Origin of the sequence: Marinifilum breve (assembly GCF_003202155.1) — a bacterium.
GTDB lineage: Bacteria > Bacteroidota > Bacteroidia > Bacteroidales > Marinifilaceae > Marinifilum > Marinifilum breve.
The window spans coordinates 1-230,686 of sequence record NZ_QFLI01000007.1; the positions used below are offsets into that span (position 1 = coordinate 1).

The 230,686-nt window shown below is 35.0% G+C and carries 181 protein-coding genes, 3 tRNA genes and 1 pseudogene (1 of these 185 cut by a window edge); 77 read left to right on the plus strand and 108 right to left on the minus strand.

All coding sequences use genetic code 11. The features are described from left to right. The first annotated feature begins 73 nt into the window (after positions 1-73). Positions 74-146 (plus strand) — tRNA-Lys (locus DF185_RS15185). A 39-nt stretch (positions 147-185) separates the two neighbouring features. Further along, positions 186-258 (plus strand) — tRNA-Lys (locus DF185_RS15190). Between the two features lie 319 nt (positions 259-577). Here the strand turns inward: DF185_RS15190 and DF185_RS15195 are convergent. Next, positions 578-1,321, minus strand: a complete 744-nt coding sequence (locus tag DF185_RS15195; protein ID WP_110361616.1) for a DUF6261 family protein — start codon at positions 1,319-1,321, stop codon at positions 578-580. Positions 1,322-2,222: 901 nt separating this feature from the next. Between DF185_RS15195 and DF185_RS15200 the strand changes: the two genes are divergently transcribed. The 3 genes from DF185_RS15200 (at position 2,223) to DF185_RS15210 (ending at position 5,262) form a co-directional block, all read left to right on the plus strand. Further along, the gene (locus tag DF185_RS15200; protein ID WP_110361617.1) at positions 2,223-3,563 is read left to right on the plus strand and encodes a hypothetical protein; all 1,341 of its coding nucleotides are present in this window, start codon (positions 2,223-2,225) and stop codon (positions 3,561-3,563) included. 154 nt (positions 3,564-3,717) lie between these two features. Continuing rightward, on the plus strand, positions 3,718-4,485 hold the full coding sequence (locus tag DF185_RS15205) for a hypothetical protein (protein ID WP_133250048.1): 768 nt from the start codon (positions 3,718-3,720) through the stop codon (positions 4,483-4,485). Positions 4,486-4,608: 123 nt separating this feature from the next. Continuing rightward, positions 4,609-5,262, plus strand: a complete 654-nt coding sequence (locus DF185_RS15210; protein WP_110361619.1) for a hypothetical protein — start codon at positions 4,609-4,611, stop codon at positions 5,260-5,262. A 203-nt stretch (positions 5,263-5,465) separates the two neighbouring features. Here the strand turns inward: DF185_RS15210 and DF185_RS15215 are convergent, their stop codons facing one another. Both DF185_RS15215 and DF185_RS15220 read right to left on the minus strand, forming a co-directional pair. Next, positions 5,466-7,823: a TonB-dependent receptor gene (locus DF185_RS15215; protein WP_110361620.1), complete on the minus strand. Its 2,358-nt coding sequence runs from the start codon at positions 7,821-7,823 to the stop codon at positions 5,466-5,468. A gap of 181 nt (positions 7,824-8,004) precedes the next feature. Then, the gene (locus DF185_RS15220; protein WP_165836044.1) at positions 8,005-8,811 is read right to left on the minus strand and encodes a LytTR family DNA-binding domain-containing protein; all 807 of its coding nucleotides are present in this window, start codon (positions 8,809-8,811) and stop codon (positions 8,005-8,007) included. A 448-nt stretch (positions 8,812-9,259) separates the two neighbouring features. Between DF185_RS15220 and DF185_RS15230 the strand changes: the two are divergent. Both DF185_RS15230 and DF185_RS24215 read left to right on the plus strand, forming a co-directional pair. Further along, positions 9,260-10,371, plus strand: a pseudogene (locus tag DF185_RS15230) (PocR ligand-binding domain-containing protein); the annotation flags it as partial. Between the two features lie 24 nt (positions 10,372-10,395). After that, entirely contained in the window at positions 10,396-11,280 is an 885-nt protein-coding gene (locus DF185_RS24215) for an ATP-binding response regulator (RefSeq protein WP_369073413.1), read from the plus strand. 33 nt (positions 11,281-11,313) lie between these two features. Here the strand turns inward: DF185_RS24215 and DF185_RS15235 are convergent, their stop codons facing one another. Continuing rightward, positions 11,314-12,681, minus strand: a complete 1,368-nt coding sequence (locus DF185_RS15235; RefSeq protein ID WP_110361624.1) for a thioredoxin-like domain-containing protein — start codon at positions 12,679-12,681, stop codon at positions 11,314-11,316. Between the two features lie 218 nt (positions 12,682-12,899). Here DF185_RS15235 and DF185_RS15240 point away from each other — a divergent pair. The 6 genes from DF185_RS15240 to DF185_RS15270 all read left to right on the plus strand — a co-directional run bounded on the left by DF185_RS15240 (position 12,900) and on the right by DF185_RS15270 (position 19,658). Beyond that, positions 12,900-12,972: transfer RNA gene (locus tag DF185_RS15240), tRNA-Lys, on the plus strand. Positions 12,973-13,426: 454 nt separating this feature from the next. Further along, complete coding sequence (locus DF185_RS15250; protein ID WP_110361626.1) at positions 13,427-15,247, plus strand: HAD-IIIC family phosphatase; 1,821 nt, start codon at positions 13,427-13,429, stop codon at positions 15,245-15,247. Between the two features lie 152 nt (positions 15,248-15,399). Next, positions 15,400-15,966 carry an RNA polymerase sigma factor gene (locus DF185_RS15255; protein ID WP_110361627.1) on the plus strand — a complete coding sequence of 189 codons (567 nt, stop codon included), beginning with the start codon at positions 15,400-15,402 and terminating at the stop codon, positions 15,964-15,966. Between the two features lie 103 nt (positions 15,967-16,069). Then, positions 16,070-16,618, plus strand: coding sequence for a hypothetical protein (locus tag DF185_RS15260; protein ID WP_110361628.1), 549 nt, complete (start codon positions 16,070-16,072; stop codon positions 16,616-16,618). A 54-nt stretch (positions 16,619-16,672) separates the two neighbouring features. Continuing rightward, positions 16,673-17,734: a hypothetical protein gene (locus DF185_RS15265; protein ID WP_110361629.1), complete on the plus strand. Its 1,062-nt coding sequence runs from the start codon at positions 16,673-16,675 to the stop codon at positions 17,732-17,734. Positions 17,735-17,885: 151 nt separating this feature from the next. Beyond that, positions 17,886-19,658 (plus strand): aminopeptidase P family protein, encoded by a 1,773-nt coding sequence (locus tag DF185_RS15270; RefSeq protein ID WP_110361630.1) that lies wholly within the window; start codon positions 17,886-17,888, stop codon positions 19,656-19,658. A 31-nt stretch (positions 19,659-19,689) separates the two neighbouring features. On the opposite strand, the gene DF185_RS15275 is transcribed toward DF185_RS15270, so the two are convergent. The 4 genes from DF185_RS15275 to DF185_RS15290 form a co-directional block, all read right to left on the minus strand. Further along, a complete protein-coding gene (locus tag DF185_RS15275; protein ID WP_110361631.1) occupies positions 19,690-20,100 on the minus strand; it encodes a secondary thiamine-phosphate synthase enzyme YjbQ in 411 nt (136 codons plus the stop codon). A gap of 251 nt (positions 20,101-20,351) precedes the next feature. Continuing rightward, positions 20,352-20,792, minus strand: a complete 441-nt coding sequence (locus DF185_RS15280) for a hypothetical protein (protein ID WP_110361632.1) — start codon at positions 20,790-20,792, stop codon at positions 20,352-20,354. A 461-nt stretch (positions 20,793-21,253) separates the two neighbouring features. Beyond that, entirely contained in the window at positions 21,254-21,679 is a 426-nt protein-coding gene (locus DF185_RS15285; protein ID WP_110361633.1) for an arsenate reductase/protein-tyrosine-phosphatase family protein, read from the minus strand. Between the two features lie 63 nt (positions 21,680-21,742). Beyond that, a complete protein-coding gene (locus tag DF185_RS15290; RefSeq protein ID WP_110361634.1) occupies positions 21,743-22,972 on the minus strand; it encodes a dipeptidase in 1,230 nt (409 codons plus the stop codon). A gap of 180 nt (positions 22,973-23,152) precedes the next feature. Here DF185_RS15290 and DF185_RS15295 point away from each other — a divergent pair, with 180 nt between their 5' ends. From DF185_RS15295 to rocD, 4 genes are all read left to right on the plus strand, one after another. Beyond that, positions 23,153-25,561, plus strand: coding sequence for a TonB-dependent receptor (locus DF185_RS15295; RefSeq protein WP_110361635.1), 2,409 nt, complete (start codon positions 23,153-23,155; stop codon positions 25,559-25,561). A 62-nt stretch (positions 25,562-25,623) separates the two neighbouring features. Further along, the gene (locus tag DF185_RS15300; protein ID WP_110361636.1) at positions 25,624-27,663 is read left to right on the plus strand and encodes a BatA domain-containing protein; all 2,040 of its coding nucleotides are present in this window, start codon (positions 25,624-25,626) and stop codon (positions 27,661-27,663) included. A gap of 79 nt (positions 27,664-27,742) precedes the next feature. Further along, a complete protein-coding gene (locus tag DF185_RS15305; protein ID WP_110361637.1) occupies positions 27,743-29,254 on the plus strand; it encodes a hybrid sensor histidine kinase/response regulator in 1,512 nt (503 codons plus the stop codon). 222 nt (positions 29,255-29,476) lie between these two features. Then, a complete protein-coding gene (rocD, locus tag DF185_RS15310) occupies positions 29,477-30,706 on the plus strand; it encodes an ornithine--oxo-acid transaminase (RefSeq protein WP_317046849.1) in 1,230 nt (409 codons plus the stop codon). 70 nt (positions 30,707-30,776) lie between these two features. Here rocD and DF185_RS15315 read toward each other — a convergent pair whose 3' ends face one another. From DF185_RS15315 to DF185_RS15325, 3 genes are all read right to left on the minus strand, one after another. Beyond that, the gene (locus DF185_RS15315; RefSeq protein ID WP_165836045.1) at positions 30,777-39,431 is read right to left on the minus strand and encodes a hemoblobin-interacting domain-containing protein; all 8,655 of its coding nucleotides are present in this window, start codon (positions 39,429-39,431) and stop codon (positions 30,777-30,779) included. A 293-nt stretch (positions 39,432-39,724) separates the two neighbouring features. Further along, positions 39,725-41,716, minus strand: a complete 1,992-nt coding sequence (locus DF185_RS15320; RefSeq protein WP_110361639.1) for a LysM peptidoglycan-binding domain-containing protein — start codon at positions 41,714-41,716, stop codon at positions 39,725-39,727. Positions 41,717-41,881: 165 nt separating this feature from the next. Next, positions 41,882-42,337 (minus strand): ferritin family protein, encoded by a 456-nt coding sequence (locus DF185_RS15325; RefSeq protein ID WP_110361640.1) that lies wholly within the window; start codon positions 42,335-42,337, stop codon positions 41,882-41,884. 448 nt (positions 42,338-42,785) lie between these two features. Between DF185_RS15325 and DF185_RS15330 the strand changes: the two genes are divergently transcribed. Both DF185_RS15330 and DF185_RS15335 read left to right on the plus strand, forming a co-directional pair. Next, entirely contained in the window at positions 42,786-43,370 is a 585-nt protein-coding gene (locus tag DF185_RS15330) for a tyrosine-type recombinase/integrase (RefSeq protein WP_110361641.1), read from the plus strand. 81 nt (positions 43,371-43,451) lie between these two features. Further along, the gene (locus DF185_RS15335; RefSeq protein ID WP_110361642.1) at positions 43,452-44,351 is read left to right on the plus strand and encodes an SPFH domain-containing protein; all 900 of its coding nucleotides are present in this window, start codon (positions 43,452-43,454) and stop codon (positions 44,349-44,351) included. Positions 44,352-44,506: 155 nt separating this feature from the next. Here the strand turns inward: DF185_RS15335 and DF185_RS15340 are convergent, their stop codons facing one another. The 5 genes from DF185_RS15340 to DF185_RS15355 all read right to left on the minus strand — a co-directional run bounded on the left by DF185_RS15340 (position 44,507) and on the right by DF185_RS15355 (position 50,244). Then, positions 44,507-44,965 (minus strand): ferritin family protein, encoded by a 459-nt coding sequence (locus DF185_RS15340; protein WP_110361643.1) that lies wholly within the window; start codon positions 44,963-44,965, stop codon positions 44,507-44,509. 160 nt (positions 44,966-45,125) lie between these two features. Beyond that, complete coding sequence (gene gltA / locus DF185_RS23770) at positions 45,126-46,628, minus strand: NADPH-dependent glutamate synthase (RefSeq protein WP_207784666.1); 1,503 nt, start codon at positions 46,626-46,628, stop codon at positions 45,126-45,128. A 24-nt stretch (positions 46,629-46,652) separates the two neighbouring features. Continuing rightward, on the minus strand, positions 46,653-47,471 hold the full coding sequence (locus DF185_RS23775) for a sulfide/dihydroorotate dehydrogenase-like FAD/NAD-binding protein (protein ID WP_207784667.1): 819 nt from the start codon (positions 47,469-47,471) through the stop codon (positions 46,653-46,655). A gap of 552 nt (positions 47,472-48,023) precedes the next feature. Next, positions 48,024-49,175 carry an iron-containing alcohol dehydrogenase gene (locus DF185_RS15350; protein ID WP_110361644.1) on the minus strand — a complete coding sequence of 384 codons (1,152 nt, stop codon included), beginning with the start codon at positions 49,173-49,175 and terminating at the stop codon, positions 48,024-48,026. Positions 49,176-49,404: 229 nt separating this feature from the next. Beyond that, complete coding sequence (locus tag DF185_RS15355) at positions 49,405-50,244, minus strand: helix-turn-helix domain-containing protein (protein WP_110361645.1); 840 nt, start codon at positions 50,242-50,244, stop codon at positions 49,405-49,407. Positions 50,245-50,365: 121 nt separating this feature from the next. On the opposite strand from DF185_RS15355, the gene DF185_RS15360 reads away from it, so the two are divergent. The 4 genes from DF185_RS15360 to DF185_RS15375 all read left to right on the plus strand — a co-directional run bounded on the left by DF185_RS15360 (position 50,366) and on the right by DF185_RS15375 (position 51,610). Then, entirely contained in the window at positions 50,366-50,701 is a 336-nt protein-coding gene (locus DF185_RS15360; protein WP_110361831.1) for a TraR/DksA family transcriptional regulator, read from the plus strand. Positions 50,702-50,798: 97 nt separating this feature from the next. Further along, complete coding sequence (locus tag DF185_RS24220; RefSeq protein WP_207784668.1) at positions 50,799-50,975, plus strand: PLDc N-terminal domain-containing protein; 177 nt, start codon at positions 50,799-50,801, stop codon at positions 50,973-50,975. 3 nt (positions 50,976-50,978) lie between these two features. Next, complete coding sequence (locus DF185_RS15370) at positions 50,979-51,182, plus strand: PLDc N-terminal domain-containing protein (protein WP_110361647.1); 204 nt, start codon at positions 50,979-50,981, stop codon at positions 51,180-51,182. A 92-nt stretch (positions 51,183-51,274) separates the two neighbouring features. Beyond that, on the plus strand, positions 51,275-51,610 hold the full coding sequence (locus DF185_RS15375) for a translation initiation factor (RefSeq protein ID WP_110361648.1): 336 nt from the start codon (positions 51,275-51,277) through the stop codon (positions 51,608-51,610). Between the two features lie 126 nt (positions 51,611-51,736). Here the strand turns inward: DF185_RS15375 and DF185_RS15380 are convergent, their stop codons facing one another. Together DF185_RS15380 and DF185_RS15385 are read right to left on the minus strand one after the other, a co-directional pair. Then, positions 51,737-52,684 carry a phosphoribosylaminoimidazolesuccinocarboxamide synthase gene (locus tag DF185_RS15380; protein ID WP_110361649.1) on the minus strand — a complete coding sequence of 316 codons (948 nt, stop codon included), beginning with the start codon at positions 52,682-52,684 and terminating at the stop codon, positions 51,737-51,739. A 308-nt stretch (positions 52,685-52,992) separates the two neighbouring features. Beyond that, positions 52,993-53,997, minus strand: coding sequence for a PhoH family protein (locus DF185_RS15385; RefSeq protein ID WP_110361650.1), 1,005 nt, complete (start codon positions 53,995-53,997; stop codon positions 52,993-52,995). A 98-nt stretch (positions 53,998-54,095) separates the two neighbouring features. On the opposite strand from DF185_RS15385, the gene DF185_RS15390 reads away from it, so the two are divergent. The 8 genes from DF185_RS15390 to DF185_RS15430 all read left to right on the plus strand — a co-directional run bounded on the left by DF185_RS15390 (position 54,096) and on the right by DF185_RS15430 (position 62,797). Further along, positions 54,096-54,389, plus strand: a complete 294-nt coding sequence (locus DF185_RS15390; protein WP_110361651.1) for a putative quinol monooxygenase — start codon at positions 54,096-54,098, stop codon at positions 54,387-54,389. Between the two features lie 324 nt (positions 54,390-54,713). Continuing rightward, positions 54,714-56,276 (plus strand): ATP-binding protein, encoded by a 1,563-nt coding sequence (locus DF185_RS15395; protein ID WP_110361652.1) that lies wholly within the window; start codon positions 54,714-54,716, stop codon positions 56,274-56,276. A 607-nt stretch (positions 56,277-56,883) separates the two neighbouring features. After that, positions 56,884-57,573: a DUF6261 family protein gene (locus DF185_RS15405; protein ID WP_110361654.1), complete on the plus strand. Its 690-nt coding sequence runs from the start codon at positions 56,884-56,886 to the stop codon at positions 57,571-57,573. A 133-nt stretch (positions 57,574-57,706) separates the two neighbouring features. Next, entirely contained in the window at positions 57,707-58,510 is an 804-nt protein-coding gene (locus tag DF185_RS15410) for a hypothetical protein (RefSeq protein WP_110361655.1), read from the plus strand. A gap of 208 nt (positions 58,511-58,718) precedes the next feature. After that, on the plus strand, positions 58,719-59,876 hold the full coding sequence (locus tag DF185_RS15415) for an alpha/beta hydrolase (protein ID WP_110361656.1): 1,158 nt from the start codon (positions 58,719-58,721) through the stop codon (positions 59,874-59,876). A 174-nt stretch (positions 59,877-60,050) separates the two neighbouring features. Then, the gene (locus DF185_RS15420) at positions 60,051-60,506 is read left to right on the plus strand and encodes a hypothetical protein (protein ID WP_133250049.1); all 456 of its coding nucleotides are present in this window, start codon (positions 60,051-60,053) and stop codon (positions 60,504-60,506) included. Between the two features lie 101 nt (positions 60,507-60,607). Beyond that, positions 60,608-61,384 carry a nucleoside triphosphate pyrophosphohydrolase gene (gene mazG / locus DF185_RS15425; RefSeq protein WP_110361658.1) on the plus strand — a complete coding sequence of 259 codons (777 nt, stop codon included), beginning with the start codon at positions 60,608-60,610 and terminating at the stop codon, positions 61,382-61,384. 204 nt (positions 61,385-61,588) lie between these two features. After that, complete coding sequence (locus tag DF185_RS15430) at positions 61,589-62,797, plus strand: glycosyltransferase family 4 protein (RefSeq protein WP_165836046.1); 1,209 nt, start codon at positions 61,589-61,591, stop codon at positions 62,795-62,797. Positions 62,798-62,880: 83 nt separating this feature from the next. Here the strand turns inward: DF185_RS15430 and DF185_RS15435 are convergent, their stop codons facing one another. Beyond that, on the minus strand, positions 62,881-64,524 hold the full coding sequence (locus DF185_RS15435; RefSeq protein WP_110361660.1) for an AMP-binding protein: 1,644 nt from the start codon (positions 64,522-64,524) through the stop codon (positions 62,881-62,883). A 375-nt stretch (positions 64,525-64,899) separates the two neighbouring features. Here DF185_RS15435 and DF185_RS15440 point away from each other — a divergent pair, with 375 nt between their 5' ends. Then, complete coding sequence (locus tag DF185_RS15440) at positions 64,900-66,516, plus strand: amidase (RefSeq protein ID WP_110361661.1); 1,617 nt, start codon at positions 64,900-64,902, stop codon at positions 66,514-66,516. Positions 66,517-66,521: 5 nt separating this feature from the next. On the opposite strand, the gene DF185_RS15445 is transcribed toward DF185_RS15440, so the two are convergent. From DF185_RS15445 to DF185_RS15460, 4 genes are all read right to left on the minus strand, one after another. Continuing rightward, positions 66,522-68,492: a tetratricopeptide repeat-containing sensor histidine kinase gene (locus DF185_RS15445; protein WP_110361662.1), complete on the minus strand. Its 1,971-nt coding sequence runs from the start codon at positions 68,490-68,492 to the stop codon at positions 66,522-66,524. Positions 68,493-68,610: 118 nt separating this feature from the next. Further along, a complete protein-coding gene (locus tag DF185_RS15450; protein ID WP_110361663.1) occupies positions 68,611-68,826 on the minus strand; it encodes a hypothetical protein in 216 nt (71 codons plus the stop codon). Between the two features lie 113 nt (positions 68,827-68,939). Further along, complete coding sequence (locus DF185_RS15455) at positions 68,940-71,267, minus strand: TonB-dependent receptor (RefSeq protein WP_207784669.1); 2,328 nt, start codon at positions 71,265-71,267, stop codon at positions 68,940-68,942. Positions 71,268-71,332: 65 nt separating this feature from the next. Beyond that, on the minus strand, positions 71,333-71,998 hold the full coding sequence (locus DF185_RS15460; protein WP_110361664.1) for a metal-dependent transcriptional regulator: 666 nt from the start codon (positions 71,996-71,998) through the stop codon (positions 71,333-71,335). Positions 71,999-72,291: 293 nt separating this feature from the next. Between DF185_RS15460 and DF185_RS15465 the strand changes: the two genes are divergently transcribed. Beyond that, positions 72,292-75,171, plus strand: coding sequence for a fibronectin type III domain-containing protein (locus tag DF185_RS15465; RefSeq protein WP_110361665.1), 2,880 nt, complete (start codon positions 72,292-72,294; stop codon positions 75,169-75,171). Between the two features lie 142 nt (positions 75,172-75,313). Here DF185_RS15465 and DF185_RS15470 read toward each other — a convergent pair whose 3' ends face one another. From DF185_RS15470 to DF185_RS15510, 9 genes are all read right to left on the minus strand, one after another. Next, complete coding sequence (locus DF185_RS15470) at positions 75,314-76,531, minus strand: hypothetical protein (protein ID WP_133250050.1); 1,218 nt, start codon at positions 76,529-76,531, stop codon at positions 75,314-75,316. An 18-nt stretch (positions 76,532-76,549) separates the two neighbouring features. Next, on the minus strand, positions 76,550-77,758 hold the full coding sequence (locus DF185_RS15475) for an NADase-type glycan-binding domain-containing protein (RefSeq protein ID WP_133250051.1): 1,209 nt from the start codon (positions 77,756-77,758) through the stop codon (positions 76,550-76,552). Positions 77,759-77,974: 216 nt separating this feature from the next. Continuing rightward, positions 77,975-80,179, minus strand: a complete 2,205-nt coding sequence (locus tag DF185_RS15480; protein WP_110361668.1) for an ankyrin repeat domain-containing protein — start codon at positions 80,177-80,179, stop codon at positions 77,975-77,977. Between the two features lie 619 nt (positions 80,180-80,798). Then, positions 80,799-82,337: a DUF2130 domain-containing protein gene (locus DF185_RS15485; RefSeq protein WP_110361669.1), complete on the minus strand. Its 1,539-nt coding sequence runs from the start codon at positions 82,335-82,337 to the stop codon at positions 80,799-80,801. A 254-nt stretch (positions 82,338-82,591) separates the two neighbouring features. Then, a complete protein-coding gene (locus DF185_RS15490) occupies positions 82,592-83,281 on the minus strand; it encodes a protein NO VEIN domain-containing protein (RefSeq protein WP_110361670.1) in 690 nt (229 codons plus the stop codon). A gap of 112 nt (positions 83,282-83,393) precedes the next feature. Then, positions 83,394-85,076, minus strand: a complete 1,683-nt coding sequence (locus tag DF185_RS15495) for a UvrD-helicase domain-containing protein (protein WP_110361671.1) — start codon at positions 85,074-85,076, stop codon at positions 83,394-83,396. Then, positions 85,067-87,226 carry an ATP-dependent nuclease gene (locus DF185_RS15500; RefSeq protein ID WP_207784671.1) on the minus strand — a complete coding sequence of 720 codons (2,160 nt, stop codon included), beginning with the start codon at positions 87,224-87,226 and terminating at the stop codon, positions 85,067-85,069. The genes DF185_RS15495 and DF185_RS15500 overlap by 10 nt, the downstream gene beginning before the upstream one ends. 299 nt (positions 87,227-87,525) lie before the next feature. Next, on the minus strand, positions 87,526-87,882 hold the full coding sequence (locus DF185_RS15505) for a hypothetical protein (protein WP_110361672.1): 357 nt from the start codon (positions 87,880-87,882) through the stop codon (positions 87,526-87,528). Between the two features lie 335 nt (positions 87,883-88,217). Beyond that, positions 88,218-88,430: a hypothetical protein gene (locus DF185_RS15510; protein ID WP_110361673.1), complete on the minus strand. Its 213-nt coding sequence runs from the start codon at positions 88,428-88,430 to the stop codon at positions 88,218-88,220. A gap of 713 nt (positions 88,431-89,143) precedes the next feature. Here DF185_RS15510 and rarD point away from each other — a divergent pair. From rarD to DF185_RS15525, 3 genes are all read left to right on the plus strand, one after another. Next, on the plus strand, positions 89,144-90,040 hold the full coding sequence (rarD, locus tag DF185_RS15515; RefSeq protein ID WP_110361674.1) for an EamA family transporter RarD: 897 nt from the start codon (positions 89,144-89,146) through the stop codon (positions 90,038-90,040). Positions 90,041-90,212: 172 nt separating this feature from the next. Further along, positions 90,213-90,515: a cupin domain-containing protein gene (locus DF185_RS15520; protein WP_110361675.1), complete on the plus strand. Its 303-nt coding sequence runs from the start codon at positions 90,213-90,215 to the stop codon at positions 90,513-90,515. A 176-nt stretch (positions 90,516-90,691) separates the two neighbouring features. Beyond that, complete coding sequence (locus DF185_RS15525; protein ID WP_110361676.1) at positions 90,692-91,063, plus strand: endonuclease domain-containing protein; 372 nt, start codon at positions 90,692-90,694, stop codon at positions 91,061-91,063. A gap of 360 nt (positions 91,064-91,423) precedes the next feature. Here the strand turns inward: DF185_RS15525 and DF185_RS15530 are convergent, their stop codons facing one another. Both DF185_RS15530 and DF185_RS15535 read right to left on the minus strand, forming a co-directional pair. After that, a complete protein-coding gene (locus DF185_RS15530) occupies positions 91,424-92,194 on the minus strand; it encodes a transporter (protein WP_110361677.1) in 771 nt (256 codons plus the stop codon). Positions 92,195-92,223: 29 nt separating this feature from the next. After that, positions 92,224-92,451, minus strand: coding sequence for a putative signal transducing protein (locus DF185_RS15535; protein ID WP_110361678.1), 228 nt, complete (start codon positions 92,449-92,451; stop codon positions 92,224-92,226). 170 nt (positions 92,452-92,621) lie between these two features. On the opposite strand from DF185_RS15535, the gene DF185_RS15540 reads away from it, so the two are divergent. The 6 genes from DF185_RS15540 to DF185_RS15565 all read left to right on the plus strand — a co-directional run bounded on the left by DF185_RS15540 (position 92,622) and on the right by DF185_RS15565 (position 96,647). After that, positions 92,622-92,909, plus strand: coding sequence for a CatA-like O-acetyltransferase (locus DF185_RS15540; protein ID WP_110361679.1), 288 nt, complete (start codon positions 92,622-92,624; stop codon positions 92,907-92,909). A gap of 232 nt (positions 92,910-93,141) precedes the next feature. Next, positions 93,142-93,516: a response regulator gene (locus tag DF185_RS15545; RefSeq protein ID WP_110361680.1), complete on the plus strand. Its 375-nt coding sequence runs from the start codon at positions 93,142-93,144 to the stop codon at positions 93,514-93,516. Between the two features lie 110 nt (positions 93,517-93,626). Next, the gene (locus DF185_RS15550; RefSeq protein WP_110361681.1) at positions 93,627-94,496 is read left to right on the plus strand and encodes an alpha/beta fold hydrolase; all 870 of its coding nucleotides are present in this window, start codon (positions 93,627-93,629) and stop codon (positions 94,494-94,496) included. An 18-nt stretch (positions 94,497-94,514) separates the two neighbouring features. Then, positions 94,515-94,970 carry a methionine-R-sulfoxide reductase gene (locus DF185_RS15555; protein WP_110361682.1) on the plus strand — a complete coding sequence of 152 codons (456 nt, stop codon included), beginning with the start codon at positions 94,515-94,517 and terminating at the stop codon, positions 94,968-94,970. 248 nt (positions 94,971-95,218) lie between these two features. Further along, complete coding sequence (locus DF185_RS15560) at positions 95,219-95,833, plus strand: MarC family protein (protein ID WP_110361683.1); 615 nt, start codon at positions 95,219-95,221, stop codon at positions 95,831-95,833. Between the two features lie 67 nt (positions 95,834-95,900). Beyond that, entirely contained in the window at positions 95,901-96,647 is a 747-nt protein-coding gene (locus tag DF185_RS15565; RefSeq protein WP_110361684.1) for a sulfite exporter TauE/SafE family protein, read from the plus strand. Between the two features lie 18 nt (positions 96,648-96,665). On the opposite strand, the gene nfo is transcribed toward DF185_RS15565, so the two are convergent. The 5 genes from nfo to DF185_RS15590 form a co-directional block, all read right to left on the minus strand. After that, positions 96,666-97,523, minus strand: coding sequence for a deoxyribonuclease IV (nfo, locus tag DF185_RS15570; RefSeq protein WP_207784672.1), 858 nt, complete (start codon positions 97,521-97,523; stop codon positions 96,666-96,668). An 87-nt stretch (positions 97,524-97,610) separates the two neighbouring features. Then, entirely contained in the window at positions 97,611-100,064 is a 2,454-nt protein-coding gene (locus tag DF185_RS15575; RefSeq protein ID WP_110361685.1) for a TonB-dependent receptor, read from the minus strand. Between the two features lie 257 nt (positions 100,065-100,321). Then, positions 100,322-101,164 (minus strand): patatin-like phospholipase family protein, encoded by an 843-nt coding sequence (locus DF185_RS15580; RefSeq protein ID WP_110361686.1) that lies wholly within the window; start codon positions 101,162-101,164, stop codon positions 100,322-100,324. A 1-nt stretch (position 101,165) separates the two neighbouring features. Next, positions 101,166-101,903, minus strand: a complete 738-nt coding sequence (locus DF185_RS15585) for a lysophospholipid acyltransferase family protein (RefSeq protein WP_110361687.1) — start codon at positions 101,901-101,903, stop codon at positions 101,166-101,168. A 177-nt stretch (positions 101,904-102,080) separates the two neighbouring features. Then, positions 102,081-102,776: an SIMPL domain-containing protein gene (locus DF185_RS15590; protein ID WP_110361688.1), complete on the minus strand. Its 696-nt coding sequence runs from the start codon at positions 102,774-102,776 to the stop codon at positions 102,081-102,083. Between the two features lie 200 nt (positions 102,777-102,976). Between DF185_RS15590 and DF185_RS15595 the strand changes: the two genes are divergently transcribed. After that, positions 102,977-104,524, plus strand: a complete 1,548-nt coding sequence (locus DF185_RS15595) for a hypothetical protein (protein WP_110361689.1) — start codon at positions 102,977-102,979, stop codon at positions 104,522-104,524. 163 nt (positions 104,525-104,687) lie between these two features. On the opposite strand, the gene DF185_RS15600 is transcribed toward DF185_RS15595, so the two are convergent. From DF185_RS15600 to DF185_RS15700, 20 genes are all read right to left on the minus strand, one after another. Further along, a complete protein-coding gene (locus tag DF185_RS15600) occupies positions 104,688-105,425 on the minus strand; it encodes a carboxypeptidase-like regulatory domain-containing protein (protein ID WP_110361690.1) in 738 nt (245 codons plus the stop codon). 393 nt (positions 105,426-105,818) lie between these two features. After that, complete coding sequence (locus tag DF185_RS15605) at positions 105,819-106,379, minus strand: HutD/Ves family protein (protein WP_165836047.1); 561 nt, start codon at positions 106,377-106,379, stop codon at positions 105,819-105,821. A 41-nt stretch (positions 106,380-106,420) separates the two neighbouring features. Next, a complete protein-coding gene (locus DF185_RS15610; RefSeq protein WP_110361692.1) occupies positions 106,421-106,837 on the minus strand; it encodes a hypothetical protein in 417 nt (138 codons plus the stop codon). Continuing rightward, on the minus strand, positions 106,830-107,237 hold the full coding sequence (locus DF185_RS15615) for a hypothetical protein (protein WP_133250052.1): 408 nt from the start codon (positions 107,235-107,237) through the stop codon (positions 106,830-106,832). Before DF185_RS15615 ends, DF185_RS15610 begins: the two co-directional genes overlap by 8 nt. A gap of 523 nt (positions 107,238-107,760) precedes the next feature. Next, a complete protein-coding gene (locus DF185_RS15625) occupies positions 107,761-109,029 on the minus strand; it encodes an erythromycin esterase family protein (protein ID WP_110361695.1) in 1,269 nt (422 codons plus the stop codon). A gap of 224 nt (positions 109,030-109,253) precedes the next feature. Next, complete coding sequence (locus tag DF185_RS15630) at positions 109,254-109,805, minus strand: TlpA family protein disulfide reductase (RefSeq protein WP_110361696.1); 552 nt, start codon at positions 109,803-109,805, stop codon at positions 109,254-109,256. Positions 109,806-109,908: 103 nt separating this feature from the next. Continuing rightward, the gene (locus DF185_RS15635; RefSeq protein ID WP_110361697.1) at positions 109,909-110,844 is read right to left on the minus strand and encodes an alpha/beta hydrolase; all 936 of its coding nucleotides are present in this window, start codon (positions 110,842-110,844) and stop codon (positions 109,909-109,911) included. A gap of 29 nt (positions 110,845-110,873) precedes the next feature. Then, positions 110,874-112,118 carry a PDZ domain-containing protein gene (locus tag DF185_RS15640; protein ID WP_133250053.1) on the minus strand — a complete coding sequence of 415 codons (1,245 nt, stop codon included), beginning with the start codon at positions 112,116-112,118 and terminating at the stop codon, positions 110,874-110,876. A gap of 260 nt (positions 112,119-112,378) precedes the next feature. Beyond that, positions 112,379-113,341 (minus strand): phage exclusion protein Lit family protein, encoded by a 963-nt coding sequence (locus DF185_RS15645; protein WP_110361699.1) that lies wholly within the window; start codon positions 113,339-113,341, stop codon positions 112,379-112,381. A gap of 155 nt (positions 113,342-113,496) precedes the next feature. Continuing rightward, on the minus strand, positions 113,497-115,416 hold the full coding sequence (locus DF185_RS15650; RefSeq protein WP_110361700.1) for an SEFIR domain-containing protein: 1,920 nt from the start codon (positions 115,414-115,416) through the stop codon (positions 113,497-113,499). A gap of 1,308 nt (positions 115,417-116,724) precedes the next feature. Further along, positions 116,725-117,753 (minus strand): beta galactosidase jelly roll domain-containing protein, encoded by a 1,029-nt coding sequence (locus DF185_RS15655; RefSeq protein WP_110361701.1) that lies wholly within the window; start codon positions 117,751-117,753, stop codon positions 116,725-116,727. An 18-nt stretch (positions 117,754-117,771) separates the two neighbouring features. Continuing rightward, positions 117,772-118,827 (minus strand): beta galactosidase jelly roll domain-containing protein, encoded by a 1,056-nt coding sequence (locus DF185_RS15660; RefSeq protein ID WP_165836048.1) that lies wholly within the window; start codon positions 118,825-118,827, stop codon positions 117,772-117,774. Between the two features lie 45 nt (positions 118,828-118,872). After that, positions 118,873-119,238, minus strand: a complete 366-nt coding sequence (locus tag DF185_RS15665; RefSeq protein ID WP_110361703.1) for a hypothetical protein — start codon at positions 119,236-119,238, stop codon at positions 118,873-118,875. Between the two features lie 413 nt (positions 119,239-119,651). Continuing rightward, positions 119,652-120,341, minus strand: coding sequence for a response regulator transcription factor (locus DF185_RS15670; RefSeq protein WP_110361704.1), 690 nt, complete (start codon positions 120,339-120,341; stop codon positions 119,652-119,654). A gap of 29 nt (positions 120,342-120,370) precedes the next feature. After that, on the minus strand, positions 120,371-121,900 hold the full coding sequence (locus tag DF185_RS15675; protein WP_110361705.1) for a sensor histidine kinase: 1,530 nt from the start codon (positions 121,898-121,900) through the stop codon (positions 120,371-120,373). Between the two features lie 526 nt (positions 121,901-122,426). Continuing rightward, positions 122,427-123,479 (minus strand): ACR3 family arsenite efflux transporter, encoded by a 1,053-nt coding sequence (arsB, locus tag DF185_RS15680; protein WP_317046852.1) that lies wholly within the window; start codon positions 123,477-123,479, stop codon positions 122,427-122,429. A gap of 64 nt (positions 123,480-123,543) precedes the next feature. Then, on the minus strand, positions 123,544-123,969 hold the full coding sequence (locus tag DF185_RS15685) for an arsenate reductase ArsC (RefSeq protein WP_110361707.1): 426 nt from the start codon (positions 123,967-123,969) through the stop codon (positions 123,544-123,546). 93 nt (positions 123,970-124,062) lie between these two features. After that, positions 124,063-124,389, minus strand: coding sequence for an ArsR/SmtB family transcription factor (locus DF185_RS15690; protein ID WP_110361835.1), 327 nt, complete (start codon positions 124,387-124,389; stop codon positions 124,063-124,065). A 213-nt stretch (positions 124,390-124,602) separates the two neighbouring features. Further along, positions 124,603-125,757, minus strand: coding sequence for an iron-containing alcohol dehydrogenase (locus DF185_RS15695; RefSeq protein WP_110361708.1), 1,155 nt, complete (start codon positions 125,755-125,757; stop codon positions 124,603-124,605). 17 nt (positions 125,758-125,774) lie between these two features. Next, on the minus strand, positions 125,775-126,449 hold the full coding sequence (locus DF185_RS15700; RefSeq protein WP_110361709.1) for a type 1 glutamine amidotransferase domain-containing protein: 675 nt from the start codon (positions 126,447-126,449) through the stop codon (positions 125,775-125,777). A 94-nt stretch (positions 126,450-126,543) separates the two neighbouring features. Here DF185_RS15700 and DF185_RS15705 point away from each other — a divergent pair, with 94 nt between their 5' ends. The 5 genes from DF185_RS15705 to lysA all read left to right on the plus strand — a co-directional run bounded on the left by DF185_RS15705 (position 126,544) and on the right by lysA (position 131,111). Continuing rightward, the gene (locus DF185_RS15705; protein ID WP_110361710.1) at positions 126,544-127,452 is read left to right on the plus strand and encodes a LysR family transcriptional regulator; all 909 of its coding nucleotides are present in this window, start codon (positions 126,544-126,546) and stop codon (positions 127,450-127,452) included. A gap of 1 nt (position 127,453) precedes the next feature. Further along, positions 127,454-127,807: an arsenate reductase family protein gene (locus DF185_RS15710; RefSeq protein WP_110361711.1), complete on the plus strand. Its 354-nt coding sequence runs from the start codon at positions 127,454-127,456 to the stop codon at positions 127,805-127,807. Positions 127,808-127,933: 126 nt separating this feature from the next. Continuing rightward, a complete protein-coding gene (locus tag DF185_RS15715; protein WP_110361712.1) occupies positions 127,934-128,278 on the plus strand; it encodes a phenylpyruvate tautomerase MIF-related protein in 345 nt (114 codons plus the stop codon). A 339-nt stretch (positions 128,279-128,617) separates the two neighbouring features. Then, positions 128,618-129,928 carry an aspartate kinase gene (locus DF185_RS15720; RefSeq protein ID WP_110361713.1) on the plus strand — a complete coding sequence of 437 codons (1,311 nt, stop codon included), beginning with the start codon at positions 128,618-128,620 and terminating at the stop codon, positions 129,926-129,928. Positions 129,929-129,956: 28 nt separating this feature from the next. Further along, positions 129,957-131,111: a diaminopimelate decarboxylase gene (gene lysA, locus DF185_RS15725; RefSeq protein WP_110361714.1), complete on the plus strand. Its 1,155-nt coding sequence runs from the start codon at positions 129,957-129,959 to the stop codon at positions 131,109-131,111. A 53-nt stretch (positions 131,112-131,164) separates the two neighbouring features. On the opposite strand, the gene DF185_RS15730 is transcribed toward lysA, so the two are convergent. From DF185_RS15730 to DF185_RS15750, 5 genes are all read right to left on the minus strand, one after another. After that, positions 131,165-132,256 carry a DUF6268 family outer membrane beta-barrel protein gene (locus DF185_RS15730; RefSeq protein WP_133250054.1) on the minus strand — a complete coding sequence of 364 codons (1,092 nt, stop codon included), beginning with the start codon at positions 132,254-132,256 and terminating at the stop codon, positions 131,165-131,167. 86 nt (positions 132,257-132,342) lie between these two features. Continuing rightward, complete coding sequence (locus DF185_RS15735; protein WP_133250055.1) at positions 132,343-134,547, minus strand: patatin-like phospholipase family protein; 2,205 nt, start codon at positions 134,545-134,547, stop codon at positions 132,343-132,345. 19 nt (positions 134,548-134,566) lie between these two features. Next, a complete protein-coding gene (locus DF185_RS15740) occupies positions 134,567-136,933 on the minus strand; it encodes a GAF domain-containing protein (RefSeq protein WP_110361717.1) in 2,367 nt (788 codons plus the stop codon). A gap of 187 nt (positions 136,934-137,120) precedes the next feature. Continuing rightward, positions 137,121-140,093 (minus strand): ATP-binding protein, encoded by a 2,973-nt coding sequence (locus tag DF185_RS15745; protein ID WP_110361718.1) that lies wholly within the window; start codon positions 140,091-140,093, stop codon positions 137,121-137,123. Next, a complete protein-coding gene (locus DF185_RS15750) occupies positions 140,090-140,632 on the minus strand; it encodes a heme NO-binding domain-containing protein (protein WP_110361719.1) in 543 nt (180 codons plus the stop codon). The genes DF185_RS15745 and DF185_RS15750 overlap by 4 nt, the downstream gene beginning before the upstream one ends. Before the next feature lie 229 nt (positions 140,633-140,861). Between DF185_RS15750 and DF185_RS15755 the strand changes: the two genes are divergently transcribed. Continuing rightward, positions 140,862-141,989 carry a hybrid sensor histidine kinase/response regulator gene (locus DF185_RS15755; RefSeq protein ID WP_110361720.1) on the plus strand — a complete coding sequence of 376 codons (1,128 nt, stop codon included), beginning with the start codon at positions 140,862-140,864 and terminating at the stop codon, positions 141,987-141,989. A gap of 303 nt (positions 141,990-142,292) precedes the next feature. Here the strand turns inward: DF185_RS15755 and DF185_RS15760 are convergent, their stop codons facing one another. The 14 genes from DF185_RS15760 to DF185_RS15825 are packed head-to-tail and all read right to left on the minus strand — an operon-like array spanning position 142,293 to position 158,471. Beyond that, positions 142,293-143,480, minus strand: coding sequence for a glycosyltransferase family 2 protein (locus DF185_RS15760; protein WP_207784674.1), 1,188 nt, complete (start codon positions 143,478-143,480; stop codon positions 142,293-142,295). A gap of 5 nt (positions 143,481-143,485) precedes the next feature. Then, positions 143,486-144,547 (minus strand): acyltransferase family protein, encoded by a 1,062-nt coding sequence (locus DF185_RS15765; RefSeq protein WP_110361721.1) that lies wholly within the window; start codon positions 144,545-144,547, stop codon positions 143,486-143,488. Between the two features lie 6 nt (positions 144,548-144,553). Beyond that, positions 144,554-145,171, minus strand: coding sequence for an acyltransferase (locus tag DF185_RS15770; RefSeq protein ID WP_110361722.1), 618 nt, complete (start codon positions 145,169-145,171; stop codon positions 144,554-144,556). Continuing rightward, entirely contained in the window at positions 145,168-146,361 is a 1,194-nt protein-coding gene (locus DF185_RS15775) for a glycosyltransferase (RefSeq protein WP_110361723.1), read from the minus strand. Before DF185_RS15775 ends, DF185_RS15770 begins: the two co-directional genes overlap by 4 nt. Further along, the gene (locus DF185_RS15780; protein ID WP_110361724.1) at positions 146,354-147,505 is read right to left on the minus strand and encodes a glycosyltransferase family 4 protein; all 1,152 of its coding nucleotides are present in this window, start codon (positions 147,503-147,505) and stop codon (positions 146,354-146,356) included. The genes DF185_RS15775 and DF185_RS15780 overlap by 8 nt, the downstream gene beginning before the upstream one ends. A 33-nt stretch (positions 147,506-147,538) precedes the next feature. Beyond that, complete coding sequence (locus tag DF185_RS15785; protein ID WP_110361725.1) at positions 147,539-148,744, minus strand: glycosyltransferase family 2 protein; 1,206 nt, start codon at positions 148,742-148,744, stop codon at positions 147,539-147,541. Between the two features lie 34 nt (positions 148,745-148,778). Further along, entirely contained in the window at positions 148,779-149,702 is a 924-nt protein-coding gene (locus tag DF185_RS15790) for a glycosyltransferase family 2 protein (RefSeq protein ID WP_110361726.1), read from the minus strand. Next, the gene (locus DF185_RS15795) at positions 149,687-151,168 is read right to left on the minus strand and encodes an O-antigen ligase family protein (protein ID WP_133250056.1); all 1,482 of its coding nucleotides are present in this window, start codon (positions 151,166-151,168) and stop codon (positions 149,687-149,689) included. Before DF185_RS15795 ends, DF185_RS15790 begins: the two co-directional genes overlap by 16 nt. A gap of 15 nt (positions 151,169-151,183) precedes the next feature. Further along, positions 151,184-152,326 carry a polysaccharide pyruvyl transferase family protein gene (locus tag DF185_RS15800; protein WP_110361728.1) on the minus strand — a complete coding sequence of 381 codons (1,143 nt, stop codon included), beginning with the start codon at positions 152,324-152,326 and terminating at the stop codon, positions 151,184-151,186. 39 nt (positions 152,327-152,365) lie between these two features. Further along, a complete protein-coding gene (locus tag DF185_RS15805; RefSeq protein ID WP_110361729.1) occupies positions 152,366-153,910 on the minus strand; it encodes an oligosaccharide flippase family protein in 1,545 nt (514 codons plus the stop codon). 8 nt (positions 153,911-153,918) lie between these two features. Further along, a complete protein-coding gene (locus tag DF185_RS15810; protein WP_165836049.1) occupies positions 153,919-156,087 on the minus strand; it encodes a GumC domain-containing protein in 2,169 nt (722 codons plus the stop codon). A gap of 47 nt (positions 156,088-156,134) precedes the next feature. Beyond that, positions 156,135-156,878, minus strand: coding sequence for a TolC family protein (locus tag DF185_RS15815; protein WP_110361731.1), 744 nt, complete (start codon positions 156,876-156,878; stop codon positions 156,135-156,137). An 11-nt stretch (positions 156,879-156,889) separates the two neighbouring features. Beyond that, positions 156,890-158,080, minus strand: a complete 1,191-nt coding sequence (locus tag DF185_RS15820) for a sugar transferase (protein WP_110361732.1) — start codon at positions 158,078-158,080, stop codon at positions 156,890-156,892. A 7-nt stretch (positions 158,081-158,087) separates the two neighbouring features. Then, positions 158,088-158,471, minus strand: coding sequence for a response regulator (locus tag DF185_RS15825; RefSeq protein ID WP_317046853.1), 384 nt, complete (start codon positions 158,469-158,471; stop codon positions 158,088-158,090). A gap of 450 nt (positions 158,472-158,921) precedes the next feature. Here DF185_RS15825 and DF185_RS15830 point away from each other — a divergent pair, with 450 nt between their 5' ends. From DF185_RS15830 to DF185_RS15855, 5 genes are all read left to right on the plus strand, one after another. Then, positions 158,922-159,419, plus strand: a complete 498-nt coding sequence (locus tag DF185_RS15830) for a nitrogen regulation protein NR(II) (RefSeq protein ID WP_110361734.1) — start codon at positions 158,922-158,924, stop codon at positions 159,417-159,419. Between the two features lie 273 nt (positions 159,420-159,692). Beyond that, the gene (locus DF185_RS15835; protein WP_110361735.1) at positions 159,693-160,601 is read left to right on the plus strand and encodes a helix-turn-helix domain-containing protein; all 909 of its coding nucleotides are present in this window, start codon (positions 159,693-159,695) and stop codon (positions 160,599-160,601) included. 21 nt (positions 160,602-160,622) lie between these two features. Next, positions 160,623-161,762 carry an MBL fold metallo-hydrolase gene (locus DF185_RS15840; protein WP_110361736.1) on the plus strand — a complete coding sequence of 380 codons (1,140 nt, stop codon included), beginning with the start codon at positions 160,623-160,625 and terminating at the stop codon, positions 161,760-161,762. Positions 161,763-161,979: 217 nt separating this feature from the next. Then, a complete protein-coding gene (locus DF185_RS15845; RefSeq protein ID WP_110361737.1) occupies positions 161,980-162,801 on the plus strand; it encodes an ion transporter in 822 nt (273 codons plus the stop codon). Between the two features lie 571 nt (positions 162,802-163,372). Beyond that, the gene (locus tag DF185_RS15855) at positions 163,373-164,089 is read left to right on the plus strand and encodes a TIR domain-containing protein (RefSeq protein WP_110361739.1); all 717 of its coding nucleotides are present in this window, start codon (positions 163,373-163,375) and stop codon (positions 164,087-164,089) included. 64 nt (positions 164,090-164,153) lie between these two features. Here DF185_RS15855 and DF185_RS15860 read toward each other — a convergent pair whose 3' ends face one another. Both DF185_RS15860 and DF185_RS15865 read right to left on the minus strand, forming a co-directional pair. Beyond that, positions 164,154-164,444, minus strand: a complete 291-nt coding sequence (locus DF185_RS15860) for a tetratricopeptide repeat protein (protein ID WP_110361740.1) — start codon at positions 164,442-164,444, stop codon at positions 164,154-164,156. A gap of 105 nt (positions 164,445-164,549) precedes the next feature. Then, positions 164,550-164,747: a hypothetical protein gene (locus tag DF185_RS15865; RefSeq protein ID WP_110361741.1), complete on the minus strand. Its 198-nt coding sequence runs from the start codon at positions 164,745-164,747 to the stop codon at positions 164,550-164,552. A 407-nt stretch (positions 164,748-165,154) separates the two neighbouring features. Between DF185_RS15865 and DF185_RS15870 the strand changes: the two genes are divergently transcribed. Further along, positions 165,155-165,766, plus strand: a complete 612-nt coding sequence (locus DF185_RS15870) for a flavin reductase family protein (RefSeq protein WP_110361742.1) — start codon at positions 165,155-165,157, stop codon at positions 165,764-165,766. A 417-nt stretch (positions 165,767-166,183) separates the two neighbouring features. Here the strand turns inward: DF185_RS15870 and DF185_RS15875 are convergent, their stop codons facing one another. The 3 genes from DF185_RS15875 to DF185_RS15885 form a co-directional block, all read right to left on the minus strand. After that, positions 166,184-166,645, minus strand: a complete 462-nt coding sequence (locus DF185_RS15875; RefSeq protein WP_110361743.1) for a DUF4293 domain-containing protein — start codon at positions 166,643-166,645, stop codon at positions 166,184-166,186. A 199-nt stretch (positions 166,646-166,844) separates the two neighbouring features. Then, positions 166,845-169,274 (minus strand): DUF5916 domain-containing protein, encoded by a 2,430-nt coding sequence (locus DF185_RS15880; protein WP_110361744.1) that lies wholly within the window; start codon positions 169,272-169,274, stop codon positions 166,845-166,847. A gap of 239 nt (positions 169,275-169,513) precedes the next feature. Beyond that, entirely contained in the window at positions 169,514-170,326 is an 813-nt protein-coding gene (locus DF185_RS15885; RefSeq protein WP_110361837.1) for a prohibitin family protein, read from the minus strand. Between the two features lie 190 nt (positions 170,327-170,516). Here DF185_RS15885 and DF185_RS15890 point away from each other — a divergent pair, with 190 nt between their 5' ends. After that, positions 170,517-171,389 carry a nucleoside phosphorylase gene (locus DF185_RS15890; RefSeq protein ID WP_110361745.1) on the plus strand — a complete coding sequence of 291 codons (873 nt, stop codon included), beginning with the start codon at positions 170,517-170,519 and terminating at the stop codon, positions 171,387-171,389. A 92-nt stretch (positions 171,390-171,481) separates the two neighbouring features. Continuing rightward, a complete protein-coding gene (locus DF185_RS15895; RefSeq protein WP_110361746.1) occupies positions 171,482-172,327 on the plus strand; it encodes a transglutaminase family protein in 846 nt (281 codons plus the stop codon). A 55-nt stretch (positions 172,328-172,382) separates the two neighbouring features. On the opposite strand, the gene rny is transcribed toward DF185_RS15895, so the two are convergent. From rny to DF185_RS15910, 3 genes are all read right to left on the minus strand, one after another. Continuing rightward, positions 172,383-173,915 (minus strand): ribonuclease Y, encoded by a 1,533-nt coding sequence (rny, locus tag DF185_RS15900; protein WP_110361747.1) that lies wholly within the window; start codon positions 173,913-173,915, stop codon positions 172,383-172,385. Positions 173,916-174,094: 179 nt separating this feature from the next. Then, positions 174,095-174,385, minus strand: coding sequence for a cell division protein ZapA (locus DF185_RS15905; protein WP_110361748.1), 291 nt, complete (start codon positions 174,383-174,385; stop codon positions 174,095-174,097). Positions 174,386-174,394: 9 nt separating this feature from the next. Next, positions 174,395-174,691: a coiled-coil domain-containing protein gene (locus tag DF185_RS15910; RefSeq protein WP_110361749.1), complete on the minus strand. Its 297-nt coding sequence runs from the start codon at positions 174,689-174,691 to the stop codon at positions 174,395-174,397. Positions 174,692-174,826: 135 nt separating this feature from the next. Between DF185_RS15910 and DF185_RS15915 the strand changes: the two genes are divergently transcribed. From DF185_RS15915 to rplS, 3 genes are all read left to right on the plus strand, one after another. Beyond that, a complete protein-coding gene (locus DF185_RS15915) occupies positions 174,827-176,554 on the plus strand; it encodes a M23 family metallopeptidase (protein ID WP_110361750.1) in 1,728 nt (575 codons plus the stop codon). A 143-nt stretch (positions 176,555-176,697) separates the two neighbouring features. Continuing rightward, a complete protein-coding gene (locus DF185_RS15920) occupies positions 176,698-178,416 on the plus strand; it encodes a dipeptidase (RefSeq protein ID WP_110361751.1) in 1,719 nt (572 codons plus the stop codon). 758 nt (positions 178,417-179,174) lie between these two features. After that, on the plus strand, positions 179,175-179,522 hold the full coding sequence (gene rplS / locus DF185_RS15925) for a 50S ribosomal protein L19 (protein WP_110361752.1): 348 nt from the start codon (positions 179,175-179,177) through the stop codon (positions 179,520-179,522). 105 nt (positions 179,523-179,627) lie between these two features. Here the strand turns inward: rplS and DF185_RS15930 are convergent, their stop codons facing one another. The 17 genes from DF185_RS15930 to folP all read right to left on the minus strand — a co-directional run bounded on the left by DF185_RS15930 (position 179,628) and on the right by folP (position 202,816). Next, complete coding sequence (locus DF185_RS15930; RefSeq protein ID WP_110361753.1) at positions 179,628-181,166, minus strand: carboxypeptidase regulatory-like domain-containing protein; 1,539 nt, start codon at positions 181,164-181,166, stop codon at positions 179,628-179,630. 30 nt (positions 181,167-181,196) lie between these two features. Next, a complete protein-coding gene (gene csgH / locus DF185_RS15935) occupies positions 181,197-181,583 on the minus strand; it encodes a curli-like amyloid fiber formation chaperone CsgH (RefSeq protein WP_110361754.1) in 387 nt (128 codons plus the stop codon). A gap of 173 nt (positions 181,584-181,756) precedes the next feature. After that, a complete protein-coding gene (locus tag DF185_RS15940) occupies positions 181,757-182,290 on the minus strand; it encodes a hypothetical protein (RefSeq protein WP_110361755.1) in 534 nt (177 codons plus the stop codon). Between the two features lie 72 nt (positions 182,291-182,362). After that, positions 182,363-184,003, minus strand: coding sequence for a hypothetical protein (locus DF185_RS15945; RefSeq protein WP_110361756.1), 1,641 nt, complete (start codon positions 184,001-184,003; stop codon positions 182,363-182,365). Between the two features lie 345 nt (positions 184,004-184,348). Further along, a complete protein-coding gene (locus DF185_RS15950; protein ID WP_110361757.1) occupies positions 184,349-186,064 on the minus strand; it encodes a hypothetical protein in 1,716 nt (571 codons plus the stop codon). 354 nt (positions 186,065-186,418) lie between these two features. Next, positions 186,419-187,873 (minus strand): CsgG/HfaB family protein, encoded by a 1,455-nt coding sequence (locus DF185_RS15955; protein ID WP_110361758.1) that lies wholly within the window; start codon positions 187,871-187,873, stop codon positions 186,419-186,421. Between the two features lie 39 nt (positions 187,874-187,912). Further along, positions 187,913-188,335, minus strand: coding sequence for a curli production assembly/transport component CsgF (locus DF185_RS15960; protein ID WP_110361759.1), 423 nt, complete (start codon positions 188,333-188,335; stop codon positions 187,913-187,915). 17 nt (positions 188,336-188,352) lie between these two features. After that, positions 188,353-188,934 carry a CsgE family curli-type amyloid fiber assembly protein gene (locus DF185_RS15965; protein ID WP_110361760.1) on the minus strand — a complete coding sequence of 194 codons (582 nt, stop codon included), beginning with the start codon at positions 188,932-188,934 and terminating at the stop codon, positions 188,353-188,355. A gap of 112 nt (positions 188,935-189,046) precedes the next feature. Further along, on the minus strand, positions 189,047-190,066 hold the full coding sequence (locus tag DF185_RS15970; protein WP_110361761.1) for a PorP/SprF family type IX secretion system membrane protein: 1,020 nt from the start codon (positions 190,064-190,066) through the stop codon (positions 189,047-189,049). 1 nt (position 190,067) lies between these two features. After that, on the minus strand, positions 190,068-194,843 hold the full coding sequence (locus DF185_RS15975; RefSeq protein ID WP_110361762.1) for a T9SS type B sorting domain-containing protein: 4,776 nt from the start codon (positions 194,841-194,843) through the stop codon (positions 190,068-190,070). Positions 194,844-195,029: 186 nt separating this feature from the next. Further along, the gene (locus DF185_RS15980) at positions 195,030-195,218 is read right to left on the minus strand and encodes a helix-turn-helix domain-containing protein (RefSeq protein WP_054720643.1); all 189 of its coding nucleotides are present in this window, start codon (positions 195,216-195,218) and stop codon (positions 195,030-195,032) included. Positions 195,219-195,371: 153 nt separating this feature from the next. Continuing rightward, the gene (locus tag DF185_RS15985; protein WP_110361764.1) at positions 195,372-195,797 is read right to left on the minus strand and encodes a hypothetical protein; all 426 of its coding nucleotides are present in this window, start codon (positions 195,795-195,797) and stop codon (positions 195,372-195,374) included. 347 nt (positions 195,798-196,144) lie between these two features. Continuing rightward, a complete protein-coding gene (locus DF185_RS15990) occupies positions 196,145-197,533 on the minus strand; it encodes a sigma-54-dependent transcriptional regulator (protein WP_110361765.1) in 1,389 nt (462 codons plus the stop codon). Positions 197,534-197,569: 36 nt separating this feature from the next. Continuing rightward, on the minus strand, positions 197,570-200,011 hold the full coding sequence (locus DF185_RS15995; RefSeq protein WP_110361766.1) for a response regulator: 2,442 nt from the start codon (positions 200,009-200,011) through the stop codon (positions 197,570-197,572). A gap of 218 nt (positions 200,012-200,229) precedes the next feature. Continuing rightward, positions 200,230-201,084 carry a TIGR01777 family oxidoreductase gene (locus DF185_RS16000; RefSeq protein WP_110361767.1) on the minus strand — a complete coding sequence of 285 codons (855 nt, stop codon included), beginning with the start codon at positions 201,082-201,084 and terminating at the stop codon, positions 200,230-200,232. Positions 201,085-201,138: 54 nt separating this feature from the next. Continuing rightward, positions 201,139-201,930 (minus strand): diadenylate cyclase CdaA, encoded by a 792-nt coding sequence (gene cdaA / locus DF185_RS16005; RefSeq protein WP_110361768.1) that lies wholly within the window; start codon positions 201,928-201,930, stop codon positions 201,139-201,141. 52 nt (positions 201,931-201,982) lie between these two features. Continuing rightward, positions 201,983-202,816 (minus strand): dihydropteroate synthase, encoded by an 834-nt coding sequence (gene folP, locus DF185_RS16010; protein ID WP_110361769.1) that lies wholly within the window; start codon positions 202,814-202,816, stop codon positions 201,983-201,985. A gap of 140 nt (positions 202,817-202,956) precedes the next feature. Between folP and DF185_RS16015 the strand changes: the two genes are divergently transcribed. The 5 genes from DF185_RS16015 to DF185_RS16035 all read left to right on the plus strand — a co-directional run bounded on the left by DF185_RS16015 (position 202,957) and on the right by DF185_RS16035 (position 211,105). Next, positions 202,957-203,499 (plus strand): DUF1599 domain-containing protein, encoded by a 543-nt coding sequence (locus DF185_RS16015; protein WP_110361770.1) that lies wholly within the window; start codon positions 202,957-202,959, stop codon positions 203,497-203,499. Between the two features lie 16 nt (positions 203,500-203,515). Continuing rightward, positions 203,516-204,754 (plus strand): BT_3928 family protein, encoded by a 1,239-nt coding sequence (locus DF185_RS16020; protein WP_110361771.1) that lies wholly within the window; start codon positions 203,516-203,518, stop codon positions 204,752-204,754. 8 nt (positions 204,755-204,762) lie between these two features. Next, a complete protein-coding gene (tpiA, locus tag DF185_RS16025; protein WP_110361838.1) occupies positions 204,763-205,518 on the plus strand; it encodes a triose-phosphate isomerase in 756 nt (251 codons plus the stop codon). 104 nt (positions 205,519-205,622) lie between these two features. After that, complete coding sequence (prmA, locus tag DF185_RS16030) at positions 205,623-206,459, plus strand: 50S ribosomal protein L11 methyltransferase (protein WP_110361772.1); 837 nt, start codon at positions 205,623-205,625, stop codon at positions 206,457-206,459. Positions 206,460-206,632: 173 nt separating this feature from the next. Then, positions 206,633-211,105 (plus strand): hypothetical protein, encoded by a 4,473-nt coding sequence (locus DF185_RS16035; protein ID WP_133250057.1) that lies wholly within the window; start codon positions 206,633-206,635, stop codon positions 211,103-211,105. 306 nt (positions 211,106-211,411) lie between these two features. On the opposite strand, the gene DF185_RS16040 is transcribed toward DF185_RS16035, so the two are convergent. Next, positions 211,412-211,609 (minus strand): YwbE family protein, encoded by a 198-nt coding sequence (locus DF185_RS16040; protein ID WP_110361774.1) that lies wholly within the window; start codon positions 211,607-211,609, stop codon positions 211,412-211,414. A 171-nt stretch (positions 211,610-211,780) separates the two neighbouring features. Here DF185_RS16040 and DF185_RS16045 point away from each other — a divergent pair, with 171 nt between their 5' ends. Beyond that, positions 211,781-213,130: a M60 family metallopeptidase gene (locus DF185_RS16045; protein ID WP_110361775.1), complete on the plus strand. Its 1,350-nt coding sequence runs from the start codon at positions 211,781-211,783 to the stop codon at positions 213,128-213,130. Between the two features lie 562 nt (positions 213,131-213,692). Here DF185_RS16045 and DF185_RS16055 read toward each other — a convergent pair. Continuing rightward, positions 213,693-214,166: a hypothetical protein gene (locus DF185_RS16055; protein WP_110361777.1), complete on the minus strand. Its 474-nt coding sequence runs from the start codon at positions 214,164-214,166 to the stop codon at positions 213,693-213,695. Between the two features lie 305 nt (positions 214,167-214,471). Between DF185_RS16055 and DF185_RS16060 the strand changes: the two genes are divergently transcribed. The 6 genes from DF185_RS16060 to DF185_RS16085 all read left to right on the plus strand — a co-directional run bounded on the left by DF185_RS16060 (position 214,472) and on the right by DF185_RS16085 (position 219,022). After that, on the plus strand, positions 214,472-214,714 hold the full coding sequence (locus DF185_RS16060; protein WP_110361778.1) for a putative signal transducing protein: 243 nt from the start codon (positions 214,472-214,474) through the stop codon (positions 214,712-214,714). 3 nt (positions 214,715-214,717) lie between these two features. After that, on the plus strand, positions 214,718-215,170 hold the full coding sequence (locus DF185_RS16065; protein ID WP_133250058.1) for a hypothetical protein: 453 nt from the start codon (positions 214,718-214,720) through the stop codon (positions 215,168-215,170). 15 nt (positions 215,171-215,185) lie between these two features. Continuing rightward, positions 215,186-215,647: a hypothetical protein gene (locus DF185_RS16070; protein ID WP_110361780.1), complete on the plus strand. Its 462-nt coding sequence runs from the start codon at positions 215,186-215,188 to the stop codon at positions 215,645-215,647. Between the two features lie 6 nt (positions 215,648-215,653). Beyond that, a complete protein-coding gene (locus DF185_RS16075) occupies positions 215,654-216,214 on the plus strand; it encodes a transposase (RefSeq protein ID WP_110361781.1) in 561 nt (186 codons plus the stop codon). A gap of 169 nt (positions 216,215-216,383) precedes the next feature. Beyond that, complete coding sequence (ppk1, locus tag DF185_RS16080; RefSeq protein WP_110361782.1) at positions 216,384-218,489, plus strand: polyphosphate kinase 1; 2,106 nt, start codon at positions 216,384-216,386, stop codon at positions 218,487-218,489. Positions 218,490-218,521: 32 nt separating this feature from the next. Next, on the plus strand, positions 218,522-219,022 hold the full coding sequence (locus DF185_RS16085; RefSeq protein WP_110361783.1) for a SixA phosphatase family protein: 501 nt from the start codon (positions 218,522-218,524) through the stop codon (positions 219,020-219,022). 94 nt (positions 219,023-219,116) lie between these two features. Here the strand turns inward: DF185_RS16085 and DF185_RS16090 are convergent, their stop codons facing one another. The 3 genes from DF185_RS16090 to DF185_RS16100 are packed head-to-tail and all read right to left on the minus strand — an operon-like array spanning position 219,117 to position 226,082. Beyond that, positions 219,117-221,480: a type IA DNA topoisomerase gene (locus tag DF185_RS16090; RefSeq protein ID WP_110361784.1), complete on the minus strand. Its 2,364-nt coding sequence runs from the start codon at positions 221,478-221,480 to the stop codon at positions 219,117-219,119. Positions 221,481-221,502: 22 nt separating this feature from the next. Further along, positions 221,503-225,108 (minus strand): BamA/TamA family outer membrane protein, encoded by a 3,606-nt coding sequence (locus DF185_RS16095; RefSeq protein WP_110361785.1) that lies wholly within the window; start codon positions 225,106-225,108, stop codon positions 221,503-221,505. 44 nt (positions 225,109-225,152) lie between these two features. Next, positions 225,153-226,082, minus strand: coding sequence for an SdiA-regulated domain-containing protein (locus DF185_RS16100; RefSeq protein WP_110361786.1), 930 nt, complete (start codon positions 226,080-226,082; stop codon positions 225,153-225,155). 173 nt (positions 226,083-226,255) lie between these two features. On the opposite strand from DF185_RS16100, the gene DF185_RS16105 reads away from it, so the two are divergent. From DF185_RS16105 to DF185_RS16125, 5 genes are all read left to right on the plus strand, one after another. Further along, positions 226,256-227,449: a Pycsar system effector family protein gene (locus DF185_RS16105; protein WP_110361787.1), complete on the plus strand. Its 1,194-nt coding sequence runs from the start codon at positions 226,256-226,258 to the stop codon at positions 227,447-227,449. Positions 227,450-227,523: 74 nt separating this feature from the next. Next, the gene (locus DF185_RS16110; RefSeq protein ID WP_110361788.1) at positions 227,524-228,225 is read left to right on the plus strand and encodes a 16S rRNA (uracil(1498)-N(3))-methyltransferase; all 702 of its coding nucleotides are present in this window, start codon (positions 227,524-227,526) and stop codon (positions 228,223-228,225) included. Position 228,226: 1 nt separating this feature from the next. After that, positions 228,227-228,889 carry a DUF4159 domain-containing protein gene (locus DF185_RS16115; RefSeq protein WP_110361789.1) on the plus strand — a complete coding sequence of 221 codons (663 nt, stop codon included), beginning with the start codon at positions 228,227-228,229 and terminating at the stop codon, positions 228,887-228,889. A 225-nt stretch (positions 228,890-229,114) separates the two neighbouring features. Beyond that, entirely contained in the window at positions 229,115-230,317 is a 1,203-nt protein-coding gene (locus DF185_RS16120) for a 6-phosphofructokinase (RefSeq protein WP_110361790.1), read from the plus strand. Positions 230,318-230,425: 108 nt separating this feature from the next. Then, positions 230,426-230,686, plus strand: partial view of a YgjV family protein gene (locus DF185_RS16125; protein WP_110361791.1) — the 5' end (the start) only. It continues 375 nt past the right edge of the window; the window shows 261 of its 636 coding nt (coding positions 1-261); its start codon is at positions 230,426-230,428; its stop codon lies beyond the right edge, outside the window.

A 230,686-nucleotide genomic window follows, 5' to 3' on the forward strand; every position in this document is an offset into this window, starting at 1 on the left:
TGTTGGGGTCCTGGGTTCGAACCCCAGAGGGATCACTTAAAGACAACCAAAGTCTTTCAAATAAAATCAGGATGATTCCTTAGCTCAGCTGGTAGAGCACAACACTTTTAATGTTGGGGTCCTGGGTTCGAACCCCAGAGGGATCACTTAAAAGACAACCAAAGTCTTTCAAATAAAATCAGGATGATTCCTTAGCTCAGCTGGTAGAGCACAACACTTTTAATGTTGGGGTCCTGGGTTCGAACCCCAGAGGGATCACTTAAAGAAATGAAGAGTTATCGAGAATATCGGTGACTCTTTTTTTATGAAATAAATTTTAGAGATAACTCTAAGATGCTTATGCTCTCTCTCCTATTCAGAATTATCAGGTTTTAAATTGGTCAAAAAATAAAAAACCTCCTTTCATAATAAAAAGGAGGTTTAGTCTTAAAATAAATGCTGTTGGTATAAAAATTATAGAGGATAGATAAATACTGACAAAATGGTTTTATTTTTGTCATAAGCCGAGGCCCTTAATTCCCTTATAAAACTTTTGCGGGTTTAACACGAGAATTTCTGGAGCCTCAGCTTTTTTTATTTATGCCTCTTGTTCTTCTGTTTGTTCTTCTTTAGCGTTTTCGTTTTTAGTAGTGCGTGATTTCACTATGGTTTGATAACGCTGTGTACAATCGTTAATGAAAGCTTCCATCTGATCGTACTTTTCGTTAGGAGCAATTCGATTCAAGACCTCAATGCCCTCGAACAATTGCTCGCAACTAATTCTTAAATCTTTGTACACTTCTAAAGTGTCGTAATCGTCTTCCGATGATTCAGCAACGGTTTTATCTTCCTGCAGTTTCAAATACTCTGCATTATCATCAACCATATCCTGATACCAATCGGTAGCAGATAAGCCTGCTATTAAACTGGTATTTTCAGCAGAGCTGAGTTCTTTAACCAAACTGGCCATTTTAGCCGATTGATTTGCTCTACCCTTTGTATGCAACGACCAGCCGTGAGACCTGATTATTCTCAATAAACTTTCTGCTTTCTCAGCAAATGTTGCATCCTTACGATGAGAACATGCTTCAACCAGATTACGAAATGCAAGGAAAGACTCATCACGACGATGATCTTTTCCCTTGAGTAAATGTGTAAACTTACTTGAACGAGCACGGTTCGATACCTTAACAGCCACCTCGTACCTGGCTGTAAACTGATCTATAACAGATACAATTTGTAATCCTTCCTTATCTATCGATTTTAGATAAGTCGAAATTTCACCGCAATAACTTAAAAACTCGTTTAAGTGCAACTTCGAAAAATTCATTTGTTCTATCATATTCTATTTTTTATGATGTGAACCAACAGCATTATTATTAAACCATTATAAATTTAATTTATTTTGTAAATCAAAAAAACTTTTTTAACATTTTTTACCAAAGCACCTAATCCTTTTATATATAAGGAACAATACAAACCCTCATAATTTTACCACTCAAAATTTAATTTACTTAAAAACACCACTATTCTTACCTATCGTAAAATACAAGCACAAGCTCTTAGAATAGAATCTCCCGAATTTTGAATCATTCCTTTGCTAAAAGAAAGCCAAGAAATAAGCTTTTGAAACAACAATCGCTTCACCTAATTGAAGAGATTGTTGTTTATAAAAATGAGTTCCTGAACCAACTCAGGAGATACTTTTTTGAGAAAACAAGCACCTGAACCAATTCAGGAGGTACTTTTTTGGGAAAATGAGCTCCTGAACCAATTCAGGAGGTACTTTTTTGGGAAAACGAGCTCCTGAACCAATTCAGGAGGTACTTTTTTGGGAAAACGAGCTCCTGAACCAATTCAGGAGATACTTTTTCGAGAAAACAAGCACCTGAACCAATTCAGGAGGTACTTTTTCGAGAAAACGAGATCCTGAACCAATTCAGGAAGTACTTTTTTGAGAAAACAAGCACCTGAACCAATTCAGGAAGTACTTTTTTGGGAAAATGAGCTCCTGAACCAATTCAGGAAGCACTTTATTAAGTAATACCAATTGTTTATTTTGTTTCGCAATTATTGTTTTATAAATTCACAAGATTGATTTTAAAGAGGTGCACAATACACCCCAAATAGGTCAGTATTGTGCACCTTTTTAATTTGAGATAAGAAAAATAAGTGCACTAGTGCACATTTTAAAAGTTATGTGCAAGCCTAAGTGAGGCCCCACATTCAAGAGGGACATTAATATGAAACTAAAAAATTGTACATATAGTCAATGGAAACAAAACCATGAAGAAACTCATAAGGACAAAATCTTTAGAGCTCTTTATCCATATACAATCTTTCAGCAAATCTTATTTGATGAGAAACTTGTGGGACAAGTTCAAAAATTCGAGTTTCAGTTTTCCTATTATGAGGCAATTCTGAATAAGATAGAATTACAAGAAAATGGAAGGTATAGAACCACATTATCAATAAAAACTCAACATCTAACAAACTCTACTAAATGGAAAAAAAGAGCTTGGAATGAAAAATTCCAAATCGTGTACGAAAAGGATTATAAGTTTATTACTGCTTTTACAAAGAATGAAGATACTTCAAAGGATTATTTAAAAAGATTTTTCAAAGGAAAGTTTAGTAAAATAACTGCCAATAAATCCTTACCTATTTCAGATTTATTATTGAAGGCTCTTTCTCTTCAGATTGCAGAAAATATTCTTGGAGTCGGTGATTTTGATAAAAGGTATGATTTCCTTTCTCCAGGAATTAGAAGTTTAAAAATTCCAAAATCATTTAATAAAGGAGCTAAAAAAGTTCCTTGTATTTATCCTCTATTCTCACAAGGAAGGGAAACGTGGGTATTTTGTTCTTTTGATGAAGAAAGAGCCCATAGGTTAGCATATTTTAATTGCAATCAATGTAAGAATCTTTATGTAATCTATTGTAATCCGACTTATACCAGACATTTTAGGTGTAAGCATGAAAATGTACATGTTCTTTCATTATTTGAGTTTTCATATTTTAATACGAAAAAATTATCAAACGAATATTCAGAACAAATAAGATTCTTACAAAATCATTTAAACGCAATTGAAGAGTACCCTATTGAAGATTTACTGGATAAAATTAAGAATCCAGCACAAAAGGACTACGAAATATTCAAATCTGAATTAATGGAGGCGTTAGGTATTATGAAATTATTCCCAACTACTTCAAACGAATTATTTTTATTTCTTTCTGCTATGAATCTGTTAAATGCATGGATAAATAGAAGTCGTAAATCAAATTCTTCTGAGAAGCTTTTTAGAAATATGTATTTCTTTAAGACATACCTTAGCGATACTGTTACTCGAATTTTAGAGAGCAAATCACTAATGGGTTCTTCCATATTCATACAGGACGATTTGGTAATGATTAATATTAATGAATTCACATTTAGCTTTCATAATTTACCATCAAATAATATTATAGCTGAATTCATAAATAGTGAACAAAACATAGAAATTGAATGGACTGGTAAAAGACTTCAACCAATTTCACCATTGGTTTTTAGATTAGCGAAACAGAGAATAAAGGCTAGCACATAACAATGTATATATAAAATAGGCAGAATAGTATTAAATTAACGGGGTGTAGCCCGCTTCAAAATCGTAACGGTTTGATAAGTTTGAAGCCCGCAACCGCCTACTTTGCATATACTAACCGTTGTGCAACATATCCGAACATCACATAAACATTGAAATGAAAGTCAAAATATTCAATTTTCTGTTTTTAATGATTCTATTCGCTTCTTGCGATAAATTTTCCCGTGAAAAATATCCTCAGTTAGCTTCTAAAACAGAAAGTTATAAATATATAAATAGTTGCTATTCTGCTGAATTTGAAAATATAGACAAAATTCCAACTGAAATGCAGAATAAAATTACTTCTTTTTTAAAAAGCAGATTAGGAAATAAAAACTTTAAAGAATTAGAATTTAAAAGTGGTTATGTCCTATCAGACAAGCCAATTGAAATAGAAAGAACAGAAAGCGAAAGTAAAATCTTAGCACTTCTTGGTCAAGACAAACAAAAGGTTGATTGCGACACAATATTAGATTTTCCAATTTACTCAGTTGTTTATGAGCTAAAAAAACCTGAAATCGGAATTGAAATAATTGGACTGAATTTAATGCTTGACAGAAATGGAAAACTGATTAAAGACATTGATTTCCCAAAAGCAGAATTTGCTGATAAAATAATACCAATAGATTCTGTACACTCGGAATTAATTCGTAGAAAAATCCCATATAAAAAACTGAATATCGACTTGTGGTTTGACAAAAGAACCGAATCTTTTGTTTGGTCTACTAATACATTAATTCGAGAAGGAAGTATAGCTGGACCAAGTTGTTTTCCAGAAGTTTATTACCATTTTAAAATGAACGCAAATAATGGTGAAATAACAGAGTTTGATATTGAAAAAACAGAAGAATATTTTTTTGGAAGTGATAATCATTACGTTGAATAAAAATACGTTGCCCCCAGCTACCGCGCGAATCCTTTCGCGTGGTACAGTAATTAAAGTCAAACAAAAGGATTCGTGCGACAGCAGGGTGCACATCTTTGTAATAGATATTAATATTAAACCAATATGAGAATTAATTATATTACATCTCTTTCTTTATTGCTATCCTTTTTTCTTTTCTCTTGCTTAAGAAACAATAAAATATCGACATTAGGATATCAAAAGGATTTAAAGCAATTTCCAACTGATTTGGTAAATTTCTTTCCTAATCCTGACTCAATTAATGGAATATATTCAACCTCAAAGAATGTTGATATAACCAGTGAATGTATTTTTTATATGTTTTATGATTACAAAGCAAAAGACATATTGAAATTCAAAAAATATGCACAAGACCAATCCATTGGAAGTTATTTGGCAACAGACTCTTTATTAATTACGATTAAAAGGAGAACAATAATAGACTGGGATAATTCGAAAAAAGTTTATTATAAAAATCTATTTAGAAATAATACACAATATTATCCTGTGCCATTTTTTGAAGCAAATGATAATCGTGGATATATTGACATTGACGCTAATGATATTTTCTCAAAGGAGAATATTTCTGGCCTTTCTGATAATTTTGTTTTTTACATTTTAGATAGTAAATCAGGACAATTTTGGGATGGATTAAAACCAAACAAATACATGCCAGAAAGTTGGAAGAATGGATATACAAAAGGGATTTGCATTAATGAGAAAGAAAACATGACAATACATTGGTTAATTATTTGGTGATATTATAATAAATAACACCAGCTCCAGCTACCGCGAAAATCCTTTAGCGTGGTTCTATAATAAAGTCACACGAAAAGATTCGTGCGACAGCGGGGAACAACACAGTAAAGACGTAACAGTGCTACGTCCCTACAAGACATCTACAATTGCGAACACCCACATTTATCAAATGATCTAACAAAGATGCAATGCTACTGCCATAATTAAAATCCTTTCCCCTGGCTTCCCTCCTCTACTCTATTTTGTCTTTCAATTTTGGCTCTCTGTTTTCCCCATTTAAATTGATAGCTAGCCTGAAGGCGAATAAAGAAGGTGGACACATGCACCTGTCCTTTTGTATAGGAATAATAATCCTCCCCCTTGCTTCTCACTCCTGAAAAAGTAAAATCTTTTTTCAATGGAATGGCTGACGAAATCCCAATTTTTATCCCACTTTTAAACGACTGATTGAGGGCTAAGATATAAATGGCATCGCTAAAGCGTTTGTTCTGCAAATCGTATGTGGGACTGTTGTACTGAAAAATTACAGAGGCCGACAAATTATCATTTAAATTCACTCTCGAAGAGCATCCAAATTCATATCCCGAACTATTCTTTTTTACAATTCCCAACTGTCGGGCCTGTTGATTCGGGCTATCGTACCTCCTGTATCCTTTCAAATAGGGAGTAAAACCAATGGATTTACTCAAACTAAGAGCTGCGCTAATTTTGAATCCGAACTCTCTTCTTTCAGCCAAATTGGCAATATTATATTCCAACAAGTTGTCTTGATTCACAAAAGCATGTTTTTGAATCACATCATTGAATAAATCATGGTAAAGCTGTGTAGAAAGGTGACTCTTTCCAATAGAAACTGAATGTTTCAGGCTAAATTGATGATGAGATGCCGGAATCAAATCGTAATTTCCTCGTTTGACACTTATGGGATCAATGCTTGTTGCCACCGGCGACAACTGGTAAACATGCGGACGCCTCAAACTTCTTCTGTAGTTCAGCTGTAAGTTTTGTTTTTTAGAAAATTGCCAGCCCAATTGTACATTAGGAAGGAAAGAGGTTTCTTCTTTTTTCTCACCAAAATCTAGGCCTGTGTATGCATACTCGCCTCGTAATCCAACGCTCGCGTTCCACTTCTTATTGGCATATGAAAACGCCAGGTAAGCCGCATGAATATCTTCCTGATATCTGAATTCAGAGGAATTTCTGTCCTTCATGTCACGCAACTGACTTTTCCAACCTGCATCCATCTTTATTTTTGATGTAAGCCGAGAGGTATAATCTATGCGAAAACCCACGAACTGATTGTGTGGCTTTACACCATTTAAGCTTGTGCTTTCCTGATTGTCATACAAAATGGAATTCTCTCCTCGCAATCGAAAGTAATTCAAATCAAAAGCGATCTCACTACCTTTTTTGTCAAACAGATGCTTGTAATAGGTGGAATAGTGGGACAAGGTGTAGTCGTTTTTCTCCAATCTATCCCTTGTATCTCTTACATCATTAATTCCTTCGGTGTTTAATTCCATATTGGCTGTACCTTCAAAACTTTGAGTCTCCGGACAAATAAAAGCATACAAACTAAACTGATTTTGAGAATCGAGATAATAATCGGCTCCCATATTGATATTGTGTTTCCAATTTTTTTGTCTCAAATCCAAAATGGAATAGAAAGTTTGCAAGCCTTGTTTGGTGTTCACCATTTTGATATTTTCTTCTGAATTGTCGAAATACCTAAGTTTTCCACTGTAGGAAGTATATAAATTTAATTTCCTGTTGTTGTAATTCAATCCAAAAGTTGGGTCCAGGAATATTTCCTGTGCATTGGTAGGAATTTCGGAGAAGATATGTCCGCTCATTCCCTCCTCTCTTTTCTTTAATGATACATTGATTACTCCGGTAATATGCGCATCGTATCTGGCTCCGGGATTTCGTATGATTTCTACCCTGTCAATTTGTTTGGCATTCAATTGTTCCAAGTATTGCATATCACGTTCTTTTCCATCTACCAAAATTTTAATATCTGCACTCCCTTCCAGGCTGATATTCTTCATCAAATCTACCTGAACACCCGGAAGATGTGTTAGGATGTCAACACCTGAATTTGAGCTGTTGTAAATTTTCTTATTCATAAAAAAAGTTGTACCTCTATCAGATGTCTGTGCTTTCCTTCGTTCTGCCACAATCAATGCCTCTTGCATGTGGATGCTTTCCTGCCTTAAAGGAAAAGTTCCCAAATCACACTTGCTTTGATTGTCAAACTGGATTTGTAACATTCGCGTATGATATCCAATAAAACTGATTCGAAGCAAGTAATTTCCTCTTTTTACTTTACTGATTTCAAAATATCCATCCTGATTGCTTGTTGTGCCTGTTATCAACGAACTATCTGCGTGATGATGCAAGGAGATGGTGGCAAATGCAATGGGTGCATGATCCTTCTGATCGCATATTACCCCATACATCATCTGCTTTCCTTCTGCATGTAGCAATTGAATTTGAACTATTAGAAGAGTAAAAATTAATATGATTGACCTTTTTATTTTCGATTGATCGTAACAATTCATGTTTCCTGACTGGTTTAATTTTACAATTGATATTCATTGCAAAGTCAGGGAATAAATGCTCAAGAGACAAAATTGTGGTACAGACATCACAGATTTGTGACAGGGAACAAATCCATTATCTGCTACATGTAAAACTTGTTACGAATGGCAATTAATTGTGACAAATGGTTAGCTGAGATCTTTAAAGATCTTGTTCTATTTTATCGTACATGGCAACATGTTGTCTGGAAACAGGTAATTCTGCATCCGCTCCAACAAGCTTTAAACGATACCCAGAACTGTTCCCCTTCTTTTGGTTTACTTTTTTTAGATTCACAATAAAAGCTCTGTGTGTTCTCATAAGGTATGGGGTTTCGCTCAATTGCTTCTCTATATCTCCTATCGAGTTTCGCACCATCTCCTTTTCGATATGATTACCTATAAGAAAATAGAAGGCCACATAATTCCCATTCGATTCTGCATACAAGAATGATTCCGGATCGAAGCTAATGTCTCCTTTTTTTAGTTTTGAATTGATGTGTACTGACTCACTTTTCTTTTTTTGACGGTCATCCTCGTCTGGCTTTGTTTCATATCTTCCGGCAAACAAATACCTGCTATTTTGAATGGTAAAAAGCAAGTAGGGAAGCGTACCCAAAATAAGCGTACTCCTTACAGAATCAAGAAAGGTGTATATATTCCATCGCCCCTCAGTATTTTCCATTACAAAACCAAAGAAGTAATTCCACACTCCAAGTATTAGAAAAAGTATAAACGCAAATGCAATTTCTTTGAAAAAACTCCAATTTGATTTGTATTTAAAATTGGGAAGTAATTTCAACATTCTAATGGTGAAATACAGAGGTGGCATTAAAGCCAATAGGTAAATTGCCATAGTTAACTCATAACTAAATGGGTCTGAACTATTGGTATGTCGTGGTTTATACAGAATGGTAAAAAGATAACAGAATACTGCAACAATTAGAGTTCCAATAAGTGGCTTACGCAAAATGTAATTTTGTGGAAATTTTTGATTGAGCCAATTAAAAGTCCGAAAGTTCATAATCAGGAATAGTCGTTTATATTTTACAGTAAGTAAAGGTAAGTATAATATCAGAAAATGGATAAATTCATAGCTGTATTAAACTTCGTTTAGATCCAGCCAATCTTCTTTTTGATATTCTCATGCAAAATATAAGCTATTCACAAGTATACTTACTTTTCCTCTATTAAGCATTTTTTAGTATTTTAGACTAAGCTGGAAACCTTACTATTATGCCACCCCTATGATGCGAAAGACGGAAAGAGAACTGCGACAAGAAATTTCGGACTTGAAACAGAAGAACCAACAATTGCAGGAGCAGATTGATTCGCTTCAAAGGATTAATGAATCCGAAATTAAGGACGATCATTTTACTTTCTCGGATCTGATTAACACCAAAATGGTGCAAGAGCTAATGGATCAGTTCTACACCTTAACAGGATACCCCATTGGCATTATTGATGTAGAACACAATATTTTAGTGGCAACCGGATGGCAACCCATTTGTACTGATTTTTATCGGATAAACCAAGAAAGTTGTCAACTGTGTCACGAAAGTGATTTGTTCATTCAAAATCATCTGCAAGAAGGAAGGTTTGTTGAGTACAAATGTAAAACGGACTATGGGATATTGCACAGCCCATTATTATTGATGGCAAACACATGGCCACCATATTTTTAGGTCAATTCTTTTACGATGATGAAGCAATTGACGAATCCTTCTTTGTGAAACAAGCCAAGAAGTATAATTTCGACGAGGAAGTTTTTGTTCAATCGGTAAAGCAAGTTCCCCGATTTACCCGCGAAGAGGTAAAGAAATTAATGACCTATTATGCCCAATTTGCGGAGATCTTATCCCTTCAAGGTGTTCTTAATCTTAAGAACCAGAAAGAAATTCGCCGTACTTTGAATAATAAAATGGCATTGCGACGTAGTAAGAATCAATTGTACTCTGTAATTGAAGCCATTCCAAGCCCCATATTTGTAAAAGATTTAAATGGTGTAATTACGCTTTGCAATACCAGTTTTGCTGAAAAAATAAACTCTACTCTTGATAATATCATTGGCAAAACCGATTTTGAGATCATCCCGGAAGAGTTTGCTTTGCACAATCAGAAAATGGATCAGGAGTTGATCCAAAACCCTGGCAAACAAATATACACCACCAAAGCCATACTTAACGATGGTTCGGAGCATCATGTTATCATGTACAAATCGAGCTTTACCGACGAAAACAACAAAACAGCAGGTATTGCCGGTATAGCTGTTGAAATTAGCGAGCAAATCAGAATCAAGAAAGAACTCGAAAAGGCCAAAGACAGAGCTGAGCACAGCGATCGTTTAAAATCGGCATTTCTGGCCAATATGTCGCACGAAATACGAACACCTTTGAACAGCATTCTTGGTTTTTCCGAAATGCTAAAGAATCCTGTATTAAGTCAATCGAAAAAAGACAAATTCATCGATATTATTCATACTTGTGGTGATCAACTGCTAACCATTATCTCGGACATTATTGACATATCAAAAATTGAGGCGGATCAAATCAGTATGGAAACCGAAGATATTGAACTAAACGAATTGACTGATTCCTTATACCATGTATTCAAAACAACGGCGAAAGAAAAAGATCTAAAATTCAGCAGGTCGAAACATGCTCCACAAATTAAAGTTGGTATTAAAGGCGACGAAAGCAAAATCAGGCAAATATTAATGAATTTGTTGGTAAATGCATTCAAATTCACCCACCAGGGAGAAGTGTCATTTGGGTACTCTCTGGATAATGATCATTACACTTTGTTTGTAAAAGATACTGGCATTGGAATCGCTCCCGAATTTCAACATCACATATTCGACAGGTTCTACCAAGTGCATAATGATGACATGGTACAAAGTGGAACTGGCTTGGGATTGGCCATTACAAAAGGCTTTGTTGATTTTATGGGCGGACAAATTGAACTAAAATCGGAAATAAATGTTGGTACGGAATTCAAAATAACCCTTCCGTTGGTTCAAGCTAAAGAAGTCATTAAGCCGGAAAACCCCAAAGAGCAATCGAACTACAAATGGAACGACATGACCATTTTAATTGCCGAAGATGAAGAGAGTAATTACATGTATTTGGAGGAAATTTTATCGCCAACAGGCTTAGATATCATTTGGGCAAAAAATGGAAAAGAAGCGGAAGAGATTTGCAAAGACAATGATAATATCAACCTGATTCTGATGGATATTAAAATGCCGATAGCCAATGGTTATCACGCCACAAAGCAAATCCGTAAGTTCAGAAAAGATGTGCCAATTATTGCTCAAACCGCTTATGCCTTATCACACGATCGTAAAAAGGCCATGGATGCTGGTTGCTCCGATTACATTACCAAACCCATCCTTTCGGAAGATTTGTTTAAACTCATCAAGCAACACATAAGAGCATAATTCTGGGAAAACACAATTTTAGAGTGAAGTCTTTTATTTAAATAGCTCAATCAACTTTTGTTCCAATTGAAAAAAGGTTTGAGGCAATGCGATGGTCTTCAAGGAAGAATCGATTAAAAACATGCTTGGTGTAACAAATGTATTTAACTGGCTCGCCACAGTTCCCTGTAATCCATCAGTATCACATGAATTGATCCACGGATAAGCTCCATTCATTACAGCAGATTTCCAGAAATTCAAGTTACTATCCAAAGAAACGGCTACAACCTCTAAACCCAATTCTTTATACGTATAATATATCTCTGAGATTTGTGTTAGCATATTCACACTATGCTCGCAACTCCCCGACCACACAATTAATAGCGTTACCTCACTATTCACATTGCTTAAATTCTGTACTCTCCCATCGTTGGTATGGTACAAAGGAATATCAGGTACTTGCCAACCTTTCGAGATGCTTTTAAAATTATTGATTCTGCGCTTTATGGTTTTGGTATTCAATACATATTCGCAAGTATTTAGAATACGGTAGGCATCACTAACAATGTGGTATACTTCGTAATATTCCTCTTCCGGGAAACGATTCATCAGGTAGTTGGCCATGTATTTTTGTGATCCTGGATTTAGTTCCGTCAACCAGAACAAATTGCCTATGAACTCCTTAATTTCTTTGTAATTTCCATTACTGATTAAGTCATTAATTTTTTTTGCTTTTAAGTACTTCGCTACTTTCTCGTAATAAACAGGTGTACCCGTTAGCTGTGAATCGGAAAAGGCAAAATAATCGAAGAAGTGCTTCTGGTAATAATCATCAGCCTTTGGGCCTTTTAGTTTTACATCAGGAATCAACTCTTGCTGAGCCAGGGCAAAACGTGCCGACCAATCATCAATGTGTGATCCCCACAAATCACGAAGTAAATTGCGCTTCGATTTTTTAAGCTTTTTAAATTCCGAATGCTTCTCTTTAAATAAGGAGTCCTTCTCATTTAAATTCAGCAAATCTTCTCGCAAATCCTGAATCGATTCATTTAAGATTGAGAATTCCGAAAGGTAGTATTGGTATTGATAATTTTCATCATTGTCTTGAAACTGCAACTCTCCATCTTCCATAGAACCTGACAAGGAAAACCAGAAATTCGTTCTGTCAATTTTAAAATCAATCTTATTGTTCTTATTTGCAATTCGATAAAATCCTGGATCGCCCTCCCAATTGAATCGAATGATACCATTATAATCAACCTTAGCACTATCTACAATAAAAACTCCCCCATCATCACCGCTTAAAAGCAAAAAATCTTCACCTTTATAATCCAACATCTCCCCTTTCAAACTCATTTTATCTTGTCCAGTGGCCACCAGCGATAATAGAAAAAACAGGATTGTAAGTAGTTTTGTATACATATAACAAAATAGCTTATTATTTATAATTTCACTTGTAAGTAAACGTAAAGGTACGTAATCAAATTATGCAAAACCATAATTATATTTTTTTTGTCGGCAGTAAAAACACAGAAAAACCATAACATCAAAACAATCAATCATTAAGCTGATCATCTCAATTTCATTTGCTTTTTGATTTATTTTTAAAAATTCAATTTTTTCAGTAATTTAGGAATCCCGATTCCTTAGCTCAGCTGGTAGAGCACAACACTTTTAATGTTGGGGTCCTGGGTTCGAACCCCAGAGGGATCACTTAAAAAGAATGAGTTATCGAAATGTATCGGTGACTCTTTTTTTTTGAAGTGCCGCCAACAGGGTGAGAAGTTTATCCCGAGAGTAGCGGTAGCGGATTATCGGGAAACCCCAGAGGGATCACTTAAAAACGAGAGTTACCAAAATTTTGGTGACTCTTTTTTTCTGAATGTCTTGAATAGCTTGAATAATGAAAAAGTAGAAAAGTGGTAAAATTCCGAAGCCATTTCAATTTAAGTACCTTTAAGTGGTTCCCGTTCCTCATTCATACAATAGCAAGATCACAAAAATCCTTCATTTCTGTTAATGATTCTCATTTTATCAGTAATTATTAAGCTGTTCTATACCTATTTTGATCAACCCTCCTATTCTCCTCATGAACAACACTTTAATCGATTGTTATTTTTATTTATTCTATATAAATTTAGAGTAAACTAACAATTAACTACACAATATGGAATCAATTAAACTGGTAATTTGGGATTTGGATGATACATTTTGGAAAGGCACTTTATCGGAAGAAGGCATTATTCCAATAGACAATAACATTCAACTGATTAAACATCTAAGCTCGAGAGGAATTATCAATTCAATTGCTTCTAAAAACGATTTTGAAACGGCTAAATCCAAACTGGTTGAATTGAAGGTTTGGGACTACTTCGTATTTCCGCAGATTAATTGGAATCCTAAAGGCAATAACATCAAACAAATTATCAGTTCGGCTCAGCTTCGTCCTGCAAATGTTTTATTTCTCGACGATAATCATTTAAATCTGGCTGAAGTAGAATTTTACAACAAAGGAATTCATACCAAAGAACCTGATTTCATCCAAGAAATTAGCAATCACAAAGCTTTTACCGGAAAGGATGATACTGCACTAAGCAGATTGCAGCAATATAAAATCCTTGAAGAAAAAGAGAAGGAAAAAGAGCATTTCTCAGACAATATTCACTTTCTGGAATCATCGGATATTCACTTAGCGATTATAGAAAATTTAGAACCTATAATTGATCGAATTCACGAGCTCATTAACCGAACCAACCAAATCAACTACACCAAGAAAAGAATTGATAAGCACGAATTGGAGGCATTGCTAATTAATCCTGATTATGAATGCAAAGCTGTAAAAGTAAAAGACCGCTTTGGAGAATATGGCATTGTAGGCTTCTATGCCTTGCATAAAATTCAAAATCATCTAGAACATTTTCTATTTTCTTGCCGATCGATGAATATTGGTGTAGAGCAATATATGTATGCCAAACTCAATTTCCCTAAATTAAAACGAGTTGGAGATGTTACGGTTGAATTAAATTCAAAAGACCAACCACACTGGATAAAGGAGGTTGACGATTGGACTAAGGATGATCGGAACCATGATTCTTCATCGACCAAAATACTATTAAAAGGGGCATGCGATTTAAGGCAAATGGCGCATTATTTATCGTATAAAGATTTGGAAGTAGATACTGAATACAATGACGTAAACCAAAACAACCACCCCATTCCCAAAGCACATACCGAAATTCTACTACAGTCGGAAAGTCTGGGCAAAGAAAGTAAGAATTACCTGATTGCTTCCTTTCCTTTTCTGGATCCACATGTTTTCGACACAGAAGTGTTTTCTAATAATTACGATATTTTAGTCTACAGTTTACTTATTGATTATACAATGGATTTGTACCAGTCAAAATCGTCGGGAGTTAAAATTCCATATGAATCCTATTCCGATTTTGTAAATGAAACGAAAGCTGAATTTGTTGCTCGTTGCAAAAAACACGAATTCAAAAATATGAATGAAGCTTTTTATGATTTTTTCAGCTCTGAATATGATTTCATTGGACAGATTTCTGAAGATCAGCTGATCAAAAACCTCGAAACCATTCGAAAAAAGGTAAAAAAGCCAATCATATTTATCAATGGTGCCGAAGTTGACACTCCGATTACCAATCAATCTGAATATGGTAAAGCAAGAGCTCGTCATGAAAGAATGAACAAAGCTTTAGAACAATTCTGTAGTTCACACAAAGACACCTACATTCTTGATGTAAGAGAATTTATTACCGAATCAGACATCAATCATAGCATTAGACATTACAAAAGGTCGGTGTATGAGCACATGGCTAACCGACTCATCTCTAAAATTGAGAATATCAATGAGCAAAAACTGGAAAGAAATGAGTTTGAATACCAATTTAAACGCAGCCTGAAAATTTTTAGATCAACAATAAAAGAATTTACAAAAATTATTCTTTCCCGTGCAAGTACATTTTTTTAATCATCAATTACATCAATACCTGTTATTTACAAAATATTCTTTCCTCAACACTATCTTGGTATCTCTTTTTAAATTATATTTATTCTCGTAAATAATTAAAAAGACATGCAACGCATGATTTCCGCAATCGTCATTAGAATAGAAATTGATTAATGAGCTCATTGTACCAAAACATTCACCAGGATTTAATTGAGCTTTGCGGAAAGAACGACCCCAAAGCACAATTTAAGATTTATAAATTATACTATAAGGCAATGTATAATTCGTCTTTGCGAATCGTAAAAGACGAATCGGAAGCCGAAGATATTATGCAGGAAGCGTTTTTATCAGCTTTTAAAAATATCAAAAAGTATAAAGGTGAAGTTAGCTTTGGTGCCTGGTTAAAACGAATCGTAATTAATCGTTCTTTGGATAGCTTAAAAAAGAGAAAGCTTGAACTTTTCCCATTGGAAGATGAGTTATACAAGCTAAAAGAAGAGGAAAGCAGTTATGAAATTGAGGATACCAAAGAGCAAATTGATATCATTAAAAAAGGGATAAACCTGCTACCAACAGGTTACCGTATTATATTGAATTTGTACTTATTGGAAGGATATGATCATGAAGAGATCGCAAAAGTTATGAATGTAAATGCTTCAACTTCAAGATCACAATTTTTGAGAGCCAAAAAGAAACTGATTCAAATATTAGAAAAAGAGAAAACCAAAAAATTGCTGTAAACCGTTCTCTTATTGCCGTTAATACCAAATGACTACACCACCATGAAGTATTAACATAGAAAAAAGAAGGTTACGTACAACAATTCGAATAAAACTTGTATGTATGAAAGAATTGGAAAAAGTACTTAGGGAACACAGGGAAGCATTCGATGATCATGATCCTGGGAGCGATCATTTTGAAAACTTTCTTGGAAAATTGAACGATGAACAAAAAAAGAAATCTCTATTTGGGATGTCAAGACTTTTAAAAGTGGCAACAATAGCTATTTTTGTGGTCATTTCAGGGATTACTGGATATCAGATTCGTAAAATGCAATCTCCTGTAGAATTAGGACTAGGAGCAATATCTCCGGAATATCAGGAAGTTGAATTGTTTTACACATCGAATATCGACAGCCAGTTGAGGATGATTGAGCGAATGGGAAGCTTTGATAACAAGGAGCATCAAAACATTTTATCAGAAGAACTGAAAGAAATGGATAAACGCTACAATCAACTGAAACAAGAATTGAAATTGCATCCTGATGATGACAGAGTGATTCAGGCTATGATTGAATATTACCAGGTAAAAACCAATATTTTAAACAGAATTATTGAGCAATTGTACCAGGTAAGAAAGCAAACAAAAACAAATCTGAATGTCTCGGCATAATTCAGAAAACAACCACTAATAACAAGAATTTAAAAGCATAAAAATAGAACAACGATGAAAGCATTTAAATTTAAATTTTCGGCTATCCTACTGATTTTAGTTATGGGATTTGGATTCAACTCCTTTGCTACGGATGAATACGAGAAAGAAATTATCGAAGTATTCTCGGCCAAGCAAGGAACTGAATTAAATATTAGCAACAAATATGGTGATGTTGACATCCATAATTGGGAGAAAGATTCTGTTTCGGTAAAGGTTTTAATTACCATTGAAACTACCAGTGAGGAAAAGGCAAAGTTACTTTTCACCAATATCGATATCAATATGGATAAAATTGGTGATGTAATTAAAGCAGAAACCAGAATGTCGACAAAGTTTAAAACTGGTAAGAAATTCAGTATCGATTATGAAATTTTTATGCCAGAATACATTAAACTAGATGTAGTCAATAAATTTGGAAATATCTTTATTCAATCGCTTAAAGAAAAAGCTAACATTAACCTAAGCTATGGAAATCTAAAAGCAGAAAAGCTTCTATATCCAGAAGAAAAACCTGTAAGTACTATTAACCTAGCTTATGCAAAAGCGACCATTGAAGAGTGCAACAGAACCAAACTTACATTAAAGTATTCGAAAATGAATATTGGAACAAGTAAGACACTAATTGTTGTAAGTCGTTATTCTAAACTGCACTTGGATAATAATGAAACTGTTTTTGCAGATTCAAAATATGATGCATTCAACATTGTGAATACAGATATATTTAGAGTTAATATGGGACAATATTCAGATTTTAGAATTGAAAATGTGAATAAAGCATTGGAATTGACTCTTAAATATGGTAATTGTAAAATCGATAATGTTTCCAAAGATTTTGAAAGCATTAAAGTGGATAACCAATATGTAGCAAGTAGAATTGCAATTGAAGCAGGTGCTTCGTATTCACTTGAAGCTGAAACCAAATACTGCGGTATCAACTATCCTGACAATGCCGAAGTAATTCAAAAGATCGTTGACAATTCGGAAACCTACTTAAAAGTAATCGTAGGAAACTCAACCGATCCTAAAGGAAAAGTAAAAATTAACAGCCAGTATGGAAATGTTAGTTTAAGATAATAAAATACAATTCGAAGAAGCCTCTTTTTCTTATGAGAAAGAGGCTTTTTTTGTATAAAATTATATTTTACGTGACATTTTTAAGCTAGGAATCGTCTCTATTCCTTCATATTATTGTAATTTTATGGCCTAAACAATAACAAACCTAAAAATGACTATTGCCGAAAGAGTAAACGCATTGCGTTTTCTAATGAATGAAAAAGAAATTAACGCTTACATCATTACCAGCTCAGATCCACATATGAGCGAGTATGTTCCTTACCGATGGACTAGCCGCCAATGGATTTCAGGATTTACCGGATCGGCAGGAACTGTAGTTATCACCGAAAATAAAGCTGGTCTTTGGACCGATTCCAGATATTTTTTACAAGCCGAAAAAGAGTTGATTGACAGTGGAATTGAGCTATTCAAAATGGGAACAGAGAATACTCCTACTCCATATCAGTGGTTAAGCTCAGAACTGGATACAGATGCAAATGTTGGATTTGATGGAACTTGCTTTTCAGTTGCCGAAACACGCAATTTAAAAAATAGCTTAGGCGACTTAGGCATTCATATTGTTGAAGAATTTGATTTAATCGATGAAATTTGGGAAGATCGCCCAGCACTGCCTAATGGAGAAATCTTCGATCATGATTTAAAGTATTCTGGTAAAACCAGATATGCCAAGCTAACAAAGCTTCGGAAGAAAATGGCTGAATTGGATTGCAACTATCATTTTGTTGGGAGTATGGATGATGTTGCGTGGATTTTCAATTTACGTGGAAGCGATGTTGATTACAATCCGCTGGCATTGGCATATGCTCTTATTGAAAAAGAAAAGGCTACTATTTACTTAAACGAAGATAAAGTTCCGGAAAGTTTAGTTAAAGATTTGCTGGAAGATGAAATTGAAATAGCTGGTTACAATAGCGTTTTTAATGATTTAGAAGAAATACCAGGATCTGCCAATGTTCTTTTGGATATTAACAGAACAAACCTAAGAATCTTCAATTCCATTTCAGCAAACATCATTGAAAGAGAAAACCCAACCCAACTTTTTAAAAGTACTAAAAATGATGTAGAAATTGAAGGTATGAAGAATGCCATGAAAAAAGATGGTATAGCCTTAACCCATTTCTACTATTGGTTGGAAGAAAATCTTGGTAATACAAAAGTTACCGAATTCACGGTAATGGAAAAATTAAAGGAGTTACGCTCTCAACAAGAAGGTTTTGTAGGTGAAAGTTTTGGAACCATTTGTGGCTATAAAGCTCATGGAGCACAACCACATTATCACACAACCGAAGAAAGTAATGTTGAGATTGAAAAAGAAAGCATTCTTTTAATTGATTCTGGAGCTCAATATCTTGATGGAACAACGGATATTACCAGAACTATTCCTCTTGGAGATTTAAGCGAAGAACAAAAGATAGATTATACCTTGGTGTTAAAAGGTATGATGCAATTGTCAATGGCAGTTTTCCCTGTAGGAACACGTGGTTGCAACATTGATGCTTTGGCACGAATGGATTTGTGGAAAAACCTGCGCAATTATGGTCATGGAACAGGTCATGGAGTTGGTTGTTTTATGAATGTGCACGAAGGTCCTCAAAGCATTCGACAGGAACTGAAAGATCAAGCTATTCTTAAAGGAATGATTACATCAAACGAACCTGCATTGTACCGAGATGGGAAATATGGAATTCGTCACGAAAACCTAATTCTTTGTAAAGATGCTGGATCATCGGAATTTGGTGATTATTTGGAGTTTGAAACCATCACACTTTGTCATTTCGAGACCAAAGGCATCATTGTAGAATTACTAACACAAGAAGAAAGATACTGGCTGAACAATTATCATCAAAAAGTATACGATATCCTTTCTCTGGAATTGGATGAGAAACACAAAGCCTGGTTAAGAGAAAAAACACAAGCTATATAAAGAAGAAACGCCTCGAAATGAGGCGTTTTTTTTATGAATATATCGTAACAACAATTTTACGTCGTCCTCCTCTATTTCTAAATTCACACAAATAAATTCCCTGCCAAATTCCCATATTTAATTGGTGATTTGTAATGGGAATTGTTAATTCCGTTCCCATCATTGAAGCTTTTACATGTGCAGGCATATCATCAGAACCTTCGAAAACATGAGTATAATATGGTTCATTTTCTGGCACCAAATGATTCATGATTGACTCAAAATCATCACGAACCGATGGATCTGCATTCTCATTAATGGTCAATGCTGCAGATGTATGTTTGATAAACAAGTGCATCATTCCAGTTTCTGGTAAATCAGGTAAATTTCTTCTTATTTCTGAGTCAATTAAGTGGTATCCTCTCGAATAAGCAGGTAAAGTGATTTCTGTCTGTTGAATCATTATTGGTTTATATTTTCTTCAAAAATTAATATGCATGCTAAATTAGAAATTCGTGTAAGGAATAGCAAGTATTCAACTATCGGCTTCAAGCATGAAACAAAAACTTAGAAGCATTTAATTTCCAATAGCGGTCTATTGATCAAGGTCAAAAGAAATTCCCGGCTTTGAATTCTGCTTCGATGGCAATCATGCAAAATATTCAAAACCGGGAACCGCCTTACTTACCTATTGATATGCTAATCTACTATATCTTAATGTCTGATCCTTGCTTTAATCTTTACAGGATCGGAACTAAATATCTCTTTAACACGAGCAATCATTTGATTCTCGGTCATATTATCTTCCGATTCAATTTTTCTCACTCTATCATTAAGATTGGTATGCTTATTAATATGCTTTGCTAGATGCACTTTTGTTTCGGCTGGTCCAAACAAGTATATCTCCTCTGCATCCTCCAGTTTATCGCTAATACTTTCAAAATATTGCTTGAACTGATGTCTGCGTCGGTGAGTCATTCGCTTTGCTGGATTAATAAACTGATTCCCCATTCGGGAATAAGCCTTTGTTTCTCCTTTAAAACGTACTCTTGTTTCAACTTCCGATTCAATTGTTTCTACCTGGCTATTGCCATTTTCAAGTGTAATAATGTAGGCTTTTTCGGTATCTAACCAAACTCCAATGTTTTTTTTCATCTTCGCCTCCTTTTATATGAATAGATTCTAAAAAATAAATTGAACTGCTTAATTCTTTTCAGGACTTAGAGAAGGTTTACTCCGATCGGTTTCCAGAAAAACATCTATAATAATATGGAACATTACAAAGGTCATAAAATATTGATTTTACATACATTAGAAGTCCAATCGGATCTATTTAAAATTACGAATAAATCACAGTCATGTCAAGCAAGTTAGTAAAAAACAAAGCTTATTCAGACAAAATAAATGTGATGAAAATAAAAATGTTTGAAACTCAATTTCAAAGAAGAAATTGGCGAATCAGAATTACTTTTATCTTGTTAAATCATCCAAAATCAAATGGATGAGCACAAAAAAAAGAGATCCATTAAATGAATCTCTTTGTAAGTTTAACACATTGCACTTTATCAAAGATATGTGCTATGTAAATAAAATATATTATCAATAAATCTGTTAATTTATGATACAATCTGAAAGCGTTCCTGTACAAAAACAAAGCAAGCATCGTCAATTGCATTGCAAACCGCATTGTAAGCTTGTAGTTTTACCTTCTCCTCTCCCTCAATTGTAACGGGATTTGGTACATCAAAAACTTTCACTTCAGGATTTCCCTTTAACTCAGGTATACTACTCGAAAACTCTTTATCAAAACACAATACATAGTCAAAACTATCCTCTTTTAAATCGCTCAAAGCTTTCGATTTGTATTCTGGAATGTCCATAACAGCTTCGGCCATCGCTTTCTGTGCCAAAACACTAATTACTCCCTTCTCTAATCCGGCACTCCAAACTTTTAGATGTTTTTTACCATAGTAATTCAGCCATTTTTCGGCCATTTGTGAACGCGCTTCGTTCTTCTCGCTTATTACTAAAACTTTCTTCACAGGTTTCTATTTTTTGTCAATCAGAGCAAAAGTAAAAATTATTCAGTCAATTTTTTGAATCATTTAGGCTTTTACTTTCTCAGCCAAATCTTCAACTCGTTTGAAAACTCTCATGAAGTTTCCACCCCAAATTTTATGAATATCCTCTTTAGAATAACCTCTCTTTAGCAACTCTGTCGTAATATTCATCATCTGGCTTACATCGGCACAATCTTTCAAACCGCCGCCGCCATCAAAATCTGTTCCTATGCCAACGTAATCAATTCCAATTATTTTTACAATGTGATCAATATGATCTACCGCATCAGCAACTGTTGGTTTTTTCTTAGGATAATCTATTTGCAATTGTCTCCATTCTGCCCAAATTTTCTGTTCCTCTTCCTTGGTAATTTTTCCCAATTTTCGATAACGCTCACGCAATTCCATTTCTTTCTTGTAGCGTTCACTATTTTTATCAGGAGCTTTTACGTAATCATCCAATATGCACATTTGAATCACTCCTCCATTTTTAGCTAAAGTCTTCAGCATATCATCCGTTAAATTCCTTGGGTTATCACAAATTGCTCTTGCACAAGAATGTGATGCTATAACCGGACTTTTTGATAGTTTAATCACATCATAAAATGAGCTATCAGAAATATGAGAAACGTCAATTAATATTCCCAATCGATTCATTTCCTTCACTACCTCTTCACCAAACTCGCTTAATCCATCAAATTCTGCACCATGCTTATCTGTTGAAGAATCGCAAATATCATTATTCGATGTGTGACACAGTGTAATGTAACGTACTCCCTTCTTGAAATATCTTTCTACTTCCGATAGTTCAGTTCCAATTGGAAAGCCATTTTCCAAGCCAATATATATTGCTCTTTTGCCTTCTTTTTCCAAGCGATATCCATCAGCTACATTTAAGGCCACCTCCGCCATTTCCGGATATTTATCACATGCTGCATAAATCGAATCAATCAATTCATCTGCCTTTTCTCTGGCAAACAGAATGTTTTCAGCGGTTCTTTCTCGTTGCGATGTAAAAGCGGCAAAAAAGATTCCATCTAAACCACCTTCCTTCATTCTTGGAAAATCAACACAACTTCCACCTCTTTTGTAGGCATGATATTCACTAATATTAAAATCCTTATTCAACAAATGATATGGAGTATCAACATGGGTATCTATTGTGAAAGCATGATTGTGAATATCTACAGCTTTTTCTTCTTGGGTCTTACAAGAATTAAAACTAAAAAGCATAATCACACTTACCATCAAAAGCATATTACTTTTAACAAACATGATTTTCGAAGTTTAAAGGTTAGTAAAATGTAAAGATAAGATACTTACTTAAAACAGTAAGTTATTGAAGTGTTAATTGGCTGATTAAATTTTTATGCAAAGTTTCTTATTTCTGTCTTTCCTTTGTATATTGGAACTTCTGATTCATTTGGAACCTAAATCTTGTTAAACGAAAAACTCATGCATCAAACTCTTTATAGATCAGTTGTTTTCTTTATTCTTCTGATCCCTTTTTATAGTATTGCTCAAAACACCAGTAAAATAACAGGTAAAGTAACCGATACCGAAAACAATCCCATTAAGGGGGCTCACGTAAAAATAGTTGAAACAAATATTGCAACCAGCACAAATAAGAATGGAAGTTTTGAGTTAGCAATTGATTTTGATAAAAACTTCACGTTAAAGGTTTCACATGTCTCTTTTCAGGATTATGAATTGCCAATCCGACTTAAAAAATCAGAAAATAAGACATTAAATATCAAGTTAAAATTAAAAGAGCAGGAAATTTCTGAAGTTACTGTTGAAACAGATAAGATCATTAGGGATAAAAACATTTCAATTGATAAAAAGCATTTGAAACAAATTCCTGTTAGCAGTAGTGGAGCTGTTGAACAGATTATAAAAACACTACCAGGGGTAAGTTCCAATAATGAATTGAGTTCACAATATTCGGTCAGAGGGGGGAATTTCGATGAAAATTTGGTTTATATCAACGAAATAGAAATTTACAGACCCAATTTAATTCGTTCTGGTCAACAGGAAGGCTTAAGTGTAATCAATCCTGATTTGGTTTCATCAGTTCAATTCTCATCTGGTGGTTTTGATGCCAAATACGGTGACAAACTATCTTCTGTTCTTGATATCAAGTACAAAACTCCAACTGAATTTGAAGCTTCAGCCGAGTTGAGTTTAATGGGAGCATCTACACATTTTGCCAATGCATCGAAAAATGGAAAATTATCATACATGGCTGGATTGAGGTATAAAACCAATCGTTACTTGTTAAATTCTTTGGATACTAAAGGTGAATATGAACCTAATTACACCGATTTTCAAGCGCTAGTTAACTACAAATTCAATTCGGCATTTAGCATGCACATTTGGACTAGTTTTAGTCAAAACAAATACAATTTTGAACCTGAAAACAGGAGTACATCATTTGGAACCATTAGTGATGCATTAAATCTTGACATTTATTTTGATGGCAACGAAAAAGATGAATTCAATTCGAACATTCAGGCAGTAACGTTTAAGTATCATCCCAATTCTAATTCTTTCATTCGATTAATCGGTAGCAGATACGAAAGTATAGAAGAAGAGAAGTATGATATTATGGGACAATACTATCTGAGTGACTTATTTGTATCGCAAGGAGGATCTCAATCAGAAAGTGTTGAAAACTTGGGGATCGGAACTTTTATTGATCATGCCAGAAACAAACTCGATCAGGAGGTTTATAATATGGACATCAAAGGAGATCACTCTTTTAATGATTTATTCCTACAATGGGGAGTTGGGATTAAAAAAGAAGATATTACCAATCAAATTAATGAATGGCAATATCAAGATTCTGCTGGCTATTCAGTTCCTGTATCTGACAGTGAAGTTTTGTTGGCTTACAATCGCAATGCTAATAATAAAATTAATTCCAAGCATTACAAATCATTTGTGCAGACAACTCAAATTTTGGAAACTACAAAGGGAGAACTACAGCTTACAGGCGGACTTCGTTACCATTACTGGGATTACAATAGTAAAGGATATTTTTCGCCTAGAGGATCCATTCACTATATCCCAATCTGGGAAAATAAAGTAAAATTTAAACTATCTGCAGGTCTTTATCAGCAAATTCCATCGTATCGAGAAATGTTAATGATTGATGGAAACATTAGTCCTAATGTAAATATCCAAAAGGCAATTCACTATGTTTTAGGTCAAGAATATTACTTTAAAGCATGGAATCGTCCTTTTAAATTTTCAAGCGAATTGTACTACAAAGATCTTCTTTCTGTGACTCCTTATGACATAGAAAATGTTCGAATTCGATATTATGGCGATCAAAAGGCAGAAGGATACACAACAGGATTGGATTTGAGAATTAATGGCGAATTTGTTCCTGGAACAGAATCTTGGGCCAGTTTATCCATCATGAAAACGGAGGAAAATATAAAAGGAGATGAAAAGTCATTTATTCCACGCCCTACCGATCAAAGATTTAATTTCTCCATGTTCTTCCAGGATTATTTACCAAACAATCCCTCTTACAAAATGCATCTTGCTTTATTCTATGCAGGCAAACTTCCTGTTTGGACTCCTAAAAGAGGTAAAAATGGTGGAAACTTTAGAATGCCAAACTATCGCAGAATTGATTTAGGTTTCTCGAAAGTCTTAGTAGATAAAAAATCAATAAACAAAGGTTTGCTTCGTCATTTTAAATCCATGTGGATTGGCTTAGAGGTATTTAATGTTTTAGATATCAACAACACGGTTTCCTACCTTTGGATTAATGATATTTCGGGAAATCAATATGCTATTCCGAATTATCTTACAGGACGTAAATTGAATGTAAAACTGAGTGCGAAATTCTAATGAAATCCTTTAATCCAAACTAGTTTTTAGCTATTTTGCCAGTACTTTTAAGCTAAGTAAATATGTCGTTACAGTTTTTGCATCCAAATTATCTTTGGTTTCTTTTTATATTACTGATTCCAATCATTATACATCTTTTCAATTTTAAGCGTTACAAAAAAATCTTTTTTAGTAATCTTCGCTTTCTACAAAATTTAAATACGGAGAATAAAAGAAAATCAAAACTTAAAAACTTACTTGTTTTGTTGCTAAGAATGCTGGCTTTGGCTTGTATTGTTATTGCATTTGCGCAACCTTACCTTCCTATCTCAGGAGAAAAACTATCTAATAAAGGCAACGAATTAATTAATATTTACATTGATAATTCGTTTAGCATGAATGGCAAAACCGAAAAAGGAAACGCTCTGGAAGTTGCCAAAAATCAGGCCTTCGAATTGGTTAAATCATTACCTGATTATGCCAAAATCAGAATTTATAGCAACGATATACAGCACTACTCTACCAGTTTAAATAAAAATCAAGCCATTGCTAGAATACAAGAGATAAATCCTTCTCCGAATTCATTACAGCTATCCAAAACACTCAGTAATATTCGTCTAGATTCTCCTCTTGATAAATCACAAGTATACATACTATCCGATTTTCAAAATTCTCAAGCTGATTTGGAAAAATTACAACAAGACAGTCTTTTAAATATTGATTTTGTTCATTTCCAGTTGCAAGCAACAAACAACCTGGTACTTGATTCATGTTGGTTTGAAAAACCAATACATTTTACTGGTCCTCAAAAAGAATTATCCGTTAAAATTTCTAATCATTCCAATAAAGATTTAAAACAAATTCCGATTCAGCTAACAATAAATGATAGTTTGAAAACGGTAGGAAGTATGGATATCAATAAAAACTCATCCGAAATTACCCAATTACGCTATAACGATAGGCAATCAGGATTAGTACAAGCCAAACTAAGCATTGAAGATTACCCAATTACTTACGACAATAGTTTGTACTTTTCTTACAAAACCAATAATGTAAATCATATTTTATCCATCAATCAGAATAAGAAAAATCAATACATTAACAAACTATATGCTTCAGATAAAAACTTTGAGATTAAGAACATCAACAAGACCCAATTGCACAATGAAACTTTTAATGAATTTCAGCTAATTATTTTAAATGAAATTGAGGATCTTGAAAGTGGTTTTAAACAAAGCTTACAAACGTATTTGCAAAACGGTGGGAATCTTCTTTTTATCCCAAATGAGCAAATTGAATCAAGTGTGAACCTGTTCTTATCTGATGTTTTGGCTCCAAATTATTTAGAAATCGACTCTACCCAACAACGGATTTCAAAAATTGAAACCAAAGCAAACCTTTATCAGGATGTTTTTCAAGATTTAAAAGATAACGCACGTTTGCCTGACATTTATAAATTCTACAAACTATCAGCACCAAATAATCCAAGCTTAGAATCCATTTGGCTAACTGCAGGCTCAGAAAAATTATTTACAAGAATTCGATATGGAAAAGGTCAGCTATTCCAATTGAGTATGAATTTAAATGGTGATTGGACAAACCTGATTACACACCCAATCTTAATTCCAACTTTAATCAATTTGAGTAAAACAAGCACAAACTCTAGTAAAATATATCATCAGATTGGAAAAAAGAATACAATTGAACTAACAAGCTCTTCTAACTCAAATAATGAAGAGCAGTTTCATATCAAAAATGATCAAATTGGCATTGATATCATTCCACTAAGAATAAACAGTTTCAACCATTCAACACAGCTTAGAGTTGTTGATCAATTAAGGATTTCAGAAAATTATGTAGTTACACTAAATGACTCTATTCTTCAAACTTGTTCGTTCAATTATCCAAGGCTTGAATCGGAACATTCATATTACGAAAAACAAGAAATTGAAAATAAAATTAAGGCTATAGATGAGAACTATTCTGTAATTTCTTCTGAAAAAATGAAACTATCTGAGCTTAATAACGAAAAAAGAGATGGAAGACAGTTTTGGAGAATATTTATATTGTTGGCTTTATCATTCTTTTTAATAGAAGGAATTCTTAAATCAAGAACAACATAAGGACATAAATATTAATCCTCCATAAAACCTCTACTTGAGTTTTTTAGATTACATCATCTTAACATATACCCAATTTCACATGATCAAACTAAAAACCACAACTGAAATCAGACAATTAAAAAAAATACACAGCATTGCTGGTATTGGCTATTGGGTATATAATTATTCAACTAAAGATTTTTGGTGGTCTGAAGTGACTCACTCAATCCTAGGATATCAGACTGGAAATGTTATTCCTACCAGAGATATTCTAAAAAAACATATTCACCCGGAAGACCTTGTGTTTTTTGAAGAATCACTTAAACAGATGCAATTACAGCCAATGGAAATAGAATTCAGATTCTATAAAAATGGTGAATTAAGGTTAGGAAAAATCACAGGAGAAGTCTACAAAGACGAAGACATCATTGAAGAAGTTCTTTTTCAAGATATTACTGACATTAAAATAAAAGAGTTTGAAATTGCGAAAGCATGGAATAAAGCACTCGAGGCTGAGAATCTAAAAAATGCGTTTCTGGCTAACATGAGTCATGAATTAAGAACACCACTTAACTCAATCATCGGTTTTTCAGAATTACTTGAATCTGGAAACATAACAGAAGATATCCCAAAATTTGCCAGTTCTATTAAAGATTCTGGCCTTCAACTTTTAAAAATTATTGAAGATCTTCTTAAAGTATCTATGCTGGAAAGTAGAACAGCAAAACCTGTAAAAAGAAATTTTAACCTTCATAACATGATGAAGGATGTAAAATTTCTTACAAACAAACTTTTATCAAACAACAAAAAGGATCATTTACAATTAAATTTTCCGAATATTGAAACTAATCAGGTTATCAAATCCGATCAGAATAAAATAATCGGAATTCTCAGCAACCTACTGCACAATGCTGTTAAATTTACCGAAAATGGCGGCATCACTTGCTCGTATCGCCTTATTAATCAAACCATTGAATTTACAGTGAGTGATACAGGCAAAGGCATTCCAGTTAAATCCCAATCAAATGTTTTTCAACGTTTTAGACAAGCTGACGAAAATGGCATCAACAACTTTGGAGGCACTGGGCTAGGTTTGTATATATCAAGATTAGAAATTGAACTTCTAGGCGGAAAAATATGGATAGCATCAGAAGAAAAACTTGGAACAACAGTAAAATTTAGCATTCCTAATGTTATCGATCAAGAGTTGATTAGTGAAACTGATTCGACTGCCAATCTATACAACTGGGAGAATTATACAGTTGTTATAGCAGAAGATCAATTCACCAATTATAAAATACTCGAAGCTTACCTACAGCCAACCAATATTAATATCATTTGGGCTAAAACAGGTAAAGAAGCCATGACAGCAAGCCTCCAGAATCCGGAGGTAAACCTGATTTTAATGGATATAAACATGCCACATACCAATGGATTAGAGGCAACTAAATTGATCAAGAAAAAGCGTCCAGACTTAACAATTATAGCTCAAACAGCTTATGCATTAGAGGGTGACAGAGAAAAATCATTAAAGGCTGGTTGTTCGGAACATTTATCAAAACCATTTAATAAATCTGATTTGCTACTTTGCATGTCCAGATATTTACCCTAAAACCTTAATTAGCATCAAATTTATAGAACATTAGCTATAATCATAAATACAACAAGAACTAACAATTGCATTTATGATAATAGTCATGATTAATATTTTTTTCGATTTTTTCTGCACTTTTTCTTCCAAAAGCATTGGAAAATCAAAAAAATAGTTATAAAATTGGCGTACTGAATTTTCAGAATTTAATCCTATTTTAAAAATCTTATAAATGTTCTAGTTATGACAAATACAGCAACAATGACTGCTCAGGACTATATGGATAAGGAATCTAAGTTTGGAGCACACAACTACCATCCACTTCCAGTAGTATTAGAGCGCGGAGAAGGAGTTTACGTTTGGGATACTGACGGAAAGCAATATTTCGATTTCCTATCAGCTTATTCTGCTGTTAATCAAGGACACTGTCACCCAAAAATTATTAATGCATTAGTAGAGCAAGCACAAAAACTAACCTTAACCTCACGTGCTTTCTACAGCAACAATCTGGGAAAATACGAAGAATTTGTTACCAACTACTTTGGATACGATAAAGTATTGCCAATGAACACTGGTGCTGAAGCTGACGAAACAGCACTAAAATTAGTTCGTCGTTGGGGTTACGATGTGAAAGGTATTCCAGAAAATGAAGCAAAAATTATTGTTTGCGATGGTAACTTCCACGGTCGCACCATTACTATCATTTCCATGTCTACCGATCCAGATTCTTACAAAGGATTTGGACCATACACTCCTGGTTTTGTTGTAATTCCTTACAACGACACAGAAGCTTTAGAGAAAGAATTGAAAGATCCTAACGTATGTGCATTTTTGGTTGAACCAATTCAAGGTGAAGCTGGTGTTTACGTTCCTGAGGATGGTTTCTTAAAGAAAGCTTACGATTTGTGTAAAGCAAATAACGTATTGTTTGTTGCAGACGAGGTACAAACTGGTATTGCAAGAACGGGTAAATTATTGGCTGTTGATCACGAAGGAGTTCGTCCAGACGTATTGATTCTTGGTAAAGCAATTTCTGGTGGTGTTATGCCAGTATCTGCTGTTTTAGCTGACGATGATGTAATGCTTTGCATCAAGCCTGGTGAACATGGTTCTACTTTTGGTGGTAATCCACTTGCTTGTGAAGTTGCAATGGCTGCTCTTAATGTAATTAAAGATGAAAATCTTGCTGAAAATGCAGAAGAAATGGGTAAGATTTTCCGTGAAGAATTGAAATCAGTTAAATCGGATATGATTGAATTGGTTCGTGGCAAAGGTCTTCTTAATGCAGTTGTTATTAAGCCTAAAGGTGGTAAAACCGCTTGGGATGTTTGTATGCGTTTACGCGACAACGGATTATTGGCTAAGCCTACTCACGGACACATTATTCGTTTTGCTCCTCCATTGACAATTAACGAAACTCAATTGCGTGAAGCGATTGAAATTATCAAGAAAACAATGGCTGAGTTCGAGTAAACAGAACTCCATAAAATAAAATTAAGGGTGACTCCAAATCGGAATCACCCTTTTTCATTTTTAAACTAATCTATTTTGTAATAACAACTTTTGTTCGCATCACTTTATCAGGATATTGAATAACTAGGAAATAGATACCTCCCGGAAGATTCTTCAAGTCAAATTCCAATCGGTCTGCATTAAAACTGCGTTTAATTTCCTTACTTAATACGATACTGCCCGAAGAATTGAATATTCTCAACAAACCATCATCATTCGATGCTGAAAGCTCAACAAAGAACTCTCCCCTATTAGGATTAGGATACACCAAAATTCCCTTACCAGCAATTAAATCATCAATTCCGGTGGTAATAAATACTTGTTGTGATTTTTGACTTTCACCACAAGCTTCGTTCGATACAGTTAATGTTACTACATAACCAGAACCATTGGCATTATCCAATACGAAAGAATGCGAAGGTTCAAATTCACTACTAATAATACCGTCTCCAAAATCCCATAAAACGGAAGTTGCATGCTCGCTTAAATTTGTAAAGTGAACCTCATTACGATCTGTTTCGAAAGTAAAATCAGCAACTGGAGGCTCCATTGGACTAACTGAAACTGAATTTGAAAACTGATCAGAAAATCCTGCTTTTGTAACCTTAGCACGATATATCCTATTCTCTACAACCTCTGGAGTTACTAATAATTCTGCATTTTCACCATCCAAATCCTCATAAACATCGTTTAGATCATCGTAAACCTGCCACTGAATGGTACCATCAAATCCTGTCAATATAATGTTGGATTTAGATCCGTAACAAACCAATTCAGGATTGGCACTTGCCTCGCCTGCCCTATTGGTTTTTGGTTCAGGTATTGTGAACGTACTTGATATTTTTGAATTAATACCAGGACCTTCAAATTCCAGTCGCGCACCTTGTACTTCCATATCACTACTCGCAGTTAGATCTGTAAATTTTACAAGACCATCTACAGCCATTTGAGTTAATGTACCTCCTAAAATCCATTCCTGAGAATCAGCTTTACGAACCGTAATCATTGTTTCACTATCGGTATCACAAATATTTCTATACTGATCCTGTAAATTTAATTGAGGCTGTCTTATTAATATTTCACCATTATTTGCAGGCGCTGAAGGTTCTTTCTCGATAACCAGATATTTTGATTTACCATGATGAATTGGCTGCTCAAATCGGGTTGTATCATACAATCCTGAATAAACATACATTGAATCAACTCCATATTTCTGAAGAACAGAAGTTACCTCCGGATCAAAAGTAATTTGACCGGGAACAGATTTGTCATATTTACCTTCTAAACTTCGAATACCATAGCGAATGTCAAATATCTTTTCGCGCCAAGTTGTATTTTCCATAAATGTAACCGTAAACATTTCATCAACATTAGCATTGGCAGCAGGTGTTATTATTGGTGCCGGCGGCCTTACAATATCAAAGCTATCCGAAACTACATTTGGAAGTCCATCAGAAGTAAATAATAATCTCGCACCAATAACTTCATCTTCGCTGGTAGCACTTAAATTCGTATACTCTACTACTCCTTCCAATGCTGTGATTGTTTTTATTCCTCCCAAATTCCACAATGCAGAATTATCATTATCAGGATCAGCATATTTATCTACCAAAATCTCTGTACCATTATCGGTTGTACAGTTGTTTTCATACTTATCTCGCAATTGTATTTTTGGCTGCTGAACCAAAGTATCTCCATTGTTTTCAGGTCCAATTGGCTGATCTACCAATAACATCTCGGTGGTTACACCATGTCCTATTTTTTGCTCAACTTTTGCATCGGCATACCCATTAGCAATCACAACAATGGTATCGGTTCTGGCTATATACAAAGTCGAGTCTTTTTCCGGATAGAATGTTATCGATCCAGCTTCAATCAAATAAGAGGTATCAACTAAAGTTTCTCCAGCAAAACTGATGGAAGAAATTGAATCTCTCCAGCTTGCATTGTCATTTGCCTGAATCATAAATTCATTATCAACCGTTGCGTTCTCAGCTGCTACTAGTTCAATGATCGGAACAGGAATCGTAAATAAATTAGAAACCACAGAATCTCCTGTGAAATAGAATTGCAGATAAGCTGAATCAATAGCAATTTCGCTGGTTGCAATCAAATCTGTAAACAGAACTTTCCCTTCCGAAGATTGAACTTGCAGCGTTCCGCTTAATTCCCAAGCCTTGTTGTCATACTTTTCAACGCTTACCTGTGTAGAATTATCTGTAGTACAGTCGTTCAAATATTGATCTGCTAATTTCAGTTCTGGTTGTTGCGCAAACAGTTCTCCGTTCACATCCGGACCAATAGGCTGAGTCAATATCAAAATACTATCGGCAACACCATGCTGAATATCTTGCTGAACCGTATCGTGAGCAAATCCACGAGATTGAACGATGATTTGGAATGATCCATTCTTTTGCAGGAATTTAGAAGCAGAAGGAATCAATTCCAATTCGCCTGGCTGAGTAAAATTATAACTCTCCGCTACCAACACACTATCATTAACTGTTACAACGTTAATTCTATTTCTCCAAACAGAATCCTCCGTAAAGGTAATTTTAAATGGATTATCAACACTTGCATCGACTGCAGCTGTTAATACAGGTGGAGTTGCAACATCAGGAATATCAAATGGATCTGCTGTAACAGCATCAAGTCCTTCTGAACTAAACTGAATGACAGCTCCTCCAATTGGCTCTGTTGAATAAGCCGATAAATCATCGTAAGTTACAACTCCATTTTCAGCAGTTCTTTCGACAGTACCTGCCAAATCCCACTCACCTTCATCACTTCTTGTAGCTTGTATCATTCTGTCACTATCGGAATCACACAAATTCGAATACTGATCGTAGAACTCTAAAACTGGTTGTTGCTCCAACAAATCTCCATTTGAAGGAGGTGCTAATGGCTGCTGTGTAATCTGCATACTTGTTGCTACACCATGACCAACAGTCTGTTCTACTGCAGCATCACTAAAACCAAGAGCTTTAATTACAATTTCGAAAGTACCTGCCTTTTGAAGTAATTCCTCTTCAGAAACACGAAATACAATATTATCAGTATTTATGGTATAAGCAGAAGTAGGCAATGTATCACCTTGATACGTAATTATTGTAATTTCAGTTCTCCAATCGTCATCAAAATCAAAAAAATCAATTGTAAAATCAGCATCAACCGTTGCATCAAACTGAGCGGTTAAATTTGGAGGATTCTTTAATATTGGAATATCAAATGGATCTGAATCTACCAAAGCAATTCCATCTCCTGAGAATGTTAAATATGCTCCCGTAACAGCATTAGCACTAGATGCCGTTAATGCACGATAATTGATAACTCCATTACTTACTGCTTGCAAAGTATCTCCTCCTAATGTCCAATCATTTTCATCGCCTCTTCTTACCACTACTTCATAAGTACTCTCTGTATCACAACTATTGTTGTACTGATCCAGCAATGAAATTTTAGGTTGCAAATCAAGTTCTCCTCCATTCACCAAAGGAGCGGTTGGCTGTGTTTCGATAATTAGTGAATCAGGCACTCCATGTTTAATTTCCTGATCAACCGAAGCATCCTGATATCCTCGTGAATACACAAGCACTTGTTTGGTAGCCGCCTCTTGCAAAGCTACATCTTGCGAAGGGTCGAATACAATTTTACCAGCCTGACTCTTATCATAGGATGTTTCAGGCAACATGCTACCTCCATATGAAATGGAATCAATCTTGCCTTGCCATTCTGCATTATCAGCAAAAGTAACATCAAAGAGGGAATCTACCGTAGCGGTAGTAGAAGCAATCAAAGATGGTGCAATCAGAGGAGCTGGAATCAAGAATGAATCAGATTCCGCGTTTGTTAGTCCTGTGCCGGAAAATGTAATTGTTGCATCGCTAACCATATCAGTACTCCCGGCAGTAAGATCGGTATAAGATGCAACACCGTTTGTTACCATTAGGGAAACAGATCCTCCAAGAGTCCAACTTCCTCCACTTGCATTTGCTTCTACTGTTGTAGAATTATCATTTGTACAATCATTTTGATATTGATCCTGCAGTTTTACTACAGGCTGAGTTTGTAGTAAATCACCATTATTCTCAGGACCAAAAGGCTGAGTAGTGATTACGATATTTGTTGCTACACCATGTCTTATTTCTTGCTGAACTGAATCCAACAGATAGGATGTTGATGTAATGTAAATATATTCATTTGCTTCCAGCTGAAGATTGGCGGATTCTGCTGGTTTGAATGTAATCTTACCTGCTACACTTGCATCGTAGGCAGTAGCTGGAAGAACATTTGTACCATACCTAACTTCTGTAATATTTGTTCGCCAGTCAGCATTATCTGTAAAAGTAATTTCAAAATCGTTATCAACTGTTGCATTCGCAGCTGCGGTTAATACGGGACCTGCATTTAAATCAGGGATATCAAATGTATTGGAATTAACAGTCGTTAAATCTGTTGCAGAGAAACTGATATAGGCACCTGTTACAGGTCCCGGACTTGAGGCTGTTAAATCAGTATAACTAACCGAACCACTGGCCACGGTTTTGCTAACTGTTCCACCAAGTGTCCAATCGTTGGTATCTCCTTTTGATGCGGTAACTTCTATAGAGTTTTCACTGATGCAGTCATTTCCATATTGATCTCGCAAGGTAATTCCTGGTTGCGTAGCCAATTCATCACCATTCTCAGCTGGCGCAGCTGGCTGAAGAGCGATAATCATTTCAGCAGCAGCACCATGTTTTATTTCCTGAGAAACACCCGCAGTTTCATATCCCTGCGCAAAAACCTCTATATCCTTGGTTCCTGCAAGCTGCAAATCTGTATCTTGTGATGGATCGAATATAATTTTCTCTCCTTGTGTTTTGTCATAAGCTGATTCTGAAATCAGATTTCCTCCATAATGAATTGAATCTATAGACAATTGCCAGGTAGGATTTGCCACGAATGTTATTTCAAAAGTAGCATCAACAGTAGCATTTGAAGAAGCCAACAAATTAGGAGAAGCATCTAAAGCAGGAATAGTGAAAGCATCTGAAATCACATCACTCAAAGAGAATGATGAAAATGTGATAGTCGCATCGGTCACTTCATTATCGCTGCTCGCAGTTAAATCAGTAAATGAAATTTCACCTGCTGTTGCAGTTAATTCCAGTGTTCCTCCAATAGTCCATGCTCCACCTGAAGATGCAGCAGTAAGATTTGTTGTGTTATCAGATGTTACAACATTCGCATATTGATCATGAATTTGAACGACAGGCTGAGTAGCCAAAGTTGCACCATTAGATCCTGGTCCTACTGGTTGTGTTGAAATAAAAAGTGCACTGGCCAAACCATGACCAATTTCCTGTTCAACCGTAGCATTGGCATAACCACTTGCTATAACTGTAATTGTTTTGGTGCCCGAAGCTTGTAATATTGAGGATTGAGAAGGTGTAAATGTTATTCTTCCTGCCGCACTAGTATCATACGAAGCATTCGGTAATGTCTCATCACCATATTGAATTGAACTAATACTTCCTCTCCAACTTGCATCTTCAGCAAAGCTGATGAAAAAATCATTATCAACCGTTGCTCCTTCTGCAGCAGAAAGAGCAGGCGTTTGGTTTACAGGAATGTCAAAAGCATTGGAATTAACCGAAGCAAAACTACCAGAAGAAAAAGTAAGGTAAGCTCCCGTTACCGCTTCATCACTTGTAGCAGTTAAATCGGTATATGTAAATTCTCCGGAAACCAATGTTTGATTTGGAGAACCTCCTAAAGACCAATCTCCACCATCTCCTTTAGCAACAGATATTGCAGTGGCATTGTCTCCTGTACAATTGTTTCCATATTGATCTTTGCTTCCAACTTTTGGTTGAGTAGCCAATAATCCACCATTTTGAGTTGGCGCACTTGGTTGTATGGCGATATAAATGGAAGTTGGAGCACCGTGACCTATCTCCTGCGACAATGTTTTATCGTTAAAACCGTCAGATGAAAAAACAAAATCTGCTGTTCCAGCTGTTTGAAGAGCCGTAGATTTCGATGGATCAAAAGTTATCTGATCTCCTACACTGGTATCATAAGCTTCTGAATCAACCGTATTTCCACCATAAGTTATTGCTGAAACCTTAGATTGCCATGAATTAGAATCCGTAAAGGTAATGGTAAAAACATTATCAACCGTTGCATTACTTGCTGCAGTTAAATCAGGAGGTGAATTCAGTCCTAAATCAAATGTTGTTGAATTAATTCCTGTTACTCCAGTAGCGCTAAACACAATAAAGGCACCATTTACAACATCAGTACTTGAAGCCGTTAAATCTGTAAATGTTATCACACCTGAAGATGCAGTTACACTAAAAGTTCCTTGCAAATCCCATGCAACAGGATCGTTTTCTGCTGCAGTAGCAGCTAAAGAGTTGTTTGAAGTACATACATTACTGTACTGATCTTGTACCTCAACTATCGGTTGAGTTTGGAATGCATCTCCATTATTGGCTGGAGCCACCGGTTCTGTTGCCACAATTAATTTGCTCTCCGCTCCATGTCCTATGGTTTGTGATACTGTTGCAGGACTATACCCATCAACCGAAATCACGATATCTCCTGTTTTTGCAGTTTGCAAAACAGGGTCATCAGCAGGATCGAATGTAATTTTGTTGGTTGTTGAATTCACAGTATATGCAGCAGTAGATACCGTATTTCCATCAAAAGTAATTGAACTGATATTTGATTCCCAATCCACATTATCAACATAGGAAATTTCAAATGCAGCATCAACTGTAGCTCCGGAAGCCGCCGTTAAATCTGGTGGCGTATTTAATCCTAGGTTAAAGTTTGCCGAAGTAATACCAGTTAAGCCTGCAGAACTAAAGCTAATATTTGCATCAGTTATTTCCTCATTACTACTTGCTGTCAAGCCAGCAAAAGTAAGTGTCCCCGAATTCGCACTTTGGTCCAATGTTCCTCCCAAGGTCCAGTTTCCTGCATCACCTTTTGCTGCGGTAATGGTTCTCGCACCATCGGTACTACATAAATTATCGTATTGATCAAGCACTTCAACTACAGGCTGAGGATTCAAGTCTCCACCATTAGATGTTGGAGATCCTGGTTGAGTAGAAACCGAAAGCTTGTTTGCAGCTCCATGATTAATGGTTTGAGATAAGCTGGCATCATTAAAGCCATCTGAAACAAATACAAAATCAGCAGTTCCTGCAGTTTGTAAAGCAATTGACAAAGATGGCGTAAAAGTTATTTGTCCCGACGTAGAGGTATTATATGCACCAGCATCGACCCCATTTCCATTATAAGTAATACTTGATATTTTTGATTGCCAACCGTCAACATCCATAAATGTAATGGTAAAATCTCCGTCAACATCTGCATTGCTGGCAGCTGTTAAATCGGAAGGTGATGAATTCAATCCCAAATTAAACGTATCTGAATCTGCACCAGTTAAACCAGAACTACTAAAGCTTAAATAAGCACCAGTAATTGCCTCGTTACTACTTGCTGTTAAGTTGGTAAATGATAATGATCCTGAACTAACACTGAATGAAAGATCTCCACCAAGAGTCCAGTTTCCTGTATCTCCTTTCGCAACTGATACATTTGTAGCATTATCTGTTGTACAGTCATTATTGTATTGATCTTGCAATTTAACTATTGGTTGTGTTGCCAATTGCCCCCCGTTTACAGATGGAGCCACAGGTTGAGTTACCACAATAATTTGTGTGGCTGAACCATGACCAATGGTTTGTGAAACAGTTGCATCAGCATAAGTATCTGATTTTACCACCAAATTGGCCGTTCCCGCTGTTTGAAGAACTGAATTTCCTCCACTTGGTTTCAGTGTTATGGTATTCGCTGTGCCATCAATATCGTAATCAGTTCCTGAAATTAGTACTGTACTATTATAAGATACTTCTGATATCTTGGATTCCCAATCTGAATTATCATCAAATGAAACTGTAAAATTGGCATCTACAGTGGCCGAACCATTAGCCGTTAAAGCAGGAGCAGCATTTAAGCTCAATAAAAATGAACTCGATTCCAAAGTAAAACTTCCACCACCCAAATCAAAAGTAATAGTTGCAGCTGTAACTTCCTCGTTACTACTGGCTGTCAAATCTGTAAAAGTAATAACTCCTAAAGACGCCGAAGGATTTCCTCCCGTCAAGGTCCATGTACCATTCCCTGTTGCAGTTCGAGTCACCGTTGTAGCATCATCAGAATCGCAATTATTATCGTACTGATCTTTCAATTGAAGAGCTGGTTGTATTGCCAGTTCTGTACCATTTGTGGCAGGTGCTGTTGGCTGAATGGTAATGGTAAATTTTGTAGCCGCTCCATGACCTATTGTTTGAGTTACACTTGCTTGATCATAACCGTCAACATCAATAGTTAGTAGTTTTGATCCCGGTTTTTGCAACACTGGTCTACCACCACTTGGCTTAAGAGTCAGTGTGTTATTACTGAAATCAAAATCATAATCATCACTTCCGGTTAATACAGTATCTGCAATCGTAACAACTTTTACAGGTGAGGTTACTAATTCCCAATCTGTTATCTCTGTAAATACAATTACTATATCAGCATCTACTGTAGCATTATTGTCAGCAGTTAATGTAGGGGGAGCTGTTTGAGCCAAAAGAGCAAACGAAGCAAATACCCATAGGTATCCCAAGAGTAAATATTTTTTCATAGCATAGGACTTTTGATAACTAACAGCTTGAATAATCCAAAGCATATACCAAACTTCCTATATCACTATTTACATGTCACTTAAGTAATTTTACCCATTCATACTTTTCATCTACGTTTTTGGAGAAAATAGGATGCATTAATCCTGAAAGCATTGAATCTACTATTTTCTTTTAACATTTCTTAACAAATTCCTTTTTTGGAAGAATTATCCGATTGTGGATAAGAAAAAAGAGGTTTCTATGCTAAAAAGCAAGAGAAGCCTCTTTATATTATACGTAGCATTTACGCTATTTAATATTCAAAAGATTTTTGCAATAAATCCAATTCCTGCTCTTTCTCTTTTTCTTCTTCTTCCATCAATTTCATTTCTTTGTGTCTAATTTTGAAATCTCTGGAATAGTTAATCAAATGTGTTCCTCTATTCTCTAATCCTCCAAATGCTGACATTCGCTCAAAATGATAAGCAGATTGCAGCAACTCAACATCCATTTCATTCATATTATCTGGAAAATCAGCTCCATACTTACTTGCTGCCCACGAAAAGAATCTACAAATATCATAAGCTCTAAAGCTAAAATCACTTGGTTCACTCATAAACCTATTTCTAAATTCATTCACAAACCCATTAATTTTCTCTTCCTTATAATCCACAAAGTAAGGGCTAAACAATGAAAAATTTAAGTTGTAATAATAATCAGCTTCCAAACTGGTATATCTTTGCCATTTCGAGAACCCTACCAAACGTATCGCATATCTTTGACTTAACACATTCAAGTTGGTAATGATATTTTCTACCAAAGGTTGGTCATTCGATGGTAAAACCACAATATTTTCACAAGAATCACACATAGTAGCCTCTAAACCATATCGACCATATTCATCAAACGAAATTTTCTTGTACGATACTTCATCGGTTTGCCAATACAAACCTTTTTCGAACAATTGATGTTCTATATCCTTAATCAACTTTGCTTCACTTAAATGCTTATATCTTTCAGGGTGCACAACAACGATATTCTTGTATTCAAAATCTTCGCTTACATAGTTTGAAATTTGTCGACAAATTGAATTCAGTGAAGTATTCAATTGTATCACAAAAGGATTTGAATTGATTTGAGGATTCTTTGCCGACAAAGGAGAAATGATTGGAATTTTCTTGGTTCTGGCAAAATCAGCAGCTACTGCGAATGTCCTTGGATACACAGGACCAATCCAATAATCGAAATCAATAAATTGAATTTGAGATAAAGTTCTTTGTAATTTCTCAGGATTTCGTTCGGTATCGAAAACATGTAAATCTACTGATAAACCTTCCTTTTTCAAGGAATCAATAGCCAACAATACTCCCTGATAGAAACGGATAAACTCTCGTGACTTTCGATAAATTACACGTGATTCTCTTTCCGTTACAATTTCAATGGTATCCTTACGAGTTACAATCTGGTTAATGGTATCATTAGCTTCAAGATACAATGGTAAAAATAAACCAACACTCACTTTTGTCTTGGCAACCTTAGCTATCACTTCATCAACTTGTTGTAAGGTATCCAGAACAACCAATTCCTCTTTAATGGTATCTTTTGGAGCTTCTTCTTTTACCTCAAAATACTCGGGCGGCACCAAATAGCGTGGAATTCTTACCCAATCGCCAGGCTGCAAAATTCTGTTCTTTAATTTTGGGTTCAATTTTCGAAGCTTTTTTTGCTTCATCATAAACTCGTTTGCAATCGAATACTGTGTATCACCAGCTTTAATTACGTAGTAGTAATATTTTTTATCATGTTGCGGAATATTAGAACCCTTCAATTCTTTTTGTTGTTGATTTTTGGGGATTTTTACCACAGAATTCAACGGTAAAGATTGATTGCTTCCAGGATTTTCCTTCTCAATGGAAGCCATAGACACATTGTATTTTTTCGAAAGCGAATAAACCGTATCATCCTCCTTTACAACGTGATAAATATATCTATCATCTTCTTTTTTGACAATAATAGGCGAAATGGCCTTTTGTCCTTCAACAAAAGGAATTCGCAACACTTCATTAATACTTACTGTAGCCTGACTTTTGCCATTGGCTTTCATAAGGTCATTAAGTGCCACACCATAGGCTTTTGAAATGGAAAATAAAGTTTGTTTTTCTTTTACTACATGCAAAAGATAAGTTTTACCGCCAACAACTACCTTATTTTTAGATATTTCAACTGTAGAACTCTGAGAATGAGCAAAATTAACAGTCCCTAAAAAAAGACCAATCAAGAGAAAAATGCGAAGAAAACAATTCATTAAATATTTGTTTTTCAAACGTTTATAGTTTATTCAAATTGCAAACAAAAATACTAAAGTATGCTTTTAAAACAAAATATATGCAAGAATTGAACCACATAAAAACAAAATCGAAGCTGAAAATCCAGCTCCGATGATAAAGTTAACACACAAAGTATCTGTAAACTAGTTTTCTACCAAAATAAACTCATCATATTCAATCTCAAACTTTAGTTTTTGACGTGCTTCCTCATTGGCCAAGGCTAAAAATGTATCTCTACACTCTTTATTTACAGCAACCTCTGACATCTCTGAATAGAATTTGAACTTATCCTTCTCCTTTTTCATGGCAAGAATCAGAGCTTCCTGATATGATAGGTCTGTTTTTGTACAATCAATATCTTCAAGCGCACCTGCAATTTTCATATCCTGCACTTCATCCACATCAAACTCTATCCTAAGATCCTTCATCTTTTCAAGTCTCAACATTCTGGCAGTTTTCTCAAGAGCAATATTCATGAACAATTGCTTAACATTCTTCCTATCCATCCGCTCTGCCAAATCCGAGTAAAACTCAATTTCGTTCATTTCACTATCAATCGCATAATCGATAATTTCCTCAAAAGTTCTAAAAATTTTCATTTAACCTACTATTTTGATGTTTACAATCTCTTTAATTCACCAATTACATTTAAAAAGTATCAAATCAATAAGTTACAAAATTATTGGTTCGATATCAAAAAGATTATTTGCTTTTAGAATCAATAAATCTAAAATCTATAACTCTGTACTTTTTTATTTCTTAATAAAATTCAATTTAGTGAAGCGCAAGTATAAAAGAACGAATATCTGAAGTATTAAATACATTCAATAAAACTTGATAGTACTATTTACCTTCTCAATTTTCACTCGTAATAACTTACATATATTAAAAAACACATAACTCTATTTCAATCAACACATTTTAATCTATGAAGTCTAATATTTATTGAAATAATATTCCAATTTTAGTTTCATCTTTAATTATTTTATTTGTTTTTTGAAACTCTTATATTATCTTCACTCAAGAATTAACTTATAAAGTAAAGAAATGACAACACAAGGAGACATATCAAAATCTGAACATATTGAATGGAAATACATTCCTCTTACCATTCAAAAACTTGAGTTGAACAAACAATATAAAATTGCTTTAATTGTTGCTTTTGGATGTTTTTTTGGTCTTAGATTAAAGAACACATTAACCATAAAATGGGAAGATGTTTTAAATAAAAATTCTTTTGATATTAAGGATAAAAACAAAGTAAGAACCATTTATATCATAGATGATATCAGCAACCTAATTCGAAGAATCTATTACAAAATGGATGCTCCAGATTTGGGACAGCCTATATTTTTAAACAATAGCGGCAAGCAAGTTCTATCCTCTCAGTATGTTAATAAGCAAATCAAGTTGCTTTTTACCAAATATAGAATCCCTTATCAAAATTTATCTTCAGATAGTTTTCTAAAGACATTCTGCATGAAATTCTTGGAGGCAAAAAACTTTTCAGCTGATGCAAAGAGGTGGATTTCTCAATTATTGGGACATGCTTCCTGGACCATAACGGCCAACTTTTTAGGCTGTTCCAATTATTCTGAAGACAAGGATAACTATATGATATTTTCAATGTAATTTTTTTAAAAGTCACTAGCAAGAATCAAACAGACAGTATATTATTAACAAAATCAATATTAATTCATAAAGAATAAAACAATGGAAAATTTCTTAATTATCATTTTTAGTGTATTAGGGTTTATATTTTTACTCTTTTCAATTGTTATCGTTAATCAAAAACAAGCAAAAATTATTCAACGATTGGGTAAATTTCAATCGGTTCGAAGAGCAGGTATCAGTTTTAGAATTCCTATTATTGATCAAGTTGCGGGAGTTCAAAACCTGCAGATTCAGGAATTGCGTGTGCCAGTTGAAACCATTACTCAGGATAAGGTTACTTTAAAAATTGAAGTTGCTATCCAATATCTTATTAAAGCAGATTTAGATAGTATTAAAAATTCATTTTACGAACTTGCTGATTCAACTGCACAAATAGAATCGTTTGTTTTCGATGCTGTTAGAGCTGAAGTTCCAAAAATGGAGCTGGATATGGTATATGAAAACAAAGACAATATCGCCAATACAGTAATGGAAGGTTTGAATTCTCTATTATCAAACTATGGATTTGATATTAAAAAGACCTTGGTGGTAGATATTTTACCAGATGCTAAAGTTGTAGATGCCATGAACGCAATTAATGAGCAGAAAAGATTACGTCAAGCGGCTGAAGAAAAAGGAGAAGCCGATAAAATTCTGATCATTAAAGCTGCCGAAGCTGAAAAAGAAAGTAAAAAGTTACATGGAGAAGGTGTAGCCTTACAACAAATGGCAGTTTTAAAAGGACGCGAAAAAGCTATTAAAGATTTAACAGTAGGAACCAATATGGCCATTAAAGATGCAACAGAATTGGTAATAAAATTAATAGATCAGGAAACACTGATCAGCATGGGAGATAAAAATAAAAATGTGATTTTTATGAACCCCGGAATAGGAGTTGGCGGAAAAATAGTAGAAGGAATGGTTGCCGCTGAAACAATTAATCAGCACCAACAAAACTAGAGCTAATTCAACAAAGCTTTGATATTTTGACTCCCTAAGTCTCCACGAGTTTTAGGGAGTTTTATTTTTGTCTTCTCTTAAAATCTATCCCATATTTATACAACAAAAAAGCCGCAGCAAATGCCACGGCTTTCAACTTTTATCTTAACAAGATTCTAATTTTCAGTAAGAATGTTGTTATCATACTCAACTTCGAAACGTAGCTTATGCTTTGCTTCTTCGTTAGCCAACATTAAAAACATATCTTTCGAAGTTTGATCGCTTGCAGCAGCAGCCAAATCCATATACAATTTAAAAGCAGCTTTTTCCTTTTTCATTGCAATGGTTAAAGCTTCCTGGTAGGTAATGTTTGTTTTTTCTGTATCAACATCAACCAGGTAATCACCAATTTTTAAGTCTGCAACTTTTTCTTCAGAAACCTTATATTCTTTACCATTTTTAATGGCTTCCAATTTAGCTCTATGACCGATTTCTTCCAATGCATATTGCTCGAAAGTATCTTTCATTTCCTGATGTTCCATTTTTTCTGCTAGTGCAGTATAAAAATCAGCTGCCATTTGTTCTTCGTTAATGGCAAATTCTAAAATATCCTCAAGTGAATTAAATTCTTTCATTTTTGATCAATTTTAAAGTCTAGCAATTAATTTTCTCAAAATCCCTTTAAGAAAGATAGTGAATACTTAATAATATTCTATAAAGCCGACAGCGTTCAGCATGCAGCAATCAGATAAATAAAGCTGACTGCTGGGAACTGAGAACTGAAAGCATTATTCACTATTGTTCCACTTTTTGAGATAAATATTTCTCTTTTAAATAAGTATCCATATTGGCAGCAGCCTTACGACCATCACCCATAGCAAGAATTACAGTAGCACCACCACGAACTATATCACCACCTGCAAAAACTTCTGGAATAGAAGATTGCATTTTATCCTTAACTACCTCAATGGTTCCCCATTTAGAAACCTCCAAGCCTTCAACTGAGTTTGGAATCAATGGATTTGGTGATACACCAACTGCCACAACCACAACAGTTGCATCAATAGTATATTCCGATCCTTCCATTGGAATAGGTCTTCTACGTCCCGAAGCATCAGGCTCACCTAGTTCCATTTTCTGAACCTTAACTTGCTTTACACGACCGTTTTCGTCAGCAATGTATTCAATAGGATTTGTAAGCGTTAAGAATTCAACACCTTCTTGTTTTGCATGGTGAACCTCTTCAACACGAGCAGGCATTTCTTCTTCTGAACGACGGTAAACAATCATTGCATTCTCAGCGCCCAAACGCTTGGCAGTACGAACAGAGTCCATTGCAGTGTTACCACCACCAACAACTACTACATTCTTACCACGAAGTACAGGTGTATCTGACTCCTCAGAATCAGCTCCCATCAAGTTAACACGAGTAAGATACTCGTTTGATGATAGGATACCATTCGCATTTTCACCAGGAATGTTCATAAATCTTGGCAAACCAGCTCCTGATCCTACATAAAATGCTTTGTAACCTTCTTCTTTTAAATCTTCTAGACTTGCAGTTTGTCCAACAATAAAGTTAGTCACAAACTTCACTCCCATCTGACGTAGGTTATCAATTTCAACATCAACAACTGCATTTGGCAAACGGAATTCAGGAATACCATATTTTAATACACCACCAATTTCGTGTAATGCTTCAAATACAGTTACATCATATCCTAGTTTTGCCATATCACCTGCAAATGATAAACCTGATGGACCTGAACCAATAACAGCTACTTTAACACCGTTTGATTCTGCACATTCAGGAACAGCAATTTCACCAGACTCTCTTTCCCAATCAGCAGCAAAACGCTCCAAGTGACCAATAGCTACCGATGGTTGATTCAATTTCTCAACATAGAAACATTTCTGCTCACACTGAACTTCCTGTGGACAAACACGACCACAAACAGCAGGCAATGCACTTGTTTCCTTTAATACTGAAGCAGCTTTACCAAACTCGCCTCTTTCTATATTTTTAATGAACTTAGGAATGTTAATGCTTACAGGACATCCTTCCATACAAGTAGGATTAACACAATCCATACAACGCATAGCTTCTTTAACTGCCTGCTCCTTAGTTAGTCCATTATTTACTTCAATTCTTTGTGATTTGATACGCTCATTAGGGTCTTGTTCTGACATTTCAACCCTTTCAATAGCCATACGATCTTTGGCCTTTGTTTTCTTTTGGAGCTCAACTCTCCACTCTTTTTTGCGCTCGTTTTTTATATACTCTTCAGACCTTTCCATTGTCCTGATTTTGTTATTAGTTGATTATTCCTGAAAATGATCCATTTTATCTTGTTCCTCTGACTTGTATCCACCTAGTCTCGACATCATCTCATCAAAATCGATTTTATGAGCATCGAATTCAGGTCCATCAACACAAGTAAATTTAGTTTTACCATCAACAGTAACACGACATGCTCCACACATACCAGTACCATCAACCATAATACTATTCAAACTTGCCATGGTTGGAATTTCGTACTTCTTGGTTAGCAGAGAACAGAATTTCATCATGATAGCAGGACCAATAGTAATACACTCGTCAATTTTTTCACGTTGTATTACTTCTTCCATACCCTCTGTAACCAAACCTTTTTTACCGTACGATCCATCATCAGTCATAATGATCACCTCATCGGAATGTTTGCGCATTTCATCTTCTAAAATCAAAAGATCTTTATTTCGCGCTGCAAGAACAGTTATTACCTTATTCCCCGCTTTCTTATATCCTTCTACAATTGGTAATAGTGGCGCAACTCCAACACCACCACCGCAACAAAGAACAGTACCTACATTATGAATTTCGGTAGGCTTACCTAACGGCCCAACTAAATCGGTAACGTAATCACCTGCTTCTAAAGCACAAAGTTTTTGAGAAGAAACCCCCATTTTTTGTACAATCATGGTAATGGTTCCTTTCTTAACATCTGCACCTGCAATGGTTAGAGGAATTCTTTCTCCTTTTTCGCCAACTCTTACAATAACAAAGTTACCTGGTTTGCGTGCTTTAGCAATTAAAGGAGCTTCAACTACAATTTTTACTACTTTTTCTGAAAAATTTTCTTTTTCAACGATCTTGTTCATTACTTTTTTTATAAATGAATGAAAAAACAGAATAAAAACTGACTTATTCATCTTTGGAACATGCTAATTCGCAATCGTTTCCATATCTGAATTTCAGCACTTGTTTCTATTCCAAATGTAAAAAGAAGTGGCATACCTACCTACAACTAAAAAAGTATTTTTAAACAGTTTTTTAGTTTAGGATAAATCTAATTAAACCCTTAGATTCTCAGCGTTTTTGAACAATCACCTCTTCCTGCTAATAACGAGTTTGTAAAATATAGCATTACAACTACTTATGCAAAAAATACAGAAATATTTCTCTCCCTACAATACTATCAAGAATAAATCGAGATTAGAAACTTGTACAAACACCTCTTTTCATCATTTCACTTGCTGAATGATTATATGACAAACTTAACTTATACATCTGGCTTTGACCTGAAACAAATAAAGGAGAAACTGAAACAATTTACTGAATCCATATTTATTAGATGTATATACTATCTAAAATAACACAAAAGGGCATCCATAATTAAGGATACCCTTCGTTCTATTACGATATAACTGTGATTAGAAATCAATCTTTGTTCCTTCGTAACATGCCTGATAGATTGCCTTAATCTCTTCAAACTTTGGTTTACGAGGATTGAATAAGGTACATGGATCTTTCATTGCATTCTCGGTTAAAGTATCCAATTTAGCATCCCACTCTTCCTGGCTAACACCATACTCTTTGATTGAACCAACTACACCTAATTTTGAACGCAATGCTTCAATTTCTTGTGCAAAATCTTCAGATGTTGATTTTTCGAACAAAGCAGCCAAATCTTCATACTTGTCAGTAACTTTCGAGTTGAAACGAGCTACATTAGGCATTAGAATAGCATTACCACATCCGTGAGGAATACCGAAAGTACCACCAATTTGATGTGACATTGAGTGAACAATTCCCAACCATACATTGGTAAAAGCCATACCTGCCATACATGATGCATCGTGCATTGCCTGACGAGCTTCTTTGTTGTTTGGTTCAGTGTAAGCTGTTGGTAAGTTTTCGAATACCAATTCAATAGCACCTTTTGCCAAAGAATCGTTGTAACGATCAGCAATATTTGATACGTAAGCTTCAACACCGTGACTTAAAGCATCTAAACCAGTGTTTGCAGTTACATGAGCCGGCATACTTTCACAAAGTTCACCATCAACAATTGCAACATCAGGAGTTAACTCATGAGAAACGATTGGATACTTGGTTCCTTTTTCTTTGTCAGTAATTACAGAAAGACCAGTAATTTCGGTACCTGTGCCACTAGTTGAAGGCACAGCTACAAAGTAAGCTTTGTTACGCATTTTCTTTACTGCAAATGGAGCTGCTAACTCTGCAAGTGTTGATTCTGGATACTCATAGTATACCCACATTGCTTTTGCTGCATCAATAGCTGAACAACCACCTAAACCAACAATAACATCTGGTTGCTCTTGAATAAAGAAATCAGCACCTCTTTTCACAGTATCGATAGATGGATCTGCTTCAACACCCGAGAATACAACTGAAGAAATTCCTGCTTCTTTCAAAAAGTCTTCAGTTCTTTTTAATGAACCATTTGCTCTTACCGAGTTACCACCAATTACGATAACTGCTTTTTTTCCTTTTAGTTCTTTTAAATTTTCAAGACTTCCCAATCCGTAGAAGATCTCTTTTGGTACGATAAATTTTGCCATAACTTTTTATTTAATTTGGTTTTTATCAGTTCAAAACAATAGTTCTACTGAAAGCTCATTTCAGTCTTGAACCATTGTTAATGATTACGCTGACAAAAGTATGGCAAGTCTCCTTCAGCATACTTACTGAAAAAGTTCATTCGATTATTAAAAAAGGTCAAAATGAAATATTAATGACTTTATAGAGAATTAAACCTTTCTAAAAGACCAACAAATAAAGGATCCACTATTATTTAAGAATTTCAATTGGACTAATTCCAAACTTATTCTTGAATGCAATACTAAAGTTAGATAAGTTGCTATATCCAAAATCAAGGTATATATCCGAAGCTGTAACATCACCTTGTTGTAATAACTCTTTTGCTCTTTGCAGCCTTTTATCCTGAAGCCACTTTCCTGGTGACATTTCATATTCTGCAATAAAATTGCGCTTGAATGTTGACAGACTCATATTACACAGAAAAGCAATCTCTTCCAGTTTGAGATTCGAATACACATTACTTTCAATGATCTTTTTAAAAGGTGAGTTTTCTTTGGAGATTAACGAATGAAGGTACAATTCGAACTTCTCTCCATATTTCCCAATCAGGTACAACATGATCTCTTCGAACTTAATGGAAAGTAAGTTTTCATTAAATGTTGATGGCATGGCTGCCATTCTAGAAAGTGTACCAATATACGAAGCGATATATTCATCATTCTCGATCACAAAAAAAGGCACTTCCTCTTTTAACTTTCCATCTTGAATAGGATATTTCTTCAAAAATTCCTTCAATCTGCTTTCTGAAAAAAAGAAAAGCTTACAATAGTAAATATCATCATTGTCCAGCAGTTCTGTCCATAGCCAATTTCCTTCACGGATTAACAGGGATTGTTCTTTATTCACCATTACTGAAGCATCGGCAAAATGAACCTGCTTTTTACCAACCTGCAAAAAACTAAACATGTTCATGCTTAAATTGACCTTACTCTTAACTACATCGCTGGTCATTTTAAAATCATAAACAAACAGGTCTTGCTTTCGATCATCCGATTGGATATATATTTCAGGAATATTTGCTACCGTCATGCTAACTCAATTATAAAGAATCTGAGACAAAAGTAATTCATTTTCTTCTAAGTATTCAACAATAAAGTATAATCTATATTTTATGCTATCTTTGAAAGACCCAGATTTAAAGCAATTCAAAATGATACAAGACAATAGAGAGCATATTGAAAACCAGATAAAAGAAAAAATTGAAAAACTGGAAGTTGAAATTGTTACCCTAAAAGATTTAACCCAACCCATTTCTCCAGATTCTGCCATTGGACGAGTTAGTCGAATGGATGCCATTAATAACAAAAGTGTGAACGAGGCAGCATTACGAAAGAAGAAAGCACAATTAATTGCTTTAAAAGAAACAGTTAAAAATCTGGATGATCCTAAATTTGGAAAATGCATTAAATGTGGTGCAGAAATTCCTATTGGAAGAATCATGATTATGCCGGAAAGTAAAAAGTGTGTACGCTGTGCAAGCAGGTAATTATTCCGTAACTTTAATAGTGATAACACCTTTCATCTAACTCAAACTTTTTATCATGTGCGAATGTTGCTGTTTTTCCGGAGTTGGCATGGTAATAATGATCATTTTTACGATCCTGATTTTCCTTTTGCCACTGATTGCCTTAATCGATATTATACGGTGTGAATTTACCAACTCGAACAAACTAATCTGGGTTTTGATTGTTTTACTGTTCCCGTTTTTTGGTTCAATACTTTATTTTATATTTGGACTGAAACAAAAGATTAGAAAATAATACATGATAACTTCAGTTCTATTTAATATTTGGCTGCTACTTAAAATAGTTGCCATTCTTCTGCCAATTGTTGCAATTATTGATATCCTAAAAAGAAAATTATTAGCAATAGATAAGCTACTTTGGATTCTACTGGTAATCTTCCTTCCAATTATTGGCTCCGTTATCTATTTTTACGATAGATACAAATATAGAAACCGAAAATAGGTATCTTTGCAGTTAGCAGTTACAAAGTTCGGAGATCTATGAAGATCCTGTAAACTTTACACTGAATTACTTTAAACTTTATCTTTTTTAAAATGGCTAAAAAGAAAAAAAATATCGTGTATTCCACGAACCCTGATTACAACTACGAATACGAAGAAGATTTTGTAGAAGAAACACTTCCTCCTAATCAGCAAAAATTAAAAGTTTTGCTTGACAAAAAGCAACGCAAAGGAAAAGTAGTTACGCTTATTGAAGGATTTGTAGGTAGCCCGGATGACTTAAAAGATTTGGGGAAAATGCTAAAATCGAAATGTGGAGGCGGTGGATCTGCCAAAGATGGAGAAATTCTGATTCAAGGTGATCATCGTGATAAAATCATGGATATCCTAAAATCAGAAGGTTACCAGGTGAAACGTGTTGGTGGATGATGCTTCGACTTCGCTCAGCAACCTTATTACGACTCCACTCAGCAAGCTATCTAAATCGATATATCAAATGATTAAAAACCCCGAAATCCAAGAATTTCGGGGTTTTCTTTTATCATATTAAGAATCTTACATCTCGTTTAAACAAGATTCAATGTTCTTTTCAATTCTATCTTTAACGCTAGTAGCTTCAGCTTTTACGAATTTTTCGCCAATAATTTGCTCGTACAACTCGATGTAACGCTCAGAAATTTGGTTAATTCTCGCCTCATCCATTTCAGGAACTTCTTGTCCTTCTTTACCCTGGAATCCATTTTCCATCAACCACTCACGAACGAACTCTTTAGACAATTGCTTTTGTGCTTCGCCATTTGCCAAACGCTCTTCGTAACCTTCAGTGTAGAAATAACGAGATGAATCAGGAGTATGAATTTCGTCGATCAAGTAAATCTTACCATCTTTCTTACCGAACTCATATTTTGTATCCACCAAAATCAACCCTTTTTCAGCAGCAATTTCAGTACCTCTTTGGAACAATTCCATTGTGTACTTTTCAAGAGCTTCGTAATCTTCTTTGCTTACAATTCCTTGTGCCAAGATCTCTTCTCTTGATATATCCTCATCGTGACCTTCTAAAGCTTTGGTTGTAGGTGTAATAATAGGTTTTTCGAACTTTTGGTTTTCAACCATTCCCTCAGGAAGTGGCACACCACATAATGTTCTTTTTCCAGCTTTGTATTCTCTCCAAGCGTGTCCTGTAAGATAGCCACGAATTACCATTTCAACCATGAATGGCTCAGCCAAATGACCAACAGTAACCATTGGATCTGGAGTAGCGATTTTCCAATTCGGAACAATATCTGCAGTTGCATCCAAGAAGCGCTCTGCAATTTGGTTTAAAACCTGACCTTTAAAAGGAATTCCCTTAGGCAATACAACATCAAATGCTGAAATACGATCCGAAACAACCATTGCAAGATATTCGTCGTTGATATTATAAACGTCTCTTACCTTACCCTTGTAAACATTTTTCTGATTCGGAAAATTAAAATCTGTTTTAACAATAGCTTCTTTCATTGCTCCAAAAAATTCAAATAATTTATAAAACGGTTTAAATTAAGCTAAAAGCCAAAAGCTGTTAGCCATTAGCCAATAGATATTTCAATTAGTTGCGAAGATAGATAAAAGTAAAATTGTAAAAAAGACCAAAAGTGGAATTTGTTACAGAAAATTTATCTTGAATTTATCCAATAGGGAAAACCCTAATTATCCAATAAATATAATACAGTCATCCCGAGGAATCGAGGGATCTCATTCAAAATTGAACAGATTCTTCTCCCGAAACTCGGGATCAGAATTACGATAAAAGTTCTGGCATCTCAGAACTACTGATCACTGTCCTTCTTCTTTTCCTCCAGCTTCTTCTCTTTTATCCTTTGCTCTATCCTCTCGTCTTCTTTCTCGTAAGCAGCAACAATTTCCTTTACCAATCGGTGACGAATGATATCCGAGCTATCGAACTCAACCATTGCAATTCCTTTAATTTTACGAAGAATCCGGAATGCCTGAATCAAACCAGATTGCTGCTTGCGAGGCAAATCAATCTGGGTAATATCACCGGTAATCATAAACTTACCACTGGTTCCCATACGAGTTAAGAACATTTTCAACTGTTTGGTGGTTGTATTTTGAGCCTCATCTAATATTACAAAAGCATCATTTAAGGTTCTACCACGCATGTAGGCCAAAGGTGCAATTTGAATCACTTCTGCCTCCAAATAATCAGCCAGTTTTCTTGGTGGAATCATATCTAACAAAGCATCGTAAAGTGGTTGCAAATACGGATCAATCTTTTCCTTTAAATCTCCTGGAAGGAAACCAAGGTTCTCGCCAGCCTCAACAGCAGGACGACTCAATATAATACGCTTTACTTCCTGATTTCGCAGAGCTTTAACCGCCAAAGCAATTGCCGTGTAGGTTTTACCCGATCCTGCAGGCCCTACAGCAAACACCATATCGTTTTTAGCTGATTTTTCTACCAGTTTACGCTGATTGGCTGTTTTGGCACGAATAATTTTCCCATTGTTACCAAAAATAATTACACTTTCAGGATCATCAGGATCTTGAATGCCTGGCGTATTTTCAAGAATAATTCGTTTGATATTGGAAAGAGTAAGAACATTGTACTGGTTATAGTGTTGAATCAACAAATTGATTTTATCCTCGAATACTTCAAGTATTTTCTCCTCTCCACTTGCGATGATTTCATTTCCTCTGCCCACAATTCTTAGTTTCGGAAACAACTCCTTTACCACTTCAAGTTTTGCATTGTTAATTCTATAAAATTCAAGAGGGTCAATTACCCCTAAAGATATACTCTTTTCTATCATATAGTTTTTTCAATATTCATTACATTTGAGCTCACAAATTAGTTATTAATTCTGATTTGGGAACTCAATGCCACTGAAAATTATTAAATAAAATTCCGATGATTATCCGATTTGTAAAACTTGAAATTCAAAAGGAACATATTGAAGATTTCAAAATACTGACAAAGAATGAAAAAGCTGATATTTTGGCCTTCGAAGGATGTTCTCACCTACAAGTTTTACAAGATCAAAACAATCCTTCTATTTTCTTTACGGTAAGTCATTGGGAGTCGGAATCAGCATTAAACATTTACCGCGAATCCGATTTTTTTCGTGGCAATTGGAGCCAGGTAAAACAATGGTTTGCCAACAAACCAGAAGCCTGGAGTTTAGGAAAATCCGATAATAGTTAGCAAAAGCACCACTATTAGCAGACATAAAACAAGATCAAAGCACATTAACACCTCCTAATATTATCGCATAAAGTACTTTTTTGCGACCTAATTCAACACACCCATACCTACCTTATTATATGGATATTAATCATCCTGTCCCAAAACTCCCCTCAAATTCAGAAGTTAAAACGCACACTGTTAAAACAAACTTAATACACACATCATAACTTTTAATAAACCTATCCGTAAAGAACACTTACAAGAATCATAAAAATTGCTATTATTTAATTAATATCGTAAATTAGACTTAAACCTTTAATACATTACACTACCATACTACTTATGAATAAAGACATAAAACACATCAAACAATTTTTTGTTACTGCAAGTATCGGATTTGTATTTTTAGTTGTCAGCTCATTGGTTTGGAACATTCAAAACGAAAAAAAGACAACCTACAAACTAGCAAAAGTTGAAGCCACAGGGAATCAAAATAAGGATTTAACCTGGCGTCGTTGGGCAACATTACATGGGGGTGTTTATGTCCCTATTACAGATAAAATTCAGCCAAATAATTATTTGAATTTTGTACCAAAAAGAGATGTTACTACAACCGACGGACAAAAATTAACATTGATCAATCCGGCTTACATGACCAGACTTGCTCACGAATTAGAGTTGGAAATATCAGGAGAAATTGGTCATATCACAAGTTTAAATCCAATCCGACCCGAGAACAAAGCCGATGAATGGGAAACCAATGCGTTAAAACAATTCGAATCAGGAGCCAAGGAACACTGCAGTATTGAGACAATAAACGGGAAAGAATATTTGCGCTATATGCGTCCAATGTATGTTGAAAAAGGATGTTTAAAATGTCACGCCAATCAAGGATATCAACTGGGCGATATTAGAGGAGGATTCAGCGTTGCCATACCTATGGACAAATATGAAACAATTATTAAAGCAAAAATATCCGATTTGGTTTTCTTTCACATCTTTATTCTTGCAATAGGGCTATTTCTGGGGTGGTTGGCTTATCGCAGAACATTGCATTCTGTAAAAGAAAGAAACGAATCGCAAGAAATTATTCGTAAAAACGAAAAGTTATTGAAAATACAAAACAAGGAGTTGCGCAAATCAAAAGAGAAGGCCGAAGAAAGCGATCGCTTAAAAACCATATTCCTGCAAAATATGAGTCACGAAATAAGGACACCAATGAATGCAATACTGGGTTTTTCATCTTTAATTCCAGGTGAGTTTCACGATAAAGAAAAGCTAACTGAATATACCAATATCATTAATCAGCGGGGAAAAGATTTACTTTGTATAATTAACGATTTGTTGGATATCTCAAAAATCGAATCGGAAAAAGTAGAGCTACATATCGAACAGTTCAATTTAAACACTCTACTGAACGAAGTAAAAGGCGTGGCACTCGCACTACAAAGCAGGTTCGAAAAATTCCATATCAATGTAATGTTCCCACTAAGCTTCGATAGCGATAACATTATTCTTTGCAGCGATAAAGGCAGATTAAAGCAGGTATTTGCCAATTTAATTAGCAATGCCTTCAAATTTACACTGGAAGGAAAAATTACCATAGGCTATCACCTTTCAGCCAATAAAATCTATTTTCATGTTGAAGATACCGGCATTGGAATTCCTGAAAAAGAGCTGGATAATGTGTTCAACCGTTTTACCCAGGTTGAACAGGAAACCACTCGCATTCACGATGGCACAGGCTTGGGCCTATCAATTGCCAAAGGAATTATAAAACTGCTTAACGGACAAATTGGCGTTGAATCGGAAGTAAACAAAGGCAGCAAGTTCACCTTTTATATCCCTTTTGAAGAAGTTGATTCAGCAAAAGGCCAACAACAGCAATTACAATTCGAAGCGTAAAAACAGTTCAATAGTCTAAAAGTCACAAGGTCTAATAGCCAATTGATCACACTTTAAAAATTACGGTTTACTGGTCACCCATGACTATATTCTATTCTCAAAATATATCTCCCCAACTTGGGGAAACCCCATCCTATTTTTTGAAGTGCTTCCCCAAACTGGGAAAGCACTTTATTTTTTCAATTCGCGTTTTCCCAAGTTGGGGAAGGCATTATTTTTCAGAATGGGCTTTTCCCAAGCTGGGGAAGCACCTCTTTTTTTCATTTCAGGCTTTCCCAGCTTGGGGAAGCTCTCTTTTTTTTAAACAAGGATTCCCCAGTTTGGGGAAGGCGTTTTTTTTTAAAACCGGCTTCCCCAAAGTAGCATTCTAAATATATTTTTAATTGATTATAATACTAGATGACATTTGAAATGCCTCAATATACCATTGTTCATCTCACCAGCAATCCACATTTAAAAGACACCTAATTCCTTCTTAATAGCCTATTTTTCCTGATTAATGATTTTTTTGATCAAATTTTTATTTAATCATACCTTTTTATAACAATATTTTTTATAAATTAGTTTTGACATAAGATTTTACCTTTTAAATCAAACCCCCTAATTTATGTATTCAAAAATTAATTTTCACAATCTTCAGAACATAGAGTTGATTCAATTCATTAAATCATTTCTTGAGGTTATTGCCAAAGCCGATCCTGAGCTGCTTAAAATAAAAGCCCAATACGACGCATTGCTAGCTATTTTCACAGAAATGGACACATTCTATAACCCAGAATTGGCCAACAAGCTAACCAAGTTGGTACAAGAATTAGATGGTAAAAGAGATCAAGCGTTATTGGCTGCCGAAAGCCTGCTTCATTCCATTGACAATTATGGCGACAAAATTGGAGATTACAATTACATTAAAGAGACTGGCACCATTAGAAAGATGTGTACCCGATGGAAAGATGTTGATGAGCTTACACAGGCACTAACAAAACTAAACCTAACACCGTGGGCCAATAAATTAGAAGAATTCAATACGCAATTCGACGCTCAATACATGGAGCGAAACGAATTGGATGCCAAATCTCCTGACATTACCATGGTTGAATATCGTAGAAAAAATTACGATGCTTATAAAGCAGTATTAAAATACATGGAAGCCAATGCCTTGTTAAACGGCATAGAACCTTATATCGAAGTAAACAAAAGCATCAATCGGATGGTTGAAAAATACAATCTGGTAATCAAAACCAGAATTAGCAAAAAAGAAGTAACTGAACTTCCTGAAGAGACAACTTCCGTAGATTAGTAATTATTACTTACATGCAATTTGGAACTACCCCTCGCGGGGTAGTTTTTTGGTTGAATTTGTAAAATTAACCAATAGCTACACATAAATTAATTTAATACCAGACACTTTACAACACATTAATTTTACTCCAATGAAGATTTATGAAAAAATAAGGCCTTTTCTATTCTTAAAAAGAGACAAGAAGTCGGTTCATTACAAAAATCTAAAAGATGGCGATAAAATCGAAATTGATGGCAAAGAATATGTAAAAGTAAGACTTCAATTGGTAGATAGCTTGGATATGAATTCGGCAAAAACAATTGATAGCCTGGAGACAGAGAATAATTTTCTCGCAGAACAAAACATAGATTTATCTGATAACCTGGAAGAACTTAAGATTAAAGTTTCTTTACTTGAACAGCTGAATCATAACCTTGTACATTGTAATAACAAAGAAGCTACAAATGTTATAAACACCAATGTTACAATTATGAAACTCGAAAGCAAAATTAAAAAATTGTCCAATTTAAATAAGAGCTATAAAAACGAATTCAAACAACTAGCCTATCAAAACAACCAACTTAAAGAAAAACTTTACAAACAAGATTACGATGCAAATCACCTAATTCCTAATGATCATATTCAAAAGAAAAATAAGGAATTAACTAAAGCAGTTGAATTACTCAATAAGAAAGTAACATTACTCGAACAATTAAATAAAAACTTAGCAAATAATAAGAATATCAAAAATATTAAAACATTAAACCGAGATAACACAATAATTAAATACAAAAAGGAAATCACCCGCTTAAATAAATTAAGCAAAACATACAAAGATCAATCTGAGCTACAGGAAAGGCAAAATAAAGTCCTCAAAATAAAACTAGCTAAACAACTAATTAAAGTAAAAGAACTGCAACAAGATAAACACCCATTAGCATCCTTAATAGAATGAAAGCATTCTACAATAAAATTCTGTTCTCCTTGTTTCTGTTATTAGAAACAATGATATATGCCATAGAGATAAATTCTTATACAACAATTAATTATTTGCTGTAACAAATAACCTATTCAACCGTCTTATCCTTAATTTTATTGATTATGTACCTACAGTTGAATCTAATACTTACGCTCGAAATGTAATAGATAATAACTCAAAAGAAATGAAAAAAGCAATCTTACTATTATTAGCGCTAATTCCCAGCCAAATTTTTTCACAACAAACATTGGTAAAAATTTTTAAATCGGAAGTTTTAAACGAGAATAGAACCATTCGAATACACTTGCCAAAGTCGTATGATTCAAGCAATGTAAACTATCCCTTGGCCATTACTCTCGATGGAGAATACATGTTCTATAATCTTGTGGGTAATGCAGAACTTCTTTTGGCAAATAATAAAATACCCGAAATGGTAATTGTTGGTATTGATCAGAATTATAAAGATAATGCAGAGAAATATGCTAGATGGCAAGATTGTAATTACAATTCAGAAACCACCGAACTTAAAGATAAAGGTGTAAATTTTGAGAAGTTTATCAATACGGAACTGATCTCGTATTTAAGTAAAAATTATAAAGCTGGCAAATACAAAATACTTGCTGGACACTCGTTAACTGCCAGCTATTCTAATTTTTTATTAAGCAACAAATCGGCATTTAATGCTTTTATATTGCTTAGCCCATACATGCCTGCAAGCCTGTCTCAAAAAGTAAGCAACAACCTGTGGAAGACAGATAAAAACTTATCGTATTACATCAGCACCAGCGATTATGATTTAAGAGGTCATTCAAGTTCAATTGCCAAATTCGATAGCTTGCTGCACACCAAACAGCTTGATCCGAAAGTAACTTACACCATAAATAAATTCAAAAAAGAAACACACTATTCTCTAATCAACCGAAGCTTTCCTAAAGCTCTAATGAATTGCTTCCAGGAATTTCAACTTATTACTGATGATGAATTGGAGAATGAAAAGGATTTGCTCGCTTATTTAAAAAACAAGTATACCAAAATAAAGCAATTGTATGATCTATCCTTGCCAATACGAAAGGATGATATTGAAAGCATCTATTGGATTGCAGAAGACAGAGAAGATTGGAATTTACTTAAAAGGATTGGCGATTTTAGCATAGAGCTCTATCCTGATTATGCCGATGGTTATTTCATGCTTTCAACAGTGGAAGAGCAAAATCAAAACTACGAAATGGCTTTACAACTCTATAAAAAAGGCTACGACAAACTTGGCGACGATGTATTAAATAAAAGCGACTTCTATAGAGATATAGAACGTCTTGAAAAGATCATGAAAGAATCGAAATAATGGCAAGTTAATCAGATTAAAAATCTATAAAGTCAATATTTGATTGCCAATAATGTCATAAATATATTTTACATCTAAACATTAAATTCAGTAATAGTCATATTTGATACTCCAATGTATCCATACGTTTTTACCAAATATTTATCTTAGTACAGCAAAACTAACCCATATTCAATGCTACTATCCTACAAAACAGAACGACTTCCCCTTAACTTTTTTATGCTGGGCATTAGCTTATTTTTAATTGGAATTGCCTTAACAATTAGTGAAGCTTACCAAGGAATCGTGGCCATTATTCTATCCATTCCTTTTTTATTTACCCATTCGGGTTTGTTGATAGATGCAGAAAATAAGCGATACAAAAAATACACAGGCCTGTTGGGTCTTCGTCTTGGTTCTTGGTGCGATTTATCGAGAGTCACACATTTGCAAATTATTCACACACGTGAAACCAAAGGAATGGCAGTACTTTCCATAGCTCGAAACGAAACCAACGTGGTACAAAAACTTCTCCTCATGATGCCACACGAAAGAATTGTTCTGCTATCGGATACACAGGAAAAATTGGAACCTATGGCAAAAAAAATTGCAAAGGAATTGGGACTGGAATTAAAATTTCCGAAGAATTAAATCCCAAAAGTCCAAACCAGTCTGAGTTTTTGAGTTTTGGACTTTTGGGATTTGGATTTTGGAATTTGTACATTTGATCTTCTATTATCAAATACACAAGTATGGACAGAAAACTACAAGCCTTTGAGCGCTTATTGGATATAATGGATCAACTTCGCGAAGGTTGTCCCTGGGATAGAAAACAAACCTTCGAAAGTCTTAGAACCCTAACCATTGAGGAAACTTACGAATTGGCCGACTCAATATTGAAAGGAGACAAACAGGAAATTAAAAAGGAATTGGGCGACATTTTACTGCACATTGTGTTTTACGCAAAAATTGGCTCGGAAACTAATGATTTCGACATTGCTGATGTTTGTGATGGCATTAGTGAAAAGCTAATTTATCGCCATCCACATATTTTTAGCGATACCAAAGTTGCCGATGCCAAAGAAGTGGAGGAAAACTGGGAACAGTTGAAACTAAAAGAAAAGAATGGTAACAAATCGGTATTGGCTGGCGTCCCTCACTCCTTGCCTGCCTTGGTAAAAGCCAACCGTATTCAGGATAAAGTACGTGGTGTTGGTTTCGATTGGGACGAAAAAGAACAGGTTTGGGAAAAGGTGAAAGAGGAAGTAAACGAGGTGGAAAGCGAAATCCGAAATGGCGATCAGGATAAAATGGAGCAAGAATTTGGCGATTTGTTCTTCTCTTTAATCAATGCAGCACGTTTGTATGGCGTTAATCCTGAGAATGCACTGGAAAGAACCAACCAGAAGTTCATGAAACGATTCAATTACCTGGAAAGTAAGACTCTTAAACAGGGCCGAAACCTAAAAGAGATGAACCTGGAAGAGATGGATGAAATTTGGGAAGAGGCAAAACAATTTGACAAGTAGTAGCTTCAAGTTGCTTGATTCATGATACCAGAAAAACAGTGCTAAATTGAATTAACAATTTAGCACTGTTTTTTGTTTTAAAACTTTTAACTTTAGACTTAAACACTTTTAACTTTCTCTATGAACATTCTTCAAATCATACCTGGCTCGGGTGGCAGCTTTTATTGCGGCAATTGCTTACGCGATGATAAATTTTATTTGGCAATGAAAAAACAAGGACACCAGGTAACCAAATTGCCCATGTACCTTCCCCTGTTTTCCGATGAACATGATTTGAATGAAATTCCTGTTTTTTATGGAGCCATCAGCATTTACCTGAAACAGCTCTATCCTATTTTCCAGAAAGCACCTGCTTGGGTTGACAAGCTTCTCAACTCGAAACCCATGTTAAAATTGGCTGCAAGTATGGCAGGTTCTACTAGTGCAAAAGGATTGGAAGAGATGACCATATCCATGCTAATGGGTGAAGAAGGCAAGCAGAAAGAAGAGCTACACCGAATGGTAAGTTGGATGGCAGAACACCTGCAACCAGACGTACTGCATTTGTCGAATGCTTTATTGCTAGGTTTGGCTCCAAAGTTTCGAGAAGTTTTTCCCAATTCTGTTATTGTTTGTTCTTTGCAGGATGAAGATGTTTGGGTGGATGCCATGAACAATTCTTTCAGAAATAAAATCTGGAAGTTAATGAGTGAGAAAGCTCAAGCGGTTGATGGCTTTATTGCGGTTTCTGATTTTTACGCAAAAGTGTCTTTAGAGAAGATGGACATCCCTGAAAATAAAGTCTTCATTAATCACTTGGGTGTTGAACCAAACGATTACCAGGTAAAAGCATTTGAAGAAAAAGCAAGGAACATTGGGTACATCTCCAGAATGTGTGAAGCCAATGGATTCGACATCATGATAGATGCATTCATTCTTCTGAAACAAGAAAAAGAATTTGAAGATGTTCAACTCATTCTAACGGGTGGATCTACCGGTGATGACAAAGGCATATTGAAAGAAACAGAGAAAAAGCTTAAAAATGCCAAGCTTTGGAATGATGTGGAATTCCATGAAGATTTTGATGGAAGTGGACGTCACGATTTCTTTAGCAAAGTACAAATGATTTCTGTTCCAGTACGCAATGGTGAAGCATTTGGTCTGTATCTTTTGGAAAGTATGGCATCAGGTGTGCCAGTGGTGCAACCCAAGCTGGGCGCATTCCCAGAAATTGTGGACAAATCGAAAGGTGGAATCATTTACGAGCACAATAGTAAAGAAGAACTTTGTAATGCTTTAAAAAGCTTATTGAGAGATCAGAATCAATTGAAACAACTTTCGTTAGATTGTAGAAGTGGTGTAGAAAATGAATTCAACATTGTGAATCAAACACAGAATCTTCTGAACATTTACAATCAGCTCAAGGGAAATTAATTTTTAATTCAAACCTATCTACTCTTTCTTAAAAGAATGGAATAAAATACAAAAGGCTGATCCATTGATCAGCCTTTGTTTATTTAGTGATATAAAAAGCGTTTTATCTTATGTGTCGCTGTTTTTTGAAATGGATCAACATGTGCAACTACCATCTGAACCTGAGAGAATTTGTTGACACGAGAATTCACATAAACCTGCAATTCTTCTATTAGTTCATCAACAGTATGATCTACATAATCTTCCACCTCTTTTTTCAGATGTTTGTATTGTTGCTCAAGCTCTTCGTAGTTAAAGTGAACCATTGCCACCAACTTGCCTTTTTTCTCCACTACTATCGACTCAACAACATGCTTAAAGTTGTTAATCACCGATTCAATTTCCTCTGGATAAATATTTTCCCCGCTTGCACCAACTATCATATTCTTCAATCTTCCTTCTATATACAAGTAGTTGTCCTTATCCATTTTGGCCAAGTCTCCAGTTTTGAACCAACCATCTTCGGTTAGAACTTCTTTGGTTTTCTCTGGCTCCTTGTAATATCCCAACATTACATTATCACCTTTGGCCCAAACTTCACCAATTTGAGTTACAGGATCTGGATTGTGAATTTTCAATTCTACACCCATTAATGCCGGTCCTGTCGATTGGAATTTGGTTTTCGATGGTCCAATTCCAGCCAATAAAGGAGCTGTTTCGGTTAATCCATAACCAATGGCATAAGGAAATTTGGCCTCCCGCAAGAATCTTTCCACATTCGAATTCAACTTGGCTCCACCAATTCCAAAGAAGGTTAATTCTCCACCAAAAGTTTGCATTAGCTTTTTACCTGCTATGCCATTTAATCTTTTTCTGAAAAAAGGAACTTTATACAAAACTCTTGTAATGGCTTTCGAATTGATAGATGGAAGAACTTTGCCCTGATAGATCTTCTCAATGATTAAAGGAACTGAAAACATCACCGTAGGCTTAACCTCCTTGAATGCAGAAATTAGCAGCGAAGGAACCGGAGTTTTTCCCAAATAGTAAATACAAGCTCCTGCAATCATCGGAATTACATAGCCCAAAGTATTTTCGTAAGTATGCGATAAAGGAAGAATTGACAAAAATCGATCTGTTTCATCAATTGGATGAATGGTTTTAGAACGAGCTGCATTCGAACAAATGTTCTTATGCGATAACATTACTCCTTTAGAATTGCCTGTTGTTCCCGAAGTATAAATAATGGCAGCCAAATCATTCTCTTCAACAGTATATCTTGTATTAGATTGAAGGCTACTATCAAATTTGAAATCTGCTGAATCCTTCTCAATTAATGAGTAATCTTCAATAGCAATTTTATATTGTAGACTTTCAGCTTCTATTTTTCCCAATTTTGGAAGTAATCCTTTGGAAACCAAAATGGCTTTAGCTTCTGAGTGTTTAAGGATATTTTCAATTTCACCAACACTAAAATCCGGCAACATAGGCACCACAACAGCTCCCATAAAAACCGTTGCATAATAGGCCATTCCCCAGTTAGGCATATTGGTGCTTAAAAGCGCTACTTTATCCCCTGGCTCTATTCCAAGTTTTTCGTAAAATACCATTAATGATTTAATCGTAGCATCAACCTCATTATATGTGAATGGTTTTTGTCCGACTAAAGCCATTGCATTGCAATTACCAAACTTTTGAACTGTATTTTCAAAAAGAGAAGGAAATGTAAATTTATTATTGTTTTCCATTTTTCTGGTCTTAAGGTTTGAGCAATTTCAAGCACTGTGTATAGGCTTTTTTAATGATTTGCTCCCATGCAAGTTATAAAAAATATTAAACGAGCTCCATTTTTTAAGCTTTTAGCCCGTCTATGAATTAAATTTTCTTTTGTTTTGTTGATCAAACCACCTTCTTAAACACCTAATAATAGGGACACAATCACCTAATGAGCATTTATTTTCACCTATAAAGATTTTAATCATTCAAATCTTGAAATTATTCTTTTTTTAATACTTTTAGTGTTCTAATCATGAAACAACACAGTATGCATGCAATAAAATGAATGATCTTTTTCTCTCATTAATGATTCATTTTACTTGTAAATACCTAAGACCAATTAAACTATGAAACGTCGCCACTTTATATCGCTATCAGCAATAGCCGCACCCATGCTAGCGGGACTAGGAATTTCTTCCTGCAATACCAACACTTCGAACAATGAAATTGCCGAGCATCCAAATTTTAACGACTTTAAATACAACGAGAAAAGTATCTCAGAACTTCAGAAACTGATGGCTACTGGTAAATTAACTTGTGAAGAATTGGTAATAGAATATCTGGATAGAATTGATAAAATTGATAAAAATGGTCCCGGTTTAAACTCGGTTATTGATATCAATCATGATGCTTTACCTCTAGCCAGACAACTTGATGAAGAAAGAAAAAATGGACAATTACGTGGTGCATTACATGGTATCCCAATTCTACTAAAAGATAATATCGACACTGCAGATAAAATGATGACAACTGCAGGTTCCTATGCTTTAGAGGGCAATTTTGCATCGGAAGATGCCTTCATCGTAAAACAATTGAGAAAGTCGGGAGCTTTAATATTGGGCAAAACCAATTTAAGTGAATGGGCCAATTTTAGAAGCACACGTTCATCGAGTGGATGGAGTGGCCGAGGAGGACAAACTCACAATCCTTATGTCATCGACCGATCACCTTGTGGCTCTAGTTCTGGCTCGGGAGTTGCCGTTGCTGCCAACCTATGTGTTGCAGCCGTGGGTACGGAAACAGATGGATCTGTTGTCTGTCCCTCTGGACATAACGGCATTGTTGGCATCAAACCTACCTTGGGAATGGTAAGCAGAACTGGCATTATTCCTATTGCTCATTCGCAAGATACTGCCGGACCAATGGCAAAATCTGTAAGAGATGCCGCTATTCTTCTGGAGGTGATGAGCGGATCGGATCAAAACGATAAGATCACGCTAAACGATAAGAATGAAGCATTAAACTATAGTGCAAACCTGAATAAGGATGCCTTAAAAGGAAAACGCATAGGGATTATTCGAGCAATGATGGGATTCCACTCTGAAGTGGATAAAATCATTGAACAAGCTATTGAAGACATCAAATCAGCAGGAGCTGAAGTAGTTGATGTTGAACTGGAAAACCTCAATCAATATGGCAATGAGGAGTATGAGGTATTGCTTTACGAATTCAAACATGACTTAAACGAATACCTAAGTAAATGCAAATTCCCTATTGTGAAAAGCCTTGATGACATCATCAAATTCAATGAGCAATATAAGGATCGTGAAATGCCTTGGTTTGGTCAGGAAATCTTAGAAATGGCCAATCAAAAGGGTGATTTAAATGAAAAAGAATACCTGGAAGCATTGGCAAAGTGTAAAAAGTTATCGGGAGAATTAGGCATTGATTACACGCTAAAAAAATACAATGTGGATGCGCTAATGGCTCCTACCAATGGTCCCGCCTGGAATATCGATCTAGTAAATGGTGATCATTACGGCGGAGGGAGCAGTCAACCTGCAGCAGTTTCTGGTTATCCAAACATTACTGTTCCTGCAGGATTTGTGCACAGTCTTCCAATTGGGGTATCATTTTTTGCAGAAGCTTTTTCTGAAGCAAAATTGATTCAGCTGGCATATTCGTACGAGCAAAACACAATGCACAGAAAAGCACCGGAATTCTATTCAACAATTATGCAATAAAGATTCTATTTACCGGAATGAATACAGGGAAGCTCTAATTCAAAAGTGGTTCCCTGTCCTTCCTGGCTTTCCACTTTAAGCTTGCCCTTGTGAATCTGAACCAACTCTTGTACCACATTCAAACCAAGTCCCGTTCCTTGTTCGCCCCTCAAGCCCGTCTTACTTTGTGTAAAGCTCTTCTCATTAAACAGGTTGTTGATTAACAATTGAGACATCCCGATTCCTGAATCTTTCACCTTTATGTGAATAGCAGAGGAATCCGTAACGGCGCTTAAAGTTATTGTACCATTTGCCTCTGTATATTTCAAAGCATTTGAAATAAGGTTCATCAATGCAATTCTTACAATATTTGGATCAATAAAAACCTGTTCAACTTCATTTTCGACTTTAAAATCAATTTGATTTTTATTCAAATCCGTCATGTAAAACTCTTTCAACTCACCTATAATCTCATCAAACTGTACATCTTCCGGATGAAAATGAATTTTACCAGACTGCGACATGGACCAATGCAACAAACTCGTAAGTAACTTCAAGCCTTCAACTGCCGCCTGATTAATAAACTTGGCATACTTTCTTGACTTCTGGCAATCTTTTCGCTCAATTTCTGTGATGAGAAGTTCACTAAAGCCGATTAAGGAATTAAATGGATTTCTCAGGTCATGTGAAATCACCGAAAACAATTTGTCTTTGGTTTGATTCATCTGCTCAAGCTTGCGATTCATCTTTCGATTGTACCTATATCGCCATACCATTATGGCTATGATCACAATCATAAATAAGATAATAATCACCAAATTTTGCTCCAACAGCTTTTTGGTTTTTAACTCTTGTTCGGTAAAAGTCAAATCAGATTGTACCTCAAAGCTCCGTTCCATTTCGTTGATAATCTCAAACTGTTGAACCGATAGCACAGAATCATACAGTACATGAAACTTCTCGAAACTTGAAGTTGCTAACTCGAAATCTCCAAGCACTTTATAAAAATCAATGTAAATTTTCGAAACTTCTATAATTTGTTTGGTTACTCCTAAATCAAGAGCTGTGTTCATAGCAAGCTGAAGATACTCCTCTCCATCCTTTTGCTTTCCTTTCTGAGCATATACCAAAGCTATTCCCGTGTAGTTATCTACAAGTCCGAAATCATGATTTTGCTTATTGTTCAGCTTAATTGCATTTGTATAATACTCTTTTGCCTTATCATACTCTTCGCGCTGGTAATAAATATTTGCCATCCCATTCAAACAGAAAGCAGCATACCTGCTTTTTTCTGCTCCAACACTCATAGCATAGGATTTTTGATAATAATTCATTGCAGCATCCAAATCTCCAATCATAGAATAGGTGCGAGCAATTTCCCGGTAAACCGATCCAATTCCAACTCGTTCTCCCAATTCATCCCACAAATCCACAGCTTCATTAAAATAAGAAAGAGCCAAATCATACTCTTTGTTCTCCCGATATACCAAGCCGATATTAACGTATGAATAAGATCTTCCTGCCGGATGATTTAACTGTTCAAACAAGGCCACAGAATACTCGGAATACCTTAAGGACAAAGGAACATTACCAGTCATTAGGTACAAATCGCCCAAATTATTGTAGGAATAAGCCAACTGTACCGAATCCTTTTGCTGCAAACTATACTTTAATGCATTTTGAAGATTAGGGATTGACTCTTTGGTTTGGTAGAGGTAATGCAATTGAATTACTCCCATAAAACCATATATTTTTGGCAGCTCAGTTTGGATGTTGTTTTCAATGGCCAAATCCAAAGCTCTTCTTCCGAGTACAAGTGCCGAATCGGAATTCACTTCTCTTAATCGCCAACAATCATGGGTAAGCTGCTGTATCTCTTCAGTAACAGACTTTTCTGCAAACAACTGCTTCACAGTTTTTCCATCCGACTGCGCATGAGATGCCAGTACGATAGAATAAATAAAAACTACAAAAACAAACAGTCGTTTACACAACATATAGTATACCGATTAAGAATTTAATTTGAGTTAGATCACAATGCATAATCAACTATACAAAAATAAAGCTTGAATTTAATTATTATTCAAGCTTTGATGTATCCTTCTCAATACTTTACTAAAGGAAAAATTTGTATGCTATAATCAACAGTACAATAAATACTGCTGCCAACAAAGAATACTTGCTAGCAAAGTTGAAAGTATATCCTAACATTGGATCATACTTGGGAACAATACCCCTGGGATCCTTTCGGTTACAATAAAATGGTCCGTACCAATTCCCCAGGTCTTTGTGCATTTCATCCAGAATATGCTGATTAAGTTTTTGTTTCATAATTTATTTATCATTTATCCAAATTTAAGTAAATCTGAAAAAATAACAACAAAAAAACCGAAAACATTTTTGCATATTTTCGGCTTTTGTTGATTGGATAAATATTATCGGAATTACCAGCTTTTCAACCTCACTCCTACATAAAAGGTTCTTGGTGATCCTGGTCCATAAACATAGTTGCTATCACGATTCTTTCCACTGTCGAAATCATCCTGGTAAGCATTTGTTATATTTTTAATTCCTCCGAAAAGCTCCAATCCTGAGTCTACCTGCTTCAATTTAAAAGTATACGATAGCTTAAGGTTTAACTCGGTAAATGAATCTGATTTTTTATACTCATCAATGGATTGTTCTGGCGCTCCTCCAAAATGAGCCAATAGCATAGGTCCTGTGTAAACGCTGCTAAGTGTAGCATTGAACTTTGAAGATGGCGTAAACGACAAGCTTGCATATCCATACTTTTCTGGAGTTCTCAAAAACTCACGCTTGGCTTCCAAACCATCTATGTTCTCTACCGCCTCATCGAACTTGCTCGACTGCAAGGTAAAACCAGCTTCGAACTGCGCCTTTCTATTGTAATTAGCTCTTAACTCCAAAGTGACTCCTTGTACTTTTGCTCCCGATCCATTTCTCTTTTCGAATCTATCGCCAAATTCATCAGCTTCCAATGGCTCTAAATAAAAAGCATCATCCAACTTGGTATAGAATCCTTCCAAAGTAAATCCTGCAATCCACTTTTCTGTTGCCTTGTCGTAATTGATCGATCCACTCAAGGAGTTAGATCTCTCTTCTTTCAAATCATCAGCCAAAATAATTCTGGAAATTCCTCCTCCTGCAAATGCGATGTGCATATCAGAATCGAAAGCCTGAGGAGCTCTAAAGCCAGTTCCCCATGTCAATCGAAGCTGCGTATTGGTTTTGTACTTGTACAACAATGACAAACGTGGACTTAAAATGGCTTTATCAACTAAATTGTGCTTATCTACACGCAAACCAGCAAGGAAATTTAAATTTTTACGTACTTCCCAATCCGACTGGAAAAACCCACCAAAGTTCTTTGTGGTCTGATCTGTTCCATAACTGTAGCGAGGAATCGAGTCCAACACATCATCATACACATACTCTGTTCCAACAGTCAATACATTTTTTCCGCCTAAGAAATCATTCAACCTATGATTCAATTGGGTTCCAAACTGTAAGGTCGTATTCTCTGTATCCCCATAAGGAGGATTACTCAAATGCAAATCAATTTCGTCCTGATCATCAGGATAGATACCGGTATAATGATCTCTTTCGGTATACTGGCCTGCCGCATAAGCAATAAAGGACGAATTGTCTTCATTAAAATTTATTTGATAATCCAAACCAGCCATCAATACATCATGCGTTCTTTCTTCTGATTGTTTTGCCAAATGAGCTGCCCTATCAACAATTTCGCCTCCATATCGATACTCATGCAAGCTGGTAAAGCTCAATTCCAACTTCTGATTCTCGCTAGGCTTATAAAACAGGTTGGCACCAAAAGAATTGTTTTTTAATTCAGGCAGTTCCGAATAATTGTCTCCATTGGCATCGTAAGCACTACGCGTTCTGCGATTCACATAAATGGATGCACCTGCATTTCTTTTCTGATTCAGCATGCTGATGTTTCCATTCATAATCACATCCGATTCTTTTCCATCAATAAATTGGGTAGTCACGCCAAAATCATAGCTTGGTTGACTTGGAATCTTGGTAATCACATTCACGGTTCCACCAATGGCACTCGAACCATACAATGCAGAACCACCACCACGGACTACCTCTATTCTTTCCACCATATTGGCAGGAATCTGCTCCATTCCATACAATCCTGTTAATGGACTAAAAATAGGACGACCATTGATCAGGATTTGCGAGTAGCCACCACCCAGACCATTCATTCTAAGTTGTGTATAATTACAAGTTTGACAATCGGTTTCTACACGCAAGCCTGGCTGAAAACGCAATCCCTCAGAGATATTACAAGCCTGTACCTGATCCAATGCTTTACTCTCCAAAACATTCACAATTACCGGCGATTCGGTCTTTCTCTTGAATGTTTTTGTTCCAGTAACCACAACATCATCAAGCGACATCACCTGCTCCTTCAATACAAAATTTACTTCAATGGTTTTGCCACTTTCTACTTTTATCTTTTGCCTGGCAATTTCATAACCCATCGATTTGGCTACAAGGGTATGTTCCCCTACCGGCAAATTCACCAATAAATAGTGTCCCGTATGATCGGTAGTGATTCCTAAGGTAGTACCCTCCAAATAAATACTTACAAAAGGAATGTGTTCACCACTCTGCTCCGATTTTACATCTCCAAAAACATTCGCATCCGTTTTCTGCGCCAAAAGAGTTTCACTAATCCCCAGCAAACAGAGAATTACAAATAAGTGTCTTATCATCTTCATTATATTAATATTTTCTTTATTATTCATTATTAATTGATCATTGTTAACTGATCACTGTTAATTGTTCATTGTTCATTGACCTTTGTTACATATATATTGTTCGAAAATTCTTTTGGAATGACAATTTGTCTTCCAAGAATCGAAATTTCAGTCAATTGATTTTTGCTATACTGTTTTGCCACTTTTATTTCATTGTCAATTTCAATCTTGTTATCACAACAGAAATTGTAAAATTCTTCATCATTGCTCACCAACCTAATGATTCTATACTCCTGACCTTCCTCTGCTTTAAAAAGCACTTTACTGTCTTTTTCAAAATCAACAAAGCCATATCCATTGGGAATGGGATCTCCATGAGGATCAAAACTTGGTTTCTCCAAATAATTCCATAAAATTTCGGCCATTCTATCTGATGTAGCATGCTCTAGCAATTCAGCTTCGTTATGTATCTCCAACAAGCTCATGTCAAAAGTTCGATACAGAAATGTCTCCCACAAACGATGCTTTCGAATCACCTGAAGCGCAAATCTTTCTCCCTTTGGAGTTAATTGTAAAGGTTGATATTTTCGATATTCAAGTAAATCCTTCTCCGACAACTTACGTGCCATATCGGTAGCAGCAGCATTACTGATGCCCAAAGCCTTTGCAATAGAGCCTGGTTTGGTATCCCTTGCCTCTAAATTGCGAAAAGAGTATATGGTTTTTAAAAAGTTCTCTATAGATGCCGACATTTGAATAAAAGATTTAAGCATACTTAAATATTAATTCAAATATATTAAAAAACCTTTTATTTAGACTAATTATACTTTAAATTTTTTATAAAAAATACGTCACCTCACATTTAACACTTTGTTTATTAATCAAAATTTACCTTCCTTTGCATCCCCCTTTTTAAAAATACAATTCGATAGAATTGTTAATCAGAAGTCATCTTAATCAACCAATACTTAAAAAAATTATTTGCTTGTACGTGTTTATACGAGTTGACTTGTCCTGTATACTATAGAATAAAAAATATTAAATTATGCGAGTAAAATTGATGTTTGCATGGCTAATGGTAATGGCCTTGGTTTTGATTTTAAGTTGTAGTAAGGATGAAACCAATCCTGAAATAGAAATTAAATTAAATCCATCGAATTTTAATATCTCAGTAAAAGATCTTACCTACAATTCTGCTGAAATTCAGTGGACAGCTTCCTTAATTGCAGATGAATCGAAAATTGTGTACGATGTTTACCTAAATGATGAGCTAAAAGCTAAGAATTTGGAGAATTTAAGCTATCAACTTGAAAAATTGGAAGCTGTAACTACTTACAATCTAGAAGTGATTGCAAAAAGTATTTATGAAACTCAAGTTGTTGTTTCGTATGAATTGACGACAAAGGACACCCCCAATCCAGGAGCAATCGCATTGAAAATGGATAAATTATCCAGCGATCAAATAAAAGTTTCATGGAAGAACTCTGATCCAACTCAAAATTTATCTTATTCAATCTATCTGGACGATGTATTAAAATCTGAAAATTTAAAGGTGTCGAATTTTACCTTCTCCGGCTTGGAAGGGAACAAGTTGTATCGAATCAAACTAATTGGAACAAATGAGTTTGACAAAACAGTTGAAAGTAATCTTGATATTACTACCAATGACTATGCTGATCCCAGTGATTTTACCATTTCTGTAGAAAGCGTAACAGGTAATGGAGCAAAAATAGTTTGGGGATCTTCGGAATCTGAAAAGTTGACTTATCGAGTTCTTTTGAATACTGTTGAGCATGCTAAAGGTCTCGAGGTTTTGGAATATGAATTCAAATCTTTGACTTTTAACACGCAATATGTTGCAACAGTTGAGGCTACGAATGAGCATGGCAAAACCAAGAGCAAGCAAATTGAATTTACAACTTTAGAAGCAGGAGGGCCTTCTGATTTTAAGATTTTCGTTGAAAACATTAGTCAGGAATCGGCACTTATTCGTTGGGAAACAAAAGGTGACAAAGATGAAGTGATCGGCTATAAAGTATTTGTCAATGGATTTTTTAAGGGCGAAGTTTTTAATGACAATCAGATTTTGTTAGATCGATTGGAAGCAGGAAAACTTTACCAACTTAAAATAGAAGCCAAGAATGCCTACAATAAAACTTTGGTAAAGACCTCAGAGTTCATGACTCTTGAAGCAGTGAGCTTGTCTGATTTCACCCTTAGTTCGCAGGAAATAGAACAAACTTCGGCACTTTTAAGTTGGACCGAATGTATTGCCAGTGATGGCAGCAAAGTGAGCTATGATGTTTATTATGGAAACGGATCGATTGCCAAAAGAGGATTGGAAGAAAGGCAATATCAGGCCACTGGGCTTCTGGCTAATCAGGAGTATACCTACAAGATTGAGGCTCGTTGTGAGAAAGTATTATTGCCACGTTCCCAAACCATTTCATTTACAACAAAGGCCTACGAAGTTCCTGGTGAATTTGAATTAAAGGTTCAGGATATTACAGAAACCCAGGCAAAAGTAAGCTGGACAAATTCAAAACTACCATCAGGAGGTGAAATTACCTACGAGGCTTACTTGAATGACATGCCTTACACGTACAATGCAAGTGGAAATGCATTTGTTTTTAAAAATTTGAAACCCGAGACCAACTATACAGTCAAAATTGTAGCTAAATCTCAAAACAATACAACCAATGAACAAACAATTAGTTTTACAACAGAAGCAGAAGTTGTTCCCGAAGTAAAACTTAGTGTTACAAATATTGGGATTCGATCATTTGAATTAAACTGGAAACTAAGCGAAAGTCCATCTTTCGACAGTTATGAACTTTTTCTGGATGGCAAGTCCATAAAGGCAGGGTATTTTCTAACTTATACCTTCAGCAATCTGCAATCAAACACCAGCTATAAGTTAAAGGTACTTGGCAAACGTGGGGGCAAAACCTATCAGAAAGAAGTCGAGGTAAAAACTTTAACCTATCCTGAAGCCTTGAATTTCGATATGGTAATTCATCCGAAATCCTACAATCAGGTTGAAATCAATTTAAATGATTTTAAAGAAAAGAATGGAGATCGATTTGATGATTTCGGTGAGATGACCTTTGAAGCCTATTGGAATGGAGTAAAAGAATCATGGGGAAAAGGTGTAACATCCAAAATTGTAAGAAATTTGAAGGAGCAAACCCATTACAATTTTCAACTAATTATAAAATATGCGGATGGAAGCATTGCTTTGGAAAAAAGTGCTGATTTTACAACACCCGAAAATCAGGCTCCTGTTTGGAATAGCGATTTAAGAGTAAAGCAAATAGGCTTTAGTTTCCTAGAGTTGGAAAATAATTTTGCTACTGATGCTGAAAACTCAAATTTGGTTTATACCTACTATGTTAATGGCACTGCTCTTCAAAGGAATATTAATTATGGAGGAAACACAAGAGGTACTGGACAGATTGAAAGTGATGCAAATACAAATGATAATACAATTTTATTGACACACCTTGAATCGGATACCGACTACAGCTTTTATATTGAAGCAAAGGATCCTCTCGGAAAAGTAAGCCGTAGTAATACCATCCAGTTTAAAACTGCTGTTGATGCTAAGGAGGTTTTTAACATTATGGCAGCCATCGAAACAAATGCAAAAAAGGTTGGTCCGCGTTGGGCAAAAATGGGAAAGATTTCTTCAATGAAAGAAATACGTATCAATTGGACTATTGATGGTGTTAAGATGGAACGAGGACAGTACATCGATCCTTCAAAAGTGATTGAGCTAGGGAGTGATCATTCTTTAGTTTTGGATTACAGCCCTTTCTTAAAAGAGAATCCTGATGTCAGTTTAAGTTTCACCGTTTTGATAAAATGGATTGACAACGAAGCTCTTGAGCAATCGGAATCAACTCAGATTGTAATACAAGAATAAAATATCATACTTTCAACTATAATAAATCCCGGTCTTCAATTAGATCGGGATTTTTTAATGATTAAGTTTTGGGTGGAATTTAAACAAAACTGCTTAGAATATAATTTGAGAATCAGTTCATCCTTAAAGGTTATTTACTGAATCATTTCTTAAAATTTAATTCAGTCTGCTTGCTCGCAGGAGTTAATATCATATAATCAAACCTGTACATATAATCCTTCAGCGATTCGCTTTCAATTTTGTTTTTCCATGATGATTTTTCAATACTCTTCAAGTCAATAAGTGTCCACATCTCACTTTTAAAATCAACAATAGAACTAAAAAGTGTTTCATCTGCCTCATCAATATTACTGCTAATCTTACCTTCTTGATTAATGTGAGCAGAAGGAAAAATAAGGATATGGGTAGATTTTTGTTGATTGAAGTTTGCCAACTCCATAATAAAGTTCCCTATGTCGTAGATATTGTGATGACTTCTTCCCTTAGAAGCATGTACTCCACCTATTTTCACAAAAACCTTTGGCAAAGCCTCTACTTCCATAGATTTACGGTAATATTCGGTAAAATTCTCTTGCATGATATGCAATCTCTTGTGAATATTATAGTATTGTTCATTCTCATCAAATGCCTTGTATACCTCCCATGATTTCTTCAAATCATCAATAATTTTGTTGATTTCAAAATTACTGCGATCCAACGCATTGAAAAAGTCATTGATTTCATCGGAATGCAAAAGAGAAACTGACAATTTATATTTTCGATCTTGTATACTCTTTTTTGTTGCTGAAATGGCAAAATCTTTAGCAACAGTATACAAAGAATTTAGTCGCTTTGAATTCTCTGACAATAAAAATAGTTTGTCCAACAGGAATACTTGAGAAGTAAAATACTCCTGATCGATTCCCCACAATTCAAACTCATTTTCCATAAAAGCCTTTAAAAATACCTCATCTTCTTTCCCATCGAAAAAAGGAACAGGCACTTCTCCAACCAGATTATTGATTCGAGTATTAAAATCATACAAAGAATGTTTTTCTTTAATCAATTCACTCATTACTTTAGCACTATTGGCACCTATTTCAGCTGCAAAATATTTAAAGTCATTCTTTGTTAATGCGGGAACAATTGCATTGGTAAATTCCGAAACCCTGGCAGAAAAGTGTTCTTCCCCTAATACAACAAACTGAGAGTTTTTAATTTGATTTTTTAGGATTTCAAAGCCTTCACCATAAGCTTCTCCTTCCGATATTTCAAAATAGTAAGTATTGTTTTTTAGCAGTTCATCATCCTTCAATGTTTGTGAAAACAGAGAAGATATAGACATGAAGTGAATGAACAATATGAGCTTAAGTCTATTCATAACGACAGGTAAGTATTTTTAATCATTTAATTCTTCCACTCCAACAACAAATCCGTTTGCAATAAAATTATCACCCGAACTTAACTTCGAAATTGTATACGTTTCCTGTACTCCTTCTATAAAGTCAATTGAAATCAATTGATCGGTTCCATTTTTAGTCAAAAACAAATCCCCAACATTTACTTGATTAATACTTTCAAACCCTTTGTATTGTGCAGATTGTTTTGGTTTTAAAGAAGCCCAACCTTTCTTTTTAATTCGAAATGGATGATCTTGAGTAGCAGTAATTTCTATGCCACTTTCAAATTTATATCTTACCAATCCACGATGATTTACTTTTTCTAACTTCTCAATCCTTGCTGATTTAATTTGATTGTTTTCCAAGTCCATATAAGCAACCAAATCTCTATTTTTAAGATTCTCAATGTTTTTACTTGATTTATCAGCCATTAGAATGCTTGTTCCTTTTGCAAAACAATGAACATCTATACCATCGAAATAAATTTCCGAAATAGCTACATCATCATATTTTAGACCTTTATAAACTTCCAGTATTTCAAATTTCATGGTCCAGTCAGGTTCATCCATTCCTACGTCCCATCCTTTCCCTATAGGTTTAAACTCGAAACTCTGTACTCCACGAATATCTTTCAGGTTTAAAATCACAAATGGCTTTTCATCAATATAAACTTTAAGTTTTTTGACTCTTGAATTATTTTCCCAAGCGGACTTACTTTTCACATAACCATTTACAAGCTTGATTTCAGTAATACGGGCTGAAGCTCCAGCAAATGTATACAATAGAAATTCACCTATCCCATATCCAGAAACACCTTCTACCCAAGCATTTTTATAATTCAAATCATGAGCATTTTGAGCTTCATAGTTTATAGCTCCTTGCGATTTTAAATAACTTGATGCTGCAACCTCTTTAGGGCCGCCTCCACAATACCAACTGCATCCACCACCAATAATATCCCAATAACTTTCTAGTGTTTCATCAACTTTCGAGAGAGCATCTTTATCCTCTTGTGACAAATCATCATATTCCACTCCGTCACCCAACTTTTTCATCACCTTAAAGCCAATCTCTTGATCGTGCTTCCATTCTATTTCTCCTTGCGTACTCAAATCAAGTATTTGTATGGAAGTTGGATTCATTTCCCGAATTTGTGAAAATCCAATCTGTGATATTAAAATCAAACCTATTATTAATAACTGCTTCACGTAAATATTGTATTTTAATTAAAATGTATTTTGCCTCCCAAATAAATGGTTCATTAGAACTATTACATAATCGCACCCCAATTTAACAAGAATAAATCTTAAACAAAACATCCATTCCAATAATCTGACAAATTTTCTCCATTTTCACTTTTCAAGATTATAAGAAAAAAAGCCCCCAATCACTTGGAGGCTTCCTTGCTTCAAATCAATCTGGTATTAATTTCTCCCAAAACCATATATATAATCCTGAGCACGGATAATAAATAACTTGTCAGAGATGGCAGGTGTAGCCATACAGGTTTCCCCTACCGGATTTCGTGCGATGATTTCAAATTCAGGTCCTGCCTTCACAACCACAACCCCTTTGCTTTCGCTTGTACAATACAACTTGCCATCAGCTGCTACCAGCGAAGCCGTTACTGCACTACATTTTAAATTTTTGCGATAGATTTTCTCTCCTGTTTCTGCATGGTAACAAGTGAGCAATCCATTATTGGCCATGGTATACAAATAACCATCATAGGCAATTGGAGATGGCATATAAGTTCCTCCTTTTAGGTATCGCCATTTGATAAATTCACCAGAGGATAAACTATCCGGAATAGAAATATCTCCATGTCCTCCAGGAATTATGGCATAAACCGGACGAACAGGTGGATATCCTCCAGTTACATAAATCAAATCCTTATACACAACAGGTGTACCCACGGTAACCTCTGAGTTTGGTCCCAGTTTCCAAAGCTCTTCACCTGTATCAGGATTATAGGCCTTTATGTATTCGGTTCCATTTGTAATCAATTCATTATGATCCTTCCCATAATACACAACCGGGGTTCCCCAAGATGAGATTTCTTCTCGATTGGTTTTCCAAACTTCCTTACCCGTTTCTAAATCAAAAGCAGCTACATAGGAATCCTTCGATCTGTCGGCCTGAATGATCACGGAATTCTTGTAGATCAATGGAGAAGCAGCATGTCCCCACTGTGTTTCCGATTCGAAAAACCATCCTGCATCAAGCATTCCCATATCTTTTCGCCAAATCTCATTACCATCCATATCGTAACACACCAATCCTTCAGAACCATATAATGCAACCAAATATTTACCATTGGTAACCGGAGTGGAATTGGCCTGTGTTGCCTTAGGATGTCTCTTCACCTTAGGTACACCTTTATATGCTGTTTGTTCCCAAAGAATCTCCCCCTTGCTCTTGTCCAGACAAAAGATCTTCCAAACATGATTGGAGTTGTCATTCACTGGTTTTACATCGCCATATAAACCCACGCGATATTCAGCCGTTGGATCTTCACCTATGGCCGTAATTACATATACTTTGTCTTCCCAAACCACTGGACAAGCATGAGACAGTCCCGGAATCCTGGTTTTCCATTTCAGGTTTAACCCCTTTTCTGCATCCCATCTTACCGGTGGATACTGACCATCACCATTTCCCTGGCAATTTTCTCCCCTGAAGGCAGTCCAGTTCAATACCTCTTTCACTTCTCCTACCTCATCCTTGTACTCAGACTTTACTTCCTTTTTCGCTAGTTCTTCCGTTCGAACAAAATCTCTCTGGTTTTCACCATTGCGAAACTTTACCGCTACAGCTATGTTCTCAACGGTTTTAAACGAGAGTGTAATGCTAGGAAATTCTGCTACAGAAAAAATGTTTAATGAGTCATATTTCAATTCGTAATACTTGACATCATCAAAACTTGCAAATATCTTATTGTCTTCATTTTTGATTCTCAATTGCCCTTCTTTTTCTGAATACAAACCAGCAAACTTTACGTTTTTATCGTGATTATTCACTTTCGGAAGCACAGCTCCTGCATCCTTCAACAATTTGCATAGGTCTGTGTTATTCATCCCTGTTGCAGTTATCAGGGCAGCATTTAATTTATCGCTTTCAATTTTCGTATGATCCAACAGTAGTTTTACGATCTCCACATGCTCATTGCGCACAGCAAATACAATCGCATCATTGGCACCAGCTACATTTTTATCCAGCAATAGCTTTACAATATCGATATTGCCTTCTCTTACACTAAAAGGCAACAACCATTTGGTACTCAAATCAGCACCATGCGCCACCATTAGCTTGATCATTTCGAACTTGCTTTCATAAAAAGCCCATTCAAATGGAGTGGATTGATAAAAACGATCCCTCACATTCGGATCAGCACCATTCTCCAGCAAGAATTTTACTGCCTCAACACTATTCTTCTCCACAGCAAAAGTTAAGGCCGTTGCTCCGTATTTCGATTTTGTATTTACATCGGTACCCTCTTTAATCAAGTTGGCAAGCGTACTAATGTCATTGGTCTTGGCTGCCTTAAAAAAGGGAAGATTGTCGGATTGTGCATGAGCTGAGAGAAACACAGCTACCATGAGGGAAATGCTTAGGAATAATCTTTTCATACTGATATATTATTTGTAGTTAATATTCAAGCTCGATATGGATAAGTAATCACTCCCCTATTCCTTCTGCGCCATCCTACAAATCATATACTCTCCCATATACCAGGTAGTATTACCGACTAATAAATTTATGATATATTTCCTCTCTCCCTTACTTTTTCCTTAAAGATTTAGTTTTCAGATATCTATTTGGAATAATTCTACACTTTAAACAGATACTATCATATGAAAAGATTTTTAAATCCGTAGGTGTATTGCTTAACAAATGATATGATCTAAGCAAAGAGAACACTAAGACGCACAAAGGTTCAAGCTTTTCTCATCTCTGTGTTACTCTGTGACCTCAGTGGTGAAAACTTTCACCTCCAATAAATATTACAATACACTATAATTCGTGAAAATTTTGTGTAATCTGTGGTTTTATTACAAATCATCAGCCTTGTTATTCGGCAAACCCAATTCCAACCACCAAGAACACGATGACACACAGAAGAACAAGCATTTCTCATCTCTGTGTTACTCTGTGACCTCAGTGGTCAAAAACTTTCACCTCCAATAAACATTACAATAATTCGTGAAAATCTGTGTCATTAGTGGTTTACATATATCATCTGTGGTTTTATTTCAAGTCATCAAACTTCGCCTTCATGGTAGGATTGCCATAGGTCAATTTTTTAATGGTCAAATCATCAGCCTTATTATTGGCCAAACGCAAATTGTTCTCCGACGACAAAAGCGCATCCTTTGTTTTCTGAAGATGAGTAATGGTTTTATCGATCTCGTCAATGGCCGTTTTAAATTTTCTGCTGGCCAATTCGTAATTGTAGGCAAATCCTTTTCTAAAAGCATCAATCTTTTCTTCGAACTTGGTGATATCCACATTCTGATTCCTCATCATGTTCAGCTCGGCCTTGTATTGCATTGAATTCATGGCAGCATTTCGAAGCAGGGTAATCATTGGAATGAAAAATTGCGGACGCACCACATACATTTTTTCATACTTGTGCGATACATCAACAATACCCGTATTGTAGAATTCATTATCCGATTCCAAAAGTGAGACCAGTACAGCATATTCACACTCCTTGTCCTTACGATCCTTATCCAGTTTGGCAAAGAAATCCTCGTTTCTCTTTTTGGTAGCAGTTTGATCGTTCTCGTTCTTCATTTCGAACATGATAGAGATCACCTCATTTCCTGCCTCATCCGTTTCGCGGTAAATAAAGTCACCTTTACTTCCCCCTCGTGCATCGTTATCCTTCTCGAAATAGGCTCTTTGGAAAGCCGTTGCACGCAACTTGTTAAATTCCGATTCGCAATGCTGCTCCAAAGTTTCACCAACCATCTTGGTAGAAAGTTTCTGCTTAAAATCCTTCAAACGAACAATCTCATCATCCTTCATTTTAATGGTTTCATCTTTGGCAATCAACTGGTTGGTAAATTGTTCCTTTATCGATTTTTCAAGCAACTCCTTCTCTGTCTCTTTTATTTTCAGATCATTCACCAAATCATCTCTCTGCTTTTCAATCAGCTTGGTTGCCTCCGATACAGCCAATTTCTTCTCCGTCTCTGCCTGCTCTATTTTCGATTTCATCTCAGTAATTTCGCCCTCTTTGGCTGCCAATTTCTGCGATAACTCGGTTTCACTTTGGGCCTTTTGCTCAGTCAGTTTCCTGTCCTTTTCGGCCAACTCCTTTTCCAACAGACTTTTCACATTGGCCTCAGCCAATTTCACCGCATTTTCCTTTTCAGCTTCCTTATTTTTTAGGCTGCCAGCCAAATCATCCCGTTCTCTTTCAATTTGCTTGGTAGCCTCCGATACCGCCAGCATCTTCTCACTTTCTGCCTTTTCAATCTTCGATTTCATTGCAGAAATTTCACTCTCCTTCTCAGCCAACTTCTCTGAAAGTTGCGTATCGCTTTGCGCCTTCAGCTCCGTTAGTTTTCTATCCCTGTCGGCCAGCTCCTTTTGCAAGGCATTCTTGATGTTTGCTTCAGCCAACTTTATGGCATTCTCCTTTTCCTGATCAGCCAGCAACAACCTCTTCTTCAATTCCTCTTCAAACTGACGATCACGAACCTGCTTCAGGATATCCGCAAATCCAGCTTCATCTACTTTAAAGGCTTTCTGACAATTGGGGCAAATTATTTCGTTCATTTGGTATTAGTTTTCTTCTATTGAGCTTACAGCACCTATACTAAAGCTATTTTGTTGTAATTGGTGGTAAAATTAGTGATTTTATTATGCCTGTTCTATTCGTCAGAGCTTAAGTGAATGTTTGGTACCACTTAAATTACAAAGCAGTACTTACACTGTAATGAAATTTATAATTTAAATGATTAAGGCTTGTACTAAACTCTAATCACAAATCCATAATAGTAAATATCAACATAACTCGTCTATATCCACAATCATTTCTCTAATGATAATCTCGCAGCTATTTTTTCTTCAATCATTAATTTGTTTCCAAATCTGTCTTTCCAACATTGTGTCTGACTGTCAAAGCTATAATTATGCAATATCGGCAATTCCAAACAATTCGTAACAACTGCAATAATATATTGAGTTGAGTTTTCTTTTGACTTCATATATTCGTTAGGGGTTAACTCAAACGAAACTTCTTTTCCTGATAATCCCTTAACCTCAATATATAAAGTAACATCTCCTTTTGTAGCTTCAAGATCCCAACCAACATTATCCCTTTCTTTTGAAATAATAGTATAGTTTAACTCTTCAAAATGATCCAACACATAATTTATGGCAATCTGTTCAACCAATTGCTTTTTCAAAACATCTTGTTGCCTACTCAAGAAATTTATTTTTTTTAATTTATTAACATTTTCTTCTTTTTCCTTAAATTTAATCAATGCTTCAAAGTGGCTTTTACGATCTTTATTCTCATTAATATCTATCCTATCTCTTAAATTAATTAGCTCGAAAACTGTTTTGTTATATATTTCATTTTCAGCAAAGCCTAAATTTTTATTTATGGTTCTTATTCCACTTATATAACTTTTAGCACTAGATCTTTTTAATGGTCTTGAATATTTACCAAAATCATATTCATTTTCAAGCCAATATAGAAAATTCCCTTCCATCATTATTAATTAAATTTATCTTTCTCTACTTTAAATATCTCTACTAATGCATGAATCCTTTTACCTACCCATATTAAATTATAACCCGATACCACAATTACATGGTATATTTTCTTTATACTTCTTCAATCTCAAAACAATTACTTAGAGCTGCTCTATTAGCATCACTCAAATTTGGTATCGATATAAATAATTTTTCTCTCGCCCTACTTGCAGCCACATAATTTATTCGTTGTTCTTCATTATTGATTAAATCCGGTGCTAATAAAAATTCCAAATTTGATTCTTCTTTTAAAACTATTAAAACATTATCAAACTCATCACCCTTTGCTTTATGAATAGTCTTATGAAAACTCATATCTTCTGGAATCTTAACACATATAGCTAATTGCTGGTATGAATGCGTTTCGTAGAATGTCTTAGCTTTACCTTTTGCTAAATTAGCAATGGAAGAATTAATATTTGTCTTTAAGAAAGAATGAAAATCGTAAAGAGTCCCCGAATTGTATGTATTATAATTTGATAATAACAGGCAAAGATCATTCATTGCTTTCTTTTTCTTTTCCTCCTTATCAGTAATACCTCCATACATTTTATACAATTCCTTTATTGCATCTTTAAACTTCTTTTCTCTCGCTAATTCAATAGCTTTAATACAAACAGAGATGGTTTTACGTCTAATTGAGTTACTGTCTGAATCATATAATTCATTAAAAAGTTGATTATTTAGTATTATTCCATTAGCACTTCGTTTCATTGCGTTTGAGGTAATATTATCTCTAGATAAAGTATAAACAACTTCTCGTTGACAATGAGAACATGCCTCAACATGTGCACCTAACATATCTCCAACAAATATTTTAGGAATATTCCCCTCCTCATTTCTATGTCTATTTTGAACCAAATCTGTCCTTGTAATATTTAGTACATCAATTATTCTATTAGTACTTCTTCTATTATCTAACATTTGATAATCTTCTATTCCGGGTAAAGCAAAAGATGTAAACTGGGAAGCTTGAGCTCCCTGAAAACCATATATAGATTGGGCAATATCCCCAATAATACCGACAATAGTTTCTTCTGATCCAACTTCTTTCAATATTGAAACCTGAATTGGATTACTATCTTGAAACTCATCTACGAAAAAATAAGGAAATTTTGCTCTTAAAACATTTAATGTAAATGGATATCTACGTATGATTTCATGGCTAAAAAACAATACATCATCATGATGGATGATACCTTTTTCCCAACACATCTTTTTATATTCCAAATATGATGTATTCTTAATTGCATAACCATTTGCCCTATGTGGATAATCAGTTTTTACAACAAGTTCATTTGAAGTGTCAAATATCCATTTTAAGTTCTGAAAAGCATTAATAACCTTATTATCTTCAGTTATTCGCAATTGACCTGTACGAATTTTCCAATCTCTTAAGAATGAATAATTTGATAAGATAGTATCATCATGTCCATCCATTTTCTCAACATTGAGACCAAAGTTATCTGTTATAAAATTAGCATATGGTTTAACTATATGCTTATACAAAAAACTATGTATTGTTGAAACTTCAACATGCTCGGACGTAGTCCCCAGACGTTCCAAGATTGTTTCAACTGCTATATTAGTATAAGTTATACAAGCTATTTTTCTTGTTTTACCTAATCTCTTTGAATTATGAAGGACATTCTTAATATGTTGTACTAACCAATGAGTTTTACCAGCACCTGGTCCTGCTGATACTCTGAAATGTTGTTCTATATCTGGTAATAAGTAATTCGAATCTATCTGCATATCCAATCAATTGCATCTTTTATATACTGAGGAACAACAAACTCATTGTATTCATCAGTTCCTTTTTTTTCTAAATTTTCTTCTAATGCATAAGCTAGTTCCAAGGCATTTTCACCTTTCCCAACAGAATTTAAATACCGCGAAGCAATAATTGCTTTTTTCTTGTCATCATCAGAAGTCCAATTGCAAGAGTTTATTCCACCTTCAATAGCTCTATTCTTTGCATTCGGATTTGTGTCAGTTCCTTTTGGTAATAAGCTTAAAAAATCAGCAACAGATTTTGTGGGATCTCCCATGTAAGTCATTAATTTAATTATCTCATCACGATTACTCATTGATTCCGTTACTAATAATTTAAGTGAGGGATTGTGAAGAACTAAATCATATTCAAATGTTTTTCCTTTGTTTACGTCCTGACTAAAAAATCGAATATTAGGGTGTGAAGAGTATTTACCAATATTATTACTAGGGTTATCTTGATAATCGTACACCGAAGCATCCTGTTGATAATCGAATGGATAACACTTTTTATATTTTTTCTCTGTTTTAAGCTTTCGTTCAAGATCTCTATCAGTAAGACATACAATTTTCTTATTTATGGTATTGGAATTGTTTTGATCAAAAAGATGAAGGAAATGATCAAAATGTCGCCCACCGACATTTATCACAGCAATATGATTATCTTCCAAGGTTTTCGATAAATAAATTTCACCTGTTGGATTTGCTAATTGAGCAGATGTAAATTCTTCTTGAGATTTTATATCGTAGTATTTTGCAAACAATGACATTAAAAGTTGTTCTGCAAGTCCTTCAACCAAAATTACCTTTTGAGCAAAAAGCATATCAGATTTTGTTGCATCTAAGAAGCGTTGCACATATTTTTTACTTTTATTGTCAGAAGGAAATACACGCCCTGTATAACCGACACTTGTTTCTCCATTTTCATTATGAAGACAAATAATTTCATCTAATGAAACAGCCGATGTAATATGAGTGGAATGTGTTGTTACAAATATTTGCCTAGCCTTATTTTTACTATCCTTTAAAAATTTCAGAAATTTGTATTGCATTGAAGGATGTAAATGTGCCTCTGGTTCTTCAATAGCTAATGTAGAGAATACTTTAGCATTACTTCCCATATAACTGCCATCACAGTCAACTTGCATTTTCGCTAAGAGAAGAGACATGAATATCAAATTGTTATATCCTAACCCATTATGTGTTGCTGGAATTTTTATATCAATGCCTGTTTCATATTTTATTATCAATTTCAATGCTGAAAACATTTCAATTTCTGAAAGACTTCCTTCAAAATCTGGAATGGCATTATTGAATGATGCTCCAGTCTCTTTTGCATATGATAAGATTTCTTCCTTCCCTTTTTCCATTCTTCTTTGAAGCTGTTTCAAAGTTGAATCTGCAAGATTCGAAAATTCTTCCTGTCTGGTTCTAATCTCTTCTTTTCTAATATTCTGAATATCTTCAGCAAGAGAGTTCATATCTTCTTTTAAATCATAATCTAAGAAAAATTGAAAAACGTCACGAAGAAGTGTATTTTTTCCTGTCAACATATCTCTTTCAACATCACGTATTGCATCTAAAAATTGAAAGTCAAATTTCTGAAGTGATTCACTATCAGCAACTGTCTTTGTTTTTATATCTCCTCCCCAAATTTTGTAGGTATAAAGTCGAATAAAATTGTGCTTAATAGTTTTCCATGCCTTATCTTTTGCTAAGGTTGGATTACTCTCTGTAATTCTACTAAGTTCAGTTATATAGTTTTCCTTCTCTTTCTCTGGCAAATAGAATTCATAGGTTAATTTTGCTTCATAAGATGCATCCAACTTTATTAACCAATTACCTACTGTTACTAAATCATCTGGAGTTTCATCATTCCCTTTTTTTATTGTAACAGTTATAACGACTTTTGGAGGTGTATCTCTAAGATCTTCAAAACTGATATTCTTATTAAAATCATCAATATCAAGCCTTCTAGATGCATCATTATTTAAAACCAATGCTAATGCTTTCAACAAATTGGATTTACCTGCATTATTATGCCCAATAATAACATTAACTCCTTCTTTAAATTCAATTGTTTTTGATTTGAAATTTCTGAAGTTTTCAATTTTTATATCTGATATGTACATATTTATGATTGTGTTATTTTTGAAATGGCATATTATAATCACTAAATACAATTGAACTTATAGCAATTACATTTTTTAAAATCTATTCTTATTAAGCCCAATAGGTAATTATTGTGTGCCAATTATAGCATTCCGAATTTAACAACAATTATTACCAAACAAAATATTTATCCCAATAAAGTTCAATAGAATTTATCAATACAATTTATATCTTGATTGAAAACACAAAAGCCCCCAATTACTTGGGGGCTTCATACAATTAGATAGTAGCATTATAAATGCTACCTGTAAATCTTTTATTAAGAATTTAATTTTGCTTGTGCTTTTCTCCCAAGTGGAACAAGAACCATTAAAGCAAAAGCCGAAAAGAAATAATATGCCATGCTAATGATACCAAACCAGTAGGTAATATTGTAACCTGTACTATACTTGGCGGCTTTTACAAGTCGCTCTGGTTCTGAAGACAATATCATACTATAAATTTTATTTATCCAAACAAAATTTCCGTGAAAGGCTCCCATAAAAAAACCATTAAACCCAGTGTATTCTTTTGTTGCTTCAGGGTAAACAAAATATGCTATAACAATGCTTGCAATAAAGTAAGAGATCACCTTAATTTTCTTTTCCTGTAGTTTGTTTGTTTTCTTTTCTGTCATTGTCTTTTTATTTAATTGTCATTTATCCTTTAATCCACAAGTCCCAATTTAACAACAAGTATCTCCAAACAAAACATACATCCTATAAACTACAATAGTATTTATCAAAGCCTTATACTTATTGATTGAAAACACAAAAGCCCCCAATTACTTGGGGGCTTCATACAATTAATTAGTATGGTACCTGAGGTTTACTAAGCCATTACAAGCTCCCTCACAAGTTCCTATCTTAAATCAATGCCAATATTATTACAGCACCCACTCTTTTCCCTTACATTCCTCAGATAATCGAAAGCTATTCCCATCATCTTGTCGCCAGTATAACTCCTCTTCCCTCAAACATTTCTATATTTCTCCTTGGTATTAGAATTCTTCTTTAGAACTTGAACAAACTGAATTAAATCACTTCCATCCCGGTTCAATTTACCTACATTATTTCTCGATTTTCTTTCATTCTCAATCAATTTTCTTCTAATCCCAATGGATTTTCTTCTAATCTGAATCGATTTATTTTCATTTTCGTACAGTCTATTTCTATTTTCGCTCAATCTATTCCTATTTTCGTACAATCTATTTTCTTTTTCGCTCTGTCTATTTCTATTTTCGCGCGATCTATTTTCATTTCCCTACTGTCTATTTCTATTTTCGCCCTATCTAATTTCCTTAAAGAACAATCCATTTCGGTCGCAATAAAATTTACCCTACAAAACAACATTCCAGTTGCGACGATTTATTGCAGAATCCATTAAGCCAGGGCGGCAGTCGCTTCGCTCCCTTCCCCTGGGCTAGAATGATATTTGCCCTTCAGGCAAAACAACTATTTTGTACTAATGCATTTCTATTTTTTACATCACGTGTTCTTTTCTCCTTTAGGAGAAAGATAGAATGAGGTATTTTTTGCTCATTGGGCAAATCAGTATAATCCATTTCAAATCACCTCACCTCAATCCTCTCCTTGAGGAGAGGAAGTTGTGCAAAGAATATGAAGGCGTAGGATATTTGTGAGAGTTTTCTATGGTAAAACCATCCTTTTCCGTCGCAATAAAATCCGCCCCATAAAACAACACTTCCAGTTGCGACGATTTATTGCAGAATCCATTAAACCAGGGCAGCAGTCACTTCGCTCCCTTCCCCTGGGCTAGAATGATACTTGCCTTTCAGGCAAAATTTACAATCTTTCTTCATATCAAATTTTGATCATGACTAGAACAGAGGCATAATTTCCCTACATTTGCGGCAATCCAAATTCAAGACCATTCGTATGGAAAACAACAAGAACAATACAGTAGGATACATTTATGCATTGCAAGCCTTTTTTGCCTGGGGCATATTGCCTTTGTTTTGGAAGCTCTTGAGCGATATCCCTGCAATGGAAGTATTGGCCCATCGTATATTTTGGTCTTTCGTTTTCCTCTTGCTATTCATTCTGATTAAGAAACAGAAGAACATTATTGCACTACTCAAGCAGAAGAAAACACGTAACAGCCTAATTGTCTCCTCTCTGTTAATTGGCGGCAACTGGGGATTGTTCATCTATGCGGTAAACATCAATCAAATTGTAGAGGCCAGCTTGGGTTATTACATCAACCCCATTGTAAATGTACTATTGGGAATGATCATTCTGAAAGAACGCTTGAATACCCTTAAGACAATTGCACTAATCATTGCCTCCATTTCGGTAATCTACCTTACCATTGATTATGGTCGTTTTCCTTGGATCGCTATTATACTTGCCGGATCCTTTGGTTTTTACGGACTGGTTAAAAAAACGGCTGGGATTGAGGCCATTCCTGCTCTTACGGTAGAGACTTTTATTTTGGCACCTATCGCTGCAGGTTTTATTTTTTGGAAGCTTTTCGATCATAGCGGAGCTTTGTTCTCTGGCAATATCTCTACCGATGCCTACTTAATGCTTACTGGTATTGTAACCACCCTACCCTTATATTGGTTTGCCAAAGGAGCGCAACGCATTCCATTATCGGCCATTGGTTTCATGCAATACATTGGTCCCACGCTGATGCTTTTAATCGGGGTATTCGTATACGATGAAGCTTTCAGAAAAGAGCAAATCATTGCATTTTCATTGATTTGGTTTGCATTGGTTCTTTATACCATTTCCATGATCAGAGGAACCAGGCATAAGAAAGAAGTGAACTAATCTTGGCCAAGGCCTTGAATGGATACGATTGTAAACCACCAATTTCACAAATTCCTCAAATTAATTTTTACTAATAACGATAAATCGCAAGATTTTAATTTGTGTCATTCGTGTAATCTGTGGTTAAATTTCTTATTTTAGTTTCAAACCATAAATCCTAATCACAAAACCCATGTTAGTAAAAAAGCTATCTTCAACAATCGAAATCTCTAAAATTCAGAAAGAACAGATTTATTCGAACTCACAATTCGAAAGTCTAATTGTAAGTGTTGAAAAAGGAATGGAAATCCCTCCTCAACCTGCTCCTGCAAATGCTGGTCTTTATCTAATTAAAGGAAAACTTAGCTTTGATATTGAAGGTACAAATTACAATATTGAAGCAGATGACTTCTTCTCTTTCGAGAAAGGACAAATGCATGGCCTTAAAGCGGAAGAAGATTCAAAGTTCTTAATCTCTCGAATTTTACCGGAATAACAAATACACAAAAAGAGTGTATTTAAATAGATAACATTAATACCAACACCCCTCTGGCTGTAGCCATCTCCCCTTAAAAAGGGGAGAATTCAAATAGAAGCTATTACCCATCTAATTTTTAGCTTTATTATCTTCTGTAAACCTATCGCAAATAATCTTTTTTAGGCAGGATCAAAATGAAATATTCTGAAATAAAGAAATTAAAGCAAAAACTGAGAAACAATTTTACTCCTTCGGAGCAAACACTATGGAGATATATAAGAAGAAGGCAAGTGATAGGTCGTAAATTCTTAAGACAGCATGCCATAATTTATGATTCTAATGAATCTGAACACTTCTTTTTTATTCCAGATTTTTATTGCCATGAAGAAAAGTTAGCAATTGAACTTGATGGTAAAATACATGAGTTTACTAAAGCTAAAGACGCTAAAAAAGATGAAATCCTAAAAAGTAAAGGAATACGAGTTCTTCGAATTAAAAATGAAGAATTAAAGAATATCGAACATGTTTTAGATAAAATCAAATCATGCTTCAACAATGAAGATTAAAACAACACAAAACGTCTATTAAAAAGTTAATCATCAATTCATAACAACAACATAAGATCAATATTAATTTTTCCCTTAAAAGGGAAAATGCCGACAGGCAAAAGGGTGAAATAATTCCATTCGTAACAAATCCCACTTTTCCTGTTCTGATAGCCTCCAAAGGTTCTAAAGACAATATTGTAGCATTCATACTGTTTCCACAACTGCTATATATTAATGGTAAATGCAAAACAATGCCTTGGATCTGCTCTTTAAGCTTTGAATTTTACCCTTCCTACTTTTCATCATTCAAGACTTAAAAAAAAGCTTGACCAGTAAACTGATCAAGCCTTATTTTGAATTGATGTAATGAACTACCTGTTAAGGCATTCTTATTGATAATCCTAAACTAATAAAAAAATCCGGGGAAACCTTACTTAAGCCTATTCCTGTCGAAAAATCCAATTGTAAATTCTCCGTAACTGCATAAGTAAGTCCTCCATCCCATCTATGATCATTCTTTCCTTCACCTGGTAAAAAGCCATACAATTCTGCATATGCCCCAATTTGATCTGATAAAGTCAATCCGATAACAGCAGCATACATCCAAACCGCATAATCTTGTCCTTCCATTCCACTCCAGGATACGCCAAGATTAGCTCCTAAAGCCATGGCATCATTTATACTATAATCTGCATTCAATCGAATATCTGCCCCCAGGTTTTCATTCTCAAATGCCGAAGCTCCTGATTTGGGAACAAAAAAAGTAGAAAGAAGTGCCAATTGAGGATGATTGCCCTTACTCTCTTCAAGTAATAAGAATTTTGCACCCAATGTTAATGGACCAAAGCCTGTTTCATCAATATCCAGACCATCCGTTGAATAATAAAATCCTAAATATTGAATCCCTAGTCTTAATTCAATATTTTCAACCAATCCATATCTTAACAAAGTACTGTTAAAAGTGACAAAATCAATATCAGAACTCACTTTTTGATAAACAAATCCCGATTCTATCTGAAATCCTCTTATAGGTATAATACTCGCAGACTCTGCCTGGCTTGGCCTATCCGTTACCATTGGATCTTTTTCCTGGGCATTTAACATCCCATTCAACATTACGAATAACGTCAATATAATAATCGTTCTCATTTCAATAGATTTACAGTTTATGAATATCCCTATTGTTCCTGAAAACTTGCGATGCAATTCCGAGCTTGTGCTTCATGCTCTTCATCCACAAAAAGATCAACATTATCAGGTGTTCCACCCATTCCTACCAATGTACCGGAACTAAATTCATCTTTCCACAAAGAAGGAATCCCTACTTCCTCCAACCTCTCTTTGTAATATTTTACATCTACTAATGATCCGGTAAATACGCAAATTAAATTATTTCCATCAGTCATAAGCTAAGGTTTTATGGTTATGTTTCTTTCTAAGATAGAGAAATTCCCCAAATCTTCCTATTTTATTTATCCTCATTTCACTTTAAATGAATGGATGAACATTGACAGAAATACCATTTTTAGAAAAAAATGCAGAATAGGACATTTGTCCGTGTTTCTGTGTATTTTCAATGGTAGATTCACTCGAATCGGCAAAAATTTCCAATCACTTAGCTTCAAAAGAAGATCTCAACTTGCTTTATGTCTCAGTTATCCCGTGGCGCAGTTTTACCAGCTTAAAGCATCCGCGCAATGGCAATAAACAAGATTCTATTCCAAGAATCGTATTTGGCAAGGTCTTCCAACAAGATGATAAGTGGTTAATGCCAGTTACAATCGATGCCCATCATTCTTTTGTAGATGGTTTTCATGCTAGCAATTTCTACAATCGATTCGAAGAATTAGTGCAAGAAGAATAATCTATCTTTGAATAATTTTAGCTTCTACTTCTCTTCGTAAAATAATAGAATTATGTTGTTGATTTTACACTCAAAAGTGTTATTCATCTATAAAATACAAACGATGCTCATTAATAATTTAACATTCAGCTCTTAAAAGCACAAACTGTTCAAATTCTCAAAGAATTTTTTATTAATATTTCATTTCATCAATCAGAAAAACTATTTTAGGGGGTGAATCAACAACGCCAAAATGAGCAAACTCAAAAATAAAACAATCCTGGTTGTAGAGGATGAAGAATTTAACCGCATCTACTTCGAAGAATTGCTGCATCAAATTAATTGTAAGGTGATCGTTGCAAGCAATGGTGTGGAGGCAATTGAACTGTGCCAAAAGAATGCAAAAATTGACTTGGTATTAATGGATATCAAAATGCCATTAATGAATGGTTACGAAGCAACTAAAGAAATCAAAAAATTAAGACCAGATCTTCCAATTATTGCTCAAACTGCATTTGCTTTGTTGGGTGATAAAAAGAAATCATTAGACAATGGTTGCGATGACTACGTTGCTAAACCAGTGAAAAAAGATGTACTCATTAAATTGATTAACAAACATCTTCAGTAAAAAATCAAAATCTACAACTATTTAAGATTTTATAACATTCTTACTCTTGTAATTCAGACAAAAAAGTATTTTATTTATTTACTGTCTGAATTTTAAGAGGAAAGAGTGATATGAGAAGAAAGATTAAAAACGTATTTATAGTTTTAAGCATTGTAATTGTGATTATTGCATGTGCTGCAATTTTCCTTCTCCAAAAAATGCGATCTACCTTTAATGATCAAAAAGTAATTGACGAATTACTGACTCACAATGTTGTTCCAAAAACAGAATTTGTAAGTTTTGGGAATTACTCCATCCACACCAAATATATTGGTGACTTATCGCTTCCAAAAGTATTATTTATTCACGGCTCACCTGGATATTGGTTTGATTTTAAAAAAGTATTTACTGATATCGAACTGCGTAAGAAATTCTGTCTAATCTCTTTCGATCGACCGGGATATGGCAAAACAAGTGTTCCTGCCATGGGAAGTTTGTCAAACCAAGCAAGAGTTGCCGAAAAAATTCTGAAGCATTACGCTCAAAAGAATGAAAAGATAATTGTGTTGGGCCATTCGTTTGGAGGTGCAGTATTAGAACAGCTGCTAATTGACAATCCAGATCAAATAAAACATGCCATCTACGTGGCTCCATGTCTTTCTCCTGAATTTCAAGAAGCCAAATGGTACAATATTTTGGCTGCGGGAGGAATCCCACAAAGAATTTTACCTCATGAATTAAAAAATAGCAACAAAGAAATGATGGATTTATCAGAATGCCTGCTCAAAAATGAATCTCACATTTCTGCAATTGATATTCCAACTACTTATATACAGGGAAAGAAAGACATTCTGGTTCCCTTTAAAACTTTAGATTATTATCAGAAATATCATAGCAATATCAATTCCATTTTATTGGACGATTTGGATCACTTCGTACCATGGTCACGCCCCGATCTAATTATTGAAACCATTAAAAATGTGAATCGGAAAACAGATTAGTAATCAAATTGAGAAGATATGAAACAAGCAATAATATTATTTGGTATATTCATTTTTACCGCATATAACGTAAACGCACAAAAAGCAATGACAAAAGACAAATACAACACCCTAACCGAAGCAGAGAAAAGGGTGATCATCCATAAAGGAACGGAATATCCTGGCACTGGGAAATATTTAAAGAATAAAGCAGAAGGTGTATATACTTGTAAGCAATGTAACGCAGCATTATACAATTCATCGGATAAGTTTGAATCACACTGTGGCTGGCCAAGTTTCGACGATGAAATTGAAGGTGCAGTAAAAAGAATTCCTGATATCGATGGTAGGAGAACTGAAATTGTTTGCGCCAATTGCGATGGTCATTTGGGACATGTATTTCTTAACGAAGGATTTACAGAAAAGAATACACGCCATTGTGTGAATAGCATCTCTTTGAATTTCATCCCAAAAGAAGAATTAAAAGAGAAATAAAAAATACGTAGCAATTATAACGTAAGAGTTTTCTTCGGAAAACTCTTTTTTTGTATCTGATTATTGTCAAAAAAACATATCTTCGCGAAATGAAATAATATTTCACATTCTTATTTGTTTTCTGTGAAATTCTTAACTTTTAATTGTAGGTATTCCAACATATTTTCCATTTTCAGTCTAACTTGATAATAAAAATATTGTAAGTTTACCATTAACATTTTACTATTAACCAATTAAACTCTATTGCGATGAATCTAAATTTTCTTGAGATCGTTTCCGCCTCTATGGTACTTTTTGCAGTTATCGATATTATCGGATCTATCCCAATTATATTAGATTTAAAGAAAAAAGGTGGAAGAATTGAAGCTTTAAAAGCAACCTTGGTAGCCTTAATCGTCTTGATCATTTTCACATTTCTTGGAGAAAAACTTCTGGGAATATTCGGAGTTGACATTTCAAGTTTCGCCATTGCTGGTTCCATTATTCTATTTATTATGGGAGCTGAGATGGTAATGGGAATTGAAATTATTAAATACGATGGTCCAAGTGGTGTTTCAATCGTTCCTATTGCTTTTCCTTTGGTTGCAGGTGCAGGATCCTTTACAACGGTTTTGGCATTGCGCGCTGAGTATGCTGTGGAAAACATTGTGGCAGCCATTATTCTAAATCTGGCTTTTGTTTACATGGTATTAAAATCAACCAATCTTGTAGAAAGAGTACTTGGTGATGGTGGAATTCATATTCTTCGCAAAGTATTTGGAATTATTCTTTTAGCAATTTCTGTCAAATTATTTATGACGAACATAGCCATTCAAATTCATACTTTATTTCCATTTCTAAAAGAAGCTATACAACATCCATAAGCAAGTGTAATTATGCAGCGCTTCTACTAACTTTGCAAGTGATAATGACTGAACAACTTGCGAAACAATGCATGATATAACACTTATTCAAATTGTACTTTGCAGCATTGTAATTCTATCAGCGGCATTCATTAAAGGAATGACTGGTTTTGGATTTGCACTGCTTGCTGTTCCTTTTCTTTCATTGCTATTTCCTATGCAAGTTTTGGTTCCAGCAATGAGTTTGTTCAATCTGATAACAAGTCTTGTCATTCTATTTAAACTACAAGAAAGGATAAAGGCAAAGTTGTTTATTCCAATGTTTGTAGCAAGTTTGGGAGGAATTCCACTGGGAGTTTATGCCCTAGAATTTATAAGCAGCGAAAACTTACGCTTGATTACTGGAATTTTGGTCATCATTTTCTCCATTAGAATGTTGGGCAAAGTACAATTGGCCAAACGCTTTCGCAGATATCCAATTGTTTTCGCTGGCTTTGTAAGTGGAGTTCTTAGTTCATGTATTTCGGTTGGTGGTCCTCCATTGGTAATTGCCATGAATCGGAAAGGATACTCCAAAGATCACTTCCGTGGTGTTTTTGCTTGGTTCAGCACATTCTCTTCTTTCTTTACCACTGCCGCTTTTGTGATGAAAGGAATGATTGAAACAGAATCGGTAAATCTGGCTTTGTTTTGCTTACCGATTCTATTCTTTGGTTCTCATTTGGGTTCAAAATTCTCAGGCAAGGTAGAACCTGAAAAATTTAGAAAAGTGGTAATTGGAATCAATATCATTACAGGAGTATTTATTGTTGTTTCGACACTCATTCACCATTAACAACCCAAAACGGAAAAGCTATTTTACTAGAGAGTAAAGCAAGCTGATTTCCTCTGCCCAATTATCCGAATTTGGTGTTTCCAGAACCATTGGAATTCCATCAAATCGGCTATCATTCATTAAGTATTTAAAAGCATCCAAACCGATAAAACCTTTTCCAATTACTTCGTGACGATCTACTCGAGTTGACAATTCCTTTTTAGAATCATTCAAATGCATCCCCTTTAAGTAGTTAAAGCCTATGATTCTCTCAAAATCATCAAATACTTTCTGAAAGTCTTCTGCCGAAGAAATATCATAACCTGCAGTAAAAGCATGACATGTATCAATGCATACGCCTACCCTTTCTTTATCTTCCACTTGATGGATGATTTCTGCAATTTGCTCGAAGGTAAATCCCAAATTACTTCCCTGTCCAGCAGTGTTTTCGATTACAGCACAAACACCATTCGTTTCGTTCAAACTAATATTTATCGATTCTGCAATGGTAGCCAAACACTCAGCAACCGATACTTTCTTTAAATGACTTCCAGGATGAAAGTTCAGGCGATTCAATCCCAATTGCTCACATCTTTGCATCTCATCCAAAAAGGCAGCTCGTGATTTTTCCAATGCCAGAGGATCAGGATGCCCCAAATTGATCAGATAACTATCATGTGGAAGAATCTGCTCTGGACCATAAGCATATTTTTCACAGTTTGCTTTAAATTCCTGAATATTCTTCTCTGTGAATGGTTTCGCACTCCACTGTCTTTGATTCTTTGTGAACAAAGCAAATGCCTTAGCTCCTATTTTATTTGCATTTATGGGTGCATTTTCAACACCTCCTGCTGTACTAACGTGTGCTCCTATATATTTCATATCTTTCCCTTTCATCATATTTTTTTTTAATCACCACAAAATAGCATAAAACAAAAAACTCACGAAAATTAATCCGTGAGTTTCTTTTTATATCAGTTTGTTCTACATTTCAAAATCCTCAACATCAACACCATTTACCGAACGTCTTCCTCGTTTTTGCTTGTAGTTGTTAATCTTATAGCTCAAGTTTAATCTAAACACTGGAGAATTCATTTCAAACTTGTTGAAGTTGTAAAAACCTTCCCCCATGTACTCGGCTTCATGTTTGAATGTACCCAACACATCGCGAACCTGGAAAGTTGCGGATAATTTTCTCTTGAAAAAATCTCTTCTCAAAGCCAATGAAGTAGTCAAGAATCCAGCACGTTCACCCTGAGCCCAATCCGTTGGAGAATGATAATTGATATTCATTTGTAATCTTGTTCTTTTATCCAAAATGAAGGTTGAATTATTACGCAAACTCCAGTTGAAACTTTCAGTAGAAAAATCTTGAACTATAACATCACCAAATGCATTTTTCGTTTCAAAACTTCCCTCTTCCTTATAATGATATACATTACCAATCAAATCATTCTTAAACCATTTCGCAAAAGTCAAGTTCAATGTAACTTCAAGTCCAAAAGAATAATCTTTCCCAACATTGGCAACACTACTCAACATTACATTTTCCTGATAAGGCGTTCTAATTCGCTCTACTTTGTTGTGAGTTACCTTATAGTATGATTCAATAGACACAGCCTGATCTCCAAACCTCTTCATGTATCCCAACTCATATGAGTCAATGTATTCAGGATCCAAGTCAGGATTTCCCTGACGAACATTATAAGCATCAGTCCAGGTAATGAATGGTTCCAAATACCAACTTCTTGGTCTGTCAATTCTTCTGGCATAACTTGCCATCAATTGATTTCTTGATCCCAAATCCAATTGTGCATGGATAGTTGGAAAGAAATCCCATCGATGAATCTTAAATTTCTCCAGTTCACCACTGTAATCTACTTCTCGGTCAGTAAATTCAGTTCTAAATCCCAACTGGTAACCCAAAATCCCTACTTTATCAGCAAAGGTTGTATACAATCCATGTACACTTCTATCATACTCTACATCATTACTATATTCTGGCTGATAATCATACTCCCCAGTTGTAGTATTGTATTCAAATCTTTTGGTATCCGCATCGCTGGCACGAATTTGTCCCTGGTATCCAAACTCAAACTTTCTATCCTTGCCCATAGGAAGTGTATAATCCGAGCGAATCTCTATCCTTTGTCCTGGTCCTTCTTCTGTAGAGCGCTGACCAGAAACCTGACCATTTTCATCGAACCTGCCATTTATTGACTCCTCATCTCCATTTCCTCTACGCGAGATACTCACTTGTGTAAACCACTGATGACCTTTTCCTTTGAACTTTTTCGTGTAGGCCAAACTTGAATTGATAAAATCCATTTCACGAGTCCAGAGGTCTCTACTATCATATAATGCAGGAGTTTCTCCTTCAGCATATTCAGTATAATCCAGGTAAGATTTACGTTCCATATCTCTGGTACCATATCTAAAAGCAAACGACAACTGGTTTTTCTCATTGATATCGTAATCTATCCCAGTTTTAAAGCCATATCCATCACGACGACGTTCCGAATCACCACTAGAAAGAAGATAATTGGTAACTCCCTGAATTTCTGTCCTATTTTCAGATTCGTTTGAACCTTCAAAACCTCTTCTGCTATAATCCAAACCAAAATTGAAACTCCAATTCTTCTTGCGATAGTTCAAAAGAAAATCGGCACTGTTGTTTTCATGGCTTCCAACATTTACATTCACCACTCCGGTTAAACCTGATTCTTTATTCTTCTTGGTAATTACATTGATAATCCCCGCAGTTCCTTCCGGATCGTACTTGGCAGAAGGGTTGGTAATAATCTCAATATTTTCAATCATGCTGGCAGGCATTTGTTCTAAAATATCCGCAGCATCCAAGATAGAAGGTTTGCCATCCACCAATACGGTAAAGTTTGAACTTCCACGTAAACTCACATTTCCTTCTATATCTACACTAACCGATGGAACATTCTCCAATACATCTACTGCATTACCACTTGCCGCTGTAATTTGTCGACTTACAGGAATTACCTTCTTATCGATTTGATATTGTACAGGAATTCTTTCTGTTGTAACCGTAACCTCATCCAAAGCCTCGGTAGACTGACGAAGAGAAACCGTTTTTAAATCAATTACTTTGCGTTTTTTGCTAATGGGAATATTTCTAACTGCAGCTTTGTTGTAACCTATAAAAGATACTTCAACAAAGTAGCTTCCTGGTTTTAACTTCTTTAAGGAGAAAGCTCCTTTTGCGTCGGTAATGGTACCATCAATTAAAGTTGAATCTGCCATGGTGTAAACGGATACAGTTGCATATTCAACCGGGGTTTCCAATGCCTGATCTTTCACAACTCCTTTGATAATTCCCCCTTGAATTTCTGGTTTTACAACAGGTTCAACTGCTTTTGAAAACATTGCCAAGCATAGAAAGCCCAGCAATAGCGTTAATTTGTTCATTTGTTAGTAGGTTAAATTTTCTTTTGCGACAATAAACTTACTATTCCTTTGGGAATAAATATTCAATTATCTATGATTTTAGATATTTATTAACATTTACCCGATGAAACATCCATCTATTATGACTTTGTGTCGATGTATAGACACACAAAGCACCAAAAGGTTTAATCTACTTTTTAAAATAATATGATTTTTTTCGGTAAACAGTAAACAAAGCTAGGGATGCTCGATATTCAAGCACTACTGATAACTGAATTTTACCATCTTTTGATAGCCTCAATTCCCTGCTCCTTGCCAAGTCTGTAATCTTTATCCAGAATCTCTTTATCCTGCGTAAATCGTTTGGTAGAAAAAGAATCAGTCGGACAAACATCAATAATTTCCACTCCTGCCGGAGGATGATTGATCAACTCAATGGTTTGATTATAGATATCAGGGCGCTTTTGAATGGCTTTTGTCAAGCCGGGATGTTTTCTAAACAGAAATCGAGACAATTTGTTTTCATTTCCATTCTTCATGCGATAATCACTCTTTCTCGATCGGATGACCATGATCTTAGTGGCCCCCTTTTCAATGGCACGTTCAACAGGAATGGGTGCTGATACTCCTCCATCTGCAACAATTTCGCCATCTACCTTCAGAAAATTTCGATAGAACAAAGGTACAGAACAACTGGCCTTCATCACATCACTCAAATTCTCTGGTGTTGCCTTGATAAACCTGGAACTGCCATCTACATTAAGGGTAATTCCTATTTCGAAGTCAATATTTTTTTCAAAAAGCAAATCAATATTAATGGGTAATTCACTTCCCGTGATATCCCACGACCAATCCAGATCCATTAAATGACCTCCCAGCAAGAATTTTTTCCAACTGATGTATTCAGGTCGCAAGGAGTAATCGGTAAAAACCTTATAATTCCTTCCATGCTGATTTGCCAAATAGGCAGCTGCATTAATCGAACCGGCTGATACTCCAATCACCATATCAAAAGGAAGAAAAGATTGTTCCATAAAAGCATCCAATACACCAGCGGCAAAAATGCCTCGCATGGCTCCTCCTTCAACTACCAAAGCTGTTTTGCCTGAATTCGTCGCCATTTTACAATTGTTTTAGCTTTTCACGAATTACTTTTTCAGCTTCATTTGTAATCTCAACAGCTGATTTTCCTTCCGTTTCAATCGGAGCAAGAATGCTGTATTTTACTCTCTGTCCAATGCAAAGAGGAAACATCCCTCTGCGCTCTATCTTGTAATTCCCATCAACAGCAAAAGGTACAATTAAAGCATTCGGAGCAGCATTAAGAAGGGTTTCGATACCTCCCGATTTGAATTTTCTCATCTTCCCGGTCTTGCTTCTGGTTCCTTCTGGAAAAATACAAGCAGCATAATTGTTCTTGGCAATCAATTTACCCAATTTATGAATCTCAGGAATTGCTTGTGCCCTATTGCTTCTATCAATTAAAGCAGCACCACTATGACGCAAATTGTAAGATACACTTGGAATATTTTTAGCCAACTCTTTCTTCGATATAAACTTTGGGTGATACTTTCTAAAAATCCATACAATTGGAGGGATATCGTAGGTTCCCTGGTGGTTTGATACAATAATTAAAGGACGATCAGTAGGCAGTTCTGCACGCCCTTCGTAGGTAATTCTTACCCCCAGAATACCAACCAATCGCATCAGAAAAAAATTAAGAACATCAACAGAATTCTTGTGCGCCTTATAGCCAAACAGCTTTAAACTAATCACCTGAATGGGATGAAAAATTACAAGTAGCAAGAAAAATAAAATGTAGAATATTGTAGTTAGGATATATGATAAAATCTTGGTCATTGTTCTTCGTTGATTAAAATTCACCACAAAAGAACAAAAAAATCATTTATTGAAGAAATGTTCAGAAAAAGTCAATGCCTGAAAACAAAAAACCATGGAACACAACATTTAAATCGAGTCCTCCATTCTCTCTCTAAACTTGTAGAATCCATGGTTAGATATTTTGGTAGATAAATCTTACAATAACTCGAATCGCAGCTGTACCGAGTATTCCAATTTTATCTTCTGGAAATCCAATGCAGGAGTTTTCATTTTAGCCAAAGATGAAGTTCCCCTAATTCGAATAGCAGAATTCGCATAATCATTTCTGTAGTGAGAAGCATTTTCGTTAATGTAAATGGCTTTGCCTACTTTCTGTCCAATGGCCTCGGTTAATGCTACAGCCTTTTCCTTTCCGGCTTTAATGGCATTTACTTTCACTTGTTGACGGTACTTTTCAATCTCAGAATGATCTACCCTTATAATATTGATATTAGAGATCTTAATCTTTTCCAATTCTACATATACCTTCGCAAGTGTATGAGAATCGTGAAGCAAAAGCTCAAACTGTTTTGCTTTGAGAACATTTGCCCCTTTAAAAAAGTGAAACTTTAAATTGCTGCTGAAATCAGAAACCGAAAGTTGTTTTTCAAGACTTACACCTGCTTTTTCGAGAGCTACAAACATTTTTTGTTCCAACTGTTCAATGCTCTCCTTGTTTTTGGTATCCTTCTCGTTTAAAACAATATTCAGATAAATTTCATTGGGAACCACTTCCAGTTCCGCTACCCCTTTTACCTCTATGTAGTTCTGATCGATAAAATTCTTTTGGGCCTGTGCACTTAAATTAAAGCCAATAAACATGGCAAATAGAATAACAATAGCTCTCTTCATGTGCGTTGTATTTTAGTGTGAGTTTTTTATTTTTCAACATGCTTACATAACACATATTGTGCCAAACAGTGAGCGGTTCAATACGAATTCGAAGATGCATCATGAAATTAAACCTTCAATAAAAGACTAATTTATCTTTTATTAAATTTTTCGTATCTTTTTTATACCAGTTAATCAATTATCCACCAATTGTATTCGATATGAAAAAGGCCATCACCTGTTTGCTATGTCTAATTGCCATGAATTTTACTTATGGACAAAACCAAAATCTTTCTATAGAAATTGTTAATGGAATCAGCTTAGTGAATGGCGATTTTAAAGATCTTGTTGAAGATGGATTCAATAACGAATTGTCAATTAGCAAGAGTTTTTGTCCCAAACTATCATTGGCAATGGGTGTAAAGCATTCCTCCTTTAACGTTAAAGAAGAGTTTGGACAGACACAAGGCACTCGCAGACAATTCAGAAGTCTAGGCTTCGACCTGGGACCTCAGTTTAGTTTTGGAAGCGATAAGCTATCGGTAATATTATATGGACGAACAGGTTTAAGTGTAAACAGCACACCAGAAATTGCACAAAAACATCCCAATACCGATATTACGACTTCAGGTATGAAGCAGCAAAGCATTAAAGCTTTAAGTGCGCGCATTGGTGCAAAAGTGAATACCGAGCTTTGCAAGAGAATACAATTGTTTGTAAGTAGTGAATATGCCACTTCATTGAATGGTGATGTAAACTTCTACACAAAAGACATTTCGAAAGCCATAGGTGCCGATGGAAGAATTGATCCTGATTTGGCAAGCGAAATTCCAACTACAAGCAGCAGTTTCAATTTTAATAGCCTGAATGTGAATTTTGGTGTAAGTATCGCTATGGGAAAAATGGGCAATCATCCCAATGTAAGAAGCTCTAATCCATTGTACCAAGGCAATCAAAATAAAGGAGAAAATCCCATGTATCAGGAAAGAGGACAAAACAACAATCCTTTGTATGAGCAATCGGGACAGCAAGGAAATAACCCAATGTATGAGCAGGGAATAAGCGGTGGTGGTGGTCATGTTGGTCAAACATCCGGTACGAGAGCTCAGGATTACAATTCGAGCAGAAGCAATACAACATCTGCCAAAGAAGACAAGAAAGAAGAAGATGAACAGAAAACAGTAGATGCTCAGGATTATAATTCAAGTAGAAGCAACAATATAGAAGCGGTTGGTGGTGATCCTAAGCAGGGAGCTACAAAAGCACAAGACTATAATTCGAGCAGAAGCAATACAACATCTGCCAAAGAAGACAAGAAAGAAGAAGATGAACAGAAAACAGTAGATGCTCAGGATTATAATTCAAGTAGAAGCAACAATATAGAAGCGGTTGGTGGTGATCCTAAACAGGGAGCTACAAAAGCACAAGACTACAACTCGAGCCGAAGCAATACAACTTCTGCCAAAGAAGACAAGAAAGAAGAAGATGATGATAACAAGAAAACTCTGAAAGCACAAGATTACAATTCCAGTAGAAGCAACAATATAGAAGCGGTTGGTGGTGATCCTAACCAGGGAGTTACTAAAGCTCAAGACTACAACTCAAGCAGAAGCAATACAACATCTGCCATAGATATGGGAGATGATATACGTGAATCGATGTTGGCAAAGGACAAGAGGAAAATGAAACGTAAACTTCGCAAGGAAGAAAGAAAAAGATTGCGGGAGGAACAAAAGAGAAGAAAAATGCAAGCAAATAAAGTTTACTAGACCATATTTCAGTTCATGAGAATTATTTTCTACCCCCTGCTAAATGTAGAGAAAAAATATTCAAGCAAGGTCTAAACCTAGATGGTATGAGCAATGACAGTCATGCTAACGATCAGGAACCTGATCGCTTTCTGCCATTGCTCATACAAAATCTTATGCAGGCTTATTCATAGTCGTCTTTCTTTTTAAAGTATACAGCTTCTCCTTTATCTCCATTTTTTAAATCAGTCATCTCTATATGAAAGATGTCATAATTCTTATTTGCTTTTTCCGATGGCAGATCTACATGTAATAAATAAGCATAACAAATCCCATTAGAAACATACTCTTTCACTTTTTCCTTCATATTCACTTTAACAGGATTTCCATTTATCTTCACATTTACCTCCAGTTCCTCTGGAGGTGGACAAAGATCTATGAAGTCCAAATCTTTGTCTGGTTCAGAAAAACCTCTTGTTAGGCTCATAGGTCTACAATAAATGGTGAAACCTGGATGCGCCCCTTGCACTCTAAAAACATTTACACCATACACTTCAAGTCTATCATATTTTATATTCAAAAACATATCTTCCTCGGCGATAAGATTCCACGCCCAAAATTCCAATCTTTGTTCCTCTTTTGGTAAAGTTGATCCTGCAACCGGATACTCAGACATTTTTAATGAAGCCAAAGCCAAGTACTTCCCTTTTGAAACTTTTAAACTATACTGACCATTCTCATCGGTTAGGGTTTCGTAGGCAGTTTTAAAATTCGAGTGTTTTATTTCTACAAGAGCACCGTCAACAGGATGACCTTCAAAATTGCTTACCATTCCCGAGATTGTAATAGAGTCGGTTTGAGCATTTCCCTGCATATAGATCAAACAGAATAGGAATAGAAAAACAGATATCTTTTTTCTCATATTAATTGTTATTTAAGTTCCATATTATGACGCATAAAGCATCTATGCGGTTACATCTAACACAGCATAATATTTAAATAACATCAATATGATGTTATATCAACTATTTGTTATTCTATAATCTGGGAATTCTATCTCAGGAAATTTTAATAATGGAGTGCTATCGTATCACCAACCAACAGGGGCTTGATATTAAAAAAATAAAAGGTCACTCCCCAGCGACCTTTTAACACAATAACCCAAATGCTCAATTGAATGATTTAAACATTTGTTTCTTTTTTAACACTACTCAAAATTAAAAATTGAACATTATAAACTTAACAATTAATAGATTAAAAGTCAAGATATCATACAATTAATTTTATCAACAATTGCAAAGCTTCTGTTCAAATATTACACATGCATAATATTTACCATCACAAATTTACTCTCTTGATTAGCTGTAATGGTATTATTTAAGGATGGAGAATCCACAATGAGCATATCACCATCACTTAGTCTGTGCCCGTTAATTTCAATGGATCCTTTATAAAGGAAAATGAAATTGATTTTACCATCCATATCAATTTGCTGTTCTGCATTTTCGATAAGATTAAAACCTTTTACATTGCCTTTGCTGCCCGATTTGCACATCAGGTTAAAATCGGTACATTTTCCTTTCGATAGAGTGGTCCATTCACCACTAAAATGATCCGAATCCAAGTCTGCCAAAAGCTTGGTATGATGATTTTCATGCTCCAGTTTCATTTGCCCATCAAGCACCATCAATATTCGATCAACTCCCGGCAATGGCGTAAATGCTGATTCTTCAATTTCTACTGTCGCACTTGATATCCTGAAAAGGAAATCACCTTTTTTGTATTGAGTGTCTTCAGGATAAATATACAATTCGGTAGTTTCTCCACCAGCCCACTTACTTGTATGGTGCTCTTTTTTAATTCGGTAATTATTCACAATAAATTCTTTTAATCCATGACTACTATCAGCATGAGGATTTATTTTAATACTTGGGCAGTTCTCTTAATGTTCCAACTTATTCTACCAAAAATAAATACAAAAAATGCCATTATTCCAGAAAAAATAAGTCCGGTCATAAATGAAATATTCCTCCCTGTATCAGAAATCACGTTTCGCATGGCTTCTTCTTGCTCAGGTGTAATTTCTTCTCTGCTAAAGAATCCATCTCCATTCAAGTCAAATTTTTGCAGAGCCAGTTCTGCTGAAATATCAACAACAGTTGCTCCTCCAACTATCAGAAGGTAAATTCCAAAAAATACAGTAACACTTATCCAAAACCATTTCCTGTTTCTATTCGCAAATAACACTTTTCTTTTAAGGCCTATTATTCCCAAAACCAAAATTGAAATTAAACTTGGAAGTATTAAATGATATGGCAAACTCATTTCATTCATTTTCCGTTTTCTTAACTTTCAACAACTTAGCTACAAAGTCATAATTTGTTAATAGCAAGAACCCAATTATTAAATTCAATCCACATACCGCCCAATTGAATTTTTCTCGGATACTGTATTCAAATCCAATAAGATCACTCTTAAATGCAAAAAGAGAATGACTCAAAAAAGCTGGGATATTATCTATAATCAAAAATCCTCCAATAATAAAAGCTCCAAGTTTAACAATATCGTTCGCTTTTAGATTTCCCAATTCGATTCTATCATCATCAAATCCTTGATCAAGCTTTAATAACCGAACCACTTTATCAGCTTTGAATATTAATACCACAAACAATCCAACAACAACAGCAATTGCTACTATAATCCATACAATTGAAAACAGATCAATTTGCATCATTGCAAATGAAATGTTATTTGGTAAAAAAGCAAAAAGTGAAGTTATAAGTGAAAAAAGTCCGAATAATTTAATTAGAAGAATAAAAAGGTCTCTCTTGGTCATATGTCTTTTAGTTTTTAATGTACGTCAATAGTTTGGTTTAAATTTGCGGGTTCCAATAGTTATTGGAATTATTCACGAATTATTTTTTCGATAATTACCATAAAACTTAGCAATTGATAAAGTGGAGCTTACCATTAAAAAGTATATAATCAAATGCTCTTTTCGCCAAATAAGCTCTGTAAACAAATCAGTAATTACCATCACAAGTAGTATCATTGATAAAATCCATAATCCTGTAAACAATATCACTTGTTTTAATGATGGTTTGTTAAAGAAATTGCCTTTCTTACTATTCATATCATTCATTTTAAGGTTTTATAATTCAAAGTCAATCATTTTGAGAAATCTTGAGAGCCTGCGATTACAGAAAGATTCCTCTCGTGGTTCTGTTACGACAATACCGCACCAGAAATCTCTATGATTATGGCGTATAAGGCAATGCTTTTACAGCGCTGGAATTTCTAATAAATATTAAGGCATCATACCCCTCAGAAAGTTTTCGCTTGCAATAGTTCAAATCGGAATTGTTATCTTTTACATATGCAGCTCCTGCCCTTCTAGACCAGCTTGTACTATTAACTAATGCTGCAAGTTCTTCGGGTAGTTCTTTATTTTTAAGATTCAATACAAAGTTTTCATAAGGAGCACCTGCAAAAGTGCGATCAATACAATCACTTTTAGGTACACCTGCATCGCAAGGGCAGACTTTCTTTTTTTCAAGATCATATGCGAAATATTCTCCAGTATAGAATCCAAAGCCAAACGTATAATAATGATCACCAAAGTAATCCTTTAAATGTGCGCCCATTGGCTTTTGCTTACTGTTATCAGAATGCTCAGCTATGTGTTGGTTGTGAGCCCAAACAATCACTTTCCTTCCTTCTTGCTCATGAATTCTCCTACAATTTTCGGCCATATACCTATCTCGTTTCCCTGAAAATGAAACCGTAATTTTACTTGTCCACAGAACATCCATACACTGCTCTAACACTCGGATGCTGAACTTCAAACGATCATTAGAAGAGTTGAGGGCAATCTCGTTCAAATGAGCAAGTAAGTGCTTCACCTCTTTTTTCTCATGCTTGCTCATTTTCTTTCTTATGTTGCAATTAATCAAATACTCCAGAGTCTTTTCTGTACCATCATCCAGTAGATTTGATTTTTTTAATTCGGAACGAATAAATTTGGAAGGACTGGAAGCCCATTGCATATCACATCCATAAACTTTTACTTTGTCGCTATCACTTCTATTTTCATTGAATGATTTCATCCATAACAACATATCACGCACTTCCTGAGTTCTCCAAACACCCATCCAACTTCTTGACAAAACGGTTTCAACAGAAAGTTCGCTTTTTCCGGCTACAAACTCATTAACCAAATGCGTATTTGCATATCCATCTTCAATTACAAATACCCTAAAATCATGTTCTTCTACCAAATATTGAATCAATCGATGTTTGGTGGTAAAAAACTCCTTGGTTCCATGGGTAGCCTCTCCCAGTGCAATGATCTTTTTGTCCTGAACCAAATTGTCAATTGCAGACAGGTCAGAATTGTTCTCCCAATTTGCTTCAGTTGATAACAATTCCGAAACAAAAGGAGTGAATGTATCATCCCAGGTAATTTGTGATTTTGCTGTTGTTAGCAAACAAAAGTATGTGATAAGGAAAATTAAAATTCTTCTCATTTCTATATTGGTTTAATCTACTTATTACCCCTTAACTTGCATATAAATACAAGTAGTTATATTTATTATTATACTCTTTGAATTCCCCGCCTTCTCCCGCACAAAATGAAGTTCGATAAAATCAATCCATTCCTGCTAGTTTATTGCATTACTACTTGAAAGGATTCGAGCGGCATCTATCGGCTTAGTAATGAATAGCTATCGAATCGCAAGCCATTAAATTATTATAATAACTTATTGATTTCAACCAACAATGATTCTCCTTGTGAAGGTCTTGGAGCATCATAATTAACAATCACACCATTCTTATCAACTAGCATATACATTGGAAATCCCCAATGTAAATTTCCTTCATATTTATTCTCAAATTTATATCTATAACCATCAACATAGCATTCATTTGACATTAGGATATGTGTTCCTTCTAAATTATTCTCGTGAATTAATTTTTCCCACAACTTCTCATTCTTTATGTTTCTAACATTACTCTTTCTTGTATTATAATGTCTTGCGCATAAATATAAAAACTCAATGGAATCATTACGTACTTGCTTTTTAAGCTTAGCTGCATATTCAAATTCTTTAATGCAATGTACACACCCCGTAGACCATATGTCAACATATACTACTTTGTTCTTGAATTTTTCTAATTGAAGTATTTCATTAATACTTTGGTATTTATTTAAAGTATCATTAATAATTGTGTGATTCAAATTTTGAGAACTAACCTGATTTATACAATAAAACAGCAAAATTAAAGTGATAATTTGTTTCATATTAAGTATTTCGTTTTTTATATCTAACTTTTAAAGGTTTAGAATATTCTAACTAAAACATGAGGATTCCCCCAACTAATATCATTAAACCAAAAGCAAGTCCCTACTCCTTCACAAACTCCACAATTTCCTCTAACAGTCCAGTTTTCAATGGCAATTCGGGATTGTTATAGGTTTGAAAGTTCTTCATTCTATCGGCTTCTGCTTCTTTCAAAACATGATTCATCCCTTCAACAATCAGTTTTTGGGCTTTAGGATTTGCTTTTGCCAAGGCCTCTACATCCTCTACCTTAACTTGAATATCTGTGGTTCCCTGCACCAATAAAACAGGACAAGATATTTTTGTGATTTCCAGACTTGGATCATACTTCATCCAGGATATCATATAAGGCTGAACACTTGCACGGAACAAGGCAGCCAAAAAGGGCGGAGTATCCTCAACCAATTCTCCTTTTTCCAATTTTGCCAGTATGGGTTCTGCCTGTTGCAGTACAACTGGTGGCTGTGCCTGTAATTGCTTTCGGATGATATCGCCTGCCGTAAATCCCGGACCGGCAATAGAAATGTACTTGTCCACCTTCATATTCTGAACTGCAATCAGTCCAATTGTAGATCCTTCGCTATGCCCCAAAACAATCACCTCTGAAAACCTGCCATCCTTTTGCAATTTGGTAATCCACTCTTTCACATCATTTACGTAATGCTCAAAACGCAAATCTGCCTCACTGATCATGGCTCCCTTACTTTCGCCAACTCCTCTTTTATCGAAACGCAAACTGGCAATGGAATTCTTACAAAAGCCTTCTGCCAACATTTTCAAAGAATTGTTCTGCATCATGGCATTGTTCCCATTCCTGTCGGTTGGACCAGAACCTGAAATCATTAGTACCACAGGAAATTTTTGATCCCCTTCAGGCAAGAGCAAGCTGCCTTTAAGTTCTCCTGTTTGGGTTTGTAGGTTGTAAGCTTCTTCTTTTTGTTGTGCTGATAATTGCAATGCAAAGAGTATTGCCAGAGCGATGAATTGTAATTTTTTCATTGGGTGTTATTTATTTTTGGGTTTTTGTATTAATTCAAGAGCAATAAGCCCTCGCTAGTCTTTGTAATCACCGGCTTCAATTTAAACTTAAAGTCCATAATTTCATTCTTTCTTTTGATTTTAACATTCAGTTCGTCAATATCATCGAAGAAATACCTTTGCCTTTCATAGTTTATATCCTTAACGCTTACACCATTTACCGAAAGGATTTTATCATCTATCATTAAGCCGCTTTTTTCAGCTTCCGAATTGGCATAAAAACCTGTAACATTCCACGATTGCAAGCTTTGTCCTCTATCAACAAACGAAAAACCAAGTCTTGATGACACAAAAGCTTCGGTATATTTTTTATTTGGCTTTAAATACAAATCATTGTTTATAAAATCGATGATAACATGAAAACGATCATAGATATCATTCCCTAACAAACCAAGGTGTTTGCTCGAAGACATTGCTCCTGATTTATCAAGGCTAAAACTCATCAACACATCATCAAAAGCAAAATCCCCAATCATTAGTTTGCGTGCAAAAAAATCATAACTTGACGATTCACCTCCAACTCCCCCATACTTTGTATAGTATGCCACCTTATTTTTAATCTGATCTTGTAATTTAAATTTGTTCGCGACCTTACTGGTAAAGCTTACACTTCCTCCTGAACCAAAATCCACTAAATATTCTCCCGATACAGTAATTGAATCGTTTACCATTACTTGAAGAGGAACATAAAGACTATTTTTCTTCTTAGACAATTTAATTTTCGACCATCCCTGTAAATTGACAGAATCGATACTTGAGTAGCATTTCATGTACTCATTTTCGTAGTTGATTTCTAAAACTGAATCGTAAAAATATTCCATACCCAAAATGCCATCCGCTATATCTCCTAATATTGGTTTGAGTTGAAGAATGGGTACAATTGATGTTTTATACAAATTACTGGCAAAAGTAAAGCTTACTGAATCTTTAATTACGACAACCGACTGTGGCTTGGTACCAGCTCCAGGTAACAAAGCATTAAAGGTTTCATTGTATTTAAAATTGTTGTTGGCATGGTAGGTACTGTCGTAATACAAATTGAAAGCTCCAGTGTCGAAAACATAATTGCCCTTTATGCTATCGGCCTCCCCCTTAATGTACAAATGTCCCTTGTAAACTACGGGAAAAGCTCCTTTGGGCAGTTCCCATTTTTTCTCACTTTTTTTCTCGCTTGTTGTACAGGCCATCAACACTAAACAGCAGACAATTACAATGCTTTGTATTCTGTATTTCATATGTTTTTGTTTTATGATTCCTTAAGGTATCCCTACTGTCGTAGGAAACTTGGTTTTATAAAATCAATCCACAATACCACACGAAAGGATTCGTGCGGTAGCGAGGGGTATTACCCAATGCTAGTGCGAGCTTGCAGCTCGTATTCTGCTTTAGCAGTAATTAATGAGAACCAAACAATCCCGCTTAAGTTTTCTTTACAAATGACTTATTTTGCTTGCGCAAAACACGAGCTACAAGCTCGCACTAGCGGGGTAGTTTTTTATATTTTATTAAAAAAGTCATTTATAGTAGTTACATCTTCATAGGTTTTAAGATATTCATCTGCAATGTCTTTTCCCCAATGATTTTCTACAATATTCATAATTCGATTAATTGCACCAGGGTGTTTTTTCCCTTGATTTGGATTAATCATAGCCATAGTATCAAATAGTATTATAATAAACGGAAGAATATATTTACTATTAATATTATACTTATGCTTTGCTACTCTTGATACTAAATCAAACGCATATAAATCAGCATTAAATTCTATTTGGTGATACTTATTTTCTTCTATAACTTCAGCTTCTGACGCTATTAAATAGGTCAGATTTTCCTTATTCTCTAAGTCTTTATTGAGGAAATGACCAAGTTCATGGCATAGTACAAATAATTCCTGAAAATGAAGTGAAAACGCATGCTGAGCGGTACCTTCTGGTTTTAATTTTAGCATTGCTCCAACTGGAGCTTTATAATATTTGTAGTTATTAATCAATTCATTTGCCCAACTTTCATAGGTCTCACTTGTAAAGTCCGACGTTTTGCCACGATTGCAAAACGAAACATTCTCTGGGTTTTCTCTTGCAACTGCTAATTTTCCATACTTGTGCAGTAACATTAGTAGCCCTTCGTTTATTACAATACAATAATTGTCTAAACCATCTTGACTTTTAGCGCAAAATGCATTCATCTTTGTATTATAAATTTTTCCAAATGCCACATTTGTTAATGAATCTCGCTCTGTTGGAGTTAGAATTGATAGCACATCATTAAAAAGGTCTGTTACAAGATGATCGTCTTCTACTTTGTAATTTTTATACTTTTCTTTAATACTACTTTCAAAATTTTGAATTTCTACTCGCGTTAATTTTGAAAATTCATCACTCCTTACAGAACCTTCAATAACTGGTTCATACCTGAAATGTATTTTAAGTCTTTCAAGAAAATCTTTAGGTGTAGTCATATTCGTTTTTTCAAAATTACAGCTAACGGTAAATTGTATGAGTAGTGGCTGATTGCGTGGTAGTTCCTGTCAAATCACTAAGATGTTTAAGCGGGTTACAGGCCTTGATATTTACCACATTACCTGCCATTACTTATACAAAATGTTGTGTGTAGTTATTTTAATGTAAATGGTTTAATCTCCTTTGGATCAATAACAGGAGTTTCAGAAGCCACATCACTGAAGATATATTCTTTTGAGTCTGTTAATTTTGAAAATAGAACCTTAAAGCTCGAATTTTCATCTTTCTGTAGATCCACAATATGCCTGGACGAGAATTCAATTGGTGCAATTCTAGAAATTGATTCGGTGTTTATGTTTTCAAATGAAGCTAAAACATATTTATTCTCATTTTTCACAATGTCTTTAATTATGTAGCTATACTCTTTACCAACTCCGCCTTCAAAATTTTCAGCTTTCTGTTTATATACGTCAGAAAGCAGGACAATTACCTTATCATACTTCAATATTCCTTCGTGCATAAGTTTATTAAAATCTTTAGCAGATTCCTCTTGCATCAGCTTTATATCTAAATCAGCTATAAATCCTTTCTTTCTTAAAAAGTCTGCAAAGGAAATTACTTTTTCTTTATATATTTCATTATCCCAGCTATAGGAAATAAAAACACTTGTAGATTTTGTTGGTTTTTCTTTTGATTCTTTTGATAACTTCATCTCTACTATCTTTCTATTGCTTTTTGTCTCAATTGATACAAATTCATTATTTTCTGAAATGCATTTATATATGGATGCTTTTGGATAACCATATTTCCGGTGTAGTGTATTTTTAATTACATTTAAATTTATTTGAGCTAAGTTGTTTTCATTAAACATATTTGCAATCTGCTGCTTAATTTGGTCTTTAACCATATTTTCTCTTTCTGCCCGTTGAGTCTTTTTCTTGTTTGCAAGTTGCTTCTTGTATAATGTTTTCCATTCAGTTAAGATATATTTACCATCCTTTAGTTGGGTATAATCCTTATTGTATAAATAAGAGTGTATTGATTTTGCAGGAATAAAAGGTCGCTCCTTCCTAATATTATTAACTATGAAATCACGTTCAAGCGGTTTATTGTGAATCGTTAAAGTATTTGTAATTAATTCAAAAATTGAAAGATTTTCTTCTCCCCATTCTTCTAAAGTCCAAACTCCAGATTTTCCAAGTGGAATTAATTTCTTGTCTCCATTCATTTGAGAGTTAAGACTGACCTTTGAAATTCTTTTTCTTGGTGTTTTAATAAGTTTATGATTAATTTCTTTTAGAATTTCGGACAAAGTCATTTTATCCCCTTTAGCAAATAGAATTCTATAAGCCATATCGTTGGCAGCTGAAAGTTTATGGAAAATTATTTGATAATATTTAATTCCTCTGATATCAATAGATTCAATTTCATTTAATGAATTACAAGCCAATTGAATTAATTCGTTACTCGCATTTTTAAGTTTACTTTTGACAGATATGATCAAATCATCCTCTTCTATGGGAATTACATTTGCTTCAACTTCAATATAAGTTGCATATGCAATATCCATAAAGTTCTTAATGTCTACACTTTCATCTGTAAAAATAAAAGTGTTATCAGTTAAATAATGCGTTATTGGAGTTCGTACAGTAAAATTATAAATATCAAATATCAAGTAAAACGGTCCAATATATTCATCAAAGTCAATATCATACTTTTCCTTGATTAATTTAGCAAAGTAGTCTATTGATAAAACCTTATTTTTCTTTACCTCTAATAATAGGGAATCTATTTCTTCCTTATTATAACCATACAATTCCTTTTGTTCTTCAGAGCTGAGAATTAAGCTTAAGTCCGATAACATTGTAGCTTTCTTATTTCTAACTGTCTGATCTGTTACATCTAAGAGTAAAGATATTTCTCTAACTGTTCTTATTTTTCCTTTAAAACCATATAGTAATTTTAATATTTCAGACTGTAACTTGTCCCTCTTAGCTGCTGCCTCAGTCTTATTTATCTCTAATGAAAGGAGTTGACAGTATTTGTTGATAAAATCAATGAAATTTATAATCATTTAAATATTTCGTTTAAGGTTTCTATCTGGTTTTAATTACACACAACTTCTAATATGTGCACTGGTGCACATATTTTTCTTATATTTTATCTTAAAGGTGCACAATACTGACCCATATGGTATGTATTGTGCACCTCATACAGATTACCCCGTTAAATTTATAAACAATTATCTTCAATCGAAACATTTTACAGTAATAATTTTTAGGAGAAATAAACATCCTTTATTCCTGTGCTGATGTTTGTGGGTTTGTTGCACAAAAAAAGAGGGGGTCCAAAAAGTAAGTTCAATCGAATACAATGTCATGTTGAATGAAATGAAACATCTGTTCATCAAAGGGACAGATTCTTCGCTAAGTCAGAATGACAATACTATTGAACTTTTTGGACACCCTCTTCCTCTGCATGGAAGTATTAAAGGGCTATAGCACCAATTCTACGATATTTGATTTTTGGCCAACCACCTCATCTTTCATTACAAAAAAGAGGTAATACTCGCGGCTTTCGCTCTTTTCGGGATCGGTCTTTGGTCTGGCATCAAGTGTTGGAATGAACAGTTATTTTTTATCGTCTCCGAGTTCTTCTGTGTCGAAAACGGACCTTTTTGTGTCATCCCCGAACTTTTCTGTGTCATAAACAGAGGTCGCTGTGTCATTAACACAACTTTTTGTGTCTTCCTCAAGTTGTTCTGTATCGTCGCATGCCTTCCCTTACATGTCAAACATCTTCGAGATGCTAGACATATTTATACCAACATCATTAATTCTTCGTTTGTTCCAATATTTGCCTGAAAGGTAAAGATCATTCTAGCCCAGGGGAAAGGAGTGAAAACGACTGCCGCCCTGGGTTAGTGGGTTCAAAGGGTAATCGTCGCAACTGGCTTTTTTGATTGGTGTTGGTTGTTTATTGCGACGGAAATGGATGGTTGGTTTTGTCGTAGAAAGCTCCTCAAATATCCTACACCCTCATATTCTTTGCTCTACTTCCTCTCCATAAGGAGAGGATTGAGGTGAGGTGAGTTTTGTTACATCATTTTGCAATTTGAATTACCTCATCCCCTAACCCCTTCTCCTTTATGAGAAGGGGAATGTAATGCAAGTAATTAGCAATCCTAAACCTTTCTTGGCAGTTCCAACTTCCTCTCCTCAAGGAAAGGATTGAGGTGAGGTGATTTGAGTTTTTCTTATTACACCCTTTTCCCTGTCGGGCCCACGATCCTGACTTATTCGGGACGGGATTCCCTAAAAGGGAAACACTCAACTAGAAACGTAAGATTTAAATTGCGTAGCAAGACATATTTTCACCAACATCATTTATTCCTTCTCTTGTTCCAATATTGGATGTAATGATCCTGAGAAATTAGACCTATGGAACCCGAGTAGATTCCTCCACCTAGTGTGGCATCGTACACACGCACCACAATGGTATTTTTTTCGCTGGCACTTAATAGGTTTGTAGGCAGGTAATAGCCTCTTAATTGTTGCCATGAGTTGGATCGGTCGCGAACGGTTTGTGGTTTGAATTCACCAGACTGTCCTACCAGAACGCCATTTACAAACACCTGATCGATGTCGTCAATCTTTCCCAAAACCAATACCATTCTGTCTTTTACAAATTCCTCTTCCAACTTAAACTCCAAGGCATAGCATGCATAACCATCATAGTTTTTATAGCCCTGATCTTCCCAGTTGCCCGGAACAATAATGTCATCCCAACTTTCTATCTGATCGATACTTTCATGTGCATACTGCCCTGTTTTAAACTTCCAGCTTCCGCTCAAGTCAATATCCAGGGGAACTGCATCAACATCCATCATTACGCCCAGGTTTCCATGAACAATCCCGCCTTCTCCTCCATCGTCGTACACACGCACCGCAATGGTATTGGTCTCTTGCAACAAATCAGGAGGCAGTTTATAGCTCCTGAAAACATTGTATGCCGTTGAGAATCGAGGTGGAAATTTCCCTGATAATCCGATTCTTACTCCATTTACAAACACCTCATGCACATCATCGATATATCCCAATTGCAAATACAAAGCTTGTCTGTCGGGCAATTGTCGGGCACTAAAAGTTGTGCGATACCAGGCAAAGCCATCGTAACCATGGAAACCCTTGTTCTCCCATGCCGATGGAACATCAATCCACTCCCAGTCTGAATCGTTAAATTCAGGATTTGCCCACTCTTGCTTATCGCCAATGGAAAATTTCCAGCGATGACTTAAATCCATTACCTTTTTTAGATCCTGGGCCGAACTGATGCTCACAGAACCAAATAAAAGAAACAGAATCAAGATTAACTTGCTTCGCAGATATGATATGTTTGAAGTATGAATCATTATTCAGATAATTTAATATTAATCGAACCAGTAATCCAGGAATTTCTTGAATGAACTTCGATTGTCTTTCATTGATTTATTAATGATTGGACTTGCCGTTTCACGATCTGTAATTCCAATCGGTCCATCGTAAATTCCACCTGGTCCTGTATGATCTCTCACCATAATTTCTATGGTATTCTCCCCTCCTCTATTCAATAAATTATCGGGAATATCGTATGCTCTGAGTAAATAGTTATCAGAGACGTATGAATATCTTCTGTTTTTTCTTCTCAACTGACTGGACGATCCTATTTTTTCACCATTCAAGTATACCTCATCCACATCATCAATTACCCCTGCAAACAGCACCTGTCCGTTGGTACTTAAGCTGGATGGATAGGTAAAAGTTTTGGTATAAACAGCTCTTCCGTCTAGCTGATTGTATCCCCTGGCTTCCCAAAAGCCTGGAACAAAAATCTTTCCTTCGCGGTAGGTAATCACCTTTCGATTGCTTTTATCCACCTCTTTACTGGTTTCAAAATCCCAATATCCCGAAAGGTCAACATTCATTTTAAACTGATCGGAATCGAAAGAAATGTTAATCTCTCCTCCTGTTATGCCACCTTCATTGAAATCATCGAAAACTCGAACTGCAATCAGGTTGGAGCCTTCTTTATTTAAAATGTTCCTGGGTATTGGATACATTCTTGGAATGCCATGGGCCGTTTGAGCCAAGGGGCCCATTTGCCCGCTTGCACCTACCAGTCTCCCATTTACATACACTTCGTCGGCATCATCAATATTTCCCATGTTCAAATAAACATACTGAGCCGATTTGGGAGGCGTAATGGTGAAGTTTTTTCGATACCATGCATATCCATTGTAATTCTGAAATCCATTCTGTTCCCAGGATTGAGGAACAAATACCTTCGTCCATTTCGAATCGTTGTAATCGGGGCTGGCCCACTGGGGATCATCCCCGATTGAAAACTTCCAGTATCCTTTCAGGTTCACCAAGGATTTCAATTCTTTGGCATGTGCATTACCCGCCGAGAATGCTATGATAATCACAAGTATCAAAATCTTATTCAAACCCAATATTTTTATATTGCTATTCACTATTTCCTTCTTTTAATTCTACTTCTCCTGAATTGCAAACTTCAATCGCAATGCCAATTCTTCACCACTTAATGCTGCACTTGTTCTGATCTTCTTGTTTTCAAACTTCTTGCGGATTGCCGCCTTTAGTTCTTCATCAAAACCGATCACCTTACTTACCACTACTTCATTGTTTTCATTTACAGTGCATCGCAATACGATCAATTCTGTTTCGCCACTTCTTACATAGTCGGTAAAACTAACATGGCTGGCAACTTTTTGAATCTTCTTTAAAACTGCGCTTTTCTCTTTTTCTATTTTTTTGGTTTCAGGCGTAATTGCCATTCCTAAATTAACAGTTAATAAACATGTTAAAACAAGCATTGTAATTTTTAAACTTTTCATGACCCTATTTTTTTTAGTTTTTACATTTCGTTTAGAAATTTTTAGAAGATCGGAATCGCGCGCCTTCCGTTCTTTTCTAATCTTAAATTTCTAATGTAAAATTAGGGCTACTTTAAATCATAAGTGTCACAGCAAAATCAGCAATTGTCATAAATTGTCATCAACTGTGAACAATTATCAATTAACAATGATCAATTAACACTTATACTATTGACAACCTAACACTTACCATACATGCCTGTTTTTTTTATCTAATACTCTAAAATTTCAATTTCTTCCCTTTTAGGAGATCCCGTCCCGAATTAATCGGGATCGCGGAGGCGACAGCCAGAAGGGTGCATTTTCATTGTCTAATCAATACATTTACTTTACCCCTTAATTGGTAATAATTGATCATTGTTAATTGCACATTGCTAATTGCTCACCAATCGATATCCCACACCATGTACCGTCAAAATAATTTTTGCATGATTTGGATCATCTTCTATTTTTTGTCTCAGCTTCAATATAAAATTATCAATGGTTCTTGAAGTGGGTTGATATTCGGTTCCCCAAACTTCATCCAACAAATCATCTCTGCTAACTGTTTTATTCTTGTGATTCCACAGGTAGTGAAGAATTTCCACTTCCTTATGAGACATCTTTACCTCTTCTCCATCAACAAAGCCTTCGAAGGATTTGAAATCTACACTTAATCGTCCAAGCTCTATTTTTTCCTCCTCTTTGCCAGCCGTTACATTCTGAGTTCGGCGCAAAACCGCACGAATTCTGGCCAATAACTCTCTCAAGCCAAATGGTTTGGTAATGTAATCATCAGCACCAAGCTCCAAACCCAATACCTTATCAATCTCTTCTCCCTTTGCCGTAAGCAGGATAATTGGCGTTTGAATGCCTTTAGCTCTTGCTTTTTTACAGATGTCGAATCCTGAAATTTTAGGAAGCATTACATCCAGCAAAACCAGGCTGTAATTGTTCTCCAAAATCTTGTTCAGGCCAATTTCGCCATCTTCAGCCGTATCCACCTCGTACGATTCAAATTCTAAATTGTCCTTTAAACCCATTAACATGCTGGGTTCGTCTTCTACTATTAAAATGGGATACATTTTCTATATGATTTGAAATTATTCAATGTTTATTTTACCGGAAACAACAAACTAAAGCAAGATCCTTTTCCAAACTCACTTGCAAGTTCAACTTTACCATGATGCGCTTCCATAATGTGTTTTACAATGCTTAAGCCAATACCAGATCCTTTTGCCTTGTGTGCCAAATTGCCCGTGGTAACCCTGTAAAACTTATCGAATACCATTGGCTGATCTTTCTTCTCAATTCCAATGCCATAATCCTTCACATCCACACGAACACAATCTGCATCCATATAGGTGATAAGCTCTATCTTCTTCACATCAGCGCTGTATTTCATTCCATTGTCAACTAAATTGATAATGGCTTCGGCAACTGCCTCTTTGTCTACTTTGATATCCGGTATCTGATCTGCCAATTGTAGCTCAATCTCAAAACCATTCTGATCGAAATGCTGTTGGTAATTGGCTACGATGTTCTCAATTTCGGTATTCAAATTCGTATTGATAAAGTGATATTCTCTCTTACCTCGCTCAATTCTACTAAAGTTCAGAATCTTATTCACCATTCTCGACAAACGGTTGGCTTCGGTATTGATTACCTTATAATACTCCATCTTCTTCTCTTCGGTCGGAATGCGTCCCATTTCCAGGGTTTCGGAGTACATATTAATCAAAGCCAATGGCGTTCTGATCTCATGAGAAACATTGGAAATAAACTCTGTTTTCAACTGATTCAATCTGATCTGTTTCCTGATATTCTTGTACACAAACCAGGCTGCCAGTAGTAAAATGATATCCATCACAATCAGCAGAATGATATTGGTGCGCGTTCTTTCTCTTACCAAATCTTCGATGGTATTTCCTCGCATCTGAATGCCCAACTGGTAACCGGGAAACAACCATATGTCCTTCTTCTGGGTGATATTTTTATCTTCGTCTCCCTGAATATGATTGGCATATACCTCTTCTGTTTCGTCTTTATAAACAGAAATGTAGAAACGTTCCTGGGCCACCGACTGTATCTTTGGCCCCATATTTTCACTAATAAACTTATCGGTATCCACCAGTAACAGCACTGTTTTCACAGATAAACTATCCTTCTGCAATGCAAATGCAAACAAGCTTTTGCCTGCTAATGAATTGGGTAAAGCCTCAATTTTTCGATACCCACTTTTTACATAGCGCTGCAGCTGCTCAATCTTTTTCAAATTGGCTGCAAAATCAAGTTCAAGGATTGAATGCAAACGGACTAAACTATCTTCAGGGATTTTCTCTTTCGCATACAAATTAAAATCATCAACATCTTTAAGTCCTATGGCATCTATCGAGTAATTTTTCGATAACAAAGTGCTGATGTCTTCCGTTTCACGCTCCAAACGGTTGGCCCAGGCACTCATCACATCATCCGAATATTGATTCAATGAAAACAAAATGGACTCCAATTGTCCTGTGTAAATGGAATCAATAACGGCTTCGTTCTTACTTAAATTACTGATTTCGTAAGCAGAAAAGAACAATGATGGCAGCACCAATATCAGGGTTAAAACAATACCGATTTTCAATCCGGGTTTTATCATTTGCTATGCTTTTGTTTACCCAAATATAAGCATTAATGGTGACGATAAAACAGATGAAGCTTTTCCACCAAATAAAAATTACTAAGCATTTCTATTAATTGGCTCCATATGATATTTAGAGAGTTGCCTTTTAAATTATCTACAGTTCGTAAGGTGAAGTATTAATGACTTTTACCTTATTCGAATATGCTTTGTGGGCATTGGAAGGTCAAGCTGCTTATGTGTAGAAAACTTTTAGAAAGACGGGAAAGCTGAGAACTTGTTCGAAGATCATCCCGCCGCACTTAAAGTTTTCAAATATCAGTAGTTTGATCTTACACGCCCTAGATTTTTTGCTTACTTTTTCATCAATGGAAAAAGTAAGAGCCACGCGGCTTGAGCTAAGTAAATCTATGAAGTAATGGGATGATTTAATTGACAACCTTTACGATTCAAGACTATCTCTAAAAAAAACAAGCCATGACTCAAAATGAATCATGGCTTTGAATTTACTAACTACAATAACCCGTGCTTGAATAGAACACTGTTAACTATCAGTATCCGTGGCACATTTTACAACGTCAAGCTTGCCACCAAAATATTTTTCTTTAAGTCGTAAGGATACATTTACCAATGCGATTAATACCGGTACCTCTACCAATGGTCCGATAACCGCTGCAAAAGCTACACCTGAATTGATACCAAATACCGCAATTGCAACTGCAATGGCCAATTCGAAATTGTTACTTGCTGCTGTAAAGGATAAACTGGTTGTTTTCGAATACCCTGCCTTGAATTTGTGTCCCATAAAGAATGAGATCAAGAACATTACAACAAAGTAGATTACCAATGGAACTGCGATACGAACCACATCGAATGGCAACTGTACAATGTATTCACCTTTTAACGAAAACATTACAAAAATCGTAAACAACAATGCAAACAAGGTAAGCGGACTAATTTTTGGAATGAATTTCTTCTGATACCAGTCTTTTCCTTTTGCCTTGATTCCAAAGTAACGAGTAAGCATTCCTGCAAAGAATGGAATTCCAAGATAGATTAATACACTCTCGGCAATATCGCCCATGGTTACATCAACCACCGACCCCTGAAGGCCAAAATACTCAGGCAATACTGTAATAAATACATATGCGTATACAGAAAAGAATAATACCTGGAATATGCTGTTAAAAGCTACCAATCCTGCAGCATATTCAGGGTCTCCTTTGGCCAAATCGTTCCATACAATTACCATGGCAATACATCTTGCCAGGCCAATCAAAATTAAACCTGTCATGTATTCAGGATAATCTTGCAAGAAAAGAATTGCCAAAGCGAACATTAAAGTTGGACCTAACAACCAGTTCTGTATCAATGATAAGATTAAGATCTTACGGTTTTTGAACACATCCTTTAACTCTTCATATTTTACCTTTGCCAATGGAGGATACATCATGATCACCAATCCTATTGCAATCGGAACGTTTGTTGTTCCAACCGATAGTTTGTTCCAAAATCCAGCCATTGCAGGGAAAAAATAACCTGCTCCCACACCTATTGCCATTGCAGCAAAAATCCACAAGGTTAGGTATCTATCCAAAAAGGACAATTTTTTATTTAATGATCCCATAATTCTAACTATACTATTTGCTACCTGTTCTTAATTATGCATTCTTCAAGATGTACTCTTCATTGAATTTTACAAAATCTCTTCTGATCTCATCACGTACACGACGGAATACATCGAAAATTTCTTCTTCAGTTCCTTCTGCGTAAGCTGGATCATCAAAACCAATATGAAGACGGGTTCCTACTGGCCCTAAGAACGCCGGACATGCCTCTTTGGCACCACCACATACCGAAATCAAGAAATCAACACCCTCATCAAGGAATTCATCAACCATTTTTGGACGGTGAGAACTGATATCTATTCCAATTTCAGCCATCGCTTTAATCGCTAAAGGATGTACTTGATCTGCAATCTTTGTACCTGCAGACACAACTTCCAATTCTGGATTAATATCTCTCAAAATTGCTTCACCCATTTGACTTCTACATGAGTTTCCTGTACACAACACCAATACTTTCATCTGATATAATTTTATTCAATTTTTCAGCAAAATAGCTGAGTAAGTATTAACCTTCTATGTTGTAATCCAAATTTATTACAACATAGAAAGTTATTAACAAGTTTTATTTTCTGATGGAGTTATTTCTTCAAACAAACCTCCAAATGCATTTTTCAATTTCTCTATACCCTCTTTGTTCAAGCAATATTTAATTTTTAAGCCTTCAACATCTCCTTGAATTAATCCCATTGATTTTAATTCTTTTAAATGCTGCGAAACCGTTGTTCTACTCAAAGGCAAATAATCAGAGATATCACCGGAAATACAGGTTGGAGTCGAAGCTAAAAACTGCAAAATTGCAATTCTTGCAGGATGAGACAGAGCCTTTGCCAATGAGGCAATCTCCTGCTGATTCTCTTCAAATAATTCTAATTTCTTCATAAGTTCTCCATTTCTTATTTCTAATGTCGCAAACATACGTCATTAATTTGAAACTGCAAACAAATTCTCAAAAATTTACAATTTATTAACACCGACCCAAGTCTTAAACCACTTAGATTTTTACTTATAACAGATTGAATATCACACTCACAAACTAAAAAAAAGGTCCTTCTCGAAATGAGAAGGACCTTTTTTGTAAATTATCTTGATTGATTACAATCTAGACTCTAATATTTCTGCAACATCTGCCGCTGCAACATCAGGTAACATTCCAACATAGCCACGCTCAATAAATCTTTGAGAAATCGTATCAATGCTATCTTGTCCCACATTGTGATCTCCTAAACGAGTTGCAATTCCAACACTTTGGAAAAATTCTTCGGTTTTCTGAATTGCCAAAGTTTTTCTTTCATCATCAGTTCCTTCTGTGATATTCCAAACTCTCTCAGCATACTGAAGTAGTTTCTCACCACGTTGTTCTTTCATCTTGGTTAGTAAACCTGGCAATACAATTGCTAAAGTAACTGCATGATCAATTCCATGGAAAGCAGTCAATTCGTGTCCTATCATGTGAGTTGCCCAGTCGCTTTTAACCCCCATACTAATCAATCCATTTAAGGCCATTGTAGCTGACCACATTAAATTAGCTCTGTTTTCATAGTCGGGAGTTTCGCTAGCCATTGCTTTCGGTCCTTCTTCAATTAATGTCAACAATAAGCCTTCAGCAAATCGATCCTGAACAGGTGAATTCACTGGATAAGTCAAATATTGCTCCATTACATGTACATAAGCATCAACAATACCATTCGTAATCTGGCGCATTGGTAATGAATATGTTGTTTCCGGATCAAGAACCGAGAATTTTGGGAATAACAATGGATTTCCGAAAGCCAATTTCTCTTTTGTTGCTGCCTTGGTAACTACACCCCCACTATTCATTTCAGAACCTGTTGCAGCTAAAGTTAAAACTGCTCCTAAATCAACTGCTTTTGTAATTTTAGCTCTTTTTGCCAAAATATCCCACTCATCTTCTCCCTCATAGTAGGTAGCTGCTGCAATAAATTTTGTTCCATCAAGAACAGAACCTCCACCAACAGGCAATAGAAAATCGATACCTTCATTTCTTACAATCTCAACTGCTTTCATTAAGGTTTCGAAATGTGGATTTGGCTCAATTCCGCTAAATTCTTTTACATCATAGTCTTTCAAAGCTTCCATAACCTGATCGTAAACACCATTTTTCTTAATGCTACCACCACCATAGGTCATTAGAATTTTTGCTCCTTTAGGAATATGATTTCCTAGTTCTGCAATTTTACCTTTTCCAAACAGAATTTTTACTGGATTAAAAAAATCAAAATTTTCCATCTTATTAAGTTTAATTATTAGTATTTCTTTTTTAATGCTTTTACAAGCTCTTTGGCCATTAATAAATCAGAAGCTGGATTTTGTCCGGTAATTAACCTACCATCCACTACTACATATTCCTGCCAATTGGCCTTACAAGAATATATCGCACCTTTTTCTATTAATGCTGTCTCCAACAAGTAAGGCACTTTTTGATCTGTTCCTATCGCTATTTCTTCCTGATTGCTGAATGCCGTAAGTTTTTTGCCGTTTACCAAATAACTTCCATCATTTAGTTTTACATTTAGCAACCCTGCTCCACCATGACAAACTGCGCAAACCATTCCTTCATTTTCATAAATTTCCGAAGCTATTTTTGCTATCTCTTCATCAAAAGGAACGTCAAACACCGCTCCATGACCTCCTGGAAAATAAATGGCATCGTAATTTTTTGCAGAAATATCTTTTGGATGATAAGTATTCAAGAATTTGTGCTTGGCATCTTTATCCTTAAAAAACGATTTTACTTTCGCATCATCCAGATCCAGTTGCTTAACTGGAACTTCACCTCCTTTAGGAGATACAAAATCAATTTCAATTCCATTTTTTATCAAGTGAAAATATGGAACAGCTACTTCAAGAACGTAACATCCCGACTCCCATCCTTTTTCATCTTTAAAATGACTTGTTAATGCAAATAAAACTTTGGCCATACTTTTAAATTATTTTCACAACAAATATATGCCTCCTTTTTGTATTAATAAACTTATTCTTTTTATACTTTTGTATAAATGAATTTATAGATATATGGTAAATCTAGAATGGTACAGGACTTTTAAGGCGATATATGAACAAGGAACATTAACCGGAGCTTCAGAAATCTTGCTCATCACACAACCAGGTGTAAGTCAACAACTCACCGCTCTGGAAACTTATATGGGGGTTAAACTTTTCGAGCGAAAACCTAGAAAAATGCTACCAACTTCTCACGGAATGCAACTTTACAACCAAGTTGAGGAAGCCATATTGCAGTTGGAGAAAACAGAAGAGAATTTCAAGCGCAAAACATTAATTAATCGTCCTACAGCTCGAGTTGGTATGTCAATAGAAATGTTCAATCATGCTTTCGCAAATATCTTAGATGATCTGGAAATGAATGTGGAGTTTACCTTTGGAGAATATGAAGATCTTCAATCCAAACTGTTTGCCAAAAAATTGGATGTGACCATTACTACACTACGTCACAACTACCAAAACATTGAGTACAAGCACTTTTGCCAAGAAGCATTACTGCTAGTAAGTAGCAAGCATTTGGACACCATCCCTTTTAACCGATTTATTTACGAGAAAAAATTAGATGAAGCTGAAAAGTGGCTAAGTCAGCAAAATTGGTATTCCTATACTTATAAGATGGAAACCATTAAATCCTTTTGGATGCATAACTTTAAGAAAAAACCTTATTTTAAACCTCGCTATGTAATTCCTAATTTAAGTGGGATGCTGCAGGCAATTCAACTTAATAAAGGGATTTGTATATTGCCTTCGAGTTTGTGCCAGGAATTATTGAATAAAAAAGAAATTATTGAAGTATGGCAAGGGATTCAAACCACATACTACGATAAATATTTTGCCATAAATACACAAAGCAAGAACCTGAAACAAGCAGAAGAAATCATAGAAATCATTATTAATAACAATACATATAAAACTCATTAATATGAAGAAGATTTATCACTTAAGCACTTGCTCAACTTGTCAGAGAATTATAAAAGAATTGGATATTGATTCAAATTTTGAGTTGCAGGACATTAAAACGCAAAAAATAACTGAGGCACAGTTGGAGCAAATGAAAAATCTAGGTGGATCGTATGAAAGTTTGTTTAGCAGACGAGCCATGAAGTATAAAGAACTAGGCCTAAAAGAAAAAGTATTAAGTGAAGATGATTATAGAGATTATATCTTATCGGAGTATACCTTTTTAAAACGTCCAGTACTTTTGATTGATGGAGAAATATTTGTCGGCAACGCAAAAAAAACGGTTGAGAACGCCAAAAAAGCATTGGGCAAGTAGTAAAACGACAGAGGAATCTATTTTGTATTTTTCTGATTTAGTAATAACTTATGCAGTGCATAAAAATTAAAAAAGGTGCAATTTGCATCTTTTTTCGTTCTATCAGTAACCTTAAAACTTTTACTTATGCCATATTTAAAAGTTCAGACCAACCAAAGTTTCTCTAATAAGAAACAACAAAGTTTTTTAAAAGAAAGCTCCGCATTAATCTCATTTGAACTGGGGAAACCAGAAAAATATGTAATGACAGCTTTCGAGCCCAAAGTTGAGATGACATTAGGAGGTACAGACGAACCTGTTGTATTTCTCCAGTTAAAAAGCATTGGTTTACCAGATACAAAAACCAAAGATTTATCAAGCAAGTTTGCCAGTCTGGTTGAGGAACAGCTTAAAATTCCCAAAGATCGTGTTTACATTGAATTTATGGATGTACCTAGAGGTTTCTGGGGCTGGAATGGTATTTTATTTTAAAAATATCCATGCCTATTTCGTGCAAAAATAAATTTTCAGTTAATATTTTAACAATTAGATAAATTTTTATTGTTTTTATAAAAATTTTATACACCTTTACATCCGAAATAAAAATTGACAACACAGATGAGATTTACATTTAAATACAAGAAGCATAATAAACCCAATAAACAGTTGTTGTTTGTGTAATGTTGTAGAATAATGTAAAGCTTAAAAATATAGAAGCCTGCAGAAATTCTGCAGGCTTTTTTTAAACTCATCAGTTTAATTAAAAATATCAATAAAAGCGAAACAATTAAACGCCCATTAAACTGGGATAACAAATTAAACTATTAACCAATGAAAGTTTTAAAGTTTGGCGGTACTTCAGTCGGATCTCCTGAAAGAATTCAGAATTTAGCTCAATTGGTTCAGTGCGACGAACCAGTTATCATCGTTTTATCAGCTATGGCAGGAACCACAAATGCCCTTGTTGAAATAACAGAACTCCTTTATAGAAAGGAAATGGAAAAAGCGAATGAACAAATCAGTAAGCTGGAGGAAGAGTATCGAAAACGAATCGAAGAATTATTTACCACAGAAGATTTCAAAAGCAAAGGAAGCGAGTTAATTACTTCGCATTTTAATTACATCAATAACTTTGTAAACAGAAGCTTTACTGCATTGCAGGAAAAAGCCATATTGGCACAAGGAGAATTAATTTCTACTGCCATGTTCCATTATTATTTATCGGAGATTGGTGTTGATTCTGAATTTTTACCAGCTTTAAACTTTATGAGAATCGATAAAGATGGTGAACCTGATTATTTCTATATACAGGAAAACCTGGAACGAATTCTTGCTGAAGAATCGGAACACAAATTATTTATTACTCAAGGTTTTATTTGTAGAAATGCATACGGAGAAGTAGACAACTTAAAAAGAGGAGGAAGCGATTACACTGCCTCATTAATTGGTTCTGTATTGCAAGTTGATGAAGTTCAGATCTGGACAGATATTGATGGTTTCCACAATAACGATCCAAGATATGTTGAAAACACATCAGCTTTAAAGCAATTGTCTTTTGATGAAGCTGCTGAGCTGGCCTATTTTGGTGCAAAAATTATGCACCCATCCAGCATTATGCCATGTAAGCTAAAGAGTGTTCCGGTGAGATTAAAAAATACGCTGAGTCCTGCTGAAGAAGGAACCTTAATTACCGATGATGAATCTGGAATAGGAATTAAAGCCATTGCTGCAAAAGATGGAATTACTGCATTAAAAATCAAATCTGGTCGAATGCTATTGGCTTATGGATTCTTAAGAAAAGTGTTTGAAATATTTGAAATCTACAAAACACCTATCGATATGATTACAACATCGGAGGTAGCGATTTCTTTAACCATTGATGATGCAAGTAGACTTAAAGAGATTGAATCGGAATTGGTAAAATTCGGAAATGTTGAAATCGATGAAAACCAATCAATTATTTGTATTGTTGGTGATTTTATTTCTGAGTCGACAGGAAGTGCTAAAAAAGTACTGGAAGCATTGGAAAATATTCCTCTTAGAATGATTTCTTACGGAGGAAGCAAACACAACATATCTGTTCTTGTAAATCAAGAAGATAAGGTGTCAGCATTACAAGCTTTAAGCAGAAATTTATTTTAGATTTTTACATTCAAAATTTAATTGAATAATGTTCAACAGTACAAGAATAGATCAATTCAAAAATATTCCCACTCCATTTTATTATTACAATATGGAGTTATTAGAAAATACTTTGGATCTTATTAAAACAGAAGCTTCAAGGTATGGATATCATATTCATTATGCAGTTAAAGCAAATGCCAACCCTAAAATCATGAAACTAATTCAAACCTACGGATTTGGAGCTGATTGTGTGAGTGGAAATGAAATTACAAGATCACTGGAAACTGGTTATACGGCTAATAAAATTGTTTATGCAGGAGTAGGAAAATCTGATAGAGAAATTCTTACAGCTCTTGAAGCTGGAATTTTCTGTTTCAATTGCGAATCGATTCCAGAAATCGAATTAATCAACGAACTGGCAGAGCAAACAAATAAAACTGCAAGAATTGCCATCCGAATCAATCCAAATGTTAATGCCAATACACATCATTACATTACCACAGGAATTGAGGAAAATAAGTTTGGAATTAACCGTTGGGAATTCGAATCGGTTTTGGAAACACTTGAACAATCAAAAAATATTGAATTGATTGGTTTGCATTTTCATATCGGTTCTCAGATTACGGATTTAAGTGTTTTTAAAGGTCTTTGTCTTAGAATTAATGAGATTCAAGAGTGGTTTAAGGAACGTCAAATATTGGTCAACCATATTAATGTAGGTGGCGGATTTGGTGTGGATTACAAACATCCAGATGAAAATCCAATTCCTGATTTTGTTTCTTTTTTCGGAATCTTTAAGGAGTTTTTAAACCTTACTCCCAGCCAGGAGTTACATTTCGAATTGGGTAGGTCAGTCGTTGCGCAATGCGGTAGTTTAATCTCCAAAGTTTTGTATGTAAAAAATGGTGTAAACACAAAATTTGCCATACTCGATGCGGGAATGACTGAACTATTGCGTCCTGCACTGTATCAGGCTTATCACAAAATTGAAAACATCAGTTCGAATGGTGAAGAAGAAGTTTATGATGTGGTTGGTCCTATCTGTGAATCATCTGATTGTTTCGGAAAAGCAGTTAGTTTACCCTCTACAAAAAGAAACGATTTTATTGCTCTTCGTACAGCAGGAGCTTATGGTGAAGCAATGGCTTCCAGGTACAACCTTAGAGATATAGCAGATTCTGTTTTCTCTAACGAGTTGTAATGTTAATTATTAGTTTGGATACAAAGGCAATATTCTACGGAGTATTGCCTTCTTTATTTAATCCCAACTTTTCGCAAAAGTGATTTTGAAGGCACGATAAACAGGGTAAGGTTGTAAAACATACCTCCCTTGGCATAAGAATCAATGATGTTGTTCTCGCTGGTTAATTTACTTCCTGATAAACTCAAGGCGTGCTTCTTATTGGTAACGTCAAAGTTAATATTACTTCTATATCCACTTTCAAGTGATAGCCAAAGCCAATCTGTTATTCCCTTTTCGATCTCAAGTGAAAAATTCACATCTGATCTTCTAAATTCCAATGTTTTAAAATCACTTAATGCAGGACCATTCGATTTTGTGTTATCATCACCTGGCTGTTCATCGAAATGAATACTGTAACTTCCTCCTTTTAAATAGGCTTTAGCACTAATAAAACAAAGTTCCGATGGTTGATAGCGCAATTTAACTTTCGCAGGCAAAAAGGCCTCTACTCCCCATTTATCAGCAAAAGTATGGTTGTAAACAAAAGTTGGAAAAACCAGCGGGTCTCCAAATGTATAGGAGAATGCCACTCCAAGTCCCCATGATTTATATTTATTTATCTTCCAGCCAATAACCGGAGAAATTTCCATTTTTAAAAAAGTATACTTGCTAACATCACGAATATGATCTTTCCAGTAATCTCCTTTCAACTTCGCATTAAAACGAAGCATGAAATATCTATTCCTTTTCCATTGGGTCATCAAGTAAAAACTTCCACCCAAACTTTTCATGTTTTTATCATGCAACCTTCTGTAAAAAGGATAACTTATATTTTTGCTATCATGAAAATGAATTTCTTCATCACTATACTCTATACTCCCAGCAATTTTCAGATTCTTTTTTATTGATATGGGGAAACGTAGTTTAGTTTTGAATATTCGATTGTAATCTATTTTTCCTTTACCATCTCCATAAATTTCCGATTTAGAACCAACATCAAAACCAGTAATTCCGGTATAAGATGCCTCATATCCACGAACAGGGCCACTACCAACTATACTCGGATTCCAATCATATTTGGTAGAATCCGAACTAAATTGTGCCACGGCCAAATGACTTGATATCAGAAATAAAAGTAATATTAATAGATTCCTTATATTCATGAAGTGTAGTTTCTTCTAATAAAAAACATGATTGATTAATTGATACAAAACGAAATAGTTTTTCATTTATTGTAATTCAAGTCGTTTTAGAACCAATAACCAAGACTCACATAATTCAACACCTTATCTTTTTTGTTGGAATACATTAATGAAAATTCCATTGGACCAATTAAACTATTATAGGAATAAGTTAAAGCAACACCTCTAATCCATTCTCCACTCTCGAAAGATCTATTAATATCGTCACTTAACCTACCAAAATTAGCCTTAAATATTAAATAGTTATTTCGAAACAATTCATACTGAAAGTCAGTTCTAAAAATAAATGAATTGTTTGAATTCATCTCCATTCTTTCTAATCCCACAAATGGCATTTGAATATCAAAATAATCGGTCTGATCAATACCCCCTGTATAAGTTTTAAAAAAATCCGGAATACTTTTTCCCCAAACAACTCTAGCGTAAGCTTTGGGATAAACCGTGAACGTAGGACTTATGCTAATAGCTTTTTGAAATTTTAGATAAGCAATAGAAGCCGGTCTTTCCATGCCATCAAGTCTGGCTCCATTATTTGTTACCAATTTATATTCGCCATATAAACTAACTCCTTTTTTTGGATAATAAGCTTTCTCGTGTGAGTCAATCCTTAAGAAGGCATAATATGAGAAAAAATAGTCGTCGGTACCCTCCAATTCAACATCGGGTAGGCTATAATTTGACTGTAGATTATAATATTCTGCTTTGGCTCCAATTCCCACCGAATACGATTCTCTTAAAATGGAATGAGTATTCACATCTAGTTTGTAGTAATCTAAATCATAGTTTCCTATTTTTTTACCATCCTCAAATCCATCAACCTGCCAATCATTATATTCAGCTTGTATAGTAATACCTGGTTTTAAGCCATTATCTATCGCATAAGTTGTTACAAACCTTGGGTTCTCAGCCAACTTTAAATCAAAAGACAAATGCGACCCACTTCTCAATTTATTTCTAAAAGTAGTATTTAATAGGACTCCCGCTTTGTTATCTGAATCATATCTTAATCCTACATTAAACCTCTTTGTAGTTCTCTCTTTTACCCTAACCTGAAGCGATTTGGTTTTGTTCCCAACCAATTTAAAATCTACATTATCGAAATACCTGCTTCCAAAACTTCTGTTTATTCCTTTCTTTAGCTGATGCAGTGAAACTTCTCCCGGAGTATCCAGGTTTAATTTACCAGCAAGCAAAGATTTACTTACTTCGTTTAAGCCTTCAAATTCTATATTTTTAACGTAGTAGGTTGTACTATCAACAGGAGGTTTGTATTTTTTTATTTTCTTCTTTTTTAGTTGATATTTTTCTTTTAATTCTTTCAGTTCAGGAATATACTTTCTTCCAATTTCTTCCCCTTTACGAATTAAAGAATCAGCTTCATTAAAACTCCCTACAGAATAATTATTTATATCAGGCTTGATGTACACATCCACAAAATCTATATTCTTCTTGAATTCATTCAAAGCCATTAAAGAAACCGTTTGATTGATAATATCAAGAAACGAATTTAATTCCTCCTTTGATTTTGGTCCCGATTGTACATCAACGCCAATTACTATATCAGCTCCCATATCAACAACTTCCTTTACAGGAAAATTATTTACCATTCCTCCATCAACTAGTAATCGTCCATCAATTTCGATAGGTGAAAAAACTGTTGGTATAGCCATACTGGCTCTCATGGCTTCAGGAAGATAACCTTTATCGAGAATTACTGCTTCTCCCGTTTCAATATCTGTAGCTACACATACAAATGGAATGGGCAGATTTTTAAAATTATTTACATCATGATAATCTATCGATAATCTCTCAAACAAATTAATCACATTTTGACCACTAACAATACCACTTGGTAATTGAATTCCTTTTGGTTTTATAGGAAAAGACAATACATGTCGTTCATAGTTTTGCTTCTCATGAAATGGAACATATTTTCTGGAAATTTCATCTGCCAACAATTTATCCCAATTTTGACTTAGAATCATCTCTTCAATCTGATCAGCAGAATAGCCTATAGAATAGAATCCACCAATAATGCTTCCCATACTTGTACCAGCAATATAATCAATGGGTATTTCTAATTCATCGATAACTTTTAGTACACCAACATGAGCAAATCCTTTGGCACCTCCACCACTTAGTACTAAACCAATTTTTGGTCTTTTTTTATTTTTAAGAGTATCTGATTTTAATTTAGCTGATGATATAGAAGCCAGAGATAGAAGAAGAATTAGTAGTAATGAATGTTTCATTCTGATATTTTTGTTCAATTTAATTTTCAATTTTTAAATCTTCGGCAAGTTTCAATACATCCTTCTCTTTCCCGCCTTTCACTTTAACACGAATTGCTCTTAATCCATATACTCCCTGTAAATCCTCCAAAGTATGATACTCAATTTGATCTTCAAAATAACCTGCGGATATTAAATACTCTAAATATCTTTGGTATTCCGCTATTTCTTTCTCCTGACTAAAAATAATAGCCAACATACCTGGTTGAGTTAATCGCTCATTAGTTCCTTTAATCTTTGCTTTATCAATTCTCTTCTTTACAATTTCATAGCGAATATTGTAAGCCCCATCTACATCAAACTTCTTCTCATCCTGACGGAATCGAATTGCCAAAGGTTGACTATGAACCAAAATCAATCCAGTTGTATCCATTGGTATTGGTAAAGACCTCTTTAAAACTTCAGCCTTTCTAGCCAGTTCAGCACTTACAATAAGTTGCCATAGCCTCAAATTTTTAAGATAAATCCTGTCAAAATTCAAATTGTTAGCTATGCTTTCGCCAATATAAATATTGTGCTCAACTCCATCGGTTCTATATTTCTCAAAGTAATGAGGAAACATTGTCTGAGCTTTTTCTTCTTCTTTTTCAAGATACGTTGTGACACAATCATTAATAATACCCAAACTATCCTCGAAATCCTTTCTTCTTTTATATACAAGGTTTAGATCAGGATCAATATTCTTCTTATAATTTTGAATAGCTGTTTTCACTAATGGCCCATTCTCCTCAAAATGTGGGAAAAGAGGTTCTATATCGTGTCGAATAAAATTAAGCACATTCATTTCATCTCCTGAAGATACCCCTTTCTTAATGCCATCCTTGAAATAATCAATTTTATAAATTAATTGATCGTAAATTGGCATCGCTTTAACTTCGTTTACACTCAGCACTACATTACGAACCAAATCCAACTGCTCTAATAAATCATCTTGTATGGTTTGGTTTCTGATAACTGACGAATGTCTTACGTCAATTGCACCATACAAAGGATAAACATTTGGAAATACAATTTCCTCCATCTGAGATGGTTCTCCACTTTCTTTTTTCAATAACAAATTAGATGCAGCCCTTGCAAAGCGCCACTCAACACTTGGATGAATCGCTGTACACTCTTCTTTAATTATAGCCTCAATCCTATTTTGAAGTTCTTCACTTGTTCTCTGAATAGCAATAGAGAATACAGGAATAATATCTTTAATTACACGTAGATTTGAAAATGTAATATCATAGGCTTTATTCGATCCTAATTCCATTACACCCACCAACTCATTTTCGTTATAAAGGGGTACAATAGCTATATTTCTAATCCCTTCATCAAGTAAGGCCAACTCTAATTTATTTGGATTCTCTCTTTTCGAAAGATCATTAATTAAAACTGGCATACCTTGTATTCCAGCTTCTTCATAAATGGTTCCCCTGTAATCTTCGCAACTAAAACGGTCTACACTTAAAAATCCATGCCAAAAGTCAGATGGATTTTCTACATTCCCTTCGTTCATCCCAAATGCAATTATCCCTAGTTTTAGATTTGGCAATTCAAGAAGAGACCTGATATTTTGCTCTAATTGATTAAAATTATTTCTCTTAATAATTGAAGATTTCTCCAACAATTGAGATTTCAGCGAGGAAATCACCTCTATTTGACTCACGTCAACATATCTAAATGGCAAAAACCCTGAAAATTTGAACTTATCCAGAGGTAAAGTTTCCAGCCAAAAATCCATATCCAAAGGATTATTAATCATTTTATGCAGCTGCTCTTCACTCAATTTAGGAAGCTTACCACTATAGGTAATATCAATACAAGATTTTTCAAATTCAAGCTTATAATACTTAACCAACTCATTAAGTTTATCGGTCACCTTATACATGAACAGATATCCAATGCCTAACTCAAAATTATAATACCTTTTAAGAATCATTGAATAAGCATAAAACAGCATACTAAATGTCTTAAAACACTTATCTTGCTCCTTTTGCTCGACCATTTCAACGATCAAATTTTCATTTCCGTATAGTTCCAGGTATTTCGGGGTAAAATAAAAGTTCTGATCATCAAAAGGAGTAGCAACTACCCCAATTTCTTCACGATACTGAACAGGAGTAAAGAAATACCCCATTAAAATGTGGATTTCATCTTTAAATCTGTCCACATCATTTACATCAAAATCTGCACTTGCTAACTCAGGCTTCTCCTCTACGAGTTTTAGAATAGACTCTCCTTGAATATCAAGGCTGCCATTTATTTTTTTTTGCTCCTTTAACTTCTTAATTAATGGAACAAAACTAAGTGATTTCTTAAATGGAACTTCCTCTATGCTAAGCTTTAACCGATCCAGTTTCATAATATTTTTAATATTTCCCCGATTTTCAAACTACTAAAGTAGTTCTTTTTGAACATCTGTAAAAGATAAAGACGTTATTCTGCCAACAATTAAACCATTTTTAACATCTTCTGTTCTAATATACAAAAATGCGGATAGAAACGCTTTTGAATCCATCCGCATAATACAAAATCTCATATTAATTTTCTTATTCCAAATATACTTTCAAATCGTTAATAACATTTTCAAATTCCCCGATATGTTTTTCAATTAATTCAATATCGAAAGACTGAATTGCCAAATCAAGCTCTTTACAATAATTATCGAGTATGACACACGATTTTTTAAAGGCAAAATCTGATAATTTTTTACTAAAATCTTCAATTTCATAGATGATCAAATCGTTTTTGATTTTCTTCCAATCATTAATAAAACCATTCTCTAAACCATCAATAATTTGAGGCAATTTGGCAATACACTCTCCTGAAAGTTTTACCTCATCTTCAATCACCTGAGCATCTTCAGCATTTAGGTATTTAATTTTCAAAAACTTCTTCAAAACCGCAAAAACATCTTTTCTGAATACGGGTTTTTGTAAATATTCATCGAAGAGCTTATAAATACGTTCTAACTCATTATTCATGATTGATGCAGTAAATGCTACCACAGGAATGTGATTCCAATCTGGGTTGTTTCGTATAACTTCTGTAGCATCATAACCATTCATCCCTGGCATCCTGATATCCATAAAAACAATATCTGGTTGTTCCATTTCCATTATCTCAATAGCCTGTTCGCCACTTTCTGCCTCCAAAAATGTCACATTATCAAATTCAATAATTCTCTTCAAAACCAAAATATTGAATTTCAAATCATCAACAATCAATATCTTACATGGCTCAAGCACAAAATCGTTAAGTTCTTTTGCCTTTTGATCTTCTTCCGCCGAAACTTCAGCAATTTTCACATCCTTAAACTTGATTGTAAATTTTGACCCTCTTCCTACTTCACTCTTTAAGCTAATTTCTCCATTCAATTTTTTCAGAAGACCACCTACAATAGTTAAGCCTAAACCTGTACCTTCATAATACCTATTGCTTTGTCCGCTTTGTTGGGTAAAAGCCTTAAATACATTCTCTTGCTGATCTTCTTTTATACCAATTCCGGTATCTTCTACATTTAAAATGAGGTTAATTGAGTTTGGGTCGGATGTTTTTACAGCCGAAACAGAAACATGTATGTATCCTTTGGAAGTGAATTTGATAGCATTACCTACCAAATTAAATAAGATCTGATAAAATCTCACCTCATCCATGTAAATGTAATGCGGAACAGAATGATCTACACTTATATTGAATGCCAAATTATTAGCTTCCAATTTTTGTTTAAACACCTGCTTTATTTGGTTTATCACAACCTTACATTGCATTGGTTCCAATTCAATATTCATCTTTCCCGATTCGATTTTAGATAAATCAAGAATATCATTGATTAGAGCCAAGAGGTTCTTACCACTGGTCATTATAGTATGCAGGTAATTCTTATGCTGAGGATTCTCTACATTCGTATGCAACCATTCGCTAAATCCCAATATGGCATTCATCGGGGTACGAATTTCGTGAGATACATTTGCGAGGAATTCCGATTTTGCTTTTGAAGCCTGTTCCGCTTTATTCTTCGCAATTTTCAATTGCTTCTCCTTTGCTTTTAGCTCAGTCACATTTCTAACTATAACAAGTACTTCAGATGATTTAAGCTTTACAAATCGAGCTTCGAAATACTGCATTTCATGATGATGGAAACTACTAAAATTAAACTCAAAATCTCCTTTTACAATACACTCTTCAATGGAAGAAATAAACGAGTTACTCAAATCATCCGACAAGACATCCACTATTGAATTTACATCAGGTCTATTCAATTTGGCAAAAATACTATCCTCACATCTAGATTTGAAAGATATTACCTTTCCTTCTCTATTCAACCTTAAAATTTCATCTGGAATCGAATCGATAATGCCTCTATTTTCCTTCTCACTTAATACCAAATCTGTTTGTATTCTATTTCGAAGAAAAGCCGTAGATATTGTACTGCTTGCCGTCCTTAACAATTCTAATTCAGACTTTGACCATTTGTGATTAGAATCACACTCATCAAACCCGATAAAACCAAATATACTACCAGACTCTATTAATGGTAAAACAATTATTGATTTTATTTCTTGTGGCTCTAAAATAACCCGAATATCTTCTGGTAATTCCTCAATTTTTTCTGAATAAACAATTCCCTCTTCATTCAATAACCTTTTCCATGAAGGAATCAATTCATATGGAACATTCTGAAGTTCATTAATTTGAGATTCAATACCGTCATTACACCACTCATAAGTATTGCTAGTAAATGATCCATCAGTATTATCCTCAAATATATAAACTCTACTCACACCTGTATGCTGGCCAATTATTCTAACAGCTTCCTTCGTATTTGATTCAAAATCGGCAATAGAATTATAATTTACCGATATTTCTGTTAAAATTTCTTGTTGCCTCAAGTTTCTGGCTATTTCCAGCTCATTATTTCGACGCTCGGTAATATTATGAGCTACAACAATAATTTCATTAAAATGACAATTTTTACTTGAAACGACTTCCTCTGTAAGACCAGCAAGAAAACATCTTTTTAAATCACATTCTTGACAGCGATCCTCAGTAAACTGAACATTTACTCTTACCCAAAGAATATTATTTTGCCCTGTAATAATTGGTAAATCATAGTAGCTAATACACTTGTTTTGAAAAAATTGTCTGGCAAAATATTTAAATATTTTAGATCTATACTTGCTTGGAATAAAGCTTAAAACATTCTGTCCAATAAGCTCTTCTTTTGATTGCCCCATTATGGTACTTGCAATCTGATTTACAAAAACCACTTCACCTTTTAAATTGACTTTACAAATAATATCTGTAATACTTTCAACTAAAGTAAAATACTCCTGCTCTGTCTCTTGCAATCTTTGAGTTCTCTCCTCAACCAAGTTCTCCAAATTATTATTGAGTTTCTTTAATTGCTGATTTGATTCATAAAGCTCGAGAGATTTCTCTTCCAACAATTTTTCGGCTTGCTTTCTCGCAAGTTTCTCACGCTCAATTTTTCGTATTAAAAGGTCAGTTTCTTTGCTCATACTTCTTTCTGAATGGTAAATAATACTTCACTTCTATCTTCTACCAACAATTGGGTACTTATACTTGCTTTTTCGTTAAAATAATTCAAACACCCTTGAATTAGTCCTTCTGCAAAATCAGACATTTTACGTTGAGATGTATAAACCAACTCCAAACAATCGTTAGATCTACTCCTAACTTCTATTTTAGGCAGCTCTGCTTCAGGGTAAAGCTTCAAAACCTGCACATGAATCGTATCCTCTACTCTACACAAAAAGTCAAATGCATTATTATGACCTTTTATCAAATCTTTATATGCATTACCAAATACCCCAAACACATAAACACCATAAGCATAAAATAGTTTTGAAACAGGAAGTTTAGTTTTAGCACTTAGCTGACCTACCAATGCAAACATTTCTTCATGAGAATAGGTTCCAACCGATGTATAAATACCGTTACTAGGTAAGTTTGTATTTTCAATTATTTGATCGACAGTTTCATACCCAAACTGTTTTTCTACCATTTCCAAAAATTCACAAAAAACCAATCCTTTCATATGCAGTTAATAAATTTAAGTAGTTAAAAATTTTACCTAAAAATCTGTTTTTGGTAATAATAAAAATGATACGTAAGAACATAAACATGGTTATAATATATGCTTGTTTTTCATGAAAAAAAGTTAGATTAAATTAAACCTTATTCCCAAAAGCATCGTAATAAAGGCTATTGCCTCAAATGAGGAATTTATGTTTGACTACTGAAAATAAAAATTTACTTTATAGCCTATGGAATTCAATATTCCGGGAAAAACCCCGACAGTTTTGGTTGTTGATGACAACCCTAATAACCTTAAGATTGTTGCGCTTACTTTGCGTGAATTAAACTTTAAAATTGTTATTGCTACAAATGGAAAAGATGCACTAGATCTGGTTGAACGAACCAATCCGGATTTGATATTATTGGATGTGATGATGCCAGAAATGGATGGTTTCGAAGTGTGTGAAATCCTAAAATCTGAAGAAAAAAATAAAAACCTCCCAATTATATTTCTAACCGCTGTTGGAGAAAAATCGAAAATTGTAAAAGGATTTGAATTGGGTGGTGTAGATTATATTACAAAACCTTTTAATAAGGAAGAATTAATAATACGAATTAAGACTCATCTGGAACTTAAGTTTACCAGAGATGAACTTCAAACTACAACAGATCACCTAAGCGATTTAAATGAGCTTAAAGATCGTATGTTTTCAGTGATTGGTCATGACTTGCGAGGGCCTCTGGGCAATATTAAAATGACTTTAGAATTATTATCAAAAGGGTTGTTTGAATACAATAGTGATGATTATAAGGAAACCATGTCCACTCTTGTTCAATCCAGCGAAGAAGTTTCAGAATTGCTTGAAAACCTATTGGGCTGGGCTAAATCACAAAGTGGTATTTTAAAGTATCATCCAGAAGAGGTTTCAATGGATAGCTTACTTGAAAGTACTTATTTCATGTTTAAAGGAAACCTAACCCACAAGAACATTAGCTTTGAACCAAAAGTACAGGAAAACCTAACGGTCAATACTGATTCCTACATGCTTAAAATGATAATAAAGAATGTAATGTCGAATGCCATTAAATTTACTCATGAAGGTGGAAATATAAATATTAGTGCCGAATCTGTTAATGGCGATATTAAAATATCTATAAGTGACAATGGAGTTGGTATTCCAACAGAAGATATCGCTAAACTATTTGATGATAAAGAACACCTATCCACATATGGCACAAATGGAGAAGCAGGCAGTGGCCTTGGATTAAAGGTAGCCAATAGCTTTGCAACAAAAATGAATGGAAAACTACTAATTGATAGTAAACTTGGTGAAGGAAGTAAAATCACCTTACAATTACCGGTAAGTAAAAATTAAAATAAAACAAATATCAAAAAGCCCCGAGCTACATCTCGGGGCTTTTTATCTATGAAAAAACAGGCCTGTGGCCTAACTGGATAAACAATTTTTCTCTTGAATTATACCTATAACAGTTACAATTGAATAATGGGTGACAACAAAAATTATTTTTTTGTTTTTTTTAATCATATTCTAGAATCAATTGAATTTCCAACTCAACAAGTTCAAAGCACCATCCTGGTTCAACAAATTGAAATAAAAAACAGGACAAACTTTTCATTTGCCCTGTTTCTTAAACTGATTTAAAGAAGAGTTACTCCATTAGCCTCGTTTTGCTCGCTCCCATTTTACAGATTGATTGCCTTTCATATACCTCTTGAAACCAAGGTAAACTGACAAATTCATGATAAAGAAGTAATAAGGAACAAAAAGAGCTTTGATTTTTATTTTTCTATTTTCTAAAAACCAACCAATTAAAGCTGCCGAATAAAATACTATTTGACCGTAGAATAATAGTGTGTATATATTTTCCAAGTTCATTCCTGAATTGTAAGCCAATGCAAAGTTTATTGGAAGAATAAACAAAAGCAGCAAAGGTGTCAATGTCCACCTTAATACTCGGTGCGAGATATATTGGAATGATAAAGTTCCATATTTGAACGGATTTAGTAATGGGGCCAATCGAACTACAGATTGTATTCCTCCTGCTGATATTCTAACTTTTCTTTTTAATTCCTCCTTAACATTCGCAGATGCTGTTTCAATTGCATAAGCATTTGGATTATACTGAATGGTATATCCCGACATGGCAACACGCAATGAGATGATAAAATCATCAAGTAAAGTATCTTTCTCAACCTCTTGCCAAAGCTCTGTTCTAATCGCAAACAATTCACCCGCTGCTCCAACTACTGAATACCACTCTGCATCCCATTTCTTCAGCGTCGATTCGTATTTCCAATACAAACCTTCTCCTGCACCTGCTGCTGCATCTGCACCTTTCTGGTAAATACGCTTCTCTCCAGAAACACAACCTACTTTAGGATCTTTAAACAAGTTTACAATTTCCTGAATAGAATCCTCACCAAGATTGGTATTCCCATCAGAAAAAATAACAATAGGGGTTTTAACAAACTGCATACCACGGTTCATCGCGCCAATCTTACCTCCTCTGGCATCTTCATGATACACCTCAACTCCGTCATATTTTCTCAGCAAATCTGGCGTTCCATCATCCGATCCATCGGTAACCCACACATGCTTCACCTTCTCTTTAGGATAATTCAAGCTAAAAGAATTCTTCACTTTTTCATCCACATAATCCTTTTCGTTATATGCTGCTACAAACAAGGTAACTTCCGGCTCGTAATCCTCGTTTCCTGTATGATTTTTCTTTAAGCCAAACAGCCTTCTTAGTTTAATAATCAGGAACAATAAAATTCCATATCCCAAATAGGAATAAAAAATAATAAATAAGGCTACCCAAAATAATATCTCTATTGTTTTCATAGTATTTAGTTTGAAGTGGTTTTTAATTTTAATGGTGTTGATTTCGGATTTTTAAAGCTTCTGCCGAGAAACAATAAGCGACTCAAAGAAAATCTATCGCAAATTTCTTCAACAATAACAGGTAATAATATCCCAACCAACAGGGAAAATAAAAAGACTGGAACTGTATGATAAATGCCTATTTTATGAAGTAATATTCTTGTGCCTGATGTACCAAATGAGTGGAACAAATAAATGGTATAAGCATAGCTTCCTATCCAAACCAACCATTTAAATGTAAAGTGAATTCTCAGACAAACAATCACTCCAATTAAACCAATTAACAATGCAATTCCACTACTCGCTTTTAATTCGTAATCAATAATGCCGTACCATACCAATTGCTGAAACACCAATCCTGCAATTAATGTTATAGCACATAGCCAATTAAATACTTTATTCTGAAAAATATTCTTGAATCTCTGAATACCTACTCCTAAAACAAAGAATGGCATTAAATACAATCCTCCTTTAAAGCCAAAATAGTTAGGCATTGTTTCCGGAATAAAGCTATTTCTTACATATAAGGCGGCAATGCTAAACAGTAACAAAACCAACCAAGATTTAACTGAATTCGCAAGTTTAAAAGAGTCTATCATCGACATTACCAAAAATACGATAAACAAAGCCTGTAGGTACCAATAAAATGTATATGGAAAAATTAATATTCTCCAAATATCTGTAAGTTCATAGGAAAAATTGGTTCCTGGTATAATTGCTTGTAATATGTAGTAAGCTCCTCCAACAAAAATAAGTGGTAAAAACAATCGCCTAATTTTCTTTAGGTTAAAACCTAACAGATTTCCTGAATTTGCTGGACGAAGAGCATAAACCCAACCTGAAATTACAGTAAAAAGCGGCATGCGTAAATATTGAAAAGTAAAATAAAAATGTCTCAAAAACGAGTCATCTTCCACCTTCATTCCTCCGTCAGAACCTGAACCAATTACATGACCGATTACCACCAAAATGATGGCCAAACCTCTTAAGGTTTCAATCGAAGTATCTTTCTTTAAAGTAGTAGTCATAAGTCTTTAATTTTCGCTAACTCTTTCCCAAATTTCTTTCTCATGGTTGAATCGTTTCACTACCTTCGCGGGATTGCCAACAGCAACACAAAATGGCGGAATATCTTTTGTTACCACACTGCCTGCCCCAACCTGGCTTCTTTTACCAATGGTTACACCAGCAACAACAACCGAGTTTGCACCTATATGTGCTTCTTCTTCAATAACTGTTGGCTTAATGTCTAGAGGCTGTTGACTAGAGTTTTTACCTCCATCACTATATCCATGATTAAATCCTGCCACGAAAACATGCTGGCCTAAGCCCGATCCGCTTCCCATACTAACCGGTCCAATAATAACCGAACCTATTCCAACTCTAACCCGATCACCCAACAATACAGGTCCAGAACCGTTGTTTACGGTGCAAAAGTCTTCAATGGTAGTTAATTTGCCGATTTCAAATCTATTCCATGGAAACACGTCAATTCGGCTACGCCTTCTGATTGTAGATCCCTTTCCTTTTTTGTGAATGAAAGGATTTACAAACCATTTCACCCACAACCTAGGTTTTGGATTTCGTTTGGGAGCAATGCTCCAAAGAACAAATGCTTTGAGCTTGGGGTTACTTTTTATCTTTTCAATCATAGTTTCTTATTCATCAAAGTTTCTACAACATCAGCAAATTCAACAGCCTTTGCTTCCCAAGAGTTTTGAGAGGCCATCTGTATGCGATTTTGAATTCGTTCATCGCTATCATTATTAATCTCCGATAGCAAACACTTCACAAAGTCTTCCTTATTTTTTGCAACAGAGACTTGCGCCTCAAACTCTGGTAAATGAGCAAATGCATTCATCACAACTGGCACTCCCACTGATAGATATTCATTGATCTTCAAAGGGTAAATATTTTTGTTGATATCATTCATCAAGTAAGGAATAATTCCCACATCCGATTTTGCCAGTAATTCAGGAACTTCATCTGGTTGAACTGCAGGAAAAAACTTCACATTCTGATATTTTTCCAATCTCTCCTTTATCTCTTGATTTCTCAGATTTCCAGTAAATTCAAATTCAAAATCCTTTAGATTCTGAACTGCATATTCCACCGTATCAATATCAAATCGATGATCCATACTTCCAATATATCCAACAACTTTGCGTTCCTTATCATTGGATACTACTTGTTTGGCGAATTGATTAAAAAGAGAAAAATCCACTCCATTTTTAACCACAAAACTATTAGAGTTGAATTCCTTTTTATCTTCTTTTAAATAATCCGATGTAACAACAATTCCGTCAACAACAGTGGAAAACTTGCGATCCATTGGGAAAATTCTTTTCCCATGGCGGCGTGTACCCATTCCATCATAACAGTAGTAAACATTAAGCTTCTCATCAAGTTTACCCACCATAGATAATCCGTAAAAAGGATTATAAGCAGTTACAACAATTGGATCCTTTAAACCCAGATTCTTCAATTTTCTCTTTAATCTTTTGCGATAGAGGAAGGTATTAAACCCAAAAAGAATCTTGAAAAGGCCATCAATTTTAATAAAATCAACAGGCAAAACTGGTGGCGAAACCAAATGATATACATTTCCATTGCCATTGGTAGATATCTGTTCACATGTTGGTTTCAAACCCAGCATTCTCATTATCGGAGCCTTCTGCTTTTTACGCCAAGTATTTACAATATCTTTCCAGGTAAACGGATACTCTACAAAAAGCACATTGTTATCCTTGGCTAAAAGACTCATCAATTGCACGGTAGATTTAGTATACTCGCCATACCAAGTGGTATTGGAAATACAAACAATAGTTTCTCCTTTAAGCATAAGCTTCCTCTTTTAAGGTTAATTCCTTATACAACTTAAGATTTTCTTCAGCCATACGCTTCCAAGAAAAATGACTCGCTCGCTCCATGCCTTTTCTGCAAAGCTCATTGCGATAATCATCGTCAATAAGAATTCGTTGCATGGCTTGTGTGATCTCCTCAGGACTATGAGGATCTACAATACAAGCCGCATCTCCTGCCACTTCCGGCATCGACGATGTATTGGATGTAATAACAGGAACTCCACAAGCCATACCTTCCAAAATTGGAATTCCAAAACTTTCACGTAAGGATGGATACAAAAACAATTTACATTGATTTATAATTGCTGGCATTTCAATGTTGGGAACATATCCGGTTAAAAATATATTTTCAAACTGCTCTGGATGACCAATTTCGTCAAGCAAGCGTTTTAATTCTGCCTTGTCGTAATCCAACATTACCAGCTTGTAAGTTTTTGATGATTGAGTATTAAAATCAGCAAAAGCCTGCAAAACGCCCTTTGTATTCTTCTTAGGATCAGTGTTTCCAAGAAAGAAGAAAAAATCATCAGGCAAATTGTATTTCTCCTTTATGGATTTTAGATATGCCTCATCGGTAACTTTCTTAAAATGCTCTCCTACTCCATTGTATATCGCAGTTAACTTTTCCTTACCAAAACCGAAGAATTTCCCAATCCTTTCTTTCTCATAATTGGATACCGTAACTACTTTTTTGCTTCTTTTTACAACATGAGGTACAACCCACCTACGATACATGTTTCCAAACTTTTGATACCAACTTCCTGCTTTTTTTAGGATACTGATACTCTCCAGGTAAATGATATCATGCAATATAACTACCAAAGGTGTTTTGCCAAACATAGGCGCTGTGTTACTTGTACAGTGCAACACATCACAACCATATTTTTCTACAGCCCTCGGCAAAGCCCATTGCTCCCAAACCGGATAAGGTCCTCCTTTTAACTCTACAATCTTAAAGTTTTCTGTATCCTGTAGGCATTTGTCCTCATCGGGTTTTACAAAAACAATGTACTCATTTTTCTTATCTATTTTCTGCAGGTTTCGAATCAACTCCAAAGCCACCATATCCATACCGTGCTTTTTGGTTCGAAACAATCTTTGTCCTTCTATCGCAATTTTCATACGCCATTTATGTTAGTAGTCAGTTTTTAATCATTAAGCTTGTTGCCCATGTTGGGTATGTATAAACTTTTTATTCGCTCCTTTTAACTTGAAAAGGGAAGCAAACATGATAAGGAAAGCCTTAGGCAAGGAAAGAATAGCCAGTAGAGTTTCTTTATTGTAGAATTTACGTGGTATACCAAAAGCAAATGCAGCAATGGTAATTCCACAAAGAATCGTCCAGTATAATGGAGTTACAGCAAGCTGAACAGCATTTGGAACAAGCAATTCTATCATCCAATATGCAATTGTCATGATTCCTACCAATCCCAAAAGTAGAATGCGTGGTGGAGAAATCATTTGGTAAACTTTATCGAAAAAGTCAATATTTCCGTTAAAAATTAAATGGAATAAACCTGATAGTACATATCTGCGGAAATAAACGAACTGTGCAGAAAGCCATCTCTTTCTTTGGTTGGCAAAAGCATCTGATTTCTGGATTTTTTCATCATACACAATTGCATCTGGCAAATACTCTATTTTTTGCTTGTTTTTCAGCAAACGCAACTCTAATTCTTTATCAAAACCTCCAACAGCATTTACCTGCTTCATAGTACTCTTGAAAAAAGCATAATCGAAAGCCATTCCCGATCCGATTAATGCTGATGACAAACCAAGTACTCGATGTCCCTTACGAAAAATATTGTTATTTAGCTCTTCACTAACTGCATCTAATATGGCAAAGGAAGTATTTAAATTTTTGGCAACTCTATGACCTTGCACTACTTTGTATCCATTTTCGAAAGCCTCATTGATTCTTTCCAAAACATCTTCTGCCATGATATTATCTGCATCTAAAATGCAAGCAATTTCATAATCGTCATCCAATACTTCCATAGCTTTATTTAAAGCCTTTGATTTGGTGCTTTTTTCGAAACTTACCTCAATTACTTTTATTGGTAAATCATTCAGTTTCTGTAAAGTTTCTGATTGAAAAGAATCGGCAATCACCACAACATCAAATTGTTCCTGTTTATAAGATTGAAGCAAAGCCTGTTTTGCTACATCTACAATTACAGCATCTTCTTTATATCCAGGAATCAAAACTGCTGTTTTTCTTTGTATGATATCTTTTTTCCTATTTGGTTTGTACTTTATCAATGAAGCTAGAGCAAAAATTAGAATATAGATTGCTCCAAATCCAAAATAGATTAAAAGAATGTATTCAATGATGTGTATAAAATCAGTAAGTATAGTCATAGGAGTAATAATTTTAAGTTAGTAGTACAAATCATTATAACGCTGGATTATCATGTATTCCTTTATAATGATAGACATTCCAAAACATGGCTTTGTAAAATGACCTTAACAAATCAAATCGAGTGGCAAGGAGATACTTTAAAGTATTCTTTGGCACAGTTATTAAAGTCAGATAGATTAAATTGAAAAGTAAAATCCATCCTTTTGAATTTCTTCGCGCATAAACAATTCTATTTCTTGAGATATAGTAAATCTTTAAAGGACTTTCTTTTCCTGTAGATATCGATTCCTTATGAAACACCAATGATTTTGGCTGGTAGTAAACTTTATAACCTGCTTTTTTTACCCTGGCACACCAGTCATGCTCCTCATAATAAAGAAAAAACACTTCTGTCATCATGCCAACTTCCTCAATTACTTTTCTAGGTACCATCATCGCAGCACCATGAATACTATAGGTAAATCCCGGATCATCAAACTGTCCATTGTCAACTTTTCTAAAACCAATTAAATGTTGGCGCATTGTAAATGGATTCATAGGAGTATAACCTGCATATTGAATGGTATCTGGCGTATGGTGAAATCGAATTTTGGGGCTCATCATCCCAATATTTTCATCTTCCTGAAATTTTTCGATCATAGGTTCTAGAAAGTCAGGTTCTACCTCTGTATCATTATTAATAAACAACAAATACTCTCCTGTTGATTTTCTAACTCCTAAATTGTTACCTCCTGCAAAACCAAGGTTTTTCTCCGATTTGATAAAAATAATCTCTGGATAATTATTCACAATAGGTGCAGGATCCTCAGTAGGTGAAGCATTATCCACAACAATTACTTCGTAATTTGGATAAGTCACCTCCTTTAGACTTTGTAAAAAGTCACAGGTGACTTGTGCCTGATTATAATTTACGGTGATTATAGAAACTTTTGGATATTCTTTCATAATTGTTGACATTCAGATGATTTTTCTACTTCCTTATCGAATTTTTCTGCCATAAATAAAAAAGCCATTGATGCATACACAAGTGGTCCTGTTGGCAATTGTCCCAACACTGCATTTCCATACGAGGCAACCATAATTCCCCAAATTCCTGCAACCAATGCGCTCATCTGTGCCTTGACCCAAGGGTCTTTCAACCTAAAGAAAATGACATATGAACTTTTCAGGACAATAAACAAGAGAATAAACAGGTGCAAAAACAAACCTACAATTCCTTGTTCCACCCATATCATAACGTACCAGCTATCGGTTGGAACTTGAGCAGCCAATGATCCCGGAGCATATTTTTTTGCTGCGCCAGTTGTGGACCCTAGTCCTGTACCAATAGGACGAGAAGCCATATAATTCTTTAATTTACGCTGATTTTCTAAACGAACCTGCAATGATTTATCTTCTGGATTAAAAGCCGTTCGCATGCGGTTTATGGTATAATTTCCATTCCCAATTGTGGTATACTTAAAAAACACCAAAACCGAAATTCCAAGGATAGCACCTGCGATCATCACTTTTACATTTTTTCGCAAAACAGTATACAGGCCGAATCCCATAATTGGTACCGCAATCGCACCTCTGGTTCCGGAAATCATCATACCAAACAAAGCCAAACCTCCTGCTACAGCATACAACAATCTGGTTTTCTTTGATTTCTTTTCATTTAATGCCAAAATTGAAAAGATAACACCAGCATGTCCTTGCGAGCCTCCAAACTGACCTGCATCTGTAAAAAAGGAGAATACCCGCAACTTGCCAAATAAAAGATGGGTATCACTTCCCGGTCCATTTAACCACGCTTGTTCCCAAGGATCCAGACCAATGTGTTTTTGTACTATTCCTTTAATGGAGGCAAAAATGGCCAACACGGCCCAAATCTTAAAAAAACGATCTAAATCTTTGATTTTATCAAATAGAATAAAAACCAGTGGAATAATTAAAAACATATAAAGACCTATTCCACGCATGGATTGAAACCAAAGTGGACGAGCCGTTGCCATTGGATTAAATAATTGAAAAACAATCCAACCAAACCAAATAATGGCTAAAACAAACAATGGATTCTTTGCTTTTTCCCAATGAACATCCTTGAAAAAGGATTGAAAAAAGAGGACAAGTAAAGCAAGAAACAGATGAAAATCAATTATCATTCCATAAGGAATACCCTTTACGTAACGAGCAAACCCAAGAATGAAGTAATTGAGAATAAACATCCCAATAAGTGCTATTTTGGGATTTAAACAGATGAAATAGATATAAGTTAAAACCAGTGGCATTACAATTATGCCAACTCCGTTCACTATACCCCCACTTGCCAAATATCCCATTCCTAACAATGAAATTATCATCAAGAAAAAAGGAATCGGCTTAGCTAATAAACTAGCCCCTTTCTCCTCCATAAATGGGTGATATTTCATTATCTTACTCATAGAATATTTATCTCATTAAGAATTCAATGAAGCTCTTAAATAATCAATCGATCTTTTCTTTTCTGTATCGAGTATCTTATTAACTCTATCAAAATCTATTTTTCCCTGTAGCTTTAGCTCTATCGAATCATCAATCTCAGTAATCAATCGATCCTCCAAACCAAAAATCTTAAGCAATGTGGTAAAACGCGACATTCCTCTTTTCTTGTTTCCCAAGGCAAAGAATGGTTTATTGAAAATAATACAAAATACAGTACCATGAAACGAATCTGTGATCACAAATTCGGCATCCATAAAGCCTTTGATCCATTCTGTTACTTTGGGACATATACATTGATCCAGTTCTTTTCTTCCGACATTTCTAAAGAAATTCTTTGGCATTGTAGAAAAAGACTCAAATCCCAATTGTTTTTCAACCATTTCAACCATCTTAAGAACCCTAGGGTTTCTATCAAGAATATAGGTAAGAAGCTTTTTATTATGCATTGGTAAATTATCGTTTTCAACCAATTGTATATATTCCTCTTTCTCAACCAACATGGTTGGATCCAAAAATTGATCAGCTTTAATATTGAAGTACTTTTCGCACAAATCGATGCCAGATAACTCACGAACCCCAACAGCATCAAATTGTTCAATTAATTTTTTACAGGCTGCTGTTTCTTTATTCGAATATTCCCAGGAATCGACTCCAAATGAAGCAGCATAAGAGATTTTCTTAGAACCTTCATTTTGGGGTAAAAAACCTAAATAATGATTTGCTATTTCTGGGGAATACTTTGGTCTCCACACCTGATCACTTCCAACTACCCATGCATCAAACTTCTGTTCTTGCAAAGTCTTAAAATCCTTCTCTGAATTTAAGTAATTGGTTAATTCAATATGCTCATCAATAAATTTACGAGTATGTTGCGCAATGAGGGTAGCCTCCTTCTTTGTAGGCCAAGTTCTCACAACAACTTTCTTCCCAAAACAATATCTTTGCACAAATCTCTTTCCGAATGATAGGGTTTTAAACATCCAGGACTCTCCTTTCGAAGTTCTATTTACCGTTAGCACCTTGTGCCCCATTTTCTTTAAGACAGATTGCATTGCATAGGCTTGCAAAATACCTCCATAATTGGAATTAAATGGTAATGTTACGATTCCTATCTTCATGTTATTATTGATTAATTAAATTCTTAACTACTTAAAAGTCTAAACCAATTTAGCAGGCATTTTACCTTTAAGTTTTGCCAACACTTTTTGTACTGGACTATAAATCAAATTCCTTTCGTATTCATTCATCGACATTTTCCAAAAAACAGGCAGATAAACAGCTACAAAACAAACTATTCCAACTGCTAGTTTTAGCAATGAATCTAACTCAACCCATCTTAATATTACAAAGACTAGCAGACTAAGAATAAAGGGAGCGAGAGCCATTCTACCAATTTCTTTCCAAAAACGTGGGATATCAATTTTTTCCTTTTTATAGTAATAGATGTTCATCCCAATCCATTGACCTAATATCATTCCAATAGCAATGGCAACAGCACTACCAATTCCTTGGAACTTGTCAACAAGAATCAATTGCAACACCACACTAAACGAAGCTAATCCCAAATAAAAAAGAGATCGAAATTTTACTTTGTTACGTGCCAACAGAATGGTAATTCCAATATTTTGGATTAAGGGAACAGTTAACGGAACAATTAGAAGCAGTGCAATAATATAGGTTTCAGCATAATCGGCACCGGCCCAAATAATCACAAACTGCTGACCAAATAGAACAAATCCACACAGAATTAAGGACAATATTATAAACTGAATACGACCAGTGCGAATGAACAAATCGGATATCTCCTTTTCGGATGATTGCTTGGTAGCCATAGCTGTTACCTTAGGCAAAAATACGCCAGGAATAGCTGTTGAGAAGTTACGATACATTTGCTGTAATTGAATTGCTACAGCAAAAACTGCAACTGCCGCTGTCCCTACTTTGGCTCCTAAAATCAATTGGCCCGAACTCCAATACAAACGATCTACAATTACACCCAGGAAAATAAAAAATGAATACCCTGCAATTTCTTTAAACAAATCTTTTTGAAAGCCTTTAAAGCGCACTTTAATTTTAATTCCATATCTACAGTAGCAGAAATTGGAAACCTGGATAATTACATTTAATACAGTCATCAAAGCAACCATACCAATTGCTCTATAACCCATCATCAATAACAATATCATTATTGATGTATTAAAAACAATGTATCCTATTCGTAAAACTCGCTGAAAAACAAACTTTTCGTATGCAGTAATAATTGAATTAAAAATGGTTAATGGAAAAGTAATTCCTAAATTAAAGGTCATCAGCAAAATCATTACCTCAACCTTGTATAACTCTTCCGTAGTTAGGCTATCACCATAAAAAAAATCAACATTAAAATACAGTGCAATGCCTAATGTCACAGCTATTAGCCCAATTGCAGAATAAACCAAAACAAACATTCCATACATGGAATTTAATTCCTTAAGTTTTCCTTCAGCTCTGAATTTGGCAGTATATCTTACAATAGTATTTCCCAAACCAAAATCCAGCACAGTTAAATAAGCCATTATTGAAGCTACAATTGCATACAAACCATACTCGCTCTGCCCCATCATGCGCAACATGTATGGAGTATAGAACAATGCAACCAGATTACTCAAACCAAGTATTCCATAGGAAAGTAGCGCTCCTGCTTTTAACTGATTTACCTGCATAGCCTTAATTATTTTAATTTTTTTGAATAAATCTGAAAAGAGATCACTTTCTTTATGAACCTTCTAATTAAAGATCTTTCTCCTGGAATTTCACCTATCATTTTCTCCATCTCATCCAACTCTACTCCATTCAGAATTACTCCTTGTTTTAAGTGCTGTGTCTGTTTTTCTAATTTTGCCAATGCATTTTTATCGGCACTACTCCAACTGCGATTAGCTCTAACGGTAAGCAATGCAAGGTCTGCGTCCGAGAATAATTTTACTGGATAGTTATTTAAATTTATTGATGGAAGTTCAACCAAAACAAAATCGTATGTAGACAATTCCACATTTTTATTTTTTACAAGATTACTAACCGAAGTACATTTTAAAGTTTCACCATCTGCATCAAAAACAAGCTGTTCTATCTCAGAATCTTCGCTATTTTCTTTATGATTTATCAACAAACACTTGAACCCTTTAGCGTTCATGTGTTCCAATAAAAAATTACCTAAACAGGTCTTCCCTTCACCATCCTGAGTACTATAAATAATTGCTTTTATTGGCCCTCTATTCTCAACACCGTTTACCAGGTTAAAGATTCCCTGGAAAAGTTTGTTTACTGATAATCGCTTTAATTCCCCATAATCACGTCTTTTAGCCCTCTTAACCATATTAGGAAAAATAGAAATTACATTAAGCTTGGTTAACTTCTGAGCATTGGCAACATTACGAATGTTAGGGTTTAAGAAATCAAGAGCTATTATCACAAAAGCAGGAATAATAAATCCAATCACCATACCTATCAACAGTAGTATTTTACGCTTACTCGGTTCAGATTTCAATGGAAAGTTTGGTTCTTCAGAAACTTTTAAGTTGGTGTTCAACTCCAAATTTTGTTGCTTCAACTTCGCAACATTCAAACTATGCAAAATGGAAAGGTACTCCTTCTCAGCAATATCAATTTTTCGTTCCAGTCTTTTCATTGTTGCTCCTTTGGGAGCATATTCCTTCACCAATCTTTCAAATTCCTTATTTTTTTCATCACCCACCAACATTTTTGCACGAGTCGATTCATAAGCCACCACATTAACCAACCATTGATTAAGAACTGATGTGGAATTAATTCCATCAACTGAATTGTCTATAAAGTATGCTTGATTAATTGAATTTCTTAATTTTTCCTGTAGCTGAAACGACTTTGCTCTCATATCAGCAATTTCATCCTGATAGTGCGTATCCGTTATGGTGTCGAACTCCGCCTGATAATCCTTTACTGAAATTTCGATATTAAGCTCAGCTATTTGATTACGAAGTTTGATAATTTCAGCATTATTCAACTCTTTCTTTTGTTGCACTGTTAATTTGTCTTCCAGTACTTTCAAAACAGCCTCTGAAGCCTTCAACTCCATTTTCAACTCATTATAATAGGCAGAAAATCGCTCTTTCTGAATGGTAATGTGCTCAGATTGCTCGTAGTAGTTGATAATATTATTCTGCTTATTAAATTTTAGCAATTGATCTTCCGACCTATCCAACTTAACCTGTGCATCATCTAATTGATTTTGAAAATATTTTAAGATTGCATCCGATTGAACTAGCTTGATGGCAGAGTATTTTTCGACAAAAACTTCATTAAAAATCTGTAATGTTTGTTTACAAATTCCAGGATCATTGGATTTGTAGGTGATCTCAATCATATCACTCGAGTAAAGGCGTCTCACCTTTAGTTTCGAAAGAATTTTTTCAAAGCTATAAACCGGATGATTCAAATAAGATAATTCGTAAATAAAATTCTCAAAATCTTTATTCTTATAGTTCAAAAAATTCTTGTAGGTTTCTTCATAATTTCCTTCAACCACCAATTGAGACACTTCATCAGGTACAATTCGTTTAAGATTCGAATACGATTCTCTGGATATAATTTCCTTTGTTGGTTTTTCAAGAAGCATATGCTGTACGAACAAGCGAAGACCAACTTCTTCTGCAGTTCCCCTTGAGTTGATGACATTGATAAGATTATCGAAAGCAGTTATCGTAGATTGCCTGTCCACCTTTGAACTTTCCAATGAGGTTAAATTGGCACCTGTTGCTATTCCTGTGTATATTTTGGTACGAGATGTATAAACCTTAGGCTCATCCTTTGTCAAATGAAATATCAAAGCAAATAACATTACCGGACCTAAAATTAGAATCAAGTAATGTTTTAACAGCAACCGTATGAAGTATATTATATTCAAAATATCTAATTTAAATTCAATTTAATACCTATGGATTCTTGCAACAGGTGAATGGCTACAGTAAATTCGATTCTGATTTCCTCACATTCCAAACGCAGATTTAACAACTGACTTTTCTGTTTTGAATAGTCAGCCAATGGAATTTTTCCATTCCTATAGTTGACTTCAGTATCTGCCATCTGCATCTTCATTGTTTCCAACTCTGATGTTTTAATAATCAATTTGGCATGCGCTCTAAGCAAATTGCCATATTGAGTAACTACCAATTTTCTGAGTTCCGAAACAACTTTATCTTTCTGATACTGTAGTTTCATTTTCTCACTTAAGGCAACCTCACGATCAACATTATCAAAAAGTGAGCTGAAAGGAATTTTTAAAGATAATCCAACACTGTACCTCTGTTGTTTTGCATTGGTAGTTCCTGTGGATTCATCTCCCAATGATTCATTAATAACAAGATTATCAAACATTCCATATTTAGCAGAACCAGTAACACTAAAGTAAGACAGCCAATCTTTCTTTTCCGATTTGATTTTCAAGTCTTGAATTAAAATATCAGCATCTATCATTTTAAGTAATGGAGAATGTATTACAGCTGAATCAAGCAATTGACCTAATGGAATAATCTTGGTTTTTAAATTATGCAAGTTCAATTCTTTATCAATTACCTCAGAAACTTGAGCCTTACCAATAATTGACACACTCATAATCAAAAGGAAAAATGATATTCTTGTAATATATCCTCTCATTAAGATAAATTTTAGACATTCTCTTTCTGAAATACTGCAGGAATCGTTCTCAGAATGATCCACATATCCTTCCAGAAAGAATATTTACTGTTAGCAATTTCAACGTATTTATTATCCAGACCTTTTCTCTCTTCTGGAGACATTTTTGAAGTTTTACCGCGAGCTTCAACCTGCCACAAACCGGTAATTCCTGCAGGACCATTAAATCGATCAGTCCACTCGTCGGTGGTTAGCATTTCTGCTTCGTACAATGGCAATGGTCTATTACCTACAATCGACATATCTCCTCGAATTACATTGATTAACTGTGGCAATTCATCAATACTTAATTTTCTAATGATATGCCCCACTTTGGTAATCCTTGGGTCATTTTCGAACTTCACAAAAGCTTTGTCTTGTTTTTGTTTTTGGCGCTGGATGTGAGTATTCTCTTCCACCTCCTCTTCATCACCAAACAAAATTGTTGATCCCTGAGCAACACTGTTTTCTTCTACAACTTCTGCCAGCTCTGGTTCAGTCTCCTCAGTTTGATACTGATTCAAATGCTCCAATTCCTTTAGTCGTTTATCTGCATCAGGATACATTGAACGAAGTTTTAAGAAATTAAATATTCTATAACCAGTTCCTACCCTTTTAGAGATATAATAAACCTTTCCTTTGGATTCCAAACGAATCGCTGCAACAAACACAAGTAACAAAGGTGAAAGCGCTATTAATGCCAAGCTTGCAAAAACAATATCAAAACACCTTTTAAAGAATGGGGTTTTGTACACTTTTACATCTTTATTTTCTTTAATCTTATTAAACTTCATGTGAACCTGAAGAACCTTAAGAAAATTCACTCGATTCGAAATTGTCTCAGCATCAACCGGCTTTGCATACACATCGCTGATTTTTTGTTCGATTGCTCGCTTAATAATCTCAGGTTGTTTCTCGGCAACAAGCAATAGATACGGCACAGACCTTTTTTCATCGTACTTTTCAACAAATACAGTATGAAAATCCAAACCATTTCTTCCTGGCAATTCGAATTCACTGATTACGCCATCTACTCTTTCGTTTTTCTCAATCCACTCCGATGCTAGCAATGGATTTGCATGATGTATTAGCTTAACCTTCCCATTCAACTCTTTAAAGCTGGACAGAACAGACTCGTCGGAACCAATATACATCAGTTTCATTTGTCGGTTTGTTGCATTCATGGTAATGTTATTTAATCAAACGTTCTATTCTTATCATTAATTCTTCAGGATTAAAAGGCTTCATGATGTAATCTTCCGCCCCAAGTTTTAAACACTCAACTCTAGTATTACTACTTTCCTGACTACTAAGAACAATAATTGGGATATCATTAAAATATCCACTCTCTTTAATGCGTTTGATTAATTCGATGCCATCCATGTTAGGCATCTGAAGATCGGTTAAAATAATATCAGGAATATTACCAGACTGCAACCATGAGATAGCCTGTAACCCATCATCTTTAGTGGTTACTTCGAACGAAGTTTGTAAAAAACGAACCATTAGTTGGCTCATCGAAGGTTTGTCGTCTACAACTAAAATTTTTTTCATAAATAAATTTAATGCGCTCATTTCACAGAGCAATAATCGATTTAAATAGTATAGTCTTTGGGCATTCACACTAAAAGTGTAAACTATCAGTACCGATTTACGCAGACAGTCTAATTTTGTTTCTTTTTCAGCCTACAGAATGCAATTTTCCTATAGAACAATAGAATATTAAGACTGATTATAAACAAAAAGTTCACATCAAAGATTTAATCTAAAATTCATTCAGTCAAGAGCTAATAATCGACAAATACCATCCATTGAATTCAATTTTCCAACAGTTAATAAAATAGCAAAGTTTTGCCTTAGTAAACACCTATAATATGAAGTAATCACACATTAAAACATAATCATTCTCACTCCCAACTCCCCTGTTTAGGCAAAAACTATACAATAAATTCATTGACATGATCAATAAAATGCCGTAAATTGTATATCCCTTAACTTATTATTGAATTTTAAAGCGTAGGAAATATGAATAATGATTTAACACACACCAACGAAAGGTTTAGCGTTTTAAGCAATTCGAGTGATTTTTTAAATATCATCTTGAATAATATTAGTTCATGTGTTATGCTTTTAGACAATGAACTTAGACTTAGAGCATTTAACGATCCATTAACTACAATTTTTTCGAATAAGAAAAATCAGGAACTTCTTTATCGCAAATGTGGCGAGGTATTAGGCTGTGCCCATCAAATTGAAGAAGATAGTCCTTGTGGTTCTACTTCTAAATGCAATACGTGCGAAATAAGGATATCAGCTTTGCTATCGTATGTTGAAAACAGACCTGTGGACAACGAAAATCTCATCAAATCTTTTGTAGATTTCGATGGAAACAGAGAAGATAAACACCTACAATTCTCTACTCGATTATTCAAATATCGAGATGAAAATTATATTGTAGCCATAATCGATGACATTACTGAATTAAAAACTTTGCAGATTGCAAAGCAAGAAATGTTGCACTAATTGCAGTAATCGTTTTTAACAAATGCTATGGAACTCCAAAAGAGTTCCTTTTTTTGTATCCATTTTTCCATACTTGCATACAATCAGTAATTTGTATACAAGCCTCAGTAATTCGTATAAATCTTAAAACATTGGGATACGTAAATTTGAAATTACAATAATTAGCAAATTTTGTAGTGGGTAAAATTCACCATCGATTATCAGTAGGAATTAGCAAATCGATGGTGAATTATTTATAAATATCTGACTATATTAAGACAAAATATTTGAGTAATGAGCGATATTATAAATATCAATACCATAACGGAACTTCACGATATAATGGGATTTGAAAAACCACAGCACCCATTAATTTCCATAGTAGATTTTTCGAAGGTTGAACCAATACGTTTGGGAAGTAATATTAAAATTGTTTCCTCCTTGTATTCAGTCATGCTAAAAGGTGCCAATTGTGGACATTTAAGATATGGACGAAAAACATACGATTTTCAGGAAGGAACACTATTCTGTATGGCTCCAAACCAGGTAATTACAACTGAGGGTGTTGATGAACCTGATGAATATTCGGGATGGGGATTGTTTTTTCATCCTGATTTAATCCGTAAGAGTGCTCTTTCAAAAAAGATTCAGGAGTTTACTTTCTTCACTTACGAAGTGGATGAAGCCCTTCATTTATCCGATCTGGAAAAGAAAAACCTTTCGGAACTGTTGGGACGAATTAAGGATGAGTACTGTGCCAATCTTGATAATTTTAGCAATGATGTAATTCTATCGAGCCTGGAATTGTTCTTAAACTATTGCAACAGGTATTACGGCAGACAGTTTATTACCAGAAGTTCTTACAATAAGGACATTTTAAGCCAACTGGAAAGCTTGTTAAAAGATTACTTTAACACCGATAAGGCTGAACAATTCGGCATTCCAACCGTGAAGTATTGTGCCGAACAATTGAATTTCTCGCCAAATTATTTGAGCGATCTAATTAAGAAAGAAAGTGGCAAAAGCGTTCAGGAACACATTCATTATAGATTGATCGAGAAAGCCAAAACAAAATTACTAAGCACAACCAACTCAATTAGCGAAATAGCCAATGAATTGGGCTTTGAATACCCACAATATTTTAGTAAAATTTTTAAATCAAAAACTGGTTTATCACCAGTAGAATACCGCAATTTAAACTAGAAGGATACGAAGAAAATAAGAATGAGAAGATTGAAAAAGATGGGGATAGGATTAGGAATATTATTGTTGGTTACCTGTATTATTGGAGTTTCATTTATTTATATCAGCCCACAATTTGGGCGAAGAGCCAACGCCAATCAGAAAAAGGCTTATGCCTTGCTACCAAACTATAAGGATGGAAAATTCATTAATCGTGAAAAAATTGAAATGGAAATGAGCATGCGCTCTTTCTCTAAAATGTTTCGCGAAATGTTGAGTCCCGATCCCAATGTCAATCCAAAATCGAATATTGAGGTAGTCAATTTAAATTCAGATGATTTAGAAGTCAAAGCAGATTCTATAAACGAAGTAATTTGGTTGGGACACTCTTCTTTCCTAATCAGACTAAATGGCAAAACCATTTTGCTGGATCCGGTATTTAGCGAGAAAACTGGCCCACATTCTTTCTTTGGCAGAAAGAAATACAACAATCAAATGCCAATCGACTTAATCGACATACCACATGTTGATGCAGTTTTCATCTCTCATGATCATTACGATCATTTGGATTATTACAGCATAGTAAACTTAAAGGACAAAACCGATAGATTTCTTGTTCCTATTGGGGTTGGCAATCATCTTAAGTCTTGGAAAGTTGATGAAAACAAAATTCAAGAGTTCAATTGGTGGGATGAAGGTGCTTTCGATGGAATCCAATTTGCCTTTACTCCTACTCGCCACATGTCTGGTAGAGGCTTGGCCGACCAATCATCAACGCTTTGGGGGTCATGGGTACTAAAAGGAAAAGATAAGAGCATCTATTTTAGTGGAGATGGAGGTTATGGCGAACATTTTAAAGAGATTGGCGAAAAATATGGTCCCTTCGATATTGGCTTAATGGAATGCGGACAGTACAATAAGCTTTGGGCCGATGTACATATGATGCCAGAAGAATCGGTGCAAGCAGGTATGGATGTAAAAGCAAAAAGAATCATCCCAATTCATTGGGGATCGTATCGCCTGGCAAACCATGCCTGGACTGAGCCTGTGGAAAGATTTAAGGCCAAAGCCAAAGAGCTTGATGCTACTATTTTAACTCCTCGAATTGGAGAAAATATTAATTTGAACCAGCAAGAACATACACAATCTACCGAGTGGTGGGTAAAAATAACAGGCAAGTAAACTTTGATTTTACAATTTGATTGAGGCTGTTCCTATTAGGGACAGCCTCTTTTGTTGTTATGTGATTTATATCAAACAACAGTTCGTTGTACAAGTTCTGATTTAACAAAAATTTGAATATTTGCATAAGCTTTGTAAATTTGATCTGTCACAAATAAACTACTTAAAATTTGCGCTGTTGGCCCATAAATTCAATTGAAAACCTATTAAGCACCTCATGATAAAAAAACTGTTCCTAAACGATAGAATAATTCTTAGTCTAATCCTATTTAATGCGATCCTGTTATTTATAAGCGGTTTCTCCCTTTCCGAGTTTAGTACATTTTTTATTCACACTTTGGATAATGTAATTACAGGCTTGTTTTTAATCGAATTGGGCATTAAACTCAACGAGTTCGGCTTAAAAGGCTATTTTGCTTCCAATTGGAACAAGTTAGATTTTGTTTTGGTGGTTCTGTCAATCCCCGCATTTGTTACTTTCATTTTTCATGCGCATGATTCTGACATCAGCTTCTTGTTGGTATTTCGATTAATGAGGGTTTTTAAATCATTCCGATTTTTAAAGTTTATTCCTGGTGTCGATCAACTATTCAAAGACATTAAAAGAGCCTTGAAGGCCTCGGTTATTGTATTAATCGGATTTGCCATTTACATTTTCATTATTGGCGTATTCTCCTTTTACCTGTTTGAATCAAGCGCGCCGCAATACTTTAAAAACCCATTGATTTCTCTTTATTCCATATTTAAGATTTTTACTGTAGAGGGATGGTTTGAAATACCCGAAGAAATAACTCAAGGCTACTCTCCTACGGCAGCCTTTTTCACTTATTTCTACTTTATATTTATTCTTCTTACTGGAGGTATTTTTGGTCTGTCCTTAGTAAACTCCATTTTTGTAGATGCAATGGTGAGCGATAATAACGACGAACTAGAGAAGAAAATTGACAATTTGGAAAAAAAGATAGATGTACTGCTAAAGCAAAACGAATCTCATAATGGCATTCCTAAACCAAAAGAAATCATCATCCAAAATGATTAATAACTTCTATCTTTTGTAAAGATGATACTCAAGGAATCCTATATCCCAACTAACAGTAATTAATAAAACACTACTAGCCTTAAACAAAATATTATATATAATTTTGATCAAAAAATCATAATTAATACTTTTGATACTATTCTTAACTAATATATTCTAACCTACTAAAAACCTAACCAATAAATTAAATGCTCGAGATATTAACAAAATATTCCATCATTTTTATACCAATTATTATTTTTTTACTCACCATTGGAATGAAAATGTACACAGGAAAAGATCTACATGATATTACTTATGCTCAAACAGCATTAGAAATACCCGTTGACCTATTATTTATATCAGTAACACTAACTATTACTTTTCTAACAAAGGAAGCTAGCAATATTACACCTGGAATCATATTACTTCTTACCGAAATATTACTTGCTTTTTTTACTGTTATAATCTGGAGATATTCAGTGGAAAAATTAATTAACAACAACCTAATTCCTTGTGGATTACTTGGATTACTAAATTACAACCTTTCAATTTGGCCTCTTATATATATAATTTATCTAAACTCTCTATAATGGATAAGGACTTTCTATACATAGCAATTTCATCAATCATTTCGCTTTCAACCTTATTGGCTGTATTATTACTGTATATCCAAAATAAGAAATTAAAAAATAATGAACTCATAAAAACAAGTGCTGAGTTGTCTTACATGAGAAGTTACTTTGAGAAAAAAATAATTGACATCAACTCTAAATTATTAGCAGATTCAGAAAGGTGGAATGAAGTCAATCATTTACTTTTATCATACAATCCAAAAGTTGATGAATCATTTTTCCAATCAAAACCTGCATTTAACGATTCCTTTTTTAATAACTTCAGAATTAAACCAGAAAATATAAACGTTAAGGAAGATCAAGTTTTTTTACTGACTCCATTCATTAAAAGCGAAAAAGTAACTTTTTTTGATGTTGAAGCAATCTGCCATCAATTAGGTTTTAAATGTCTAAAAGGTGATGAAGAATATATCACTGGAGATATATTTGCTTACATTCTTAATAAAATACTTGAATCAAGAATAGTAATCGCAAATATAAATGGAAGAAATCCAAATGTATTTTATGAACTTGGTATTGCACAAGCTATAGGGAAGCCAACCTTACTTATTTCAAAAAACATTGAAAATATTCCTTTTGATGTAAAATCTCAAAATATTATCATTTATAAAGATTCTAACGAACTCTCTGATAAATTATCTTTAATGCTAAGTAGTATATTAGTAAACGAGTAACAACACAACTCATGCTTTTCAAAAATCATCTCACCGTTTACTTGTAGAAAACACCTATCTAAAATTAAGGATTATACAAATCCGGATTAAAGAAATCCATAATCGATTTGATCATCTCGATTTTAACATTGGCTTTTTTGTGTTCGGAATCCAAGTCGGTAGTATGAAGGTATGCGCTTAGTGCTTCTGGCAGGTTCCCCATTTGATGGTACAATTCACCTATTTGAAACTGAGCCTCAGTATTTTTAGCATCAAGCTCCAATACAGATTTGTATTTTTCTATTGCTGCTTCATATTTTTCTGCTTTGGCCAACTCTGTAGCTTCCACCATTAATTTTTCCACTTCCTTACTCATGATGTAATCCTTTACCTAATGGATAAAATCTCAATTTAATTTTGAGCAAATGTAATCATTAGCCTTTACCAATCAAAGCATGTAGCAAGAAGTATGTGCAGTTTATTAAACATTACAGGGTATTCTTCCATCTCCCAAATGCATTGAATTGATCTGCAAGTCTACTGAATTAATCTTAGCACCCACTGAATGATGTTTCAAGGCTACTGAAACGATCTCACCATCTATTGAATAAGGATTAAAGGCCATTGAATGGATCTCACTGGTCGATGAATTATTCTCAGCACCTAATGAATCAGACACACACCCTATTGAAACGTCGTCACTATCTACTGAATTAAAATCACAGTCTACTGAATTGAAATCAGCTCCTTATGAATGAAACTCTCCACGCAATGAATTAATCACAAGCCCTATTGTACCAAACTCAGAGCATACTGAATCACCCAAGGTGTGAATTGAACGATTCTTTCAGTCTACTGAAAAGAACAACGCCTTCACTGAATCATCCTCACAGCGAACTGAATCATCCTCGCAGCTCACTGAATAAAACTTACCTTCTTCTGATTTCATCTTCAAAGCTGTTGATTACTTCTCGATGCATTCCGAACCGAACTCTCATTAAAGTCATAAGATCTCCATGTCCATAAATTGTACTATCGAGTCTATTTTGTAAGTTTGTACGTTGAATTAAATCAAGCAAAATAATAATGGCAAAACAACATTGGAAACCAGGAACCATGGTTTATCCCATACCAGCTGTAATGGTTAGTTGCGGATCGAAACCTGAAGATTACAATATCATAACAATTGCCTGGACAGGAACCATTTGCAGCGATCCTGCAATGTGTTACATTTCGGTGCGTAAGAACAGACACTCTTACGATATCATTAAGGAATCGGGAGAATTTGTAATCAATTTAACAACCAAAAACCTGGCCTATGCTACCGATTGGTGTGGAGTTAAATCGGGAAAGGATTTCAATAAGTTTGAAGAAATGAATCTTACTCCTGCTCCATCAAAAGAAATATCGGCACCTATTATTGAAGAATCGCCATTGAGCATTGAGTGTAAAGTGAAAAACATTGTAGAATTGGGTTCGCACGATATGTTTATTGCCGAGGTGGTAAATGTACAGGCTGATGAAAGATATATAAACGAGAAAACCGGTAAGTTCTTGCTTAGCAAAGCTCGTCCCATTGCCTACTCACATGGTTATTACTTTGAGCTGGGTAAACTGATTGGACAATTCGGACACTCAGTAATGAAAAAGAAAACCAGAGAAATGAAAGGCAAAAAGGGAAAGGCTAGAAAGGCATAAAGAGGAAAGCTTTACCAAAAGTCATAGGATTGGTAATCATACCTAGAGTTACTCTTTATACACAAATCTGAAATAATTATTTTGATATGGCAATGCTGAATCATTTAAAGTGTTTTCAAATTGAGTGTTTCCCTTTTAGGGAACCGAAACAAAGTGTAGCTCGTGAACACATTAAGTGTGAACAAACTGTCGACAGACTAAAGGGTGAGAAAAGACAAATATAATCAAAAATACACCCTTCTCCCTGTCGGGATCTCCCCTAGAAGGGGAGAATTTAGAATTAAACGATTGTATATTTAATTCTCCTTCGAATCATATTCTGGAAAATAAATGTGTATAAAGAGTAGCCTATAGTGAGAATACCAAACAAAAATACCGGCCTTTTAAGCCGGTATTTTTAGTTAATATCATTACTGATTATCTAATTCTATCCATAGAGCGAATCATCGCTTCATCTTTTCCTATGCCTCTTAATGCCAAGTAACTTAAGATTAAAGCTACCAAAGGAAATGCATTGATAATGCTATAATTTGCAATTGCATTTAATTCTCCTGCCTGACTGTTGATGCTGTAGTAAATTAAGCCCATTGCCCCCAACATACAAACCATATTAAAAATGGTAAGACGAATTTGAATCATTCGCTTTTTAAACAAGAAAATGGTAATTAAACTAACCAGTGCAATAACCGATAGTAAAATTGCTACTGGGTATGCTATAAATATTGCAGGAGCACCTTCAGCAATTGCTGGAATTCCCCTGTACAAAAACTCATAAGTTTGACCTGCTGTATCAATTAATTCAGCCAATGGGAAAAAGAACATGATTCCAATTAAAATAAAGCTTCCCAATAAGTATAAAGATTGTATTCTTTGTATCATAGTTATTAATTTTTGTACAAATTTAATTTTAAATTAAAAAGCAGCAAACTTTCATTTGCTGCTTTTAACCATCATTACTTAACACTAACTAATCACACTTAAAAATTGCTTTTGAAAGAGTTCCCCTAAAACTCTTCAAAACTAAACCCTTAAGCTTTCACGGTAAGTTAAGGCCCGTAAAATTTAAGTAGGTTTACCATTAACCTTTTCTCTTTAACGACATGTAGTCGATATAATATAGTAGTTTGACTGAAAAGCTATTCAGCTGTGTCGCGTCAAACGTATCTTTCAAATTATCTACGAAACCGTGTCTGATTTCGTTTTGTGCATCGCGAATTGAACTCTTCCAAACCAAAGCCAATTCACTACCCGGTGCAAATCGCCAATTGTACACCATATCCACATTAAATGTGTTGAAATTTACATCGTGGTTTTCATTGTAATCAGATTCGGCAACTCTCCCACTATCCATTAATCTGTAAAAATCCTTGTATTCAGCCTTAGCCCAATAGTGGCGCATTCTAAAACTCAAAGATGTTTTGTTGTTAAAAATATAATTGGCCGTAAATTTATTCTCCAATCTGGCAGTATTTCTATTTCCAATGTAAACAGTTGTAAAATCATTCATATCCGTTTCAGAACTTGCATATCCAAGTTCGTCCAGATTTCTACTCCAAACCGTCTCATACACCATTAACAGTTTATCGTTTACACGATACCTTGGTGAAACTTTAAGTCTGAAAGATTTTAAATCATCCGTAGACATTCGAACACCATAATTCGCATCTAAATCCAAAGCAAAGGCCTTCCTGTAATCAGTCGAAATCCAAAGTCCAGCAAAAGTTGATGAACCTTTTCGCAACTTCTTTCCTGATACACGAGGCTCCTCGTAATCATATCTGTGCATAGGACGGGTATTTCCATAAAATCCCATTGCAAAATGATCTCGGAACTTTAATCTGGCATTATAATAAAGCGAAATACTTGTATATCTGCGTGGTTCATATCTGGCTTCATGATGAATTTGAAATCTTGCATGACGCTGGATAACTGAACCTTTAGGCTCAAAATTATCGTAGAAAAAATTCAAATTATTATTAATTTGATTGTTACGATATAAAAATCCCAAATCGTTAGGATTATACTTCTCAGTCATTACTCTGTGAAAATAATTCCAGGTAAATTTTCCTTGAATCTTTCCAACCTGAATCTCATGCATGTAACCGATTTGATCTTTAGCTTCATCCTGATATCTCTGAGTAGCAATAATCTTACCCTTTACACTATGAGATCTTTTTTCATTACGTAAATCGAATTCAGTTCCTGTTACATTTGCCATGTAATCCGTTTCAGGTATGTAAACATTGGTGTTGAATAAACTCACAAATGATTCATTTTTCATACTCTTATCAACCACCAACATATTGTAATTGGTAAAAGGTTGAATTTTTTCCTTACGCGATTCCCCTGTAACAGTATCCTTGATGCTTGCATAAGTATTTCTATTCATTGCATTAAGCACACCAATTCCCAGTCCTTTTGAATTTCTACCAGAAACCTTGGTAGCATTAATAATTTTTGCTTTCGCTGGATTATCAGTAATTATCTCATTCGCACCCAAATTATCGTACACATCATATCTATACCTAGGTGTTCCTCCAATTCGTCTTGAGTAAAAAATACCGCCTCTGTTAAAAAGCTCTGTTGCTTCGGTAAAAAACTGTCGCTTCTCCGAAAACTTGGTTTCAAAAGGCGAAAGGTTCAATACTTCATCATCCGATTGAACTTGCCCAAAATCAGGAATCAACATCATATCTAAAGTATAACTTTCGTTGATTCCATATTTTAAATCCATTCCTCCTCTAAAATTCGTTTCTCCTTTCGATTCATCCGATAATTTATCGTAGTAAGCAGAAAAATAAGGTGTAAAAGATAGGCGTACCGGAGGCTCTACATTTTCTACTCCACGAAGAATCCCACTTTGATTAATCCATCCATCTTCTTCCTTGTCAATAAAATTCCAGCTTGTCTTTTCTCTATCTCGTTGAATGTTTCTCAGGAAGTTTACTCCCCACTCCTGTACCTCTTTACTTGGGAATCGTAATGCAGAATATGGAATTTCAATCTCTGCAGACCACCCATCTTCCTGAATGCTTGTTGCACTATTCCATACAGCATCCCAACTGGTATCCTCTCTACTTTTTACAACCTTTGCATCCCACTGAACACCTGAAGCTGTAACAATAAATTCAAAAGCATCTAATCCTGAATTAAAAGGATCCACAACAAAGGATACAAAATCTGCATTATTTATCTCATCTCTTTTGCTAAGAGTTTTTAGTATTTTCTCTGGTTCTGGATCATACATTTTAGCACCAACAATAATTGCATTGTTGGTATAAATAAACTTGACTTCTGTTTTGTAATTTGAGCTTGCTCCATTATCTGGCTCCATTTGTAAAAAATTATTAGCCACAGGCACCCCTTTCCACACAGAATCATCCAGAATTCCATCGATTAAAGGTTTTTGCGATACTCTTATAGCCATAATCTCTTTCTTAGGTTGTAATGCGAAACTTGTTAAAGCCAGAACAAGAATCAAAAAGGTTGATAAAATTTGTTTTAACATGGTTGATTTTAGTTTTCTTTAATGGTTGGTTGAGTGTTTTAACAGCATTTGCGATATATCACTTATTATGCCATCAAATGTTATTTTCTAATTATTAACTACTTAAGACGTTTTCCTCCTCAATTGAAGTGAACGCTCACGTGACAATAACTGTACGCTTACGAACGAAAAAAAGCCGCTCACAAACGCGAGCGGCTCAAATTTATTAATTATAATTTTCAGCTATTTTCTAAAAACTGTTAATTATTTCCTAAAATCAACGGCATTCCATCTTTTCCACTTCCAATCACTACTACTTTAGAGTTTGGAGATTCCGACAACTTAATAGTTGCTTCAATACCTCTCATTTTCAAAAGTGCTGGAGTTAAACTGCTGTTAATAATCTTATTTGCTCTGGCTTCCCCTTCCGCAGCAATTCGTTTTCTTTCCGCCTCACTTTTTTCTTTTTCCAATTTAAACTGGTAAGCCAAAGCTTCCTGCTCCTGCTGAAGTTTGCTTTCAATCGCAACTTTGATTTTCTCAGGTAGATTGATCGAACGAATCAAAAGAGCTCGCATCTGAATGTTATTATTTTTAAGAATTTCAGAAGTTTCCGTAATAATGGCTTCCTCAACCTCTTTTCTTTTGGTTGAATAAATCTCTTCAGCTGTATATCTACCTGCAACTTGTCGAACCGAAGAACGAACCTCAGGAATTACCAATTGACTGATGTAATCCTTACCAAATATCTCGTGCAAAAACCCAATTTTGTTATAAACAGGATTAAAACGAACCGAAACATCAATGTTTACAGACAAACCATTCTTATCCAAAACATCCATTGTTTCTTCACTCTTTTGTTCTCTTACATCGTAAACATGCATATCATTCCATGGAGCAATAATATGGAAACCAGGCATAAATACATTTTCTTTATCCAATCCTCCAGAGAATTTTCTAAATATTACACCTCTTTCACCAGGCTGTAATGTTAAAAACATACTTGATCCTGATAAAATCAGGATAACAGCAAAAAATGCCAATACAATTAAAAAATAGGGTTGCTTCTTCATGATCTTGTATTTATAATTTTTATTTATGATTCTATTTTCATTTAAATATAGCACAATAATATAATAAAAATCGATTTTAAACACCTGTTCATGCTAATTACAACAAAGAAATCGAAAGATTACATTTTGTTAGTTTGTAGATTAAAAAATTTTCTATAGTTTCGGCTCCTTGCTATCAAATTTTTTGAATATGGAAAAAATTAAATCATCAGAACTAATTATTAATCCTGACGGAAGTGTATTTCACTTACACCTTCGTCCTGAACATTTAGCCGATACGGTTATTTTAGTTGGAGATCCTGGAAGAGTGGAATTAGTTGCTAGCTTCTTTGATGAAGTAGAATGTACAATTTCTAATCGCGAATTTGTTACCACAACTGGTACCTATAAGGGAAAAAGATTCTCTGCACTATCAACTGGTATTGGAACCGATAATATTGATATCGTAGTAAATGAGTTAGATGCTTTGGTTAATATCGATTTAGAAACCAGAACACCTAAAACAGAACACAAAAGTCTTAATTTGGTAAGAATTGGAACATCAGGTGCTCTTCAGGGTAATATTCCTGTAGATTCATTCTTATTATCCAATAAATCAATTGGATTCGACGGCATGCTAAACTTTTATGCTGATCGTGACGAGGTTTCGGATCTTGATTTTGAGAAATCTTTTAAAGAATTCGTTAATTGGGATGCTAAATTGGCTTCTCCATATGTGGTTCCTGCATCTGAAAAATTAGTCGACATGCTTGATGGAGACGATATGATTCAAGGTGTAACAATATCTGCTAACGGATTTTATGGCCCACAAGGTAGAGTTTTACGTTTACAGACTCTAGATCCTGATTTAAATGATAAGATTGAAGAGTTCGATTTTAAAGGTGAAAAAATCACCAATTACGAAATGGAAAGTTCTGCTATTTTTGGATTATCGAAAATGCTAGGACACAATGCAGCCGCGGTTTGTGCTATTATTGCCAATCGCATAACAAAAGATGCAAGCAAAGATTACAAACCAACAGTAAAACGATTAATCAATACCGTTCTTGACAGATTGAGCTAAGTTGGTTTTGGCCTAATTTTCAAATAAATAACCCGTAAGATTGTTTTTACTTACGGGTTTTCTTATATTTAATCGGGCCAAAACCTTAAGTTATGAACGAGAATAAACTCACCGCTCTATTATCTTTGCTAGATGATCCAACACCGGAAATCTATAAAAGAATCGAAAATGAGTTGATTAACTTGCCAGTTTCTGCTATTCCTCAACTCGAAGATTATTGGTTGGATTCCAAAAGCACACTACTTCAGGAAAGACTTGAACAAGTCATCAATAAAATTCAATTTACTCATGTTAAAAATGAATTTGTCACCTGGGGTAAAACCGATTCACAGGATTTGATCGAAGGTGCCATTCTGGTCAACAAAAGCTACAATCCAAACTTAATTACCGATCCTATTAGGAAGGAAATCGAAAAGATTAAAAAGGATGTGTGGTTGGAATTAAATGACCAACTCACAGCACTGGAGAAAATTAAGATTCTTAATCATTTTTTCTACAACATTTATAATTATCAGGCTCTGTCGCCCAATCAACCAACAAATTGGGATGGAGATATTGGTACAGTATTGTCACAAAAACAAGGTAATTACATTATCATATCGATAATTTATGCAGGCATCGCACAAGAGTTAGGAATACCAGTTTATGGGATAAACCTAACAGATAGCGTGCTCTTGTGCTACATAGATAAAAACACCTCTGATAAAGACAAAATTCTTTTCTATATCAATCCAATTGACAGAGGTAAAGTTTTTGGTAGAGCAGAATTGCAATTCGTTATTGAATCTAAAAAAATTGTAAATCGTCCCAAGTATTATAAAGCAACCAACAACTCAAGCTTGATAAAAAGGCTGGTAAAACACAATATCAGTGTTTACAAAAAGCTTAAACTAACCACTCACGTGCCAAATTTCAAAGAATTATATAAATCGATATAAATAAAAAACCCGCTTCAAATTGAAGCGGGTTTCTTTTTCTATATAATTTGCTCTACTATTTAGCGTAATTGATTGCACGTGTTTCACGAATTACCGTAATCTTAACCTGACCAGGATAAGTCATTTCATCCTGAATTTTTTGTGCAATATCCAATGATAATGTTTCAGCTTCCTTATCGGATACTTTATCACTACCAACAATAACTCTTAACTCACGACCTGCTTGAATAGCGTATGTTTTAAGTACTCCTGGGTGAGATAATGCTAAGTTTTCAAGATCTTTCAATCGCTTGATGTATGATTCAACAATCTCACGACGAGCACCCGGACGAGCACCTGAAATCGCATCACAAGCCTGAATAATAGGAGAAATCATTGATGTCATCTCAATTTCATCATGGTGAGCACCAATTGCATTACAAACATCTGGTTTCTCTTTATACTTCTCAGCCAACTTCATACCTAGAATTGCGTGTGGCAATTCTGGCTCATCATCTGGCACTTTACCTATATCATGAAGTAATCCAGCTCTTTTTGCACGTTTTGCATTTAATCCTAGCTCTGTTGCCATTATCGCACATAAGTTTGCAGTTTCTCTGGCATGCTGCAACAAATTCTGACCATAAGATGAACGATACTTCATTTTACCAACCAAACGAATCAATTCTGGGTGTAAACCATGAATTCCCAAGTCGATTGCAGTACGCTTACCAGTCTCAATAATCTCCTCCTCAATTTGCTTGCGTACTTTATTTACAACTTCCTCAATTCTTGCAGGGTGAATACGACCATCGGTAACCAATTGATGCAATGCAAGTCTTGCAATCTCTCTACGAACTGGATCAAAACCTGAAAGAACAATTGCTTCAGGTGTATCATCTACAATAATTTCAATACCTGTAGCGGCTTCCAAAGCACGAATATTACGACCTTCACGACCAATAATTCTACCTTTAATTTCGTCAGATTCAATGTGGAAAATCGTTACGGAGTTTTCAATTGCAGTCTCTGTAGCTACTCTTTGAATTGTCTTTACAACAACTTTTTTAGCTTCCATATTAGCAGACATTTTCGCTTCTTCCATAATCTCATTCACATAAGACATGGCTTCAGTTTTTGCCTCCTCTTTCAAAGAACCAATCAGTTGGTTTTTAGCCTCTTCTGCCGACATTCCTGAAATCTCTTCCAGTTGCTCAATTTGTTGTTTTTTGGCTTTTTCAAGCTCCGTTGATTTTTTCTCAACCAAATCAATCTGATGATTCAAATTCTCACGAATGGCATCAGTTTCTTTCTTTTTACGCTGAAAATCATCAATTCTTTGATTTAAGGTATTTTCCTTTTGTTTGATTTTATTTTCGGCAGCTAAAAGCTTGTTGTTTTTAGAGTTAATTTGTTTCTCATGCTCAGTCTTCAATTGGAAAAACTTCTCCTTTGCCTGAAGAATTTTGTCCTTCTTTATCACTTCAGCCTCTGTCTGAGCTTCCTGTATTATTTTTTCACTCTTCGATTTAAGAGCTTTTTGCAATATAAAATATGCAAGTATCCCACCTATACCAAAGGCAAGAATTCCTATTATAGTTTCAATCATATTATAGAATATTAAGTCAATACTAGTTTTTATACAAAAATAACCCGCACCATCACTCAAACCAATAAACTTATGGTATTACACGACTCTCAACTCAAAAGAGAATCACACAATATCAACAAGTTACAAGTTCAAGAAATAATGCGGGTTATTACTTTTACTATTTAAAGAACGTTTTCTTACTCTTTTTCTAAAAATTCACTCAGCTCGCGCTCCATTGCCTTTAATTCATTATACACTGGTGCAACATCTGTTTTATTTTCCAATTCAATCACTTTAATTACATATTGCAAAGAAGCCATCGCCAGAAAATCCTGAGTATCTTTATCTTTATATCTTTGTTTGTATTGCATAACTTTCTCGTTAATCATTTTCGCGGCCTTTCTGATCACCTCCTCTTGTTTGCGATCAATATTCAAGGGATAAGTTCTATCCGCAACGTTAACTTTAATTGAAAGTTTATTATCCATAAACAAATTCTATCTGTTCAAAAGAGCAATACATTTATCAATCTCCCGCACAATTCGGTTTATCTTAAGTTTGGCCTCATGAGAATCTTCACTATTGGAAGATAAAGTTTTGGCCAACTTTAATGTATCGTAATGATGTTCAAGTTCACTTTTTTCTCTCGAAAGAGTTTCTACTTTCTCCATAAGTTCTATTTTCTCATGAATTAAAGTCTCTTTTTCTTCCTTGGATTTCTTGTACAACGAAATAAGCTCTTCAATGCGCTGTTTTAAACTTATTATTATTTCGTTTGATTCCTGATCCATCATTCTAAATTTCTTTTACAAAATTAACATTGCTGAGAAGATTATCAAATTTATTGGTTTGTATTTTGGCTTAAGCTTCCGAAAAAAAAGCTTTTTTTGTAGTTTTGACGAACAATACAAGAGTAATACAACAAGAAAATGAAGCATATTAAAACAAACATAATCACCTTTTTATCAATCTTATTCTTTCTTTCTCCAATTTCAGTTTCGGCTCAGCAAAAAAATCATCCTAAAAATTACTTTAGATCACCTGTAGATTTTACCATTACCCTATCTGGTAATTTTGCTGAACTTAGAAACAATCATTTCCATTCAGGCATTGATATCAGAACTTTTACCACAGGTAAAAAAGTATATGCCATCGCTGACGGATTTGTTAGCAGAATCAAAATTTCTGCAGGAGGCTATGGAAAAGCGATTTACATCGATCATCCAAATGGTTACACTTCAGTTTATGCACACTTGGATGGTTTTAACAAAAAGATTAATGAGTTTGTAAAAGCACATCAATACAGTAAAAACACTTTCGAGTTCGACCTGAATTTTAAGAAAGATCGATTTCCTGTAAAAAAAGGTGAGGTAATTGCAATTTCAGGAAATACAGGATCTTCGGCCGGACCTCATTTGCATTTCGAAATTAGAGATACAAAATCAGAACACCCTTTAAACCCACTTCTTTTCGGATTTAAAATTAAGGATACCACACCTCCTAAAATTTTTAACTTGTATGTATATCCAATGGATTCATTAAGTAGCGTAAATGGAAAGAATACCAGACAAAAATTTCCGGTTACCTATTACAACAACACTTATCATCTAAAGGGAGATCCTAAAGTGATTCTATCAGGAAATATTGGTTTTGGAATTCAGGTAAACGACTATTTGGACAATACTTGGGGAAAATGTGGAATTTACAACATGAAAGTAAAAGTGAATGATTCTTTAATAACCGATTATACTTTTAAAGAATTTTCGTTCGATGAATCTCGTTACATCAATTCTCACATGGATTATGCCTTAAACATTAAAGAAAAAAGAAGAATTCATAAATGTTTTAAAGAACCAAACAACAAACTTTCTATCTACAATCACTTTAGCAATAGAGGAATTTACAACTTCAAATCAGGAACAAAATATAAAATTGATTTCTTGGCATATGATACAAAGAACAATCTGGCAAAGTTAAGAATGTACGCGCAGGCCAAAGAACTATCAAAGGCTTTTAAACAGGCTGATTTTAACCAATTATTATCTGGTACAGATGAAAATACTTTCAAACAAGATGAACTAGAGTTAAAATTCCCAACCAATTCGTTTTATTCGGATATCAAATTTAAATATTCAAAGAAAGTTGATTCTACTTATTTATCGGATATTCATTCAATACATGAAAAAACAACTCCTGTTCACAAATATTACACCATTTCAATAAAACCAAACCGTACATTCAAAAATGAAAACAAGTTATTTATTGCAGCAATAGAAAAGCCTGGTAAAATTTCAAATGTTGGTGGTGTATATATTAATGGATGGGTAAAATCAAAAACCCGAGTTTTCGGAGATTTTGCAATCATTCAGGACACAGTTCCTCCTACTCTTAAGTCGAGAACAAACTTTAAATTAAAAAATTTATCTGTTAGAGATAAAATTTCTTTTACCATTAAAGATGAATTGTCTGGCATTAAAAATTACAAAGGAACAATAGATGGAAAATGGGTACTTTTCGAGTTTGACGCTAAAAATAATCACCTGTTTTATAAATTCGATAAGAAAAGATTATTACCCAATCGCAAGCATGATTTGAATTTGGAAGTTACGGATAAGCTGGGCAATAAAACCAAGTTTCAAACCAAATTTTTCTGGTAGTAAAATCAGTAAAACACTTAAAAGTAAAGCTACATTGACTTTACCGATAAAGACTTTTATCAGCTTTAACTTTGCATTTTTTTCCTATTTTTGTAGGAATCGTGAAAATTTTATCGCAATTAAATTCACTTAAATATTTAAACATGAAGAAGATTTATGCAATTGCCTCTCTTCTATTGGCAATTATCGTCTTTTCGACAACAACTTCGCAAGCTTGTACCAACTATCTTGTAACAAGAGGTGCAAGTACTGATGGTTCTAACATGATTACTTACGCTGCTGATTCGCACGTATTATACGGAGAGCTTTATTTCCGTCCTGCTGCTGATTGGGCTGAAGGAACAATGATTGATGTTTACGAATGGGATACTGGAAAATACCTTGGTAAAATTCCACAAGTTCCACATACTTATTCTGTAGTTGGTAACATGAATGAATTCCAGTTGGCAATTGGTGAAACTACTTATGGTGGAAGATCAGAGCTAGGAACTGGAAAACAAGAAGGAGCTTTAATTGACTATGGTAGCTTGATTTACCTTACTCTTCAACGTGCAAAAAATGCTCGTGAAGCTATCAAAGTAATGACTGAATTAGTAGAAAACCATGGTTATTACAGTTCAGGTGAATCTTTCTCTATTTCTGATAAGAATGAAATCTGGATTCTTGAAATGATCGGTAAAGGTAACGGAGAAAAAGGTGCTGTTTGGGTAGCAAGAATGATTCCTGACGGATATGTTAGTGGTCACGCAAACCAAGCTAGAATCACTACTTTCCCATTAGAAGGGAAAAATTCTATCTCTTCAGATAAAATGGATAAAATCTTCAATCCAGAAGTAACTAACGTTTATGCAAAAGACGTTATCTCATTTGCAAAAGAAAAAGGTTACTATCCAAAAGATGGTAAGAACAAAGAATTTAGTTTCTCGGATACTTATGCTCCAGTAGATTTTGGTGCTGCAAGATTCTGTGAAATTCGCGTTTGGTCTTTCTTTAACGATGTAAAAGAAGGAATGGATAAATATTTCGATTACTGTAAAGGTAAAGTTGAGCATGATGAGAAAGGTTATGCAACCAATCGTATGCCTTTATGGATTAAGCCAGACAACAAAATCAACGTTCTTGAAGTGATGGATTTCATGAGAAATCACTTGGAAGGAACTGAATTGGATATGGCTAAAGATATGGGTGCTGGTCCTTACGGAAATCCTTACCGTTGGAGACCTCTAACCTGGAAAGTTGATGGTGTAACATATTGTAACGAGCGTGCAACTGCAACTCAGCAAACTGGTTTCTCTTTTGTTGCTCAATCAAGAAATTGGTTACCTGATGCAGTAGGTGGAATTAACTGGTTTGGAGTAGATGATGCAGCTTCATCGGTATATTTCCCAATGTATTGTGGTAGCACAAGAGTTCCTAAATCATTCGCTGTTGGTAACGGTAAAATGATGGAATTCACCAATAAATCTGCATTCTGGGTATTCAATCAGGTAACCAATTTTGCTTATACTCGCTATAACGCAATCCACCCAGAAATTGCTAAAAAGCAAAAAGCTCTTGAAAAGAAATACCTTTCATTCACTAAAATTATCGACCTTGCTGCAGAAGGCATGTTCAAAACAGACGAGGCTGCTGCGGTTGAATTCTTAACTGATTTCTCATGCAACCAAGGTGATAACTTAACAGATGAGTGGAGAGAATTCTATGGTTACTTGTTTGCTAAATTCATGGACGGAAACATCAAAGAAAAAGATGGTAACAACCAAAATCCTAAGATGAAGCAACCTGGTTACAGCAAAGAATTTTACGAAACTATTGTGAAAACCACTGGCGACAAACTTAAAATGTCAGGTGATTCACACTAAAAAAATACAATTTTAATTTTTAAAGGAGCTTAACGGCTCCTTTTTTTTGTTCCATATATCACATCTGATATCAAAAAGTGTCATTTTCATACCGATTATTAAATAGCATGAACCTTTGGTTGCAAATTGTCGAAGTTAAGCGGTCTAAAAAATTTTCTAGGGCCATTGTTCGATTGGCAATGCAAATTTGGAAGATCAATATGGTAAAAATCGAATGGCAATGTCCGCAGAAAAATTTCTAGCGGCATTGTTCAACTGGAAAAAGACCTTTTAAAGTTTAAAATACACTTTTTTCGAATGACAATGCTATTTTTAAATTCAAAATGCCATTTTGCATAAGTGACATAGTCGTTTTGAAGTTCAATATCCTCATTTTTCAATTGGCAATCTCTCTATTGATTTTCAAACCCTCATTTTCTTGCCGGCAATGCACTTAAAAATTTTAAAAGCCCTTTTTCCTTTCGGTTTATGTGTCTATTTAAGTTCAGAAACAGCATTACCAATCGAACAATGGCCTTGGGAAATTTCTACAGCCATTTTCTCCGACAATCTTTCCTCATTTTATTTATAGCAATTTTACCTCGAACTCAAGTTTAATATTGTATTGATATAATTACTTTTTCCTCCAAAAAATCTAACATTTACCTTTTTAACTTTGAAATTTTTATTAATTTTGCGGCGAAATCGTGCGTAATCTCTGGCAGATCTACAGATAAATTGTGAATATTGCGCTCGTTAAACCTTAATAAATTAAAACAATGGATTTAATTAAAGTTGCAGAAGAAGCTTTCAAAAGTGGTATTGAAACTCCTGAATTCCAAGCAGGTGATACTATTAGCGTTTCTTACAAAATTAAAGAGGGTAACAAAGAAAGAACTCAGGTGTTTAGAGGTGTTGTAATCCAAATTAAAGGATCAGGATCTACTAAGACTTTTACCATCAGAAAAATGTCTGGTAACGTAGGTGTGGAAAGAATTATTCCTTTCACTTCTCCATTCATTGAAAAAATTGAAGTAAACAAAAGAGGTCGTGTTAGAAGAGCTCGTATCTACTATCTACGCGAACTTACTGGTAAGAAAGCAAGAATCAAAGAAAGAAGATTCTAATCTTACTTCGAAAAAATACAAAAGCCTTCCAGACGGAAGGCTTTTTTTATGCACAAAAAAAGCACCTGAAAACTTCTCAGATGCTAAATTATTTAAACAGGACTATCAATGCGGATTATACCAAAAAGGCATTTGTCCACTACTAATTAATTGTGTTCTATTACTGCCATCGTCATCCATTGTCCAAATCGTTTTTGGACCATCACCATCATTAGCAACGTTCATAAAAATAATTTTTTCCCCTGTTTCTGAAAATCTAGCCTGAATATCATTACCGGTCTTATCATCTCCCGATAAATCCGTCAATTCACTTCCATCAACATTAATACTATATATCCTAACATCAAAACGTCTTCCATTATCTCTTTCTACAATCGTATCCCTCGAAAAAATAATTTTTTTCCCATTAGGTGAAAAAACAGGATTAGACACAGTACCAAACTCATCAGGTAATAACCTAGTAAGTCCAGAACCATCTTCTGGATTCATTAAATAAATCTCATTTTGATAGGATTTTGGCCCTTGAGCCAATACAACTATTTTTTCAACACCATCAAAACCATCAAAACCATTAATATAATCACACCCTTTATAAGTCCATCCTACAGGAGCTTTTGAAATTAAATCAAACCCAGCACCCTCATAACCTATACGATATAAATTTTCATTATGAGCATATACAATACTTCCTCCATCTGGTGCCCAACAAAATCCTTCACCAGAACTATGAAAGCCTTCTACCGGAAACTCACTTGTAATCTGTTTCACATTATTACCTCTCGTATCCATTGTATAAATATGATATTTACCTGACTCATTTGATGAATAAGCTATAGTTTGAGTATTAGGCGAAATCTGAGGAAACACCTGACTGCTCCCCTCTGTAGTAAGTCTAACCAAGTGATTATCTTGAAGATCCCAGGAGTAAATATCTCTCGAACCCAATGTGTCTTTCACAAACAAATAAGGATTTTTAGGAAAATCCTCTGTCGCAAACCTCCACTTTTTACCTTCTACTTCATCCAATTGTTTATTTCTAGCCACAACTTTCCAAAGGTAAGTTGTTTCAAATTTCAGATTCTTGACAGTATAAGTTGTATCTAAAATGTTCGAAACTACTTTTGTTCCTTCAGCGTCATCTGCTCCTTCATACAGTATCACATCAAAACGCAAAGTATCACCCTTTTCCGTTTCTCCATTTCTCCATTTTAACTCAACTTCCGTGGGTAATTTAGTTTGATCATCCTCAATATCAGCAGGGGAAACATAAGTAATGTCATCCGGAATTTTACTATCAAGTGGAGCTACTGTAAGTAAAAAACTCATTGAATTATTTTGATTTTCTGTTACTTTAATATTTATACTTTGTGAAGAATAATCCTCCTTAGTTGCTGTAACAGAGTAATCACCAACTAACACTTTCTCAATACTAAATTCTCCTTCAGCATTTGTTGTTACTGAAGTAGTTCCAGGATTAGTAGTAATTGTTACGCCTTCCATTGGTAAATTACTAGCCGAAGCCTTTACCGTTCCACTGATTGAACCATATAGATCAGGTTCCACTGTACTTTCATTACATGATATTACAAACATGGACAATCCGAAGACAATAAATAGTCCAAAGAGTGTGTAGAATTTTTTCATATTCTGGTAGCTATTTTAATTTTTCTTAATTTACTCATTATCTCCATGTAAAACAACCGAATCTTGAGCAACCAACTGCTTATTGTGATAAACGATCAAACTCACAAACAAATTATCCTTCTTAGATAAATTTAACCTTACTTTAGATAATGTGAGCTGCTTATTTTTTGAAGAAATGCATTTTCCCTTTTGTGTTGATGTTGAATTTCCTGAACGACCTTCCTTTTTAGTCTTTAAAACGTAGTTAATAGCAATTGTTTTACCATCTTCATTTTTGAATTTGGCACTAAGTGTAAGATTCTTAATCTCGCCTTCTATTTCAATCCAAGCTTTCATTTTATTCTTTTCAGGTTGGGCTGCAGAGGTACTAATTATCAAAAACAACAAAACTCCAAACATAAAAGTTCTTAGTATCATCTTATAGTAGTTGATTACGAGTATTAAAAATATCTAATAGTTAATATAAAATCAATAAGGAAAGCGTTAAAATACTATAATTTGATAAAAAATATATTTAATTTCCGTAAAATATCTTAAAAGAAGAAGGGGTACCCCAAAGGATACCCCAACCATTTAAACCTGCTCTGTATTCACAAACCACTTTGTATTATAACAGTCATACCATTTCCTACTTGGCTTACACTATAACCTTTGGTAGAATTTCCGGTATCTATTTGAATTAATTCATTGTCATTTCCAACTTGTGTAATTTCAAAGCTCTTATTATTCCCAATAACTTCTTGTTGCAATGAATTGTTATCACCATATTGGTGAATGCTAGAGGAAATGTTGTTCCCAGTTAAGGCAGATTCAACAAAATTTAAATCTCCTCGCTGAAAAATCTCAATAACTTGGCGATTCCCCTTCTGAACTGCCTCTAATATGTTCTCAACACCAACCTGTTGGATGATTGCCACCTGTTCTTTACTGAATTGAGAAATCATTAATTCATTCTCATTTCCAAATTGAATAGCAGAGATAACATTTTCTCCTTCGATGGCTTTGGCAAGACCATAATTCAATTGATTTAGAAGTTGGTCTTCCTGATTATAATTCTGCCCAATTACAAAATTATTAAAACATAAGAACAGAGCGCACCAAATGTATTTTTTTAAATAAAGCATAAGCGATTTAGTGAAGATTTTAAGAAGAAAATTCCCACAATAGTGGGAATTTTACTTTATAATTTCATTGGATCATGGTGAGAATACAACACCTGCATTACCCTGTTGAGTAACAGCGAAGTTTTCGTTACCATTCTGAATTACAAGACCAAAGTGATCATTACCAATTTGCTCAAGGAATGAAGTATTATTGTCACCCCACTGATAAGTTAAACCAGTATTGTCATCACCTGTCTGAAGAATAGTAGCACTATTGTACATACCGTCCATTTGTGCAATTACAGCAACGTTACGATCTCCATCTTGCAAGATATCAGCTAAACTTTCTTCTTGATCAAACTGGAATACCCAACCTCTGTTATCATCACCTCTTTGCTCAACAAATGCATCAGATTTTTTACCTCCAAATTGTCCTACAAATGAGAAGTTGTGTTCACCTTTTTGGAAAATCTTGGCTTTATTTTTCTTACCACCAATCTGATCTATGATTGCTAAGTTACCATGATCTTTCTGAGTAATCTTCGCTTTATTCTTAGTTCCATAAAGTTGTGAAATGTAAGCTGTTTGATGAGTTCCAAATTGCTTAACTGTTGCTCGATCACCAGAACCGTACTTTTGAGTTACATCAGCAAAATGTCTGTATCCTTTTTGGAATACCTCAACATCTCCTTTTGATTCATGAATTTGCTCAACAAAAGCATAGTTACGAGTACCAATTTGATAAGTTCTTGATACATTATGGTCTCCACCAACTTGAACCGTACGTGCACGATTTGCACGACCGTTTTGCATGATATATGCTTCGTTATCTAAACCTCCTCTTTGATAGGTCGAAGCCATATTCCAAATACCATTTTGGTGAATGTTAGCAACATTACTAAAACCACCAATTTGCATAGTACGTGCTCTGTTAAATGCATATAGCTGAGTAATGGTTGCATTATTAAATTGACCAAACAACTGAGTTACTCTTGCACTATTACGCAATCCCCACTGGTTTACAAATGCACTATTATATGCACCTCTTCTTTGGAACACATCAGAACGATTCATTCTACCATATTGAATTACCGTTGCATCAGTAAAAATTGGTAAAATTTGAGTAATGTTAGAAGAGTTACGAACTCCCATTTGCCAAACATTAGCACTACTCAATGCACCTAATTGAAGAACATCACTGCGATTAAAGCGTCCCATTTGATCTACCATAGCAATATTATTGTGATTAGCTTGCAAAATAGTTGATAGATTAGCTAATCCCAATTGCATCACCATCGCAGTATTTAAGAAATCAAACTGAGTTACGTAAGACATATTAAACCAGCCTGTTTGACTAACACCTGCCATATTTAATAAGCCCAATTGAAGTACTCTAGAAATGTTGTGTAATCCCATTTGATCAACGTAAGCCATATTAAAGAATCCTACCTGATCAACATACGATACATTAAGAATGCCAAGCTGATTAACCATAGCTGAATTACCAACAAGAAACTGATTAATGTAAGAAATGTTAGCAAGACCTTCTTGGTCAACTGTTGCGTCATTCCATAGTCCAAACTGGTCAACATCACTCATGTTGTACCATCCAACTTGGGTAACACCAGCTGTATTACCAAAACCCAATTGGTCTACTGTAGAGTAGTTTACCTGTGCGAAAGCAGAAGATACTGCAAAAACCACAGCAACTACCAGAAATAATAATTTTTTCATGGTTGATTTTTTTAAAGGTTTTAAAGTGAATTAAAATAAAATCTAGTATAGTATAAAGAGCTCTGATTCGATCTATGAAGACCAATTATAGCCTTAGTAGATCTTTTATCTAAATTAAAAAAAAGCCTTTCCAAACACCTTTATTTTTACATGAACGAATTATTACTCTTGATTAAACCGTATTCTCCACATGCTAATTTTTATAGAGTCTAAAAAAGCATAAGAAAACTTAAACAAATGTTTAAAATGTCTTAAAATAAACGATAAGAAAAAACCGCCAAACTGCATTATTTCAGCAATTTGGCGGTTACATTTATTATAAATCAATCAAATCAATTCAAATAATTATGGATTTACACCTGCATTGTATTGAGATACTACAGCAGTATTTCCATTACCAAATTGAGTTACTGAAGACATATGTCCTAAACCATTTTGATATACATCAACAGTATTGTTGCTTCCAACCTGTAAAGTATAAGACTTATTGTATGATCCTAACTGCATAACATCTGCATCATTATTTACACCCAATGCTTGAATTGAAAGAGCTTCATTACCATTTCCTTCTTGTAAAATAAGAGCTTCACTGTTAGCTACAGCAAACTGAACGATAGCAGCTTCATTATTAATACCAAACTGACCAATTCCTGCATAAGTATTTTCTGTACCCAATTGAGCAATAGCAGCACTATTTAAATCACCTATTTGTGCAATTTCTGAAATTGAATTGCTATTTAAAACTTGAAGTACACCAGCTTCATTCTCATTACCTAACTGACCAATCCATGCAGTAGTAGAAAGATTAGCAACTTGTGCAATACCAGCTTCATTTTCTTCACCATATTGCTCTACATATGCTTTATTAAATATACCTCCAAGTTGATAAACATCAGCATCATTCATATCACCTACTTGATATACATCAGCATCATTTTTTCTACCTAACTCTTGATTAACTTTAGCGTCATTATAATATCCATATTGAGTTACAAATGCTACGTTTGATTTTCCTTCAGTTTGATTCACTTCTGCATTGTTATAATCTCCTGACTGATAAACGTCTGCTAAATTTCTTTTTCCTTCTACCTGAGTTACAACACTTCTGTTTACAGTACCGAATTGTTCAGTTACAATTCTATTTCTTTTACCTGCAGTTTGAGTTGCATAAGCGTAGTTGTTATCACCATTTTGGTAAACATTGATTTTGTTTCTTTCTCCTGAAGCCTGATATGAATAAACATCATTTCCTGTTCCTACCTGAACAACTTTTGATCTATTAAATTCACCACCATATTGCTCTGTTTTAGCAGTGTTTTCATATCCATTTTGTCTTACTTTAGCGGTATTCCAATAACCACCATCTTGCAAGATGTCAACTTCATTTTTATCATTAAATTGCTTAACTATTGCCCAGTTATAAGTACCTCCGAATTGATCAACATACGCTCTGTTCTCATCTCCTCTTTGAAGCGTTCTTGTCCAGTTACCCATGCCACCATCTTGTTCAACTCTCACATCATTTCCATTTCCACGCTGACGAGCAGTAATCCAATTGTACTGACCATCATACTGAACCATATGAGCATAGTTATTATCTCCATACTGACCTACTTCAATATTATTATACATAGAACCAGCCTGATATGTGTAAGCATAGTTTTCATCACCATTTTGGAAAATAGTAGACCAATTGTACATACCACCCCATTGATCAACTATCGCATCATTGTAATTTCCAAACTGAGAAATAACAGCATTATTAAAGTTCCCAGTCTGATCAATGTCAGCAAAATTTAGCATTCCAAATTGGAATACTTTTGCATATCCATTATCACCACCCTGCTTAATAGCTGATATATTAATTAAACCTTTCTGATCAACATCAGCATCATTAACATCTCCATTTTGAGATACACCACTAATGTTTAAAACACCAGTTTGATTTACATTGGCATTATTGCCATTACCATTCTGATTTACACCAGAAATGTTTACTTGAGCAAAAGAATATGCTCCTGTCATTACGACTGCTAAAAAGACGAATAAAATCTTTTTCATGGTTTGAATTTTTTGGTTTAAAGTGAAAAACAGGTTTCCCTGCGTGAATTGTTTTAATTAATCTTTAATGTATTATTTGATGATTTATGTTCTTAATTCGAAAACTAAAGTATAAAGTTAAATTGAAAATAAAATGTTAGTTTACATCAAAACATACATTTATATGATGAGTATTTAAAAGATATTGATCAAACCAAACAAAGTTTTTAAATACTGTTTAAATAGTTAATTTAAATTAAACAAGCCTCTTGAACCATTGCTTTTACTGACTCACACAAGAATATTAAAAGAAAAATCAAGTGTACAAAAAAGGGTTAGAAACTAATCTAACCCTTTTTCTTTTTTACTTTTATTTTATTCAACAGACTCAACGTCTGACTTAGGTTTCTTCCTAACCTTCTGTTTTCTTACTCTTTTTTTATTGTTCTTTTTCCATAGATTATCAAAGTAAAAATTAAGTCCTATTTTTCCTTCCCAAAAATAATCATTGTAGTGTCCTTGTTTTAATCCATCTACTTTATCATTGAAGATATAATGATTCAATACTGAAAAATTTAATCCAAATCTATCGTTGAGTAAAAATTCAACCCCAGCTCCATAAATTGCTTGGGCATGTATAGAATTTGATAGATCAAATGTAAATGCTGATTTATCATGTTCTGAAAACAAACCAACACCGCCCTCAACATAAGGCGTCCAATCCTTATAAGGCAAAAGTCGATATTTTGCTGTTACATCTAGCGAATTAAAGGTTTTTTGAAAATGTTTTGTTGTAGCTAAATCTCCTCGCGTAATACTAGCTTTAAACTGCATGAAAGATTGAGTATCGTAGAGCAAGGATACTCCACCACAAGCTTCCATTTCCGTATGACTAAAATCTCCCATATACAGCCAAGATCCTCCTTCAATACCAATCCCGAATTTATGACGTCTCTTGCTTATCAGTTGATCAAAGAAATCTGATTCTTGATTTTCTTCTTTTTCCTCTACATATCTAGTTATTACATCAGAATTAACCTCTTCTGGGTTCTTAAGATCCCACAACCCTTCAATAACTCCTTCTATAATTAAGGATTCAACAGCTTTTTCAATAGCTTCTTTCACCGCCATTTCGGATGGTTCATTGTAGGTAAATCCGGTTTCAGCCTCCAAGAGTCGCTTAAATTTCACATATCTAAACAGGCTTGCATCAACCTTTTGCGATAATATCATTTTTGAAGTATAAACTGTCTTCAATATCCTACCATTACTAGTCGAAATTGCGCGCAAATATACCGTAACCCTATCCTGACGATATTGACCCGAACCTCCAGCTGCAAAATACATTAAACCGGCACCTCCGGTAATTACATTTGCATCATAACTAATCACTCCACCTTCTAAAACAATTCCTGCAAACAATAATGGCGGCAACAATTGAGTATTATCATCTTTACCAGCATAATTCGCTCTACTTGATCGAATAATCTTCCTCTCATTCAACAGGTTATTCAACCCTTCTCGCTCAAGAGGTATAAACCAACCTGATTCCTCAATTGCCTTTAATAATATTGAAGTGGTACCTTGCGTGACAGCTGTAGACCAATTTGCACCAGTCTCAGAAGGCTTGTATTGTCCGGTTTGATCTCGGAACTTATATACTGCTGCCACAATTTTCTCTCGTGGTTCTGGTAATCCGACCAGATTTTTTCTAACAGGAGTTTCTGCTCCAATTTCTGCTCGCTGTTCAGTTAATGGTTGGTTAAAATAAGGTACACATCCACTGAAAATAAAAATTACCAGTAGATAAAGTGGTATAAATCTTTTCATATAGAGAGATTTAAAGAGGTATAATAATTAGTAGTAATTTTAATAACTTGGTATGACGACATTGGTATAGTTTCCATTCCTTATATCTTGAATATTAACGGTAACACCACTTGCATCTTCCATTATATCTACTTTATAGCTACCTAAATTATAACTCCCAGTCTCCAAATCACCCCCGTCTCCAAAAATTTGACTCACCAATCTGCTCGATAGCTGATTTAATATTTGTCTATTCAAATTGGTTTCAAAATCGTCTAATGGATCTTGATTAAAACTATCCTCTTGAGTAGGATCTTCTATTTTATCTTGCTGTTTTGCCGAATTTATCAACCAATTGTAATTGTATGGATTTCCACCAAAATTTGAATTTATTGGAGTATAAACAAAATCCTGCGCCATTGCTCCAATAGGTTGAGCTAGAAAAAATAAAGCGACTATGATTATTGCTTTTAAATATTTCATGATGTATCATTTTAAGGTTAAAAAATACCCGAACCTGATTGATCATCTCCATCAAGTTGCGATTTCATTCTTTCGTAGTTGCTTAAATATCTTGTTGTTTTATATATTGCATAATTTGACATTTGTTCCATAATATCGTTACGCGGCTGAACTCTCTGCTTAAACACCTCTTCATCATTAACTAATATGGTAATTTGAGTTGCTAATCCAGGTAAAACCATTTCCTTAATGGTAATTGTAAAATTCTTAGCATTTTTAGGTGCATTCCAGGTTGCATAAAACATATCAAAAAAATCCCGACCAACTTTTGATATTGTCTCATCCATAATCAATCCATCGATTTCCATATCAAGTTCTGCCGACTCAGTACTCGAATTATTTTGCACAGCGCTATTTAAAGCATCCTTTAATATTTTCAAAGTTCGCAAAGAATCTCTCTCTTTTTGAGTTTGCTGCGCTTGAGCTGAAAACGAACAACAAATTAGCAAAGAAACAAATACCAATGAGGTTATGCTTTTTAACGAACTTATCATTCTAAACACTATATAATCAGCCTTCTTCACAATATATAAATATATACTTTCTAATTTTAAATTCATAAACTTTTACACCACATTAGACCACTCTTAAGAAATCTTAACTTTTGTTAACCAGTTAATTAAACTTAAACAGATAAATATAATTCTTTGACAATTGGTCTTTTTTTATCCATTAAAATTTTGGACAACGAATTGCCCTAATTCTTTTCTTTTTTCTAAAATAGTGTGATCCTGAACAAGATGTGCGAGTTTTTCCCAATAAATATGTTAGAGAAATCTCATGAGCTCCAGAGTTGGTTTTCACCAATTTTGATACTACATAGTCATATGAATAACCTATCCTTAACCTATCTGTTTGATATCCTAAAAGCACAATAAATGCATCAAAATCAAATGATAGATTCTGTCTAAACCAAGTACCAACAACCCAATTGGTTCTTGAAAAATACAATCCATAATTCATTTGCTCAAAATCTTGCTGCTTCTGATACAAAATATTTGGTGAAATCATGAAATCACTTTTCATTAATCCTCTTGAATATCCAATAGGAATTGCAGCCCCTGCATGAACCGTATATTTTCTCGGTAAAACAGCAGAATTGTTATCACTGTCAAATGCTTCATCGGGTTCTGATAAATGATCAGCAACAGCTCCCAAATAAAAGTTTTTATAATTTGCTACTATCCCAAGCGAAAAATCGATATATGAATGAGATAAACTCCCTGGCTGAATCTCCCGTCCGGGATATATTACACCATACAAAGGATCAATCATATCTGAAAAAACGAGAGATTCCCAATCTAACTTTCTTTGTACGTATGTAGCTTTAAGGCCTGTATTCACCGAAAAATTTCTGTTTATATTTAGGGAGTATGAATACACCCCTGAGACCATGGTAGTTTTAATTGCTCCATCTCCCTGATTATCCTGAATCAGTAAAAGACCCAATCCACCATGCATAATATCAACATATTGATCGTAAGAAATCGTATAGGTTACAAATGGCTTATTGTTTTGCGGCCATTGATTACGATATGACAATGATGCAACCGGAGCAAATTCCGATCCTGCTAAAGCCGGATTTAAATACAAACGGTTGGCATAAAATTGAGAAAATTCTATATCCTGCGCCTTAACAACCTGTGAGAGCACAATCAAAATGATTATATGAACAATTCTCCATTTTAACATCTTACCTTATTAAAGAAACGGAGCCATCTTGTTTTGACTTCCCATTAATAATAAGAGTCCATACATAAACTCCAGTATTTACGGGTTTCCCTTTATAAGTTCCATCCCATCCTTCTCCTAAATCAGTAAATTCATAAATCATTTCTCCCCAACGATTATAGATGTACATTTCTATTTCTTCTCCTATAATGTCTCCAGTTATTACGGGACCAAATGTATCGTTCAACCCATCGCCATTAGGCGTAAATGCATTAGGGACAAAAATTCTATATCGATCTACATATACCATTATATCATCTTCACCCACACATCCATTGAAATCTGTAAACACCAATGTATATTTCCCCTCCTCTGTTACTATATAGGTGGATGAGGTTGTTCCATCTTGCCACAAATAAGTACCTGGTAAAAATCTTATTTCAATTGCAGGAGCTAAAACTTTACTTTCTGTATAGAAGATAGTTGTATCCGCGCCTAAATCAAAAATAGGTTTATCATTAACCGTAAAACTAACTGTGGATGTATTTTCACACATACCATCAGTAACCTGAGTATATAAAACCAAGTTATTGCTGATTTGATTTGATAAAGGAGTGTTCACAGCATCAGATAAATCTACATCCTGAAACCACGATATAATTGAACCTACACCAGATATCCTTTGATCTAAATCAGACAAATTATAATTATCAACCACTCCTCCTCCAGCTTCATCCTCACACAATTCAATCATCAGATCATTAGCTACAGGTAACGGATTTACGAAAAAGTTTAATCTTGCAGTATTTTCACAGCTATTACTATTAGTTACCAATGCATAATAAGCACTTTGATCACTTACTATTTGATTAGATGGATCATTTACTGGTATGGTTAAACGATCATCCTCATACCACTGAATCATAGCATTTGGGTCCTGACTTAACGAACTTTCAAAATCAGTAAGGTTAACATTTCCAATGACTGAACTTCCAAATGTTTCTTCACACAGATTTTCTGTTACTGTTGTAGTTTCAGGCAAAGCTGTAATTGTAAAATCGAGTTCTCCAAAACTTTCACAAGTTCCGTCCCAAACACGGGCATAAAAAATATCCCCATCGGAAATCTGCACATTACCAGGATTCACAATCGCATTTGTAAATGAATCATCGGCATACCATACCAAAGATATACCAGGACTTGAACTGATATTACTTTCATAAATTCTTAGGTCTTCACCATTAACAACTCCTGTATTAAAACTATCTTCACAAAGAACTACAGAATGATTCTGAGCCTGAGGTAATGGATTAATCGTAAAATCTATTTGCCCTACATTGCTTTCTACTCCAAAACTAACTCTCACAAAGAAATCGTCACCATTACTTACACTTACATCTGATGGATTCGGCACAGGAAGTGTTAAAGCTGAATCGAAAAACCATTCTTTTACTGTTCCAGGGTCATTATTTACAGCAGTTTCTAGTCGAGTCAAATCATAACCGGTGACTATTCCTGATCCTTGAGTATCTTCACAAAGTTGAATTTGCAGATCATTGGCTTCTGGTAACTGCCTAACATTAAATGTAACACTTCCATTATTTGAGCAATTAGCATCTTGCACCAAAGCATAAAAAACATCATTATCAACAACGCTTACATTATCAGGCGTCAAAACTGCATTCGTTAATCCTACATCTGTATACCAGGTAACTGTAGAAGTACTTCCTCCACTGATATTGGAATTGTAATTCAATAGATTTATTCCGGTTGTAAGCCCCGTTCCGAAACTATCTTCCCAAACATCTATAACAATATCCAATGCCGTTGGTAAAGCTCTTACTATATAAGTTACTACAGCAACATTCGTATTTAAACCATCATCAACAGCTGCAAAGTATCTCACACCATTTGTAGCATTGACATTTGTTGGATCAGCAATAGGGTTTGTTGGCAATCCATTGGGCTCTGTTGGCCAATCAAAAAACCAAGTAAATGCATCACCATTTCCTTCATTAATTTGATTTTCAAGCAAGCTTAAATCTACAAATGCACTACCACTTCCTGCAACATCTTCACAAACTTCAGGAAAAACATCCCTGGCAACAGGAGTATTTAACACTGAAAATTGCACTGTAGCTACATTTGAACAGCTTACATTGGAAACCAAAACATAGAAAATATCACCATCTGTCACATCCTGTGCACTTGGATTCGGAACCAAATTGCTCAAAGCAGAATCGAGATACCACTCCACATTTACAGATTGTCCTCCAGTTATGGCACTATTATGCGTTGTTAAATCAACAGCTGTCGCCGTCATTGATCCCGGAACATCTTCAAACTCCGTAATGTTTTGGTCATTTGCAATCGGCAATGGCAACACCGAGTAGGTAACAACAGCAGTATTAGACTCACCTCCACTTTCTACTAAAACATGAAACTGCTGTCCATCAGTAACAGCAGCATTTGTAGGCTCAGCTACCAAGACTGTAAATCCATCATCATCATACCAGGTTACAGTGCTTGTTGTTCCTCCATTAATAGCACCATTCAAGTCTGTTAAATTTATATTTGAAGCAACACCACTACCTGCTACATCTTCACAAACACTAACATTCTGATCATTCGCTATAGGCGATGAACGCACAATAAACTCAACACTTCCGCGATTTGTACAGTTACCATTATCGATAAATGCATAAAAAACATCACCATCACTAACTGTAATATTTCCAGGACTAGAAACCAAATTCACAAATGCTGCATCTTCATACCATACAACTGGACTTCCATTAGAGACAGTACTATCATAAGAAGTCAGGTCAACACCTGATGCCGTTCCACTTCCAAAAGTATCTTCCCATAACTGAATTGTTATGTCATTGCCCTCTGGCAAACTTTCAACAGTATACGTTACTGTAGCAACACTTGCCCCTGTTGAAGTAGACACCTCAGCATAAAAAACTTCTCCGTTGGAAACAGTTCTATCAGTAGGATTGGTAACTGGGTTAGTTAACCCAACATCATGAAACCAAGTAACGGGCAATGCATTGCCATTTGTAATTGCATTATCAAGTTGAGTTAAATCTATATTCGAAGTAATTCCAGAATTATAATTATCCTCACAAACTACAGGGTTTTGATCTACAGCCTGAGGCAAAGCATTCACTGTTACGGTTACTACCGCTACATCAATACAATTTCCATCATCTACTTGCACCCAAAATTGCTGACCATTTGTGGCACTTACATTAGTAGGATCGGGAACTACAGTTGCTAAACCACCATCAGAGTACCATACATAAGTAATACCTGCACCTCCGTTTATAGCTGATTGAAGTGCGGTAAGATCAATTCCTGAAGCTACGCCACCACCAATCACATCTTCCCACACTGACATAGTTTGATCATTAGCCGTTGGTAATGTATTTATAACAATGGACTGTGTCACATTATCAGTGCCACCTGAAATTAAATTTACTTCTAGATTAACATCGTAAGTACCTGCGGCAGGAAAAACATGAGTTACGGTAAACGGACTTACATTACTTGTCAGTGTAGTTCCATCTCCAAAATCCCAGGTTGCACTAGCAATATTGGTTAAATCAGAAGTAATTGTAAATTCTGTATCATCTCCTTCGCAGTCGAATTGATATGCAAATTCCAGACTAAAAATACTGGTAACAAAATTGGGCAGGCCTAACCAACATCTTCTTCCTGACAAATTTTTCGAATCTGCCGCAAAATTACTTCCTGCTCCAGCAACATCTGGATTGTTAATCACATCCAAATTTAAACTCCCACTTGTTGCTGAATTATTTGTTTTCGCTAAATATATTCTATTATCCGGTGCCAATTGCAATGCACCATAATACCATGCTCCGCTTCCTAACAGCTGTGCTGAGCCATTAATAGTAGCCTGATTATTGGATGAAATATTAAATTGATACAGTTCTCCTAGTGTATACAAACTCACATACAAAAATTCACCTGATGGAGAAAATTCCACACCATAAGGAGAAGTATAACTACTAATCTGTATTGGATTTAATACTTGTCCGGTAGAAGAATTAAAATCAAATAATTCCACCATGTTTTCTGTATAAATTGCAACAGCAAGCTTGCTCCCATTTGGTGAAGTTTTCATATAACCAATAGAAGATCTTCTGTCAGAATTATGAACTATACCTACGGAACTAGTAACGGCAGCTGACAAACCTGCTGCACTTAATTGATAAGCTAAAAACCGTCTATTCCCCCACTCATGAGTAAGCACCCAAAAATCCGTGCCATTTGCATGTTTTACTGCAGTAACTTTTTCACAAACTTCATTCCTAAACACCACAACGTTTTTGGTCGTAACTTGTCCCAAGCCACCATTCATTGACATATCCACAATCGAATATCTCAAGCCATTTCTTAAAGCATTTTGATGAGCATCAACAGTAAAAATGTAATACAATACACTACTACCTGGTTGCTGCACAATAATAGAAGATTGAGTTGCAGAAACATTTCCATCCAATCCATTTCCATTTGCCATTACAGCGTGATTTTTATTATACACCGTAATTCCATCAGTATAGAATAAAAGATCGCCTTGAGCATTGCAAACAGTTGCACATCCCTCTTCAGTATCTAATGCACCATCAGTTAATGGTGCCGCAGGGTCAATATTAAAATTCAAACCTGCATTTTCGCCAAAATACCATACCCCGGCACGTCCTTGGGCAAGTATTTTAGAAAAAGAAGAAAGTACTAAAACTACAACTACTATATATGTCTTTAGCTTCATAAAACAAATTTAAAAGCTTGTTTACTTTTGCTTAAACTTTGATTATCTTTTACTTACATTCAATTTACAAAATAATAGTCATCATAACACAACAAAAACCAATTAAAAAAAATCAGGTAATAATTTCAATATTTCGAAGCTATTCCTGATTTTTAATATTAGTTAAACGACTATGACTAAAAAAAATTAGCTTAGTCCTAAGTAATCAAATAGTTTTGATTTAACATTAGCAGTTAGAGGTCTCTTTCCGTTAAGAATGTATGACAAGTAAACATCTGTTATTCCAATAATTTTAGCTACTTTTTTCTTCTTGTCATCAAGAATTCTAAGTCTCTCTTTAATTCTTACCAAATCGTCTTGAACTTCTTGTGTCATAACTGTTGTTTTAAAATGAATAGAATTGAGTAATAAGGTTTGTTTCTTTCTTTTAACTGGATGGGAAGTAAGCAAATTGCCTACTCCCACACCAAGCTAATTTTCTGCAAATTTTAACCAAATCATGGTTAGGTTTTAAAGTGAATAGAGCAATTAGTTCGGACTATAATCTAATCCTGAACCAATAGCTTTTTTAAGGTCAAACAATCTTAATTGCTTCTGCAACAGATCGTAATTTGTATATAAAGTTTTACGGTTTCCAATTTTTGAACTCTGTTCCTCTCGATCAACAGTAATAACAACTTTTGTTTTCTTAAAATTATCATTAATGTATTTTAGCATTTCTAAATTAGATAATGCTTTAAGAGGAATAATTACCAGATCAATAGATGTATGATTAAGAATAACTTCAGTTTCCAATGGATCATCAGCAAAATAAGCCTGTGCATCCAAACTGTGAATATATTCTTTCAATTCACCTATTAGCGATCTATTCTCTTTTATAAATAAAATATTCATTGTCTTTCCTGATGAAGGAAGAATTTTAAAACTATCACCTTCCAATATTAAAACACCCATATCAATTAGATATTAGAACGTGTCTTTACATTCAATTAAAATACCAAAATATCTATCATATTGATTATGTGGATACTAACACTCTTGCAACTTATTTTTAAGGCATTAGCAAATATCCACATTCGGATACAAATGTTTAAGAATAGTAAAACAGAATACTAAAAGCCTGCTATTCTAGCACATACATTTTTTTCAATAGTTTTATCCAATTTCGGACATCAAATTTTAATTCATACCAGTGCTTTTATGAATAGCTTGATTTTATTGATTTTACAATTTAAGACTGTTTTAAAAAAATGGATATATCCGAAAATGGATGTAAAAAAAATCTGGAATAATCCAGATTTTCACTTTTCTATTTTGTATTTTTTGATTCGCCGATCCAATGATTGCCAGGTGATATTTAATAAATCTGCAGCCTTAGATTTATTATAATTCGAACGCTCTAAAGCCTTTAGAATACAGTTCTTTTCCACCAATTCCAAATCTAAAATTTCTTCAGAAGGATAATGGTAATGATCAGAATAATTTTCCTTAATATCATTTAGTTGAAAATTAGACAATCCAAGTTTATTGGTATCGCAAATAATAACTGCTCTTTCAACCATATTTTTCAACTCCCTCACATTTCCAGGAAACTCATAGGCTAATAATTTTCTAACAACTGCTTCATCCACTTCATTTATATTTTTAGCCATTATCCTATTAAAATACTTCACAAAATAATCTAATAACAAAGGAATATCTTCCTTTCTATTACGTAACGGCTCTAAATGAATTACAAAAGAACTTATCCTATGATACAAATCTAATCGAAAACCCTTTTCATTACTTAGCTCTTCTAAATTTTGGTTGGTTGCTGCAATAATTCGTGTATCAAAAGGAATTTCAATATTAGAACCTACTTTTCTAATCTTTCGGTCTTCAAGAACACGTAAAAACTTTGTTTGTAGATTTAACTGCATATCTCCAATCTCATCCAAAAAAAGTGTTCCTTTATTTGCTGCCTCAAACCAGCCTGTTTTGGTATCAGAAGCACCCGTAAAGGCACCTTTGGTATGTCCAAAAAATTCACTTTCGAACAAGGTTTCAGGAATCGCACTACAATTCACCGCATAAAAACAGTTTTCTTTCCTACTGCTTAAATAATGAATTGCCCTGGCCACCAACTCTTTACCAGTGCCACTTTCTCCTGTTATTAAAACCGAGGTATTCTCTGTTTTAGCGACCTTACCAATTAAATTTATAAGGTTCTTCATGTGGCGACTTTCCCCTACAATTTCGTAGCCCATCGCCTCATAAAATTCTTTCGATATAATTGAATAGTTTCGTTTTACTTCCTGCAAACTCTTATTCAGATTCACAAATTTCTTTGTTCGCTCAATAGAATGTTCAACATCTCTCAAGCGGAATGGTTTCGTGAAAAAATCGGAAGCCCCAAGTCTCATAGAATGAATTACCGAATCCATTTCACTATAACCACTAATCATGATGACTTCAATCTCGGAATGTTCTTTCTTTATCTTCTCAAGAACCTCCAAACCACTCATTTCAGGTAAATTAACGTCAACAATTGCAATATGCACCTCATTACGGTTCATAATCTCAAAAGCTTCAGAAGGGGTACTGGCTTTAAAAATTTGAAAATTTGGATCAATAAGAAACTCACTCAGTTCATCACGAACCAATTGTTCATCATCCAAAATCAGAATTCTAAGATTACTAACTGAAATCATAGGGGTTGTATAGTGTTAACTTTCCTTAAAATATACCTATTTTTTCTCTATCATTTGTTCAAATGGGAAAATTAATTTCATTTCGGTGTACTGATTTTTCTTACTACGAACTTTAATTTCTCCATTCATTTTCTGTACAATATTCTTACTTACATACAAGCTCAGACCTGAATTCGTTTTCTCTTGTTTTGTAGAATAAAAAGGCTCAAAAATGGAATTTAAATTCCTTGGATCGATTCCTTCTCCAAAATCTTTAATCGACACAACCACCTCATTTTCTATAAGTTTTGTCTTTACTTGAATTTTATCTTCCATACTTTCATTGGAATTGCTTCTTTTCAGCTTTTCACCTATTGATTCGTATGAATTATTCAATATATCGACAATAACTTTCTGTAGTTTGTACTTGTTTCCACATATATAAAGCGAATCAGGATCAACTTTTAATTGAATATCAACATTAGAGTTTTTGTATTGCTTTTTCATTAAATTGACAGCATCCTGTACAACATTATTTACATCAACCGAAGCATCGCAACTTTCATTTTGTGATGAATTAAAAATACTAATCTGAGACAGGTAAGTTTTAATCCTATCAATATCCTTAAATACCTGCTGACACTTTTCTTCTATGTAATCTTTATCAATTATATCTTTCGACAACCTCAATAGAATATTGTCTACAATCATGGATATTCCAGAAAGAGGTTGATTGATTTCATTAACTACACTACTTGCCATTTTACCCAAAGATTCAAGTTCTGACTTTTGAGTTAGCAATTGATTTTGATACTCATTAACCAATAGTTCATGATTAATTTTATTCTGCATTTCAATCGCATTCCTTTCTAGCTCTTCTTCATGACCTTTTAAATCTGAAATCACAGACTGATATTTATCTTCAATAATTCCTTCATCATTGAACTGAGGCAATTCATTCATTAATAAACGAATGCGACGATCATTATATAAAAAGGCAATAAGAATTACTTTTTTCAAGTTTCCTTTTTGGGATTGAATGTTAAAAACATCAAAAACAAAATCTTTCTTCTTTTCTGTGAAATTTAACAACTCTTCCGCTTTATCTATAAAAGCTGATGGTATAAATTTAAAGAAACTTATACCTGTTGTTTTACTCAGATCATTACATTCCAATATCTTACAACCCAAATCATTGATGTATACGATTTCATTGTTTTCATTCAACTCGATAAATGCTTTGTCGTGATAATCTTCCCTCTCAAAACCAAGACTATTTTTCAAAGTCGTCTCCATTTCAACATCTTCAGTCACATCCCAAGCAACCCCGGTATAAATAAGCACTTCCAATTTGGAATTATACTCAACATTTATTTCAAGATGAATATGTCTTATTTTTTGCTCCTGGGTTATGATTCTATGCTTTAATTCAAGTTTCTGATTTTCTTTTGTATCAATTTTTAATACCTCATCAAAGGCCAACAAATCCTCAGGATGAAACTTCTCTTTTATACACTCTAAAACACTATCAATCTCCTTATCAGAGATTTCATAAATGCGATAAAACTCTGTTGAACCTCGAAGTATTTTTGTATAAGAATCCCATTCAAAACTCCCAACTCGTGTCAATTTCTGAATCTTTCGGATCATTAATTCCTTCTTAATTAAAGAATCCTTCAGGAGCTTTTTATCTGAAACATCTCTACCAACAATATGATAGTACATTTCATTAAATTCCATTTGCTTAAAAACGGTCCATTCTATCCATTTTTGCTCCAATAGGTGATTCTTAATCGGCTTTTCTAAAATAATTGACTGACTCTTACCATTCATTTGTTTAATGGCTACCGATATTTGATCTGAAAGTTCACTATTAATATCTGCAACTGAATTAATAGAAACTCCATCTAAGGAGTAGTTAAAGAAATCTGTAAATGCTCTATTTGCAAACTCTATCTTAAGTGAATTGTTAATTTTAAGAATCAACTCACTCTGTCCCTCAATAATTGTTCTGTAATTGCTTGCAAGATTTTTAAGCCTATTTTCAAAAAGCTCTTTATCTCTTAATACAAGATTCAACTTCACATTTTGATCCTCCTTCTGTTTTCTATTTTTATACAGATCCAAGAAGATATTTACCTTGTTTTTTAAAATTGCTGAGTTAAAAGGTTTCATGATAAAATCTACACAACCACAATCGTAACCTCTTTGTTCACTTTCTTTATCGAGATAAAATGCGGTTATATAAATAATCGGAGTTTCTGTATTCTTTATTCCAGATCGGATTTTCTCTGCAAGAGCAAATCCATCCATTTGCGGCATTTGAATATCAAGAAGAATTAAGGCATACTCTTTCTCTTCAATTTTTCGGATGGCATCTAATGGAGATTGAATCAACTCTAGTTTTGCGTCTAATTTTCCCAATACCGCACCTATTAGATCCAAATTCTCCAATCTATCATCCACAATCAATACTTCCGGAGTAAAATTAAATCCCATACGCTACTGATTAATCTTAACTAAAACCATTTACAGAAAAAAAGCCCCAATGTTGGGCACCTCTTTAATTATTCTATAATTCTTTGTTTAATCAAAATTAAAACGAATGTACCTAAAAATCAATGCTATTGTGATTAACCACTCTTAAAACTCCTTGAGACGTACAAAAATCTTGGTCAACTATCCGAAAACGGTTATTAAGTTTTTCAACTAACTCCCTAAATAAGAGCTCGAAGAGCTTGTTCAAGGGTTAAGCATTTATACTCAAACCCCTCTTTTTTCAGGCGATTCGGAAGGATATCTTGTCCATTTAACAGAACAGTAGAAGCTTCACCAAGTAATAATCTCAAAATGAATGATGGAATATGACAAAAAGCAGGGCGTTTTAATATTTTTGCCATCATTTTTGTGAAATCAGCATTATTGACATTTTCAGGAGCAACCAAGTTGTATATTCCTTTTGATTTTTCACTAATCACAAAACCATATACTTTTATCAAATCATCAATATGAATAAACGGAAACTGTTGCTTACCAGATCCCAAACGACCGCCAATGCCTAGTTTAAAAAACGGCAATGATTTTTGAATGATTCCTCCTTGTTTACTTAAAACCACTCCCAATCTGAATATTGAAGTTGCTACATCTAGTTTTTGCATTTCCATTGCAGCCTGTTCCCATTCAATACAAACTTTGCCTAAAAAATCATGAGAATATGATTTACTTTCCTCTGAATGCTCATTGAGATTATTATATATTCCAACAGCCGATGTACAAATAAATTGATCAGGCTTATTTTTCAAGAAAGCAACTGCTTTGCACAAATTTTTAGTCGTTTCCACACGACTATCACGAAGTATTTTTTTCCTATTTTTAGTCCATCTGGAAAGAATCGAGGCGCCAGAAAGATGAATAATTACATTTACACCATCAAGAAGTTTAGCCAAAGATTTCGCGTCTCCATACAATCTTTCTCTGGGAATCTTTATAATTTCCGCACCCAATTCAGCTTGCAAATAATCACACAAGTGTGAACCAACCAATCCATTACTTCCTGATATGGCAATTTTCATACTTTTCGATTTTAAATGTTTTCAGGCAATCATAAGGATTTATGATGAATTGATTCAAACGATAAATCCAGAGTAATCTCCTGCTAAAAATTTCTTCAAATCGGCACCAGTAATTCGCACTTTAATATTTCCACCCATAACATATGAGATATTCCCTGTTTCTTCAGAAACTGTTATCACATGTGAATCGGTTGCCTGACTCATTCCAATGGCCGCACGATGTCGTAAGCCCAAACTTCCGGGAATATTAGTACTATCTGTAACCGGCAAAATACAGCGAGCAGCAAGAATTCTATTATTGGCAATGATTACTGCTCCATCATGCAAAGGAGAATTTTTAAAAAATATCGCCTCTAACAATGTTCCGGAAACTCTTGAATTTACAATCTTTCCTGTATCGGCGTAAGCCTGTAAGTCGGAATTTTTCGCAATTACAATTAAAGCTCCTGTTTTTGATTTAGACATGTGTTCACATGCTGTAACAATAGAGGCAATTTCCTGTTCTTGAAAACCAACCTCATCCTTTGTAAACCAATTCTCTAAACTAAATTTCTGGTTTACATTATATTTAGATCCAAGAATAAGTAAGAACCGTCTAATTTCCTGCTGAAAAACAATAATCAATGCAATCACCCCAACTCCAATAAATTGTCCGAGAATACTACTCAGCAATTCCATGTTTAGAGCACGTACAAGCAGCCACATAAGATAAAACAAGAATAATCCTACGAAAATATTAATGGCAACTGTACCGCGAATCAGAAGGTAAACTTGATACAAAAGAAAGGCTACCAAAAGAATATCCAAAATATCGAAAAGCCCAAGAGTGATAAAAGCAGTGATCATTATATATTAAATTCGGTCTATTAACAAAATTACAATTTTATCTGAAAATTTATTATTTCAATTGTGATTTGATCATATTATGCAGTTTTACGCATTCAACAGCTTCTTTTACGTCATGCACACGTAAAAGATTTGCTCCATTCTCCAAGCACATCATGTTTAATGCTGTAGTTCCATTTAAACTTGAATCTGGCGTACCTCCAAGATATTTATAAATCATCGATTTTCTTGACAAAGCTGCTAGGATTGGAAGTTTAAAACCTGAAAACTCATTCAAGCGAGCTACAATTTCGTAATTGTGTTCCAATGTTTTTCCAAATCCAAAACCAGGATCAAGAATCACATCCTTCACCCCGCAATCGGTAAGCTTTACAATTCTCTCCTCAAAAAAAGTCTTAATCTCTCCAATTAAGTTCTCATAAGAAGGATTTTTCTGCATAGTTTGCGGTGTTCCTTTAATATGCATCATGATGTAAGGAACTTGAAGTTCTCCCATGGTTTCAAACATCTTCTCATCCATGGTTCCTCCAGAAATATCATTGATAATGCAATCACCAAATTCATTTACAATTCTCTTAGCAATGTTTGATCTAAAAGTATCAATTGATAAAATTGCATTAGGAAACTCTTTTCTAATTGTCTTTACAGCCGGAGTCATTCTGTTGTACTCTTCTGCTTCGCTAACATCATCAGCACCAGGTCGCGTAGAAAATGCTCCAATATCAATTATATCTGCACCTTCCGATAGAATTTTCTCTGCTCGGTTCAAAATAGTTTTCTCCTCAGTATAACTTCCTCCATCATAAAATGAGTCGGGAGTGATATTTAAAATCCCCATTACCAAAGGAGTTTCAAAATTTATTGAGTGATTACCACACTTAATCATAGGAATATCGCTGTTAAAACAATTAGTTTTTTAATTTTGCATAAGCAATTTGAGTGATCAAATACCCAAGCAAAAGTAAAATAAAATACCATGGCTTTGCCTTATTTAGTACTTTTACGGGAAAATTTCTAAAATAAACTATGAATAACACAGACCAACAGTACAATCATATTATTGAAATCTGTACAGATATCTTCACAAAGAAAATGCAAGATTACGGAACTGCTTGGAGAATTCTTCGCCCAAGTTCCATGACTGATCAAATCTACATCAAAGCACAACGTATCAGAAGCATTGAAACCAAAGGAACAAGCAAAATAGAAGACGATATCCGCTCAGAATTTATTGGTATTGTGAACTATGCAATTATGGGAATCATTCAGTTAGAGCTAGGAACTTCTGATGAAGAAATGGACCATGAAAAAGCATTGGAATTGTATCAGAAATACTTTAAGGAAGCAAAAGAATTGATGGAAGCGAAAAACCACGATTACGATGAAGCCTGGAGAAGTATGAGAGTAAGTTCTTTCACCGATTTAATTTTAATGAAGATTAATCGCACAAAACAAATTGAAGACAACCAGGGAAAGACCATTATTTCGGAAGGAATTGATGCCAATTACTTTGATATGATTAATTATTCGGTTTTTGGTCTAATTAAAATTGAATTCGAAAACGCCTAAATAAATCCAAAATCAAATGAGTTTAATTCGATTTTTCAGCCGCCTGATTGTTGGTTTAATTTTCATTTTCAGCGGATTTGTAAAAGCTGTGGATCCAATGGGGTCTACCTATAAGTTCACCGATTATTTTACTGCATTTGGATTAGATGCACTTACTTCGCTTGCATTCCCTTTAGCAATTCTTTTATCAACACTAGAATTTGCCGTTGGTATGGCACTAATCTTCAATGCTAGAAAGCAACTTTCTGCATGGGGTGCCATGATTTTCATGGGCATTTTCACGCCACTAACTTTGGTTTTGGCTATTACCAACCCGGTTACCGATTGCGGTTGCTTTGGCGATGCTTTAATTCTTAGCAATTGGGAAACATTTGGTAAAAATGTAATTATACTTGCATTAACACTGATTTTGTTTCTAAGCAGAAAACAAAAAGAGAAATCATATCCTTTATGGGAACAAAACGTGCTTGTTGCCTTTTCTATTGTTTTCTCAATTTGGATTTCAGTACACTCATATAAGCATTTACCAATTATCGATTTCAGACCCTATCATATTGGTGCCAATATCAGCGATGGTATGATTATTCCAGAAGGTGCTCCTGCTGACGAATACAAGAGCATTCTGAAATATGAAAAAGATGGTGTGGTAAAGGAATTCGACGAAAACAATTATCCTTGGCAGGATAGCACGTGGGTATTTGTTGACTCTGAACAAATTAAAATCAAAGAAGGATATACTCCTCCTATTCATGACTTTTCGATTTCAAATGATATTGATGGAGACATAACCGATCAGGTATTACACGATGAGAATTACACATTCATTTTAGTTTCAAAAGAAATTGATAAACTGAATGAGAAAAGTCTTCCTAAAATTAAGGATCTGTCAATGTATGCTCTGGAAAAAGGATACTCCTTCATTGCATTAACAGCATCAGGAACTCAAGAATGTGAAGATTTTAAAACAAATCATGAATTGCCAATTGAATTTTACAATACAGATGAAATTCAATTGAAAACAATTGTCAGATCAAATCCAGGACTTGTTCTAATTAAAAATGGAACTATTCTGGACAAATGGCATTATAATGATTTCCCCGCTGTTGAAGTACTAAAAGGTGATTTAGCAGCCTATTCAATTTCAAAACATCAAAAATTAAATATCAAACTAGTATTTATTAGTATTACTTCAACTTTGCTGTTGTTAATCTGCTTATTCTTGTTGATTAGCAGAAGATCAAGAGCAAGAAAATGATTACAATTATGAGAAGAAAAATTGTTGCAGGAAACTGGAAAATGAACAATACTCTTGAAGAGGGTATTGAGTTGGCTGGACAAATCAATGATCTTGTTGAAAACACCGAGATCAATGATGTAGATGTTGTTATCGGTACTCCTTTTATTCACCTTACTGAAGTGAATAAAGTTGTTGGTGAGAAAATTGGGGTTGCTGCACAAAACTGTGCTGACGAAAAAAGCGGTGCTTACACTGGCGAAATCTCAGCTTCTATGATCAAATCAACTGGAAGCAAATATGTAATCCTTGGTCACTCAGAAAGAAGAACATATTACGGAGAAACCAACGAAATTTTGGTTAAAAAAGTAAACCTAACTCTTGAAAATGGCCTAGCTCCAATTTTCTGTATTGGTGAGGTTTTGGAAGAACGCGAAGCTGAAAAACACTTCGAAGTTGTGAAAAGTCAAATCGCAGAAGGTTTGTTCCACTTGTCAGCTGAAGAATTCGGAAAAGTTGTATTGGCTTACGAACCAGTTTGGGCAATCGGTACAGGTGTAACTGCTTCTTCTGATCAAGCTCAGGAAATGCACGCTTTCATCCGTAAAACTTTAGTAGAGCAATACGGTGAAGAAGTTGCAAACAACACTTCTATTCTTTACGGTGGTAGCTGTAAGCCTTCTAACGCAAAAGAATTGTTCGAAAACGAAGATGTAGATGGTGGTTTAATCGGTGGTGCTTCTTTGAAAGCAGAAGACTTCATGGGAATCATTACTGCATTCTAAGAACAGAATAGCATAAAATAAAGGCCGATACAAGCAGTGTCGGCTTTTGTTTTTTCTGCGCTTAAAGCATACCTTGCAACAACAAAAACAAACTAATAAAACAGATGGACTATATAGAACTAAAATGCCAGATAACTCCTTTTGATGAAGACATTGCAGACATTCTGATTGCAGAACTTGGAGAGATCGATTTCGAGAGCTTTACACAAACTGACGATACCGTTGAAGCTTTTATTCAGGCTCCACTTTTCGATATGCAAAGAGTGGAGGAATTAACGGTAAATCTTCTTCCAAATCATAGCATCTCTTATTCACATCAAACCATTGAATCGCAAGATTGGAATGCTGTTTGGGAATCGAATTTTCAACCAGTAATCATTTCCGATCAGGTGGTTATCCGTGCATCATTCCATACCGATACACCAAGGGTTCCTTACGATATCGTAATTGATCCTAAAATGTCATTCGGTACAGGTCACCACTCTACTACTTCATTGATGGTGCAAACCATACTTGAAACAGAAATTGAAGGCAAAAGAGTGTTGGATATGGGGTGTGGAACCAGTTTATTGGCCATTTTAGCATCGAAAAGAAATGCCGTGAGAGTTGATGCCATTGACATTGATGAGTGGCCATACAAAAACTCACTGGAAAATATCAAGAACAACAAAGCCAAGAACATTTCTGTATTCCTGGGTGATGCAGCTTTATTGGAAGGCAAAACCTACGATGTAGTATTAGCCAACATCAACCGTAACATTTTGGTGAACGACATGAAACATTACATAGCTTGTTTACCTGAAAAAGGCGAATTGATTATGAGTGGTTTTTACACGGAAGATTTGCCACATATTCAAAAAGAAGCCGAAGAAAATGGATTAAAATACATCAGTCACAAAGTAGATAACAACTGGGTGGCAGTGAAATACACCAAGGCTTAAGTTTAAAAGGTTAAAGTATAAAGGAGTAAAGGGAAAAGTATTTGTGCGCCAATATTTTTCCTTTCTCTTAATAATTGTCCCTCATTGCACTTTATACTTTGAACTTATTACTTTCTCCTTATTTCTTGTTAAATTGCCTTATCACAATTCCTGATTGGGCAAAAACAAAACCTATGACTCTAAATTTTCGTTCTCTACTACTTATAATTACCTTTTTCTGTTCATTCAACTTATTCGGACAGTCTATAAAATCATTTCCACACGATTCCATTCAATTCCAGGAAGAATTCCTAAAATTCATGGATCACCCTAGTAAAAAAAAGGAAAGCAAAGCTTTTGCTGAACAATTCCCATCATTTTGGCTATCTCCAAATCTTAGAGCCGAAGAAAGACAAAAAATTTACCAGGTAAGTGACATCTTATTAAAGAAAAGAGCAAGATCTTTCCCTGATTTTTACAACTACTTTCAGACCTTAATGCTGTTTCAGCAACAAAACAGAAACGCAAGCGATTTCACAAACTGGCATTCCGGTTTTTTGCAACATGTAAGTGATAAGAAAGTAAAACTGAGCAAAAGCAAAGATTTTCTTGTTCAAACTCAACACCTACTGAACGACAGCATCATAAACAAATCGTACGCAGTTGAGTGGAAAGCAAAAAATGCTCAATTCAAATATACATTCGATGAGCAACTAAGTATTGAATTTGATAAAGCCAATTTGCTGTGCATCGCGCAAAGAGATACTTCAATCATTTACAATACCAAAGGAACATACTTCCCTTTCGAAAAGACTTGGAAAGGAAACAATGGAAAAATAAGTTGGGAACGAGCTGGAAAAGATATTAATACTGAATATGCCATATTCGATTCCTACCACCTCGATGCATCTAAATCGACATTTAGCATCGATACCGTTCAGTATTTCAATCCTGAGTTATCAGATAAAGCACTAAACGGAAGTCTGATTGAGAAAGCCATCAGAACCAAAGATCCCAAAAGAGCATTGTATCCCCGATTTGAATCCTTCGAGCACGAAATTAAAATCGACGAGATATACGAACATGTAAACTACAAAGGTGGAGTTGCCATACATGGTGCAAAATTTATTGGAAAAGGTAGTCCTGAACATCCTTCCGAAATTCAGATATCGAGAAATGACACCCTCTTCCTGGTAGCCCAATCGGAACACTTTGCATTCCAGAACAAACAAATTGCAGGTAAGGATACCAAAATCGAAATCTTAATAGATACGTGTAGAATCTATCATCCGGGTTTGTTGTTTAAATATTTTACTGAAAAGAAAGAATTGAACCTGTTTCGCGATGGAGAGGGCATATCAAAGAGTCCATATTTTGACAATTACCACAACCTGATTATGGATTTTGGTATGTTGGTTTGGCGATTGGATGAAAACATGATGCACTTTACCAAAATGAAAGGTGCTACCAAACGTCAGGCGCACTTCGAATCGACAAATTATTTCAGGATGAACCGATTCATGCGAATTCAAGGAATGGATGAACAAAATCCGTTGGTGCTGCTTCGCAAGTTTGCTGACTACATTTATGTAGAAACTTTCACTGCAGAAGAATATGCCAATTACATTAAAAAACCGGTAAATCAGGTTCGCCAGCAATTGTTTTCTCTTTCATTCCATGGGTTTGTAAGCTACAACATGAACACCGATGAAGTGACCTTGCAAAAACGATTGGACGACTACATCAAGAGTGGAATGGGACGCCAGGATTACGATGTGATTCAGTTTACCACACAAACAGAGGACAAAGAAGCAGATGCCATCTATTTTATTGGTAGTTCGAACCTACAAATTAATGGTGTGCGCCAAATTGCGGTGAGTGACTCGCAGAACGTAGTAATTTTCCCAAAGCATCGCAAAATTGTACTGAAAAAGAACCGCGACTTTGAGTTCGATGGCCGATTAATGGCTGGCTTGATCGATCTTCATGGTAAAGGATTCGATTTTTCCTACGACAACTTTAAGGTCGATCTAAAATCGATCGATTCCCTGCAAATGAATGTAGTAGTGGATTCCTTAAGTAGATTTGGCAAGCGATACACCAATTTGTTGGGTAGTGTAGTTGAAAACATATCGGGTGACTTGTTGATCGACGATCCGAACAACAAATCGGGAAATAAGAAATTTGCCGACTACCCTATTTTCAATAGTGTTGATTCCAGTTACGTTTTTTACGACAAGCCACACATTCAGGATGGCGTGTACAAACGTGATGAATTCTACTTTAAGGTAGATCCTTACACCATCACGAACATCAATAATTTTGATCGTTCTGATATTGAACTGGCAGGAACTTTTGTTTCCGATAGCATTTTCCCAAGCTTTAGAGAACCATTAACCATTCGAGAAGACAACTCGCTGGGTTTTGAGCACATCACACCAGCAAATGGTTTTTCCGCTTACGATAAAGGTGTTTTTACCGATACAGTTTTCCTTTCGAACCAAGGTTTAAGAGGTAGTGGTACGGTAAACTATTTGGTATCCGAAACCAAATCAACAGATTTCATTTTCCGACCTGAAGAAATGCATACCAATGCTGAAAGTTTCGAGTTGAAGGAACACGATACCAAAATGAACAATCCAGAAATAAACGGTAAGCAGATATACGTTCAATGGTTCCCATACAAAGATGAAATGTATGTGAAAAGTAGCGCCTTGCCACTAGACATGTACCAAAAACTGGCCACCTTATCCGGAACGCTTAAGATTACACCAAACGGTATCACTGGTATGGGAAATATGGAGTTGGTGAATGCGGAAATTAAATCGGATTACTTTACCTACAACCGCAAAAACATTTTAGCTGATTCGGCAAGTTTTAAAATTATAAATGCCGATTCAACAGGGTATTCATTCGAAACCGAATCAGTAAATGCAAACATCGACTTTGTAAGCCGTACGGGAGCTTTCGAAAACACCAATGCCGATAAGAAAAGTCTTTTCCCAGATAATCGCTACATGAGTTACATCAACAACTTTAAGTGGTATATGGATGAGCAGATGATCGATTTTGGGAAAGAAGATGAAGCGACACTTGCAGCGCTTTGGCAAACAGGAAAAATTGGTGATTTGGATGAGAAATCGCTCAATACATTTGTTTCCATCGATCCGAAACAGGATTCGCTAAGTTTTGTAACTCCACTTGCACGATACGATGCCATGGACAATACCATTTCGGCCAAGTTTGTAAAAAGCATAAACATTGCCGACGCCAAACTTTATCCAGACAGTGGTATTGTGAATATTGCAAAAGGCGGTAGAATGGAGACCTTCAGAAATGCCGAAGTGATTGCCGATACCATCAACCAATTCCATAGAATTTACAATGCTATCATTAATGTACATGGTAAAAACTCTTATTCCGGATCGGGATCGTACACCTACAAAACTGCGGATGACAAAGAGCAGCTGCTCACTTTCGATGTAATTGATGTTGACTCAACCGGCCAAACCATTGCCATGGGAAATATCACGGAAGAAAAAGCTTTTACATTAAGTCCTGAGTTCGATTACAAAGGAAAAGTGAAACTGGAAGCCAGAGATTCTGCCCTATTTTTTGATGGTCAGGCACACATACACAACAAGTGTGGACAGATTAAAGACAATTGGTTGGATTTTAAATCAAAGATCGATCCGAATGAGATATTGATTCCTGTAGAGCATCATGCAATAGACGATGACAGGTTGAAGCTGTACAACTCCTTCTTCCTGACCAACGATTCTATTCACATCTACTCATCCTTCCTATCGCGTAGAATTTTCTATACCGATAATGTTTTGCTCGATGCCAAGGGATACCTGACCTACAACGAGAAATTACAGGCCTATCAAATTGCAGAGAAAGACAAACTGAGAGATCCGAATATACAAGGAAGCATGATTTCTTTCTATCAGAACAACTGTAACATTAAAGGAGAAGGTAAAGTAAACCTGGGTGCCGAATTGGGACAGATCAAGCAAGTAGCTTCGGGGAATATTGAGCACGATTTAACAAGTGATATCGTTACGCTAGACCTTATTTATGGAGTTGATTTCTTTATGAACGATCAGGCCATGAAAATCATGGAAAATGATTTTGCCAATGCCACAATAGCAGTCAGCAAGCTCAACAAAAAGAACTACACCAAAAAGATTGCCGAAATCATGGGCAAAGCAAAAGCCGAAAAGGCCATGCTTGCACGCGATGAGAATGGCATATACAAAGAATTGCCTAAGGAATTGAAGCATACCATTTACTTCAATAACCTCGATTTTATTTGGGATAAAGAAGCCAAAGCCTATAATTCCATTGGTGATATCGGAATTGGAAACATCAACGGCAAGCAAATTAACAAGAGCGTTAAAGGCAAGGTGGAACTCGACAAAAAACGAAGTGGTAACAAATTGACCATCTACCTTGAGATTGATAAATCAACCTGGTATTTCTTCCAATACCATCATGGGGTAATGTTTGTGCGATCGTCAAACGATGAGTTCAACACCATTGTTACGGAAACCAAAGAGGACAAACGTGAGTTTAAAGATCCGTTGAAAAAGAATCCTTATTCCTACATCATTACACAACGCTCTAAAAAGACGAAGTTCTTGAAACGTATGAATTTTAAGTAATTTAACCACGAAGGCCACTAAGGTTTTTCACAAAGGAACACAAAGTGAAAACAAAAGCTTAACCACAAAGGATGCTCAAAGGTATTCACCAGGTTTCACAAAGGATAAAAAGATTTAGATTAAGAATGATTGGTCACAGAACCAGCATTTATACTAGATTTTCGCAATCCTATGATTTATAATTAAAAATAACGCCACACTCTATTAGAATGTGGCGTTATTATTTAGTGTATAAATCTAATTATTCTTCGTGATCTTTGTGAAAAACCTTAGTGCCCTTAGTGGTTAGAAAACTTTACGGTAAAATTATTTCACAATCTCCTGCACTCTACCCACTTGTCCACTTTCCAATCGCACCTTTATGCCATGTGGGTGTATGGCCGAATTGGTTAGCAAATCTTTCACAATCCCTTCAGTTAACTTTCCGCTGCGCTGATCTTCTTTTAAAACAATTTTCACCTTCAATCCAGGTTTAATGTTTTCTCTTTTATCTCCTTCGTTCATAATTTTGGTTTTTGATAGTCCCTTATACAAATGTAATGCGATTTTGGGAGATTATCATATTATGTTGGCAATTAAAAACATTGTAATTCATGAACGCAGTAACGCAACCCTAATTACTTTACTCCATCTATAAATTGTTATTTAATCACTTACTCTAAAAACATATTTTTAATGAAAAACATCCTCTACACACTCTTAGCTGCAGTTCTGATTTATTCGTGTTCCAATAATGATGATATAGATGGTATTTCACCCGAAGTTTCAGGAAATAATAAATTGCCTAAAGAACTTGCTGTTGATTCTTCACAAACATTTACCCAAATTATATCAGGTCAAGCTGAAGCCAGAAGATTAGGACTTCAATTTAATTTTTCTGATTTCGAACCTACGGGAGTTTACGCAAAGCCCAACACAACCTTAACTGTAAATGTCAGTTTACTTTCTGGCACTGATTATCCTGAGTTACTTGTAGGAACTTATTCTAGAGGTGACCATTGGAACAAGCAACCACAAAGTTATTTTCTTCAGTCTGGCATTAATAAAATAGAAGTTAATGGAGAAGGGGGAATGGTTTACGTCCGATACGTAAGCGATAACAATCCAAATGGCAAGGTTAAAATTGATTTTAATGATGGTTGGGAGCATAGCCCTCTGTATCAATACAAAAAAACAACAAATGCCAACTGGAAAAAAATGCTTGAGAGATTTGCTGATGTTCCAACAGCAACCTTGGTTGGTGAAAAAGAGTTTCTGGTAGTTTCGCGTGAAAAAGCAATCGAATATCAAGATGAGAATCAGGATGAATTGCTAAAGACAATAGATGAAATCGTTACCATCCAAAATAACTTAAGTGGTATGGACGGCTCTAAAGATATTCATAAACCAATGTCGCACAAAATACTTATGGTAGAATACACAGGCTCTGATTATTATATGTTTGCATATTATTACCGAACAGCTTACCGAAAGAGCGATGCAGTCCAATATATTCTTGATCCTAACATACTAAAAAGCGATGGTTGGGGACCTTGGCATGAATTGGGTCATATGCATCAAATGAGCGCCTGGACATGGAGCGAAATTATTGAAACCAGTGTAAACCTATACAGCTTGGCTGTAGAAAAAGAATTTGGTGTTACTCCGTCGAGGTACAAACGAGACAATCGATGGGAACAAGTAAAAAACTATCTTGCCTTGTCCGACGATCAAAGAAATTTTAATTCAGACAATGCTGATGTTTGGATTAGATTGGGAATGTTTTACCAGCTTCAATTGGCGTTTGGAGATGATTTCATTAAAAATTTACACAAGCATATCAGAGAAAAACAACCTCTTATAAACAATGACGAGGACAAGATGAGAACATTTATGCTTACAGCTTGTGAAGTATCTGGAAGAGATTTGTCTCAATTTTTCAAAAAATGGGGAATGAACTTCACCAATTCCAACGAAGTTTACGAAGAAATAGCCAATATGTGGCTGCTTGAACCAGAAAGTGACATCAGCTTAATCACCGAATAAATAATCATATTCAAACCAAACAAAAAGACGGCATTCATGTCGTTTTTTCTTTGATACCACCTTATTGACCTTGTAAATCCAAGCAACACCATGCTTCTCACAATCCGTTCCAAGCAACATGCCAAGCATCTTCAAGATGCTATACATATAATCCGAATAAAATACATCTACTAAAATCCAATAATCAAGATCTTAATTCATTAGTTAGGTTTCGAGGCTTTGAGCTCCGATTTCGAAGCTATTTTCTTCGGTGTCGAAGCTTTTTGCTCTGAAGCCGAAGCTCGGAGCTGTGAGATCGAAGCTTTTTACTCCGATTTCGAGGCTTTGAGCTCCGATTTCGAAGCTATTTTCTTCGGTGTCGAAGCTTTTTGCTCTGAAGCCGAAGCTCGGAGCTGCGAGATCGAAGCTTTTTACTCCGGGTTCGAAGCTCTGAGCTCCGATTTCAAAGCTATTTTCTTCGGTGTTGCAGCTATTTGCTTTGAACTCGAAACTCGTTGATATAAAAAGCCCCCAATCATTACAATCGGGGGCTTAAGCAATCCAAAACCGTTTATTTTACTTGTTATTCTTCGGCAGGCGTTTCCTTTTTCCTAGTTCCAGGAAAACGCTTCTTCAATTCTTCAACCGCCTCTGCAGCACCAGGTTGCCCCATAGCAGCAGCATTCTTTAACACCTTGTAAATAACTCTCGAGCTAGCATAAGCTTCGCTACCGGCCAAAACCATTGTATCATCAATTTCATTGGTAATACGGCTTAAAGGCGTTAAAAACTGACGTAGTGTTTTCACACTATCCAAATCAATTTGTGCCTCGTTAATATCAACAAAACCAGGAACAAATTCGGGATATGTTTGACCATATCCCAGAGATTTTTCAACAAACGAAACCGTTTTATCTCCCATTTTTGGCAAATCTCTTTTGTCATCAGGGATTAAGGTTTCTAGTTTGGGCTCCAAAATATCTTCTAATACTTTGATAGCATCATTAACCTGAGTTTTTTCCTCATCAGTTAATGTAAAAGAAATCTTATTCTCCATTTTACTTCTGTTAAGGTTATAAAATTATTCTGGATTGCTGTTAAGAGTATCTAATTTACAAAACATAAGCCCAAAACACACAAGTCTAATTATGTATTTCATCACTTTTAACATTAATTAACACACTATTTTATATCGATTAATTACAAACGCACAACAAACACATACACAATCCTATATTTCAAAAGCCATAACAACAATACAACAATTAACACACTATGCCCACCAACATTTTACGTTCAATTTACTTGTATATTATTTCATTAAAACTATCTTTATAAGACCACATAAAAAACGAAACATATATGAGCAATACAGAAAATACAATGATAGAAGTTTATACAGGACTTTCATGGGAAGTTGAAATGCTAAAGACAATTTTGGATGATCACAAAATCAATAGCTTTATTAAAGATGGTTATACCGGAACAATTGCCCCTCACCACTCTGGAGGTACTGCTGGTGCAGTAAAGCTTTGCATATCGAGTGGCGATTTAGAAAACGCTAAACCCATTATCGAGGAGTTTCTGGAAAACAAAACCGAATAGTACATGGACTCTCTAATGACAAAAATTTACGGACAGCGAATCTTGGATGGTGATTTGCTGTTCGATCATGAAAAAATCACTTTTCATACCAATCCAAAGGCAGCATTACTAAGTGCGATTGCAATGAGCTTGGTTACAGTAAGTAGTGCTTTCAACATTTATGATACTACTGGTGAATCGAGCATTAGTATCGCTTCGATTATAATTGGACTTATAGCAATTGTACTCGGAATATTTTCAGTGATTAAATATGTAGCGGAACGAAAAATTAACCTCATCGAATTTGCACCACAAGATATTGAAGAAGTTGCCATCAAAGAAATGGCAGATTCTTTGCGTATCAGCATACATTTAAACGACAATACCACCCACAAAATTGGCTGTGCGAAAGATCGCTATTCAGGCAAGTTGGTTCAGACTTTAAAGGATGCTAATGTAAATTTAACCTACTTATAATAGGATTATCAACTCATGAAAAACACACTAATCACTACATTAAAAGGTAGACCAATCCTAAAAGGAGAATTACTGTTTGACGATCACAAAATCAGTTTTAGAAATGATCCAGGTTTATTCCTAATAAACATCATTCCCTTAAGTTTTATATCCATATTTAATGGCTTAAATTGGTACAAAAACTTTTATAGTAAGGATCTTTTCGATCAAATTATTTATCCTTTGGGATTTTTTGTTGGTACATTCTTGGTATTGTTATTAATCATTAGATATCCTCTGGCAAAAAAGATGAACCAAGTTCAATTTAAGCCTGATGACTTAAAGTCTGTTATTATTGATAAAACAATCTATGGAATTAGTTTTACATTTCATTTACACAATAATTCAGAACACAAATTCAAGTGTAAACAAGACCGAAAAAGCGATAAACTAATCGCATTTCTTAAAGAATCAAAAGTAGAGATAATCAACGCTTAGGCAAGAATGTCTGCCAAATTCCAAAACAAATACAGAATTGATTCTACCCGATTGCAAAGTTGGGATTATGGCAGTAATGGTAAATATTTCATTACAATTTGCACCTGCGAAATGGAGCACTTCTTTGGCAGAATTGCTGATGAAAATATGTTTCTGAATGAATTAGGTGAATTGGCTGATAGCTATTGGCGAGAAATCCCTAATCATTTTCCATATGTGCATTTGGATGAATTTATTGTGATGCCCAATCATATTCATGGCATTTTGGTGATTGATGATCCTTATAATTGGAAAAATGTACAGACAAGGCAATGCCTTGTCTCTAACAAATCCTATCAAAATCCAGGGCGAAAAAGATTTCAAAACCAAGGAAATAACACCATCTCATCGATTATTGGATCATACAAATCAATTGTGAGCAGGCAGGCCCACAAAATCAATCCAAAATTTGAATGGCATACACGCTTTTACGATCATATCATAAAAGATCAGAAAGCATTGCAGCGCATTCGCAATTACATCAAATACAATCCCAAGAATTGGAGGGAGGATAAATATTTCGAATAATAATAGAAATGTCGATAGATGTATTATTGTACAGACGGCATTAATGCCGTCTCCAAGAAATTCCGATAATACCAAAATTCCCCACATCCATCGCAAATTCCTATCCAAAAGAACCAAAAAATTGATTATTTTTAATGACATAGATTTTTACACTTAGCAATATCAATACATGTCAAAATATCAATTCCTTAACCGTGATTTAAGTTGGTTATCTTTCAACAAAAGGGTGTTGGAAGTTGCCACAAATCCACAGCTGCCTTTATACGAGCGCATCAAGTTTCTGGCAATATACTCCTCTAATCTCGATGAATTTTATCGGGTACGTGTGGGTACTTACAAACGTTTTACCGAATTACCTCCTGAAGACAAGAAGAATTTAAGAGAGAATCCGGATAACATTCTAAAGAAAATTAATGCTGAAGTAGACAAGCAGCAAATTGAGTTTGGAAAGATATTTAGAGGTAATATTATTCCTGAGCTTCGTGAGAATAACATTATTCTGGTACAAGATGAGATGTTGTGCGAGGAGCATCACCAATTTGTAAAGGATTTCTTTTTGGAGAATATTCTGCCACATGCGCAACCAATGTTGTTGCTGAAGCAGCAGATTAAACCTTTCCTTCAGAACAACTCCATTTATTTGGCCGTTAAGCTTTACAAAAGAAGACACAAGAAGGAGGAGGAAAATGGAAGCAGTAAAAAACGAAGAGCTCGTTATGCAATTATTAAAGTTCCATGTCACCACTTCCCTCGTTTCATAGAATTACCTGAGGTAGATGGAAAGCACTACATCATGTTTCTCGATGATATCGTTAAACTAAGGATGAAGGTGCTGTTCCCAGGATATAAAATTGATTCAAGCTTTAGTTTTAAACTGAGTCGCGATGCCGATTTGTTGATTGAAGATGAATATTCGGGCGATTTGATTGAAATGATTGAACGAAGCCTGAAAAAAAGAGAAACAGGCTCTCCTTCTCGATTCCTTTACGATGAATCGATTCCAAATGGATTTCTTCGTTTTCTAAAAGATTCTTTCGATCTGCAGCCAAACGATATGGTTAAAGGTGGAAGGTATCACAACTTCCAGGATTTCTTTGGTTTTCCAAATCCTCTGTATCCTGAGTTGGAATTGGAACCCTATCATCCGCTAAGTGTTGAGGAATTAAAAGGAGAAACCAAATCTATCTTCAGGACCATTCGCAAGAAAGATAGAATCTTACACTTTCCTTACCAGTCCTACAAGTATGTTATCCGTTTCTTGAACGAAGCTGCCTTAGATCCTAAAGTGGAAGAAATTAAGGCAACCCAGTATCGTGTTGCCGATAATTCTGCTGTGGTTAATGCGCTGATCAATGCGGCACACAATGGTAAAAAGGTAACTGTTTTTGTTGAAGTGAAAGCTCGTTTCGACGAGGAAGCCAACCTGCGTTCAGCTCGCGAAATGCGTAAAGCAGGTATCAAGATTATTTACAGCATACCTGGGCTTAAAGTTCATGCAAAAATTGCCTTGGTAATTCGTAAAGATGACAAGAGAGATTATGCCTTCCTGAGTACAGGTAATTTCAACGAGAAAACTGCCAAAATATATGCCGATCATGGATTTTTGACATCAGATAAAGTCATGATTCAGGAAATGAAACAGCTTTTTGATTACCTTGAAAATCAAACTCCTGGTTATACATTCAACAAATTACTGGTTGGAAAATTCAATTTAAAAAGCGAATTGATCCGACTTATCGATCAGGAAATTGAAAATGCAAAGAATGGCAAAAAAGCTTACATTCTCTTAAAAATGAATGGTCTTCAGGAAAGAGAAATGATTACCAAACTATATGAAGCCAGCGAACAAGGTGTGAAAATTGATTTGCTTCTTCGAGGTATATGTTGCTTGAAACCAGAGCAGCCTTATTCTAAAAACATCAGAATCATTCGTATTGTAGATCAATTTTTGGAACATGCAAGGGTATTCTTTTTCCACAATAATGGAGAGGAATTGCTATATCTTTCATCGGCCGATTGGATGAATAGAAACTTGCAACGTAGAATCGAGTGTGCATTCCCAATTCACGATGCAGATGTTAAAAAAGAAATCATTCACATCTTAAAACTACAGTTATCTGATAACGTAAGTGCTCGTTACCTAAATGGCAAGCTGGATAATGTTCCAATTGAAAGATTAGATGGAGAAGCTGAAGTAAGATCTCAAATTGCCATTGCCGAATTCCTAAAAGAAAAGGAAAAGGCTCATAAAGAAAAAGAATCGGTAAAAGAATAAAGCAAAAACACAGTAACTTAAAATCCAATACTATGAAACGTTTATTTCTGGTGCGACATGCCAAAACAGAAGTCATTCGATACGACATTACTGATTTTCAAAGAAATTTGAAAGAGAGAGGTATTAACGATTCAAATCTTATTGCCAACAAGTTACTGCTAAAAGATGCCAAACCCGATTTGATGATATCCAGTACGGCAAACAGGGCCATTCAAACCGCTCGTTTGTTTGCCGATACCTTGGATTATCAGCAAGAATCTATCGTGCAGTTGGATGAACTGTATGATGGATTTACCACCCATGAATTTCTAGGAATGCTTGACCAATATGGCAATGAGAATGAATCGGTAATGATATTTGGTCACAATCCAAGCATTGAATACCTGGCCTTTAATTTAAGTGTTGAGTTCTACGAATATGTACCAACCTGCACCGTTATTGGCATCGAATTCGATGTTAATGATTGGAAAGATATTGAGGCCAGAACAGGCAAAGTTTGCTTGTACGAATTCCCGAAAAAATATAAAGGTTGAACAATTATGAATTATAAATGATGAATGATAAGCTTCAACTTTCAGCTTACTGCTTGTAGCTGTAGGCTGAAAGCTGATTGCTGTTAGCAACAATTTATTGTTTTCCAAAAATTATCTTCCCCTGATTATCCAGGATCAATTTCCCATTCACCTTCTCTTGCGATTGAGGATCGATAAATCCTTTGATTAATCCGGTTTTTTGTTGTTTTACCAAAGATTTAATTTGTGCTTCGCTCAGGCTTTTCTCCATAAATACAAATGGTACAATAAACTTGCAACCATTCTTGTAGTTGGAACATCCAAAAGCAGCCTTTCCTTTTAGCAAAGTACCCGATTTACATACAGGACAAGTCAGTACCTCTTTTTCTTCTTCAAGAATACTCAAAGTAAAATCAGGGTCTAGTACCAGGTTACCTGTAATCTTGCTACCATCCACAACAAATCCCTTAATCTTAGGTGTTTTGCCTTTTAGCACCAAGGCTTCAACTTGCTTATCGGTTAGTTTCTTACCACTAAACTCAAAAGGAATTCTAATTTCACATCCATTCTTCCAGTTGGTACATCCCCAAACCGATTTGCCTTTTACAATCTTACCTTCCTTACATTTAGGGCAAGCTAATTCAGCAGGTGCAGCTTTTTTCTTTTTAGCCTCAGCTTTCTTTTTCTCTTTTTCTTTCTCCTCATCTATTACCTCAATGGCATTGATATTCTTTCTGGATTTTACATCCCAAACAATACCTACAACCATATTCTTCAGCTCTGCCATGAATTGGTTCACCTCAAAATTCCCCAACTCTATCTCTCGAAGCTTTTTCTCCCACTGCCCAGTAAGCTCCGCCGATTTTAACAATTCATTCTGAATGGTATCAATAAGTTGAGTCCCCGTTACGGTAGCAACCAAGCGCTTCTTTTCCTTTTTAATGTATCGACGTTTGAACAAGGTCTCAATAATATTGGCTCGGGTTGATGGTCGACCAATACCATTTTCCTTCATTAACTCCCTTAACTCATCATCATCAACCTGCTTTCCTGCGGTTTCCATGGCACGCAACAAAGTTGCCTCCGAATAGTATTTAGGAGGTTGGGTCTGCTTCTCAGCCAAATCAGGTTGGTGTTCTCCTGTTTCTCCTTTCACAAATGCAGGGAGAATTACCCCCTCGCCTACATTGCTGTCTTTGGCATATAATATTCTCCATCCCGGATCAACAATCTGCTTTCCTGTTGCCTTAAAGTCAATATCAGTAACCTTACCCATTACTGTGGTGTTACTCACCTTACAATCTGGATAAAAAACAGAAATAAATCGTTTGGTCACTAAATCATACACTTGCTTTTCTTCGTATCGTAATCCAGATGGATTCACCCCCGTTGGAATAATTGCATGGTGATCGGTTACTTTTTTATCGTCAAATACCTTTTTCGATTTTCTGATTTTCTCCTTCAAAAGAGGATCAACAAATTCCTTATAAGGCGTTAACTTCTTTAAAATTCCAGGAACCTTTTTGTAGATATCATCCGAAAGATAAGTTGTATCAACCCTTGGATAGGTAGTCAACTTTTTCTCATACAAAGTTTGAATAATCCTTAAGGTATCCTCTGCCGACAAATTGAATTTGCGATTACAATCTACCTGCAAAGAGGTCAAATCGTACAAACGTGGAGGCTGTTCCTTTCCGCTCTTTTTTTCTATCGAAACAATTTCAAAAGGTTCTGATTTGATCTTATCCAGAAAAGCTACTCCCTCCTCTTTTTTATCAAAGCGTCCCCGGGTAGCAGCAAAACTCACCTCCCGATAAACCGTTTTAAGCTCCCAGTATGTTTGGGGTACAAAGTTCTCAATTTCCTTTTGGCGATTTACAATCAAGGCCAAAGTAGGAGTTTGCACCCTCCCAATTGACAAAACTGACTTACCACCAGCATATTTTAAGGTATACAATCGAGTAGCATTTATCCCCAAAAGCCAGTCTCCGATAGCTCTCGATGATCCTGCTGCGTACAAGCGATCAAAATCGCTCCCTTCTCTTAATTTCTCAAATCCTTCACGAATGGCTTCTTCGGTTAGAGAGGAAATCCACAAACGTTTAACGGGAACATTGCATTTCGCTTTGTGCAAAACCCAACGCTGAATCACCTCTCCTTCCTGACCGGCATCACCACAATTTATTACCTCTTCGGCATTGGCAATCAATTTCTCAAGAATTTCAAACTGTCTTTGAACTCCTTTATCAGGGATGACTCTAATTCCAAAACGAGGAGGAATTAAAGGCAAATCGTTCATGTGCCAGTACTTCCAATTCAAGTCGTATTCATGCGGTTCTTTCAAGGTGCACAGGTGCCCAAAGGTCCAGGATATTTGATATCCATTCCCTTCGTAATAACCATCCCTTTTTGATTTTGCCCCTAAAATTAGGGCGATTTCGCGTGCTACACTAGGTTTCTCCGCAATACAAACTTTCATATCTTATTTAAGTAATTTCTTATTAGAACATATATTTAAACTCAAGAGAGAAGATGTTTTCTTCTTCCGACATGCCAAAATTAGCAGTTAATACCATCAATTTGTATGGTGAAACCCAAAAACCACCACCATATCCGTGATGCCATTTGCTAGAACTTTCACCATCAAGCCATACACGGCCAAAATCATTAAATGCTAACAAGCCAACTTCCCCACCAAGATAATAGGATTTAAATCTGGCCAATCTAAATCTAAAATCAGTATTCTGATAAACCATATCATCTCCGGCAAATCGATCTTGTCGATATCCTCTTAAGTTCGATTTTAATCCCAGTTTATTTGCTTGATAAAAAGAATAACCACTTGTATTGTGAGCTGCTCCTACTCGAAGCGCAAAAATACTACGCTGTGGTCTTCCCAAACTTGTATAGAATCGCATATCGGTTTCCATTTTCTGGAAATTATGGTCGTTTTTCTCTAAACCACGATAAAAACTCCATGAGTTTGTCCAATACATTCCTCGAGAAGGAATCACCTTATTGTCTCTTGTATCCCACTCGTGTTTGATATTTATCCCCAAATATTTTCTGGTATTAAAATCGCTTAGCAAATCCAAGTCATTATCCGGATTGCTAAAATCGGTTACAAATCTATCAGGAGTTGCCTTTAATTCCAACTGTTCGTAGAAAGGACCAAAAGAAATACTCTGATTTGCTCCAATTTTTTTTCTCAATTGTAAAGCCAATTCCGTTCTACCCATACGAATTCTATTGTACTCCTTATCATCCAATTCAGGATTCTCTGTCTCATTACCAAGCCCGTAGTAATAACCTTGAAAGTTTGGAGTATTATAATCTACCTTGGCCAAAAGGTCCAAAGATTTAAATACGCCAATCATCTCACCAGAATATTTTATTTGCGCAGAAGGATACATGAATGCATAATTCACTAAAAATTTATGCAATGATCCATAAGGTTCTTTTCTAAAGCTCTGTTTTTTGACATTAAAACCAGCTCCAAGTATCAATCCATCGTCGCTAACAAAATTTAAATTAGCTCCAGGGCTTACAATATCATATTTAAAGGATTTTCTATCGTAAACATTCACACTCTTATTTTTCGATAGACGATTTTGGAAAGCACCATTCCCTTTTACTTTGGTCTTTGACTTATCGTAAACTGCCACGTTGGACTTACGAGTGCTGTCAATCTTGAATTTATCCTTACCGGTTCCACCAACAATTCTTAGCTTAACCCCTTTCGAATATTTCCCGTCAATATCAAATTCATCTTTACCTCCTAATCCATAAATGCGAACCTCTTTGGTTTCATCTTTCATGAACTTACGATCGTAAAGTTTTTCTTTCTTGTTTCCTTTTTTACTCAAGCGACGAACTTTAACATGTAGGTTTCCATCCACATCCCACTCTGCATCAAAATCCTCTGTTCCATTTGTTCCTACAATATCAACCTCTTGAGCCAAATAGTTGTAAAACTCTACAGCCAAATTTGGTAAAAGGTCTCTTCTCGATTTCAATTTCGCCACAATATCATCGGCAGAAATAGCATAAACCTCTTTGGGTAGATCTTTTATTGCTTTTTCGATGATTTCATCGGTCAATTTCGTCTTTAGCTCATTGGCCATTTCTACCCAATCCTGCTTGCTTTTCGATTGAAGGAAATTACGATCGAAATAACGAGCATTAAAACCTAATCCAACTACATTCTCAGGAATTGAATCGAAAACCTGGAATTTAGGCATCGCCCACTTTCTTCTAATCAGCCAAGGAATTTTTCCATCACTGTAAAAGAACACCTGATCTCGATCACGAGGAATTGGTCTTGCAATGGTTTTTCCATCTTTCTCAATAGTGGCCCAACGCCATTGGTCATCATGTCTGTCCCAATCATTCAGGAAGATATCGAACAATCTGGCTCGTAATACCGCTGTTTCATCAATTACCAAATCAGAATTCTTAAATCTTTTTTCAATCAATTTATCGGTTCCTATCACATCCTTGGTATTGCCAAAGTTATCAGCATCCGACATGTCATCATTCGGACGTTCTTCGAATAGGTACAATTCATTCTTAAAATCTTCCTGATAGATTCCAAATCGAGGATCATCTGGCACATAGACAATTTTTGGATTGGTATGATAAACACCTGCTGCATCTGCCAGTTTAGGTACTGCAATGGCCGCATACGGATAGGATTCTGAAATACCATCCTGAACTATTTTTGCCGCAAATGTTCCTTTTAAAGCAGGAGGTATTGCTTTTTCGGTATACTTCTCAACCGATCGAAGCACATATTGCTTACCATCTTTTGCCTCCAATCTTAAGGATCGAGTTTGCTGACCACCACCTCTCTTTAAAATTTTCAAGCCTCCTTTTTCCGTTCCAATATCAAAAACCGGAACCTCAATAGGAGTTTCCCATTCCTTACGATAATTATTTCCTAACCATTTCCTTTTCGATTTTTTATCAGTAGCATATAAATCACTTGCTGCAATGGTAATGGTGCTATCTGTAAAGTTTAAATCTTTGTATTTTTCTGCCAAATCTTCATCACTAGGCGTTGTTTTGGTAAATAGCTTTGTCTGATATGCAAGGCGAGCATCTTCAGTACCATTCTTTCCGACAGACCACATTTCTAACCAAACTTCATCGTTGGAATAAAAATTTAATCTGGTGAAACCAATTTCTCTCAAAGCAACGTCCATTTTCTTTTCAGATACATAATCTGACTTACTTCCAGAACCAGAAACCACATAAAAGGACTTGTCTTTTTCAGTAAATTGCAAACTATTATCATGTGCAGAAACTGTTACCAAGTTCTCATATCCTCGTCCTAATTTTCGACCCATATATCGCATTTGTTTGTAAAATGGATATGCAAAATCCTGAGGTGTTCCGAAAAGTTTACGATACAATTCTACTGGCCCTACAAAAGGGAAATTCCCTCCATGCTTACCTGCACTATAAATGGGATGATGAGAAGCAAATACAATCTTTTTGTCTTTATTTCTCTTCAATGCATCACTTAGCAGAATTAAAAAATCCGAAGAATTCTCAAGTCCACATTCTGCTTCTGGTTTATCAGCTGCATGAAGCCACCATTGGGAATCAACTACAAGAAGAACAATGTCCTCTCCTATTTCTATTTCAACTGGTCCTGGGCAACCTCCCGTTGGTAAGAATACATCTCCCTTTCCAATATAATCCTCAATATAGGTTTCCAAATTCATAATGGCTTCCCAACCATGCTTATGCCCTTGATTCCATTCCTTTTCTCCAGGAATAAAGATACTTTCCCCTTTAAAATTCTTCGCTAAATCCAATAGCTTGATTAAATTTTGGTCTCCCGAATGGATATCCTCAATTTCCTCTCTTGCATATTCTTTAGAAATGCTATTGCCCAGAAATACAAGCGTTGCTTTATCATTTTGCTTTTCTAATTGTGATTTAAGCATTTGCATATTGGCATCCACAATATCTGCTTCTCCAACATCTCCAATAAAAAATATTGAATGCTTTAATAAGCTTGCATTAGGAGTTTCATTGTTTTGCCCATTGACCACTATCGCAAAAAGCAACAGGCTTAAAAGTGCATAGATCTTTCTCATAAGTTTTTGATTTTATAAAATCAATTACGAAAAATGGATTTCAATTATCGTTTGAAACTATATTTTAAAATATTTGCTTTACTTCCTTTTCCTTCATTTGAAATGAACATGGTTCCATCGGGTGCAAAACAAATTCCTTCAGGCTGACGGAATATTTTACGCTTCAACTTCACAATTGCCTTAATCTCCCCCTTAGGATTAAGCACCACTAAAAGCTTACCTACAGAACCTACCACATACAAGTTCCTGGTAATAGGATGAACTGCAACCGCTGAAGGCTGAAATGTAATATCCCCCTGTGAAGGATTAATATTCTCCATTAATCTTACCGAAAATCTCGAATAAGCATCAAATTCCAGTATTTTTCGAATTTGATCTTGATCAATCAGATATTTTGGAGTTTTCGACAATTCATTTTTATCTATTGAGAATTCATAAATGGCTCTCTTTCCTCTATATTTATTGGAATGTGCCGGACTTCCTTTACAGGCTATCAGCAATGAATTTGTTGAAGGATCGTATCCCAACCCTTCGGTATCATTACCTGCATTCAAATGAGTGGTTCTCTTTACTGAATGAATGTTTTTATCCTTCAAGTGATCTACTTTAAAAATTCTCCCATCCGATCTTAAAACGTAAACCAATGAATCCACCATTTCAATTCCTTCATAATCCCCAGGTTTATCGAATTCATATTTTTTGGTTACCTCTTTCTTCTTGTGATTGAATTTATAGATAATTCCTTTCTCATCGTTCACACACAATAGAGAATGTTCCGTAAAATAACTTAAGGCTGATATTTCTCTCAAATGATCTTTTAGTTCATATTTCTTATCAGGCTCATAAATGTCATATGGAAACTTTTCATAGTTTTCCGATAAATAAATCATTTTCTGATCTTTCTTTTGGGCACATGCTTCAAGAAAAAACACAAGAGCAAACAAGCAAATAAGTGTGTGAAAAGTTTTTGTCATACGAAAGATCTATCTTTTAATTATTGGAATCATAAAATTAACAAATAAGCCTCAAATACCAATAAAAAAAGGGCAATTGAGGCATTTATATTCATTTAACAGAAGGATTTCATGTTTAATGATTATATTTATTCAGTCAAAAAATATATCTCAAGAACTGAAAAATTCAAATTATGAATATGATCCAGGAGGCTGAAAAATACGTTACTAAGCTAATTGAAGATGCAATTAAACCCATATATACTTATCACAATTTAGAGCATACTCAGAATGTAGTTAAGCATTCCATCAAAATTAGTGAAGGATTAGAGTTTAGCGAGGAACAAAAAGAGATTCTCATTTTAGCGGCTTGGTTTCACGATTCAGGATATTATGAAGACTACTCAAATCATGAGGAATTAAGTGCACGCAATGCCAGAGTATTTCTAGAAGCTCGTAATTACCCTGAAGAAAAAATTGACCAAGTAACTCAGGCCATCTTGCACACTAAAATACCTCATCCTCCATGTGAAAATCCAGTTTGTAATGCACTATGTGATGCAGACTTATATCACTTGGCTTCAAAGAGCTACATGAAAAGCTCAGAACAGTTGCGTGAAGAAAAGCAAGCCTTATACAAACGCGAAATTCCCCCAAAAGAATACTGGGAAGGTACTTTAGTATTCTTGCAAAACCATAAATACAAAACCAAGTTTGGCAAAAAGCTGTTTGCAAAAAAGAAGGAACAGAATTATCAAAAAGTAGTTGCTAAAATCAAGGGATATCACGAGAAAGAACTGAGAAAACTAAATGAGAAGGTTGAGAAGTTAGAAAGTCAGAACATGAAACTGAAAATGCCTCAACGAGGCATTGAAACCATGTTTAAGGTTACGGCACGAAATCAAATTAACCTTAGTTCAATTGCAGATAGTAAGGCTAACTTGATGATCTCCGTCAACTCAATCATCATATCGGCAATCTTCTTTATATTTAAGAACATAATGGATGTTCCTCATTTCATCATTCCTTGCATCATATTACTGATAGTTTGTTTGGTTACCATCACCTACTCTGTAATGGCTACACGACCTATTGTTACCGATGGTAAATTCTCTGAGGAAGATGTAAAACAAAAAAGAGTAAATCTTCTTTTCTTCGGAAATTTCCACAATATGGATTTGGGAATTTATTCGAGAGCTTTGAAAGGAATGATGACCGACTACGATGAGTTGTATGATAGCTTGATTAAAGATCAATACTACTTAGGAAAAGTATTGGGTAAAAAGTATCGCTTCTTAAGAATTTCCTATACAATTTTCATGTATGGTCTAATTCTATCAGTAGTAGCATTTATATTGGCAGCGATATATCAACCTTTAATGTGGTAAATAATTCCTCGCATTTATCGGAATTAGATGAACAAAACCTAAATTTGCAGCCCAATTAATAAGCGCAGATTACTATGAATTTATTTTACACTCCAGATATAAAAGATCAGTACTATCAACTTGATGAAGTTGAATCGAAGCATTGTGTTCGTGTTTTAAGGTTGAAGGAAGATGATGAAATCCATTTGATTGATGGAAAAGGAACATTATACACGGCTAAAATAATCGACGCTCATCCCAAAAGATGTACTGTTGAATGCGTTGAGAAAAAAGAAGAGTTTGGCAAGTTGGATTATGAGCTACACCTGGCATTGGCTCCTACAAAAAACATTGACAGAACCGAATGGTTTCTTGAAAAATGTACTGAAATTGGCACAAGTGAGTTCACTCCTTTATTGAGTTCTCACTCAGAACGAAAGGTGGTAAAACACGATAGACTTTTCAAAGTGATTACTTCCGCAGTAAAGCAATCATTAAAAGCATATCACCCAAAATTAAACGAACTGACCAAATTCGCTGATTTGGTAACATCTGATTTCGATGGGGATAAATTCATAGCTCATTGTAATCCTGGAGAAAAGACACATCTTAAACAATTGTGCAAGCCCAAGGCAAAATGTTTGGTATTAATTGGTCCCGAAGGCGATTTTAGCCCTGAAGAAGTTGAATTGGCTAAGGCAAATGGATTTCAGGAAATATCCCTTGGTGAGAGTCGCTTGAGAACCGAAACAGCAGGAGTTGTTGCCTGCAATATTGTAAGTCTTGCTAATTATTAAAATGAGGTTTCAACACTACATACTCTTCACGCTCATACTGCTATTTAGTCATAGTGGACAATCGCAAAATACAACAGTGCGTATTGGTTTGCTAAAGTATAATGGTGGTGGTGATTGGTATGCAAACCCGGGCTCATTGCCAAATCTTATTCAGTTTTGCAATAAAAATCAAATTGCAAACATTCAAACAGAACCTATTACTGTTGAAGTTGGTAGCCCGGAAATATTTTCCTTGCCTTTTATCCATTTAACCGGACATGGTAACATTGTGCTAAGCAATCAGGAAGTTATTAATCTTAGGAAATATTTAATGGCAGGTGGATTCTTACATGTTGATGACAATTATGGATTGAATGCCTATTTCAGAAGAGAAATTAAAAAAGTATTCCCGAACGAAGAGTTGATTGAACTGCCATTTTCTCATCCCATATATCATCAGGTTTATGAATTTCCTACAGGACTGCCTAAAATCCATGAACATGATGGAAAATCACCACAGGGTTTTGGACTTTTTTATAAAGGAAGATTAGTTTGCTTCTATACCTACGAGACCGATTTAGGAGATGGCTGGGAAGATACTTCGGTTCATAATGATACGAAAGAAAAACACTTGAAAGCCTTAAAAATGGGTGCTAACATCATCTCCTTCGCTTTCAGTAATTAGATTTATTCTTAATTAACTGATTTCCTATTAATTCTACCTTAATATTTCATGCTCATTTTGAATTTTCATTAACAAAATGATAACTTATAGTGATTTTAATTTGATATCAATCACTAAAGTTTATTGCTATGAAACGTTCATGAACAAATTATTATTAAGACAGAACCACAATAATAATTTGCGAATGAAAAGTTCCATCTGATAAATGAATAAAAAACAAAGCAGATGAAAAATAATAATTCTTGTAGAGGAATAATAGGCATCTTAACAGGTGGCGGTGATGTTCCCGGATTGAATCCTGCAATTCGCGCCGTAACCATTAGAGCATTAAGAGAGGGCTATAAAGTAATCGGTATTAGAAAAGGCTGGAGAGGTCTGATTGATATCGTAAGAGATGAAAAGGCGGACAATAGTGAAAACTTTGAAGTTTTAACCGAAGAGTTGGTAAATAAAGTTGGTCGTACGGGAGGTACATTTTTGCATACCTCAAGAGTAAATCCTTCTAAAACATCCAGAGAAAGAGTTCCTACACATTTAAAAGACAAATATGATCAGGATGTAAATGACTTAACGGAAGAAGTTCTTGCCAATCTTGATTTCTTAAATATCGATTATTTAATTCCAATTGGAGGTGATGATACCCTAAGTTATGGTGTTCGCTTATATCAGGAAGGTTTTAAAGTAATCGCAATTCCTAAAACCATGGATAATGATGTTCCTGGAACCGATTATTGCATTGGATTTAGTACTTGTATTACCCGAACCATTTCGCTTACGCACAGCTTAAGAACTTCGGCAGGTTCGCACGAGCGCTTATTGGTTCTTGAAGTGTTTGGACGTTATGCAGGATTTACAGCTATCCTGCCAACTTTGGCTGGTGCAGCTAACCGTTGTGTAATTCCTGAACACAATTTTGATATTGAACGTCTGACTGAATTGATGATTCAGGATCGATTTTCAAATCCAAGCAGGTACTCGGTAGTTCTTATTTCGGAAGGAGCAGCTTTCTCAGGTGAGGAAATGATCTTCCAGGATGATGTTATGGATGACTATGGACACAAAAAGTTAGGTGGAATTGGAGATCGTGTTTCTGAACAGATGAAGATCCTATCTCCTAAATTCAACAACTCCAAACCTATAAATGTAATCAATCAAAAGCTAGGTTATATGGTACGCTGTGGCGATCCGGATGCAATTGACTCAATAGTTCCAATGGCTTTTGGCAATTTGGCTCTGGATTTAATCATTAAAGGAATTCACGGACGCCTAATCACTTTGCGCAACGGAAGATACGACAATGCACCTATTGACATCGTTACCAGTTCGAAAAAATTGGTAGATGTTGATCGATATTATAATATAGAACGACTAAGACCAAAGTATAATAGTTTTGAACTTCAACCATTGTTTTTAATGACAGGTTTGTAATTCCACATAATTTTGTACATTTGAGAAGCCTTTCAACATTGTGTTGAGAGGTTTCTACTTTCACAACCATTCCCATTTTAATTTATTATTTATTTAAACTTAACTCTTATGTTAGAATTTAACATTTTAGGTATTTCTGTATTGGAATGGATTGGATACGCTGCATCTGTTCTTGTATTGGTATCATTAACAATGACATCGATTATAAAACTTCGATGGTACAATTTGGCAGGAGCTATTCTCTTCTCGACTTATGGATTTTTAATTGGCTCATTGCCTGTAGGAATCATGAACTTTTTAATTGTTTGTGCCAACATTTACAATTTGAAAAAAATGTATGGACAAAAAGAAGATTTTAAAGTAATTGAG

What these genes read in the sequence shown, in the direction of transcription:
- DF185_RS15195 (WP_110361616.1), bottom strand. Translation starts at nt 1,321, where the DNA reads ATGATAGAACAAATGAATTTTTCGAAGTTGCACTTAAACGAGTTTTTA.
- DF185_RS15200 (WP_110361617.1), top strand. Translation starts at nt 2,223, where the DNA reads ATGAAACTAAAAAATTGTACATATAGTCAATGGAAACAAAACCATGAA.
- DF185_RS15205 (WP_133250048.1), top strand. Translation starts at nt 3,718, where the DNA reads ATGAAAGTCAAAATATTCAATTTTCTGTTTTTAATGATTCTATTCGCT.
- DF185_RS15210 (WP_110361619.1), top strand. Translation starts at nt 4,609, where the DNA reads ATGAGAATTAATTATATTACATCTCTTTCTTTATTGCTATCCTTTTTT.
- DF185_RS15215 (WP_110361620.1), bottom strand. Translation starts at nt 7,823, where the DNA reads ATGAATTGTTACGATCAATCGAAAATAAAAAGGTCAATCATATTAATT.
- DF185_RS24215 (WP_369073413.1), top strand. Translation starts at nt 10,396, where the DNA reads ATGGAAACCGAAGATATTGAACTAAACGAATTGACTGATTCCTTATAC.
- DF185_RS15235 (WP_110361624.1), bottom strand. Translation starts at nt 12,681, where the DNA reads ATGTATACAAAACTACTTACAATCCTGTTTTTTCTATTATCGCTGGTG.
- DF185_RS15250 (WP_110361626.1), top strand. Translation starts at nt 13,427, where the DNA reads ATGGAATCAATTAAACTGGTAATTTGGGATTTGGATGATACATTTTGG.
- DF185_RS15255 (WP_110361627.1), top strand. Translation starts at nt 15,400, where the DNA reads ATGAGCTCATTGTACCAAAACATTCACCAGGATTTAATTGAGCTTTGC.
- DF185_RS15260 (WP_110361628.1), top strand. Translation starts at nt 16,070, where the DNA reads ATGAAAGAATTGGAAAAAGTACTTAGGGAACACAGGGAAGCATTCGAT.
- DF185_RS15265 (WP_110361629.1), top strand. Translation starts at nt 16,673, where the DNA reads ATGAAAGCATTTAAATTTAAATTTTCGGCTATCCTACTGATTTTAGTT.
- DF185_RS15270 (WP_110361630.1), top strand. Translation starts at nt 17,886, where the DNA reads ATGACTATTGCCGAAAGAGTAAACGCATTGCGTTTTCTAATGAATGAA.
- DF185_RS15275 (WP_110361631.1), bottom strand. Translation starts at nt 20,100, where the DNA reads ATGATTCAACAGACAGAAATCACTTTACCTGCTTATTCGAGAGGATAC.
- DF185_RS15280 (WP_110361632.1), bottom strand. Translation starts at nt 20,792, where the DNA reads ATGAAAAAAAACATTGGAGTTTGGTTAGATACCGAAAAAGCCTACATT.
- DF185_RS15290 (WP_110361634.1), bottom strand. Translation starts at nt 22,972, where the DNA reads ATGTTTGTTAAAAGTAATATGCTTTTGATGGTAAGTGTGATTATGCTT.
- DF185_RS15295 (WP_110361635.1), top strand. Translation starts at nt 23,153, where the DNA reads ATGCATCAAACTCTTTATAGATCAGTTGTTTTCTTTATTCTTCTGATC.
- DF185_RS15300 (WP_110361636.1), top strand. Translation starts at nt 25,624, where the DNA reads ATGTCGTTACAGTTTTTGCATCCAAATTATCTTTGGTTTCTTTTTATA.
- DF185_RS15305 (WP_110361637.1), top strand. Translation starts at nt 27,743, where the DNA reads ATGATCAAACTAAAAACCACAACTGAAATCAGACAATTAAAAAAAATA.
- rocD (WP_317046849.1), top strand. Translation starts at nt 29,477, where the DNA reads ATGACAAATACAGCAACAATGACTGCTCAGGACTATATGGATAAGGAA.
- DF185_RS15315 (WP_165836045.1), bottom strand. Translation starts at nt 39,431, where the DNA reads ATGAAAAAATATTTACTCTTGGGATACCTATGGGTATTTGCTTCGTTT.
- DF185_RS15320 (WP_110361639.1), bottom strand. Translation starts at nt 41,716, where the DNA reads ATGAATTGTTTTCTTCGCATTTTTCTCTTGATTGGTCTTTTTTTAGGG.
- DF185_RS15325 (WP_110361640.1), bottom strand. Translation starts at nt 42,337, where the DNA reads ATGAAAATTTTTAGAACTTTTGAGGAAATTATCGATTATGCGATTGAT.
- DF185_RS15330 (WP_110361641.1), top strand. Translation starts at nt 42,786, where the DNA reads ATGACAACACAAGGAGACATATCAAAATCTGAACATATTGAATGGAAA.
- DF185_RS15335 (WP_110361642.1), top strand. Translation starts at nt 43,452, where the DNA reads ATGGAAAATTTCTTAATTATCATTTTTAGTGTATTAGGGTTTATATTT.
- DF185_RS15340 (WP_110361643.1), bottom strand. Translation starts at nt 44,965, where the DNA reads ATGAAAGAATTTAATTCACTTGAGGATATTTTAGAATTTGCCATTAAC.
- gltA (WP_207784666.1), bottom strand. Translation starts at nt 46,628, where the DNA reads ATGGAAAGGTCTGAAGAGTATATAAAAAACGAGCGCAAAAAAGAGTGG.
- DF185_RS23775 (WP_207784667.1), bottom strand. Translation starts at nt 47,471, where the DNA reads ATGAACAAGATCGTTGAAAAAGAAAATTTTTCAGAAAAAGTAGTAAAA.
- DF185_RS15350 (WP_110361644.1), bottom strand. Translation starts at nt 49,175, where the DNA reads ATGGCAAAATTTATCGTACCAAAAGAGATCTTCTACGGATTGGGAAGT.
- DF185_RS15355 (WP_110361645.1), bottom strand. Translation starts at nt 50,244, where the DNA reads ATGACGGTAGCAAATATTCCTGAAATATATATCCAATCGGATGATCGA.
- DF185_RS15360 (WP_110361831.1), top strand. Translation starts at nt 50,366, where the DNA reads ATGATACAAGACAATAGAGAGCATATTGAAAACCAGATAAAAGAAAAA.
- DF185_RS24220 (WP_207784668.1), top strand. Translation starts at nt 50,799, where the DNA reads ATGATCATTTTTACGATCCTGATTTTCCTTTTGCCACTGATTGCCTTA.
- DF185_RS15370 (WP_110361647.1), top strand. Translation starts at nt 50,979, where the DNA reads ATGATAACTTCAGTTCTATTTAATATTTGGCTGCTACTTAAAATAGTT.
- DF185_RS15375 (WP_110361648.1), top strand. Translation starts at nt 51,275, where the DNA reads ATGGCTAAAAAGAAAAAAAATATCGTGTATTCCACGAACCCTGATTAC.
- DF185_RS15380 (WP_110361649.1), bottom strand. Translation starts at nt 52,684, where the DNA reads ATGAAAGAAGCTATTGTTAAAACAGATTTTAATTTTCCGAATCAGAAA.
- DF185_RS15385 (WP_110361650.1), bottom strand. Translation starts at nt 53,997, where the DNA reads ATGATAGAAAAGAGTATATCTTTAGGGGTAATTGACCCTCTTGAATTT.
- DF185_RS15390 (WP_110361651.1), top strand. Translation starts at nt 54,096, where the DNA reads ATGATTATCCGATTTGTAAAACTTGAAATTCAAAAGGAACATATTGAA.
- DF185_RS15395 (WP_110361652.1), top strand. Translation starts at nt 54,714, where the DNA reads ATGAATAAAGACATAAAACACATCAAACAATTTTTTGTTACTGCAAGT.
- DF185_RS15405 (WP_110361654.1), top strand. Translation starts at nt 56,884, where the DNA reads ATGTATTCAAAAATTAATTTTCACAATCTTCAGAACATAGAGTTGATT.
- DF185_RS15410 (WP_110361655.1), top strand. Translation starts at nt 57,707, where the DNA reads ATGAAGATTTATGAAAAAATAAGGCCTTTTCTATTCTTAAAAAGAGAC.
- DF185_RS15415 (WP_110361656.1), top strand. Translation starts at nt 58,719, where the DNA reads ATGAAAAAAGCAATCTTACTATTATTAGCGCTAATTCCCAGCCAAATT.
- DF185_RS15420 (WP_133250049.1), top strand. Translation starts at nt 60,051, where the DNA reads ATGCTACTATCCTACAAAACAGAACGACTTCCCCTTAACTTTTTTATG.
- mazG (WP_110361658.1), top strand. Translation starts at nt 60,608, where the DNA reads ATGGACAGAAAACTACAAGCCTTTGAGCGCTTATTGGATATAATGGAT.
- DF185_RS15430 (WP_165836046.1), top strand. Translation starts at nt 61,589, where the DNA reads ATGAAAAAACAAGGACACCAGGTAACCAAATTGCCCATGTACCTTCCC.
- DF185_RS15435 (WP_110361660.1), bottom strand. Translation starts at nt 64,524, where the DNA reads ATGGAAAACAATAATAAATTTACATTTCCTTCTCTTTTTGAAAATACA.
- DF185_RS15440 (WP_110361661.1), top strand. Translation starts at nt 64,900, where the DNA reads ATGAAACGTCGCCACTTTATATCGCTATCAGCAATAGCCGCACCCATG.
- DF185_RS15445 (WP_110361662.1), bottom strand. Translation starts at nt 68,492, where the DNA reads ATGTTGTGTAAACGACTGTTTGTTTTTGTAGTTTTTATTTATTCTATC.
- DF185_RS15450 (WP_110361663.1), bottom strand. Translation starts at nt 68,826, where the DNA reads ATGAAACAAAAACTTAATCAGCATATTCTGGATGAAATGCACAAAGAC.
- DF185_RS15455 (WP_207784669.1), bottom strand. Translation starts at nt 71,267, where the DNA reads ATGAAGATGATAAGACACTTATTTGTAATTCTCTGTTTGCTGGGGATT.
- DF185_RS15460 (WP_110361664.1), bottom strand. Translation starts at nt 71,998, where the DNA reads ATGTCGGCATCTATAGAGAACTTTTTAAAAACCATATACTCTTTTCGC.
- DF185_RS15465 (WP_110361665.1), top strand. Translation starts at nt 72,292, where the DNA reads ATGCGAGTAAAATTGATGTTTGCATGGCTAATGGTAATGGCCTTGGTT.
- DF185_RS15470 (WP_133250050.1), bottom strand. Translation starts at nt 76,531, where the DNA reads ATGAATAGACTTAAGCTCATATTGTTCATTCACTTCATGTCTATATCT.
- DF185_RS15480 (WP_110361668.1), bottom strand. Translation starts at nt 80,179, where the DNA reads ATGAAAAGATTATTCCTAAGCATTTCCCTCATGGTAGCTGTGTTTCTC.
- DF185_RS15485 (WP_110361669.1), bottom strand. Translation starts at nt 82,337, where the DNA reads ATGAACGAAATAATTTGCCCCAATTGTCAGAAAGCCTTTAAAGTAGAT.
- DF185_RS15490 (WP_110361670.1), bottom strand. Translation starts at nt 83,281, where the DNA reads ATGATGGAAGGGAATTTTCTATATTGGCTTGAAAATGAATATGATTTT.
- DF185_RS15495 (WP_110361671.1), bottom strand. Translation starts at nt 85,076, where the DNA reads ATGCAGATAGATTCGAATTACTTATTACCAGATATAGAACAACATTTC.
- DF185_RS15500 (WP_207784671.1), bottom strand. Translation starts at nt 87,226, where the DNA reads ATGTACATATCAGATATAAAAATTGAAAACTTCAGAAATTTCAAATCA.
- DF185_RS15505 (WP_110361672.1), bottom strand. Translation starts at nt 87,882, where the DNA reads ATGACAGAAAAGAAAACAAACAAACTACAGGAAAAGAAAATTAAGGTG.
- rarD (WP_110361674.1), top strand. Translation starts at nt 89,144, where the DNA reads ATGGAAAACAACAAGAACAATACAGTAGGATACATTTATGCATTGCAA.
- DF185_RS15520 (WP_110361675.1), top strand. Translation starts at nt 90,213, where the DNA reads ATGTTAGTAAAAAAGCTATCTTCAACAATCGAAATCTCTAAAATTCAG.
- DF185_RS15525 (WP_110361676.1), top strand. Translation starts at nt 90,692, where the DNA reads ATGAAATATTCTGAAATAAAGAAATTAAAGCAAAAACTGAGAAACAAT.
- DF185_RS15530 (WP_110361677.1), bottom strand. Translation starts at nt 92,194, where the DNA reads ATGAGAACGATTATTATATTGACGTTATTCGTAATGTTGAATGGGATG.
- DF185_RS15535 (WP_110361678.1), bottom strand. Translation starts at nt 92,451, where the DNA reads ATGACTGATGGAAATAATTTAATTTGCGTATTTACCGGATCATTAGTA.
- DF185_RS15540 (WP_110361679.1), top strand. Translation starts at nt 92,622, where the DNA reads ATGGTAGATTCACTCGAATCGGCAAAAATTTCCAATCACTTAGCTTCA.
- DF185_RS15545 (WP_110361680.1), top strand. Translation starts at nt 93,142, where the DNA reads ATGAGCAAACTCAAAAATAAAACAATCCTGGTTGTAGAGGATGAAGAA.
- DF185_RS15550 (WP_110361681.1), top strand. Translation starts at nt 93,627, where the DNA reads ATGAGAAGAAAGATTAAAAACGTATTTATAGTTTTAAGCATTGTAATT.
- DF185_RS15555 (WP_110361682.1), top strand. Translation starts at nt 94,515, where the DNA reads ATGAAACAAGCAATAATATTATTTGGTATATTCATTTTTACCGCATAT.
- DF185_RS15560 (WP_110361683.1), top strand. Translation starts at nt 95,219, where the DNA reads ATGAATCTAAATTTTCTTGAGATCGTTTCCGCCTCTATGGTACTTTTT.
- DF185_RS15565 (WP_110361684.1), top strand. Translation starts at nt 95,901, where the DNA reads ATGCATGATATAACACTTATTCAAATTGTACTTTGCAGCATTGTAATT.
- nfo (WP_207784672.1), bottom strand. Translation starts at nt 97,523, where the DNA reads ATGAAAGGGAAAGATATGAAATATATAGGAGCACACGTTAGTACAGCA.
- DF185_RS15575 (WP_110361685.1), bottom strand. Translation starts at nt 100,064, where the DNA reads ATGAACAAATTAACGCTATTGCTGGGCTTTCTATGCTTGGCAATGTTT.
- DF185_RS15580 (WP_110361686.1), bottom strand. Translation starts at nt 101,164, where the DNA reads ATGGCGACGAATTCAGGCAAAACAGCTTTGGTAGTTGAAGGAGGAGCC.
- DF185_RS15585 (WP_110361687.1), bottom strand. Translation starts at nt 101,903, where the DNA reads ATGACCAAGATTTTATCATATATCCTAACTACAATATTCTACATTTTA.
- DF185_RS15590 (WP_110361688.1), bottom strand. Translation starts at nt 102,776, where the DNA reads ATGAAGAGAGCTATTGTTATTCTATTTGCCATGTTTATTGGCTTTAAT.
- DF185_RS15595 (WP_110361689.1), top strand. Translation starts at nt 102,977, where the DNA reads ATGAAAAAGGCCATCACCTGTTTGCTATGTCTAATTGCCATGAATTTT.
- DF185_RS15600 (WP_110361690.1), bottom strand. Translation starts at nt 105,425, where the DNA reads ATGAGAAAAAAGATATCTGTTTTTCTATTCCTATTCTGTTTGATCTAT.
- DF185_RS15610 (WP_110361692.1), bottom strand. Translation starts at nt 106,837, where the DNA reads ATGAATGAAATGAGTTTGCCATATCATTTAATACTTCCAAGTTTAATT.
- DF185_RS15615 (WP_133250052.1), bottom strand. Translation starts at nt 107,237, where the DNA reads ATGATGCAAATTGATCTGTTTTCAATTGTATGGATTATAGTAGCAATT.
- DF185_RS15625 (WP_110361695.1), bottom strand. Translation starts at nt 109,029, where the DNA reads ATGAGAAGAATTTTAATTTTCCTTATCACATACTTTTGTTTGCTAACA.
- DF185_RS15630 (WP_110361696.1), bottom strand. Translation starts at nt 109,805, where the DNA reads ATGAAACAAATTATCACTTTAATTTTGCTGTTTTATTGTATAAATCAG.
- DF185_RS15635 (WP_110361697.1), bottom strand. Translation starts at nt 110,844, where the DNA reads ATGAAAAAATTACAATTCATCGCTCTGGCAATACTCTTTGCATTGCAA.
- DF185_RS15640 (WP_133250053.1), bottom strand. Translation starts at nt 112,118, where the DNA reads ATGAAATACAGAATACAAAGCATTGTAATTGTCTGCTGTTTAGTGTTG.
- DF185_RS15645 (WP_110361699.1), bottom strand. Translation starts at nt 113,341, where the DNA reads ATGACTACACCTAAAGATTTTCTTGAAAGACTTAAAATACATTTCAGG.
- DF185_RS15650 (WP_110361700.1), bottom strand. Translation starts at nt 115,416, where the DNA reads ATGATTATAAATTTCATTGATTTTATCAACAAATACTGTCAACTCCTT.
- DF185_RS15655 (WP_110361701.1), bottom strand. Translation starts at nt 117,753, where the DNA reads ATGATTCATACTTCAAACATATCATATCTGCGAAGCAAGTTAATCTTG.
- DF185_RS15665 (WP_110361703.1), bottom strand. Translation starts at nt 119,238, where the DNA reads ATGAAAAGTTTAAAAATTACAATGCTTGTTTTAACATGTTTATTAACT.
- DF185_RS15670 (WP_110361704.1), bottom strand. Translation starts at nt 120,341, where the DNA reads ATGTATCCCATTTTAATAGTAGAAGACGAACCCAGCATGTTAATGGGT.
- DF185_RS15675 (WP_110361705.1), bottom strand. Translation starts at nt 121,900, where the DNA reads ATGATAAAACCCGGATTGAAAATCGGTATTGTTTTAACCCTGATATTG.
- DF185_RS15685 (WP_110361707.1), bottom strand. Translation starts at nt 123,969, where the DNA reads ATGAAAGTATTGGTGTTGTGTACAGGAAACTCATGTAGAAGTCAAATG.
- DF185_RS15690 (WP_110361835.1), bottom strand. Translation starts at nt 124,389, where the DNA reads ATGAAGAAATTAGAATTATTTGAAGAGAATCAGCAGGAGATTGCCTCA.
- DF185_RS15695 (WP_110361708.1), bottom strand. Translation starts at nt 125,757, where the DNA reads ATGGAAAATTTTGATTTTTTTAATCCAGTAAAAATTCTGTTTGGAAAA.
- DF185_RS15700 (WP_110361709.1), bottom strand. Translation starts at nt 126,449, where the DNA reads ATGGCCAAAGTTTTATTTGCATTAACAAGTCATTTTAAAGATGAAAAA.
- DF185_RS15705 (WP_110361710.1), top strand. Translation starts at nt 126,544, where the DNA reads ATGGTAAATCTAGAATGGTACAGGACTTTTAAGGCGATATATGAACAA.
- DF185_RS15710 (WP_110361711.1), top strand. Translation starts at nt 127,454, where the DNA reads ATGAAGAAGATTTATCACTTAAGCACTTGCTCAACTTGTCAGAGAATT.
- DF185_RS15715 (WP_110361712.1), top strand. Translation starts at nt 127,934, where the DNA reads ATGCCATATTTAAAAGTTCAGACCAACCAAAGTTTCTCTAATAAGAAA.
- DF185_RS15720 (WP_110361713.1), top strand. Translation starts at nt 128,618, where the DNA reads ATGAAAGTTTTAAAGTTTGGCGGTACTTCAGTCGGATCTCCTGAAAGA.
- lysA (WP_110361714.1), top strand. Translation starts at nt 129,957, where the DNA reads ATGTTCAACAGTACAAGAATAGATCAATTCAAAAATATTCCCACTCCA.
- DF185_RS15730 (WP_133250054.1), bottom strand. Translation starts at nt 132,256, where the DNA reads ATGAATATAAGGAATCTATTAATATTACTTTTATTTCTGATATCAAGT.
- DF185_RS15735 (WP_133250055.1), bottom strand. Translation starts at nt 134,547, where the DNA reads ATGAAACATTCATTACTACTAATTCTTCTTCTATCTCTGGCTTCTATA.
- DF185_RS15740 (WP_110361717.1), bottom strand. Translation starts at nt 136,933, where the DNA reads ATGAAACTGGATCGGTTAAAGCTTAGCATAGAGGAAGTTCCATTTAAG.
- DF185_RS15745 (WP_110361718.1), bottom strand. Translation starts at nt 140,093, where the DNA reads ATGAGCAAAGAAACTGACCTTTTAATACGAAAAATTGAGCGTGAGAAA.
- DF185_RS15750 (WP_110361719.1), bottom strand. Translation starts at nt 140,632, where the DNA reads ATGAAAGGATTGGTTTTTTGTGAATTTTTGGAAATGGTAGAAAAACAG.
- DF185_RS15755 (WP_110361720.1), top strand. Translation starts at nt 140,862, where the DNA reads ATGGAATTCAATATTCCGGGAAAAACCCCGACAGTTTTGGTTGTTGAT.
- DF185_RS15760 (WP_207784674.1), bottom strand. Translation starts at nt 143,480, where the DNA reads ATGAAAACAATAGAGATATTATTTTGGGTAGCCTTATTTATTATTTTT.
- DF185_RS15765 (WP_110361721.1), bottom strand. Translation starts at nt 144,547, where the DNA reads ATGACTACTACTTTAAAGAAAGATACTTCGATTGAAACCTTAAGAGGT.
- DF185_RS15770 (WP_110361722.1), bottom strand. Translation starts at nt 145,171, where the DNA reads ATGATTGAAAAGATAAAAAGTAACCCCAAGCTCAAAGCATTTGTTCTT.
- DF185_RS15775 (WP_110361723.1), bottom strand. Translation starts at nt 146,361, where the DNA reads ATGCTTAAAGGAGAAACTATTGTTTGTATTTCCAATACCACTTGGTAT.
- DF185_RS15780 (WP_110361724.1), bottom strand. Translation starts at nt 147,505, where the DNA reads ATGAAAATTGCGATAGAAGGACAAAGATTGTTTCGAACCAAAAAGCAC.
- DF185_RS15785 (WP_110361725.1), bottom strand. Translation starts at nt 148,744, where the DNA reads ATGACTATACTTACTGATTTTATACACATCATTGAATACATTCTTTTA.
- DF185_RS15790 (WP_110361726.1), bottom strand. Translation starts at nt 149,702, where the DNA reads ATGTCAACAATTATGAAAGAATATCCAAAAGTTTCTATAATCACCGTA.
- DF185_RS15795 (WP_133250056.1), bottom strand. Translation starts at nt 151,168, where the DNA reads ATGAGTAAGATAATGAAATATCACCCATTTATGGAGGAGAAAGGGGCT.
- DF185_RS15800 (WP_110361728.1), bottom strand. Translation starts at nt 152,326, where the DNA reads ATGAAGATAGGAATCGTAACATTACCATTTAATTCCAATTATGGAGGT.
- DF185_RS15805 (WP_110361729.1), bottom strand. Translation starts at nt 153,910, where the DNA reads ATGCAGGTAAATCAGTTAAAAGCAGGAGCGCTACTTTCCTATGGAATA.
- DF185_RS15815 (WP_110361731.1), bottom strand. Translation starts at nt 156,878, where the DNA reads ATGAGAGGATATATTACAAGAATATCATTTTTCCTTTTGATTATGAGT.
- DF185_RS15820 (WP_110361732.1), bottom strand. Translation starts at nt 158,080, where the DNA reads ATGAATGCAACAAACCGACAAATGAAACTGATGTATATTGGTTCCGAC.
- DF185_RS15825 (WP_317046853.1), bottom strand. Translation starts at nt 158,471, where the DNA reads ATGAGCGCATTAAATTTATTTATGAAAAAAATTTTAGTTGTAGACGAC.
- DF185_RS15830 (WP_110361734.1), top strand. Translation starts at nt 158,922, where the DNA reads ATGAATAATGATTTAACACACACCAACGAAAGGTTTAGCGTTTTAAGC.
- DF185_RS15835 (WP_110361735.1), top strand. Translation starts at nt 159,693, where the DNA reads ATGAGCGATATTATAAATATCAATACCATAACGGAACTTCACGATATA.
- DF185_RS15840 (WP_110361736.1), top strand. Translation starts at nt 160,623, where the DNA reads ATGAGAAGATTGAAAAAGATGGGGATAGGATTAGGAATATTATTGTTG.
- DF185_RS15845 (WP_110361737.1), top strand. Translation starts at nt 161,980, where the DNA reads ATGATAAAAAAACTGTTCCTAAACGATAGAATAATTCTTAGTCTAATC.
- DF185_RS15855 (WP_110361739.1), top strand. Translation starts at nt 163,373, where the DNA reads ATGGATAAGGACTTTCTATACATAGCAATTTCATCAATCATTTCGCTT.
- DF185_RS15860 (WP_110361740.1), bottom strand. Translation starts at nt 164,444, where the DNA reads ATGAGTAAGGAAGTGGAAAAATTAATGGTGGAAGCTACAGAGTTGGCC.
- DF185_RS15870 (WP_110361742.1), top strand. Translation starts at nt 165,155, where the DNA reads ATGGCAAAACAACATTGGAAACCAGGAACCATGGTTTATCCCATACCA.
- DF185_RS15875 (WP_110361743.1), bottom strand. Translation starts at nt 166,645, where the DNA reads ATGATACAAAGAATACAATCTTTATACTTATTGGGAAGCTTTATTTTA.
- DF185_RS15880 (WP_110361744.1), bottom strand. Translation starts at nt 169,274, where the DNA reads ATGTTAAAACAAATTTTATCAACCTTTTTGATTCTTGTTCTGGCTTTA.
- DF185_RS15885 (WP_110361837.1), bottom strand. Translation starts at nt 170,326, where the DNA reads ATGAAGAAGCAACCCTATTTTTTAATTGTATTGGCATTTTTTGCTGTT.
- DF185_RS15890 (WP_110361745.1), top strand. Translation starts at nt 170,517, where the DNA reads ATGGAAAAAATTAAATCATCAGAACTAATTATTAATCCTGACGGAAGT.
- DF185_RS15895 (WP_110361746.1), top strand. Translation starts at nt 171,482, where the DNA reads ATGAACGAGAATAAACTCACCGCTCTATTATCTTTGCTAGATGATCCA.
- rny (WP_110361747.1), bottom strand. Translation starts at nt 173,915, where the DNA reads ATGATTGAAACTATAATAGGAATTCTTGCCTTTGGTATAGGTGGGATA.
- DF185_RS15905 (WP_110361748.1), bottom strand. Translation starts at nt 174,385, where the DNA reads ATGGATAATAAACTTTCAATTAAAGTTAACGTTGCGGATAGAACTTAT.
- DF185_RS15910 (WP_110361749.1), bottom strand. Translation starts at nt 174,691, where the DNA reads ATGATGGATCAGGAATCAAACGAAATAATAATAAGTTTAAAACAGCGC.
- DF185_RS15915 (WP_110361750.1), top strand. Translation starts at nt 174,827, where the DNA reads ATGAAGCATATTAAAACAAACATAATCACCTTTTTATCAATCTTATTC.
- DF185_RS15920 (WP_110361751.1), top strand. Translation starts at nt 176,698, where the DNA reads ATGAAGAAGATTTATGCAATTGCCTCTCTTCTATTGGCAATTATCGTC.
- rplS (WP_110361752.1), top strand. Translation starts at nt 179,175, where the DNA reads ATGGATTTAATTAAAGTTGCAGAAGAAGCTTTCAAAAGTGGTATTGAA.
- DF185_RS15930 (WP_110361753.1), bottom strand. Translation starts at nt 181,166, where the DNA reads ATGAAAAAATTCTACACACTCTTTGGACTATTTATTGTCTTCGGATTG.
- csgH (WP_110361754.1), bottom strand. Translation starts at nt 181,583, where the DNA reads ATGATACTAAGAACTTTTATGTTTGGAGTTTTGTTGTTTTTGATAATT.
- DF185_RS15940 (WP_110361755.1), bottom strand. Translation starts at nt 182,290, where the DNA reads ATGCTTTATTTAAAAAAATACATTTGGTGCGCTCTGTTCTTATGTTTT.
- DF185_RS15945 (WP_110361756.1), bottom strand. Translation starts at nt 184,003, where the DNA reads ATGAAAAAATTATTATTTCTGGTAGTTGCTGTGGTTTTTGCAGTATCT.
- DF185_RS15950 (WP_110361757.1), bottom strand. Translation starts at nt 186,064, where the DNA reads ATGAAAAAGATTTTATTCGTCTTTTTAGCAGTCGTAATGACAGGAGCA.
- DF185_RS15955 (WP_110361758.1), bottom strand. Translation starts at nt 187,873, where the DNA reads ATGAAAAGATTTATACCACTTTATCTACTGGTAATTTTTATTTTCAGT.
- DF185_RS15960 (WP_110361759.1), bottom strand. Translation starts at nt 188,335, where the DNA reads ATGAAATATTTAAAAGCAATAATCATAGTCGCTTTATTTTTTCTAGCT.
- DF185_RS15965 (WP_110361760.1), bottom strand. Translation starts at nt 188,934, where the DNA reads ATGAATTTAAAATTAGAAAGTATATATTTATATATTGTGAAGAAGGCT.
- DF185_RS15970 (WP_110361761.1), bottom strand. Translation starts at nt 190,066, where the DNA reads ATGTTAAAATGGAGAATTGTTCATATAATCATTTTGATTGTGCTCTCA.
- DF185_RS15975 (WP_110361762.1), bottom strand. Translation starts at nt 194,843, where the DNA reads ATGAAGCTAAAGACATATATAGTAGTTGTAGTTTTAGTACTTTCTTCT.
- DF185_RS15980 (WP_054720643.1), bottom strand. Translation starts at nt 195,218, where the DNA reads ATGACACAAGAAGTTCAAGACGATTTGGTAAGAATTAAAGAGAGACTT.
- DF185_RS15985 (WP_110361764.1), bottom strand. Translation starts at nt 195,797, where the DNA reads ATGGGTGTTTTAATATTGGAAGGTGATAGTTTTAAAATTCTTCCTTCA.
- DF185_RS15990 (WP_110361765.1), bottom strand. Translation starts at nt 197,533, where the DNA reads ATGATTTCAGTTAGTAATCTTAGAATTCTGATTTTGGATGATGAACAA.
- DF185_RS15995 (WP_110361766.1), bottom strand. Translation starts at nt 200,011, where the DNA reads ATGGGATTTAATTTTACTCCGGAAGTATTGATTGTGGATGATAGATTG.
- DF185_RS16000 (WP_110361767.1), bottom strand. Translation starts at nt 201,084, where the DNA reads ATGAAAATTGCCATATCAGGAAGTAATGGATTGGTTGGTTCACACTTG.
- cdaA (WP_110361768.1), bottom strand. Translation starts at nt 201,930, where the DNA reads ATGATCACTGCTTTTATCACTCTTGGGCTTTTCGATATTTTGGATATT.
- folP (WP_110361769.1), bottom strand. Translation starts at nt 202,816, where the DNA reads ATGATTAAGTGTGGTAATCACTCAATAAATTTTGAAACTCCTTTGGTA.
- DF185_RS16015 (WP_110361770.1), top strand. Translation starts at nt 202,957, where the DNA reads ATGAATAACACAGACCAACAGTACAATCATATTATTGAAATCTGTACA.
- DF185_RS16020 (WP_110361771.1), top strand. Translation starts at nt 203,516, where the DNA reads ATGAGTTTAATTCGATTTTTCAGCCGCCTGATTGTTGGTTTAATTTTC.
- tpiA (WP_110361838.1), top strand. Translation starts at nt 204,763, where the DNA reads ATGAGAAGAAAAATTGTTGCAGGAAACTGGAAAATGAACAATACTCTT.
- prmA (WP_110361772.1), top strand. Translation starts at nt 205,623, where the DNA reads ATGGACTATATAGAACTAAAATGCCAGATAACTCCTTTTGATGAAGAC.
- DF185_RS16035 (WP_133250057.1), top strand. Translation starts at nt 206,633, where the DNA reads ATGACTCTAAATTTTCGTTCTCTACTACTTATAATTACCTTTTTCTGT.
- DF185_RS16040 (WP_110361774.1), bottom strand. Translation starts at nt 211,609, where the DNA reads ATGAACGAAGGAGATAAAAGAGAAAACATTAAACCTGGATTGAAGGTG.
- DF185_RS16045 (WP_110361775.1), top strand. Translation starts at nt 211,781, where the DNA reads ATGAAAAACATCCTCTACACACTCTTAGCTGCAGTTCTGATTTATTCG.
- DF185_RS16055 (WP_110361777.1), bottom strand. Translation starts at nt 214,166, where the DNA reads ATGGAGAATAAGATTTCTTTTACATTAACTGATGAGGAAAAAACTCAG.
- DF185_RS16060 (WP_110361778.1), top strand. Translation starts at nt 214,472, where the DNA reads ATGAGCAATACAGAAAATACAATGATAGAAGTTTATACAGGACTTTCA.
- DF185_RS16065 (WP_133250058.1), top strand. Translation starts at nt 214,718, where the DNA reads ATGGACTCTCTAATGACAAAAATTTACGGACAGCGAATCTTGGATGGT.
- DF185_RS16070 (WP_110361780.1), top strand. Translation starts at nt 215,186, where the DNA reads ATGAAAAACACACTAATCACTACATTAAAAGGTAGACCAATCCTAAAA.
- DF185_RS16075 (WP_110361781.1), top strand. Translation starts at nt 215,654, where the DNA reads ATGTCTGCCAAATTCCAAAACAAATACAGAATTGATTCTACCCGATTG.
- ppk1 (WP_110361782.1), top strand. Translation starts at nt 216,384, where the DNA reads ATGTCAAAATATCAATTCCTTAACCGTGATTTAAGTTGGTTATCTTTC.
- DF185_RS16085 (WP_110361783.1), top strand. Translation starts at nt 218,522, where the DNA reads ATGAAACGTTTATTTCTGGTGCGACATGCCAAAACAGAAGTCATTCGA.
- DF185_RS16090 (WP_110361784.1), bottom strand. Translation starts at nt 221,480, where the DNA reads ATGAAAGTTTGTATTGCGGAGAAACCTAGTGTAGCACGCGAAATCGCC.
- DF185_RS16095 (WP_110361785.1), bottom strand. Translation starts at nt 225,108, where the DNA reads ATGAGAAAGATCTATGCACTTTTAAGCCTGTTGCTTTTTGCGATAGTG.
- DF185_RS16100 (WP_110361786.1), bottom strand. Translation starts at nt 226,082, where the DNA reads ATGACAAAAACTTTTCACACACTTATTTGCTTGTTTGCTCTTGTGTTT.
- DF185_RS16105 (WP_110361787.1), top strand. Translation starts at nt 226,256, where the DNA reads ATGAATATGATCCAGGAGGCTGAAAAATACGTTACTAAGCTAATTGAA.
- DF185_RS16110 (WP_110361788.1), top strand. Translation starts at nt 227,524, where the DNA reads ATGAATTTATTTTACACTCCAGATATAAAAGATCAGTACTATCAACTT.
- DF185_RS16115 (WP_110361789.1), top strand. Translation starts at nt 228,227, where the DNA reads ATGAGGTTTCAACACTACATACTCTTCACGCTCATACTGCTATTTAGT.
- DF185_RS16120 (WP_110361790.1), top strand. Translation starts at nt 229,115, where the DNA reads ATGAAAAATAATAATTCTTGTAGAGGAATAATAGGCATCTTAACAGGT.